Origin of the sequence: Adhaeribacter arboris (assembly GCF_003023845.1) — a bacterium.
GTDB lineage: Bacteria > Bacteroidota > Bacteroidia > Cytophagales > Hymenobacteraceae > Adhaeribacter > Adhaeribacter arboris.
The window spans coordinates 5,815,514-6,046,199 of record NZ_PYFT01000001.1; the positions used below are offsets into that span (position 1 = coordinate 5,815,514).

The 230,686-nt window shown below is 42.4% G+C and carries 184 protein-coding genes, 1 tRNA gene and 8 pseudogenes (2 of these 193 cut by a window edge); 84 read left to right on the plus strand and 109 right to left on the minus strand.

Annotation, left to right across the window (positions count from 1 at the left end; genetic code table 11):
- From AHMF7605_RS23590 to AHMF7605_RS23635, 8 genes are all read left to right on the plus strand, one after another.
- Positions 1–854, plus strand: the 3' end of a protein-coding gene (locus tag AHMF7605_RS23590) for a malectin domain-containing carbohydrate-binding protein (protein WP_106932439.1). Its footprint begins 8,797 nt before the window's first position; only the last 854 of its 9,651 coding nucleotides appear in the window; the start codon falls outside the window, past its left edge; the stop codon is at positions 852–854.
- A 542-nt stretch (positions 855–1,396) separates the two neighbouring features.
- Complete coding sequence (locus AHMF7605_RS23595; protein ID WP_106932440.1) at positions 1,397–1,765, plus strand: hypothetical protein; 369 nt, start codon at positions 1,397–1,399, stop codon at positions 1,763–1,765.
- A gap of 198 nt (positions 1,766–1,963) precedes the next feature.
- A complete protein-coding gene (locus tag AHMF7605_RS23600) occupies positions 1,964–3,220 on the plus strand; it encodes a TCR/Tet family MFS transporter (RefSeq protein ID WP_106932441.1) in 1,257 nt (418 codons plus the stop codon).
- A gap of 646 nt (positions 3,221–3,866) precedes the next feature.
- Complete coding sequence (locus AHMF7605_RS23605; protein WP_106932442.1) at positions 3,867–4,289, plus strand: VOC family protein; 423 nt, start codon at positions 3,867–3,869, stop codon at positions 4,287–4,289.
- Positions 4,290–4,458: 169 nt separating this feature from the next.
- Positions 4,459–5,436 (plus strand): YpdA family putative bacillithiol disulfide reductase, encoded by a 978-nt coding sequence (locus AHMF7605_RS23610; RefSeq protein ID WP_106932443.1) that lies wholly within the window; start codon positions 4,459–4,461, stop codon positions 5,434–5,436.
- Between the two features lie 1,927 nt (positions 5,437–7,363).
- Positions 7,364–8,116 (plus strand): DUF4184 family protein, encoded by a 753-nt coding sequence (locus tag AHMF7605_RS23620; protein ID WP_106932445.1) that lies wholly within the window; start codon positions 7,364–7,366, stop codon positions 8,114–8,116.
- A gap of 277 nt (positions 8,117–8,393) precedes the next feature.
- On the plus strand, positions 8,394–9,734 hold the full coding sequence (locus AHMF7605_RS23625; RefSeq protein ID WP_262512394.1) for an undecaprenyl-phosphate glucose phosphotransferase: 1,341 nt from the start codon (positions 8,394–8,396) through the stop codon (positions 9,732–9,734).
- A gap of 974 nt (positions 9,735–10,708) precedes the next feature.
- Entirely contained in the window at positions 10,709–14,935 is a 4,227-nt protein-coding gene (locus AHMF7605_RS23635; RefSeq protein ID WP_106932448.1) for a hybrid sensor histidine kinase/response regulator, read from the plus strand.
- A 916-nt stretch (positions 14,936–15,851) separates the two neighbouring features.
- Here AHMF7605_RS23635 and AHMF7605_RS23640 read toward each other — a convergent pair.
- From AHMF7605_RS23640 to AHMF7605_RS23705, 12 genes and pseudogenes are all read right to left on the minus strand, one after another.
- Positions 15,852–16,772, minus strand: coding sequence for a bestrophin family protein (locus AHMF7605_RS23640; RefSeq protein ID WP_106932449.1), 921 nt, complete (start codon positions 16,770–16,772; stop codon positions 15,852–15,854).
- A gap of 493 nt (positions 16,773–17,265) precedes the next feature.
- Entirely contained in the window at positions 17,266–18,081 is an 816-nt protein-coding gene (locus tag AHMF7605_RS23650; RefSeq protein ID WP_106932450.1) for a toxin, read from the minus strand.
- Entirely contained in the window at positions 18,068–18,316 is a 249-nt protein-coding gene (locus AHMF7605_RS23655; RefSeq protein WP_106932451.1) for a hypothetical protein, read from the minus strand. The genes AHMF7605_RS23650 and AHMF7605_RS23655 overlap by 14 nt, the downstream gene beginning before the upstream one ends.
- 104 nt (positions 18,317–18,420) lie before the next feature.
- Positions 18,421–18,752: pseudogene (locus tag AHMF7605_RS31280) on the minus strand (hypothetical protein).
- A gap of 163 nt (positions 18,753–18,915) precedes the next feature.
- The gene (locus AHMF7605_RS23665) at positions 18,916–19,527 is read right to left on the minus strand and encodes an Nmad2 family putative nucleotide modification protein (protein ID WP_106932452.1); all 612 of its coding nucleotides are present in this window, start codon (positions 19,525–19,527) and stop codon (positions 18,916–18,918) included.
- A gap of 3 nt (positions 19,528–19,530) precedes the next feature.
- Positions 19,531–19,839, minus strand: a complete 309-nt coding sequence (locus tag AHMF7605_RS23670; protein WP_106932453.1) for a hypothetical protein — start codon at positions 19,837–19,839, stop codon at positions 19,531–19,533.
- Between the two features lie 104 nt (positions 19,840–19,943).
- Positions 19,944–20,831: a phosphorothioated DNA-binding restriction endonuclease gene (locus tag AHMF7605_RS23675; RefSeq protein WP_106932454.1), complete on the minus strand. Its 888-nt coding sequence runs from the start codon at positions 20,829–20,831 to the stop codon at positions 19,944–19,946.
- 110 nt (positions 20,832–20,941) lie between these two features.
- Complete coding sequence (locus AHMF7605_RS23680) at positions 20,942–21,157, minus strand: aldo/keto reductase (protein WP_262512395.1); 216 nt, start codon at positions 21,155–21,157, stop codon at positions 20,942–20,944.
- 38 nt (positions 21,158–21,195) lie between these two features.
- Complete coding sequence (locus AHMF7605_RS23685; RefSeq protein WP_106932456.1) at positions 21,196–21,561, minus strand: helix-turn-helix domain-containing protein; 366 nt, start codon at positions 21,559–21,561, stop codon at positions 21,196–21,198.
- Between the two features lie 57 nt (positions 21,562–21,618).
- Positions 21,619–21,771 (minus strand): annotated as a pseudogene (locus AHMF7605_RS31215) (type II toxin-antitoxin system HigB family toxin); the annotation flags it as partial.
- A 153-nt stretch (positions 21,772–21,924) separates the two neighbouring features.
- The gene (locus AHMF7605_RS23695; RefSeq protein ID WP_106932458.1) at positions 21,925–22,521 is read right to left on the minus strand and encodes an Abi family protein; all 597 of its coding nucleotides are present in this window, start codon (positions 22,519–22,521) and stop codon (positions 21,925–21,927) included.
- A 428-nt stretch (positions 22,522–22,949) separates the two neighbouring features.
- Complete coding sequence (locus AHMF7605_RS23705) at positions 22,950–23,417, minus strand: aldo/keto reductase (protein ID WP_233219237.1); 468 nt, start codon at positions 23,415–23,417, stop codon at positions 22,950–22,952.
- 604 nt (positions 23,418–24,021) lie between these two features.
- Here AHMF7605_RS23705 and pxpB point away from each other — a divergent pair.
- The 4 genes and pseudogenes from pxpB to AHMF7605_RS23730 all read left to right on the plus strand — a co-directional run bounded on the left by pxpB (position 24,022) and on the right by AHMF7605_RS23730 (position 29,153).
- Entirely contained in the window at positions 24,022–24,768 is a 747-nt protein-coding gene (gene pxpB, locus AHMF7605_RS23715; RefSeq protein WP_233219238.1) for a 5-oxoprolinase subunit PxpB, read from the plus strand.
- A pseudogene (locus AHMF7605_RS23720) lies at positions 24,758–25,764 on the plus strand (5-oxoprolinase subunit C family protein). Before pxpB ends, AHMF7605_RS23720 begins: the two are co-directional and overlap by 11 nt.
- 1,416 nt (positions 25,765–27,180) lie before the next feature.
- Complete coding sequence (gene pxpA / locus AHMF7605_RS23725; protein WP_106932461.1) at positions 27,181–27,963, plus strand: 5-oxoprolinase subunit PxpA; 783 nt, start codon at positions 27,181–27,183, stop codon at positions 27,961–27,963.
- Positions 27,960–29,153 (plus strand): NRAMP family divalent metal transporter, encoded by a 1,194-nt coding sequence (locus AHMF7605_RS23730; protein WP_106932462.1) that lies wholly within the window; start codon positions 27,960–27,962, stop codon positions 29,151–29,153. Before pxpA ends, AHMF7605_RS23730 begins: the two co-directional genes overlap by 4 nt.
- Before the next feature lie 132 nt (positions 29,154–29,285).
- Here the strand turns inward: AHMF7605_RS23730 and AHMF7605_RS23735 are convergent, their stop codons facing one another.
- The gene (locus AHMF7605_RS23735) at positions 29,286–29,732 is read right to left on the minus strand and encodes a hypothetical protein (protein ID WP_106932463.1); all 447 of its coding nucleotides are present in this window, start codon (positions 29,730–29,732) and stop codon (positions 29,286–29,288) included.
- 307 nt (positions 29,733–30,039) lie between these two features.
- On the opposite strand from AHMF7605_RS23735, the gene AHMF7605_RS23740 reads away from it, so the two are divergent.
- Positions 30,040–30,537: a nuclear transport factor 2 family protein gene (locus AHMF7605_RS23740; RefSeq protein WP_106932464.1), complete on the plus strand. Its 498-nt coding sequence runs from the start codon at positions 30,040–30,042 to the stop codon at positions 30,535–30,537.
- Positions 30,538–30,577: 40 nt separating this feature from the next.
- Here the strand turns inward: AHMF7605_RS23740 and AHMF7605_RS23745 are convergent, their stop codons facing one another.
- Complete coding sequence (locus tag AHMF7605_RS23745; RefSeq protein ID WP_106932465.1) at positions 30,578–30,808, minus strand: phosphatase PAP2 family protein; 231 nt, start codon at positions 30,806–30,808, stop codon at positions 30,578–30,580.
- A gap of 140 nt (positions 30,809–30,948) precedes the next feature.
- On the opposite strand from AHMF7605_RS23745, the gene AHMF7605_RS23750 reads away from it, so the two are divergent.
- Positions 30,949–31,800: a metallophosphoesterase family protein gene (locus AHMF7605_RS23750; RefSeq protein WP_106932466.1), complete on the plus strand. Its 852-nt coding sequence runs from the start codon at positions 30,949–30,951 to the stop codon at positions 31,798–31,800.
- Between the two features lie 151 nt (positions 31,801–31,951).
- Here the strand turns inward: AHMF7605_RS23750 and AHMF7605_RS23755 are convergent, their stop codons facing one another.
- Positions 31,952–32,800, minus strand: coding sequence for a cyclase family protein (locus tag AHMF7605_RS23755; protein ID WP_106932467.1), 849 nt, complete (start codon positions 32,798–32,800; stop codon positions 31,952–31,954).
- A gap of 355 nt (positions 32,801–33,155) precedes the next feature.
- Positions 33,156–33,308 (minus strand): hypothetical protein, encoded by a 153-nt coding sequence (locus AHMF7605_RS29940; protein WP_158267604.1) that lies wholly within the window; start codon positions 33,306–33,308, stop codon positions 33,156–33,158.
- Between the two features lie 677 nt (positions 33,309–33,985).
- Between AHMF7605_RS29940 and AHMF7605_RS23765 the strand changes: the two genes are divergently transcribed.
- Entirely contained in the window at positions 33,986–35,983 is a 1,998-nt protein-coding gene (locus AHMF7605_RS23765) for an ATP-binding protein (protein ID WP_106932469.1), read from the plus strand.
- A 206-nt stretch (positions 35,984–36,189) separates the two neighbouring features.
- On the opposite strand, the gene AHMF7605_RS23770 is transcribed toward AHMF7605_RS23765, so the two are convergent.
- The gene (locus tag AHMF7605_RS23770; RefSeq protein WP_106932470.1) at positions 36,190–37,491 is read right to left on the minus strand and encodes an amidohydrolase family protein; all 1,302 of its coding nucleotides are present in this window, start codon (positions 37,489–37,491) and stop codon (positions 36,190–36,192) included.
- A gap of 281 nt (positions 37,492–37,772) precedes the next feature.
- On the opposite strand from AHMF7605_RS23770, the gene AHMF7605_RS23775 reads away from it, so the two are divergent.
- From AHMF7605_RS23775 to AHMF7605_RS23800, 6 genes are all read left to right on the plus strand, one after another.
- Complete coding sequence (locus AHMF7605_RS23775; RefSeq protein ID WP_106932471.1) at positions 37,773–38,855, plus strand: 3-oxoacyl-ACP synthase III family protein; 1,083 nt, start codon at positions 37,773–37,775, stop codon at positions 38,853–38,855.
- Positions 38,856–38,947: 92 nt separating this feature from the next.
- Positions 38,948–40,051 carry a sensor histidine kinase gene (locus AHMF7605_RS23780; RefSeq protein ID WP_233219239.1) on the plus strand — a complete coding sequence of 368 codons (1,104 nt, stop codon included), beginning with the start codon at positions 38,948–38,950 and terminating at the stop codon, positions 40,049–40,051.
- Positions 40,052–40,298: 247 nt separating this feature from the next.
- Positions 40,299–40,490, plus strand: coding sequence for a cold-shock protein (locus tag AHMF7605_RS23785; RefSeq protein ID WP_106925907.1), 192 nt, complete (start codon positions 40,299–40,301; stop codon positions 40,488–40,490).
- Positions 40,491–40,619: 129 nt separating this feature from the next.
- Entirely contained in the window at positions 40,620–40,847 is a 228-nt protein-coding gene (locus AHMF7605_RS23790; RefSeq protein WP_106933593.1) for a hypothetical protein, read from the plus strand.
- 545 nt (positions 40,848–41,392) lie between these two features.
- Positions 41,393–42,268 carry a transglutaminase family protein gene (locus AHMF7605_RS23795; protein ID WP_106932473.1) on the plus strand — a complete coding sequence of 292 codons (876 nt, stop codon included), beginning with the start codon at positions 41,393–41,395 and terminating at the stop codon, positions 42,266–42,268.
- A 242-nt stretch (positions 42,269–42,510) separates the two neighbouring features.
- Entirely contained in the window at positions 42,511–42,768 is a 258-nt protein-coding gene (locus tag AHMF7605_RS23800; protein WP_106932474.1) for a hypothetical protein, read from the plus strand.
- A 220-nt stretch (positions 42,769–42,988) separates the two neighbouring features.
- Here AHMF7605_RS23800 and AHMF7605_RS23805 read toward each other — a convergent pair whose 3' ends face one another.
- The gene (locus AHMF7605_RS23805; RefSeq protein ID WP_106932475.1) at positions 42,989–43,255 is read right to left on the minus strand and encodes a hypothetical protein; all 267 of its coding nucleotides are present in this window, start codon (positions 43,253–43,255) and stop codon (positions 42,989–42,991) included.
- Positions 43,256–43,468: 213 nt separating this feature from the next.
- Here AHMF7605_RS23805 and AHMF7605_RS23810 point away from each other — a divergent pair, with 213 nt between their 5' ends.
- The 4 genes from AHMF7605_RS23810 to AHMF7605_RS23820 all read left to right on the plus strand — a co-directional run bounded on the left by AHMF7605_RS23810 (position 43,469) and on the right by AHMF7605_RS23820 (position 45,458).
- Positions 43,469–43,756, plus strand: a complete 288-nt coding sequence (locus AHMF7605_RS23810) for a hypothetical protein (RefSeq protein ID WP_106932476.1) — start codon at positions 43,469–43,471, stop codon at positions 43,754–43,756.
- A gap of 97 nt (positions 43,757–43,853) precedes the next feature.
- Positions 43,854–43,994, plus strand: a complete 141-nt coding sequence (locus AHMF7605_RS30270; RefSeq protein WP_199200301.1) for a hypothetical protein — start codon at positions 43,854–43,856, stop codon at positions 43,992–43,994.
- Between the two features lie 143 nt (positions 43,995–44,137).
- Complete coding sequence (locus AHMF7605_RS23815) at positions 44,138–44,500, plus strand: hypothetical protein (RefSeq protein ID WP_106932477.1); 363 nt, start codon at positions 44,138–44,140, stop codon at positions 44,498–44,500.
- A 376-nt stretch (positions 44,501–44,876) separates the two neighbouring features.
- Positions 44,877–45,458 carry a GNAT family N-acetyltransferase gene (locus AHMF7605_RS23820; RefSeq protein ID WP_106933594.1) on the plus strand — a complete coding sequence of 194 codons (582 nt, stop codon included), beginning with the start codon at positions 44,877–44,879 and terminating at the stop codon, positions 45,456–45,458.
- 205 nt (positions 45,459–45,663) lie between these two features.
- On the opposite strand, the gene AHMF7605_RS23825 is transcribed toward AHMF7605_RS23820, so the two are convergent.
- The 7 genes from AHMF7605_RS23825 to AHMF7605_RS23855 all read right to left on the minus strand — a co-directional run bounded on the left by AHMF7605_RS23825 (position 45,664) and on the right by AHMF7605_RS23855 (position 49,619).
- Positions 45,664–45,735, minus strand: a tRNA-Arg gene (locus AHMF7605_RS23825).
- A 99-nt stretch (positions 45,736–45,834) separates the two neighbouring features.
- Positions 45,835–46,701, minus strand: a complete 867-nt coding sequence (locus AHMF7605_RS23830; protein WP_146153660.1) for a VOC family protein — start codon at positions 46,699–46,701, stop codon at positions 45,835–45,837.
- A 59-nt stretch (positions 46,702–46,760) separates the two neighbouring features.
- Positions 46,761–47,237 (minus strand): hypothetical protein, encoded by a 477-nt coding sequence (locus tag AHMF7605_RS23835; RefSeq protein ID WP_106932479.1) that lies wholly within the window; start codon positions 47,235–47,237, stop codon positions 46,761–46,763.
- 71 nt (positions 47,238–47,308) lie between these two features.
- A complete protein-coding gene (locus AHMF7605_RS23840; RefSeq protein ID WP_106932480.1) occupies positions 47,309–47,494 on the minus strand; it encodes a hypothetical protein in 186 nt (61 codons plus the stop codon).
- 231 nt (positions 47,495–47,725) lie between these two features.
- Complete coding sequence (locus AHMF7605_RS23845) at positions 47,726–48,265, minus strand: DUF4142 domain-containing protein (protein WP_106932481.1); 540 nt, start codon at positions 48,263–48,265, stop codon at positions 47,726–47,728.
- A 367-nt stretch (positions 48,266–48,632) separates the two neighbouring features.
- Positions 48,633–48,800, minus strand: coding sequence for a nuclease A inhibitor family protein (locus AHMF7605_RS23850; protein WP_158267605.1), 168 nt, complete (start codon positions 48,798–48,800; stop codon positions 48,633–48,635).
- A gap of 570 nt (positions 48,801–49,370) precedes the next feature.
- Positions 49,371–49,619, minus strand: coding sequence for a hypothetical protein (locus AHMF7605_RS23855; protein WP_106932483.1), 249 nt, complete (start codon positions 49,617–49,619; stop codon positions 49,371–49,373).
- A gap of 238 nt (positions 49,620–49,857) precedes the next feature.
- Between AHMF7605_RS23855 and AHMF7605_RS23860 the strand changes: the two genes are divergently transcribed.
- Positions 49,858–50,700, plus strand: a complete 843-nt coding sequence (locus tag AHMF7605_RS23860) for a glycoside hydrolase family 25 protein (protein WP_158267606.1) — start codon at positions 49,858–49,860, stop codon at positions 50,698–50,700.
- A gap of 29 nt (positions 50,701–50,729) precedes the next feature.
- On the opposite strand, the gene kynU is transcribed toward AHMF7605_RS23860, so the two are convergent.
- Positions 50,730–52,010, minus strand: a complete 1,281-nt coding sequence (gene kynU / locus AHMF7605_RS23865) for a kynureninase (protein WP_106932485.1) — start codon at positions 52,008–52,010, stop codon at positions 50,730–50,732.
- A gap of 577 nt (positions 52,011–52,587) precedes the next feature.
- On the opposite strand from kynU, the gene AHMF7605_RS23870 reads away from it, so the two are divergent.
- The gene (locus AHMF7605_RS23870) at positions 52,588–53,790 is read left to right on the plus strand and encodes a family 1 glycosylhydrolase (RefSeq protein ID WP_106932486.1); all 1,203 of its coding nucleotides are present in this window, start codon (positions 52,588–52,590) and stop codon (positions 53,788–53,790) included.
- 281 nt (positions 53,791–54,071) lie between these two features.
- Entirely contained in the window at positions 54,072–55,421 is a 1,350-nt protein-coding gene (locus AHMF7605_RS23875; protein ID WP_317046558.1) for an FAD-dependent oxidoreductase, read from the plus strand.
- Between the two features lie 203 nt (positions 55,422–55,624).
- Here AHMF7605_RS23875 and AHMF7605_RS23880 read toward each other — a convergent pair whose 3' ends face one another.
- From AHMF7605_RS23880 to AHMF7605_RS23955, 16 genes are all read right to left on the minus strand, one after another.
- Positions 55,625–56,011, minus strand: a complete 387-nt coding sequence (locus AHMF7605_RS23880) for a VanZ family protein (protein WP_146153661.1) — start codon at positions 56,009–56,011, stop codon at positions 55,625–55,627.
- Between the two features lie 45 nt (positions 56,012–56,056).
- On the minus strand, positions 56,057–56,437 hold the full coding sequence (gene gcvH / locus AHMF7605_RS23885) for a glycine cleavage system protein GcvH (protein ID WP_106932489.1): 381 nt from the start codon (positions 56,435–56,437) through the stop codon (positions 56,057–56,059).
- Positions 56,438–56,580: 143 nt separating this feature from the next.
- Positions 56,581–63,894: a T9SS outer membrane translocon Sov/SprA gene (gene sov, locus AHMF7605_RS23890; protein ID WP_233219240.1), complete on the minus strand. Its 7,314-nt coding sequence runs from the start codon at positions 63,892–63,894 to the stop codon at positions 56,581–56,583.
- A 21-nt stretch (positions 63,895–63,915) separates the two neighbouring features.
- A complete protein-coding gene (ruvA, locus tag AHMF7605_RS23895) occupies positions 63,916–64,506 on the minus strand; it encodes a Holliday junction branch migration protein RuvA (RefSeq protein WP_106932490.1) in 591 nt (196 codons plus the stop codon).
- Between the two features lie 171 nt (positions 64,507–64,677).
- Positions 64,678–67,002 carry an NADP-dependent malic enzyme gene (locus tag AHMF7605_RS23900; protein ID WP_199200302.1) on the minus strand — a complete coding sequence of 775 codons (2,325 nt, stop codon included), beginning with the start codon at positions 67,000–67,002 and terminating at the stop codon, positions 64,678–64,680.
- A 216-nt stretch (positions 67,003–67,218) separates the two neighbouring features.
- Positions 67,219–68,808: a lytic transglycosylase domain-containing protein gene (locus AHMF7605_RS23905; RefSeq protein ID WP_106932491.1), complete on the minus strand. Its 1,590-nt coding sequence runs from the start codon at positions 68,806–68,808 to the stop codon at positions 67,219–67,221.
- Positions 68,809–68,815: 7 nt separating this feature from the next.
- The gene (gene gatA, locus AHMF7605_RS23910; protein ID WP_106932492.1) at positions 68,816–70,255 is read right to left on the minus strand and encodes an Asp-tRNA(Asn)/Glu-tRNA(Gln) amidotransferase subunit GatA; all 1,440 of its coding nucleotides are present in this window, start codon (positions 70,253–70,255) and stop codon (positions 68,816–68,818) included.
- A complete protein-coding gene (locus AHMF7605_RS23915) occupies positions 70,252–70,461 on the minus strand; it encodes a twin-arginine translocase TatA/TatE family subunit (RefSeq protein ID WP_106932493.1) in 210 nt (69 codons plus the stop codon). The genes gatA and AHMF7605_RS23915 overlap by 4 nt, the downstream gene beginning before the upstream one ends.
- A gap of 8 nt (positions 70,462–70,469) precedes the next feature.
- Positions 70,470–70,688: a Sec-independent protein translocase subunit TatA/TatB gene (locus AHMF7605_RS23920; RefSeq protein ID WP_106932494.1), complete on the minus strand. Its 219-nt coding sequence runs from the start codon at positions 70,686–70,688 to the stop codon at positions 70,470–70,472.
- Between the two features lie 450 nt (positions 70,689–71,138).
- A complete protein-coding gene (locus AHMF7605_RS23925; RefSeq protein WP_106932495.1) occupies positions 71,139–72,416 on the minus strand; it encodes a murein hydrolase activator EnvC family protein in 1,278 nt (425 codons plus the stop codon).
- 226 nt (positions 72,417–72,642) lie between these two features.
- On the minus strand, positions 72,643–73,404 hold the full coding sequence (locus AHMF7605_RS23930; protein ID WP_106932496.1) for a DUF4292 domain-containing protein: 762 nt from the start codon (positions 73,402–73,404) through the stop codon (positions 72,643–72,645).
- A complete protein-coding gene (locus AHMF7605_RS23935; RefSeq protein WP_233219241.1) occupies positions 73,397–75,181 on the minus strand; it encodes a tetratricopeptide repeat protein in 1,785 nt (594 codons plus the stop codon). Before AHMF7605_RS23935 ends, AHMF7605_RS23930 begins: the two co-directional genes overlap by 8 nt.
- A gap of 6 nt (positions 75,182–75,187) precedes the next feature.
- Positions 75,188–76,195: a sugar phosphate nucleotidyltransferase gene (locus tag AHMF7605_RS23940; RefSeq protein WP_106932497.1), complete on the minus strand. Its 1,008-nt coding sequence runs from the start codon at positions 76,193–76,195 to the stop codon at positions 75,188–75,190.
- A gap of 100 nt (positions 76,196–76,295) precedes the next feature.
- Positions 76,296–76,730, minus strand: coding sequence for a dUTP diphosphatase (gene dut / locus AHMF7605_RS23945; protein WP_106932498.1), 435 nt, complete (start codon positions 76,728–76,730; stop codon positions 76,296–76,298).
- A 129-nt stretch (positions 76,731–76,859) separates the two neighbouring features.
- On the minus strand, positions 76,860–78,356 hold the full coding sequence (locus tag AHMF7605_RS23950; RefSeq protein ID WP_106932499.1) for a lipopolysaccharide biosynthesis protein: 1,497 nt from the start codon (positions 78,354–78,356) through the stop codon (positions 76,860–76,862).
- A gap of 183 nt (positions 78,357–78,539) precedes the next feature.
- Positions 78,540–79,322, minus strand: coding sequence for an enoyl-CoA hydratase/isomerase family protein (locus tag AHMF7605_RS23955; RefSeq protein WP_106932500.1), 783 nt, complete (start codon positions 79,320–79,322; stop codon positions 78,540–78,542).
- A 203-nt stretch (positions 79,323–79,525) separates the two neighbouring features.
- Between AHMF7605_RS23955 and mscL the strand changes: the two genes are divergently transcribed.
- From mscL to dxs, 3 genes are all read left to right on the plus strand, one after another.
- Positions 79,526–79,942 (plus strand): large-conductance mechanosensitive channel protein MscL, encoded by a 417-nt coding sequence (mscL, locus tag AHMF7605_RS23960; RefSeq protein WP_106932501.1) that lies wholly within the window; start codon positions 79,526–79,528, stop codon positions 79,940–79,942.
- Between the two features lie 51 nt (positions 79,943–79,993).
- Positions 79,994–80,968, plus strand: coding sequence for a DUF3078 domain-containing protein (locus AHMF7605_RS23965; RefSeq protein WP_106932502.1), 975 nt, complete (start codon positions 79,994–79,996; stop codon positions 80,966–80,968).
- A 282-nt stretch (positions 80,969–81,250) separates the two neighbouring features.
- The gene (gene dxs / locus AHMF7605_RS23970) at positions 81,251–83,170 is read left to right on the plus strand and encodes a 1-deoxy-D-xylulose-5-phosphate synthase (protein WP_106932503.1); all 1,920 of its coding nucleotides are present in this window, start codon (positions 81,251–81,253) and stop codon (positions 83,168–83,170) included.
- 179 nt (positions 83,171–83,349) lie between these two features.
- Here the strand turns inward: dxs and AHMF7605_RS23975 are convergent, their stop codons facing one another.
- The 3 genes from AHMF7605_RS23975 to AHMF7605_RS23985 all read right to left on the minus strand — a co-directional run bounded on the left by AHMF7605_RS23975 (position 83,350) and on the right by AHMF7605_RS23985 (position 85,606).
- Positions 83,350–83,649, minus strand: coding sequence for a hypothetical protein (locus AHMF7605_RS23975; RefSeq protein ID WP_106932504.1), 300 nt, complete (start codon positions 83,647–83,649; stop codon positions 83,350–83,352).
- A 541-nt stretch (positions 83,650–84,190) separates the two neighbouring features.
- Positions 84,191–84,505, minus strand: coding sequence for a hypothetical protein (locus AHMF7605_RS23980; RefSeq protein WP_106932505.1), 315 nt, complete (start codon positions 84,503–84,505; stop codon positions 84,191–84,193).
- 69 nt (positions 84,506–84,574) lie between these two features.
- Positions 84,575–85,606, minus strand: a complete 1,032-nt coding sequence (locus tag AHMF7605_RS23985; RefSeq protein WP_106932506.1) for an acyl-CoA reductase — start codon at positions 85,604–85,606, stop codon at positions 84,575–84,577.
- A 124-nt stretch (positions 85,607–85,730) separates the two neighbouring features.
- Between AHMF7605_RS23985 and AHMF7605_RS23990 the strand changes: the two genes are divergently transcribed.
- Positions 85,731–86,081, plus strand: a complete 351-nt coding sequence (locus AHMF7605_RS23990) for a 4Fe-4S dicluster domain-containing protein (RefSeq protein ID WP_106932507.1) — start codon at positions 85,731–85,733, stop codon at positions 86,079–86,081.
- Between the two features lie 367 nt (positions 86,082–86,448).
- Here the strand turns inward: AHMF7605_RS23990 and AHMF7605_RS23995 are convergent, their stop codons facing one another.
- Together AHMF7605_RS23995 and AHMF7605_RS24000 are read right to left on the minus strand one after the other, a co-directional pair.
- Positions 86,449–87,225 (minus strand): SDR family NAD(P)-dependent oxidoreductase, encoded by a 777-nt coding sequence (locus tag AHMF7605_RS23995; protein WP_106932508.1) that lies wholly within the window; start codon positions 87,223–87,225, stop codon positions 86,449–86,451.
- A 119-nt stretch (positions 87,226–87,344) separates the two neighbouring features.
- A complete protein-coding gene (locus tag AHMF7605_RS24000; protein WP_106932509.1) occupies positions 87,345–88,037 on the minus strand; it encodes a DUF3575 domain-containing protein in 693 nt (230 codons plus the stop codon).
- A 271-nt stretch (positions 88,038–88,308) separates the two neighbouring features.
- On the opposite strand from AHMF7605_RS24000, the gene AHMF7605_RS24005 reads away from it, so the two are divergent.
- Positions 88,309–90,936 carry a valine--tRNA ligase gene (locus tag AHMF7605_RS24005; protein ID WP_106932510.1) on the plus strand — a complete coding sequence of 876 codons (2,628 nt, stop codon included), beginning with the start codon at positions 88,309–88,311 and terminating at the stop codon, positions 90,934–90,936.
- A 136-nt stretch (positions 90,937–91,072) separates the two neighbouring features.
- Here the strand turns inward: AHMF7605_RS24005 and AHMF7605_RS24010 are convergent, their stop codons facing one another.
- The 11 genes from AHMF7605_RS24010 to AHMF7605_RS24065 all read right to left on the minus strand — a co-directional run bounded on the left by AHMF7605_RS24010 (position 91,073) and on the right by AHMF7605_RS24065 (position 105,060).
- Positions 91,073–91,576, minus strand: coding sequence for a hypothetical protein (locus AHMF7605_RS24010; RefSeq protein ID WP_106932511.1), 504 nt, complete (start codon positions 91,574–91,576; stop codon positions 91,073–91,075).
- 304 nt (positions 91,577–91,880) lie between these two features.
- Positions 91,881–93,182, minus strand: a complete 1,302-nt coding sequence (locus tag AHMF7605_RS24015; RefSeq protein ID WP_106932512.1) for a sensor histidine kinase — start codon at positions 93,180–93,182, stop codon at positions 91,881–91,883.
- A complete protein-coding gene (locus tag AHMF7605_RS24020; protein WP_106932513.1) occupies positions 93,166–94,551 on the minus strand; it encodes a sigma-54-dependent transcriptional regulator in 1,386 nt (461 codons plus the stop codon). The genes AHMF7605_RS24015 and AHMF7605_RS24020 overlap by 17 nt, the downstream gene beginning before the upstream one ends.
- 569 nt (positions 94,552–95,120) lie before the next feature.
- Entirely contained in the window at positions 95,121–96,320 is a 1,200-nt protein-coding gene (locus AHMF7605_RS24025; RefSeq protein WP_106932514.1) for an ABC transporter permease, read from the minus strand.
- The gene (locus tag AHMF7605_RS24030; protein ID WP_106932515.1) at positions 96,317–97,573 is read right to left on the minus strand and encodes an ABC transporter permease; all 1,257 of its coding nucleotides are present in this window, start codon (positions 97,571–97,573) and stop codon (positions 96,317–96,319) included. Before AHMF7605_RS24030 ends, AHMF7605_RS24025 begins: the two co-directional genes overlap by 4 nt.
- A gap of 82 nt (positions 97,574–97,655) precedes the next feature.
- A complete protein-coding gene (locus tag AHMF7605_RS24035; RefSeq protein ID WP_106932516.1) occupies positions 97,656–98,018 on the minus strand; it encodes a DUF3471 domain-containing protein in 363 nt (120 codons plus the stop codon).
- A 221-nt stretch (positions 98,019–98,239) separates the two neighbouring features.
- Entirely contained in the window at positions 98,240–98,905 is a 666-nt protein-coding gene (locus AHMF7605_RS24040; RefSeq protein ID WP_106933598.1) for an ABC transporter ATP-binding protein, read from the minus strand.
- Positions 98,906–98,967: 62 nt separating this feature from the next.
- Positions 98,968–100,425, minus strand: coding sequence for a TolC family protein (locus tag AHMF7605_RS24045; protein WP_106932517.1), 1,458 nt, complete (start codon positions 100,423–100,425; stop codon positions 98,968–98,970).
- 20 nt (positions 100,426–100,445) lie between these two features.
- Positions 100,446–101,693, minus strand: a complete 1,248-nt coding sequence (locus AHMF7605_RS24050; protein ID WP_106932518.1) for an efflux RND transporter periplasmic adaptor subunit — start codon at positions 101,691–101,693, stop codon at positions 100,446–100,448.
- Between the two features lie 519 nt (positions 101,694–102,212).
- Positions 102,213–103,616 carry a dihydrolipoamide acetyltransferase family protein gene (locus AHMF7605_RS24060; RefSeq protein WP_106932520.1) on the minus strand — a complete coding sequence of 468 codons (1,404 nt, stop codon included), beginning with the start codon at positions 103,614–103,616 and terminating at the stop codon, positions 102,213–102,215.
- 160 nt (positions 103,617–103,776) lie between these two features.
- Positions 103,777–105,060: a competence/damage-inducible protein A gene (locus AHMF7605_RS24065; protein ID WP_106932521.1), complete on the minus strand. Its 1,284-nt coding sequence runs from the start codon at positions 105,058–105,060 to the stop codon at positions 103,777–103,779.
- A 35-nt stretch (positions 105,061–105,095) separates the two neighbouring features.
- Here AHMF7605_RS24065 and AHMF7605_RS24070 point away from each other — a divergent pair, with 35 nt between their 5' ends.
- Positions 105,096–105,845: a DUF4197 domain-containing protein gene (locus AHMF7605_RS24070; RefSeq protein ID WP_394336242.1), complete on the plus strand. Its 750-nt coding sequence runs from the start codon at positions 105,096–105,098 to the stop codon at positions 105,843–105,845.
- A gap of 560 nt (positions 105,846–106,405) precedes the next feature.
- Entirely contained in the window at positions 106,406–107,689 is a 1,284-nt protein-coding gene (locus tag AHMF7605_RS24080) for an erythromycin esterase family protein (RefSeq protein WP_106932523.1), read from the plus strand.
- Positions 107,690–107,841: 152 nt separating this feature from the next.
- Here the strand turns inward: AHMF7605_RS24080 and AHMF7605_RS24085 are convergent, their stop codons facing one another.
- From AHMF7605_RS24085 to lpxD, 4 genes are all read right to left on the minus strand, one after another.
- Positions 107,842–108,465, minus strand: coding sequence for an ABC transporter ATP-binding protein (locus AHMF7605_RS24085; protein WP_106932524.1), 624 nt, complete (start codon positions 108,463–108,465; stop codon positions 107,842–107,844).
- On the minus strand, positions 108,455–109,249 hold the full coding sequence (gene lpxA, locus AHMF7605_RS24090; protein WP_106932525.1) for an acyl-ACP--UDP-N-acetylglucosamine O-acyltransferase: 795 nt from the start codon (positions 109,247–109,249) through the stop codon (positions 108,455–108,457). The genes AHMF7605_RS24085 and lpxA overlap by 11 nt, the downstream gene beginning before the upstream one ends.
- 163 nt (positions 109,250–109,412) lie before the next feature.
- A complete protein-coding gene (locus AHMF7605_RS24095; RefSeq protein WP_106932526.1) occupies positions 109,413–110,810 on the minus strand; it encodes a bifunctional UDP-3-O-[3-hydroxymyristoyl] N-acetylglucosamine deacetylase/3-hydroxyacyl-ACP dehydratase in 1,398 nt (465 codons plus the stop codon).
- Between the two features lie 125 nt (positions 110,811–110,935).
- Positions 110,936–111,958, minus strand: coding sequence for a UDP-3-O-(3-hydroxymyristoyl)glucosamine N-acyltransferase (gene lpxD / locus AHMF7605_RS24100; RefSeq protein ID WP_106932527.1), 1,023 nt, complete (start codon positions 111,956–111,958; stop codon positions 110,936–110,938).
- A 384-nt stretch (positions 111,959–112,342) separates the two neighbouring features.
- Between lpxD and AHMF7605_RS24105 the strand changes: the two genes are divergently transcribed.
- Positions 112,343–112,624, plus strand: a complete 282-nt coding sequence (locus tag AHMF7605_RS24105) for a hypothetical protein (RefSeq protein ID WP_106932528.1) — start codon at positions 112,343–112,345, stop codon at positions 112,622–112,624.
- A 43-nt stretch (positions 112,625–112,667) separates the two neighbouring features.
- On the opposite strand, the gene AHMF7605_RS24110 is transcribed toward AHMF7605_RS24105, so the two are convergent.
- Both AHMF7605_RS24110 and AHMF7605_RS24115 read right to left on the minus strand, forming a co-directional pair.
- Positions 112,668–113,270 (minus strand): hypothetical protein, encoded by a 603-nt coding sequence (locus AHMF7605_RS24110; RefSeq protein WP_106932529.1) that lies wholly within the window; start codon positions 113,268–113,270, stop codon positions 112,668–112,670.
- 103 nt (positions 113,271–113,373) lie between these two features.
- Entirely contained in the window at positions 113,374–114,603 is a 1,230-nt protein-coding gene (locus tag AHMF7605_RS24115; protein WP_106933600.1) for an HD domain-containing protein, read from the minus strand.
- 193 nt (positions 114,604–114,796) lie between these two features.
- Here AHMF7605_RS24115 and porX point away from each other — a divergent pair, with 193 nt between their 5' ends.
- The 4 genes from porX (at position 114,797) to AHMF7605_RS24135 (ending at position 118,554) form a co-directional block, all read left to right on the plus strand.
- A complete protein-coding gene (porX, locus tag AHMF7605_RS24120) occupies positions 114,797–116,359 on the plus strand; it encodes a T9SS response regulator signal transducer PorX (protein WP_106933601.1) in 1,563 nt (520 codons plus the stop codon).
- Entirely contained in the window at positions 116,352–116,789 is a 438-nt protein-coding gene (gene tsaE / locus AHMF7605_RS24125; protein WP_106932530.1) for a tRNA (adenosine(37)-N6)-threonylcarbamoyltransferase complex ATPase subunit type 1 TsaE, read from the plus strand. Before porX ends, tsaE begins: the two co-directional genes overlap by 8 nt.
- Before the next feature lie 10 nt (positions 116,790–116,799).
- The gene (locus tag AHMF7605_RS24130) at positions 116,800–118,029 is read left to right on the plus strand and encodes an alanine dehydrogenase (protein WP_106932531.1); all 1,230 of its coding nucleotides are present in this window, start codon (positions 116,800–116,802) and stop codon (positions 118,027–118,029) included.
- 105 nt (positions 118,030–118,134) lie between these two features.
- A complete protein-coding gene (locus AHMF7605_RS24135) occupies positions 118,135–118,554 on the plus strand; it encodes an OsmC family protein (protein ID WP_106932532.1) in 420 nt (139 codons plus the stop codon).
- A 259-nt stretch (positions 118,555–118,813) separates the two neighbouring features.
- Here AHMF7605_RS24135 and AHMF7605_RS24140 read toward each other — a convergent pair whose 3' ends face one another.
- Both AHMF7605_RS24140 and AHMF7605_RS24145 read right to left on the minus strand, forming a co-directional pair.
- Complete coding sequence (locus AHMF7605_RS24140; RefSeq protein WP_106932533.1) at positions 118,814–119,485, minus strand: YceI family protein; 672 nt, start codon at positions 119,483–119,485, stop codon at positions 118,814–118,816.
- 114 nt (positions 119,486–119,599) lie between these two features.
- Positions 119,600–120,187 (minus strand): dioxygenase family protein, encoded by a 588-nt coding sequence (locus tag AHMF7605_RS24145; protein WP_106932534.1) that lies wholly within the window; start codon positions 120,185–120,187, stop codon positions 119,600–119,602.
- A 163-nt stretch (positions 120,188–120,350) separates the two neighbouring features.
- Between AHMF7605_RS24145 and AHMF7605_RS30850 the strand changes: the two genes are divergently transcribed.
- On the plus strand, positions 120,351–120,479 hold the full coding sequence (locus AHMF7605_RS30850; protein WP_262512365.1) for a hypothetical protein: 129 nt from the start codon (positions 120,351–120,353) through the stop codon (positions 120,477–120,479).
- 239 nt (positions 120,480–120,718) lie between these two features.
- Here AHMF7605_RS30850 and AHMF7605_RS29945 read toward each other — a convergent pair whose 3' ends face one another.
- On the minus strand, positions 120,719–120,856 hold the full coding sequence (locus tag AHMF7605_RS29945) for a hypothetical protein (RefSeq protein WP_158267607.1): 138 nt from the start codon (positions 120,854–120,856) through the stop codon (positions 120,719–120,721).
- A 457-nt stretch (positions 120,857–121,313) separates the two neighbouring features.
- Between AHMF7605_RS29945 and AHMF7605_RS24150 the strand changes: the two genes are divergently transcribed.
- Together AHMF7605_RS24150 and AHMF7605_RS24155 are read left to right on the plus strand one after the other, a co-directional pair.
- On the plus strand, positions 121,314–122,384 hold the full coding sequence (locus AHMF7605_RS24150; RefSeq protein ID WP_106932535.1) for a sensor histidine kinase: 1,071 nt from the start codon (positions 121,314–121,316) through the stop codon (positions 122,382–122,384).
- On the plus strand, positions 122,381–123,118 hold the full coding sequence (locus tag AHMF7605_RS24155; protein ID WP_106932536.1) for a LytR/AlgR family response regulator transcription factor: 738 nt from the start codon (positions 122,381–122,383) through the stop codon (positions 123,116–123,118). The genes AHMF7605_RS24150 and AHMF7605_RS24155 overlap by 4 nt, the downstream gene beginning before the upstream one ends.
- An 839-nt stretch (positions 123,119–123,957) precedes the next feature.
- Here AHMF7605_RS24155 and AHMF7605_RS24160 read toward each other — a convergent pair.
- The 5 genes from AHMF7605_RS24160 to AHMF7605_RS24180 form a co-directional block, all read right to left on the minus strand.
- A complete protein-coding gene (locus tag AHMF7605_RS24160) occupies positions 123,958–125,535 on the minus strand; it encodes an ABC transporter permease/substrate-binding protein (protein WP_106932537.1) in 1,578 nt (525 codons plus the stop codon).
- Entirely contained in the window at positions 125,535–126,485 is a 951-nt protein-coding gene (locus AHMF7605_RS24165) for an ABC transporter ATP-binding protein (RefSeq protein WP_106932538.1), read from the minus strand. The genes AHMF7605_RS24160 and AHMF7605_RS24165 overlap by 1 nt, the downstream gene beginning before the upstream one ends.
- Before the next feature lie 260 nt (positions 126,486–126,745).
- A complete protein-coding gene (locus AHMF7605_RS24170; RefSeq protein WP_106932539.1) occupies positions 126,746–127,102 on the minus strand; it encodes a nuclear transport factor 2 family protein in 357 nt (118 codons plus the stop codon).
- Positions 127,103–127,252: 150 nt separating this feature from the next.
- On the minus strand, positions 127,253–127,663 hold the full coding sequence (locus AHMF7605_RS24175; RefSeq protein ID WP_106932540.1) for a VOC family protein: 411 nt from the start codon (positions 127,661–127,663) through the stop codon (positions 127,253–127,255).
- A gap of 180 nt (positions 127,664–127,843) precedes the next feature.
- Complete coding sequence (locus tag AHMF7605_RS24180) at positions 127,844–128,629, minus strand: phytanoyl-CoA dioxygenase family protein (RefSeq protein ID WP_106932541.1); 786 nt, start codon at positions 128,627–128,629, stop codon at positions 127,844–127,846.
- Positions 128,630–129,256: 627 nt separating this feature from the next.
- On the opposite strand from AHMF7605_RS24180, the gene AHMF7605_RS24185 reads away from it, so the two are divergent.
- Both AHMF7605_RS24185 and nagB read left to right on the plus strand, forming a co-directional pair.
- Complete coding sequence (locus AHMF7605_RS24185) at positions 129,257–130,519, plus strand: ROK family protein (protein ID WP_106932542.1); 1,263 nt, start codon at positions 129,257–129,259, stop codon at positions 130,517–130,519.
- A 113-nt stretch (positions 130,520–130,632) separates the two neighbouring features.
- Positions 130,633–132,552, plus strand: a complete 1,920-nt coding sequence (gene nagB / locus AHMF7605_RS24190) for a glucosamine-6-phosphate deaminase (RefSeq protein ID WP_106932543.1) — start codon at positions 130,633–130,635, stop codon at positions 132,550–132,552.
- Between the two features lie 212 nt (positions 132,553–132,764).
- On the opposite strand, the gene AHMF7605_RS24195 is transcribed toward nagB, so the two are convergent.
- Entirely contained in the window at positions 132,765–134,330 is a 1,566-nt protein-coding gene (locus AHMF7605_RS24195) for a glucuronyl esterase domain-containing protein (protein WP_106932544.1), read from the minus strand.
- A gap of 661 nt (positions 134,331–134,991) precedes the next feature.
- Here AHMF7605_RS24195 and AHMF7605_RS24200 point away from each other — a divergent pair.
- Entirely contained in the window at positions 134,992–136,209 is a 1,218-nt protein-coding gene (locus tag AHMF7605_RS24200) for a TIGR03118 family protein (RefSeq protein ID WP_106932545.1), read from the plus strand.
- A 229-nt stretch (positions 136,210–136,438) separates the two neighbouring features.
- Here AHMF7605_RS24200 and AHMF7605_RS24205 read toward each other — a convergent pair whose 3' ends face one another.
- Complete coding sequence (locus AHMF7605_RS24205) at positions 136,439–137,281, minus strand: CvfB family protein (protein WP_106932546.1); 843 nt, start codon at positions 137,279–137,281, stop codon at positions 136,439–136,441.
- Between the two features lie 201 nt (positions 137,282–137,482).
- Positions 137,483–138,475: a helix-turn-helix transcriptional regulator gene (locus AHMF7605_RS24210; RefSeq protein WP_158267608.1), complete on the minus strand. Its 993-nt coding sequence runs from the start codon at positions 138,473–138,475 to the stop codon at positions 137,483–137,485.
- 79 nt (positions 138,476–138,554) lie between these two features.
- Between AHMF7605_RS24210 and AHMF7605_RS24215 the strand changes: the two genes are divergently transcribed.
- A complete protein-coding gene (locus AHMF7605_RS24215) occupies positions 138,555–139,328 on the plus strand; it encodes a cupin domain-containing protein (RefSeq protein ID WP_106932548.1) in 774 nt (257 codons plus the stop codon).
- 270 nt (positions 139,329–139,598) lie between these two features.
- On the opposite strand, the pseudogene AHMF7605_RS24220 reads toward AHMF7605_RS24215, so the two are convergent.
- The 12 genes and pseudogenes from AHMF7605_RS24220 to AHMF7605_RS24275 form a co-directional block, all read right to left on the minus strand.
- A pseudogene (locus AHMF7605_RS24220) lies at positions 139,599–140,042 on the minus strand (tetratricopeptide repeat protein); the annotation flags it as partial.
- 125 nt (positions 140,043–140,167) lie between these two features.
- Positions 140,168–142,984 (minus strand): annotated as a pseudogene (locus AHMF7605_RS24225) (tetratricopeptide repeat protein); the annotation flags it as partial.
- Between the two features lie 176 nt (positions 142,985–143,160).
- A complete protein-coding gene (locus AHMF7605_RS24230) occupies positions 143,161–145,491 on the minus strand; it encodes a TonB-dependent receptor (protein WP_106932551.1) in 2,331 nt (776 codons plus the stop codon).
- 109 nt (positions 145,492–145,600) lie between these two features.
- Positions 145,601–145,993, minus strand: a complete 393-nt coding sequence (locus tag AHMF7605_RS24235) for a hypothetical protein (RefSeq protein ID WP_106932552.1) — start codon at positions 145,991–145,993, stop codon at positions 145,601–145,603.
- 157 nt (positions 145,994–146,150) lie between these two features.
- Positions 146,151–147,491: a tetratricopeptide repeat protein gene (locus AHMF7605_RS24240; protein ID WP_106932553.1), complete on the minus strand. Its 1,341-nt coding sequence runs from the start codon at positions 147,489–147,491 to the stop codon at positions 146,151–146,153.
- A 79-nt stretch (positions 147,492–147,570) separates the two neighbouring features.
- A complete protein-coding gene (locus AHMF7605_RS24245; RefSeq protein WP_106932554.1) occupies positions 147,571–149,997 on the minus strand; it encodes a DUF4331 family protein in 2,427 nt (808 codons plus the stop codon).
- A 384-nt stretch (positions 149,998–150,381) separates the two neighbouring features.
- Entirely contained in the window at positions 150,382–151,086 is a 705-nt protein-coding gene (locus AHMF7605_RS24250) for a DUF4097 family beta strand repeat-containing protein (RefSeq protein ID WP_106932555.1), read from the minus strand.
- Positions 151,087–151,224: 138 nt separating this feature from the next.
- On the minus strand, positions 151,225–151,998 hold the full coding sequence (locus tag AHMF7605_RS24255) for a Type 1 glutamine amidotransferase-like domain-containing protein (protein ID WP_106932556.1): 774 nt from the start codon (positions 151,996–151,998) through the stop codon (positions 151,225–151,227).
- Positions 151,999–152,048: 50 nt separating this feature from the next.
- Positions 152,049–152,930: a DUF4097 family beta strand repeat-containing protein gene (locus AHMF7605_RS24260; protein ID WP_233219243.1), complete on the minus strand. Its 882-nt coding sequence runs from the start codon at positions 152,928–152,930 to the stop codon at positions 152,049–152,051.
- A gap of 92 nt (positions 152,931–153,022) precedes the next feature.
- Positions 153,023–153,793 carry a HEAT repeat domain-containing protein gene (locus AHMF7605_RS24265; protein ID WP_106932557.1) on the minus strand — a complete coding sequence of 257 codons (771 nt, stop codon included), beginning with the start codon at positions 153,791–153,793 and terminating at the stop codon, positions 153,023–153,025.
- Positions 153,780–154,292: an RNA polymerase sigma factor gene (locus AHMF7605_RS24270; protein ID WP_106932558.1), complete on the minus strand. Its 513-nt coding sequence runs from the start codon at positions 154,290–154,292 to the stop codon at positions 153,780–153,782. Before AHMF7605_RS24270 ends, AHMF7605_RS24265 begins: the two co-directional genes overlap by 14 nt.
- Positions 154,293–154,588: 296 nt before the next feature.
- On the minus strand, positions 154,589–156,475 hold the full coding sequence (locus tag AHMF7605_RS24275; protein ID WP_106932559.1) for a BamA/TamA family outer membrane protein: 1,887 nt from the start codon (positions 156,473–156,475) through the stop codon (positions 154,589–154,591).
- Between the two features lie 243 nt (positions 156,476–156,718).
- Here AHMF7605_RS24275 and AHMF7605_RS24280 point away from each other — a divergent pair, with 243 nt between their 5' ends.
- From AHMF7605_RS24280 to AHMF7605_RS24300, 5 genes are all read left to right on the plus strand, one after another.
- The gene (locus AHMF7605_RS24280) at positions 156,719–157,984 is read left to right on the plus strand and encodes a putative DNA modification/repair radical SAM protein (RefSeq protein ID WP_106932560.1); all 1,266 of its coding nucleotides are present in this window, start codon (positions 156,719–156,721) and stop codon (positions 157,982–157,984) included.
- A 65-nt stretch (positions 157,985–158,049) separates the two neighbouring features.
- Positions 158,050–158,238 carry a hypothetical protein gene (locus tag AHMF7605_RS24285; RefSeq protein ID WP_106932561.1) on the plus strand — a complete coding sequence of 63 codons (189 nt, stop codon included), beginning with the start codon at positions 158,050–158,052 and terminating at the stop codon, positions 158,236–158,238.
- 92 nt (positions 158,239–158,330) lie between these two features.
- Positions 158,331–159,116 carry a TIGR03915 family putative DNA repair protein gene (locus AHMF7605_RS24290; RefSeq protein ID WP_106932562.1) on the plus strand — a complete coding sequence of 262 codons (786 nt, stop codon included), beginning with the start codon at positions 158,331–158,333 and terminating at the stop codon, positions 159,114–159,116.
- Between the two features lie 362 nt (positions 159,117–159,478).
- Positions 159,479–160,159, plus strand: a complete 681-nt coding sequence (locus AHMF7605_RS24295) for a GNAT family N-acetyltransferase (protein ID WP_146153662.1) — start codon at positions 159,479–159,481, stop codon at positions 160,157–160,159.
- 252 nt (positions 160,160–160,411) lie between these two features.
- On the plus strand, positions 160,412–161,491 hold the full coding sequence (locus tag AHMF7605_RS24300) for an aminotransferase class I/II-fold pyridoxal phosphate-dependent enzyme (protein WP_106932564.1): 1,080 nt from the start codon (positions 160,412–160,414) through the stop codon (positions 161,489–161,491).
- Between the two features lie 21 nt (positions 161,492–161,512).
- Here AHMF7605_RS24300 and AHMF7605_RS24305 read toward each other — a convergent pair whose 3' ends face one another.
- Positions 161,513–162,919: a D-alanyl-D-alanine carboxypeptidase/D-alanyl-D-alanine-endopeptidase gene (locus AHMF7605_RS24305; RefSeq protein WP_146153663.1), complete on the minus strand. Its 1,407-nt coding sequence runs from the start codon at positions 162,917–162,919 to the stop codon at positions 161,513–161,515.
- Positions 162,920–163,144: 225 nt separating this feature from the next.
- Between AHMF7605_RS24305 and AHMF7605_RS24310 the strand changes: the two genes are divergently transcribed.
- Both AHMF7605_RS24310 and AHMF7605_RS24315 read left to right on the plus strand, forming a co-directional pair.
- Positions 163,145–164,377 (plus strand): nucleoside recognition domain-containing protein, encoded by a 1,233-nt coding sequence (locus AHMF7605_RS24310; protein ID WP_106932566.1) that lies wholly within the window; start codon positions 163,145–163,147, stop codon positions 164,375–164,377.
- A gap of 18 nt (positions 164,378–164,395) precedes the next feature.
- Positions 164,396–164,860 carry an SRPBCC family protein gene (locus AHMF7605_RS24315; RefSeq protein WP_106932567.1) on the plus strand — a complete coding sequence of 155 codons (465 nt, stop codon included), beginning with the start codon at positions 164,396–164,398 and terminating at the stop codon, positions 164,858–164,860.
- Positions 164,861–164,909: 49 nt separating this feature from the next.
- On the opposite strand, the gene AHMF7605_RS24320 is transcribed toward AHMF7605_RS24315, so the two are convergent.
- Positions 164,910–165,392: a DUF6252 family protein gene (locus AHMF7605_RS24320; RefSeq protein WP_106932568.1), complete on the minus strand. Its 483-nt coding sequence runs from the start codon at positions 165,390–165,392 to the stop codon at positions 164,910–164,912.
- 296 nt (positions 165,393–165,688) lie between these two features.
- Here AHMF7605_RS24320 and pnuC point away from each other — a divergent pair, with 296 nt between their 5' ends.
- On the plus strand, positions 165,689–166,264 hold the full coding sequence (pnuC, locus tag AHMF7605_RS24325) for a nicotinamide riboside transporter PnuC (protein WP_106932569.1): 576 nt from the start codon (positions 165,689–165,691) through the stop codon (positions 166,262–166,264).
- Here the strand turns inward: pnuC and AHMF7605_RS24330 are convergent.
- The 3 genes from AHMF7605_RS24330 to fabG form a co-directional block, all read right to left on the minus strand.
- Positions 166,256–166,933: an ABC transporter ATP-binding protein gene (locus AHMF7605_RS24330; protein WP_106932570.1), complete on the minus strand. Its 678-nt coding sequence runs from the start codon at positions 166,931–166,933 to the stop codon at positions 166,256–166,258. The two genes, pnuC and AHMF7605_RS24330, sit on opposite strands and share 9 nt — an antisense overlap.
- A gap of 267 nt (positions 166,934–167,200) precedes the next feature.
- Complete coding sequence (locus AHMF7605_RS24335) at positions 167,201–169,288, minus strand: hypothetical protein (protein WP_106932571.1); 2,088 nt, start codon at positions 169,286–169,288, stop codon at positions 167,201–167,203.
- A gap of 170 nt (positions 169,289–169,458) precedes the next feature.
- A complete protein-coding gene (gene fabG / locus AHMF7605_RS24340) occupies positions 169,459–170,205 on the minus strand; it encodes a 3-oxoacyl-[acyl-carrier-protein] reductase (protein ID WP_106932572.1) in 747 nt (248 codons plus the stop codon).
- Positions 170,206–170,891: 686 nt separating this feature from the next.
- Here fabG and AHMF7605_RS24345 point away from each other — a divergent pair.
- The 4 genes from AHMF7605_RS24345 (at position 170,892) to AHMF7605_RS24365 (ending at position 174,158) form a co-directional block, all read left to right on the plus strand.
- Positions 170,892–171,146 carry a hypothetical protein gene (locus AHMF7605_RS24345; RefSeq protein ID WP_106932573.1) on the plus strand — a complete coding sequence of 85 codons (255 nt, stop codon included), beginning with the start codon at positions 170,892–170,894 and terminating at the stop codon, positions 171,144–171,146.
- 855 nt (positions 171,147–172,001) lie between these two features.
- The gene (locus AHMF7605_RS24350) at positions 172,002–172,220 is read left to right on the plus strand and encodes a hypothetical protein (RefSeq protein ID WP_146153664.1); all 219 of its coding nucleotides are present in this window, start codon (positions 172,002–172,004) and stop codon (positions 172,218–172,220) included.
- 511 nt (positions 172,221–172,731) lie between these two features.
- A complete protein-coding gene (locus tag AHMF7605_RS24360; RefSeq protein WP_106932576.1) occupies positions 172,732–173,313 on the plus strand; it encodes an RNA polymerase sigma factor in 582 nt (193 codons plus the stop codon).
- Positions 173,314–173,324: 11 nt separating this feature from the next.
- The gene (locus AHMF7605_RS24365) at positions 173,325–174,158 is read left to right on the plus strand and encodes a tetratricopeptide repeat protein (RefSeq protein WP_106932577.1); all 834 of its coding nucleotides are present in this window, start codon (positions 173,325–173,327) and stop codon (positions 174,156–174,158) included.
- A 541-nt stretch (positions 174,159–174,699) separates the two neighbouring features.
- Here the strand turns inward: AHMF7605_RS24365 and AHMF7605_RS24370 are convergent.
- Entirely contained in the window at positions 174,700–177,624 is a 2,925-nt protein-coding gene (locus AHMF7605_RS24370) for a CHAT domain-containing protein (RefSeq protein WP_106932578.1), read from the minus strand.
- A 223-nt stretch (positions 177,625–177,847) separates the two neighbouring features.
- Positions 177,848–178,843 (minus strand): EMI domain-containing protein, encoded by a 996-nt coding sequence (locus AHMF7605_RS24375; RefSeq protein WP_106932579.1) that lies wholly within the window; start codon positions 178,841–178,843, stop codon positions 177,848–177,850.
- A gap of 548 nt (positions 178,844–179,391) precedes the next feature.
- Between AHMF7605_RS24375 and AHMF7605_RS24380 the strand changes: the two genes are divergently transcribed.
- Positions 179,392–182,472 (plus strand): M4 family metallopeptidase, encoded by a 3,081-nt coding sequence (locus AHMF7605_RS24380; protein WP_106932580.1) that lies wholly within the window; start codon positions 179,392–179,394, stop codon positions 182,470–182,472.
- 145 nt (positions 182,473–182,617) lie between these two features.
- On the opposite strand, the gene AHMF7605_RS24385 is transcribed toward AHMF7605_RS24380, so the two are convergent.
- Entirely contained in the window at positions 182,618–183,325 is a 708-nt protein-coding gene (locus tag AHMF7605_RS24385) for a tetratricopeptide repeat protein (protein WP_146153665.1), read from the minus strand.
- Positions 183,326–183,610: 285 nt separating this feature from the next.
- Here AHMF7605_RS24385 and lpdA point away from each other — a divergent pair.
- Together lpdA and AHMF7605_RS24395 are read left to right on the plus strand one after the other, a co-directional pair.
- Positions 183,611–185,004: pseudogene (gene lpdA / locus AHMF7605_RS24390) on the plus strand (dihydrolipoyl dehydrogenase).
- A gap of 226 nt (positions 185,005–185,230) precedes the next feature.
- Positions 185,231–186,100, plus strand: coding sequence for an SDR family oxidoreductase (locus tag AHMF7605_RS24395; RefSeq protein WP_106932582.1), 870 nt, complete (start codon positions 185,231–185,233; stop codon positions 186,098–186,100).
- Between the two features lie 108 nt (positions 186,101–186,208).
- Here AHMF7605_RS24395 and AHMF7605_RS24400 read toward each other — a convergent pair whose 3' ends face one another.
- Both AHMF7605_RS24400 and AHMF7605_RS24405 read right to left on the minus strand, forming a co-directional pair.
- A complete protein-coding gene (locus AHMF7605_RS24400; RefSeq protein ID WP_106932583.1) occupies positions 186,209–187,411 on the minus strand; it encodes a lactonase family protein in 1,203 nt (400 codons plus the stop codon).
- Positions 187,412–187,634: 223 nt separating this feature from the next.
- A complete protein-coding gene (locus AHMF7605_RS24405) occupies positions 187,635–188,606 on the minus strand; it encodes an NAD(P)H-quinone oxidoreductase (protein WP_106932584.1) in 972 nt (323 codons plus the stop codon).
- A gap of 324 nt (positions 188,607–188,930) precedes the next feature.
- Between AHMF7605_RS24405 and AHMF7605_RS24410 the strand changes: the two genes are divergently transcribed.
- From AHMF7605_RS24410 to AHMF7605_RS24440, 7 genes are all read left to right on the plus strand, one after another.
- Complete coding sequence (locus tag AHMF7605_RS24410; RefSeq protein ID WP_106932585.1) at positions 188,931–189,833, plus strand: SDR family oxidoreductase; 903 nt, start codon at positions 188,931–188,933, stop codon at positions 189,831–189,833.
- 255 nt (positions 189,834–190,088) lie between these two features.
- Positions 190,089–191,048: a ComEA family DNA-binding protein gene (locus AHMF7605_RS24415; RefSeq protein WP_158267609.1), complete on the plus strand. Its 960-nt coding sequence runs from the start codon at positions 190,089–190,091 to the stop codon at positions 191,046–191,048.
- 419 nt (positions 191,049–191,467) lie between these two features.
- Positions 191,468–192,322, plus strand: a complete 855-nt coding sequence (locus AHMF7605_RS24420) for a hypothetical protein (RefSeq protein ID WP_106932587.1) — start codon at positions 191,468–191,470, stop codon at positions 192,320–192,322.
- Positions 192,323–192,488: 166 nt separating this feature from the next.
- Complete coding sequence (locus AHMF7605_RS24425) at positions 192,489–192,692, plus strand: hypothetical protein (protein ID WP_158267610.1); 204 nt, start codon at positions 192,489–192,491, stop codon at positions 192,690–192,692.
- Positions 192,693–193,031 (plus strand): hypothetical protein, encoded by a 339-nt coding sequence (locus AHMF7605_RS24430; RefSeq protein WP_106932589.1) that lies wholly within the window; start codon positions 192,693–192,695, stop codon positions 193,029–193,031.
- A 281-nt stretch (positions 193,032–193,312) separates the two neighbouring features.
- Entirely contained in the window at positions 193,313–194,368 is a 1,056-nt protein-coding gene (gene leuB / locus AHMF7605_RS24435; RefSeq protein WP_106932590.1) for a 3-isopropylmalate dehydrogenase, read from the plus strand.
- A 524-nt stretch (positions 194,369–194,892) separates the two neighbouring features.
- Positions 194,893–195,102: a hypothetical protein gene (locus AHMF7605_RS24440; protein ID WP_106932591.1), complete on the plus strand. Its 210-nt coding sequence runs from the start codon at positions 194,893–194,895 to the stop codon at positions 195,100–195,102.
- 57 nt (positions 195,103–195,159) lie between these two features.
- Here AHMF7605_RS24440 and AHMF7605_RS24445 read toward each other — a convergent pair whose 3' ends face one another.
- The 3 genes from AHMF7605_RS24445 to hppD form a co-directional block, all read right to left on the minus strand.
- A complete protein-coding gene (locus tag AHMF7605_RS24445) occupies positions 195,160–197,109 on the minus strand; it encodes a KUP/HAK/KT family potassium transporter (protein WP_106932592.1) in 1,950 nt (649 codons plus the stop codon).
- 284 nt (positions 197,110–197,393) lie between these two features.
- On the minus strand, positions 197,394–199,127 hold the full coding sequence (locus AHMF7605_RS24450; protein ID WP_106932593.1) for a phospho-sugar mutase: 1,734 nt from the start codon (positions 199,125–199,127) through the stop codon (positions 197,394–197,396).
- Between the two features lie 192 nt (positions 199,128–199,319).
- Complete coding sequence (gene hppD / locus AHMF7605_RS24455) at positions 199,320–200,426, minus strand: 4-hydroxyphenylpyruvate dioxygenase (protein ID WP_106932594.1); 1,107 nt, start codon at positions 200,424–200,426, stop codon at positions 199,320–199,322.
- 164 nt (positions 200,427–200,590) lie between these two features.
- On the opposite strand from hppD, the gene AHMF7605_RS24460 reads away from it, so the two are divergent.
- From AHMF7605_RS24460 to AHMF7605_RS24510, 11 genes and pseudogenes are all read left to right on the plus strand, one after another.
- Positions 200,591–200,989 (plus strand): hypothetical protein, encoded by a 399-nt coding sequence (locus AHMF7605_RS24460; RefSeq protein ID WP_106932595.1) that lies wholly within the window; start codon positions 200,591–200,593, stop codon positions 200,987–200,989.
- 812 nt (positions 200,990–201,801) lie between these two features.
- Positions 201,802–204,945, plus strand: a complete 3,144-nt coding sequence (locus tag AHMF7605_RS24465; RefSeq protein WP_106932596.1) for a SusC/RagA family TonB-linked outer membrane protein — start codon at positions 201,802–201,804, stop codon at positions 204,943–204,945.
- A 23-nt stretch (positions 204,946–204,968) separates the two neighbouring features.
- On the plus strand, positions 204,969–206,513 hold the full coding sequence (locus AHMF7605_RS24470) for a SusD/RagB family nutrient-binding outer membrane lipoprotein (protein WP_106932597.1): 1,545 nt from the start codon (positions 204,969–204,971) through the stop codon (positions 206,511–206,513).
- 189 nt (positions 206,514–206,702) lie between these two features.
- Complete coding sequence (locus tag AHMF7605_RS24475; RefSeq protein ID WP_106932598.1) at positions 206,703–207,668, plus strand: RraA family protein; 966 nt, start codon at positions 206,703–206,705, stop codon at positions 207,666–207,668.
- A 42-nt stretch (positions 207,669–207,710) separates the two neighbouring features.
- Positions 207,711–209,002 (plus strand): annotated as a pseudogene (locus tag AHMF7605_RS24480) (mandelate racemase/muconate lactonizing enzyme family protein).
- 172 nt (positions 209,003–209,174) lie between these two features.
- Positions 209,175–210,674 carry a mandelate racemase/muconate lactonizing enzyme family protein gene (locus AHMF7605_RS24485; protein WP_106932599.1) on the plus strand — a complete coding sequence of 500 codons (1,500 nt, stop codon included), beginning with the start codon at positions 209,175–209,177 and terminating at the stop codon, positions 210,672–210,674.
- Between the two features lie 128 nt (positions 210,675–210,802).
- Positions 210,803–211,936, plus strand: a complete 1,134-nt coding sequence (locus AHMF7605_RS24490) for a bile acid:sodium symporter family protein (RefSeq protein WP_106932600.1) — start codon at positions 210,803–210,805, stop codon at positions 211,934–211,936.
- Between the two features lie 92 nt (positions 211,937–212,028).
- Positions 212,029–212,466 carry a nuclear transport factor 2 family protein gene (locus AHMF7605_RS24495; RefSeq protein WP_106932601.1) on the plus strand — a complete coding sequence of 146 codons (438 nt, stop codon included), beginning with the start codon at positions 212,029–212,031 and terminating at the stop codon, positions 212,464–212,466.
- A 74-nt stretch (positions 212,467–212,540) separates the two neighbouring features.
- A complete protein-coding gene (locus AHMF7605_RS24500; RefSeq protein WP_106932602.1) occupies positions 212,541–213,473 on the plus strand; it encodes an RraA family protein in 933 nt (310 codons plus the stop codon).
- Positions 213,474–213,617: 144 nt separating this feature from the next.
- Positions 213,618–214,550 (plus strand): RraA family protein, encoded by a 933-nt coding sequence (locus tag AHMF7605_RS24505; RefSeq protein ID WP_106933603.1) that lies wholly within the window; start codon positions 213,618–213,620, stop codon positions 214,548–214,550.
- A 233-nt stretch (positions 214,551–214,783) separates the two neighbouring features.
- Complete coding sequence (locus tag AHMF7605_RS24510) at positions 214,784–216,298, plus strand: mandelate racemase/muconate lactonizing enzyme family protein (protein ID WP_106932603.1); 1,515 nt, start codon at positions 214,784–214,786, stop codon at positions 216,296–216,298.
- Between the two features lie 216 nt (positions 216,299–216,514).
- Here AHMF7605_RS24510 and AHMF7605_RS24515 read toward each other — a convergent pair whose 3' ends face one another.
- The 3 genes from AHMF7605_RS24515 to AHMF7605_RS24525 form a co-directional block, all read right to left on the minus strand.
- The gene (locus AHMF7605_RS24515; protein ID WP_106932604.1) at positions 216,515–218,926 is read right to left on the minus strand and encodes an outer membrane beta-barrel family protein; all 2,412 of its coding nucleotides are present in this window, start codon (positions 218,924–218,926) and stop codon (positions 216,515–216,517) included.
- Between the two features lie 223 nt (positions 218,927–219,149).
- Positions 219,150–220,055, minus strand: coding sequence for a phosphatase PAP2 family protein (locus tag AHMF7605_RS24520; RefSeq protein ID WP_158267611.1), 906 nt, complete (start codon positions 220,053–220,055; stop codon positions 219,150–219,152).
- Between the two features lie 41 nt (positions 220,056–220,096).
- Entirely contained in the window at positions 220,097–220,717 is a 621-nt protein-coding gene (locus AHMF7605_RS24525; RefSeq protein ID WP_106932606.1) for an HD domain-containing protein, read from the minus strand.
- Between the two features lie 175 nt (positions 220,718–220,892).
- On the opposite strand from AHMF7605_RS24525, the gene AHMF7605_RS30855 reads away from it, so the two are divergent.
- The 4 genes from AHMF7605_RS30855 (at position 220,893) to AHMF7605_RS24540 (ending at position 224,670) form a co-directional block, all read left to right on the plus strand.
- Positions 220,893–221,018 carry a hypothetical protein gene (locus tag AHMF7605_RS30855; RefSeq protein WP_262512366.1) on the plus strand — a complete coding sequence of 42 codons (126 nt, stop codon included), beginning with the start codon at positions 220,893–220,895 and terminating at the stop codon, positions 221,016–221,018.
- Positions 221,019–221,031: 13 nt separating this feature from the next.
- Entirely contained in the window at positions 221,032–221,706 is a 675-nt protein-coding gene (locus AHMF7605_RS24530; RefSeq protein ID WP_106932607.1) for a response regulator transcription factor, read from the plus strand.
- A complete protein-coding gene (locus AHMF7605_RS24535; RefSeq protein WP_106932608.1) occupies positions 221,703–222,983 on the plus strand; it encodes a sensor histidine kinase in 1,281 nt (426 codons plus the stop codon). The genes AHMF7605_RS24530 and AHMF7605_RS24535 overlap by 4 nt, the downstream gene beginning before the upstream one ends.
- A 154-nt stretch (positions 222,984–223,137) precedes the next feature.
- The gene (locus AHMF7605_RS24540) at positions 223,138–224,670 is read left to right on the plus strand and encodes an IS1182 family transposase (RefSeq protein ID WP_106925799.1); all 1,533 of its coding nucleotides are present in this window, start codon (positions 223,138–223,140) and stop codon (positions 224,668–224,670) included.
- 397 nt (positions 224,671–225,067) lie between these two features.
- Here the strand turns inward: AHMF7605_RS24540 and trpS are convergent, their stop codons facing one another.
- The 6 genes and pseudogenes from trpS to lysA form a co-directional block, all read right to left on the minus strand.
- Positions 225,068–226,042 (minus strand): tryptophan--tRNA ligase, encoded by a 975-nt coding sequence (gene trpS, locus AHMF7605_RS24545; protein ID WP_106932609.1) that lies wholly within the window; start codon positions 226,040–226,042, stop codon positions 225,068–225,070.
- A 222-nt stretch (positions 226,043–226,264) separates the two neighbouring features.
- Entirely contained in the window at positions 226,265–227,065 is an 801-nt protein-coding gene (locus AHMF7605_RS24550; protein ID WP_106932610.1) for a queuosine precursor transporter, read from the minus strand.
- A gap of 111 nt (positions 227,066–227,176) precedes the next feature.
- Entirely contained in the window at positions 227,177–228,094 is a 918-nt protein-coding gene (locus AHMF7605_RS24555; RefSeq protein WP_106932611.1) for a ribonuclease Z, read from the minus strand.
- A 17-nt stretch (positions 228,095–228,111) separates the two neighbouring features.
- Positions 228,112–228,488 (minus strand): annotated as a pseudogene (locus AHMF7605_RS24560) (STAS domain-containing protein).
- 83 nt (positions 228,489–228,571) lie between these two features.
- Entirely contained in the window at positions 228,572–229,504 is a 933-nt protein-coding gene (locus AHMF7605_RS24565; RefSeq protein WP_106932612.1) for a phosphoribosylaminoimidazolesuccinocarboxamide synthase, read from the minus strand.
- 313 nt (positions 229,505–229,817) lie between these two features.
- Positions 229,818–230,686: the 3' portion of a diaminopimelate decarboxylase gene (lysA, locus tag AHMF7605_RS24570; protein WP_233219244.1), read on the minus strand. Its footprint extends 292 nt past the window's final position; 869 of the gene's 1,161 nt are visible here — the last part of the coding sequence; its start codon lies beyond the right edge, outside the window — the gene reads right to left on this strand; it ends in the stop codon at positions 229,818–229,820.

Genomic DNA, 230,686 nt, shown 5'->3' on the forward strand with positions numbered 1-230,686 from the left:
GAGTAACGGATAATGGCTCACCAGCATTATCTGATGAGAAACCAGTTACTGTAACAGTAAACACTATTTCTGCTGAAGCTATCCGAATAAATGCCGGCGGTCCTGCCTTCAACGCTACCAATAACCGGACATTTATGGCGGATGCGTACTACGGAGGGGTGGATAGAGTAGGAGCTCCGGTTACAGTGGCTATCGCCAACACTACCGATGATGCCTTGTATCAGACCTACCGTTCATCTACGGCATTTAACTACAGCATCCCGGTACAAAACGGTACCCTGAATGTAGTACTGCACTTTGCCGAAGTGTACTTCGGGGCAGCGGGTAAGCGGCAATTCAACGTCGACATGGAGGGAAGCCGCAAACTGACTAACTACGATATCTACGCCAAAGCAGGCGGTATCCGGAAAGCCATCCAAGAAACTTTCCAGGTAACGGTTACCGATGGCGTGTTGAACATTGACTTTATCAGTGGTGCCGTGAACTTACCAGCTTTATCTGCCATTGAAGTACTGCCAGCGGGAACCACAAATGCACCCGCAGCGCCTCTCTCTTCGCCGCAAGTAACTACTAGCGTGAACAGCACTCCATTGGCTTCCGTTAACTTGTATCCGAATCCAAGTACCGGTGAGAGCATAGGAGTGGACTTAAGCAACTTTGAAGCAGAAGAGCAAGTAACTTTAACCCTGCGCGATTTACAAGGTCAAATAATCCAAACGCAAAACGTAGTAACGGATCAAAACGGAATTATATCTACCCGTTTAGCATTTGCTAATCCGTTACCGCAAGGACAATATATCCTGGTAGCAGTTTCTCAAACGAAACAAGTAAGCACCAAGCTGATTGTGCAATAATTTAAGCGGACAAAAGGAATTTGCTCCTTAGCAAATTCCAGATAGTTCAATCAAAGAAAAAGCATCCGGTAGTTTAATCTGCCGGATGCTTTTTCTTTTTTAGAATTTTGGGGTAGATAACGTATAGTTTATTCTAGATTGAAATATAAAAGCTGCATAAACTGTTTTTTACTTGGAGCCTTTTCCCATCTCCCGGCTTCGGTGCTATCTTGTTTGAACCGTCCGAGAGAGCCAAACGAGGCCGGCCAGGAGGCATACAATGCCTGATGAAGCGCATCAGAACTGTTCATTGGAGACTGGCACAGGCTCCAAGTAAAAACTAATTTTTGGTTAACCTACTTGTTAACTAATACCCTTTGATACAAGTAGAATTTCAAGTAAATAGAATCGGTTTTAACCAGTGAAAAGAGAAAATTTACAATGTCGGATTATACCAGATATAATTGGGTATACTAAATAGTTGAGGTGTTATACTAAAATAAGTAGTAAATATATAACCTTTGAAGTAACTTTTCGTAAAATTTTAGTAAAAATAATTAGCTATGAAAGTAAAACTAAATGAAAAACCTTTTTTACCGGATGGCCGCCATGTGGTAACTATCACCGAAGTGGAAGAGGGTACCAGCGAAAATAAGAATGTTCCTTTTATAAATTGCCGCTTAGAAAACGAAGAAGGTTTTGTAAACCAACGTTTTTACTTAAGTGAACCTGGCCAGCCTATTTTAGCCGGTTTCCTGAAAGCAGCCGGTATTGAAAAAGAAGAAGTAGATACCAAGGAGTTAAAAGGAAAAACTCTTTCCGTAGAAGTAGAAGAACGCAGCTACCAGGATGCGGAAGGTAAAGAAAAAACAATTAAACAAGCCACTAATTTTCAAGTTGCCGGTAAAGCAACTACCTCCAACAAATTTTAAAGTACCAATCAAAAAAAGGAGCACCAACGCTCCTTTTTTATTTATTTTTCGCTGAACAAATAGCCACTTCATTACCAATATACCTGCCAGTAAAAGCACCGGTAACTTCTGCTTTTCGCCGGCAGCTTCCGAAAATTTGCCGAAAATACTTTTTATTTCCTGGGGCAAGCATCTATTTTAGATTTTTAAAGTAAAACTATGGCCGGTAAACGCAAAGCAGCCCTCGGGTTTATTTTTGTAACACTTCTTATTGATGTTATTGGATTCGGAATAATCATTCCGGTAATTCCCAAGCTAATCACTCACTTAATTAATGGCAACTTAAGCGATGCCTCGCGGTACGGAGGCTGGCTCATGTTTGCTTTTTCGGTAATGCAGTTTTTGTTTTCTCCCGTATTAGGTAACCTCAGCGACCGGTATGGGCGGCGGCCCGTCTTACTGATTTCTTTGTTTGGCTTTGGTTTGGATTACTTGTTTGTGGCTTTTGCTCCTAGCTTGGCCTGGTTGTTTGTAGGTCGCTTAATTGCGGGCATTACCGGCGCCAGCATGACTACCGCCGCTGCTTATATTGCCGATATTAGTACCCCCGAAAAAAGGGCGCAGAACTTTGGCATGGTAGGAGCCGCTTTTGGTTTGGGCTTTATTATCGGACCAGTTATTGGCGGGGTTCTGGGGCAGTTTGGGCCGCGAGTTCCTTTTCTGGCGGCGGCAGCTCTTACTTTTATAAATTGGTTGTATGGCTACTTTATTCTACCGGAATCTTTAGCGCCGGAAAATCGCCGGCCTTATAGCTGGAAAAGGGCTAATCCCGTTGGATCGCTGTTACACCTGAAACGTTACCCGGTAATTCTCGGCTTAGTAAGTTGTTTAATTTTTATCTACATCGGGGCGCACGCTACCCAAAGTACCTGGTCGTATTACACTATGGAAAAGTTTAAATGGAACGAAGCTTGGGTAGGATACTCGCTGGGAGCCATTGGCGCCTTGGTCGCCATTGTGCAGGGGGGCTTAATCCGGTATATAAATCCTAAATTAGGGGCTAAGCGTTCGGTTTACCTGGGACTGGCCCTATACACCATTGGCTTTATTTTATTTGCTTTCGCTACCAAAGGCTGGATGATGTTTGCTTTTTTGGTGCCTTATTGTGTGGGCGGAATTGCTGGTCCGGCGGTACAAGGTATTATTTCGGGTCAGGTTCCGGCCAATGAGCAAGGGGAACTGCAAGGAGCTTTAACCAGTCTCATTAGCTTAACTTCCATTGTGGGCCCGCCGCTCATGACTAATTTGTTCGCGTATTTTACCTCGGCAAAAGCCCCGGTTTACTTTCCGGGCGCTCCTTTCCTGATGGGGGCAGTTTTAACTTTAATCAGTTTGTTATTAGCCATGCGGTCTCTGGCCAGTTACCAAGCCAAGCAGCCTGCAACCGTTCCGGAAACTGTTCTTACGGAAGGATAGGGGAATAATTTTATAAAAAGTATACTTATTTAAACTGTTTTAACTTGGAGCCTGTTCCAGTCCCCAGGTTACGGTGCTATCTTGTTTGATGAGTACCCTGTATGCCTCGTGGCCGGCGGGCCTCGTTTGGCTCTCTCGGACGGTTTAGCGAACCTGGGCTCACTCCGTTGCGCCCTGCCTCCTGCGTCGGCACCGGAACGCTAAAAGGTCCTCCATAGCCAAACTGGTGTTAGTTGCTGGTAGCTACTGCTTATTCAATTATCAGTTATAGTTTAAGAATTTGGAAAAACATTTTTCTTGTTTTTTGTGATGATTACTATTTCGATTTCTCTAACCGTTAGAACTAGTTAGTAAGGTAGCCAAGAAGAATTAACACCAGTTTGGCTGTGGAGGGCCTTCTAAGGTTCCGGTGCCGACGCAGGAGGCATGGCGCAACGGAGTGAGCCAAGGTTCGCTAAACCGTCCGAGAGAGCTAAACGAGGCCCGCCGGCCACGAGGCAAACAGGGTACGGCTCCACCGCATCAGCACTGTTCATTGGAGACTTGAAAAGGCTCGAAGTTAAAAACAGTTTATGCATCTTTTTATATAAAATCTAATGCCACCAAAATTTTAAACGTATCTAACACATAAAAAACTCTTATAATAATGGAACCACGTCTTACACTAATTACCCTAGGAGTAACCAATTTAGCCGCATCTACCCAGTTTTACGAACAAAATTTTGGCTGGCGACGACTACCCGCCAGTAACGAAGGTATCGTATTTTTTCAACTGAACGGCATGCAGCTCGCGCTCTTTCCGGACCGCGAGTTAGCTGCCGATGCCGGAGTTGCCGCCGACAATAGAGGATTTAAAAGTTTTAGCTTGGCTCATAACCTGCGGAGTGAACAAGAAGTAGATAAATTAATTCGAGAGTTAGAAAACAAAGGCGTTACTATTGTAAAAAGGCCCCAAAAGGTATTTTGGGGAGGTTACAGCAGCTATGTATCCGATCCGGACGGATTTTTATGGGAAATTGCTTTTAATCCTTTTTTACCTTTGGATGAGAAAGGAAATGTTGTATCCTAATTTTTCTATTTAGAGTTTGTAATGAAGGCTATTATCCGAAATAATTAGAGGAAGAAAAGCATTTATTAGGTTTAAACAGGAATCTTATCAAATTTTGCTGTTATGGTTATCTGCAGGAATACGGAAAACCTAATGACTGCTTTCGTAGTTTAAACCGTAAAATAGCACCGTGAATCAAAATACCTTCGATATTCTTATTATTGGCGCCGGACCAATCGGGCTGGCGTGCGGCTTAGAAGCCCGGCAAGCCGGATACTCGTACCTGATCGTGGAGAAAGGGTGCTTGGTAAATTCTTTGTATAAATATCCGCTTAACATGACTTTTTTCTCCACGGCCGATCGCCTGGAGATTGGGGGAATTCCATTTGCCTCTATCCAGCCAAAACCTAACCGGCCCGAAGCTTTGGAGTATTACCGCCGGGTAACCGATTCGCAAAAGCTCAACGTTAACTTGTTCGAGGAGGTAGTAGCTTTAACATCTGCCGGAGAAAGGTACCAGGTAACAACCTCTAAAGCCACCTATCTGGCCCGACACGTTATTATTGCCATTGGCTTCTACGACGTGCCTAATTTACTCAACATTCCCGGCGAGGATCTCCCGAAAGTAAGGCATTATTATTTCGACCCGCATTTTTATTACAAACAAAAGATAGTAGTAATTGGCGCGAACAATTCGGCGGCCGATGTTGCCCTGGAAACTTTCCGCAAAGGAGCGGAGGTAACCATGATTATCCGGGAAGCAGAACTGGGCCGCATCAAGTACTGGACCAAACCCGATCTGGAAAATCGAATTGCCGAAGGTTCCATTAAAGCGTATTTTCAATCGCACCTCACGCAAATCCGGGAAAGAGAAGTAGAGGTGCAAACCCCAACTGGAAAGATTACTTTAGCCAACGATTACGTTTTAGCCATGACCGGCTACCAACCCCAGTTTGGCCTACTACAAAATTTCGGGATTACTTTGTCGCCGGATTTTAAACGCCACCCGTACTACCATCCTGAAACTATGGAAACCAACTTAAGAAATGTATTCCTGGCGGGAGTTATCTGCGGCGGCATGGATACCCACATTTGGTTCATCGAAAACTCGCGGGAGCACGCCGTTAAAATTATCCGGCACATTCAGGGGCAAAAGCAGGAAGTATAACGAAGTACGTATTATCTATTTCGTTTTTAGAATATGTTTTTAAGTATGCCTGGAAGGATTTAAGAAGAGCAGAGATGGTTGGGAATCCTATTAAATTCTAAAATGAAATATAAAGAGTGGATGGCTACTCTTAATTATTTTACTTGGAACCTTCTCAAGTCTCCAGTTGGCGGTGCTAACGCGGTGGAGCAGTACTCTGTTTGCCAGCACCGGCGGGTTTCGTTTGACCCTTCTGCCCTCTGGGCACTTCTCCTAAAAACTAACGATTAGAACCCTTATTTTCTTATCAGTTCCTGTTTCCCGTTTTCAACTGGGAACTACTGATAGCCGCCAGTTTACAACTGTCAGGAGGCGCAAAACACGTAACTAGGCGAACAGGCGAATATAAATTATTGTTCCGCCAGTTAGAAACGGACGAAATAGAAAGCTCCCAGTTACAAACGGGAACCAGGAAAACGCAGGAAAGATACTTCTTCTAATTACCTGTCCTAATCGTAGTCCTAAAAACAGGGGAGGGGAGGCGGCACTACTTCTTTTCCTTACCTCAATTAATTTAGCAGAATGCTCAAGCACCGCAACCTTAGAAGGCTCTCCATCGCCAAACGGGTGTCCGTTGCCAGTAGTTATTAGTTCTACCAAATAGAGATAGTAAAATTAGGAAGCAAGTCTTGCTTATTTCCATTTGATTGGTAGTAAATGCTGAATACTTTCGGAGAGAAGTGGCTCTGCTGATGGTAGGTTATTAAGTACTCTTGAAAAAGGAAGGAAGCGTCTATAGCGAACGCCCGCGGTTGTGGTTTAAAGGTACTATCGCAAACGTCCTCGTTTGTAACGATTAGGGGTAGGCATCTCGCTAACGCTGGCTAAGGCCAGCCCATAAGAATCCACAAACACGGACGCCTACAACAGCAAGAACAGAATTTAAATAGGTTAGCTTCCAGGGAGTAGAGCAGTTGAGTCCTGTTGGTAAAAGCATTTCTGGCGCGGGTGTCCCGACCGTTTTCTCTCATTCTCCGACCTCTGGCCAGTGGAAATATAAAATTTAAATTTTAAAGAAAGTCTATCGGTTGGCTCGGCCAGAGGCCTACTAATACCAAATAGTAAAAAGTAGCTGCCCTAGAAAGAGCAGTTACTGCTTTCTCAGCCTCTCTTTGGAGACTTAAAAAGGCTCCAAAGAAAAGCCGTCGTAAACGCGACAAGACTCTGTATGGCACCTTCTATTTACTAACTGGTATAAATTATAGCCACGAGCGTAGACGCTCGCGCCACAAAATTGCTTTTACCAGCGGATTGAATGAATTTAGCTTTTAAAGGGAATGCTTACCTTAAGACTTAAAATTCTAAATAGATTCATCATTCAAAATCCCTTCCTAACTTTAGGCCCATTTAAATTTTAGATTTATTCCGGTACGTTTAACAATTAAAATTTTTAGTTTAATTGCTATGCTTTTGAAAAAGACATTAGACCCAATGAAAGAAATAAGTCGTAACGGGCCATTCGGATACCATAACTATCTTTTGTAATAAACTGTAGCTAAGAAAAACTAATACCAGTTTGGCTGTGAAGTACTTTCTATGCTTTCACTGAAACTAAAATACACTTAAATCAAAAAGTTAAATAAAGGAGAAATTATAAAAACAGTAACTAAGAAGAATTGACCCCAGTTTGGCGGTGGAGGGCCTTCTAAGGTTCCGGTGCCGCAGGCATTCCGACGCCAGGAGGAAAGGAAGCTTAGACCCGCCCGGAAAAGCCAAACGAGGCCCGCCGGCCACGAGGCAAACGGGTTACGGCTCCATCGCATCAGCACCGCTGCCTGGAGCCGGGAACCGGCTCCAAGTAAAACAATATGAGTAGCACCATGCCTGCTACAGTAATGAAAGTAAATCAAACTGAACCGCTATTTTTATTATAAAAAAAAATCAAAGCATGCCTTTTACCTTTTCTCATCCCGCCGTTGTTTTACCGCTTTACTATTTGCCTAAAAAATTAAGATCGGTTACCGGGTTAGTAATCGGCAGCATCGTGCCGGATTTTGAAAAGTTCTTCCGGATGAGCATTCACGATGGTTTCAGTCATACCTGGCCCGCTATTTTTTACTTTAATTTACCTTTAGCTGTTCTGCTGAGTTTTGCTTTTCACCAAATAGTTCGGGACCCTTTCATTGATAACCTGCCCTTATTTTTGAAGAGAAAATTGCTGTTCTTTAAAACTTTTGATTGGCTCAGTTATTTCAAGAAACACTACCTGCTGGTTATAGCTTCTATTTTAATGGGGGTTTTATCGCATCTTACCTGGGATAGCTTCACGCATCCCGGTGGGAAATTGGCTATGAGGCTACCATTTTTATCAGAATGGATCGAAGTTTTTAATCACTACATGCTGCTATCTACTTTTTTTGATCGGGTAAGTTCCGTTTTAGGGGAGATAATAATTATAGGAGTGGTTCTAAGCTTGCCCACCCAAAAAATGTCCCGGGGACTAAATAACAAAAAAAAATCTTTCTGGTTTATTACCGTACTACTTACACTGTTAATTATTACTTTAAGATGGTGGGTAGGAATAGAACCGCAATATTTTATCTGGGATTTACTAGTATCGATGATATCTGCTTCCCTGTTAGGTTTATTGATTACTGCTTATGGAATAAAAGTATTTAGCAGTACTAGTAAAATCTGGTAAAGAATAAATTTGGAGCCAGGCTTGCCTTATATAAACCAGAATATTTTATTGGAAAGCGATACCCCTGATACCTTATTTCAACTTGATTCCTTTGTAGTAGAATCCGGAATTATTAAATTCTTACGCCTTCTTTATTACGAGGTAAAGTTTTGAATTAATTTTTGAAGGCGAGAAAATAACCAGACTAAACCATAAAATATATAAAAGTATAATTTGTTGCCAGTGTAAATTTGCGCTGATTTTCAGCAAATAATGGGTTAATATCATTATAGACTACCTGATTTTAAATTTTTCTATCATATTAGCTCTACACTTGGATGGCACCATTTCTTTAACAAATAGTCTATCCGATTTGCATAAGTTAAACTTCCTTATATTAAATCTATTTTGGTTTTACTGCGCTAAATTAATTGGACTTTATAGCAACGTTTTAAAACGGGATGCTGGTCCTACAATGAAAGATACGGCGCTTACTTTGTTTTTTTATTTTATCTCTATTTACACCCTTAGTAATTACTTCTTCTTTCTGGATTTTTCTCCTGGGTTTTTAATTCTTTCCTCCATATTTATTACGTTTTTAATAGTAGCCTGGAAATTCTACTTTCTTGCGCTTAGGCGGGCTCAACGAAGATTTTGGGTAGAACGCACCCGCATTGTAATTTTAGGAGCAAACCGGGCGGGTAGGGAAATAAGTAAATACTTGAATGCGAATCCTCAATTAGGCTATAAAGTAGAGGGGATTTTTGATGATTATGTTCCACCGGTATTAGAAGGCCAAAAGTTGTTGGGTAAAATAGAGGATTGTTTTAATTATATGAAAACAACGGGTATATCGGAAGTATACTGCGTTTTGCCCAATAAAGAAATAAGTCGGATAAAGTTGTTGATGCAAGAAGCAGATAAACTGATGATCCGGTTTAAATTAGTGCCAGACATTAACGATTTTATCGAACACAATGTATTTACCGGCAAAAACCTAAAGTTCTCTTTACTCACACATCGTACGGAGCCTCTGGAAAACAAAGCCAATGAAGTGCGTAAACGAATATTTGACGTGGTTTTTTCTTTATTGGTAGTCGCTGGTCTGCTAAGTTGGTTAATACCTATTTTGGGGTTAATGATAAAGTGGGATTCAAAAGGCCCCGTGTTTTTTAAACAATTACGTTCCGGAAGGGATAACCGACCTTTTTACTGCTTTAAGTTTAGAACCATGGCGGTTAACTACGATGCGGATAGAAAACAAACGCAGAAAGGAGATGCGCGCGTAACCCGAGTAGGCGCCTTCCTCCGGAAAACCAGTATGGATGAACTGCCCCAGTTTATTAATGTATTGCTAGGGGATATGTCGGTAGTAGGGCCCCGGCCCCATATGTTGAAACATACCGAAGATTATTCAGTTTTAATTGATAAATACATGGTACGCCAGTTCCTTACTCCGGGAATTACCGGATGGGCCCAGGTAAATGGATTTAGAGGCGAAACCAAAGAAACGGAATCTATGTCGAAGCGGGTTGAAGCCGATTTATGGTATCTGGAGAATTGGTCCTTATTTTTAGATATCCGGATTGTATTATTAACTGTATGGCAAGCAATGAAAGGCAGTGAAAATGCTTACTAGTTCTTAACTTATGTTAAACAGTTACGGAGTAAAAATAGTACTTAAAAGAAGCATCATGTAACTAATTAGCGAAGAAACGAGGTTATTTCTCCACAAAGCTTTGCTAATTATTCTGGTTATAGAGGCTAATACAAGGCCTAGTAATGCTCCCGTTGTACCATAAACTAAAATCTCTAGTAAACTCATTCTTTATTTTTCAATTTCTAGCAATTTTAACTTTAGCCCTTTTAAACGAAAAAGTTAAATTTTGGTTTCGGAAAACAGCTCTACCTGTTGTGGATTACCTAGGTTTAAACAACTTAGATTTCAACCATAGAAATGTTTCGCTTCGGATAAATAAAGTGGCTCATTCATCTACCCGCAACTTCAATTTTTACGACCTCTATCTTCTTCAAACAACTACTAAATATAGTATTATTTCTATTTTGCTTACGATGCTTTTACCTGACTTGTATTATTTAAACGATATTCTCGTTATTTCTATAACTTTTCAGAGATATTTTTAATAATACCGGCACTTTAAAAATGTATAGCTGTTTATCTGAAGGAACAGTTAAAGTTTGTTTTACAGATAGTAGTTGAATTATAGAAAGATACTTTACTTAAAAGGGAAATTCATCTAGCGATTTTGCGGTAGAAATTATGGATTCATTTAAATTAGGTGTTTATAAGTAAGTTGTATAAAAAGAAGACGGAGATAGTAGTAACTTCTTATTTTTGAAAGTTTACTATTTTGTTTGATGGCAGTATTTATTAAGTAGCCCATAGCGTTATAAATTTGATAAGATGATTCTTTTTAACTGGTGCTTCATAGGTAAACACGCCGGCATACTTAAAATAAATTTTATCTGTAAAAAAATGGAATTAAGTAGCTTATTAGGAACGCTATAAACCTTGATGATTAGATAAGTATTCATACTAACCGGTTATAATCAAGTTCAGCGGAAAAGTAGGAAAGTGCCCGTAATTGTAAGATGAAACAACTTCTTTTAAGTATATTTTTTTATTTCTGCACCCTGGTCGTTTTCGCGCAAGCGCCAGATTTAAAATTTACTCATTTAACTAACGCGCAAGGTTTGTCCCAGAGTACGGTAATGTGTATTCTGAAAGATAAGTTCGGGTTTATGTGGTTTGGTACTATGGATGGGCTAAATAAGTACGATGGTTACAATTTTACCGTGTACCAGCACGACCCTACTAAACCAGGCAGCATTCCGGCTAGCGATATCATGGCGCTTTACGAAGACAAAGCCGGTAATTTATGGGTGGGCACCAACGGTGGAACGTTAAGCCGCTACGATCGGGCCAGCGATACTTTTGTGCATTACCAGGCAAATCCAAAGGATAAGCAAGCCATCAGCGATAAAGCCGTTACCGCTATTTTTGAAGATAGGAAAGGAAATTTTTGGTTAGGTACTATTGCGGGCTTAAACCTGTTCGACCGGAAAACGGGGAAAGCTACCCGGTTTATGGCGGGCCCCCGGAATTCAAACCATTTAAGTAACAGCAGTATTAACGCTATCACCGAAGATACCGCGGGCAATTTGTGGATTGGTACGAATAATGGCCTGAATTGCTTTGATGCCCGGACGAAAACCTTTACTCAATTTCTGCACCACGATAGTAAAGACCAAAGCCTTGCTTACAACTATGTTACTGCTCTGTTGCCGGCCGCTAATGGTAACGTTTGGGTGGGTACCTATGGTGGGTTGGATTTATACAATGCTGATACCAAAACTTTTACGCATTTCCGGCAAAACCCGGGTGCCCCGCATAATTTGAGTAGTAATACCATTTATGCGCTTACCCATGCTGCCCCGGGAAAAATTTGGATTGGCACCGAGCAAGGATTAAATCTCTACGACAGCGAAACCAACCAATTTCAAAGCTACACTAAAAAAGCTTACGACGCAGCCAGTCTGAGTCATAATTCTGTTATTTCGTTGCTCCAGGATAAGCAAGGAATTTTATGGGTGGGTACTAATTCCAGCGGTTTAAATAAATACGATCCCAATTTATCTTCGTTTACCTTATTCCAGAGCCATAACCTGGGTCCGGGGAGTTTAAGTTTTAATATTGTATCCTCCTTTGCTGAAAAAGATAACAATAACGTTTGGATAGGTACGGACGGGGGTGGGTTAAATCTTTTTAATCGGACTACCCGAAAATTCACCCATTGGCTTCCTAAAGCTGGTAACAAAAATTCGCTGTCGAATGCGGCGGTGCTGGCTTTAGTGCAGAGCCGGAAAACCGACAATCTCTGGATTGGTATGTTTGATGGCGGCCTGGACCGCTACAATTGGAAAACAAAAACTTTTACGCATTATAAAGCCGGTAACACACCTTATCATTTAAGCCACAACTCGGTATTCCGGTTACTGGAAGACCAGCAGGGTAACATCTGGATTGGTACCGGTGGCGGCGGATTAAATAAGCTGGATGTTAAAACCCAAAAAATTACCCGCTACCAGTACGATCCGGCCAACTCCAATAGTCTTAGTAGCGATTATATCCGGGCTTTGTACCAAGACAAAAACGGAAATATCTGGATTGGTACTTATTCGGGTAGTCTGAATAAATTGAATCCCCAGACACAAACCTTTACGCGGTACAATAAAGAAAATAGTAATCTGAGCCACGATGTAGTTATATCCATAACCGAGGACCGGCAGGGGAATCTGTGGGTAGGTACCATGGGCGGCGGCTTAAACGTCTTGAACAAGAAAACAAACAAGTTTACTTCTTTTAAGGAAGAACAGGGTTTACCCAGCAATGTTATTAATAGCATTGTGGAAGATACCGCTGGTTTTTTGTGGTTGAGCACCAATAACGGAGTAAGCCGGTTTCATCCTAAAAACAAAACGTTTAAGAATTATAGTCCTTACAATGGTTTGCAAAGTTACGAATTTACCGATGGGGCGGGAATGATTACCTGGGATGGAGAAATATATTTGGGGGGTAGTAACGGTTTTAACGCATTCCGGCCCGAGCAAATAGTAGATAATAAGAATGTGCCGCCGGTTATACTTACCGATTTGAATTTATTTAATAAATCGGTGAATATTGGGGGCAATTCTCCTTTGCAGCAGCATATCAGCCAGACCAAAACCATTACTTTGCCGTACGACCAGGCCGTTTTTGCACTGGAATACGCTGCTCTGAGTTATACCATTCCCGAGAAAAACGAATATGCTTACCTTCTGGAAGGCTTTGATAAACAGTGGAACCACGTAGGAACAGAGCGAAAAGCTACCTATACCAACCTCGATCCGGGTACCTACATTTTCCGGGTAAAGGCGGCCAACAACGATGGAGTCTGGAATCCGGAAGCCACCACTTTAGAAATAATTATTGCTCCTCCTTACTGGATGACCTGGTGGTTCCGGCTGCTGCTAGCCGGGGTGGTAGTGGGAGGCATTTTTGCTTTTTACCGCAGCCGGTTACAAATTATCCGGGAGCAGCAAGCCAAACTAGAGCAGCAAGTACAGGAACGTACGGCTCAGGTAAGTCACCAGAAAGAAGAACTGGAAAGCCAGGCTGTTCATTTAAAACAGTTGAATGAGCAATTACAAGACCAGCAGGAATACGAAAAACAAGCCAAAGAAGAGGCCGAGCAAGCTCGTCAGGAAGCCGAAAAAGCCAACCAGGCCAAGAGTATCTTTCTGGCTACTATGAGCCACGAGATCCGTACACCGTTAAATGGGGTAATTGGGATGACTGCTTTACTCGCGGAAACGAACCTGGATGCTGAACAACGCCACTTTACCGAAATTATTAGCCACTCGGGTAAAAACTTACTTTCCGTCATTAACGATGTGCTCGATTTTTCAAAAATTGAATCGGGCAAGATGGAATTGGAACAGCAGCCTTTCCAGTTGCGGGAATGCCTGGAAGAAGTGTTGAACATGTTTGCGAATAAGGCCGCCCAGCAAAAATTAGAGTTACTTTACGATCTCGATTTCAGTTTACCCGACTACATTGTGGGGGATTACAGCCGTCTGCAACAAATTTTAATAAACCTGGTCGGCAACGCGGTTAAGTTTACTTCCGAAGGCGAGATTGTGGTAACCGTAAGGCCGGTACAAAAATTAGAAAATAACCAATTAGAACTAAGCTTTACCGTACAGGATACGGGAATTGGCTTTTCGCCGGAAAAATCCGCGCATTTATTTCAAGCCTTTTCTCAACTCGATTCCTCGACTACGCGCAAGTTTGGCGGTACGGGTTTAGGTTTGGCTATTTGCAAAAGATTAGTAGAATTAATGGGCGGCCAGATTAGCGCTGCTAGTGAACCTGGGGAGGGCACTACTTTCCGGTTTACTCTGTTTACAACAGCGGCTACCAATCTTACTACCGAAAAAATAACTTTTGAGAAAGGCCTGAGTGGTAAAAATATTTTGGTAGTTGCCCCGAATGCCACTTTTAGGCAGTTACTGCACCAGCAACTAGCCTACTGGCAGTATAAACCCGTTGTGGTAGCATCCGCCCGCGAAGCGCTCGCGGTGGTGAAAGAACAAACTTTTGCTGCGGTACTCACCGACCGGCAATTACCCGGTATGGACGGGGTGTCCCTGGCCCTGGCTTTGCGGCAGCAATATCCTAATCTGCCGCTTATTTTGTTTTGTAATTTAGGCAGCGATCTGGATGCGGAAGCACGTACCCTTTTTAGCTGTATCTTGAATAAACCGATAAAGTACCAGGCTTTACAGCAAGCATTAATTGATGGTCTGGAACAAAGGCTACCTGAAGCCCAGTCTTCGCCAGCAGAACATAAGCTTTCGGAAAAATTTGCCAATCAATATCCGTTGCGCATTTTAGTGGCCGAAGATTACCCCATTAATCAGTTATTTGCCCGGATGGCGCTGGAGCGTTTGGGTTATGCAGTTAAAATGGCTGAGAATGGTTTACAAGTGCTCGCCGCCTGCGAACAAAACCGCTACAACGTGATACTCATGGACGTGCAAATGCCCGAAATGGATGGTTTAGACGCTACCCGGGCTATTCGGGCGCAGGTGGGTAGTCCGCAGCCGTACATTATTGCCACTACGGCCAGCGCCCTTGCCGAAGACGAGCAAGCTTGTATGCAAGCCGGTATGAACGCCTATATTAGCAAACCGATCGATCTGGATGAACTGATGCAGGCTTTACAAAAAGCTTCAGTGGTAATAGAGCAGGAAGAAGCGGAGCGCGTAAAGGGTTAGAGCGTCATGTTATTTTTTATTCAAATTTTATCAGACTCCGCTTAAAGAGCACTTTTTTATTTTAAGTTTAATACCTGTTTGACTGTAGAGCGTTTTCAAGTTTCCAGTCAAAGGTATTGATGCAATTTAAAAGTCCTTCTTCGGAGGGGGTAGGGGAAGGATACCTTGAATTTGTGAATAATTTTCGTGGGATCTTTTCCAGTCTTCAGGCAGCGGTGCTATCTTATTTGAACGGTAACCAGCTTGCTTCCTGGCCAGCGGGCCTCGTCGTTCCGACTGTTGTCTGTTCTGCTAACTACCGCTTTTCTGACTTCTCCTTTATTTATCTTTTTTGTTCTAAGAGTAGCTTAGCTCTAGTGTAAGCGTAGCGTAGAAGGCCCTCCACAACCAAACTGCTGTCAGTTATTCTTAGTTACTGATTGGTTATAAGCCATTTTATCTGCCATTCTGAAAGAATCTATTTTGATTAGGTAGGTAAGTGGCTATTACACTAAAACGCAATATTTATCTTCATAACCACTAATCCAAAGAAAGCCGTTTATAGGCAGGTGTTGCGAACTATTTAGAAGTAAGGCTTCAATAGTGTTTTGAAAATAGAGGTAAACCCGAAATTTTTGCCGGGAAATAGTATTATTACATTTGCTTTACTACGAACGTTTCACTCAAGTACAGGTATCTATTGAAAGGGAAAAGAAAGGAATGATAGAAGCCAGGAAAGGATTTGGAATAAGTAAAAGAATGGAATCCTTAATGGAAATTCATTGTAGCCCACTCGTTTAATTCAGCTAAGAAGATTCCTTTTGATTGCCAAGTTTTAAAGTAAAAGTTCTGGTAGGAAAAGTACGGCGATAAGCTTTTACCAGCAGGAAAATTTTAAAAATTTAATCTTTTAAGAGAGCCTCTCTCCACCCAAAACTTAATCCGCCCAATAAGGTTTTTTTCTTGCCGGGAAAACCGGGGCTTCCTGGCCAATCATTTCCAGCAGCGAAGCTTCGATGGTTTGGCAAATGGTATTCAGGGGCAGGTCATTCGGTTCTACGCCGAAGGGTTCTTCAATTTCGGTAACAATAGCATCCAGGGCGATAAAGGTGTAGCCCACAAATACCGTCATGATGGGAGTCATCCAACCAATGCTGTCAACCAGGCCAAAGGGCAGCAAAAAGCAATAAATGTACACGGTGCGGTGCAGCAGCACACTGTAGGTGTACGGGATAGGAGTGCCGGCAATCCGTTCGCAACCGCCCACAATGGCTGAGAGCTGATTCAGGTTGTGGTCGAAAGCGGCTTGGGTGATAGAATCTATCTGGCCTTCGGTTTTAAGTTGCTGTATCCAAAGCCCCATTTCCTGCAACAGCCGAATGGGTTTAAACTTTACTTTTTGTACGGCCTGGGCCAGGTCGAGGGGAAGCAGGCGTTGTAAATCCGGGGTAGCACTGGTGCGGCGCAGTTGGTGTTTGAGGGCGTAGGCAAAAGAAATAACCAGGCGGGTAAAAAAAACTACTCGCTCGGACTGCGCAGGTAAATTAGTTAAGGTAAGCGCCTGACGGGTGAGCGACCTAGAGTCAATGAGTAAGGCGCCCCAGAGTTTGCGGCCTTCCCAGAAACGGTCGTAGCTGGCGTTGTTCCGAAAACCCAGAAAAATAGCCAAGGCAATACCAATTAAAGTAAAAGGCGTCGGGTTCAACGGAATTTTGTACGCGAAAAACTGTCCCCGGAAATACACAATCAACGAAGAAAGCAGCAACAAGGCCACTAAACGCGGGAAAATCTCCGGCAGCACCGATCCGTGCCACACAAACAGCATCCGGAACCAATTACTTTTTTCTTTTATAATCATGGCAAGAATTTGGCCGGCAAACTTAGGAAGGCATTCTTGAAAAACCTACGGAATGTTACTGGCTTAAGTAGTTTAACCGTTGGTAGAAGGCGCATAGTTTAAAACGGGCAACATATTGCTACGCCGCTAAAGTTTAGAAGAAGAAATGAGCAATTGGATACTAACAACCATTAAGAAGGCCGCTGGCCATTTAGAACAACTTAAAAGAAAATTCGTGCATTCACGTAATAGAAAAGGAAAATAGGAGAACCATTAGCATCTCCATTTCTGACTTAGAATATAATAAGTTCGGTAAAAAACGGACCAATTAAGTTTCTCTGACTTTATAGATTTAGTAAGTAAAGAATTAACCCGTCAAAATTTAATTAAAAGCATAGAACTGGCAGAAAAATATAGTCTGGCTACATTATCTAGGGAAGACATAACCAAAGAAGTAAAAGCAGTAAGAAGAAATGCAAAGAATAATCCTGGACACTAATGTTTGTAGGAGAATTTAATCTGGCTTTTTAGCTTCATTCAAAACCTTATTAGAATAGTATTTGATAAACCAATCCGGAACTTTCGAATCATCTAGTTTGTCCCAAACCTTTTTACCTTTTACTACTTTAAAATGAGCAAACGGTTCAAATACATCTTGCGCAGAAGTATCCGTTGAATTATCAAAAAAGAAAGCCTGGTAAGCAATTTGAGCCGCTTCGAATAATAAATCCAGGGAAAGGTAATATCTTTTTACAATTTTATCGGGTGGTACATCGTGGCCCCCTTTGGCTTTCCTGACTTCTACCCGGTATTTGTTTACTTCCGGCGAGTTAGTAGAAACAAAATAAAGATATACTTTATAACCGGCTTGGGCAGCTTCCTTCATGATAGCTAATTTAGAAGAGTGGGAAAAAACCGTTTCGAAGGAAAACTTCTTCCGGATTGCCAATAATTTCTTTCGAAGAAAATCAGCAATTATTTGCGCCAGACGTTCCCGTGTCTCTTGTCCTAAATGTTGTAAAATAATTTGATTGTTGGTAAGCTTAAAACAAGCCAGAAAAGTAACTGTGGTAAAGTTATTATTAATCAGGCCAGAAGAAATGGCTATTTGCGTAAATTCTTCTAATGTTACCTGAACCTCATAAGTATTAAAAGTAAATTTATTCAGAAGTAAAGCTTGCGCAATATCGTCGGCGTTTACGTAAATACCGAAATCTACCTTTTTATTTTCAACCTTGTAAGCTTTTACGGCATTAATAATGGTGCTTTTACCGGAACCGTTCGGTCCGGCAAACACGCGTAATCGTAAAGTAGAATTAATCGAGGGCAATGGGCCGCGAGCGGTTTACGGGTTCAGTAGGTAACAATTGGGTAATAGTACCGTTTTTATCTTCCCGCACTACCCAGCCATTTTCGGCTTTTATCACAAAACCTTTTATTTTCATGGCTTCCTGGGAAGCTTTTCTAACGGCAGGGCTGGTTGCCCGTACCAACACCTCTTTGGTTAAAGAATCGTTTTCCTCGTTACTTTTATCTATATGTAACTTCTTCTTTTTAACTTTCATAGCTTGAAGATACGAATAATAAAGGAAATTGGCTATTGTCTCCCATAATAGAAGTAAGTTGCTTTTTTTTCCATTTAGCCAAACGTGCAAGTAACGACAAATAGCTATGGCGCCAGGTAAGTCATTTTCTTAGATTGGACGGGTGAAAGAGCGGGCATCGATGAGATAAGTAAGGCGTCCCAGAGTTTGCGGCCATCCTGGAAAAGCTCATAGCTGGCATTATTCCGGAAGCCTAAAAAATGGCCAGGGCAATACCAATTAAAGTAAAAGGCGTCGGGTTCAGCGGAATTTTATACGCAAAAAACTGTCCCCGGAAATACACAATCAACGAAGAAAGCAGCAACAAAGCCACCAAACGCGGGAAAATCTCCGGCACCACCGACCCGTGCCACACAAACAACATCCGGAACCAATTACTTTTTTCTTTTATAATCATGGTATGAATTTGGCCGGCAAATTTAGAGAAGGATTGCCGGAAAACCTACCAATTTGAACTTAGGAGATATAGCCTATTTGAGTTTAGTTAAGATTCTTGGAAAGGTACTTGACTTCTGCTCTAAAAAGATAAACCAAATTTATATATTGAGAACTATTATTTTTTACCACAAACCTAATTGGTTATAGATTGTCCAGTTTAGAGGATCACCAATGATACCACTTTCATATCTTTGACTTACCCAGTTAATGAATCTTTCACCTAGCTTATAATCAAGCTTCTTTTCAAAATCCCTGCTTTTGCAACAAAGACTAATAAACTCACTTGGAATTTTAAAATGTTTATTACCAAAATAATAAAACGTATCTGAAATTAAGACATATTTACCGCTTAAAGCCCTTGTAAGATTTGCTTCATTAATTAAGCCATTTTCAAAGCTATGGTGAGAGTCAGTATGGCACCAAATATTACTTTCATTTTTGTAATATATGTTGTCGCCATATATTTGAGCTAAACTACCATTTAAAACGGGCTTTTTACATGAATAACCAGGTGAAGACCAATACTCTTCATAAGTAATTTTACCAGTTACCTTCATTAAAAAGATTAGATGGTTGATTAAACCAATTTCTTTTGCTCCTGTTCCTATAATCCAATCATTAATGTTTGCAGCTTTTCGAATTTTAGGCTTGCAATTAGCCAAAGTACAAATACCAAAAAATGGATTTGGTGCAAAACCATAATCACGGACAATTTTATAAGAATAAAAATCCATAAATTATTGGCATTTAACTCGTTCAAGGGACCAGTTAGGTGTGCCAGGGGTACCATCATGGTTACACCAACCAATATCTTTACCTTCTAAAGCATCAATAATTTTACCTGAGTTCATACCAGTTAACCCATGACCGTAACGCTTTGCAGAAAAAATACTCCAAATTACTTCTTTTGGATCGAATTGGGTTATAATCGCACTTATTATTAATAATAAGAGGTAAATTTTAATAGCACCTAAATAAGATTTCTGCGTCTTTATTGAAGCAAGATTTGCGGAAAAGTATAAACTTGAATAGCCTTTTGGATCCATATTTTAATGGTAACTCTTTAATATTTTATTTTGAGCTTTATACTAGTAATCAGTTCTAAATTAAAATAGATTGTTGAAGTATTATATAATGAATTCATTGTTAGTTAACACTCTCTATATCCTCCCTTGAAAACCTCATTCACATGCCAAGCCGTAAAGTTTGGGCTGGGGTAAAAAGCTTTTTTCTGTGGTGGTTTAATGTACTTGCCGTGGTGTTGAATTAACCATTCATTAGCTCCTTGCCCATTTACTTCATCCGATACTAACATTTGTAATTCATAATTTAAAGTAAAAGCACCCAGGTCGAACAGCTTGTGGTGGGTGGCACATAAGGCTAAACCGTTTACTTCTTCGTCTGGTCCACCAGCCTGGTGCCATTTAATATGAGCTGCTTCCAAAGCTAAAATCTTATTTTTGAGGCGCACGCTAAAGCCGCAAACGGCACATTGGTATTCATACGCTTTTAAAACATTTTCTCGGAAAAGTGGGTCACGTCTCCGTACTGGTCTTGAAACAGATGGATTAAAGGTAATTTGTAATCCTACTGCATCCAGAATGTCCTGGTGAATAGTTTCCGGAAAATTTTGCTCCAGTATAAGTTCGGCAACACTACTTAGTAGGCTTGGATTCTTTTTCAAATGCTGCACTATCTCGTCCGGAAATTTTCCTTGCACATCGTTAGATAAAAGATACTTAGAAGTATAATCTTGTTTGGTGTTCAGCAACTCTGGCTTGTTAAACTGCCACAAGCCATCATTAGCTAACCGAATAAATGGGAAAGTGCTATAAATTGTTTTCCGGGGAGGACCAAAATCTACTAACAAATCTTTTAATCTTGGTTCTATAGTAGCGTAGGGTATAAAGCCTGCATTGCCTCTTTGAATTTCACCAAGTGCTAAAAGCATTAAGAGCGGTTTATGGGGCGCTCTGGTACCTTTACTTTGCCAGGTTTTTATACTTTTAAACTGCTCAAGAATATTTTGTTCTTCCATTCCTACGGTATCTTTTCAAAGTACTCAGGAAATTTAATTATTCTAAATTTAGGCACTTAAAAATGAGGATTATACTAAATACCCCATAAAAGAACTTATTAGTTAACCGCTTACCACAGATCATGCACCAGCGGCTTAATCCTCGCCTCGTAAATAGCTTTTACGCCTTCCAGTTGTCCGAGGGTGAGGTCGGGGACTTCCAGGGCTTGCAGGTTAGAGGTGAGCTGGCTGGGTTTGGAGGCGCCCGGAATAATGCAGCTTTCAGCCTCGAACATTAATATCCAACGCAGGGCTACGGGAGCTAAATTTTTCTGGTCCGGGAACAGTTTTTTATTGTTTCGCTACGGCTTCTGGATTTTAATTATTAATGTACGGGTTCCGCTAACAAGATTTCGGCTGGTATACCTAGGCCTTGATGTAATTTTCGGGCCATTTCTATGGTTAAATCGCGGTGCCGGTTTAAGATGCGGGAAACCGCCGTTTTATCGCCAATATAGGATATTAAATCTTTGTCTTTTAATCCCAGATCTGCCATTCTTGTTTTTATAGCCTCAATAGGGTCCGGATTGGGTATGGGATATTTTTCTGATTCGTATTCCCGCACCAGCAACACCAATAATTTTAGTTCTTTTTCTTCATCGGTGTTTGGTTTCGCATCAAAAATTATGTCTATTCTAGCGAGAGCAGCTTCGTATTCCGCATCGTTCTCAATAATTTTATATGTATTCATGGTTTAAAAGCTTACAGTTTACTAGAGTTAGTTTTTGTTCAACCAGGACCGTAAATATCAAATAGTTTTGGCATCTAATCGGTCATAATCTTTATACGGGCCAAACCATTTTACCATTAAATTTTTGTGCCTGAAACCAATTCGAACAATTAATTGGTAATGATTGCCTTTAATATTAAAAACAAATCTATTATCGCCCACTAAATCAGCACTCGGGTAAGTTTAAGGTAACATTAAAATCTTCTCCCCAAATACCTTCCCTATTTTTTTATAATAAAAGCTTTAATCTTAAAGCTTTCCTCTGTTCTGGAATTTCTCTTGATTATTTTAGAGCAGCATCTTTATACTTACGCGCCAGCCCATTTATTTTAACTTATTTATTACATCCTGCAAAACAGAATCAAACCTGTCTATAGGTTGTAGCCAACTAGGTAAGTCTTTATTAATCCAACCTAATACGGTGCGCATTTCTTGGTGAGCTTGCTGTAAGTGGGTAAAGCGCCAGCAAATAGGCTCGTTATGGAAAACGCGGTTACGCAGATTGCGGAAGTTATTTAGAGGAGCGGATACGTTTTTTCGCTGTTTTTGTACCTTGGGTAAATTAGGGAAAACCCGGCGTAAATCTTTCCAGAGGGTTCGTTCGAACTCGGCATTAAATAGACGCACCCAAAAGCCTAAGGTTAGCTCGGCTACTACTTTGGGTGGAGTAACTAATTCGTTCCGACGGGTAATTTGTTGCTGTGCTCCCGTAATATCTTTATTCAATTTGGCTAAGCCCGGAGTAGTTGAAAAATGACTGTACCAATCGGAAACGCCAAATTTATGTATCAACTCCCGGTTTACCGCATTCCGTAAAGCTACTTCTAAAGTAGACAACACGGGGTATAATGCCTCCGAAATCTGAATATTACATTGGTAATGCCGTAAGGCTTTTGCTTCGTCGCCGGGGGGGCGCGGCAAAGTATTTCTGCATCCTTTCAGCGGAAAAAACTTTTTCTACGTATTGCTTGTTCATTAAGAGTACAATATAATATATTTGTGCAGCAGTCCCGGTACTTCCTCTCCCAGATAGTAGATGCTGGTGACGAAGCCGGGTTTTTTATTTTAGTACTTCCGCCATTATCCTGTCCATTTCTGCTTCTAAAGCTAATATTTCTTAGCAGATTTTTTCTAAGCTGCGCGGCTGCTTGTACTGGTGGAAATGTTCGGTAAAGTTAATTTCGTAACCCACTTTGGTTTTGCCGTGGTCAATCTAGGCATCCAGCAAGTGTGGTTTTACTTCCCGCTCAAAATATGCTTCTATATCTTCTTTTACAAGCACATTCTCAGAATCGCGCAAATCGGATTTAAATCTTACCTCATCTCTATTTGTAATGAATAGTTAACTCTTACCACCGATCATGCACCAGCGGCTTAATCTTAGCTTCGTAAATGACTTTTACGCCTTCCCGTTGCTCCGGCGTGAGGTCGGGTACTTCCAGGGCTTGCGGGTTTGAGGTAAGCTGGCTGGGTTGGGAGGCGCCCGGTATAATGCAGCTGACGTCCTCGTGCAACAATATCCAACGCAGGGCTACAGGGGCTAAATTTTCCTGGCCCGGAAACAATTTTTTAATTTCCGCTACTGCTTCCAGGCCAGTATTATAATCGAGGCCCGAGAAGGTTTCGCCTTGGTCGAAGGCTTCGCCGTTGCGGTTAAAGTGGCGGTGGTCAGTGGGCGAGAAGTGCGCTTCCGGACGGAACTTACCGGTGAGCAGGCTACTAGTTTGAGAAGTAACCTGTTTTGCCGGCCCCGACAGGGCAGTCGGGCGGTCGTTTATCCTTTTCCCGCTGGGCGGCGAAATGTTACGGCGTAACACCAGATTCGCTAAAGGTCCTCCTCACCCCAACGAATGTAGTTTCTTCATAGTTACCGTTTTGCTTAACTTCTTGCTACTCGTTTATTTTAGATCAGTAAGGTTCATTATGTAATTATTATCCTGTTATTATCTAGAAAGAACTACGAATAGTGTTTGGAGAACAGGGCAAGTAAAACCTTCAAATGGAAAAGTGCTGAAGACAGGGCATTTTCACCGTAATAACAAAAAACAGCTTGCCGCATATTTACAACTAAGAAAGGTTAAAAAGAACAATAGCCAAGAACAAACTACATCCGTTTGGGCGAGAAGGGCCTTCTAAGGTTGTGGTGCGAAGCATTCCGACGTCAGGAGGAAAACAAGCTTAGACCGCCCGACTGCCCAAACGGGGCCCGCCGGCCAGGAGGCACGCACGGACCGTAACTGACCATTGGCACCGAAAACTGGAAAGATGTAATCTTTCCACAGAACAACAGAAAAAATGAGTATAACAAAAATCTTCATTTCATATAAGCTGATTATAAAAACTTTATTCTTAAGATTAAGGATTATTTCCGGCAAAATATTTTTCCGTAAATCCGTAATAACAAAAATTTAACTTTACTGCATGGAAAACCCGATGGTACCAGGAGAAATGCCGGCAATAAACTTTTATCCTTTGGGAGATGCGGCGCTTGTTCTGGAATTTGGCGATCACATTAACCGATTAATTCACGGGTATATTCAGGCGTTTACTACTTACCTGGACCAGCATCCTTTTCCGGGCCTGGTGGAATACGTGCCGGCCTTTACTACTTTAACCGTTTATTACGATCCATGGGTAGTTAGCCAACAAGGGCTCCAAAATCCTTACCACACCGTTGCGGCTTATTTAACGGAAATGCGGGCACACGTAAAAGTTAATCCGGAGGAACCAGCCCCCAAAGCAGTAGAGATTCCGGTGTGTTACGGCGGCAAATATGGTCCCGATCTGGAATATGTGGCCAACTTACACGGCCTAAAACCCAAAGAAGTTATTGCCCTGCATACCCAAACGACTTACCTGGTGTACATGATTGGTTTTGCGCCCGGCTTTCCGTACCTGGGGGGCATGGCGCCCGAAATAGCGGCGCCCCGCAAAGACAAGCCCCGGGCCAAGGTGCCGGCAGGTTCGGTGGGTATTGCGGGTAAACAAACCGGCGTGTATCCTATTCAAAGTCCGGGTGGTTGGCAATTAATTGGCCGGACACCCCTATTGCTGTTTAATCCGCACCGCGACCAGCCCAGCTTATTGCAGGCCGGCGATGTGATCCGGTTTGTGGCTATTACCGAAAAGCAATTCGAGAAAAAAAAGGCCGTGGCAAATGGGCATTAAAATTATTAGTTCGGGTTTACTCACTACTATTCAGGATGTGGGACGGTACGGGTACCAGAAAGAAGGTATTATTGTGAGCGGTCCCATGGATGCTTTTGCCCTACGGGTTGCCAACTTGCTCGTAGGAAACGAAGAAGGGGCGGCGGCCATTGAAATTACTTTCCTAGGGCCCAAAATTTTGTTCGAAGCCGACCATCTTATTGCCATTACCGGGGGGGATCTCTCGCCGACGATTAACGGCGAAAAAGTAAAAATGAACCGCCCCATTTTTGTACCGCAAGGCAGTTTGCTGCAATTTGGGGCGCCAGGCTTGGGCAGCAGGGCTTACCTGGCTATTTCCGGCAGCTTTACTTTACCCAAGGTGTTAGGCAGTTATGCTACTTTTTTAAGAGCCGAGGTAGGTGGCTTTAAAGGGCGATTTCTCCAGGCCGGTGACTTTTTGCCGGGTCCGGGTCCCACGGTTACCGGAGAAAAGTTGTTAGGAAATTTACTTAAAAATAAACCTAAATCAGAATGGACACAAGCTTCCTGGACGCCAATCCCCCTGCTTTTCCCGCACCTGGAACAGAGCCCTACTTTGCGGGCAATTAAAGGGCCGGAGTTTCAATTGTTTACCCCAGCCAGTCAGCAGGCCTTCTGGGAACAGGAATTTACGGTTACTACCGATTCCGACCGGATGGGGTATCGCCTGCAGGGAGTGCCTTTGTTATTACAGGAGCCAAAAGAAATGATTTCCAGTGCGGTAACTTTTGGTACGATTCAGGTTCCCCCGAAGGGCACCCCATTGCCTTGCTCGCCGACCACCAGACTACCGGCGGTTACCCCCGTATCGGCCAGGTTATCACCGCTGATTTTTCGAAATTAGCCCAGGTTCCTTTAGGGCAGAAAATCCGTTTTCGGGAAATTTCACTGGAAGAAGCGCAATATCATTATATTAAACAGGAAAAGAATATTCAGGAAATTAAACAGGCTATTGGGTATAAGATTAGGTTTTAAATTTTATTTCTTGCTTTGTTTAGAAGAATTTAGCCGTTCATCTTTTGAAAGATTGCATCTTTCAAGATTGGGGTCTAATGCGATTTAACGGTCCTTGTTGGCTCTTGGCCGCGGGGCCCCGTTTGGGCAGTGAGGGCGGTCGCTCTTCCTTTCCTCGCTGCGCTGCGCAACACCGGAAACGCTAAAGGCCCTCACTGCCCAAACTGACGTAATTTATTCTTTGCTACCATTTATCTTACTTTTCCTTATTACGAGTTGGCCTTTGTTTCAAAATATGGATGAATAATTCTGTAATAGTTCTATAGTAGAATTTATATTATCTGACTTTCTGCCTTTATGGGATCAGTTTTTTCTTAAATTTTATTACCATTTTGCCAAAGTGAAGGCCTTATTTAGCTTACTGTAACATTTGTCCCATACTTTCTAAGGGTTAAATTTCCCACCGTATTATTATTTAAGCTTATCTACGGGCTCGAAGTGGCTTTTTGGTGGATGTTGTTTAATCAATCTCTTATGAAACTCAAATGTGAGGGCGGTCGCTCTTCCTTTCCTCGCTGCGCTGCGCAACACCGGAAACGCTAAAGGCCCTCACTGCCCAAACTGACGTAATTTATTCTTTGCTACCATTTATCTTACTTTTCCTTATTACGAGTTGGCCTTTGTTTCAAAATATGGATGAATAATTCTGTAATAGTTCTATAGTAGAATTTATATTATCTGACTTTCTGCCTTTATGGGATCAGTTTTTTCTTAAATTTTATTACCATTTTGCCAAAGTGAAGGCCTTATTTAGCTTACTGTAACATTTGTCCCATACTTTCTAAGGGTTAAATTTCCCACCGTATTATTATTTAAGCTTATCTACGGGCTCGAAGTGGCTTTTTGGTGGATGTTGTTTAATCAATCTCTTATGAAACTCAAATATGAGAGCAAATGGAAGTATAATTTAAAATTGGTTTCAGTTCGGTCCAAGGATAGGATGAGTAAAGTATTTTCTACTAACCTTTTTTAGAAGTTCCTTTCTAAAAGTACGTAGAGCTTCCACCTTTAATAGAATTGACCTCGTTAGTAAAAAAACTAAAAGTATAAACTAACAGCAGGAAACTAAGATAAACAGTAGCAAAGAACAAATTACATCAGTTTGGGCAAGGAGGGCCTTTAGCGTTTCCGGTGTTGCGCAGCAACATTCCGCAGCGCAACGAGGAAAGGAAGAGCGACCGCCCGACTGCCCAAACGAGGCCCCGCGGCCAGGAGCTAACAAGAACCGATAAATTATAGTAGCACCTCAACCTGGAAAGATGCAATCTTTCAAAAGAAAAACGGCTACGTAGTAATATTTTTAAATTATCCATAACTCTTTAACTTGCCTCCACAGAGAAAAGGAATCGCAATACAACACTTTAAAATAAACTCTAAATGAGCCAAACTTTATCCGTGGATTTAAACTGTGATATGGGAGAAAGCTTTGGCGCCTACCAACTCGGTAACGACGAAGCTATTTTACCCTTTGTGAGTTCCGTAAATATTGCCTGCGGATTTCATGCCGGCGACCCGGCTGTAATGAAGAAAACCGTAAACGTAGCGTTGCAGCAAGAGGTAGCCATTGGTGCCCACCCGGGCTTACCGGATTTAGGAGGGTTTGGACGCCGTGAAGTAGCCGTTACCCCCGAAGAAGTGTACGACATGGTGATTTACCAGGTAGGGGCCTTGGCGGGGTTCATAAAAGCCGCCGGAGGCACCTTGCACCACGTAAAACCCCACGGCGCTCTTTACAACATGGCGGCCGTAAATCTGCCTCTAGCCCAAGCTATTGCCGAAGCCATTTATAGAGTTAACCCAGAAGTTTTTTTATACGGTTTAGCCGGAAGCGCCCTAGTGCAAGCCGGACAAAACATTGGTTTGCAAACGGCTAACGAAGTTTTCGCCGACCGAACGTACCAAGCAAATGGAACCTTAACGTCGCGGCGACAACCCGATGCGCTTATTACCGATGAACAACAGGCTTTAAATCAGGTAGTGCAAATGGTGAAAGATAATACCGTCCGGGTGCAGGATGGCAGCATTATTCCGATTAAAGCCGATACCATTTGCATTCACGGAGATGGAAAGCACGCCGTAACTTTTGCCCGAAAGATTAACGAAACGCTGCAACAGGAGAATATAGCTATTCGGGCGGCCAACAGCAGTAGAATTGCATGAAGCCGGCAAGTAATTGGAGCGTGCTCCTGGGAGCGGCTTTTTTAATGGCAACCTCGGCGGTAGGACCTGGTTTTTTAACCCAAACCACGGTTTTTACCCAATCTCTGGGCGCTAGTTTTGGTTTTGTTATTTTGGCCTCCATCATTATCGATATTGGCGTACAATTAAATATTTGGCGCGTGATTGCGGTTGCGGAAAAGCGAGCGCAGGATATTGCCAATGCCGTGTTACCGGGTTTGGGTACTTTTATTTCTCTTTTAATTGTGGTGGGTGGACTGGCTTTTAACATCGGGAATGTAGCCGGCGCTGGTTTGGGATTACAGGTGTTACTCGGCATTTCGGCAGAATGGGGAGCAATTTTATCGGCGGGTTTGGCTATCGGTATTTTCCTGGGGAAAGAAGCAGGTAAAGTCATGGACCTGTTTGCTCAAATTCTAGGCATACTGATGATTCTTTTAATCTTGTACGTAGTTCTTACGGCACATCCGCCCGTTGAGGAAGCCTTCGTGAAATCCTTTGCTCCCGATAAATTTGATTTAACGGCTATTATTACCTTAGTAGGAGGAACGGTAGGGGGCTATATTACTTTTGCGGGCGGGCATCGGTTATTAGATGCCGGTTTAAAAGGAACAGCTGCTTTATCCCAGGTTAAAATCAGTGCCATCTCGGGAATAACCGTTGCTTCTCTTATCCGGATTTTATTGTTTTTAGCTTCTCTGGGCGTGGTTACGCAAGGTTTGCTCATTGATGCAACTAATCCGCCCGCCTCGGTTTTTGCCTTGGCCGCCGGAAATTTCGGGTATAAGCTTTTTGGAGTGGTCATGTTTGCGGCCGCTATTACTTCGGTTATTGGTTCGGCTTATACCTCGGTTTCCTTTATTAAATCTTTTCACCCGGTCGTTCCCCGGCACGAAAACAAAGTTATTATCGGCTTTATTGTGGTCTCCACGTTTATTTTTATTTCGATTGGCAAACCCGTAACCCTGTTGATTTTGGCTGGCGCCCTGAACGGTTTTATTTTACCAATTACTTTAAGTACTATTTTAATGGCGGCCTACCGGAAAAATGTAGTAGGTACTTACCGCCAGCCAATTTGGCTCACTATTTTCGGAATTTTAATAGTTATTGTAATGGCCGGAATGAGCCTCTACGTTTTCTGGAGCCAATGGCAAAACTTATTGCAGGATTGAAACTGGTGCAGGAACGTATTAACATTATTTTATTTGAAATTGCCTTACTAGAAATTTATAGCAATTGGTAAAGAAAAACTCTTTTGTTCGTACTAGCCAAAAAAAAACTAATAACCAGTAACTAATACCTACTTAGTCTTTCAGGAATAATCCTTTAGTAGCAGATTTGGTATTTTCATCCATTTCGTGAATTTGGCTTAATACCTCTACTACGGCCATTAAGCCGTTAAACATGCGTTCCTCCGGCGTTTTAGACCAGGGTGCCCGTTCAAAGGCGTATTCTATCTGGGCCAGTTCCTGCCAGGAGTAGCCGGTAGCCGTAATTTGGGCTTTAGCTGCGCCGGTAAGGTTCCACGGCCGTCTTACCTGGGCAATCTCAAAGCTTACCGTTACAAAAACCTGCGGCCAGGCAACCTGTTGCCCCATCCATTTTAAGTTCCGGTCGTATTTTATTGCCATTTTGGCCGCGATAATATTGCCTACCGCGCAGGCGTGGCAATTGCCCTGCACCAATGAGTTGTTCAGGTAAGCGTTTACCAGTATCTTAACGGTTTCGTCAAAAAGCTCCTTGTTTTTCATATTACATGTATCTTTATTGAAGCGGATTTTTTTGTATTCAAAGAAAATATTTGGTGCAGACAGCCATTTTTATTTTTTCGTTTTTGCGCTAAATAAGTTGCCGGAGTTGCCCGGAATTATTGGTTAAAATCAAGCAAAACAAGACTTTAAATGACTTAAATTTTAAATTTTTTCTTAACGATGATAAAAGCGTAAGCAGTTTGTAAAGAAAGCGGATAAGCCCAGGTAATTTCAGGTATTTGTTTATCTTTCATCACTCGTTCAGGCAAACTTTTAGATACGTTTTACTTTTTAAAAGCTTTTACCAATGAAATATTTCGCCGTTCTTTTATTTCTGATTGGGGCAACTGCTCCTCTGCGGGCACAAACAAAATCAAGCCCGGATGTAGCCGCCGATAAAAAAGCAGTAGAAGCGGCCGTTCAAACCTTATTTGATAGCATGCGGGCCAGTGATACCACGCGGGCTCGCTCGGTAATGGCTCCTAATCTGCGCATTATTATTCTCTCGAAAAATCCGGAGGGAGTTACCGCCACCCGCGAAACCTCTGGCAAACAATTTTTAGGCATGCTCGCGTCGCGGCCCGCCCAAACCCTCGACGAGCGTTCCTGGAACGGCCAGGTACAACTCGATGGCGACCTGGCTTCGTACTGGTGCGAGTACGCATTTTTTAACGCCGAAAAATTTAGCCATTGCGGTGTCGACGTGTTTCAGCTGTATCGTTCGCCCCAAGGCTGGAAAATTGTAAACCTAGCCTACACCATGCGCCGCGAAAATTGCAATTTAAAAGCTATTCCGCCGAAGTAAGTAAGTGCTGGTAAATTGTAATACCTTCTGTTTTGCCGGATTACGGCTGGTTCGCCCGGTCAGCGCCGTTGGTTTTAGCCCGCATTACCACGGCATTTCCCACTTTGCTTCCTAAATCAAGGCCAACAGTATTATCTGTCCGGAAATGAATTCCACCTTTAAAACGCGGTTCCGCGCATTCCTGGGCTTTTTTCATAAAGTAAGCGGCATCATCCGGAAACAAATAAGCTAACACGGTGGCTACTGAATTACTGGTGGTAGCATGGCCCAAAGGATAAATTTACTTTCTGGGGAAAACCGTTGGCGGGCAATTCTTTGCTTGCCCTTATCACCTACTATTAACCTGCCTTAGTTAAAACAAATTAATGTAAACGTAACATTGCCTTTTTATCTTTGGGAAAAGATAAGATTATGAGTAACCGCCGACAATTTCTGGAAAAAACTATTAAGGGAGTAACGGGACTTACTTTACTACCTGCCGTAAACACCTTTGCGGAAAATTCTTCTGCTGGTTTATTTACTCAAAAAGGAAAGTTTAAACTTCGTTTTGCCGTTGCTTCGGATGGGCATTACGCACAGCCTAAAACGGAATCGGACGTGTTTTACGCGGATTTGATTAAATGGCTAACGAAAGACCACCAGCAAAACCACCTGGATTTTGTAATTGTAAACGGCGATCTGGTGCATGACCGTCCGGATTTATTAAAAACAGTAAAAACAAAATACCTGGATACCTTACCTTGCTCTTTTTATGCCCTACCCGGTAACCACGACTTTGCCGATGCAGCTATATGGAAAAGTGTTTTTGGTTACGAAGATAATTACTCGTTTGAGAAGGGCGATATTGGTTTTGTCCTGGCGAATACCGCCACCCCAAAAGGCGAATATGTATGTCCAAATAATACTTTCCTGAAAAATGCCCTTGATGCTTTTAAAACCAAGAGCATTGTATTTGTGGTGTTGCACATTGCTCCCCACCAATGGCTGCCGGAAGACGATAAAACATTTTTAAATTGTCCGGAAACCTTGCGCCTGTTGCACGCTTACCCCAATATTAAAGCAGTATTTCATGGCCACGACCATTCGTTGGATAATGTGCGGTATACGGATAAGCTGCCGCATTTTTTTGATTCGCACTTTGGCGGCAACTGGGGAACGGCTTATAAAGGGTACCGGATAGTAGAAATAAACCAAGCTAACCAGATTTATACGTATCAGGTTAATGCCAGTCAAAATCCTACGCTTAACGCAAATAAAATTTAAAAAACCGGCTGAAGGAAGAAAGTCTCTTTTAGGTATTTTTTTATAAAAGCCCGTAAGGAAATAAATTTAACGCACGGATAAATTACAGAGAAAGTGCTATTAATGCTGCAATGTAATAAAATATTTAACCTTCATTTCTAATTTATAATTTCTAATCGGACTGACTAGTATTTGGCACAAAAGCAACAATGCGCAAAGGGCCACCACTACCCCCTTTGATCTTCATGGGCAAAGCAATTATTTGAGCCCCAATAACCGGCACTTTCTCTAAATTAGCTACGTTTTCGAAAGCCGGGATATCTTGCTGCATAAGGGTTATGTGGCTGCCATAGACTTGCGATTGCCCGTAATCTATACTCGCGGTATCAATTCCGATAGCTTTAATTCTGCGATTTTTTATTAACCAGGCAGCCGTTTCCGGTGCCAGACCGGGAAAACGCAATGCTTGCACCCCTGCTGTTCCCCGCTTTTCGGTTCCTAAATATTTTAAAGGATTCGGCCAGTATTGTCCATAGCCGGTTTGTAACAGCACCATACTGTTATCCGGAATTTGCCCGTGCTCCTTTTCCCAGTTCAAAATATCAGCCACCCGCACCTGATAATCGCGGTTCTGGGCGGCCCGACCGCTTACATCAATCTTAATAGCAGGCCCGGTTAGCTGGTTTAACGAAAGCTGATCAACTGATTTTCGGTTCTGGGCAAAATGGATGGGCGCATCAAGGTGCGTGCCACCGTGTTCGGAAGCACAAAAATTATAAGCGGAATAATAATATCCTTTTTCCGTGATACCCGCCGAAACAGTATCTAGCCGGAAAGGTTCGGAAGTAGGCCAGGTAATTGTTTGAGCAGATAAATCGTAAGATAAGTCTATCCATTCGCCTTCAGGAAAACCCGACGGTCGGCGGCAACCTGTTAATAGTAAACTTGAGCAGGCAAGAAATAAAGTAATATTTTTTCGTAAGTGCGTGCCGGCAAGTGTAAGTGCTTGATTTTGTTTCATATAGTTCTATAGTAAACTATATAAAAATACGCATTTACTTATAACAGGCTCTATCTTTTAAGTTAAATTCTGCTTCTGAATAAAAATGATTTATCAAAAAGAGTTAAGCGTACAAAAAAGAAATATTTTGAAATAAATAATGGATTTTAAGGCTTTTTTTAGGAAAAATAAATGGAAAGAAGTGGCTTTATCCGGCCGGAATCAAATAAAAGAAATTTGCCAATCTCAAAGGCTTGATAAAAGAATTGTTTCCCGAAAAATTAGAGTTTATAAAAAAGGTAAAGACCCGGTCTGCCCCTGTTTCTGGTTAGGTTTTAAAAATTATTGCGGTAACCGCATAAAACGTAAGCCTTACCTATTTAATTTTAGACTTATTCATCTTGATTTTGCCGGTTTCAATGAGCAGTTGTTTTCTAATGGATAAAATATCTTTTACTAATACTCCTGTACTTACAATACCCGTAATACCTAGAGCTAAATGAAACAAAGGATTAAAGATAAATGGCATGTTTTTGTTATAGGTTTAAAATTGCTGGGTTAATGCTTTGTCCGGGGTGAAAGTTTCCTCTCGGTTAATAAAATTTAAAACTCCGCCCTACTTATATCTACTTCTAAATTAAATGCTATTTGTTTGACTTTCTGGTTACACTAAAATCCAAGAAATCTGTCCGTTGTATTTTTCTTTCCGGAAGCCTGATTTTCGTCTTTTTTAATTTGATATCTTACATCTAACTCCAAATCCTTTCTAAATATTGTCTGTAACCGGTTCAAAAAAGATAGCTACTAATTTAATTTTCACTCCAAAAACAGGAAGAAGCTAGCGTAATGTAAGCCGGTAAGTAAAAGAGTAATACTAATTTTTAAAGGTGAACATTATTCTTTACTAAATTTTTCAGGAAATAAAAAGCTAGGGTATGCGGTTGAAGAGTAACAAAGATAAATGCTCTAAATTCAGCTTGCTAGGTATTTAGGGTATTGAATTGCCCTTTAATCTTCGGGATAGTTTACAGAAGCCCGGTGTCTTATTACCGAATAAGTAATTAAATTTTATTTAGGACAGAGTATAATTATAGCGGGAGGCAAGGTAGAGATACGAATAATTAAATCTTCCGGAATGTTTTTCATTTTTTACATGTCTCTTAACCATTATTCTTGAGAAATATTAGCTGGTAAAATGCTTAGTTTATGAAAAAAGTTTTACTCTGTCTTTTACTTTTACCCGTACTTCTTCGGGCTCAATACAATCCGGATAGCTTATTAACCCTGCTAGGTAAAAGCCAAATTCCGGCCCAAACGGTAGACCTGCATTGTAAGCTAAGCAAGCAATACCAACTATCCGATATAAAAAAATCTAAAAAACATGCGGAGGCAGCAGTAAGATTAGCTAAACAATTTCATCTGAAAAGCGGGCAGGCAGAAGCTTTAACCTTGTTGGGGCATGCCAACCTGGTATTAGGAGAGTATGATCAAGCTTTAGATTGCCATTTTAATTCGCTAGACTTAGCTCTGCGGGCACAAGATACCTCCGTTATAATTGCTTCCTATACTTCTTTAGGAGTAATGTATCATAAAATTAGAGATGCGCATAGAGCTTTTGCCTATTACGAAAAGGCCAGAAATTTAGCTTTAAAAACGAATGACTCGGTAGGCTTAAGTAAAGTTTACAATAATCTGGGTAATCTGTACGAAGACAAAAAAGAATACACCAAAGCCCTTCGCTATTTTTCTAAAGCGGCCGCCATGCAGCGGCAACTAAACCAAAGCCGTAGTCTGGCTATCAGTTTACATAACATGGGGCATGTGCACGTTTATTTACCGCACCCGGAGCAGGGCCTACCTTATCTTTTCGAATCATTAAAGATTAATCAAACGCTTCATAATAAAATACTTTTGTCAGGTACCTTGGGGAGTGCTGCTCAAATTTACCATTTGCTGGGTAACAAAGATAAAGCGCTGGAATATGCCCGTGAAAGTTATAGTTTGGCTCAGAAAACAGAATCGAGTAAAAAAATTAGAGATGCGGCGATACTATTGCAGAACTTTTATGCCAAACAGGGAAATTATAAGGAAGCTTATGAGTACCTGAAAACCGTTAATAAACAGGATAGCTTATTAAACCTGGAGCATCAAAAAATAAAAGCCGCTGAAATTACGGCGGAACAAGAAAAGCACATTCTGGAGTTGCAGCAGAAAAAGTCACTAGCCGAAAAGGAAAGCCAGGTGCTCAAAATTAAAAAACAACAGGCAACTCTGGGGTTTAGCGCCGCGATTATGTTCTTGTTATCGGTTCTTTTGTTGGTTGCCTTCCGGAGCCGGCAGCGCTTTAAAGCTTCTTCGGAGCAGTTAAGGGAAGCTAACCACCAGATGGTGGCGCAAAACAAAGAGATTAAACAACAAAAAGCCACTTTATTTTCTCAGTCTCAAATCTTACAAAAACAGAATGCGCTGCTCGAAAGCCATAACGGCTTTAAAACCCGGGTTTTCTCCATTATATCGCATGATTTACGGGCGCCTTTCGGTTCTATAAAAGGTATTTTAAATTTAATAAATACCCAGAACTTATCGCAGGAAGACCTTACGATGCTTTTTACGGTGCTCAGCAAAGAAATGGATCATTCCCTGGAAATGATGGAAAGTTTATTATTATGGTCTAAATCGCAGTTGTCTGGCTCTAATGTCGTACTAAAATCCGTTTCGGTTCAGCCGGTAGTGGCCGACAACCTGCAACTACTAACCGCTAGTGCCGAGCAAAAAGGAATACTTTTAGTAAATGCTGTCCCAGAAAATACGTTCATCCATACCGATAAGGAACGGTTAAATTTTGTGATCCGGAATCTAATTCAGAATGCAATTAAGTTTACCTCTACGGGCGGACTGGTAAAAATTGAAGCCGAGGAACAAGAAAATCAGGTAAATATTTTAATTAGCGATACCGGTAAAGGAATTTCCGCAAAAAACTTATCCCGACTTTTTACCGAAGATAGATTTACCACTTTAGGCACTTTAAATGAAAAAGGATCGGGTTTAGGTTTAATGCTTTGTAAAGAATTAATGGAAAGTGTACAAGGTCGCATTCAGGTAGAAAGCCAGGAAGGCCAGGGCAGCACTTTTATAATTGTGCTGCCCAAAGCAAGTTCGATAGAGCCGTTATTAATTGAAACCGATAACCTGATTTTAAACTAAAGAATTATTTTTCCGCAAGCACGAGCCGGTATACAAGCATTGGATTAAGCTTTACCCGTTTAGTTTACTCTGAAGAGAAATCAAATAGGGTGTGTTACCAAATTAGTTTTTAGAAAAAATCTTTAAGGGAGTAACAGGTGAAAGTATTTTGCCTTCATTTCTAATTCATAATGCATAATTTTTAATTGCTCGAAGCACTAATTCCATTATTTTTTTACTTCTTTACCACTAATATACACCCCGGAAATCTTTCTTGCATTCTTTATATCCGCTAAGGGATTTGCCTCTAGAACTACAAAATCTGCCCAGTGACCGGGAATTAATGTGCCTAAATCTTTCAAACCCATGTATTCGGCGGCATTTTTGGTCGCCGACACAATAATCTGCATGGGCGTAAGGCCCGCCTTCGCCATCATTTCCATTTCCATGTGTTCAAAGTAACCCATGAACCGGGTAGATATCCCGCTATCCGTCCCAAAAACAATCGGAACTCCCTGGTCGCTTAAGGTTTTTAAATTAGCCGTAGCGGTGGGAAGTTGCTGTTTGTAAGCATTGGCGCTTTTACTATTCCGCATTTGCTGTTGGCGGTTAGGATCTTTTAAGGGTTGAATAATTTCACTATCGTATTCCCGGGTGAAAAAAGGATCGGAAAAGAATTCCGGGGTTTCTGCATAAACAAAAGTGGAGAGTTCGCGGGTAAGAGTAGGACAGTAACTTACTTTTCTCTTTTTCATAAGCTGAATAAATGCTTCATCCACCGGCTGGTCTCTCACGCTGTGGGCCAGCATATCCGATCCGGCCGCCAATAATTTTTTCGCATCAGCCAGGGAGTACATGTGCGTGGCAATTTTGTAGCCCAACTCATGCGATCGTTTAATTACTGCCCGGTAAATTTCTTCCGGCATTTTAGGGGCTGTTCCCAATTGGTCATCTACCCGAATCTTCATAAAATCTACGCCCATCTGGTGGTTGCGATCGACTACGGCAATTGCTTCCTCGGGTGTTTTACCGGTTATTACTTCGCCGGCAATAAATAAACGGGCTCTTTGAGTAGAGATAGTGTCGTTCATAGCCCGAAGGGGTTCCGCTTCTTGCTGGTCGCCACCCAGGCTAATTACGGTGGTAATGCCGTAGCGGGCATAAATGGATAAATTATCTATAATGTTCTGAGTGGAATAATGACCTGGGTCGATGCCTTTTACATCGCCCACGTGGCCGTGCGCATTAATAAAGCCGGGAATAATAGTTTTGCCGGCAACATTCCGGATAGTAGTGTTTTTAGGAATGGTAGTTTTTTCTTTAGTTCCTATCGCCATTACCCGTCCATTTTTTAAGAGCAGCACTCCGTTTGGAATCGGCTTTTTCCCGCTACCGTCAATAATAGTAGCTCCCGTAAAAGCCGTGTACGTTTGCTGGGCAAAGACTTGGTCTTTACCCATTATTACAACCAGAGACAGGAAGAATAAAAACTTAAACCGGTTTACGAAATCAAATGCTTTTCTAGTCATCGGAGTAAAAGATCAAATTTCATTAGTATTAGTACTAAGCAAGATGCGGTATCATGTCCTATTGTCAAACATCTGCAAAAGGCCAATAACTAGCAAGTACTACTGAATCTAATTTCTCTGATTTTAAAGTTGTTGAGTTGAATAAATGCTACGGAGCAGTGCATTTTATTTGGACTCAAATACTTGTTTGTTGCCCGCTTAATTAGTTATTTATCAGGATTGTTTGCCCAGTGTTTAAATAATCTTTAGTTTCATAAAACAAAATCCCCACCCCACTCTGAATGAGTACAAATTTATATTCCGTAATAACGGCAACTGGAAAATACTTGCCGGCTAGAGTCATTCCCAACGAAGATTTTTACAATCAAATATTTTATGATTCTGTTGGAGAAAAGCTGACTAAAACAACCTCTGAAATTGTAGAAAAATTTGAACAGATAACAGATATAAAAGAAAGGAGGCACGTTTCCGATAACCAGGTAACCTCTGATATTGCCTTTCTGGCGGCACAAGATACTCTCCGTTCCTCTACAATAGATAAAGAGCAATTAGATTATATAATTGTAGCGCACAATTTTGGGGATGTAAAGGCCAATAATAAAAGATCGGATTTTGTACCCAGCATTGCCGCGCGGGTAAAATTTAAATTAGGAATAAAAAACCCCTTTACCGTAGCTTATGATTTGCCTTTTGGTTGTGCCGGATGGTTACAAGGTTTAATTCAAGCGGATTATTTTCTAAAATCCGGCGATGCCAGAAAAATTATGGTAATTGGGGCAGAGGTTTTATCCCGAATATCCGACCCGCATGACCGGGACAGTATGTTATTTGCCGACGGTGCGGGAGCAGTGCTAGTGGAGGCGAAAGAAAGCGAAAATTCCGTGGGTATATTGGCGCACAATACCCGGTCGGATACCTTAGAGTTTGCGCATTTGTTACGCATGGATAAATCAAATAACCCAGAATACAATGGGCAAGAATTATTCTTAAAAATGGATGGACGAAAACTCTATGAATATGCCTTGAAAACCGTTCCCCAAGCTATTCAGCAGTGCCTCGAAAAAGCAAAACTGCCCCTTCAGGCAGTTACGAAAGTACTTATTCATCAGGCAAACGGCAAAATGGATGATGCTATTTTAAAACGGTTGTATGGTTTGTATTCTATCGCTGAAATACCCAAAAATGTTATGCCCATGACTATTTCCTGGTTGGGGAATGCTTCTGTCGCGACCATTCCTACCTTGCTGGACCTTTTACTGAAAGGAGAATTAAAAAATCAGGGAGTAAAATCAGGTGATATTATTGTGCTTGCTTCGGTAGGCGCTGGTATGAATATCAATTCAGTCGTTTATCGCATGCCTTAAAGGTTGTTCCTCGGCTGCTAAACTATTAAAAAATTAGTCTAATCTGCTGTTAATTTAAGGAAAATGCCAATATAATTTTATTATACCTTACCGTGGAAAAATCAAGTAACCAGCAGATAAAAGAACTGATAGAACTCAACGAAGAGTTGGAGAACTATTTCAGTAATACCATTATTCCCCAGCTTTTCGTGGATGCTAATTTAATTCTGCGCAAGTTTACCCCGCCGGCCATGAAACAGTTTAGCTTTTCGCCCGACCATATTGGTCGGCCCATAGCCGAGATGGTCGATCACATTCGTTATTCCACCATCACGGAGAATATTCAGCAGGTAATCGATACGGGTCAGATTCTGGAGAAAGAAATTCAAACGACGGATTTGCGCTGGTTTCAGATGAATATCATTCCTTACCTGATTAAAAAGCATAATAAGGCAAATGGCGTCATTATTACTTTTGTCGATATTACCGACCGGATTAAAACTTTGCGGGAGGTAGAAAAGCTCAATGCCTCCCACGAAACCTTTATCTATTCCGTTTCGCACGATTTAAAAGTACCCTTAGCCAATATTGAAGGCTTGGTGGAACTTTTAATGGTGACTTCTCGCGAGTTAATGGCAGAGGAAGGAAAAGAGAACCAAGAGCAAAAAAATATTGCGGATTTTTTGGTTCAATCCATTAAAACAATGCGGACTATTATTAATGATCTTTCCGAGATTGCTAAAATAGAAGGTAATTACCAGGAAAAGGGGGAAAAACTGCGCTTCGCCGATATTATTCAGGAAGTAGTATGGACGCTCCAGGACAAAATTCATGAAAGCCAGGCGCAAATCCAACTAGACATTCAGGAGCCGGTAATGGAGTTCTCCCGCAAAAACCTGCGCAGTATCTTGTATAATCTTTTAAGCAATGCCCTTAAATATCAACCACCCGGCCAGGTTCCGGTAATTAGAATTAAAACCGAAAAGAATAATGGTATGGTTCAACTAGCCGTGAAAGATAATGGCGTAGGAATTACGGCAGAGAAAAAGGAACTTCTCTTCACCCGATTTACCCGCCTGCAAACCGATAGAGAAGGAACGGGTATTGGGCTTTACCTGGTAAAAAAGATTGTTGAAAATGTGGGCGGCGAGATCCGGGTTGAGAGTACGCCGGGAGAAGGTTCGGAGTTTATCGTTTCTTTGCAAGCAACCGCTTAAAGATTTATTCCTGCTTTCTTCTTTTAATTCGCAAGATGAAAAGAAAACGAAATAGTACCCGGTATATGAATCAAACCCTTACCAAAAGATAAATGAAAGCTGGTTTTATGACTAAGCAATTTCCTCCTGTTTTATCTATTTTCAACCACTTACTTGAATATGGTAAAATATTTATTTAGGATAGAAAGAAATTAATGAACGTAAGAGGTTATTAATATGTCATAAGTATATAATTTAAAAAAATAAGATGACTAACGGAGTAGTAAAATTCTTTAATGACCAAAAAGGATTCGGTTTTATTAAAGAAACAAATTCAGATCAGGATTACTTTGTCCACGTATCGGGCTTATTGCAAGATATTCGAGAAAATGACCAAGTAACTTTTGACCTGCAAGAAGGAAAAAAAGGACTAAACGCTGTGAATGTGAAACTCGTTTAGTTGATTCATATAGCTTGTTCTCGAGAAGCCTTACTCTTGGTAAGGCTTTTTTATTTTCCGGGGTGCATAGCTTACTTTCTTTTATTTAAACTGTTTAGCAAAAATTTAAAAACTTTTACAACCCATAACATGAACCGAAAATATTTAGTTGATACGACCACGCACGAATATCTCTGTGTAGCACTAAAAAAAGGACAGGAATGGACCCCAAATAATCAAAAGTCTCTGGCTAGCTTTATGGGCTCCCGTCCCGCTAAGAACGAGGCGGACTTTGCCTTACTTTCCGGGGAATTTAATGATAATTCTTTCTTTGAGACGTGGATCCGCAATGGTACTAATTTTTTGTTTCAGTACTAAAGTTTAATAAAACAAAAGCTATTGGAGCCGGCAAACTATTTTTGTCCTGGTTAACCGGTACCACCGTATCGGTTACTGAACGACCTGCTTTTCTAGTTGTCGAATTTGGCCATTTCAATCGTTCCATTAACTTTTGCTAGCCATTTGGGTTAATACCGCTTGAATATCTCCGTCGCTTTTGTTGCTTTTAACTGGTACTCATTTCGGTTTTGGTAAAGGGGTGGTTCAACTATTCTTAACTTATCCGAATACTTTTTTTATTTTGCCTAACTCCCCTGGAGGAGCATTTTAAAAACAGCTTCTAAGAAAAAGCAAGTCCTTTATCCTTTAAGATTGTTGAACCAGGTTACTCATTTGTTGTTTTGCCTTTCTTGATTCCGGAAAGCTTAAAACGCAAAACAACTTACTTGCTATACTAGCCCAGCCATTTTTATTAAGCAAGAGATAGTAAATTTCTGCTAACCATTGATCGTCAATAAGTTACTTTGTTGTTTAAATCCATTTAAGCTTCCATTCTTAATCGTATTACCTAATTTAAAGTATTTATGGCTGTTCGCGTTTCTATTTTCCATCAAACCAAGTACGAATACGATCGGCCGGTTTTCCTATCTCCTCATTTATTCCGACTAAAGCCCGCTGCCCACAGTCGCACCCCAATCGAAGCTTATTCGCTTATTATCAAGCCCGATACGCATATAATACATTGGCAACAAGACCCTTTCGGGAACTTTGTGGCCCGGGTAGATTTTCAGGAGCCCATGCGGGAAATGTTGATTGAAGTAGAAATTATTGCCCATATGGTGCCTCTCAATCCTTTTGATTTTTTTCTGGATGCTTACGCCGAATATTTTCCTTTTACTTATGAAGCCCAATTAAAGAAAGACCTAGGCCCTTATCTGGAAGTTAGCTTACCTGGTCCGCAGATGGAACAGTTGTTACAGCGATTAGACCAGTCGAAACGAGGAACGGTGGATTTTCTGATAATGCTAAACCAACTAATATACCAGAACATTTCCTATACTGTCCGGCTGCAGCCGGGCGTGCAAACCAGCGAGGAATCTTTGATGCAGGCGTTGGGTTCCTGCCGGGATTCGGCTTGGCTATTGGTGCAGATAATGCGGCATTTGGGCTTGGCGGCGCGTTTTGTTTCGGGGTATTCGGTGCAACTTATAGCTGAAAATCTATTGCCAACCCGTTCTTTTGGGTTGGAGCAAGATGTAGTTGCTTTGCACGCCTGGGCAGAAGTATTTATTCCGGGTGCCGGTTGGATTGGACTGGACGCCACCTCGGGTTTATTAGCCGGGGAAGGACATATACCCCTGGCCTGTACTGCTAACCCGGATAGCGCTGCTCCCATAACCGGTACTACCGGGATAAGCGAAACATCCTTTACCTATATTAATAAGGTCAAACGTATTTAATACTTGACCAAATTATAAATTAACAATTTATACCAGAAGAAAGGGTTTTAAACTGGAATAAAGCCTAATTGTATTTCTGCCCGTTGTATTAAGAAAGTACAAGTGTTTTACCAATATAATTTTAGGAATGAAAAAGAGGTCAAAAAGAGAGAAATCATACATTAACATGAATCTTCCTTCCTGATTTCTAATTCATAATTTGGCAAAGCCTATTAAAAATGTCAACTAAATATAAAATAACTATGAAGGCAGAAGAAGCCAAAAAAATTGCGGATGAGGCTATAAAATTACTGGATGAAGCAGAATTAAAAGAATTAGAGCCTTTATTTATAAGTATCAGAGAAGCGGCCGCTACGGGTAAAACAAGCATAAATGTTGATTTACTTTCTAATATAGCCCGAAAGCAATTAAATAAAAACGGGTTTACTATCAGGTTTAGCGGTCAGAATAACGAAACGTATTGCATAGATTGGTCTAACCCAAATAGTGTTAATAGTTAACAATCTAAATTATATTACTAGCCTACTTATAATAAAGCTTGATACTTTATTATAAGATTAGATGGCATACTTGAAGAAATGGTTAGAATATAAAAATTCTGCCTTATACCCGGGGAATAGTAGATAATATCTTACAAAAATAAATTCGTATGATGAAGTTGCTTTCATTCGAAGAAACGACTTTTTATAAGATTTTTTAAATCGTACATAAATCATACAACTACTTTATCTTGCTCAATTTTCTTTCATTTACTAATTCTTGCTCACCTAAATAAGTACGAACCTCTTCAATAAACATTCGGGTTTTATACGGGTTTTGAATAGGAATATTCACTTGATTGCCGTCCTGTAAAGTAAACGTCATTACTAAATTATTTTCAGAAGGAACAAAATGGAACAATTGACGACGCATAAGATCAATAGTATTAAGTTCTTCCTGAATAAAAGTAATTTGTTCATCAGGCGAGATTATTTCTGAATTTTTCATGGTTGCCTAGGTATATGATATTTACATCATTATACGGCAACATCGGAATAATAACTGGATATATTGTCTTTATTAATTCACTCTTCATGGCAGGAACTCATCTGTCTACTGGCTACTGTATAGTTTAACAATGTTTTTATTTTACTAATATTTAGATATTAATTATTTTATCCATTAATACTGCGTATACCGTATTAAATAAAATATTTGGTAATGTCTTTCTTTCCTAAATTTTTTGCCTTTAAAACAGAAATCAGCTTCGATGAAAAGAAAGAAGCTTTTCTTGCCGTACTTCTTAATATTGAAGAAAAGTATACTTTATATTTTAACAGGAAACTCCAAGAAATACCTTTAGAATTGCCAGATCAGCTGCAAAACTATTATTTACTCCGGAAAGAATTTGAATACCTTCGATTTGACTACATGTTAGATTCCGATTTACCCATCCATATTAAGCAAGAGTGCGATGAAGCTTATCAAAAAATATGGGGTAATAAATAACTAGAAGTTACTATTTAATAAAATTATTTAGCCGATTGACTGAGCAGTTTTGATAATAGCGTAAAAAGAAAATAATTATACTTAAATACACATAGAGATGAGCAAAAACAAAGGAAATAACTCTAACAAGAAAGTACCAAATCCAGTAGGCAATAAGGCGGTTTCTGATTACCAGGCAAGTAAAACGATTTTGCCAAAAGACGAGATTTTACCAAAGAAAAAAGGAAAGAGTAGTTAGTTTTTTTAGCAGTTTGTTATCTATTTGATTCTTTTAATTATTAAATTATTTACAAGTAACAAACAGGTTTAATTAATAGTGAAGATATATCCGGTTGTTCTAGTAAGCAGTACGTATAGATAATTGAACCTTACTTACTTATTATGAAAACCAAGATCTTTTTTCTAGCCTTATTACTGGGAGTATTACCATTTCTTGCTGTAAATACTATTGCTCAAACCAAGGATTCAATCCAAAGTCAAACTTTGGATAATCAAACCCAAAAAGAACAGGACAAACAACGCCTGAGTGATGCTAAGAATCTGAGAAAGGACAGTAAATCCGCGGCCAAAGAAACCAAAGCTAGATCAAAAGAAGCAAACCGCATAGAAGGCGATGCTGCAGATGCTGCCAAACAAGCAAAACAAGCCTATAGAACGGAAGCCAGGGCCCAAAGAACTCGCGAGAATGCCGATAAACAAGCAAGAAAAGCGGCAAAGGCAAGTGAAAAGTCCAATAGCAATTAATTTGCTGATTACTTCTGTTAACTTTTTTGTAAGCGGTTTAAGATTTTTTAAGAATCGCCTTAGTCCATTTAAGATTCTGAGTTAGTTCAGCCTATAAAGATTTAACACGATGATTCGCTTATTCTAGATATTTAAGCCACTTTCGTACCCTACCATCCCTGCCGCAGTAATGCTGACGCTATTTGTAAAAGGTAGCAGTGTTACTGCGGCATACTGCCGAGTAGTCTTCGAATAAAGTTTCTTCCTCAAATTCTTTGGATTTTGGCAAGCTGTTGAGTGCTGAATAGCTTACTTTCATAAGTAACTGTTTTAAGATAAGTTTTTTCTCTTTCTACTCTCTTTTATTTTTAGGAAAGCTTATACTTTTATGCTTCCTATGATAAAAGCAGATTATAAGGATAAAAAGTTGGTGGTAGATATACTTACCCTATCTTTTGCTGCTAACCAGAGTGTCAATTATATCATTAAGCAGGGTAATAACCAGCTGGAAAGAATCCAGTATTTAATGGAATACTCTTTCGAAGTTTGCTATTTATTTGGTGATATATTTTTAACAGAAGATAGAAATGCCTGCGCACTGATCTTATACCCGGATAAAAAGAAAACAACGTTTACATCTATAATATTAGACGCAAAATTAATTTTCTTTGGTATAGGCTTAATGAATATAAAAAAAACTCTTAGTCGGGAGGCTCTTATAAAGGAAATACATCCGAAAGAACCAATGTATTATTTATGGTTTATAGGCGTTCATCCCAAATATCAAAATAAAGGAATGGGCACTAAACTGCTTAAAGAAATTCTTCGGGATAGTTACCTGAAGAAGAGAACTATTTATTTAGAAACCTCTACTTTAAAAAATTTGCCTTGGTATCAAAAACTTGGTTTTCATATTTACTACGAACTCGATTTAGGATACACCTTATTTTTTCTGAAAAGATATTTTAGTGAAAAGTAATCGTGGTGATGGTATTCGGGACAGAAATGTAGGTGGTACCATTCGTTTTCGTAGTTCGAGGGATCCGGAAAATTTAAATTTTGATGAAAATCAATGCTGAACCAATTGAATAAAAGAAGCTATTTGTTTTATGTATTAGGTAGACAGTCCACTACGAGGCATAAAAAAGGGACAAACTACGATTTCTCTAGTTTGTCCCAGCAAGTGCTCCCGAAGGGATTCGAACCCCTATCATTGGTACCGGAAACCAACATTCTATCCATTGAACTACGGAAGCAGGTAAAATGGTGGCACGAAATTAAAAAATAATCTGAAGGAACAAAAATCATTTTGAGGGTTCCGACCTATTTACTTAAAAAATTCTTCTGAAATTATTTTAAGCAGCCAATTCTACGGTAATGCCATCTTTGTCTTGCACCTGAATACCCTTCTGTCCTATGGTTTCGGGTTTAAAAGCAGCTTCCTGCAAACGGGTTGTTAATTGGGTAAGGGCAGAAGCCTCGGGCAGTTTTATAACAAAAGAAGCTAAACCAGTAGCCTCCGGGTTCCGCGCAGAGGCAGCACGGCTACGCCAGGTATTTAAGCCAATATGGTGGTGGTAGCCGCCGGCAGCTACAAATAAGGCACCGGGGTATGATTCCTGCATTACCGTAAAGCCTAATAATTGGTGGTAAAAAAGCCGGGCCTGATTTAAATTACTTACCTGCAAATGAATATGACCAATATGCGTTTCTGCCGCCATGCCGGTCCAGGGCTTATCGGGTACTGGTAATTCGCGCATTAAACTGGCTATATCTACCGGTTCCGTGGTCATTTGTACTTGTCCATTTTGGATGGGCCAGGTGGAGCGGGGGCAATCGGCATAGATTTCAATTCCGTTTCCGTCTGGGTCGGCGAGGTAAATGGCTTCGCTCACCAGATGGTCGCCGAAACCTTGCACCGGCCAGTTGGTTTGTGAAAAATGCTGCCACCAACGAGCCAGTTCTAACCGATTGGGAACCAGGTACGCTACATGAAACAAACCGGGTTGACGCGGGTTGTGTCGAGGCGCTGTATCGTCCTGTTCCAGCACGAGCAATGCCGGCTCTTGACCTGCGGCCGATAAATAGGCTTTAGATGGCTCTAGTTGAATTACTTGCAGTCCGATTATTTGTTCGTAAAAACGAGTAAGCACCGGCAGCTGGTGCGTGCGTAAAGTTACCTGCGCAATGCAGGTAGCAGCAGGAAGCAAGTAAGGAGCCATGGCATACGAAATGAAAAAGTAAATTAAGCTATTAAAATACAAATAGCTAATCTCATTCTTTAATCATTAGCCGGAAGACCACCCAACGAACTTAAATATTTTACCAGCGTGCGTTTGGCAATGGGTAAAATAGAATGTTCGAACGGAAAACGAGCTCGCGCTACTACCGCAAAAGTAGCCGGATTAGGAAAATCCCGGTTTTCGCGGGCTAGCTGCAGTTTAAGACTTTCGTGCGTTAAGGCTAAACCACGTCGTACCGTATCCAAGTGTTGGGTATGAATGCCCCGGTATTGCTCGTAGTTATTTTTAAAGATAGTTATTTTATAAAAGTAGATTTTGGTTTCCTGACTCCAGAATTCTTCTAAAAATAAATAGCCTTCATTAAAATAAATGGGCGTTATACCCACCGGGATTATTTCCAGGTGGCGCTCGACGGTGTTGTATATTTCTTTGCCGGTATCCACGGCCTGACTAAACAAGGGAGCCGCAAACTGAATAATATCTTCCAACTCTTTCATGGTTTCGTCATCGTCCACTATTTTCTGGTAAACTAATTCCAGCTTTTCAAAATCGGCTCGACTAATACGCTCCGGAAATTGCTCGTATACTAATTTCTTATTTTTTTTATCTGCATTAAATTTTGATAATGCATAATTAAGTCCGAGAAAATGGGATACAAACGTTGAGCGCCAAATTCGGTTTTCACTCCCTGTAAATAATCGAGGAGTAGATATTTTTTGTACTCAAAATCAATCAAACCGTCACTCAGCCAGTTTACGTGCAGCTTTTTCATAATTCAGCATTCAAGAAATAATAAAGCAAAAACTCAAATCCGTAAAAGGGGGAAAGATATGCCTTTAAAACGAACCTTGTAGTTCTACATTTTTGATGAGTAAAAAATACGAAAAATAACGCATAAAGTATAATATAGTTGAAAAACGATTTTGCATAAAAAATCCTATTCCCACAACAGAAACAGGATTGCTAGACTTATAAAACAAATTATTGGTTAGGCAGTCAATTTCTAAAGCGTATCCGTTTTAGCTTTTACCATTACAGCGTGTTCGCGGTGCAGGCGCAGTTGAGGCAAGGTTTTAGTGGCAAATGCTTTAAGGTCTGGATCCTGCAATTCGCGGGCAGCTTCTTCGTACAAGCTAATTGCTTCATCGTGCGCCATTATTTGGGTATTCACAAAATCTTTATCGAAGGCGGTACCCGATAAGCCAGACAAACGCATTCGGTGTACCCGTTTATCTTCACTTAGAGAATCAGGGATGGTAATTTTTTTTAATTCTGCCAGGTTTTTCAATTCGTTGCTGGAGGTGGTATGATCAGTAACCAAGTGTTGTCCTAAGTCCCGTACTTCGGTGACGGAGCTTTTAATGGAAGCCATGCGGCCTGTTTGAATTTCAAATAAATCACTGTTAGCGGCGAGTACCACAAAATCGGTTTCGGTCAGGCGCCGGCTATTTTCATTTAAGTTTTCGTCTTCGCAACTTACAACGGCAAAGGCAGTGCCCAGCAGCATAAAGAGCAGCCATATTTTTACTTGTACTTTTTTCATTTTTGTAAGGGTATAATTTAAAAAGAGTAGTAATGTTGTTTCTAAAGTTTTTACAATACTTCTTCCAACGCAATATTTTTAGCGAGAGTTAGATAAAGCGGTAATTTTTCCGTATTTCAGTCAAAAAAATACGCATTAATCCAAAGTAATTTGAATATTACGATAAAACGCAAGTTTATTAAAGAAGGAGTAAAAGCAGGAAAAATACTAAATTTTAGTACTAAGCTTTTAAAGAAGAAAAAACAATCGGCTGCGTTTAAGGAGCCGATTGCCAGTGGCTAAATTAATTCCGTACCTATAAATGGGTAAAAATTTAAGTCACGACTTAGGGTTAAAGCATAAAGTGCACCCTGGCAGAAAGAAGGTATTAAACTACGGCAAGTTCCGTTTTTAAACCGGCAAAGTTACCTTCTTCCTCCTGCCCAATAACATACGTTTCTTCACTTAGTTGATGAATCTGATAAACCTGAATATTAACCGGAGATTGATGAAGAATAGTTAACAATTTAGTTAATGGAGGAAGATGGTTTCTCAAGAGCGGTAAATAAGATAGTTTGCGAATAATTCAGAAAGTTCTTGTTGTTCTATTTGAGTTTCTGGGCTATGTCCGGTCCAAGTCACTAGTTTGGTTAGTTGTAGGCGTTTCCGGTGGGAGTTGGATTAACAGGGTAAAATACCTTAAAGGGTTATGCCTCGTCCGGGCGAAGTATGAAGCCTGCGCTAGCCATTTTAAGCGTTTGAAGTATTTCTGTTATTTGGTTGGTATAGTGGCTAGAAGTGTATCAGATATATCATAAAAAATAGTCCCCGGTTAAGTAAATTGGGGACTATTTTTTAAACTTTTGCCACGTTCGGGGTACAATTAACTCCTCCTCTTAACATTAGTAGAGCAGATAGCCACTAGCAAATTACAGTTCCATTTTCCGGCTCGTACAGAACCACTTTAATTACAAATTCCGAGCAAACGCTAATTTAGTAATTAACAGCGTTCTACTGGCGCAATAATGCAACGAGTAGTCCTGAAATGTTCCATTTATCCGAACTACTACTTTTAATTTTTAAAGATTTAACCGTTATTAGCGATTAATAATCCGGGATCTGCCTTTTAACTAATACCTTTGTTGTTCAAATATTGCATGGCTTCGTTTTCCGAAATCAGCACGAAGGTATCGAGTACTTTATCGGAGGTACCGGTATTATACCCTTTGATATAGAAGCATTGATTTGCTTTGTACACCGCGAAGTTATGCGCTCCGTAAGGTGCACTTAAATTACGGGCGAACGGAAAAGCCCGGGATAAATCAAACCGTTTGCCACAATTAGTTTGAATGATGTTGTTTAGCTGTTGGTCCATACCGCAAGAATAATTAAAACGGATTAAGAGAAAATAATGCTATTATTTAGTTGTGTTAAGATACTATTATTTTTTTGGATAAAAAAAATATTCAAACATTTATATAGTTTTTAAATTAATTATTTCTATTTTTTTTAATTTCCTTAATAGAAGCCTATTCAAGGTAGATTTTTTTCATGACTTACAATTAAAAGTTAGCTTATTTTGGGTGTGATTAAGGTATATTTTATAGAAGCTGTTGGCAAAAAATAAATTCACCAAGGAACGTTCCGCAACCCGGCAACCACTTAAAAAAAGACGTTCGATTTACTGGCTGGTTTTATTGGTACTCGCCGCTATTGGCATTGGTTTGTATAAATATCCACCGCCGGCTCTAGTAAAATATGGGCGCCTGAAATCGCTGGAGCATTTGGCAAAAGAAGAGAAAATATATTATTACGGTTTACCCGGCGAGCCGGTAAACTGGCCCGCCGGCAAAGTGTTGCGGGGCGTAGATGTATCCAGGTACCAAACGCACGTTAAATGGTCGGAGGTTAAAAAAAGCCACATCGCCTTCGTATTTATTAAAGCAACGGAAGGCTTTTATGGCCGCGACCGTTTATATCAAAGACACTGGCAAAGAACGGAGAAGGTGGGTTTGATAAGAGGAGCTTACCATTTTTACCGCGCCAACCAGCCCGCCTGGTTACAAGCGCTTAACTTTATAACGCAGGTAGAAATAGCTTCCGGCAATTTGCCGCCCGTATTGGATGTGGAACAGGCGGGCTATGCCACTGACGAGGAATTACGGGAGCGGGTTAGTACCTGGCTACGCTGGGTAGAATGGCGCTACGGCGTAAAACCTATTATTTATACAAATTATAATTTTTATAAAGATTACTTCGAAGGCTTTTTTGAAGAGTACCCATTTTGGATTGCTCATTACAAGGTAGATAAATTAAAGCTTACCGATTATACCCGCAAACAAGTAAAGTTCTGGCAGCACACCGACCGGGGCGCCGTACCCGGAATCGAAGGCCGCGTAGATTGTAATGTGTTTTACGGCAGCAAAACGGCGCTGGAACAATTGTGCGTGGAATAAGAAATAGAGTACTTAAAACTTACGGGTACCTACTTATTTACCACCTCCCAGCTTTTTCGTAGTATTTCAGCAAAGCAAAAAACATCTTCGAACGAGTTATACAAGGGTGCCGGCGCTACCCGGATTACGTTGGGTTCGCGCCAGTCCAGGATAACGCCCGCGGCCGTTAAGTTCTCGAACAGAGCCCGTCCGTTTTGGTGAATAAGCAGCGATAGCTGGCAACCTCGTGCTGTTGGATCAGCAGGAGTAATAATTTGCAAACTGGTTTCGGGTAAGTGTAAATCTCTAATCAAGTATTCTAAGTAACCGGTGAGTTGTTCGCTTTTATGGCGCAAGGCGGGCATACCAGCTTCGTCGAAAATGTCTAATGCTGCTTTGTGCGCCGCCATCGTTAAAATGGCGCTGTTGCTTAGTTGCCAGCCGGCGGCACCCACCATAGGTAAAAAACCTTTTTTCATCTGAAAACGCTCTTCCTGGTTATGGCCCCACCAACCGGCAAAGCGCGGCAACTCCGGATTATTGGCGTGTTTCTCGTGCACGAAAGCAGCTCCAACGCCACCCGGCCCGGAATTTAAATATTTATACGTACACCATACCGCAAAATCAATTTCCCAATCGTGTAGCTGCAATACTACATTACCGGCTGCGTGGGCTAAATCAAAACCCACCCTAGCACCGGCCGCGTGCCCAGCTTTGGTGATAGCGGCTAAATCAAACACCTGACCCGTATAGTAGTTAACTCCCCCCAACAAAACTAAAGCCAGCGAATCGGCATTAGCGGCAATAACCGCTTCCATATCGGCGGTACGCAGGTTACATTCTCCGGGCCGCGGCTTTAATTCAATAATAGCTTCGTCCGGAGAATAGCCGTGAAATTTAACCTGGGTTTCCAGGGCGTATTGGTCGGATGGAAAGGCGCCAAATTCAGTTATAATGCGGTAACGCTGCGGCGTAGGCTGGTAAAAAGACACCAGCATTAAATGCAGGTTAGTCGTCAGGTTGTTCATAACTATTACTTCGCCGGGTTTTGCCCCCACTAGGCGAGCTTCTTTTTCGCTGAACAATTCGTGGTATTTAAACCAGGGATTTTGGCCGTGAAAGTGTCCTTCTACGCCTAAATTTTGCCAATCGAGCAACTCCTGTTCCAGCGCGGCGCGCACCGTTCTAGGCTGCAGACCTAAAGAATTACCGCACAAATAAATAGCATCTTTGCCATTTACCTGCGGAATATAAAACTGATCGCGAAAAGTTCGGAGGGTATCGTTCTGGTCGCAAGCGCGGGCAAAAACCAAGGAATTCTCGTAAGTCATATAACTAATTTTGATAATGCTATTATCGGTAAAGCCGAAAAATTTTATTCAGGAACAACCCTGTTGCTCATTTAAAAATACAGATTGAACTTGATGGTACTGCAAACCAAACAACGGAGTTCCTTGGGTTCTGGTTATTTTCGAAAAGTGTTTACAAGAAGTTACTTACTAACTTTGCCCAGAGACTTGCCAAGATTCTAAAAAGAAATTGTATGTCTTTTTTAAATCAATCTATTTAATTCTAGTTTTAAAATCGATGCAGCGTATAATTTATTGCGCTTACAGGCAAGTTTTTAGTAGTATTAATGGTAATTTTTACCTAATTCACCTTTTTATTCAGGTGAAACAACAAAGTACGGTAGCATGATTAATAATCCGGTTCAGGTTAGAAACTAAAAGATTATAAATTGTAATCTTTGTAGAAATAGCAACGTTTGCCCAACGCATCTGGTTTAACACTACAAATTATTTAAACATAATGCCGGAAATTGTAGTAAGGAGAATTTACAAATATTATCGGCCGGTACTTGCGTTATGGTTTTAAAATATAATTAAAATTACTTTATCGACATCCGCAATGAATCAATTCATGTTTGCTACCGGGATAGAAAACTCCTATCCGAATATTATTTTACCCGACGGAAAAGTTAAACGAGTAGACGAAATGGAAAAATCTTTCCACTATCAGTATTGGGAAGAAGATTTTCGATTAGTAAAGGAAACGGGCATCGATTACCTACGTTACGGTCCGCCGCTGTTTTCTACGCACGTGGGTCCGGGCCAATACCACTGGGATTTTACCGATGAAACCTTCCGGAAAATGGAAGAAATGAAGATTATTCCTTTGGTGGATTTGTGCCACTTTGGCGTACCCGATTGGTTAGGAAATTTTCAGAACCCCGATTTCCCGCATTACTTTGCGGAGTATGCCCGGGCTTTTGCTCAACGCTTTCCTAACTTACAGTATTACACTCCCATTAACGAAATATTTATTGCCGCTACTTTCTCGGCCCAATATGGTTGGTGGAACGAATGTTTATCCAGCGATCGGGCTTTTGTAACGGCCCTTAAAAATTTGTGCAAAGCCAATGTTATGGCCATGCACGAAATATTAAAAATACGCCCTGATGCCGTGTTTATTCAAAGCGAATCGTCGGAGTATTTTCACGCCGAAGATCCGAGTTGTACGCCACTGGCTAATTTTTTAAATCAGAAGCGGTTTTTGTCGCTGGATTTAACGTACGGGTATCCTATCCGGGCGGTGATGTACGAATACTTGCTCGATAACGGTATGACCCGCGAGGAATATCATTGGTTTTTGCAGAACCAGGTTAAAGCCCACTGCATTATGGGTAATGATTATTATTTTACCAACGAGCACATGGTACACCCTAATGGCAGCACCAGTGCCTCCGGCGAAATTTTTGGTTATTACGTTATCACCACGCAATATTACAGACGGTACCGGCTCCCAGTAATGCACACCGAAACCAACATGATCGAACCTAATTCGGTAAACTGGTTGCGGAAAGAATGGGCGAACGCCAAACGCTTACGGCGCGATGGTATTCCGTTAATGGGTTTTACCTGGTACAGCCTCATTGACCAGGTAGACTGGGATTCGGCGTTGCGGTTTGATGATGGCCGGATAAACGCACTGGGCTTATACGATATGAATCGCCAAATTCGCCCCGTGGGGGAAGCATACAAAGAACTTATTAAGCAATGGAAAGGGGTGATGGAAGAAGAGAAATTCGGTCTGCACTTCAATTATTATTAGTGTTTCGTTCATAGTCCGCAGACGATGGTCCAGGGCTATAAATTTTTTATAATTAAGCATAAATGAACATTCGTCAACTTACACTTGACTAACCAATAAGAAGTTTCAGGTTTTAAGTGGTAGGTTTTGCGCTTCAGCTTCTACGAATGATTCTTAGGCGATAAGCCAGAGACCGGATGCTTTTTTAAACGTATGACTTACCACCTAAAACGTATAACCTGCTGTTTACTTTACGTTTACTACTTTAGCCAACTAAACTATTTTTGGCAGTTACTTTTAATATGATGACAGAAAATAGGAGAATAACTATTATGGGAGCCGGCCTGGTCGGCTCCCTTTTGTCGTTATATCTAGCTAAAAAAGGATACCAGATAGATGTGTACGAACGGCGCAACGACCTGCGGCAAAATTACGTGGAGTTTGGCCGTTCTATAAATTTAGCCTTGAGCGACCGGGGATGGAAAGCCCTGGAAGGAGTAGGTATCGCCGACGAAATCCGGAAAGTAGCCATTCCTATGTATGGGCGCATGATGCACGATTTACAGGGTCAGTTATCTTACCAGCCTTACGGCAAAGAAAACCAGGCAATTTATTCCGTATCTCGCGGCGGGTTAAATGTAACGCTTATGGATCTGGTAGATCAGAATCCGAATATTCAATTGCATTTTAACCAACAATGCCTGCACGTAGATTTGGCCGCCAACGAACTAGAAATGCTTAATACGGCTACCCAGGAGCATTATACAATTAAAACGCCCCGGTTGTTTGGAGCCGATGGGGCGTATTCGATGGTGCGCTACGCCTTGCAAAAAACCGAACGTTACGAATATTCCCAAACGTACCTGGAATACGGCTACAAAGAACTTCGCATTGCGCCTGATCCGGATGGCGAATGGGCTTTAGAAAAAAATGCTTTGCATATCTGGCCGCGGGGTTCTTATATGATGATTGCTCTGCCTAATTTGGATGGTTCTTTTACCTGCACTTTGTTCTTCCCTTACGAAGGAGATGTGTCGTTTAATAGTTTGCAAACTGAAACAGATATACAAGATTTTTTCGGGAAAATATTTCCGGATGCCCTGCCATTGATGCCTGATTTGGTGGCGGATTTTTTTGAAAATCCAACGGGTTCGCTAGTAACAATTAAATGTTTTCCGTGGTCACTGCAAGATAAAGTAGTGTTGCTCGGCGATGCTGCGCACGCGATTGTGCCTTTTTACGGGCAAGGCATGAACGCCGGCTTCGAAGATTGCACGGTTTTAAACCAATTAATGGACGAACACGGCGACAACTGGCAAACTATATTCCGGACGTTTCAGGAAGTACGCAAGCCTAATACTGATGCCATGGCCGAACTGGCCATTCAGAATTTTATTGAAATGCGCGACTTGGTAGCCGACCCCCGTTTTCTGTTGCGGAAGAAAATAGAATCTAAGATAAATGCCCAGTTTCCCGAAAAATGGTTGCCGCTTTACACCATGGTTACGTACACCCACTTGCCGTATTCTTTAGCCCTGGAAACGGGAAAACGGCAAGATAAAATCATGAAAAAACTCATGAAACACATTAAGCAGGAAAGCGACTACGATAAACCAGAAGTGCAACAATTAGTACAGAGGTTATTAGTTTGAATTGTAAATTTTCGTGGATTATTGTTTTAACTTTTATTAAAGAATTTTGAGATTAGGAGATTTGCCATTTCCCGAATTTATTTAAACGATTAACTGCACATAACGATTTCGTTATCATTAGCTGAAAACTTGTAGAGCTAAAAAGCCCCAGCCTTGAATAAGGAGAGGTGGGAATAATTAATTTTCTGCGGCTTTCCGACGCTTTAACTTGCTCGTCGGTACCGCTTTACCAGGAAAAAGAACATAATACCTAATAAAGCGCCAGTAGTATTGAAAACAATATCGACAATATCTGGTTGCCGGCCTAAGCGCATGAATCCTTGTAGTAGCTCAATGAGCGCTCCGTAACTTATAGCCAGTAGTAAAGTAAACAGAATGCTATTTTTACGTAGCCCAGAACCTGCGGATGATTTAGCAAAGCCATCTAGAACTAAGAAGGCCCAAACCATAAATACAAATAAATGCGCCAGCGAATTAATACTAATGATGTTCCAGTCGGGCACTTTTGGCAATGCCTGGGGAGGTAACAGCGTTAAAATTAAAATTAACGCTGCCCAACCCAATGCTGGTAGATAAGATTTCAGATACACAAAAGTTTGATTGGTAAAAATACCGGAACCACTTTTTACATTTATTTATGCGCCTACTAATTCAGCGTAGGCTTCGGCCGTTAACAATTCTTCAATTTCACTGGCATTATCTACCGATAGTTTAATCATCCAACCATTTCCGTATGGATCTGAATTTACGGTTTCCGGGTTAGAATCCAGTTTCGGATTAACCTCTAAAACAGTACCGGTAAGTGGACTGAATAAATCCGAAACGGTTTTTACCGCTTCTACCGTCCCGAAAACTTCTTCTTTACTTACTTGTTTTTCAAGCGTATCAATATCTACGTACACAATATCTCCCAACTCGCTTTGCGCGAAATCAGTGATGCCGACGTAGGCTACCTCGCCTTCTATTCGTATCCATTCATGATCTTTGGTATAACGTAGTTCCTGCGGTAAATTCATAGTTGTTTCAATATTAGGTGGTTATTTCAATTACGGCTTCCGTATTATGGGTGTCAGAGCAAATATAATAAGAAAAAAAGCTTACTTGTCTAACTAAATAATAAGGTCTACCATAATACCGACATTTTTAACAAAGGTTTTATTTATTGCGATAAGCTGTAACGTAATTGAATACCTCCTTCGGATACCGTATTCTTGAAGGAACTCGATATTTTAGGCTCCGATACTACCCGGGTGAAGTAAAACTGAATATTTAACTTTTGGTTTACCGTATAATCAATAGTAGGTTTAATCTGAATTTGCTTGGTGCCGTTCGTTGGGACATTATCACTTCGCTGATTGAGAATCGTGCCCGGACCAGTAGTAGTACTATCGCTAATGATAGACCGCTGAATGGTAATATTATCGCGCAGGGTAAAATCAAAGCGGGCATTTAACTCGTTTTTGAGCACAATTTTTTGGCCGTTAATTTTAAAAGGTACCCGGAAATTAGTAGTAGCATACCCTAAACCTATTACGTAATCTTTAATGCCCACTTCGGTTACCTGCGCGTTGGTCATGTTCAACGCTAGATTGCGTTCGGTGCGGTATTCCACGCGGCCAATTACGTTTTTCTGCGTTTTAAAGTTAATGCCAAGCAATGGCGTTAAACGTTCCATAATAGTTAATTGGCTGATAACATAGTAAGGAATAAACTCATTTTTAGCGTTGATCTGACTCGAGAAACCTGTTGCTGGCTCGGCTTGATATTGCAGCGAAGTAGAAAAACTATTGATGCTATATACCGAGCTATACGCGTGAGACAGCGAGAAAGAGCTAAAATATTGCTTAATAAAGGGGAGTTCTGCCAATCCGTTATAATCTACCCGCCAGTTAGGCAGGGGTATACTTTTAAATAAATTAGTCGATTTTTCGGCCTTTTTAGTAGGGTCATACGAGCCAATATCTTTTCCCAGATACGCATACATGAAAGCCGGAATTAATACATCCTGCGAATTGAAATTATAAACTCCACGTTTATCTGGATTGGCAGACGCTAATTTTTCCGCAATATCCTGCCGATTTGCAATAAAAGTATCGAAAGCTTGCGAACGATTGCCCCGGTTACCTTCGAACATTGTCCTCAGGGAAATAATAGACGTACTAAAGGAGCCGGTATGCAGCGGGCTTTGCAGCGAATCAATGTTATTAATTGGCTCATTGGTTCCTTCATCTACGGTTAACCGGTAAAAAGCTTCTTCAATATCAGAGCGTTCGCGCCGGGCTTCTACCTGAATGTTAAAGTTCTTAAATGGCACCACATTCGTACGGGCTGAGAAATTCTCGGTACGTAAACCACTAAAAGGAGTATTTAACAAATGGCTGTTGTTAGTATACCAATCGTTCCTGTCGACCATGTCGTATAAATCCCTTAATGGGAACTGTTTACCCAAAATAAATGGTAAACCAGGCGCATTAAATTCTTCGTCGAAACCAAGGAACTTAGATTTTGGCAAATAGCCTGGTATTAAGTTGCCCCGCGTTAGTTGGTAAGTAAAGTTGATGGATTGCACCGCCATCAACACTTTTAAAGTAGCTTTAAGAGCTTTTAACTCTGGCTTTTTCTCGGTAGTATCTTTAGCAGCCGGCGCGCCGGGTATAGTGGGTTGAGGCGGTCGAGCCCCGGCAGCGGCCGTAGCCGGCGCTTCATTTATAGCTTTTAAAAATTTAACTTTATTGTACAGGCGCATTAAATCTACTTTACCCGTTACACTCGCATCGCTGTTGTTCTGAATAGTATTACCTAAACCAAGCGAGTCGCTTATTAATACGGTAGAACCGGAAGTCCAGGTGTAACCGGCGGCGTAGCGGGCATCGGCGCTCACCCAATCCGTTAACGGGAATTTATCGAGCGGCAAGCGATAAGTAACGGCAGCAGATTGATCAAAATTGGTGGTCCGGCCGCCTTTATACAAGTTCTTCCAAATAACATCACTTCTCTCCCGGACGAGTGGATCTTCGTTGTTACCATCAATCTGACCGCGAGGTTCATCTACTACCGAGCGATTGGTGGCAGTATAATCAAAAGATAAGCTTTTAGTTAAATCCCATTTTAAATCATAAACCCGGTTGAAGAAAAAGGTTTTTTGGAAAGTAGCATATTTTGGATCTAAAGGAACAGGAGGTGCGTTTGGATCGGTGCGCCGTTGCAAGAATAATTCGTTATAGCGGCGGTCTAAATCGGCCCGGAAAGATACCCTACTCGGCAGGGGAGTAAAATTAAACTCCTGCAATAATTTCAAATACGGCGATTTAAAAGCCGCTACTTTACTTAAAGGAGTGAAGTTTTTAGGAGTGCCGTTAAAAGTATAAGCAAAGCCGCCCGTATACGTTTTGGTCATATCCCGCTTGGTAAAAATATCCGTGTGCAGTAATTCGCTGTAAGCATACGATAAAGACAAATTCTCAATATCGTAGGGGTGCGACTTGGCATCCGGGTCAGTTTTCTCTTTCCGGACGTTGAGTAAATTAAAGCTTTTGGTAGTAGTTTGATTCACTACTTTCTTCCGGTATTCTCGTCGGGCTTCATCGCTCGCAAATTTTTTCAAAGATTGTTCGAGGGGCGTATCCGGATCTAAAGGGTCGTAACGAGGTTCCTGGGTAGTTTTACCGTATTGCACTGATACCGGTATGCGAATACCCAATCGTTCGGGTAAAAACTTGTCGGCGGTAATATTAGCATTTACATCAAATTGGGCCGTATTGGAACGGGCTCGCTGGGCAATTTTTTCTTGCAAAGCGCCAAAACCTACGGTAGTGTAAGAACCCGTGGCAGAAATATTTGCTAAATCCGCGAGTTTTACGTTGGCCCGCGCGTTAGCGGCCCAACCCGCTTTTTTATCAAAATCAGCTACGCGTAATTCATCGGCCCAAACGCAGAAAGATTTATCGGCCCGGTCCGCTGATTTGGGATTCAAAACCCCCAACATAATACCTTGCACCGAACTAAAATCCGGGTTACCCATTACAACAATGCGCCGGCCATCAGATAAATTTACCGGGTATGGTACTAATAAACTAGCTTGAGCCTGGTTCCGGGCAGCTTTCGCATTGATAAAATCCTGGAAAGCCACGTCAATCATGTTTTCTACTTTCCAGATTTCCTGCTCCGTTGTTTCTCCGTTCCGGGTTATTTTTAACGGTAAAGAGTATTCGTAATAGTTTTGGGTATAATCGGTACCAATCCGGATAAAGGCCCGTACTTCGTCGTCGCGGGTACTGCCGTTCAGGCTTTGCGCATGGATAAATAATTTCAAACGCTTATAGATAAGCATATCCATGGTTACGTTTTTGTAAACTGCTTTTCCGAACGAGTCTTTTAAATCATCCACGCAAATTTGCAGAGATTGCTCGTTTTGCCGGCGGGTAGTAACCGATGAATTATCGAACTGCCGGTAAATGCCCGGTGGAATCACGTATTTAATGTTGCCTGGGTCTGCCTCCCCATTTTCTTCCAGGTTCACCGTTGATACCGTAAAATTCTCCACGTCCGTATCACAATTTCCGGTACAGGGTGCCCCACCATCGGATACTGAACCCAGGTATTTACGCCATTGGTTAGATACAAACTGCATTTGAATGGTACGCAATACCACCGGATCCTGGAACTTAGTCAAGTACATGCGTAGGAACCGGATAGATTTAAAGCCTTGAATATTGTTTACTTTACCCGTTGGCTGCCGGATCGGTATCCGGAATAAATACCAATTAATAGAATCACCCTCTTTCGGAGAAGTCACTCTATCCACAATATAATTCTGACCAACGGCTAGTTTGCCCGGGCGTAAATCAATTTTATATTCGTAGTAACTTTCTACATCCGAAATAATGTTGTCTTTATTTAAATCTTCTTTATCCGGGTAAGCGTAAGCCGCTTCTACACTGTTCTCGGCGGAATTATTTTCCATCCCGTTAAAGTATTTGTAGCGGCCTAATACCTTAACATTCCGGTTATCATAATCCTGATTTAAGTGGTGCCGGAAATCATCTTTGGAGGGGTCAGGTAATTGCTGGTAAACGCCGGTAAAGAATTGCTTTTCTTCGGAATCATTCAAACCTTCTATCCCGATATCCTGGAACTGCCGGCTACCGGAAGTATTATCAAAAGCATCGGTTAAAAATGGACGACGGGTTACCATACCCCAGGGAGTACGATCGGTATCTGTTTTAGGAGTAGTACTAATATTACCATTAGAAGCTTCCGTGGGCAAGCCATTCTCGAACTCGTAACGGTTTTGGTCTTTTAATAAATCTTCGGAAATGTTACCTAAGTTAAAAACCAACTCACCACCGGTAGTATTCGGTTTATCATTGGCTTCGCCATTTGGGCCATCCTGATCAGCAATATTGGCTAATTCAGTATTTGGATTGGTAACTTTTAAGAACGGATCCATCATCCAGAATTCCAGGTATTCGATATTAGCGTTATCAAAATCGGTATCGAAGGTTATTTCCCGACTAATACCCGCCCAATTATCGACTGGATTTGCTCTGTTAGGTAAGAATTTGCCGTCCGCGCTTACGTTTTGGTTGTAATTATACTGTCCGCGTTCCGCCGGATAATAAGCGAGATCAAATGGATATTCATAGTTGTTTACCGCATCTAAATCCCGGTTTGGAAAAATTTCTTTCCGATTAATACCCCTTACATAGTGATTTCGTAAATCGGCATCGCCGATATTATTAGGATGCTGGTTACCGTTGCGGTAGTACACTCCCTGGTCGATGGTGTACCAAGCTAAATGGGCGCGGTTGTCGGCGTAGGCTAAACCGGTTCGGCCGCCAATAAGAGGTGTGGGAGTAGCAGCCAGTCGCCAGTTATTGGTATTGGTGCTGCTGGAAAGAGAATAGGACGACTCCGCCCCTTCAAAATCATCGATATAAGAAACTCCATCTTCTCCCTTTAATTTGGACTTAGCCGGTAGCAATTGCGCAAACTCAGCGTTAAAAGCTATTGCCGAAGGTTCTTTGGTTTGAATAAAAGGTAATTTATCTGTTAGGGTGGTTAAAAGCCGGGATTCTTTTTTCAGGTTGATATCTAAACCGTAAATGGTATTGTTACTTGGCTCATCCCCAAGGCTCACGCGGTTATTGTTGTAGGGAGTTTCGCCGAGATGCAATAAAGTAGCGCCAATGCCAATATCGCGGTTTAAGGTATAATCGAAGCGAGCGCCCACCATAGCGCGCGGCTGCGGGTTAATAATTTCCGCTTTTTCAAATTCTACTGCCAGGTTACTCGCCGAATTCAAATAACTCGGGTTTAAAATTTTAACGCGGCCTAGAGCATAATCCACCCGGTAATCTACGCCTTCGGTGAGTAAATTGCCGCCAGATCGTACGCGGACCGAACCTTCCGCAACCTGAATACCCGGCAGGGCAATTTCGTCGGTCGCGCTCGCTTGATAACGACCTTTTAAGAAAAACTTAGCTTTATTCGTAATTTGCTGCGCATCGCTTTGCGTTTGATCGTAGAGTTCCTGATAAACGTATTTCTGTACCAGGTTTTCTTCGCCGGCCGTAAATTTACTTTGCAGATAAGAACCAAACGGCTCTACCTCGGGGAAGAAAATTCGTCCATTTTCCGGATCAATCGTTAGCCCGGTTAAAAAGTCGAAGTTACCGTCCGGCGGCGCGTCGTTGTTGGTATTTACTTTATCCAGGTTAAATACTTCTATCAGCGGTACGTTCTGAATGTTTCTGCCTTCTTTTAAACTGGTAATATCTACCCCGGTTTCATCATCTTTGTAGATAATACTCATTTGAAATCCTTCGCGGGTAATCTGGTTGGCGTTGAGCGAATAAACGTTCTTCATCATCAGATCCCAGGTAGGAAAAGTCAGGGCTGGATTCGTAGACTTAAGCATTTTCAGGAATATTGCCTCGTTGTCGTTCACGTTTTGGTAATCGTCCTGTAGTTCACCCACGCGGTACACGCGGCCATTTAAAGTATATTCGTAAGCTACTCCCAGCACCTGCTCGGGTAACATCTGAATATTAAGAGAAATGTAACCTAACTCCGGATTAAATTTATATTCTTTCGGATCGAGGCGGCGGGCCCGTACGTGTTCAAAGTCAACGGTTTTCTGAAGCTTCAGGACTGCACCCTGCAAAGTTTCATCTACGGTATTATTATTTCGGTTACCATTTATCCGGCTGTATAAGTTATTAGCATCATTACTGGCTGGAGCGGTAAGTGCGGTACCAGGTTTAAAAATCAACTCGTCCCGTAAAGTTTTGGTAGTGTCGGCCTCGGCCAAATCCATTAGGGTAACTACGTTGCGCAAATTTTCGGTGGACCGGTTATCGTTGGTTATGTATACTTCCAGACGACGGATGGTAATACCGGATTTAAGCTGGGGCAAGTCGCGTAAAGAACGATCGTAGCGGTCGCGAAAGAATTGGGAAAGAAAATAATGCCGGTCGCGCTCGTACTGATCGACTTTAATTTCGAAGGGTCGGTTCTGGGCACCATTCTGAATATTTATCTGATCGGTACGCCCCCGCACGTTCGACATAACCGTAGTTACCCCCAAACGGCCGAATTGTAATTGCGCTTTTACGCCGAATAAATTTTGGGCGCCGCTTATCAGACTATTATTTAAGGGCAAGCTTACGTTACCCGCTTCAATTTTGCGGATAATTTCTTCTTCGAAACCCGTATAATCCATTTTGATGTTGTTCTCAAACTCAAAATTGGCTTTGGTATCCCAGTTGAAATTAAGTTTAAGTTTTTCCCCAATCCGGCCGGTAACGTTTATGGCTAAATTCTGATCAAATTCAAAATCACCGGTTCGCTGCCGCCGTAAGGGTAAGGATTGATTAAAATTACGGCTAAACCGAGCTCCGAATTTAAGACCCGCGTTACCATTTGTTTGAATATCGACAAAATCACCCCCAAAAATGCGGTTGAATAAGGGGCTTACGACGGGTATTTTAGGGCTTAATAAAGAACGGCCCGACGCTTTTTCGCCGGTAACGCCTCCTTCGGCTTTACTGCGCCAGTAATTACGTATAGCTTGCTGCTGTTGATATTTGGTATATTCCTCATACGTCATGAGGGTAGGATTTCGGAAATTTAAGTCGCCTACTTTTTCCTTAATTTCAAAATAACGCAGGCTATCATCCAGGTCTACGTTTAGGTTAACATTGTCCGGATTTTTAAGTAATAAAGGCGAACGGGAAGTACGGTTAGAAAATGGATCACCCACCCGATCTTTCGGTCGGAAATCAGGGCGGCGTGATTTACGATACCTTTCGCTTGTGGTAGTATCGGTAATGATGGTATCAGCTACTAATTGCCGGAGTAGATTCAAGTTGAAAGAAGAATTTCCGGCTACTGTTCCAGCTTCCGAAAGCCAACCGAATAGGGTAACAACCGCAACGGACGCAATTATTACGTGGTGTTTACTTTTATTCAAGCGGAATGTAAAATTTTAACTTCAGGAAGATTTTAATGCTAATTTGATATATTCCTCCACCGTTAGGTGGCTGCCTTCGCGCTTAATAATGGCATCCAGCGTTTTTTCGGCAACGGTTCGGGCAAAACCTAAGGTAATCAAAGCAGATAACGCCTCATTTTGATTCGTATTGTGTGGCGCCGCTGAAACGTTTGCCTGATCTATTAGTACATCTTTTTTTAATTTATCTTTTAATTCCAGAATGAGCCGCTGGGCTGTTTTTGCGCCAATTCCTTTGATTCTTTGAATTGTTCTAACGTCTTCGCGTACAATGGCTTGCTGAATTTCGGGTACACTTAACGAAGATAAAATCATAAGACCTGTATTAGGTCCCACGCCGGAAATAGAGATAAGATGCAAAAAAATATTTTTTTCAGCCAATTCGCTAAAACCATACAAGGTATGGGCATCTTCTTTGATATGCAAAAAAGTAAATAACTTACAGCGTTCGCCTTCGGCTAAGCCAGCATAGGTATTTAAAGAAATTTTAATTTGATAACCAATTCCGCCCACTTCAATTATCACGTAAGTGGGGTCTTTATAAGTCAGTTTGCCGTCGATGTATGCAATCATAAAAGAAAAATTAGCCCTCAGCAACAATTATGCGAGGTTATTACAAAAACTACGTGCTTACGAGCCAGAATTTACGTATTTATTCTAAAGTAAAAAATGCAGATAAGTAAATAGTTTGGTGAAAAGTGGAAAGCAAAAGTTGCGTTATTCGCTAATAACCAGTTCGTTACTTTAAACTAAGGAGCCAATTTTACCCGCTATAGCCTCAGGCAAAGAAGCTTTTTGGTTACTGCGGCTTTCGTGATTTTGCGCATCTACTACGGCAATAGCAATCATATTTACAATGTCACGGGTAGAAGAACCAAGCTGCAAAATATGTACGGGCTTATGCATACCCATTAAAATCGGACCTATCGTTTCGGCTTCGCCAATTTCCTGGAGTAGTTTATAAGCAATATTACCCGAAGTTAAATCCGGAAAAATTAAGGTATTTGCACCTTTTTCAGCCAGATCACTGAACGGATAATGTTCTTGTAGTAAATTTTTATTTACAGCCGTGTTGGCCTGCATTTCCCCGTCTATAAGTAAGCTAGGATAGCGCTCTTTTGCCAACTTGGTAGCTAATATAGTTTTGTTCGGTACATCGCCGCGGTTAGAGCCAAAATTGGAGTAGGATAGTATGGCCATCCTAGGTTCCACGTCGAAAAAACGCACTGCCCTAGCGGTTAAGCCAATAATATCTACCATTTCTTCGGCCGTTGGATTAATATTTACCGTAGTATCGGCTAAAAAATATGGTTCTTTTTTGTTTTGGATAATGTACATACCCGCTACCCGGTTCACGTTTTCTTCTACGCCAATAATTTGCAGTGCCGGCAAAATGGTTTGAGAATAATCTTTGGTTAATCCGGAAATTAAGGCATCGGCTTCGTTGGTTTCTACCATTAAAGCGCCAAAGTAAGTACGACCTTTGACTAATTTCCGGGCATCAAACAAGGTAATGCCTTTGCGCTTGCGTTTCTCGTAGAAAACTCGCGCAAATTTCTCCCGTTTTTTGGCTTCTTTAGACGGATCAATAATAATAGCGCCTTCTAAATCCAAAGCATTTTCGGTAATTAATGCTTCAATTCTTTTTTGGTTACCTAATAATATAGGCTGCGCAATTTTTTGGTCCAGTACAATCTGGGCGGCTTTTAAAATTTTATAATGGTCCGCTTCGGCAAATACAATACGTTTGGGGTTGGTTTTAGCTTGATTAATAATGCGGGTCATCAACTTTTGATTAATGCCAATGCGCTCCTGTAACTCCTGATCGTATTTTACCCAATCGTGAATCGGATGTTTAGCCACGCCAGAGTCCATAGCCGCTTTGGCTACCGCTGGCGAAACAGTGGTAATTAAGCGCGGATCTAATGGCTTCGGAATTAAGTAATCGCGGCCGAAAGCAATAGCTTTATCGGCGTAAGCTTTATTAATTATTTCGGGCACCGGTTCTTTCGCTAATTCCGATAAGGCACGTACGGCCGCTAATTTCATTGCTTCGTTTATTTCTGTAGCCCGTACATCGAGGGCTCCTCTGAAAATGTAAGGAAACCCCAGCACATTATTTACCTGGTTCGGATGGTCCGAACGACCAGTAGCCATAATTAAATCGCTTCGTACGGCCATAGCCGTTTCGTAGGGAATTTCCGGGTCAGGATTGGCTAAGGCAAAAATAATAGGGTTCTTCGCCATTAATTTTACGTACTCCGGCGGCAGCACATTCCCCGCCGAAAGGCCAATAAATACGTCTGCTCCGGTCATAGCTTCGGCTAAAGTGGTAATTTTACGGGTAGTAACAAACTGCGCGCGGTAAATATCTAAATCGTTCCGTTCCGGATTGATAATACCGTCTTTGTCAAACATGACGATATTATCAATTTTTGCACCTAAGGCCAGGTATAATTTAGCGCAGGCAATAGCCGCGGCACCCGCCCCGTTCATTACAATTTTGATTTTCTGTATTTTTTTGCCTACCAGTTCCAGGGCGTTTAGCAAAGCGGCGCTGGAAATAATAGCCGTGCCGTGCTGGTCGTCGTGCATAACCGGAATTTTCATTTGCTCTTTTAAAGCCACCTCAATTTTAAAACTTTCCGGGGCTTTAATATCTTCTAAGTTAATGCCACCAAAAGTGGGTTCCAGGGAACGCACAATCCGAATAAACTCATCCGGGTCGGTGCAATCTATTTCAATATCAAAAACGTCGATACCCGCAAATTTCTTAAATAATACTCCTTTGCCTTCCATTACGGGTTTAGAAGCTTCCGGGCCAATATTGCCAAGACCTAATACAGCTGTTCCATTGGTGATAACGCCCACTAAGTTGCCTTTAGAAGTATACTTATAAGCGTCTTCTTTATTAAGAGCAATTTCCTTACATGGCTCTGCTACCCCCGGCGAATAGGCCAAAGCTAAATCTATTTGGGAGGAAAGCATTTTGGTAGGTACCACCTCTATTTTTCCTGGTTGACCCATTTGGTGGTAATTCAGCGCGTCTTGTTTATTTATTTTAATCATAACAGAAAAATTTTAACCGAGTCTGGTAGATAACGAAACAAGCAGACTTTTGTATTTAAGTAAAATTAAGCAAAAGCAGGCGTTTAAACTATTTACTTTAAATAGTTATGCGTTAACCAGAATGGATTTAGATTTTTGCGTTAAATAGTTGGTTGTAAACAAAAATATCAGGTCACGCGGCCTGATATTTTTGTTTACAATAAAGCCTGCTTAAGATTAACTTATTACCAGTTTCATGCCTGGTTTTAAGCTATTTGTCTTAAGACGGTTTAGTTTTTTAATTTTCTCTACCGGTATATCGTTATAGCGGCGGGAGATGCTCCATAAAGTATCGTTCGGTTGTACGGTATGCACCAATTTTACCCGTGATAAAGATTTTTTATTATTCGCAGTCTTACGGGCAGATGCTGTTTTTACCGGTACTTTAACTTCGTGGGCTTCTGCTACGTTTGTTTGGTTAGAAGAATTACTCGCTAATAAATGGTCTTGAGCAGCAGAGGTAAATAGTATTAATTTTTGCCGGGCTAACAACTTCTGTTTCGGGCTAAGATTATTCCAGGTACGCAGCTGTTCTACGGATATGTTATGGCGGTTGGCAATGCGCGTTAAATTATCACCGGCAGCTACAATATACTCCTTTTTCTGCCAAACAGAATCAGTTGCCGCTGAATCCGGGAGAGTAGTTGCCAAAGGGGCTATTGGAGTAACAACTTTTTTAGCAATCAGAATATTTTGGTAAGAGGGCGGTACAAGGTCCGGCAATTTGCAGGAATCCAGAATTAAAGTGCGATTTGCAGCCAGTAGGGTTTTGTGAGTAGCAGGTACTTTTAAAGGGTAATTACGAACATTTACCGGCAAAATAGCTTTTTTAACTTCCGGGTTTAATTTAGGTAACTCTTCTGCGTCTAAACTAAGTTGCTGGGATAACTTCTTTAAATCCAGCGATTGATTGATTAAAATGGTATCCGTAGCCGTGGCGTATAGTAAAGTGTCCGGCTGTATTTCATGATCCACGGCGTGGTTCATGGTGTAAATGATGGCCGTTAAAGAAGGTACGTAGCCCCGCGTTTCTTTCGGTAAAAACGGGAAAATAGCCCAAAAATCAGCTTGACCGCCCGCCCGTTTAATGGCTTTACGAACGTTGCCCGGGCCACAATTATAAGCGGCTAAAGCAAGTTCCCAGTTACCGCCAAACATGCGGTGCAGGTTACGTAAATACCGGCAAGCCGCATCCGTAGCTTTTTCCGGGTCCATGCGTTCATCGATATACGTATCTATTTTTAACTTATAATCAGAGGCAGCGGAGGGAATAAATTGCCACAAACCTACGGCAGCCGCATGGGAAACCGCCCTAGGTATCAATGCAGATTCTACTACCGCTAAATATTTAAGTTCATTCGGAAGGTTATACTTGGCCAGATATTGCTCAAACAAAGGGAAGTAAATATTCTCGCGGGATAATACCCGGCGAGAATACTTCCGGTTCCGAATGGTAAAATAATCAACAAAGCCCCGCACGTAGGGATTAAAATGCAATGGAATTTCTTTCTGCAAACAGCTAAGCCGATCCATGATAAGATCGTTTGTAACCATAGGAACAGAATCCGGTAAGGCTAAGCCTAAAATTTCTTCCAGGTGAGTAGTATCAGCTAAATGAACCGTGTCCGTTAAGGCCGTCGGGTACAGAGTGTCCGCAAGAACGACTTCTTTCTTCTTTGTATTTAAAAAAAAACCGGCCTTACTTTCAAGGGATAGGAGCAGGCCGGATAATAAAAATAAAAGAGTAAGGAGTCTTATCTGCATCATATACGAGCTAAGCAGTGGTTATTTTCTCAGTAACTGATTTAGAAAAAGCCAAGAGCTTGGTTTCGGCGAAAGATTTAGTTAAAATTTGCATCCCAATCGGTAAAGCGTTTTTATCGGTACCCACCGGAACCGAAATAGCGGGCACTCCTGCCAGAGATGCTTGTACCGTAAATATATCCGCTAGGTAAATAGCCAACGGGTCGATGGGATTACCGCCAATAGGAAAAGCTGTAGTAGGCGTAGTGGGCATAATCAGAAAATCGAACTGCGTTAAAAGCTCTTCCGTTTTTTCCTTAATTATTCTTCTAACTTTTTGCGCTTTGGTGTAGTAAGCATCGTAATAATCCGCACTTAAAACAAAAGTGCCCAGCATAATTCGTTTTTGTACTTCGTGACCAAAGCCTTCGGCTCGCGATTTCTTGTACATAGAAAGTAAGTCGGTGGCACTAGAACTACGATAGCCATACTTCACCCCGTCAAAGCGCGATAAATTAGAACTGGCCTCGGCGGTGGTTAATATGTAATAAGTAGGTACAATGTAATCTAAATAATGAAAATCTACGGATTCTACCGTATGACCTTCCTCGCGTAAATTCTGAAGAGTGGCCTGTATGGTTTCCCGAATTTCCGGATCTAGACCTTCACTTTCTAAAGTATCGCTAATGTAGCCAATCCGGTATTTGGGGTCACCTTCCGGTTCCAGCAGCTGGCTGTAAGCAGGTACTTCCCGGCGGCTAACAGTACTATCGTAATCATCTGGCCCGGCCATTATCTCGAGCAGTAAAGCGGCATCATCTACGCTGCGGGTAATCGGGCCGATTTGGTCGAAAGAAGAAGCATAAGCCGTTAAACCGTAGCGCGAAATACGGGAATAAGTAGGCTTTAAACCAATTACCCCACAAAAAGCGGCCGGCTGCCGCACCGAACCACCGGTATCGGAACCAATAGAAGCTAAGCATAGATCTGCTTGTACTGCTACGGCTGAACCGCCCGATGACCCACCCGAAACGCGAGTTGGATCAATTTCATTTAATACCGGACCGAAAGCAGAGGTTTCGTTGGAGGCCCCCATGGCAAATTCGTCGCAGTTTTGGCGACCAATTACAATAGCATCCTCGTCCAGCAGGCGTTGTACCGCAGTAGCCGTAAATAAAGATTTAAAGCCGGTTAAAATTTTACTGGAAGATTGCAGAGGATGATCTTTATAGGCCAGTACATCTTTTAAACCGAGTACCATACCCGCTAAGCGGCCTGCTGTGTTGTTAGCTAGTTTTTGGTCTATTTCTTCAGCTTTAGCCAGCGCTTCATCCGGGTAAACTTCCAAGAATGCGTTTAAATGTTTTTTACGCTCAATATTATCTAAATAGTAATGCACCAGGTCGCGACAAGTAACACTGCCATTTGCTAGATCCTGGTGCACTTCCAATAAGTTATTGTATCGCTTCAAACTAATGGGGGTTCGTTTGGATTTTTTACTTCTTTTTCTGAATGGGTTGTTTTTCCTTTCGTAGCATCTTTAAACTCACGAATTCCTTTGCCTAAACCACGGCCAATGCCCGGAATCCGACTGGCGCCAAAAAACAGTAATAATACAGCGATAATCAGAATTACCTCTGTTACTCCCAAAAAGGCGAATAGGGTATATGCAAACACCAGATACCTTATTTAGAAGTAGTGTGAGTGTCGTCTTTAACGGCGTTTTCTACTTCGTTTTTAATTTCTTTGGTAGCATCCTTAAATTCCCGGATGCCTTTACCTAAACCTTTGGCCAGTTCGGGGATGCGCTTAGCGCCAAAAAGTAATAAGATTACTAACATAATAACCATTACTTCGCTGGTACCTAAACCACCAATAAAAGCCAAAACATTGCTCATTGCCATAACTTTAATATTTAAACGTTAGAATTACAAAATTAAATTAATATTTCAATTTTAGGTATAAAAGAGATTAAACTTTAAAAAGGTGCCCCTGGCCTAAATTATTTTTCCTGATAATTTAACTAATTTATTAATCTGCTCATTGTTTCTCTTTTGACTATTTACGACTTGATGACTACAATTAGATTCAAGGTAAAATAATTTATCTTCCTTTTTATTAGTTAAAATCCGAAAAGCTCCCTAATTTCTTTTAAATGTAGAAACTTATCAGAAAAAAATCGAGTATTTTTTATTTGAAGAATTCTTATCTAAATTAACAAATCAAGCTTTAAAAACTAAAAAAGATCATACAACTTACCCATAATAAGCATCAGAAAGTCCTTTTAAGTCAATCAGAATTCTTAGATTGTTCTGCAGAAAAATAAGTTAATCTTTAGCTAAAGTGGGGCAGAGTTACCGGTTTAGTAACCAGGTCTCTGGATTTAGCTTCGTGGTGTTGCGCCAGATTTCAAAGTGCAATTCGGTGGTTCCGTCGGGATTGGTGTAAACAGTACCAATTACTTCTTTTGCATCTACTTTCTGGCCTTCGCTGACGCTGGCTGATTTAAGTTTGGTAAAGGTGGTAAAGTACTCGCCGTGCTGAATCATCACTACGGTATGATAGGGTGGTACTTCGAGCACCGCCCGCACAATACCCGTAAATATAGACCGGACGCTCTCACCGGCATTGGTTTGAATATCAATGCCGTTATTGCGGGTAGATACGTTTCGCAGCACCGGGTGCGGATGCACGCCAAAACGCTGCGAAATAAACCCCCGTTCTACGGGCCACGAAAAGCGGCCTTTGTTTCCGCCGAAATTAGAGGATAAAAGGGCTGTTTCCGGCGTAAGAGATACTTTGTTAGCCGAAATAGGCGCAGCGGTGCCTCCTTCGGCAGCGGCCCGGCTCTTCGCCAAGCGGGCGGCTCGCGCAATTTCTTCGCGTACCATATTAGCAATTACATTATCTAATTTGCGGACAGCCGCTTGCCGGCGGTTAACTTCTTCGCGTAGTTCTTTTTCTTTTTGACTGAGTTGCTGTACTACGTTGTCTTGTTGGCCTTTTAAAGTAAGCAGGTTGCGGTTTTCGTTAAGCTGCGCGTTGAGTAAGTTTGTTTTTTGTTTTTTTTGCCGGGTTAGTACCGTTATTTTTTGCCCCAAATTAGTGGTAACCCGACTAATCTCTTTTACTTGGCGTTTACGCGATTCGGAATATTGCCGCAGATAGGTTAAGCGGCGGATAAATTGATTAAAGGATTCGGCCGCAAATAAAAACATAAGTTTATTGTAGCTATTGGCGGTTTTAGAAGCTCCGTAAATCATGGTAGCGTATTCGGCTTTGAGTTTCTGCAAATCCGTTTGCATGTTACCTACTACCGTTTCCGTTTGCTTTACATCCGATTCAATAAAATTTATTTCCGAAGAAATATTGTTAATTACTTTTTTCTGAACCGTAATTTTCTCTTTTAGGGCATTAAGCTGACCCAGCGAAGCTTCTTTTTGTTGTTTGGTTTGCTCCAGAATTCGGTTAGCTTCCTGAATCCGGTTTAAGTTTTCTCGTTTTTCGCGTTCTAACTGGGCTTTGGTTTTAGGTTTACGGGTACGCGAAGATCGTTGCTGGGCATCGGCCGGAGAAAGGAGAGTAATTAAAAAGAAAACAAGCAGTAATAAAGGTTTAAACCGGACGCGCATTCAAAAAAGAAGTGGATTTAATATAAGTAGCAGGTATTAAGCTGTAAGAGTTCCGTTTATAATGACATAATTATCAACTGAATAATCTCTCTTAAAAGTAGTTGATTAAAAACAGGAATTCATCATAAGTAAATACTTACTACCTATAACTTAAACTTATAACCTGATAATTGCCGGCAAAATTAAGAATCTGTTAAGCAACAACCAGCAAATCTAGTTTTAAAATTTATTTACGTCGGTAATCGGGCGGAATAGCGAACGGAAAATTCAGATCTTTACTGTCTATATCTACTTTGTTTAAATTAATGGAAGCTACCATTTTCTTAGCCTGATTTTCCTTAATGGTATTGGTAACAATCAAAGTAGATTTAGCAACAGGTTTATCTCCTACATTCTCAAAGTCAGAATAATCTACGGTAATCGTATTGGGCGACTCAGGGTCGGAGATCTGTAGTTTTTTAAGTTTATAGGTTTCGGTAGAAATAAACTGGTCCAAGATAGCAGCACCCAAATTCTGGCGGGTATGTTGAATCGGGGCTTCATCTATCAGTTTTTCATTACCATTTTGGCCGGGTACGTAGTTACCCACCAACAACGACTGCACCATATTAAACGATAAATCTACGTTGAAGCGGTTTTTTAAACCTTCTACATTATCGGCAAAATAGGTTTTTTCCAGGCGATTAATAAAAGCTACCGAATCGGGGGTAATCAGCAGGCGGGCTACCTCTATGCCCAGCGCCGGAACTACCGATATCCAGATTATGGTATCTTTTTTCATCCGGATGGTAATGCCCGTATTAATTTTTTCTCCCTCATTCTCAAATTGCATGCGGCCTTTGGCAGAGAAGTAAGTGTAATCGAGGTTAATAACGTTTACTTTATTTAATTTTTCGGGTGCCGAGGAACTGGAAATGCTATTACGTTTACAAGCGGAAAACCAGACAACCAGACATATTGCGTAGAGAATATGGAGGCGTTTATTCATATAATTTTTGATCTTTAATCTTTTTGTCGATGAACTCAGAAGCTTCGCCCAGAGTCTTGGCGCGTTGCCATTGTTGCACCGCTTTATCTTTCTGGCCTAGTTGGTATAGTACGTCGCCGTAATGTTCGACGATTGTACCATTTTTGGTAGTTGTACCAATTTTCTCGAAGAACTTCAACGCGGCCGGATAATCTTTTAATTTATACAACACCCAAGCGTGGGTATCCAGGTACGTTTCCTCGTTCGGGAATAAGGCTACTAGCTTACTCGAAAGCGCTTTTGCTTTGGGCAAGTCCTGGCTACGTAACGATAAATAATAGCTATAGTTATTTAAAACCTGCGCGTTGTTTGGCTCTTGGGCCAATACCGCCTCGTAGGCTTCGTCAGATTTAGCGTAATCTTTTAAAGAATTGTAACCATCTCCGAGGCGCATGTTAAATTGCGTGACCAGCTCGGGTTTATCTAAGGATAATTTTTTGCCGTACTCCAGCGATTTTACCGCCCGTGCGTAATTTTTCTTAAACAAATAAGAGGTGCCATTATAAAACCAGAATACCGCCTGGTTCGGGAATAGCTCCAAAGCTTTTTCGGTATGGGCCAGCAAAGAATCCGTTTGATTTAATTCGGCATCCAAAGCCACTAACTGATTCCAGATACTGAAATGAGAGTTATCTAAATGGACGGCTTTTACGTAATTGTTGCGGGCTTCCGTTTTTTTATTAGCCAAATTTTGAACATCGGCCGCTACGGCGTAGGCTTTTGCTTCCTGCGGGTGCGCTTTTAAAGTTTGTTCGGCCAAATCAAGCGTGGTGTTCAGTAAAGATTGGTTTTTACTGGCCGGCTGCGGAAGTTGCCGGATGTACTCTATTAAAATCTTAACCTTAGCGTCTATATCCAGGCTTGGATTAGAAAAAGCGGTACGCAACTCGGTAACCGCTTCCGTCATTTGGCCTTTCTGGCGTAAAAGTTCCGCGAGCATTAAGCGAGCCTGCGCATTATTCTGGTCAATGTTAAGGGCTTTGTTAATAAACTGAATGGCCTGGTCAATTTTCTTGTTGTTGGCCAGCACTTCGGCCTGCGCCAAAGGATAACGAACTTCGGTAGGATCACTGGCAATTAAGGCTTCTCCTTCTTTCAATGCCTTTTCGAGGTTGTTTTGTTTCAGATAAATCTGTTGCTTTTTAAACGATACTTCCTCAATAAAACCGTATTGTTTCTCAATTTTCTCGTAGGTTTTCAGAGCATCGTCAAAGCGGTTTTTGGCCAAATACAAGTCGGCCAGATTAAATAAATATTGCTCCGTTCCCGGAATATCTTTGGTAAGTTTAGTTAAAACTTTTATGGCTTCGTCGTATTTCTGGCTGCCGGAATACAATTGAGCTAAAAGTAAGTAATAGTAAGGATTAGAAGCATCTAAGGTAACCGCAGCCTGCGCAAAGGGCAGGGCGTCGTTTACCCGGCCAGCCAACATGTGGGTTTCGGCAAGTTTATAATTTAAGGCAGCATTATTCGGATTTAAGGCATAAGATCGCTGAAAGCGTTCCAAGGCTTTATCGTACTCTTCCAGTAGCGAGTATTTGACTCCATCCACGAAAAAAGATTCACCCGCCTCTTTTTGCCGGGCATCGGCTAACAAAGGATCTGCTGCTGGTTTTTCAACTTCCGTTTGCGCCTTCTCAGCCTTTTTACGCTGGCGTTTACTTTGGCCGTAACTCTGCCCGGCGGTTAAACCCAGGCAGAGAACAGCTACAATAAAAATTTTCGTTAAATCATTCAAAGTATATTACTCCTTCAAAACATTGTAATCACCCAAACTCAGATCGGATGGGGTTCCTGTAAAAGAAACGAAGCTACCCAACATGGAATTCGTGATGTTGGCACTTTTTACCACGGTATTTTCCTGTACAATAGAATTACTGATAACCGTATCGGTAACGGTAGTGTTCTTTCCTATAGAAACGTGCGGCCCTACTACGGAATTGTTTATTACGGCATTTTCACCAATATAACTTGGCTGAATAATTATTGAATTGGTAATTTTTGCCGAAGCATTTACCAAATCTTGTTCGTCTTTAAGGTATTCCAGATAGCGCTGATTGGTGTAAACGGTAGCGTCTTTGTTGCCGCAGTCGAGCCATTCCGAGATTTTACCGGGCACAAACACAGTGCCTTTATTTTTCATGTTTTCCAAGGCGTTCGTTAACTGAAATTCGCCTTTGTCTTTAATGTTATTATCCAGTAAATATTGCAATTCCTCGCGCAGGTAAGCGCCATCTTTAAAATAATAAATACCAATAATAGCTAAATCCGAAATAAAAGTATCTGGTTTTTCTACGAAATCGGTAATCTCGCCGCGCTCGTTTAATTTAACTACCCCAAATGGCCGGGGATCTTCTACTTGTTGTACCCAAATAGTCCCATCGGCAGAAGTGTCTAACGTAAAATCGGCTTTAAACAAAGTATCGGCAAAAGCTACTACTACCTGGCCTTCCAACGATTCTTGCGCGCATAAAATGGCGTGCGCGGTTCCCAGTGGTTCTTCCTGGTACGAAATAGTGCCGCGAGCCCCCACTGAGGCGGCAATCTCCATTAATTTTTGTTCCACGGCTTGTCCGAAGTGACCGATAATAAAAGCTACTTCTTCAATTGGTTCCTGACAAACTTTCGCAATATCTTCTACTAAACGTTGCACAATTGGTTTGCCGGCTATCGGCACAAGGGGTTTGGGAACCGTTAAGGTATGCGGACGCATGCGTTTGCCCATGCCGGCCATAGGAACAATAATTCTCATAGGATTTGCTTTTAGATGTTAGATACTAGACGTTAGATTTTAAATTTTTAATACTAGTTGAAAATACTATTAAAATTACGAAACCTGTAACAATTAGATGTTATTTGACGCCGGTGCTCCCGTACCCTCCGGCACCTCGCTCGGTATTAGAAAGCTCGCCTGCTTCCTGCCACACTACGGTTTCGTGCCGGGCAACCACCATTTGCGCAATCCGTTCCCCGTCTTCCACGGTAAACTCCTGATCGGATAAGTTGACGAGTAAAACTTTTAATTCGCCCCGGTAATCGGCATCAATGGTTCCCGGGCTATTGACAATCGAAATTCCATGTTTATACGCTAATCCGCTCCGGGGCCGGATTTGCGCCTCGTAGCCCACGGGTAGCTCGATAAATAAACCAGTCGGGATTAAGGCGCGTTGTAAAGGCTTTAAAACAACGGCCGTTTCTAGGTTAGCCCGTATATCCATCCCGGCGGAACTGCTCGTTTGGTACGAAGGCAAAGAATGCTTCGACTGATTTATAATATTTACTTGCATGGGTGTGGTTCTTACTGTTAAAGAAGCAACAGAGTTGCCGCAAATAGCGATGAAATTAAAATAAAATAATGATACGGCAGAAATATTTATATAATTGTTTTATTAAATCAGGAATAATCTGGCGTAAGGTTAGCGCTTTATTAAAAGCTGGGGCTTTTCCAGGAAAAAAATAAGAAGCAAGTAAATGCCGCATAAGCCCAAATGAAAGGCATGCCGTCCTATAAAATCGGCTATATTAATATAAGTAGCCGCTAATATCAGGCTAATAGCCAGAACCAGGTAGCCAGCAATTTTACCAACGGGGTAGGGGATGGGATAATATTTCTGACCAAATAAATAACACGCTAAAGCCATAGAAAAATAACAGGCCAAAGTGGCCCAGGCGCAACCCATATAACCCAGCACCGGAATTAATAAAATATTTAATATAATGGTAATGGCCGCGCCGCCAAAGCTGATAAAAGTGCCGAAATAGGTTTTATCCGTGAGTTTAAACCAAGCCGATAGGTTATAATAAACTCCCAGGAACAGGTTAGCTAAAAGCAAAATAGGAATAACGGCCATACCTTGGTAATAACTAGGCCGGCGCAGTAAAAACTTAAAGTCTTCGAGGTTAACGCTGATAAATAAGAAAATAAAAGCGCAGACAATTACAAACCATTTGGTTACCAACGCAAATGTAACCGCCGAATTTTTTACTTTGGCTTGCGCGAAGAAAAAAGGTTCGCCCGCGTACCGGAACGCCTGAATGGCTAAAGTCATGAAGGTAGCGAGTTTGTAACACCCACCGTACACGCCCACTGCTCCTTTGCTCGTTAAATCCGGGTAAAAGCCGGTCGGCAGTAATTCCAGAAGTAAAATCCGGTCAAGTAATTCATTCACAATACCGGCAAAGCCCATTAACATGATTGGGTATGCGTACCGCAACAAGGGCTTCATGAACGAAAAATCCAGCGAAAACCGCAAACTGCTGAACTCACGCCACAATAATGGAATAAGCAATAAATTAGCAATAAGATTAATCAGGAAAATATAACCCAGTTTCCACTCCGGAAAGTAAATTTTGGCGATAATAGGTTTCAGGCTGGCCAGGAAGTTTTCCTGGTAAACATTGTAACAGAACCAGTAAATAAAAACATTGGCCAATACGGTAATTAGCACATTGGCCATCTTTATTCCCGCAAATTTACCGGCCTTGTTTTCCAAACGCAGGCGAGCAAACGGAATACTTACAATAGCATCAATCGCCAAAATAACGGCCAACCAACCGATAAATAATTGTTGATCCGGAAATTTTATCAACCGGGAAATGGGCTCGATAAATAAAAGAATAAGGCCGGTTAACAGAATACTCGAAAAAATTAAAAAGCTGAGTACCCGATTAAACAAAGCTTGCCGGTCAGCTCCCGGCTGATTGGCAAACCGGAAAAAGGCCGTTTCCAACCCAAAAGTAAAGAGGATATTAAAAAAGCCGACGTAAGCGTATAAACCATTAATAACGCCGTAATCTTCGGGAGCAAAAATTCCCAGGTAAAGGGGGAAAAGCAGAAAGTTAAGCGTGCGACCAATAATACTACTCAGACCATAAGCTGCGGTCTGCCCAACCAGTTTCTTCGCTACACTCATTTATTTAGTCGATAGTCCACGGTCCATAGTCCACGGTTTTTATTGTTTATTGTTGAATGGTTGGATTGTATTTAGACCATAGTCCACAGACGACAGTCCACAGAATGGCATTAATTGTTGGATGGTTGAGTAAAAGTTATAGTAGGAAAACGTAAAACTTTCCAACCTTCTAACCTGCAACCTTCAACTACCCTTAAAATGAGGTTTGCGTTTTTGAAAAAAGGCGTTGATGCCCTCTACAAAATCATCGGAACCGCAGCACCGGCTGAAAGAGTTGGCTTCGGTTTGGTAACCATGTTCTTCTTTATCGTACCAGGCGTTGACGCAATCTACAATCATGCCTACGGCTAACGGCGCTTTTGAAGTAATTTTGCGCATAATTTCCAGGCATTTTTCCATGAGCATGCCCGGCGTAGTTACGTGGTTGGCCAAACCCAAACGCAAAGCATCATCCGCCGTAATCATATCGCCGGTCATCATTAGTTCCATGGCTTTGCCTTTGCCTACCAGTTGCGTAAGGCGTTGCGTACCGCCGTAACCTGGAATCAGACCTAAATTCACTTCGGGTTGGCCAAAGCGGGCGTTGTGGCTCGCTACCCGAATGTGGCAGGCCATAGCCAACTCGCAACCGCCACCTAAAGCAAACCCGTTTACGGCCGCAATAACCGGTTTGGTAGATTCTTCGATCATGGCAAATATATCTTGGCCCCGTTCGGCAAACCGCCGGCCAATTACTTCATTTAACTGCGATATTTCGCCGATGTCAGCTCCAGCCGCAAAAGCCTTATCCCCCTCGCCGGTAAAAATAATGCCTTTCACCTCGTCGTTGTCGTATGCTTCCTGCATGGCCGTCTGAATTTCTTCCACCGTCTCAATGTTCAGAGCATTGAGTTTGGCCACCCGGCTAATGGTAATAATCAATATACCTTCCTGCAGGTCTAATTTGAGGTTGTTATACGTTGTCATACATCCATTCGGATCTATTTATTGGCTAAAGTCCGGCGCAAATATAATTAAATCAGCAATGGATTATCAAACATAGCTAACGGAATAAAATAGGCGCCGCAATAAGACGGCTTTTAGCCAAGCCGAACAGCATAATATCATGCTAATTTTATTATATTTGATTTTAGTATTGTGTCTGCTGTTCCACTTAATTTACTAAAAGTATGAGCCTATTATCAGAATTTAAACAATTTGCAGTTAAAGGCAATGTTATCGATTTAGCCGTCGGGATTATTATTGGTGCGGCTTTCGGTAAAATTGTAACTTCCTTAGTAAATGATATTCTAATGCCACCTATTGGGTTGGCCGTTGGCGGTATTGATTTCAAAGACCTGAAATACGTTTTAAGCGAACCCGTAGTACAAGGTGGTAAAATAATAACGGAAGGTGCTTCTATCAATTACGGTAATTTTATTCAGAGTTTGGTAGATTTTGTAATAATTGCATTAGCCATATTCTCGTTAGTAAAAGCCATAAATGCCATGAAACGGAAAGAAGAAGCGGCGCCGGCTACTCCTACTCTTTCCCGCGAAGAACTGCTGCTCACCGATATCCGGGACATACTAAAAAGTAAACCTTAATTTATTCCATTTAAATACTCCTTGATTACGCTTGTCTCATACAAACAAAGTATGAAAAAATATTGGTTGTTAAGTTGTGTATTGCTCAAACTTGTTGGTAAAGTATCGGCCCAAATTACTCCTTTAACCTTGGCTCCCGCCGCAGATACGGTGGTTAAAGCCAGGCCTTGGAAGTTTGGCGGGATTGGTACGCTTAATTTTAATCAGATAAGCTTATCGAATTGGGCTACTGGCGGGCAAAGCTCCGTTTCAGGTTTAGGTCTGGTTACGATTACCGTTAATTACAAAGACGATCGTAGCTCCTGGAGCAATACCAATAATTTTACTTACGGCTTACTCAAAGTTACCAAAGATCGCCTCAAAAAAAGCGACGACCAAATTGATATAACTTCTAAATACGGCCGCAATTTATCTAAAGCCTGGTATTATGCCGCACAAGTAAATTTCCGGAGTCAATTTACCCGAACCTTAGATAAAGAAAAAAACGTGTTGGTTTCCCGTTTTCTGGCCCCGGCCTTTATTTTGGGTTCCCTTGGTTTTGATTATAAGCCCCGCGAAAATTTCTCGGTATTTTTATCGGCGGTTACCGGTAAGGTTACGATTGTACGCGACCGAAGTCTGGCCGATGCCGGAGCTTTTGGCGTGCAACCAGCCAAGCGCGATACCGCCGGGGTAATTATTCCGGGCACCGGCGATAAGTTTCGGCGCGAATTCGGGGGGTATTTAAACGCGCGTTTCCGGACCCCTCTCATGCAAAATATCACCTTCCAGACCCAGCTCGATTTATTTTCTAATTACGTGCGTAATCCGCAGAACATTGATGTGAACTGGCAGAATACCATTAACATGAAAGTAAATAAACTAATTGACGTAAGTATTTTTACGCATCTTATTTACGACGACGACATCCTGACAGAAGTAGATTCTAACGAAGACGGGGTTATCGACAAAAAAGGGCCGCGGCTGCAGTTTAAAGAAACCTTAGGAATTGGACTTACCTATAAACTACCCAAACAGAAAAAGTAAAATTTATTTTAACTGCTTAAAACCTAAGGTTGTTGGCCACTGAAATATTGTAATTAACCGCTTATTTGATGATAAATACTCATTAATAAGAATTTTATAACTAAGCTAATTTTAGGAGTAGTATTTGCTTGCCGGCTGTTAGAATCTTAAGAATAAGACAAGGTTAATAAAGTCTGCTTAAATAAAATGACTAATTTTGTCGCTTCTTCGTAAATACGCAGACAGACACGCAAACTTATTACGCGTAACCTTGTTTTGCTTTTATAAACTAAGTATTAGCTCATGTTAATAAAGCCCGGAAAGCTTTTAGCTACCATTCATTCGCCCGCCGATCTCCGGAAATTATCTCAGGAACAGTTGTTAGCCGTATGCCAGGAACTCCGGCAATTTATTATTGATAATGTATCTATCTACGGAGGACATTTTGGGGCTAGTCTGGGAGTGGTAGAGCTAACGGTAGCCTTGCATTATATTTTCAATACGCCTTACGACCAATTGGTCTGGGATGTGGGGCACCAAGCTTACGGGCATAAAATACTTACCGGCCGCCGTGATAATTTTCACACCAACCGGAAGTACGGCGGTTTATCCGGTTTTCCAAAACGAAAAGAAAGCGAATACGATACCTTTGGCGTCGGGCATTCTTCTACCTCCATTTCGGCAGCATTGGGTATGGCGGTGGCTTCGCAGTACAAAAACGAGCTTGACCGGCAGCACATTGCCGTTATCGGCGATGGGGCTTTAACGGCCGGTATGGCCTTCGAAGCTTTAAACCACGCGGGGGTTACAAATGCTAATTTATTAGTTATTCTCAACGATAATTGCATGTCCATCGACCCCAATGTGGGGGCGCTGAAAGAATATTTAACCGATATTACTACCTCGCGCACCTACAATAAACTGCGCGATGATATCTGGAATATATTAGGAAAAATAAGCAAGTTTGGCCCTAATGCCCAAGCCATTGCTTCTAAAGTAGAAAGTGGCATTAAAGCTACGCTGCTCAAACAAAGTAACTTATTTGAATCCTTAAAATTCCGGTATTTTGGCCCTATTGATGGACACGATATTAATCACTTGGTTTCGGTGCTGCACGATTTAAAAGACATTCCGGGTCCTAAACTTTTACATTGCCTCACGGTAAAAGGCAAAGGTTTTGCCCTCGCCGAGAAAGATCAAACCAAATGGCACGCGCCGGGTACCTTCGATAAAATTACCGGTGAGATTTACAAAGTACACCACGATACGCCTCAACCGCCTAAATACCAGGATGTATTCGGGCATACTATGGTAGAACTAGCTCAGCAAAATAGTAAAATAATGGGCGTTACCCCGGCCATGCCGTCGGGCTGTTCTTTAAATATTATGATGGCGGCTATGCCCGACCGGGCCTTCGACGTAGGCATTGCAGAGCAACACGCGGTTACTTTTTCGGCTGGTCTGGCTACCCAAGGCTTGATTCCGTTTTGTAATATCTACTCTACTTTTATGCAGCGGGCTTACGATCAGGTTATTCATGATGTGGCTCTGCAGAATTTAAATGTCGTTTTTTGTTTAGACCGGGCGGGTTTTGCCGGCGCGGATGGACCTACCCACCATGGTTGTTACGATATTGCCTATATGCGTTGTATACCCAATATGGTAGTTTCTTCGCCCATGAACGAATCCGAATTGCGAAACTTAATGTTTACCGCCTCCCAGCCCGATATGGGGCCGTTTAGCATACGGTATCCACGCGGCGAAGGTGTTATGCCGGAATGGCGTACGCCGCTTAAAAAAATTGCCGTTGGTACGGGGCGCGTAATACAGGAAGGCGAAGAACTCGCTATTTTAACGATTGGCCCCGTGGGTAATTACGCCGTAGAAGTGTGCCTTAACTTACAGAAAGAAAACGTTAAAATTGGTCATTTCGATATGCGTTTTGCCAAACCGCTCGACGAAAAGCTCCTACACCAGATTTTCCAGAAATACGACAAGATTGTTACCGTAGAAGATGGTTGTTTGCAAGGTGGTTTTGGCAGTGCCGTATTAGAATTTATGGCCGATCATAATTACCATGCGCAAGTAAAACGCTTGGGTATTCCGGATGCTATTATCGAGCATGGTTCGCAACTGGAACTACACCGCGAATGCGGCTTTGACTCCACGGGTATTGAACGAACCGCGCGGAACTTGTTATTTCAGGCAGTAAGTGTAGCTTAATAAGATATATTTAAAGCGGAGTTTAATACCTTTAAAACTTATTTAAAAGTTAAAAGGCAACTACGCAGTTGCCTTTTAACTTTTTCGGGTTAATTTAAATTGTTTTTAAATGATAGGAGCGGGCTTTTTTCTCTTCATTGGCCAAGCTTGGCGGGAATAGATTAGTGGTAAACCTATAGTTAAATGTGTTCGATACTTAGAATGCAGCGGATGGGCATTGAAGTACCTGACTTTAACGTAACAAAGTCCTGATCGTAAGCCCAAACCGTAGTTTCTACCCTTTTAACATCTCCGTCTTCAGTTTGAAACAATATGTTTACTTTTCCATGGTACCCGTTACCCAAAACGGCGGCCCATTTTAAATCGTGCAGACGTTTTACTTTCTCCAATTTATCCGTAATAACATCTTCGTGGGCAAATTTTAATTGAGGAATAACTTCTTTATCAATCAAACTTGCGTGCAGTTGGTTAGTGTCCATAATCCAGATTAATGTATTTTTCTTTATATGAAGATATACGCTTTCTGAAAAAAAATTAAAATATAATATTTAAATATTTTTACGCTTAAGCTGTAATGCATAACCAATCCACTTAATAAAAGTTATCTAGCGGGGTCTTAAATTAGTCAATAAGTTCAAACGAATTTCTTGAAAGCTATTTTGGTTTTATCGCAACTTGTTCAGAATAAATACATTACAATGCATTGAATTATTTAAAAACTGCAAAAATAGGAGCAAAGAAGTTGGAAAATTAGAAGGCAGATGGCAAAGAGAAAAATCTGTTTCAGAAATATCCAGTAAGAGTTGTTAGAAGATTAGTTTTATGTAAAGAGAAAAGAAAAGCCTGATTCTGAAGTCAGACTTTTTCGTTAAAGTTTTTTATTTGATACCCGAGATAACGATTTACCTTTGAAATTTAAATTTATTTATTTCCAGTATTTACTCCGGTTGTATTGCTGAAGTTGGTTCTTTGGGAGGGGGCAACCAGTTTCAGGTAGAACAGAAATTTATTTGTTTAATGTTATAGAATAGTAAACCCTTTACTTTCTTCCAGTTCCTTAAAAGTAACGTAGTGGTTATCGTTATCGCCGTACATCCGGGTAACTACCCCTTTATCGGTTATTTGCGTTACGCGGCATTCGTAAGTTACTTCGAAGAGCGTAGGCCCGTTTACCTTTTCCACCCGGTACATAAATTTATCGCCGGGTTGTAAATGCCGGGGCAGGTACTTGCGGCTCTTATAAAAGCTATCGCCAAAAAAGAGCCAAAGGAACAATATAAGGCCGCCAAGGGTAGCCCATATTGCAATCCAAGCTTCGGTAGATAAATTAGCCATTACGGTAGAAGGTTAACTAAACTTTGCTGTGCATTCCTGTAAATAGTAATATACACTGAATATTTTGTTTTATAAAGTGGCGGGCAAAATATTTAAACCAGATAAAAAAGCCAACGTATCCACATTGTCAGCGTATTGAGCTGCCGTGGGGCATTGGGCCTGCCCGAAAGGAATACTGCCCTGGTACCAGCCGAAAGCCGAAACCACGCATTGAATTTTATCGCTCAGTGCTGCCAGTTTCTCTTTTAAATCTTCCTGGCTGGTATAGGTTTCCAGGTGAACGACCGATATGGGAGAGACTAACTGCTTGTTTTCGGTGAGCAATAAAAAGCCGTTATCGTAATGCGGCGTTTGATTAACGAGCAAAATCGACTTATTGTAATCGTAATTATTGGCGTATTTATGATGGTCCAGCACCCCTTTATAAGATTCTAAGGCTTGGAATAAAGCTTCCGGATTGTATCCTTCCGGTACCAACAGCTTCGAAACATTGCGGCAGCCCAAGCCATAATATTGAAAAATATCGTTACCTAATTGGGCAAGTTCTTCCGGGCTTTCAAACCCAGATAAAACCGCCAGGCTACTCCGGTTCCGGCGAATAATATGTGGTTTTTTAGAAAAATAATACTCAAAATAGCGAGCAGTATTGTCGCTGCCCGTAGCAATAATAGCATCCACTTCTTTTAATAGGTCAACAAATACAACAAAATCCTTAAACTTTGGTTGTATAGCTACTAATTGCTGTACGAGCCATTTTGGTAAAAAAGTATCTTCGGAGCTTAATTTCGCGTAGAGATAATTACCGCTTAACAAAACGGTTAGTAAATCGTGAAAACCCACCAGTGGAATATTGCCGGCCATAACAACGCCGACTTTCCGGGGTTGAAGGTTTTCTAAATTATAAGCGGCCAGCCAGGTGCGGAGTTGGGGTTCATTGAGCATAGCGGCAAGGCTGTTAAGTGCGTGCTTTACGTTAGGCTCATCGAACCAGGCATTCTGGCGGCGGGCTTGCTGGGTTAATTCTTGCACTTGTTCCAGGGTCAGTGCATGTAACTGATGACCTAGTTGAACAAAGGCTTGCAAGCGAATTTCTAAGTTCATAAATAATTATTATTGATAAATTTCGAATTAAACCGGAAAATTTTTGAATGATAGAAGGTAATCTTCTAATTTTACCAGCGTTTACAATTACAAAATTATATAAAAATTAACAGGAGACACGATTATGGCTATAATGATCACCGACGAATGTATTAATTGTGGTGCGTGCGAGCCAGAATGCCCCAACACCGCTATTTACGAAGGTGGTGTACAATGGACCTGGGGCGGCGGTACTTCTTTAACCGAAGTCGAGATTGACGGCGGCGAGGTAGTAGCCGGCGATGCACCGCAACCAGCTATTTCTGATGAATATTACTACATAGTTTCCGATAAATGTACCGAGTGTACAGGCTTCCACGAAGAACCACAATGTGCGGCCGTATGTCCCGTAGACTGCTGCGTAGACGATCCGGACTATCGCGAAAGTGAAGAAGATTTACTGGCTAAAAAAGAATGGCTGCACGCGGCTGGTTAATTTCAGCTACGTTCTAATTAAAAGAGCCTGTTTTTAATGCAGGCTCTTTTGTTTTTAGAAGAGTTTCTTGTAGTAGATAGAACTAAGTAAGCTTGTTACGTGAAGGCTTTTCAAGCCTTTATTTTACAGGGCTGATGCGGTTGAGCCGTAACTCTGCTGCGGAATGTGGCTCAACGCCACACCGGGACCTTAGAAGGCCCTCCATAGCCAAACTGGTGTCGTGAATTCTTAGCTACTCGGTTTTAATAAATCGAGTTATTTGAATCTGTTCTTATATCTTACTGATTCTAAAATGTAAGAGAAATTAGTGCTTTTACACCTTACTTATCTAACAACGAACAACTAATAACGAACAACTTCTTATAAATTAAGCGCCTTGGCCCATAAACTGCGATAAGCCGCCGTCCATAAAATAGCTGGAACCGGTAACATAGTCGGAGTCGGAAGAGGCCAGGAAGACGGCTAACCTGCCTATTTCTTCCGGATTGCCGGGTCGTTTCATGGGTATGTGCTGCGATTTTTCTTCTCTTACTTTCTTGTCGTCCATGGCTTCCTGGTTCATGGGCGTGAGAATCATGCCGGGTGCGATATTATTTACGTTTATGCCATCTTCGGCCAGTTCCAGTGCTAATGTGCGGGTAAGATTACGGACGGCCGCTTTAGAAGCACAGTAATCGGCGGTACCCGCCGATACAATTTCTTCGTGTACGGAACTTACATTTATGATTTTGCCCTTGCCGCCTTGCTTTTGGCGGTGCCGGATAAAAGTTCGGGAACAGAAAAATGTACCGTATAAATTGGTCCGGATGGTGCGGTCAAATACGTCGGTAGGCATATCGGCTACTTTTACGCCGGAGCCGTTTACGGCGGCATTGTTCACCAGAATGTCAAGGGTGCTAAATTCCTTTAAAGCATCGGCAAACAATTGCTCTACCGATTGTTCGTCGCTTACATCTACCTGTAAAACCAAACCTTTGCGGTGCAGCTTGGTAACTTCAGCCAGCGTTTGTTCGGCTCCTTCTTTATCGGAGTGGTAGCAAATGACCACATCCGCGCCTTCTTTAGCGAATTCTATAGCGGTGGCTTGGCCAATACCCGAATCAGACCCGGTTATTAAGGCTACTTTGCCGTTTAATTTCTCCATAAAGCTCCATTTTTTAATTTTCAGGAATAAGTTTTAGTACAAATTTCTTAATTCATACTTGTGGAGCTTTCTTATGGTTTTGTTTTAAGGCTGAATGAAAGGTTCATCTTTAAAATTAATTACCAAATGTAATAACCTAGTTTAAACCCTAAGGCTACATGCAATGTGGTGTGCCAGCCTTCTTTCCCGTCTTTAGAATCGTCAAAATTTAAAAAACTTAAGAGTCCGCCGTTATCTGGCACATTATAACCTAATACCGTATCATAATGGCGAATATGAATAAAGCGGGGGCCTAAACCAGCATACGTATCTAATACCAATCTTTGTTTATACCGCCATTCAATGCCGGCGTTTAAACTGGCTACGTAAATATTGCTCTTAATCCGGGAGAAGAAATAATCGTAATTTTGGTAGCCTCGCCGGAAAGAATCCCTTTGTTTATTATACCTTTCCGGAATAAAAAGCCCTTCTAAGCCCCAATATACGTGCGTGTTTATATTATCGGAAACCTCTGTAACGTAAGAATAATGTTTTACTTCAGCCCGGAATTTATGGTAACGAAAATCTTCCCGAACACTATCCGGGTACCATTTATCCTTATACAACTTATAAGTAGAAAGACCATACTCCGCGGAAACAGCCCATCTGGAACTAATATTTTTCTGTATTCCCAACTGCAAACTGGGGGTCCGGGATAAAGCAAAACTCGAAGCCGCCCAACGGATCTGCCAGGTTTTGGTGCTTTCGTTTTGAGCAAATACACAAATACTACAAAAACAACTGAATAGGCAGCACACCAGCAAGCATCTCATCTTAGGGGTAAGTAAATTTAAAATAAACTATATAATTAACGCGCTATAAAGCAGAAAATCTAATTGAGAAGTTGTTAAGATGATTCTGTAATATCCAAAATGGTTGCAAAGATCAGTTCCTTTAAAGAAAAATTGATTTAACAATATGTCCGTAACATCCAACTTTTAACTTTACAACCTTCCAACTTTACAACCTTCCAACCTGTAACTTGCAACTTTCATCTCACCGCATAATTTCTTATTTTTGCGGTCCAAAATCCGGAATGATATTATGTCGATTGCCAAAACCTATAATCCGAAAGAAGTAGAAGATAAATGGTACCAAAACTGGCTAGAAAAGGGCTTTTTTAAATCAAAGCCAAATCCGCACAAACAGCCGTACTCCGTGGTAATTCCGCCGCCTAACGTTACGGGCGTGTTGCACATGGGGCACATGCTCAATAATACCATTCAGGATATATTGGTGCGCCGCGCCCGGATGCAAGGAAAAGAAACCTGCTGGGTTCCCGGCACCGACCACGCGTCTATTGCTACCGAAGCCAAAGTAGTAGCCATGCTTAAAGCCCGCGGTATTAACAAAACGGACATTACCCGGGAAGAATTTTTAAAATACGCCTGGGAGTGGAAAGAAAAGTACGGCGGCATTATTCTGGAGCAGCTTAAAAAACTCGGCGCTTCCTGCGACTGGGACCGGACCCGTTTTACCATGGAGGAAGATTTATCCGCAGCGGTAATTCAGGTATTCGTGGATTTATACCGGAAAGGTAATATCTACCGCGGGGTGCGCATGGTGAACTGGGACCCGCAAGGATTAACTGCTCTGTCGGATGAAGAAGTAATCCATAAGCAGGTACACTCCAAGCTTTATTACGTAAACTATCAGATGGAAGACGAGCCGGATAATTATCTTACCATTGCTACCACCCGGCCGGAAACAATTCTGGGCGATACGGCTATCTGCGTAAATCCGAACGACCCGCGATACCAGCATTTAAAAGGAAAAAAAGCCTTGGTGCCGCTCATTAACCGGGCTATTCCGGTTATTTTCGACGAGTACGTAGATAGGGAGTTTGGTACCGGCGCTCTAAAAGTAACTCCCGCGCACGATATAAACGACTACGAATTGGGTAACCGGCACAACTTGCCGAGCATCGACATTTTAAACGATAACGGTACTTTAAACGAACGCGCCCAGATGTACATCGGCGAAGACCGGTTTGTGGTACGCAAGAAAATCGTAAAAGACCTGGATGCTACCGGACAACTGGTAAAAATCGAAGAAATTACGAATAACGTAGGTTTTTCGGAGCGGACCGATGCCGTAATTGAGCCAAAGTTATCGATGCAGTGGTTCTGCAAAATGGAAAGATTAGCCGAACCGGCTTTAAAAGCCGTAATGGACGATGAAATTAAGCTGCATCCGCCTAAATTTAAAAATATGTACCGTTCCTGGCTAGAAAATATCCGGGATTGGTGTGTTTCGCGGCAGCTTTGGTGGGGTCAGCAAATTCCGGCCTATTATCTGCCGGATGGTTCGTTTGTAGTTGCCCTTAACGCCGAAGAAGCCTTAAAATTAGCTAAGCAGCAAACCGGCAACGAAAACTTAACTACGCAGGATTTGCGGCAAGACGAAGACGTACTGGATACCTGGTTCTCGGCGTGGCTCTGGCCTATTTCGGTGTTTGATGGTTTTAAAGACCCCGATAATCCGGATATTCAATATTATTACCCGACGAATGATTTAGTAACCGCCCCGGAAATTTTGTTTTTCTGGGTGGCCCGCATGATTATGGCTGGTTTTGAATACCGGCGGGAACTGCCTTTCCGGAACGTGTATTTAACCGGAATTGTACGCGATAGCATCGGCCGTAAAATGTCGAAATCGCTGGGTAACTCGCCGGACCCGCTGGGCTTGATTGAGCAATACGGTGCGGATGGCGTGCGGACGGGTATGCTGTTCAGTTCGCCGGCGGGTAATGATTTACCATTCGATGAAAAATTATGCGAACAGGGACGGAATTTCAGTAATAAAATCTGGAATGCCTTCCGGTTACTAAAAGGTTGGGAAGTAAATACTAGTTTGCAGTGCCCGAATAATTTAGCTATTAACTGGTTTGAAGCCAAGTTTAACGCCGCCTTGACCCAACTTGAAGAGCACTTCGATAAGTTCCGGATTTCCGATGCTTTGCTAACGATTTATAAACTGGTTTGGGACGATTTCTGTTCGCAGTACTTAGAAATGATTAAACCGGCTTACCAGCAACCCATCGACGGCGAAACCTACGAGCGTACCATTGGCTTTTTCGAAAATTTGATGAAGCTTTTGCATCCATTTATGCCGTTTATTACCGAAGAACTCTGGCACGAGCTCCGCGAACGACAAGCCCATGATTACCTAATTGTAGCCAACTGGCCGGAAGTAAAAGAAGTAGAAATGGGTATTATCGAGAGAATGGATAAAGCCATGGAAATTGTTGCCGGTATCCGGAATGTACGGAATGCTAAAAATATACCCAACACCAAGGCTCTGGAACTCTCCGTCAAAACAGCGGATGCAAGCTTAATAAATGAATTTCAACCCATTATTCAGAAGCTGGCTAATATTTCGGAAATCAGTTTTGTAGAGACAGCCTTAGATAATGCCATCAGTTTTGTACAAGGCGCCAGTGAATTTTTTATTCCGATGGAAGGCAACGTAGACGTAGCTCTGGAGCGCGAACGCTTGCAAAAGGAACTGGAATATACGAAAGGATTTTTGCTATCGGTAGATAAAAAACTGAGCAACGAACGTTTCGTGAACGGCGCACCCGAAGCCGTACTGGAAAAAGAACGCCAGAAAAAAGCCGATGCGGAAGCTAAGATTCAAGCCCTGGAACAAAGCTTAGCGGCCATAGTATAAATATTAGACTTTTTATCGTGTAAAAGCCTTACTAGAATATTCTGGTAAGGCTTTTCTGCTTTTAATTAGGAACGTTCATCTGGTGAAATTATAATCTCTTAGCATTAGAAAAATTTCTAATAAACGGAAGATTAACTTATAGCCTATAATAATCCAGTACTTTCCAGTTGATACGTTTGTCCGGTTCGATGGAGAACCGCAGCAGCAGATAACCGCCATTGTGTCCATCTTCAAAGTAGGCCAGCACGTAGCGGTCGTTTAAAACTTTTACCTGCTGTATGGCCATCGTGCCGCCTAACGAACCTTTCGGTAATAACATATTCTGTTTGCTAATTAAATCCTCCCGTAAGTTAGTTTCCGGGCTGGTTAAGCCTTTTTCTTGTAAACGGGTTAAATCGTCAGTACTTAAAGCGCTTAAATTAGAACTAGCAATAGATTTTTCGCTGCTTCTTGAAGTGCTTGCGTTGTTGCTTTTCAGGGTATCTAATCTTTTTTGGTTATTGTAAATTAACCGGTCGCGGTCCAGAATGCGTTGGTTAGCTAAAGTTAATTCGGTTTGCGTAAGGGCGTATTTGCGGTAGAAAAAAAGCGCTAAAAACAAACCGAAAGCAATGAGTAAAATAAAAATCAGGTTTTTCATAAGAGAATATACCTCGTTCTTGATACTGCAAAATTTCCGATGGCTTCATTAGAATAAGTTGCTAAGGTAAATCAACTTGTTAAATAAGGTCATTAAAATTTTAAATAAAATTATTCTATTACTCTGTAAATAAACTTTTCTGTTCTTCAGAGCGAAACTATTTCGCTATCCAGCCCAAAAAGTTCTTCTTGAATGACAGAAAAAACGGAATACTGATAAAAGAGACCCGAAAACTTGCCGGGTTTTTAGAGTAACGGTGCTTATTGCTTTTAGACAGAAACCCGACGGGTTTGAGGAGCGCATTTTATTTAAATTGAATATTGAAAACCGTACGATGGTCGGCGATGGTTTCTAAAGAAAATGGAAAGCCGTGGTTCATGAGAATGTCGCGGATAAGCATTAAACCTATGCCCTGACCATTCTTTTTGGTACTGAAAAAAGGAGAAAACAGTTGTTGGCGGACTTCGGGAGGGATGCCGGGGCCATTATCTTCAATAAGTAAGGTGGGTGGTTGCGCTAGGGTTTTAATGGTAAGCCTCCCGTCCTGTTCCATGGCTTCAAAAGCATTCTTGATGATATTAATTATAATTTGTTCTAGCTGCTGTTCATCGGCCTGGATGTAAATAGGTTCGGCGGCTAAGTCCCAAACCCAGGCAATGTTGCGGTTTTCGGCGGCCGTACGCAATAAATAATACGCGTGGTGCAGCAATGCGTGTAAGTCCAGCGTTTGCTTTTGCGGTAGGGGCAAGCGCACCAGGCCGGCGAATTTACCCATAAAATTAGCGAGCTGCGTATTACGTTCGATGCACACCTGCAAGGCATTCTCGTAATCGGACTGCAGTTCGGTTTCCAGTTGCGGCGTGTAAAATTTAAAACTTTGCAATATAGAGTTAATGGCGCCAATAGAATTATTTACTTCGTGCGACATCATCCGGATAATTTTCTCGTAGGCTACTTTCTCCTGCCGGACTAATTCTTCGGTAAGTTCCTCAATCAAAATAAAATAGTGCGGGAATCCCCGGTCTACGAAATGCGCTTTCTGGGCTTTAAACAGCCGGATACCGTTTACATTAAAAACTTTTGGTTCGCCTTGGGTTAAATCAGCTAAATCAGTTCCCCATTGGTTAGGTAAAACCCAGAGCGGTTTACCTTTAATATCAGCCAAGCTTACCTGTAGCCACTGCGAAGCACTAGGGTTTATATTTTCGATGTTTCCGTCAAAGTCTAGTAGAATAATGCCCGAAGGCGAGGCCAAAAGTAATTGCTCGAGTAAAAAATGCTTTTCGGCTTGTAAGGTGCGCTCCAGGCGCAGTTGGTCAATCATAGAATTATAAACTTCTACCAATTGATCTACTTCGCGCTGCCCAACCGGCAAAAATTTTACGGTAAAATCTTTGCTCCGGATGGATTCAATCCCCGCCGAAACCAAATCTAAGGGCCGAACAAAAGAACGGTAAATATTTACGGTTACAATAATGGAAACAATAATCAGCGCCTCCGTGCCCACAAACCAGATTTTATCGGTGGTTAGTAACCGGGCCGCAATAAGCGCCATTACCGCGTGAATTAAAACCGCAAACAAAATAAACTTAGTCCGCAGCGTCATAAGGAATATCGAATTTTTCGAGCCGTCGGTACAAGGCTCCCCGGCTTAAACCCAGCGATTTGGCTACCTTACTAATGTTGCCTTTGTGTTGTTCCATGGATTGGCGAATCAGAACGGCTTCCATTTCTTCTAAAGTCATCATTCCCACACCGGCCAGAACGGGAGCTTCAACTTTCCGCGGGTTTTTGGGTTGCTGACCCTGAAAGTCCGAAACATCTAAATAATCTTTGCCCGAAACCAATACGGTGCGTTCTACCAAATTCTTCAATTCGCGGATATTGCCGGGCAAGGATTGCTGGGCCAAGTAATGCAAGGCCGCTTCGGTAACCTGCAAGTTGGATCGGTGATAGGTTTTTTGCAAATTATGTAAGAAATGTTTTACCAGCAGAGGTATATCTTGTGGCCGTTCGCGCAGAGCTGGTAGCTTAACGGTAATTAAATTAATGCGGTAAAATAAATCTTCCCGGAACTTGCCCTGGGCTACCATTTCGGCGAGGTCGCGGTTGGTCGCACAAATTACCCGGATATCTAGTTGGCGCGGTTTGCTGTCGCCGAGTACTTCGTAAGTGCGGTCTTGCAACACGCGTAAAAGCTTTACCTGGCTGCTTAAATCCAGTTCGCCAATTTCGTCGAGGAAAATGCTGCCTTTGTTAGCCAGTTCAAATCGGCCCACGCGGTCGCCTTTGGCATCGGTAAAAGCACCTTTTTTATGGCCGAACATTTCGCTTTCGAACAAACTACTGGAAATACCGCCTAAGTTTACTTTTACAAAATTCTGGTTTTTGCGCGTACTATTTTGGTGTATAGCTTCCGCAATTAATTCTTTCCCCGTTCCACTTTCGCCTTCAATCAACACCGAAGCGTCGGTAGCACTAATCTGGCCAATTTGCCGCAGAATTTGAATCAATGCCGGATCTTCGCCGATAATGTTGGCGAATTGGTATTGCTGATTTAACTGCTTGCGATTCAGGTTGCTACTGTCGGGTTCTGAAGTATTTTTGTTTAAGTGGAGGGCCGTATGAATGGTTTGCAGCAGGTGTTCGTTGTTCCAGGGCTTGGAAATAAAATCAAAAGCGCCGGCCTTCATGCCTTCTACGGCCAGCGAAATAGAGCCCCAGCCGGTAATAAGAATAACCGGAATCTTTGGGTTCAATTCTTTAATCTGCCCGAGTAATTCCAAACCATCCCGTCCGGAAGTGTCCATCGAAAAATTCATATCCAGGATAATCAGGTCGATGGGTTGGGATTGGTGCAGTACGTACAAAGCGCTTTTAGCCCCGGCCGCGCTCTGGGTTTGGTACCCGGCTTGTTTTAACAGCAGACCTAACGAGGTCCGAATAGCCACATCATCGTCAATAATCAGAATCATACAAAATCAGGCGGATTTCGCCAATATTTTAAAATTACAAAATTTTCAGGGTAAACCAGCAATGGTTCAGAAGCCAAGTTAAAGTTTCTGTTTCCGTTTAAAGCCAGTGTTTTCTTAACTTATCCGGTAAATGTCCCCCTTTGAAGGGGGTAGGGGGATGATGTACAGCATCAGATTTAAAGTATTTACTTCTGTCTTTCCGTTGAGACTTTGCAAGTCTCAATAGACCAGTGCTGATGCGCTTTAACAGCCCGTGTTTGCCTCCTGGCCGGCGGGCCTCGTTTAGCCAGTTCAGGCGGTCTAAGCTTCTTTTCCTTGCTCCGCTGCGGAATGCCTCCTGCGTCGGCACCAGAACCTTAGAAGGCCCTCACTAGCTAAACTGGTGTCATTCTCTTTTAACAACTGCCTTTTACAATTCACCCGTAAATAGCCCGTTATCCAAAGCTCCCCTCCTGTTTTAGGAGGGGTTGGGGGTGGTAAACGCGTAAGGTAGACGATTCACCCAAACCCTCGACTATCAGTCATGGACCATTGTCTAACAACCAACAACCAGCAACGAACAACCAAACCTACTCTTCGTGTAGGGCAGTGGCGGGAGCAATTTTAGCCGCTTGGAGACTAGGATAGGCAGCGCAACCGGCAGCTAAGGCGTAAATAATTACTACGGCACTTCCTAGAGCAGCTATGTAAACACCTGTTTGTACGCCAAAAACTTGAAGCAACGGGAACTGAGCCGCCACTACCATCCCGAACAAGATGCCAAAAGTAGCTAGTACCAAAACCTCCCCGATAAATTGCCGGTAAACCTGACCGGAAGCAGCGCCAATGGCCCGGCGCAGACCAATTTCGGAGATGCGGCGGCTAATGTTGTACCATAGCACGCCGAATAACCCAAGCGCTACGTTAATGATTAAGAACCCGCATACCACCGAGAAAACAATAAGCGGGATTAAGGCTAGTTTATTTTGGGAAATCCGCATTTCATTCATGGATTTAATTTCGAGGGTCCAACCTTTCGCCACTTGGCTCGCCTGTTTCATTAATTTTTCCTCGAAGGCACTGGTTACGCCTGGTTTTACCCGAATGAGTACCGAATTAAAGGGAACCCAGGTAGAATCGGCCGCATTTTCTAAATACTTGTATTCAAAAAAGCCCGGTTTGTCTTCGGAATATTCTCCTTTTTGCTTATAGGCTTCCACCACGCCAATTATTTTATTTTTAGGATTTTTATCATCGCCCGACATACCCGCTACTACTTTACCGATCACTGGTTCTTCTTTAAAAACTGCGTCGCGGAGCGATTGGGTAATAACAATACTATTAAATTTTGAATTTTGATCCTGATCGTTAAACCAACGGCCATCTTTTATTTTTAACTGCATAATTGCCGCAAAATCTTTGTCTACCTGAAAAAAGTCAGACTGTGTCCTGCGGTTATTATGATGAAAGTCGCCGCTCATTTGTTGCATGGTGTACGGTACGTTACTACTGACTAAAGCCACGCCTTCCACTTCGGGATTAGATTTTAACTGTTGCTGCAACCGGCCTTGGATTTCTTTAACTTCTTTTGGTTTTTCCTGATTCCAACGTAGGGTCATAACCCATACCTTATCGTGTTGATAACCCAAAGGCTTATTATAATTATCAATGTAATAAAAAGCCAGGCTTAGTACCCCGAACAATACAATAAAAGAAAAGAAAATTTCGGTTATCATCAGAAAGTTATTTTTCTTCCGGTTCCAGATTAAAGTAAATAAATGGCGGATCATAAGTTGCCTCCTTTCAGTGCCTCTACGGCTTGTAATTTTGACATTTTGTAAGCCGGGATTACCCCGGATAATAAACCAAATAATAAGCTTAGTCCTATTCCAATCCCGAATACGCGCCAGTTAAGCGTTAATTGAGCGTAAGGAATAATACCGCTGTTGCTGATTAGCTGTAGGGCCAGCGCGGAAAGTAAAAATCCCAGGAAGCCACCGAGTAAAGTAAGAAAGATATTCTCGACCAAAAACTGGCCGATAAGCGTGCGGGACGAAGCGCCAAATGCCTTACGAACCCCTATTTCCGATGACCGCTCCAGGATACGGCTCACGTTAATATTTATCAGGTTAATGGTTGGCATGAGCATAAATAAGAATACTATAAGGGTAACAAAGGCAATAAATTTGCCCATACCTGATTCTCCCGTGTATCTATCACCGAATACCTGCCGCACGAACATGCCTTCCAGAATTCCCTCGGCGTAACTACTAAAGGTGTCGTAATTCTTAGGGTCGGGTACTTTTATTTGCTTCACGATGTGCTGGTATTCGGCCTGAATTTCCGGAATGTCAGAAGCGGATTTGGCCAGAATAATTCCATTATAGTCGCCCGGTAAACCTGTATCGGCTTTATTAATGTTAGCCGTAGAAACAGGAACCCACAAATGCGCATAAGAGTTGAAACGGGAAATAGGAACATCTTCTACTACTCCGCAAACCTGGTAGCGAATGCCATCGGCTACCAAGTATTTACCTACGGCACTTACTCCTGCGCCAAAATATTGGTCGCGGGTATGGCGGGTAATAACAGCTACCTTATTCGCATTTTTAAGGTCTTGCCGGTTAAATGGCTTACCTTCCAGAAATTTAAATTCCAGAATTTCCCAGAACTCCGCGTCGGTGTATTTCAAATCCAGAGAAAGGCGCTTGTTATTTACGTAACTGTTTACCCCTTTAAACACACTGCTAATAGATATTTTTTCTGGTGTTTTCAAAGTTTTCACGTAATGAGTCAGGTAATAATAACTAGGCGTTGTGTTCATCATAGACCCTTGTTTTTTGCCCGTCATCTTAATAAAATTAATGAAGAGCGTACGGTCTAGGTGGGTTTCAGGAGTATGCGAGCCGGTTACGTGGTCTATCATAGCGGTAGCCACCATTAGTATCATCAGCGTAAAACTGATCCCGAACAGGCTGATGAAAGTAAAGAACTTCCGGCGGAGCAGTACTTTCCAGGCTATTTTTATATAATTTTTTAACATTTCTTTAGTCGATAGTCCATGGATGACAGTCCACAGAGGTTTATTGTTGGATTGTTAGATTGTAAAATCGCATTGGTCTGCGTTAACTAATCTTCTTAAGTTTAAGCCCACCTTGCATGTTTACCAGTAAGTACAACTGGCCATTTTCTTCTATAAATTCAATTTTTGCCGGAGTACCTTTCAGGTAATACCTGGTATTTGTTTCAGGGGTAAATTCTGATTTTTCCTGGTCACCGGGAGCTAAAGCAAATAATTTGTCTTGCTCTACCGAAATAGTTACCTGAAAATCTTTATTCAATTCGTACACTCCAGCATATTTCTGCAAAGTTTCAGATGGAATCGCTGCTTGCGGAGTAGAGGTAGAAATAGCAGTAGTTTTAGTAGCAACCGTTTGCCCAAAGCTGAAGAACGGCACCCATACTAATAGTAAAAGAAGCTTTTTCATGGTTTTATATTTTTAGATTTTGGTCGATGATTTTATTTGATTTATTTCTCCCTCTAAAGAGGGAAGCAATTCATTAATTAAAAATTTAAAGCTGGAAGCTGTGAGGGAATAGTTGAAAAATTCCGAGTAGAATTTTCCTCTTCAATTGGCGGAAAAACTTAAAATTTTTCAACCTTAAAACTTTTTAACTTTCCAACTTTCAACCTGTAACCTGCAACTTACTACAGTACCTGGCTGCCATCGAATAACCGGATGAGGCGTTCGGTTTTCTTGGCCATTAATTCGTCGTGGGTTACCATGACGATGGTGGTACCTTCTTCCTGGTTCAGGCGCAGTAGTATGTCCATAATTTCGTTGCCCATTACGGAGTCGAGGTTACCAGTGGGTTCGTCGGCCAAGATAATTTCGGGCTGACCAGCCAAAGCTCGGGCAATAGCTACCCGCTGACGCTGCCCACCTGAAAGCTGATTCGGATAATGATTCGTGCGGGCACTTAAACCTACTTTGTGCAACGCTTCAATGGCCCGTTTCCGCCGTTCGGAGCTAGACATGGTACGGTACAGAAGAGGCAATTCCACATTATCCGTCACCGATAGATCATTAATTAAATGATAACTCTGGAAAACAAAACCAATTTTCTGGTTGCGTAATCGCGCCAAGGCCTGGTCGGAGAAGGAACGAACCGGGGAACCGTCGATAGAAACAGTACCGTTGGTAGGCTCATCTAATAAGCCCATAATATTGAGCAAGGTACTTTTGCCGCAACCCGAGGGACCCATTATAGAGACAAATTCTCCTTTCCGGATATCCAGGTTAATGTTGTGCAAGGCTACCGTTTCAATGGTCTTGGTTTGGTAAACCTTCTCAATGTCGGTGAGGGTAATCATGCTGGGAGTAGGTTCAGCAGCTACAACAGGGTTAGTAGCAAGCGGGTCTAATTTAAAGTGGTTCATGGTTCTAGCGTTAGCGGTATATTTTTTTCGAAATCGTATAAAGTAAGCGTTCTTAAGTTGTAAAAGGCGGTCCAGAAATCGCGTAGCGACGCAATGTAAGCGCGTTTGGCCTGGTCTTTTTCGCCGAGGGCAATGTTTAAATCAGTAATGCTGATGCGGCCAATCACGTAAGTGGCTTTAGCTATGTCGTAGCGGCTCTGGGCTATCTGGTCGGCTTCGGTGGTTATAGCCACGCGGGTTTTCAGCATTTCAAACTGGTTTACCTGCGTTCTAATATTTTGCTCAAATTCTAATTGGTCTTGTTCTACGGCGTACTGCGTTAATTTTAAATTTGCTTGGGCCGTTTTGCGGAGGGACTTCTGTTTTCCGCCATCCATAATTGGTAGTTCAAAACCCACCCGAATTTGTTGCTGGTTTTCGGTATTACCATAAGAATCTATTAAAGTGGTAGCCTGATTGGTTAAGCCAAAAGTGGCAAACATAGTAGCATTAAAGCCGTTAGATTGCCGTGCTTCAGCCAGGTTGCGCTCGGCTTGGAGCAAAGCACGTTTAAAAGCCAAACTTTCTTTCCGGTTTTGCCGGGCTTGCTCCAGCGCCTGGTTTTCGGTTACTTGTAATAGAGGCAAATTTCCAGGTACTGCCAGCAGCATTTGTTTGTTAGAAGGCTCACCTAAGTAACTATTTAGCGCCAGCGTCGCATTTTTTACGGCTAAATCGGCTTCTGCTTGGGCAATCTGGGTATTCAATAAACTCAGGCGCAGTTGCAGCACATCGTTTTTAGAAATTTTACCCAGTTTAAATTTTTCTTCGGCAATCCGGATAATGTCTTCGGTGTTCGTGCGGTTTTTGGTGGCAATACTTTGGTTTACCTGTTGCAATAATAAATCGAAATATAATTTAGTAATATCCTGGGCAATGGTTTCGCGGTCTTCTACAAATTTCTTCTGCGATTCGGCGTAGCGTAAAGGCTCAATTTTACGGGCCCAGGCCAGTTTGTTAAATCGGAATAAGGGTTGTGAAAAACCGATAAGAGCTGGATTGGTATTATAACGAGTAGCTCCCGCATTAAAATCATCGAAGCGCTGTAGTTGGGAATTTACAAATATTTGCCCGCCGGTTAGACCAATGGATTGAGTAACACCTAAATTTAGCTGTGAGTTGTTCAGGCTTACTTGTTTAAAATCGGTAGTGCCATCGGGCTGGGTAACAGCATTAATGCTGCGACTGAAATCCGGTAAGGTGCTGGCTAAACTTAGGGTAGGTTTGTAGTCAGCCAGGTAAGTGCGCCATTGCCAGTAGCTGGTTTCCCGGCTGGTTTCGGCCTGCCGAACGGTGAGCGAGTTTTTTTGGGCCTGGGCAATTACCTGTTCCAGCGTAACTGCTTGGTTTACTTCCTGTGCCTGGGTGTTGTAAAAGCCCGTTAGCAGCAGGAAAAATAGTATGAGTTTTTTCATAATTTCAGCTGTAAAGGGGTTTAGTTATTCTTGATGGTAAATTCATCCAGGTGTTGGAATTCTTTCGTATCGGAGATAACTACTTCTTCGCCCGGCTGTACGCCTTGCAGTTCTACCCAATCAAAGTTGCTTAAGCCAATTTGTACCGTGCGGGCAATAGCTTTGTCGCCTTTTATCACAAATACTTTCTGGTCGCGGGCGCCCGTAAAGAAAGGACCATTTTTAACCCGGGTAGCTTGGTTTTTAAAAGAAGTAATCACAAATACTTCCACGCGCAGGTTCGACCGTAATTGCGGATGATTTTTCTGCTCTAATTGTACAAAGAAGGTAACTTGTCCATTTTCGACGGCGGGCCGGATAGTAGCAATGGTACCTTTCAGGTCGGTATCGTTCAGGCGCACCGTAACGGGCCCACCGGGTTGTAACTGGTCGGCGTAGGAATCGGCAATAGTGGCTTTTACTTTAAAACTACTTAAATCTGCCACCCGAACCAGGGCATCGCCAGGGTTAACCGTAGTGCCAATTTCTTCATTCACAAAGGTCAGCACGCCACTTATGGGGGATTTAAGGTCGGCTTGGTCGAGCTTGCGCTGCATTTCCTGCAGGTTCCGTTCTTGAATGCTCATTTCAAAGCCTACATCTTTCAGGTCAGCGGAATTGGCTTGCTTTTGTTGTCGGATTTGAGCCGCGAGTTGGTCGGCTTCCAGTTGGGCAACTTTCAGGTTCATTTCAGCTTGCCGCACGTTTTCTTCGGTACCGCCACCAATGGAAAGTAAATATTTTTCGTCGCTTAATGCCGCCTGTAAGCGTTTTACCTGCATTTGTTTAATGTTGTACCGGGATTGTAGCTCACTAACTTCTTTAGCCAGTTTTAATTGCAGTTTGCTGGTTTCGTTTTGGTTAAGTTGTTGTTCGTCCTGCAGTTTGCGGTAGGATAGTTTGGTATATTCTTTATCTAATTGCAGAATGGGTTGGTTGGCCGTAATTTTTTCGCCGGCGTGGTGCAGCACGGCTTCTAACCGGGCCTGAATCGGGCTGGTTACGACGGCTTCGTTTTCTGGTACTAAAACACCCGTAGCATTCAGTGAGGCTTCCATCGGACCTTGGGTAACAATGGAAGTGCGTAAACTCGAGCGATTCTCCGAAGGGCGCAGGACAAACCGGAAGGCTAACAGACCAGCGGCAACCAGCACGAATAATCCGGCTAGTTTGCTGTAGTTTTTTAGTTTGTTTTTCCGGAGTTTTTCCGGAGCAATTTCTCTGTCCATTTTTAGAAATGTTAATGACTTGCTACTACATTTTCAAAGTAGATGCCAGGAAAGGTTATTATCTGATTATCAATAATTTATATGTTTTAAGGCTCTTGAATATTGTCCACGAATGGACAGTATGTCCAGGAATGGATAAGGTGAAATTTTTAAAATGGACAGGTAGGATTTTCTATTTTCTTTGGAGCTTTTTAAGTCTCGAGGCTGTGGTGCTGATGGGAGTTGAGCAGTAACCTGTTTGCCTCCTGGCCGGCGAGCCTCGTTTGGCTGTAGAGGGCCTTCTGAGCTTCCTTCTCTCCTGCGTAGAGATGCCTCATTCTTCGGCACCAGAACCTTAGAAGGCCCTCCATAGCCAAACTGGGTTTGTTACCTATAGTTAACTTTATGAGGTGGGATGAAAGGTGAAAAGGAATTTATACTCCGAATCAAGCCTATTAATTTGTGCTTGCTGATTGGACTAGTAGAAAAGCAAAAAGCCCATCCGGAAGATAGGCTTTAGGAGTTGAATTTATTAATTTATTAAATTTTGGTGTCTAGGTCGAAGTTTTCCAGGTAATCGGATACGCGTTTTACGAACATGCCGCCCAGTGAACCATCTACTACCCGGTGGTCGTAGGAATGCGATAAAAACATGAAATGCCGGATACCGATTAAATCACCTTGCGGTGTTTCGATTACAGCGGGTTTTTTCTTGATAGCGCCAACTGCTAATATAGCCACTTGCGGTTGCATAATGATGGGCGTTCCTAAAACGTTGCCGAAAGAACCTACATTGGTTAAGGTATACGTGCCATCGGATAAATCATCGGGAGTTAATTTATTCATACGGGCGCGATTGGCTAAATCGTTAACCTTTTTAGTAATGCCGTTCAGGTTCATTTGGTCGGCATTTTTAATCACCGGAACAATTAAATTACCGCTCGGTAAGGCTACAGCCATACCAATATTAATATTTCGATGCCGAATAATCCGGTCTCCATCCACGGAGATGTTAATCATCGGAAAGTCTTTAATGGCTTTAGCTACGGCTTCTATAAAAATAGGCGTGAAAGTCAGGTTTTCGCCTTCTCGTTTTTGGTAAGCATCTTTCATTTTATTCCGCCACATCACAATATTGGTCACGTCGGCCTCCACAAAAGAAGTAACATGCGGCGAAATGCGTTTGCTATCTACCATGCGCTGCGCAATCATTTTCCGCATGCGGTCCATTTCTATAATTTCCACGTTACCCGTCACCGAAATAGCCGGTTGTGAAGTAGTAGCAGTAATTGCCGGTTCAGGAGTAGCAATAGGTTGGGAAGATGCTTCAGCAGGAGCCGACACGGGAGTAGCAGCTACCTCGGCGGCGGGCGCATTTACTTCTGGTGTTTCTTGCCGATGCTCCAGGTATTCCAGCATGTCTTTTTTAGTTACTCTGCCTTCACTACCTGTACCGGGAATTTTTTCCAGTTCAGCCATGCTTATTCCTTCTTGACGGGCAATATTCAGTACTAGTGGCGAGTAGAACCTGCCCTCGAAAGTAGGTTTTGGTTTTGCTTCCGATAGTTCAGGTGCAGTTTCAGACGACACAGGAGGGTTGGGAGTAGGAGTAGACTTCTCTGCTTCTGGCGAAGCAACTGATACGGCGTTATTTACTTCAGTCTTGGCAACGGATTCAGAAACGGGTGCTGGAGTAGCATTACCATTCGTCTCAATTAAAGCAATGGCCTGGCCAACCGGAATAACATCGCCTTCATTCGCTAATATTTGCGTTAAGATTCCTCCCTGAATGGCCGGTACTTCGGTATCTACTTTATCAGTGGCTACTTCGAGTACCGATTCATCTTCTTCGATGCGGTCGCCGACGTTTTTTAACCAACGCAGTATCGTTCCCTCCATGATACTTTCGCCCATTTTGGGCATTACCATTTCTACCAGTGCCATATAGTTTATTTAAGGATTTTAAGCTGTAAAGTACAACCTTGATTCCAATCTTTAGAAATTTGAAGAGCTTTTAAAACAACCATAACAGTTAAGTAACCGCCTTTTTAAAAGATTAAAAAGTACCAAAACAGTTTGTTTGACCCGCCAAAGTTAGGAAAAATTACCCGTTCCGAAAGGCTTCGGGTAAACTTTGCCGTACCAGGTTCAGCGCGAACATAGTGGTATATTCAATATTCAGTTCGCGGGTACGGTTAAAATTAAGTTTTTTCGCTACGGTTTGGTGCGCATCGGCGTAGGCTATCCAGATAGTGCCTACTGGTTTATCGGACGTGCCGCCGGTCGGCCCGGCAATGCCGCTGGTGGCTAAGCCAATATCCGTTTTCATTAGCTGACGAATGTTCTGGGCCATTTCACTCACCGTTTCTTCACTAACCGCCCCAAAAGTTTCTAAAGTGGTTTCCGAAACCCCGAGCTGTTCTACTTTTACCGCATTACTGTAGGCCACAATGCTGCCTTTAAAATAAGCGGAAGAACCAGATATAGTAGTTAATTTATGAGCTATGTTTCCACCGGTGCAACTTTCGGCAGTAGAGATAGTGAGGTAATGTTTTTTAAGCAGATTGCCAATAGCTTCCGGTAAACTTACTTCGCCGTAAGCAAAAATGTATTCCGGAATAATTTTACTTAATTTATCTACTTCGGCCTGCATTTGAGCTTCCAGGTCGTCGATACCGGTATCAAAGCCAGTTAAACGCAGGCGTACACTGCCCAAGTTGGGTAAATAGGCCAGTTTTATATTCTTAGGCAGGTTATCTTCCCAATCCGCAATTTTTTCGGCCAGAAAAGATTCCCCAATACCAATGGTCATGATGACTTTATGGTTAATCTTCGGTAACCCGAAATATTGCTGTAAACGCGGCAGCACGGTATCCGTCATCATACGTTTCATTTCGAAGGGTACACCCGGCATGGATACCATAATTTTGTTATCTACCTCGAACCACATGCCCGGCGCGGTACCCAGAACGTTGCGCACCGCTTGGCAGTTTTCCGGTAAAAACGCTTGCTGGCGGTTAATTTCCGTTACCTCCCGCCCGTGCCGCCGGAATATTTCGGTTACATCGGCCAGCGATTGTTCGTCTAATTTTAAGCCTACGCCAAAGTAGGAGGCCAACGTAGTTTTAGTTAAATCATCTTTGGTAGGCCCCAAACCGCCGGTAATTAAAATAACATCGGCCCGGGTGCGGGCATCATCCAACGATTTTTTAATATGCGTGGCATCATCTGAAACCGAAGTGATTTGCTTAATCTTAATGCCAATTTTTCCTAATTCCGCGCCCATAAAGGCCGAATTGGTATCTATTACCTGGCCGTATAAAATTTCGTCGCCGATGGTAATTATTTCGGCCAATATTATGTTGGTGTTTTGGTTCGATTTCTGCATTTATTGGTTATTTGAGCTTTAATTTAACGCTAATGATGATGTTCCGCATGAAAACCTGCTCCTTATACCTTTTGTTATTTTTCTCTATTTTTTCTTTTAATTGCTCCGGTCAACTAATTAAGTTACCTAACGTTGGTACTATAAACGAGGCTTTAAATAAAAGTAAACCGCTTACTTCCGAAGAAGTTGCCGGTGGCTTAAAAGAAGCTTTAACGCAAGGTATTGCCAAAGGCGCCACGCAAGCTTCGCAAAAAGATGGTTATTTCGGCAATCAGTTAATACGTATTCCGTTCCCGCAGGATGTAAAACGCGTAGAATCTACTTTACGCAGCGTAGGATTAGGGAGCCAGGTAGATAAATTTGTGTTGTCGCTGAACCGCGCAGCGGAAGATGCGGCTCAAACGGCTAAACCTATTTTTATTGGCGCTATCCGGAAATTAACTTTTAAAGATGTCTGGAATATTTTAACCGGCGAAAAAGATGCCGCTACCCAATTTTTAAGACGCACTACTTCCGACGAATTATACCGGGCTTTTGCGCCGCATATTCAGCAATCGCTGGATAAAACCTATGCTACCAAGTATTATACTGATGTTATGACGGCTTATAATGCTCTTCCGCTGACTCAGAAAGTGAACCCCAACCTGAATGATTATGCTACTAAAAAAGCAATGGACGGTTTATTTTTACTCGTAGCCCAGGAAGAAGCTAATATTCGCGAAAACCCGGTAGCTCGTACCACCGAGTTATTAAAACGGGTATTTTCGAAACAGACAAAATCGTAGTTTTATGTATTAGGTTGTACGTTAAACGTTTTATGTTGCTAGAGTCCTCCGGTAATCCAGGAGGATTTTTTTTGTTTTTAGAAAGATCATGGCCTTTCAATTTAAAACTACTACTGATTCTGGCGCCAGTGTTAAGCGTAGCGTCACTGGTGACTACGAACATACGTCCGTCTTCCGACTGACGTGTACAATGCTTGTGAAAAATTAGAATGAATATTACCGCTAGGGCAAGCTGACAACTCGTATTTTTTAGAATTTTCTAAAGCCCAGCCATAGCACTACTACCCAGAAGTTACGTTTTGCCAGTCCGGAGACTGGCATTTGTCTGTCAGGCACAAGTCTCACTGCGCTAAAACTTGCGCCAGTTCTGGACAACAGGGCTGCAATAAGTTCAATTTGTTTGCCGGGGCAAACAATCTTATTCCGCTTTAACCAAGCTGTTATAAATACGGAAAGAAGCTGCATTACTGACTATTCTAGGTAGAAATACTTCTTCCGAAACAACTTATCAACGGATTATCGGGTACAAATAAGTCTCGTGGATTTAAACCAGTTGTATTATGGCTTCAAGTAAAATTCCGTATTACCCGCTCAAAAATAAGCAAAGTTTAGATGTACTGCTTGATGCTATTGGCGATGCCCGGTTTGTACTGCTGGGAGAGGCCTCGCACGGTACTTCCGAATACTATACTTGGCGAACAACTATTTCGCGCCGGCTAATTACGGAGAAAAATTTTAATTTTATCTCCGTAGAGGGCGATTGGCCGGATTGTTACTTGGTAAACCGTTTCGTAAAAGGCTACCCCGAGGCGGGCAATTCGGTGCGGGATGTTTTGAAAAATTTTACCCGCTGGCCTACCTGGATGTGGGGAAACTGGGAAGTCGCCGCGCTGGTAGAATGGCTGCGGGAACATAACCAAAATGAGGCCCCGGAGCATAAAGCTGGTTTTTACGGCTTGGATGTGTACAGCCTATGGGATTCTTTGGAGCAGATTGTGAAATACCTGGAACATAATGATGGCACTACGGTAGAAGCGGCCAAAAGAGCTTTTCGTTGTTTTGAGCCCTTCGGTGACGATCCACAAGCCTACGCCGAGGCCATTGCGTTCGTAGATAAAGGTTGTGAGAACGAAGTGCTGGAAATGCTGCAGAAAATTTCAGCGAATGCCCCCCAGTTTTCCGGCGACCGGGAGGCCAATTTCGGGGCGGAACAAAATGCTTTAGTGGCGGTAAACGCCGAAAAATATTACCGGGCTATGATTAGAGGGGGCGGTAGCTCCTGGAACGTGCGCGACCGGCACATGATGGAAACTTTAAATCGTTTGATGGATTTTCATGGACCCGAGTCTAAAGCTATTATCTGGGAACATAATACGCACATTGGCGATGCCCGTGCTACTGATATGGCCCGTAGCGGCATGGTGAACATTGGGCAATTGGTACGGGAAGAGCACGGTTCAGAAAACGCTTTTCTGGTAGGTTTTGGGTCGTATTGGGGTACGGTAATGGCGGGCAGACAATGGGGAGCCACCATGCAAAAAATGGAAGTGCCCCGAGCTAAGCCTAATAGCTGGGAAGCCCGTTTACACGAAGCCGGCCCCGGGGATAAATTACTTTTAACCGAGGAACTACGTGACCTGCCAGAATTGCAAAAGCCCGTTGGCCACCGGGCCATTGGTGTCGTGTATAATCCGGAGTTTGAAGCTTTTGGCAATTACGTACCTTCCCGTATAACGGAGCGTTATAATGCTTTTCTGTTTATTGATGAAACCGAAGCCGTGCATCCGCTGCATAATTACCGCGATGCCCATCAACCCCCCGAATTATACCCTTGGGGAACGTGAGACAATAATTTCAAGAGATTGAGCAGTAATAAGTAGAATTTCGGAGCTATAAGTAAGATAAGTAAATACAATTGCAGTGAAGTTTTATGGAGAACTTTCTTAAAACGAGTCTACCGTAAAAGAAGACCTTTTCAAGAAACCTTTATTTACATTTACTTCGGAAAATGATACTGCGTAATATCTAAAGTTTCGTGGCAGAATTGGTATTCGTGGGCAATGTTAGAACAAACAATTACTAAACGATCGGCTTGGTTCTGACTAATGTGTTCGAGGTACCAGTTAATACCGGTTTGGTCTAAATTGGTGGTGGGCTCATCGAGGAGCAGGAGAGGAGCGTCGGTGTAAATGGCTAAGCCTAATTTAAGCCGCTGTTTCATGCCCGACGAAAAGTCTTTCACGTATTTGTTGCGGGATTTTTCCAGGTACATCCGCTGGATAAGCTGATTGGGAGTAAGGTTCCGCAGGGGTTTAAAGCGAGTATGAAATTGAATTAACTCGGTTAAAGTCAGCTCTTCTATTAATTCCAGGTAAGGCGCCGAAAAAGAAAGAAAACGATAAACTTCTTCCACGGGTACCGTTTTTGAATTCACCTGATAATCAATAATACCTTCGCTGGGTACTAAATTGCCCGATAAAGTATTAATAAAAGTAGATTTCCCGGAGCCGTTATAGCCCAAAATAGCATACGCCTTATTCGAAACAAATTCGGAGGTTAAATGGCGAAAAATCCAGTCGTAATTGTAACGTTTACCCAGCCCGGTGAGCTTAATCTTCATCTCTTTGCGAATAGCCCCGAATTACGCCTCGCTCCGATGTTCGGAAGAAGTTAATAATCTCATCGCGTTCGTCGCTGGGCAGCATTTCCAACTCAATTCTATCTAAAGCTTTGCTGTGGTTCATGCCACCCAGAAACAAGGTGCGGTAGATTTCCTGAATTTCGTTTATTTTTTCGTTAGAAAATCCCCGGCGACGCAAGCCAATAGAGTTCACTCCGGCATAGGTAAGCGGCTCGCGGGCGGCTTTCACGAAGGGGGGCACATCTTTACGCACCAGCGATCCTCCGCCAACCATAGCGTGCGCGCCAATTTTTACAAATTGCTGCACCGCGGTGGTGCCACCAATAATAGCGTAATCCTGAATTTCGATGTGACCGGCCAACTGTACGGAGTTTACCACAATTACATTATTCGCGATCATACAATCGTGGGCAATGTGCACGTAGGCCATTATTAAGCAATTGTTGCCGATATTAGTGGTATTTTTATCCATGGCCGTACCCCGGTTAATGGTAACGCATTCCCGGATAACGGTATTATCCCCAATAAATACGGTGCTGGGCTCCCCTTTGTATTTTAAATCCTGGGGAGCAGCGGATATGACACAGCCGGGGTACAACTTGCAATTTTTGCCAATGCGCGCCCCTTCCATAATGGTTACATTAGGACCTACCCACGTACCTTCGCCAATTTCGACATTTTTATAAATGGTGGAAAAAGGTTCAACTACTACATTTTGCGCAATTTTAGCTTCTGGGTGAATATAGGCTAATGGTTGATTCATTCTTTCTTTTAATTAAAAATTAGGAATTAAAAATTAGAAATTAAGATGGCAGGTAATGGAATGAGTTAAATTCTAGCCAAGGTAAGTTTGAAGTAGTAAATCAAAAAAAATGCTAAAAACATTCCGGTTAATTTCTAATTCAAAATTTCTAATTCAAATTCTTTTACACCCCTTCCTTCCGGACGATGCTCGCCGACATTTCGGCTTCCATCACTACTTTGCCGTTTACAAAGGCTTTCCCTTCCATTTTAGCAATACCTCTTTTTATGGGCGCTAGTAACCAGCATTTAAAAATAATGGTATCGCCCGGAATAACCTTACGACGGAAACGGCATTTATCTACGCCCAAAAAATAAGTCCAGTAATTTTCCGGGTCCGGCACGGTGCTGAGTACCAGAATACCGCCGGTTTGGGCCATGGATTCTATCTGGTAAACGCCGGGATAGACCGGATTGGTGGGAAAATGACCCTGAAACTGCGGCTCGTTCATGGTTACATTTTTCACCCCAATTACGGTGCTTTCGTCGAGGTAAATAATTTTATCAATTAATACGAAGGGAAAGCGGTGCGGCAGCGTTTGCGTAATTTTATTAATATCCATCACTGGTTCCTTGGTAGGATCGTAAACCGGCACATTTTGGATGGCTACTTCCAGCATTTGTTTTTTAATCTTTTTGGCAAAGGCCACATTCGCCGCATGACCAGGACGGGCCGCCAAAATCTGTCCTTTTAAGGGACGGCCGACTAGGGCTAAATCGCCGATAAGATCGAGTAGTTTATGCCGGGCCGGTTCATTTTTGTAACGCAGTTCAACGTTATTTAAAATGCCTTCTTTTTTTACCGCTACTTTGGGCTTATTCAATAAAGTGGCTAAGTTACTCAGTTCTTCTTCGGTAACTACCCGGTCTACAACCACAATGGCATTGGCTAAATCGCCCCCCTTAATTAAATTTTGTTTATAAAGAGCTTCCAGTTCGTGCAGAAAGCAAAAAGTACGGCTCGAAGCAATTTGGTCCCGAAACTGATCGATGGCCGTAATGGAAGCGTGCTGACTTCCCAGAACCGGCGAATTATAATCTACCATTACGGTAACCCGGTAATCGTTTAAAGGTAAGGCGGCTAACTCTACTTCGCGTTCGCTGTCTTTGTAATGGATACCGTGCGGAATTTCAAAAAAATTGCGGAGCGCATTCTGTTCTTCCAGCCCTACTGCTTCCAGGGCATGAATAAACTCAATGGAAGAACCATCCATAATGGGCGGCTCTGGTCCATCTAATTGAATCAGAATATTATCGATCTCTAAACCCACCATGGCGGCTAGGGTATGTTCCACCGTATTAATGCGCGCCCCGTTTTGTTCGATGGTAGTACCCCGCGACAAATCCACCACATTATCTACGTCGGCGGCCACTATGGGCTGACCGGGTAAGTCGATACGCTGAAATTTATAGCCATGATTTACCGGCGCGGGTAAAAAAGTCATGTTGGCCATTACGCCCGTATGTAGGCCGATGCCCGAAACTGTTACCGGCGATTGAATGGTATGTTGTTTATCGTTCATTTACTAAGTACGCGTAACGTTTTAAGTGATACGTTTTACGTTTATAATTTATTGGCTATCAGAAATTATTGAAATTTGGCCTGAGTGTAAGGTAATACTCTTACTAATGAATACATCCGCCAAAGTTAAATTTTTTCTTTTAGTTCGTTCAATTGCTTTTCCAGTTCCGGTAAACGCCGCAATACGGCTAAAGCCCGTAAATTTTGCTTATAATCAAAAGCGGGTGAGCCCTGAATAATGGTGCCTTCTTCTTTTATAGATTTAGAAACTCCGGATTGGGCGCCCACGGTAGTTTTATTGGCTAAGGCTATATGCCCTACAATGCCTACCTGACCGGCAATAACACAGTTATCCCCAATTTTAGCGGAGCCGGAAATTCCGGTTTGCGCCGCAATTACCGTATGGCGGCCAACTTCCACGTTGTGTGCCAGCATCACCAGGTTGTCTATTTTGGTGCCTTCGCGAATAATAGTAGAACCCATGGTAGCACAATCAATGGTAGTATTAGCGCCTACATTTACGTTGTCTTCCAGAATAACATTGCCTAATTGAGGAATATCTTTGTACGTGCCGTCTTTTTGCGGGGCAAAACCAAAGCCATGGCTGCCAATAACCGCACCCGCGTGGATAATGCAATCCTTACCAATCACAGAATCCGCGTAAATTTTAGCGCCCGCAAAAATAGTGGTATTATCGCCAATTTTTACATTATCGCCAATGTAGGCCTGGGGGTAAATGCGCACGTTTTTACCAATCTGGCAGTTATGGCCAATATACGAAAAAGCGCCGCGGTAATGTGCTTCGCCAATGGTAACGTTCTGCCCAATAAAGCTAGGTTCTTCTACGCCCTGCAACAAGCGACTTTTAACCTTTTGGTATTCTTCCAGCAAACGCGTAAAACTCAGATAAGGATCTTCGACCCGGATAAGAGCCGCTGTAGTAGGTTGTTTTAAAACCAGGGAGTGCGCTACAATTACCGCCGTGGCCTGAGTGGTATATATGTAGTGTTCGTATTTAAGATTAGACAAAAAAGCCAGGGAACCTTCTCGGGCTTCTTCAATTTTCTCTAGTTTATAAACGGAAGCTGTTGCATCGCCTTCTACTTTCCCTCCTAATAATTCAGCTATTTGTCCGACGGTAAATTTCATGCGCCAAAATTAATAAAGAATTTAATTAAAGTGCGATTTCTTTGGGGTAGCAAAGGTAATATTGTTGCCAAATCTCTAATAGATTATCCGGAAATAAGAAAGAATAATTAGTAGAATAGTCGATTTTACTAAATAACACGGGTCTTTCGAAGGTTTGGGAGCAGGAAAACGAAGGGACGGAAAGCGCAATAAACCAATTAATAGAGTGTTCCGGTTAAATAAAATTAGGAATGAAGTTAGCTACAACAAAAAAGAGGTAAGTAAAATGAGAAAAACTGGGGTACGAACCGGATTCAGAACTAGCCTGTTGTAAAATTTAAAAATTGCGTGCTATTTTAAGGTAAATTACAAAAAAAACTGACCTATACCTTATCCGGATAGTACATGCTAAGACTTTTAACCTTCATCGCTTTCTTTTTTGTCCTGGCATTCGTCGGCGGATGTTCCGAAGATGACGCTCCTCTGGCAGACTGCCCCAGTACGGCGTATATTAACGGTTTAATCCAGCAGGTAGATGCAATTAATGCGGAAGTAAGTGTATTACAAACCCAGTTACCAAATGCGCAAGGGGCGGATAAAGATGCTATTACCGTTAAAATTAAAAGTGCAAATGACCGAAAAGATACTATCTTAAAAGAATTAAATAATTATCGCCACTGTTTGTAACAGTTTGGTGAAAAGTGGTTTACTGCTTCTAGGTGTTATTAAGCTATATATTTATTTTCTTTATTGTGCTATACTCTTTTAAAGTTTTAAACACCGAATTGTTGCTAATAACTTCCTGTTCGCACTTTTTACTGGTTATATCCACGTTCTTTTCATCCATCATTTTATAGGTGCTATCTATCATTGCATGGTCAAGAGAATATAATTTGGTTACTTTTTCTATAGTGAATTTATCGAAATCGTCTTCTCCTGGGCAAATAGTATTGAAAGCGCCTACTTGTTTTTCGAAAGCAAATGTATTTCCATTATCATCAAAATAATGGCTGTAAACTATTTCCCAATCGCCACTCTCGCTAAAAGGGTACTCTGAAATTCGAATAATTTTGCCGGAGGTGTTTTTTAGAATGTTAAATGTAACTTCTATTTCGTTAGGCCATTTTTCATGAATAACTTCTATTAAAGTGTCCTGGTTTGGTACCTTTACTAGTACCGTAAGTTGTTTTAGATTTCGTTGGAATAAAGTATCGATGAAGATTTTCCTTTTGTATAATTCTTCCCTTGAAGAAAAAACTTTGGAAGTTGAGTCTTTCTTTGTACTACAGGCTGCAGCTATTCCGATAAGGAATGCTATATAAATTATCCGCATTTTAAATAATAACCAATTGTAGAAAAATTATAACTTAGTTATCAAAAGTCGAATAGATTTAATGGTTGTTTATTTACAATTAAATTAGTACTAAACACAAAAATCAATGCGTAATTTCCTTCGGGTAACACACAAAATACTTTTCTACGGTAGTACTCAGGGCATGAATGTTCGGTAAATCGGAGGCATCGGCTACATCCACTACGTGGCCGATTTTGGTTAATACATCAATGGATTTGCCGTGGCCTTCGTAGGCGTTATTGCTAATCTTACCCGAAATCATTAGGTACGGCACTTCAAATTCGTTTACTTTAAATTTTTCCTGAATCAATTCGGCAATGCCTAACAACATCTCCTGGTCGAAGGGGCTGCTGGAGATAAGTATTTTAAATAATTTGCGTTCGAGTAAACTGGTGGCCAGAAAAGATAAAATTTTATCGGCATGCGCGCACCAGGTTTTAATGCCTTGCCAGATATCGTAATCGTCGAGCGCGGTAAATTTTTGCAAAATAGAATTCTCGGCTTGAAAATCGGCTAAAGATATGTTCTCGGCCAGAAAAAAAGTAAGCGCCGCGCTGGCGGGTACATCTACGCCCGATTGATGCAGAAAGCGCGCGCGTTGCACCAGTTTAATGAGCATGTGTTCGGCGCTTAGTACGGTTTTATGCAAATAAACTTGCCAGTACATGAGGCGCCGGCTCACCAGAAAGTTTTCGATGGAATAAATGGCTTTTTCTTCTACCACCAAACGGTCATCGGCTACGTTCAGCATTTTTATAATACGATCGGCGCCAATCTTTCCTTCCAAAACGCCGGTGTAAAAAGAATCGCGGTTCAAATAATCGAGCCGGTCTACGTCTAACTGGCTGGCCACTAACTGGTGAAAAAAGCGGCGCGGATACGCATTTGTAAATATTTTAATGGCTAGACTCAATCTTCCGTGAAACACCTCGTTTAATTGGTGCATGATGTGTACCGAAAGCTGCTCGTGGGTTACATTTTTAAAAATAGAAGTTTCTAAGGCGTGCGAGAACGGACCGTGACCTACATCGTGTAATAAAATAGCCAGCAGCGAAGCTTCGCATTCTTTCTCAGAAATTTCGTTATTTTTGCTGCTTAAAGTTTGTAACGCATTGTTCATGAGGTGCATGGCCCCAAGAGCGTGATGAAAACGGGTATGCAACGCGCCCGGATAGACAAAATCCGTTAAGCCCAATTGTTTTATTCGCCGCAGGCGCTGAAAATAAGGATGCTCGATGATATCGAATAAAAGGTCCGACGGAACCGTAATAAATCCGTATACAGGGTCGTTAAAAATTTTTTTCTTATTCAAGGGATAATCGGGTTGGCCGTTGTTTGTTGGCAATTATGGATTGGAAAGATTCGTAAATATCCGCGCTACTTTACGGAAATAATAACCGTTTACCGGTTTTTCCTGTTAATAAATGAACCCAACGGCTGCCGCTAACTATATTGGCAACCGCAACCAACCAATAAAAAGCACGATTTGTTTTAAAAATAAAACTATGCAAAGATATAATATTTTATGGGCCGACGACGAAATAGACTTGTTGAAGCCACATATTCTTTTCCTGGAAGACAAAGGGTACGATATTACCCCGGTTCCCAGCGGAGCGGATGCTATTGAGAAATGTTCGGAAAATAATTACGACGTTGTTTTTCTGGATGAGAACATGCCGGGAATTTCCGGCCTCGAAACCCTCTCCGAAATTAAAGCGCTTAAACCTACTATACCGGTAGTAATGATTACCAAAAGTGAGGAAGAGCACATTATGGAAGAAGCTATCGGCGCCAAAATTGCCGATTACCTTATTAAACCGCTCAATCCTAACCAGATATTATTGTCGGTTAAAAAAATTCTGGATAACAAACGGCTCGTTTCCGAAAAAACCAATAGCAGTTACCAGCGCGATTTCCGTACTTTGGGCATGGCTTTCGGCGAACGCTTAAGCCACGAAGAATGGGCCGAAAACTATAAAAAACTGGTACGCTGGGAATTGGAAATCGACGAAACCGAAGGTAAAAGCATGGCCGATGTTATCAGCATGCAAAAAGACGAAGCGAATTCTAACTTCGCTAAGTTTGTAATGGATAATTATGAAGAATGGATTAACGACGAAGTAGACGAACGGCCGCTCATGTCGCATGAACTTTTTAAGGAACGCGTTTTTCCTATAATGAAAGAAAGTGCCCAGACAGTTTATTTTGTGCTGATTGATAACCTGCGCTACGACCAGTGGAAAGTGCTGGAGCCCATTATTGCCGATTATTTTACCGTGGATAACGAGGAAATGTATTATTCCATTTTGCCTACTACCACGGCCTACGCCCGAAACGCTATTTTTGCCGGCATGATGCCTTCGGAAATTCAGAAAAGGTATCCTAACTTATGGGTAAACGACGACGAAGAAGAAGGAAAAAATTTGCAGGAGCCGGAATTTATGCAAATCTTGTTTCAGCAAAACCGTATTCAAGATAAATTCAGTTACAATAAAATCACGAATATTCAGGCCGGTAAAGACTTGGTGAGTAAATTCAGTAATCTGGATAAAAACAAATTAAACGTAATCGTGTATAATTTCGTGGATATGCTGTCGCATGCCCGTACCGATAGCACCATGGTCCGCGAACTGGCTCCCGACGAATCAGCGTATCGTTCGCTTACCCGGTCTTGGTTTTTGCACTCGCCTTTGTTCGAAACTTTAAAATTAATCGCGGAGAAAAAAGGAAAATTAATTATTACCACCGACCACGGTACTATTCGCTGCAAGCGGCCATTTAAAATTATCGGCGACCGGAATACCAATACCAATCTACGCTATAAACACGGTAAAAACCTGGGCTTTACCGATAAAGACGTGTACGTGGTACGTAAACCGGAACGGATTTTTCTGCCAAAAGAGAACATTTCAACGGCATACGTGTTTGCCTTAGAAGATTACTTTTTTGCTTACCCGAATAATTTTAATTATTACGTAAATTATTATAAAGATACTTTCCAGCACGGCGGCGTGTCGCTGGAAGAAGTAATTATCCCGTTTGTGACGCTTTCGCCAAAAAATGCTTAAAACAGAACCGGATAGTTATGTTTTAAACGTAACCTCAAAAGAAGATTTATCCTGGGCGGCGACCGAAGTAATTCGGTTTGCCGCCGATGAAAAGATTTGGTTATTTGAAGGGGATATGGCCGCCGGTAAAACCACGTTTATCAAAGCTATTTGTGCCGCCAAAGGAGTAACGGATGCGGTAAGCAGCCCAACGTATAGCCTGGTAAACGAGTACGAAACTGCGGAGCAGGAAAGGCTGTATCATTTCGATTTCTACCGGATTAACAGCGAAGAGGAAGCATTAGAGATGGGAGTGTTGGATTATTTTGATTCCGGGAACTTATGTTTAATTGAATGGCCTTCTAAAATAAAATCGTTATTGCCCGAAACGTATTTGCTCGTAACTTTGGAAGTTGGTGCCGGGGAGGCGCGTACTATTACGTTGAAATGATAATCTTACTATGACGGAACATATTCCTTCGGGTTTTGAAGCATTAAACGCCACCAGCCGGGCGCTGTATCCGAAAGAATCTATGCTGGCGGTTGAAACCAAGCGCAAGCGGTTGTTTATTGGTTTGCCGAAAGAAACTTCTTTGCAAGAAAATCGCCTGGGTCTTACTCCGGAAGCCGTGCGGCAGTTAACAGACCAAGGTCACGAAATTTGGGTAGAATGCGGCGCCGGAGGACCTTCTAAGTATTCCGATCATGAGTTCTCCGAAGCGGGCGGACGGGTGGTTTACTCCACTAATGAAATATACGAGGCAGATATCATTCTTAAAATTGCTCCTCCTACTTACGAGGAAATAGAATCTTTCCGGCCCGGTCAAACCCTGATATCGGCTCTGCAACAAGGTAGCCTTACCGCCGAATACATAAATGCCTTGTGCCGCAAAAAAATTAACGCCATTGCTTTTGAATTTTTAAAAGATAAATCGGATACCCGGCCCGTAGTGCGCGCTATGAGCGAGATTGCCGGCAGTACCGTAATGCAGGTAGCCGCCGAATATTTAAGCTCCAGTAATGATGGAAAGGGTGTTATTTTAGGAGGAATTACCGGCGTACCGCCCACTCAGGTGGTTATTTTAGGAGCAGGCACCGTAGCCGAATACGCTACCCGGGCGGCGCTTGGTTTAGGAGCCGAAGTAAAAGTTTTTGATGATCATATTTATAAGCTGCGGCGTTTAAAGCAAAATATCGGGGCCCAGTTATTTACCTCTACTCTGGATGGAGCTGTACTAAACAACGCGATTAAACAGGCCGATGTGGTGATTGGGGCTTTTTCGGTGAAAGAAGGCAAGCCTTCCCTGGTTATCACGGAATCCATTGTGTCGCAAATGAACCCGGGTTCCATTATTATTGATGTGTGTATTGACCAGGGTGGGTGTTTCGAAACTTCGGAACTTACCTCGCACAGCCGGCCTATTTTCCGGAAATACGATATTATTCATTATTGTGTACCCAATATTGCCTCGCGGGTGCCGCGCACGGCTACCAACGCCTTAAGTAATATTTTTACGCCTATATTTATTGAAATTTCGAAATATGGCGGGGTCAACGAAACGCTTTTTACCCACGAGTATTACCGCAGTGGCGTTTACATTTACAAAGGCAGCCTGACCAATGCCATGATCGCCAAAAAGTTTAATATGCGTTACAAAGAACTTAGCCTGATGATCGCCGTACGGAACTAAGATTTTAATTAAAATAGTAGCAGGTTGGCTAATCGAATGCTTAAAGCGGACGCCCGTTTTAACCTGATACTTCTTTCAAAAGTAAATCTATTATAAACAAAAACAATGAGTTCCGTAATTGCAAGTGCGGACCGCAGTACCGGAATGGTGGCTACGGTTAAGATGGGAAGTCAATCCATGAAAATTGATGAATCGGGAGTAGCCACCGGAGAAGATACCGGTCCTGGGCCAATGGATTATATTATGAGCGCCTTAGGCTCTTGTACGGTTATTACGCTGCAAATGTATGCGCAACGCAAGAACTGGCCCCTGGAACGAGCCCAGGTAACCTTGCAGCAGCGAACTCTATCGGGTTTAGAAGCCGACTTAACTCCAGGAAATAAACGTACTGTTATTAGTAAAACCCTGCAACTTACCGGCGATCTTACCCCGGATCAAATCGAGCGGCTTAAAGATATTTCTTCCCGTTGTCCCGTCCAACGAACCCTAGAAGCCGGCGTACTTATCGAAACTACGTTGGTGTAAAACAATTTTGGGACTAAATTACTCTTTGTTTCTTGAGATGGTAGGCACCAAAATATTAGAAAGTCCTGTACAACCAGAATTACGTATTTCTTTTAGCGGTTGTCTATCATGAATAATATAAAACAATCGGCCCCAAATAGTGCTATTCTATCTGGGGCCGATTGTTTTATAATGGCAAATAAACGATATAGGTTTAGTTTTAAGTATTCTCCCGCCAAGTGAACTCGCAGGAAAATCCTAGAAACTTAAAAATATAGCCTTACAATTTGGCGGTTTTAGTTTTACCGGCTACTAATTTAATGTCCATTACAAATATATCATCAATAATCTTGTCAGCGGCCGTACCCAACATGCTGGAGCGGAATTTAATGTCGTATTTAATCCGGTCAATTTCTACTTTGGCAAGAGCTTCGGCATTGGCGCCATCCACTTTTACGGTAGCCGGGAAAGTAACCGGATTGGTAATACCTTTAATAGTAAGGTCGCCGGTAATAGTATAATTGGGCTCGCCGGCTTTCGTGCTAGCGATGGGCGCTGCTTTGGTAATTTTAAACGTAGAAGTAGGATTCTTTTCAACGGAGAAAAAATCTTCGGATTTTAAATGGCCGGTTAGTTTTTTGTTAAACTCTTCATTCGTAATATCCACGTCGGTAATGGTGGTCATGTCCATTACAAAGGTACCACCCACTAATTTTTTACCGTTTACTTGCAAGCTGCCTTTCGATAATTTAACGGTGCCCGTATGTTGGCCACCTACTTTTTTAGCCGTCCAGTTAATGGTACTAGCGGCCGGATCGGCTTCCAGGGTAGTAGCGGCAACGGCTTTAGTAGTGGCTTTTTTTACCGGATTACGCGGTGTGCCGTTAAGAGTAGCACTACCAATAAGTAAAGTTAAAGCTAGAATCGAGGTAGAAATTTTAATTGTTCTCATAAGTAGTGGTTAATTGAAGTGAAAAATTTTGATTTGGTTAAGTAAAAAGAAGCGAAAGTAAATTAATTGGTTTTTAGTAAATTATTATAGTTTTTTAGGAATTAGCCCAAAATTTTAGGCCGGGAGCACAAAAGTAAAGCCCGCATGTACATTTTTCTCCATTGGTTTAATGTCCATTAGTAGAACTTTGTTGTAAATTCCATCTCGCTGGTTTTGCGGTTCGTCCGGAAAATATAGCTGCGTAGTTAAAATAGATTTTCCCGGAGCCTGCACTTTTACGTGAATATGTCGCGTGCGACCCGTATACAAACCCGGTACAATGGTCTCTAGCCGGAAGTTACCTTTGTTATCGGTGTATTGATGACCACGGAGCCGGAAACCGTTGTTGTCGTAATTGCCGGCGTCATCGGCGTGCCACCAGTCCAGTAAAGCTTTAGCTACCGGCTGGCAATTAGTATTGACTACCTGCCCGGTTAAAATAAGCTTGGTGCCGGAAATACTCGCTTCCATTAAACTATTTCGTTCCGGCGATTCGGGCTTAAAATAAGGACCTTCGGTTTGGGAAGGTGTGGGATCATCGTGGTCGTCGCAAGCGGGAGTAGGCGGCAAAGTAGCCGGTCGGATTTTAGGCAACAAAGCCCATAAACCCAGTAAGGGAAGGGGAGACAGAAAAGCCAAAAATTTACGCCTGCTCGTTTTCATCTTTTTATGCTATGCTTTTCATTTTAATCGTCTAATACTCCTTAAATTAACTAAATATAATAAGTAGCTTTTTAAAAACCTTAAGTCTTAAAATTTTCTGTTTCAATCCATTCTCTTGTTTGAATTTCAGGCTATTATTACTAACAAGAATTTAAATTTTATTATGAAGCCATCATCGGGTAAAATCCAACTGCCGGGTTACGGCTTCCGGTGCTATCAGGTCGGTTACCAGGTAACCCGCTGGCAGTTAGACTTCCCGATTTTTATGCGGAATGTAATGTGCCCCGCATAAGAGTAACTTGCAGTAATGCCTAAATAGTGGCACTTGCGCTAGCTATTTTAATTTTTCCTGTTTCCCCAGAGTTGGCGGTGCAACTTAATTTAAATTAAATTTTATTTTTTAGGGGCTTGCTGATTGCTATTACCCGAGTCATCGCCTTTTATGTCGTTGTTACTCACGGAGCGGGTTTTGCGGCGCGGCGCATCAAAGCTCATTTTGCCGATTTTATAACTAAAAATTACTTTCCCGCCTTAGTTAAGCAATCGCATTTTCGTGCTTTGGTTAAATAACGGCGACGTAGATTCGGATTTAATCGGCGTGCTCCGGATTACAAAATTTTCGGCGGCTAAACCAATACAGCCTTTTTTATCGGTAAAATCTTTTTTCATGCCCAACGAGTACATTTTAAAACCGCTCTGCGTACCCTGTAATTGTAGCCTGAGCCAAGTAGCCGCTGCTTACCAGTAATAAGGTGTAAATAAATTTTTTCATATAAGATGGGGGCTATTATTTTATCTATTAGTTTCTCCCTGATTCAGAAAAAATCACAACCTTATAAGGTGGTAAATAAATTTCACTAACCGGCGATTTATGAAACAAAGCAACAAAGAGGAAGGCACACTTAAAAAAAGAATAGATAGAAAGCCAGAGAATACCGACTAAAGGCTAAAAGTGGTCTATGAAACTTGTTTGATACCCAGTGATTACAGATTATAGGTAGTTGATAGACAAATATTTCTTGCTGGTCGGTGTGATTGGGGAAATGGTCGAGGATCGCGGGTAGATACTTCTTTAATCCTTACCTTTAAATTGAATTTTATCTTTTGAATTCCTAACTCCTTATAAATGCCTTCTTTAATTCGCCGAAATATTTCCGTTTTTATACAAATCCTGGTTTGGGTTTTATTGGCCTTCCTGTTGTTATTATTTCAGCCGCTTACCTCAGAAGTAAAATTACCGTTCCAATTCTGGATAAAGCAAGCCATATTGTTTGGGGCATGGCTGGGGACTTTTTATTTAAATGCCAAGGTGTGGGTGCCAAAACTACTCCTGACAAATAGAACCGGGTGGTTTTTTATAGCTGCTCTTGGAACGGCTGTTGGGGTAGTTCTTCTAATTTATCTGGTTGAAGTAGGATTGCATATACCGGAACTCATGCACCAGGCTTTCCATCCGGGCAAACCTCGGAAAGCGGGTATGGGACCTCCTTTATATTCTCTTATTGGGGTTTTATTTTCTACTATTATGGTATTAGCCATTGGCACCAGCATTACCACCGTGCAAAAATGGCAGAAAGATGCGCAACTCCGGCAGTTACTGGAACAGGAAAAAACCAGTACCGAGCTGTCTTTTTTAAAAGCGCAGATTAATCCGCACTTCTTTTTTAATACGCTTAATAATATATATGCCCTTACCATGATCAATATCGACTCATCCCGGCAGGCTTTGCACACCTTGTCGCGGATGATGCGATACGTTTTATATGAAACCACCAGCGGCACTACCTTGCTCAGCAAAGAACTCGGATTTATTGAGGATTATATTAAATTGATGCAATTACGCTTGACGGAAAACGTAGAAGTTGCTTTTTGTAAACCTAACCCAGTAAATGACGTGATGATTGCCCCCATGTTGTTATTACCTTTCGTCGAAAATGCGTTTAAACACGGGGTAAGTACTATTTTGCCGTGTCACATTCAAATTAAGGTAGAGCAGCAAGGTTCGGAACTGCGCGTACACGTAAACAATACCATCGTAAACGAGAAAAAGTTGGTGTTGGAAGAAAGTACCGGCATTGGCCTGGTAAATACCCGCCGACGTTTGGATTTGCTGTACCCGGGCAATTACCAGCTAACCGCCGGTGAAAATACCCCGGAAAACGAATACCAGGTACATTTAACTTTAAACCTATCCTGATGCTTACTTGTATCGCCGTGGATGATGAACCGCTGGCCTTAGGCCTGGTTTGCGCCTTTATTGAACAAACGCCTTTTCTGAAATTAGTGGGCCGGTACTCCAGCGCCATTGAAGCCTTACGAGGCTTGCACGAACAACCCGTAGATGTTTTATTTCTGGATATTCAAATGCCCGATTTAACGGGTATTGAACTGGCCCGGGTCTTGGATAAAGGTAAGCCTGGTAAAAACCCACGCGTTATTTTTACCACCGCTTTTAATCAATTTGCCCTGGAAAGTTACCGGGTAGATGCGCTGGATTATTTAGTAAAACCTTTTAATTACGAAGAGTTCTTGCGGGCAGCCTCCAAAGCCAAAGCTTATTTCGATTTGATTCAGCCCCAGGTTAATGCAACTGCAGCCGCAACTCCCGAAGAAGAATACTTGTTTTTAAAAGTAGAGTACCAGTTAGTGCGCATTTCTTTTAATGATATTTTGTACATCGAGGGTTTAAAAGACTACGTAAAAGTGCACCTGCAGAGCGAAGCAAAGCCATTGCTCTCGCTAACCAGTCTGAAAGCCCTAGAAGAAAAATTGCCTGCCCGGCGGTTTATGCGCATTCACCGTTCTTTTATTGTAGCCTTGGATAAAATCAAAGCCATTACGCGCAATACGGTACAAATAGGAGAAACTATGATTGCGGTTAGTGATCAGTACAAAGAAAATTTTAATCAGTTTTTAAATAAATGGGTGTGAGAGTTGGTAGTTTTAATATTGCCTTCTCTTCCGTTGAGACTGTACCAGTCTCAATAGAGCAGTGCTGATGCGGTGAAGCCGTACCCTGTTTGCCTCGTGGCCGGCGGGCCTCGTTTGGCTCTCTCGGGCGGTCTAAGCTTGTTTTCCTCCTGCGTCGGAATGCTCCGCACCACAACCTTAGAAGGCCCTCCATAGCCAAACTGGTGTCAGTTGCCAGTAGCAACGCTACTTTCACTGTATTATAATTTAAGGGGGTATTTAATGCTTGTCTGAATTCTGGGTGGCATCTAGTCGGGCAAACCGATAGCCATTCCTTTAAGCAATCAGGTAAAATTTCTATCGGCCAGTTGCAAATCCCGAAGTATTTCGGGGAGGCCGGACGATGAAGCTCACGAGCGGAACGTTCGCGAGATAATAAGGTTTACTAAAAAAAACTGTTTTTCAGAAGTAAAGTTTATAGGTAAATAGCTAAATAGGTTCCTCCTAGAGGATAGAAAAAGGTAATGCTTAAAACCAAATAACTTAAAGCAAAGAAAGCACTTTTTACCAGTAAGTTTTAGTAATTATTAGCTCAAGTTCCCACCACATACTTAAACCTAAATTCTAGTAAAAGCAGCAGCTACTGGCAACTGACACCAGTTTGGCTGTGGAGGGCCTTCTAAGGTTGTGGTGCGGAGCATTCCGAGGAACGAGGAAAACAAGCTTAGACCGCCCGAGAGAGCCAAACGAGGCCCGCCGGCCCTGAGGCAAACAGGATACTGCTCCACCGCATCCGCACTGCCTTATTGAGACTTGAAAAGTCTCAACGGAATAACTGAACAATAGAAACCTATCAATTATTATAATTTACTTTTTTGTAAATACTGATTTAAATCCGTAATACTTTTTATTCCCAAAGTAGCGGCTTGTTCCCGGCGCATCATTAAAGCGTAAGCGTTATTAAACCCGATAGGAGTTAACCAAGTAATTTGGTATTGCTTTTTAAACTCATCCTTCACAAACTCATACACCTTTTCTTTACTGGTACCCAGCTGATTTATTTGAGTAGGAGTAGGCTGCAGAATAACGAGTAAACCAGTGCCGGTATATTCGGGGTATAAATCAATTTGGTTATTAGTTAAAGCGTCGAAGCAAATTTTAGTACCACCCAATCCAGTTTTGGTTTCTACCCGGTAGTTAGAATAGCCTTGCAACAGTTGAGTATACATACTAGCCAAAATGTATTGCTCCCCAAAAATCTTCGAACCAATCCGGACTACTTTTCCCGTGCCGTGGCGGGTAGGACGCCATAGCTTTTTTTGCTGTAGAAAGTTTCGCGCTACCGTTTCCGGGCTTTGCTTCAAATAATCGACCTGGTAATTAAGCTCGGTCATAATGGAATCGTTGATCTGACCGGCGAGCAAATTTAGAATATTGGCTAGTGCGGGAAATTGTTCTAAAGCTTCGTTCCGGACGATTGGAGCCGCGTAGTACGGCGGGAAAATATGTTTATCATCTTCCAGAATAATTAAATCAAAAGCTTTTAAGCGGCCATCGGTGGAGTAACCGCTAATTACGTCCAGTTCTTTTTCGTAAGCAGCCTGGTACATCACGGCATCGCTAATTACTACATTCCGGATGTTTAACTTGTAAATATTTTGCAAACCCAAAAATCCATCTTGCCGTCCCATAAATTCGGGGGTAAATCCGGCGAGTAATTTGGTGCCGAAAGCGGGCGGAATCAGGTAAAAAGTAGCTAATATTAATAGAGCAAGCGGCAATAACCAGACTACCCGTTTTACTTTCCGGAGATTAAGATTTTGCAATCGGCCTAATAAAAAATCAAAAAGAATAGCTAAACCTGCGGCGGGTATGGCTCCCGCCAGAATCATATTTGAATTATTTAAAGCAATACCACCAAAAATAAACTCGCCTAAACCACCCGCCGCAATATAAGCGGCCAGAGTAGCCACCCCTACATTAATAACCGTTGCCGTACGAATGCCGGCCAAAATAACGGGTAATGCTAAGGGCAGTTCTACCTGCCGTAAAATTTGAATTTTGGTCATACCCATACCTTTCGCGGCATCTTTTACTATTGGGTTTACCGAAGTAATGCCGGTGTAGGTATTGCGGATAATCGGTAATAAAGCGTACAAAAACAAAGCGGCAATAGCCGGTTTAGCGCCAATGCCCAGAAAGGGAATCAGAAAACCCAATAAGGCAATGCTCGGGATAGTTTGCAGAATTCCCGCCAAACCCAGAATAGGACCAGCTAATTTTTTCTTTTCGGCGATAATTATTCCGAGCGGTAAGCCAATGCTCACGGCCAGCAGTAAGGATAAAAAGGTTAGGCCCGTATGCGTCATGCTTTGCTCCAGTATTTTACCGGATTGCTCCTGCATAAAAGAAAACAAAGTAGATGATTCGGCGGCCATTAGCTTTTCCGGAAGTTTTGTAAAGCTTTTAATAATTGATTTATTTCCGGCGCGTTAGCAGCCGGCGGGTTTTTGTTTGTTGTTTTTTCGTTTGTTGGGGGAGTAAAATCCGAAGAGTTAGGTGGCGGCAGCAAAAGCGCCAAAGCATCCCAAACACTCCCGGAAGCCGGTACGTTCTGGATTCCGGCGATACCAATTTCGGCCAGAGTTACGTTTTTAAGCTCTAAAGGCAGTTGCTGTTCTTTTAAAAAAGAGCGGACAAAATCACTTTTCGGCTGAAACAATAGTTCTTTTGGTAGACCCATCTGTTCTATCCGACCTTGTTGCATGAGGCAAATCCGGTCGCCCAGTTCAAAAGCTTCGGTAATATCGTGGGTTACCATAATTACGGTTTTGCGCTTCAATTCGTCGAGATGTAAAAACTCCTGCCGGATATGAACCCGGGTAATCGGGTCGAGGGCGCCAAAAGGTTCATCCAGGAGCAACACCGGTGGATCGGCCATTAAGGCCCGGGCTAAACCCACGCGCTGCTGTTGCCCACCACTGAGCTGATCGGGATAAAGGGTTAGGTATTCTTCCGAAAGATGCAGTTTATGCAAGAGTTCTATGGCCCGGTCTTGAATGCGACGCGATTCCCATTTAAGTAACCGGGGTACAATCGCCATATTTTCGGCAACGGTATAATGCGGAAACAAGCCGGTATGCTGCAGCACGTAGCCCATGCGCCGGCGTAATTGTTCCGGAGGTATTTCGCTGATGGGTTGGTTATTAAAGGTAATAATGCCGGCGGAAGGTTCTTCTAACTTATTCAGCATACGGAGGGTAGTCGTTTTGCCGCAGCCGCTGGTACCGAGCAAAATAAGTGTTTCGCCGGCCGCTACCGAAAACGACACATTATCAACGGCTTTTACCGGCCCGAAATTTTTTGATACCTGCTTTACCTCAATCATTACCTACGCAAAAAAGGAAAGATTACCCGGAAATACTAAGGAAAAGCAAAAAGACTGGCGCTTCCTTAAATTATAATTAGAAATTATGAATTAGAAATGAGGACTGAATGCTTTTTCGAATTAATTGTTTAACTAAACTTGTTCTGACATCTTTTTCAGGACAATATTTTGAAGAAAAAGATGAAATAAGAATTATTCCCGAATAAGTTAAAATGTATTATGAGTGAAAAAATTTGAGCACCCGTGAAGTTTTCTAAAAATCAGGAATACATGGCAAAAGCTTTTTCTACCTTTTGTTGCTCATTAAAAAACATCACTTCTACTGTTTTCCGGCCGGTAGCGGTATTGCGGTAGTAAATGGTTAAGCCGTTCATCCCCACCAACACATCTATCATTTCAAAATGCAAGTTGGGTATTAATTTCAAGCCTTGTTCCCAGTATGCTCTAACTTTATTTTTACCAGCTACTACTCCATTACTTTCGGGTATAATTTTTAAAGCCATGGGAGTTGTAATAGAAAAATCATTTGTGTAATGCTCTAAAATCCTGTCTAAATCATGCGAATTCCAGGAAGCTACCCATTCCGCCGCAAAATGTTTGGCAAATTCTTCGGTCATATATAAGTCTATTTTTAAGCGATTAGAATTTTATTTAAATGGATACAATTCACGTTTTCATCGTGAGCTTTGGCTTTTTTATTTATTTTCTTGCGAAAAATAGAAGGACACTTGTGCTTTCTTTCAGGAATATATAGCTAATTCAAGAAATTAATTGCCCGAAACGAAAAGCGTGGTTACTTCCAGGCGGTTATTGTCCGGATCGAAGGTTTCGAACTCGTAATAGCCATCACCCGTTTTCCGGGGACCTCGTAGAATTGGAAAACCGGCTTGCTGCCATTCTTTTGCTTTTTCTTCTACTTCTTGCATGGTTTCTACCCCAAACGCCAAGTGAGTAATACCTTGGTGCTGACTGGCTAACGTATCTTTTTTGTTATCGGGTAAATTAGGTTTCGTCATTAACTCTAACCGGGCTCCCGCAGCAGAAGTTAAAAAGAAGCTTTCAAATTCGGTGGATTCATTCCGGTATTTTTCATTGGGTTGGCCGCCAAAAAATTGCTGGTAATAATTTTTTAAAGTCTCTAATTGAATGGTCCAGATAGCAACGTGTTCTAAAATCATTCTTTATTTTGTAAGAATTATATTTAAACGGCTGAGAAAGAGTAGTAAACAAACAATTTTTAATAAGGATTATGATTAGGAGCAATTCGTTTTCTAAAACAATGTACTGCTACTAAAAATAAAGCTTAGCACAGCAAAGTGCTTTTGTCGGTAGTAAATTAAAAATTTAAATCTTATTTTTTAGTCTAGCCTAAGTCCTAACCGAATAGCTATTTCTATTGGGGAGTAATTATTATCCGAGCGTTGCAGCACAAAATCTTTCGTTGGTACCAAAGGCGGTTGAGCCAGGAAACGCGGGTTAGTACCATGATGCGGTTGAGCCGCATGCACGATAAACGGATGACACAAATATACCGTACCCGCCGGCCCGGTTGCTGAAACCTCCTCCAGGCCGTCGGTAGCCTTCAGTTTATTTGCCAGTTCCATAAACGAAAGACCCGCTTCCCCGGCGGGCTTTAACAAGCAGGCTACCTTTAAATGCGAACCTACTCTAATTCGGGTGGGGGCATCTTTTTCGCTCACATCTGAGAAAAGAAACAGCATCAGCAAAGCCCGACCTTTTGAAAATACATTTATCCGCCACGCAAGGTAATCCCTTAAGTCGGCACCCGGAAAGCTGGCATCCACGTGCCAACCCGTATCATTAGGCTCTTCGTTACTGGGAAACCGAACCGGAAAACTTCCCAAACTCATTCGGGGAACCCAAGCTTCTTTGCCTACCAATTGGTCGAAGGCGCTGTGCAGATTGGCGGTGTTGGCAGCTTTTCTAAAAGGTTCCTGGCTAAAATCTCCCAGCCGGATAACCGGTTGCGTCCAGGTAGTAGGATCATTGAGATTACATGGGATAGCTTGCCACAAAATAGTCCGGCCTTGCGCGGCTAGCTCCTCCGGAAAAGCATTGTCCAGACGAATATAACCTTCGTGTATAAATTGCTGAATTTGCGCATTGGTAAGGGCAGGCGGCATGAGAGAGCTTACGTTTTTTTAACCTACTTTGTAATTAAGTTATTCAGTGGTAGTTTAAAGTTGGTAATTTACAAAAAGGGTTTTATCCGCCATTTCTTTATTCGGAAGAATATAGTAGTAAGATAGGGCTAAGTACCCGGAAAGTAACGGATAAAGGTTGAAAAAAGAGTAGATTTATAAGTAATAACCGGAGCGGAATATTTCTAAAATAAGAATTGAAGGGATAAAAACTATCAATTTAAATGAAACCACCCCAGGAGATAGGCAAGTTTATATAATTACTTTTATGTCGTTGCTGCCTAGTCTATTTGGTTTGGCTGCCTTGTCACCCAAAAGTAAATTGCCCTTGGCATCTAGCACTACTGTTCTGGCGGACCCAACTTTTTGTAAACTTTAAAAGCTTTAGCTTTATTGCCTACCACACTCTTGAAAGTAAGAAAGTTTTTTACAGAATGGAGTTATTCATAAAGTAACTTAATATGCTACCCGGTTATAAAATCAGATTGATTAATTTTTTAAATTAAAAATTTAACTTAATTAATCTAACTTTAACAAAAATTTTACAAAAGTAAATTTGTTTGTTTCGCTACTTTAAATACCTTGCAGTGTTTAAGTTAATCAGGTTACATGAGCGCCTTACTCTCCGAAGATACTTACTTAGATACGCTTAATCACGTCGAGCGCAAAAAGCATTTACAAAAGCTTAAGATTATTAAATTTTTATACGTTAAAGGAGCTAAAACGAACGCCGCTATCTGCGAACATTTTACTATTAGTGCGCCTACTTCTATGGCGCTTCTAAACGAGCTAATCTCGGAAGGTATCGTCGAAAAGCAAGGCCGGGGTTTATCGGTTGGCGGGCGTAAGCCGGATTTATACGGTTTACAGGAAAATTCGCTGTTTGTCCTGAGTATTGAAATGGAAAAGCACAAAACCCGGATGGCTATTTTCAATAATAAAGACAAAAATATCACTGGTATCCGCACTTTTCCTTTGCAAATTACCCAGGATTTAACTGCGGTGGACCAATTGTACTCGTGCGTCGAAGAACTCATTCAATCTGCCGGAGTGGATAAAAATAAACTTATTGGCGTTGGCATAAGTGTGCCCGGCTTAGTGGCTTCGAAAGAGGGAAACACTTATACCTATTTATTAACCACTCATTCATCGGAGTCGCTGGAGGAAATTCTCGAAAAAAAATTTAAAAAACCGGTTTTTATTCAGAACGACGTAAAAACCATTAGTCTGGCCGAATACCGGTTTGGCAAGGCCCGCGGTAAAAAAGATGTACTGGTAGTCTGGATGGATTGGGGCATTGGCTTGGGAATGATCATGGATGGTAAATTGCGGAGCGGTGCTTCGGGCTTCGCCGGCGAATTCGGGCATATTCCCGTAGTGGACGATGGTTTATTGTGCCAATGCGGTAAGCGCGGCTGCCTGGAAACGGTAGCTTCGGGTATGGCTTTGGTGCGCTTAGCCAAAGAAGGAATTAAAGCGGGCGCTGTTTCTATGTTAAGCGAATTATCCGCCCAAGAAATAGAGCAACTAGAGCCGCCCGTCATTATCGAGGCGGCGAACCGAGGTGATCAATTTGCCATCCGAATTTTATCGGAAGTAGGAATACATTTAGGCAAAGGCCTGGCTATTTTAATTCAGCTTTTTAATCCGGAGTTAATTATTTTGAGTGGTACCATTGCGGAAGCCCGGCAATATATTACTACGCCGGTTCAGCAATCTTTAAATACGTATTGCATGGCGCAACTCCGCGAAAAAACCAGCATTGCCTTGTCGGATTTAGGCGAAAACACTTTGATTTTGGGTTCTTTGGCTTTGGTAATGGAAAATATTTTCGAAAACAATATTGGCTTTGCCAAAAATAAAGAAGTGTAAAAATTCTATTTAAAAATAACCGCGGAACAAACCAAAGTGCTGCTTAAAAGAAGTTGTCAACCAGTAACGTGTCCCAGATTTATAAATCATAAACCCATTTATTCCGTTAAACTATGATTCGCTTAAACTTACTAGAAGAAACCCGTTTTGAAAAACTACCCGTTACGGTTTACCCCGATCCGCACATTGCTTCGCAGCAAGTAGCCCGTCGTATTTGTGACCTGATTCGCCGGAAACAGCAAAATGGGGAAACTACTGTGCTAGGCCTAGCTACCGGAGCCACGCCAATTGAAGTTTACGCGGAATTGGTTCGTTTGCACCGCGAAGAAGGCTTGAGCTTCCAAAATGTAATAACTTTTAACCTGGATGAGTACTACCCTATGAGTCCGACGGCGCCGCAAAGCTACGTGACTTTCATGAACGAAAACTTATTCGATCATATTGATATCCCGCGGGAAAACATTAATATTCCGGACGGAACCCTTGCTTTGGAAGAAATACCCGCTTTTTGTTTGGCTTACGAACGGAAAATTGAAGATTTAGGCGGCTTAGATTTACAGATTTTGGGGATAGGTCGTACCGGTCACATTGGATTTAACGAACCTGGTTCGGCGCCTAACTCCGGTACCCGCTTGGTTACCTTAGACGACCTGACCCGCCGGGATGCTTCCCGCGATTTTGGGGGAAAAGAAAATGTGCCCACCAAAGCTATTACCATGGGTATTGGTACCATTTTTAAGGCCCGCGAAATTATATTGATGGCCTGGAATGCCAAAAAAGCGCCGATTATTAAAAAAGCGGTAGAAGGCGAAATGTCCAGCGAAGTACCGGCTACTTACTTGCAACTTTCAGATAACGTAGAATTTATCCTCGACGAAGATGCTGCTTCTGAACTGACCCGTTTTGATACTCCCTGGCTGGTAAAAGATTGCGTCTGGGACGAACAACTGACTAAAAAAGCAGTAATCTGGTTATCCGGCGAGTTAAATAAACCCATCTTAAAACTTACCGAAGAAGATTATAATAACCACGGTATGGCGCAATTAGCCGTAGAAAAAGGTCCGGCTTACAATATTAATATTCACGTTTTTAATAAAATTCAGCATACCATTACCGGCTGGCCGGGTGGCAAACCGAACGCCGATGATTCGCAACGACCGGAACGGGCCGAACCCGCTAAAAAACGAGTTATTATTTTTTCTCCGCATCCGGATGACGACGTTATATCGATGGGCGGCACGTTTATCCGGTTGGTCGATCAAGGGCACGATGTACACGTAGCGTATCAAACTTCGGGAAATACCGCCGTTTGGGACGACGATGTTTTGCGTTACATGGAGTTTGCCATTGATTTCAGCAATAGTATTGGCAAAGACAGTAAACAATTGCAGTCGATTTACGAAGACATGCGCCTTTTCTTCGCTCAGAAACAACCTAACCAGATAGATACCCAGGAAGTACGCGACGTGAAAGGATTTATCCGGAAAAGTGAAGCTTTTTCGGGCGCTCGTTACGCGGGATTAGCCGATGATCACATTCATTTTATGGCCTTGCCGTTTTACGAAACGGGTAAAACCCGTAAAAATCCGGTAACCGATAAAGACATTGAGCTGACCATCGATTTGCTGCAGCAGGTAAAACCGCACCAGATTTTTGCCGCCGGCGATTTCGCCGACCCGCACGGGACGCACATTGTTTGTTTCCGGATAATTTTAGAGGCCATGAAGCGACTGCAAAAAACCGAAAGCTGGACAAAGGACTGCTGGTTGTGGATGTACCGGGGAGCCTGGCACGAGTTTGAAGTGCACGAAATTGAAATGGCCGTACCGTTGTCGCCGCAGGAAGTAGAACGGAAACGTAACGCTATTTTCAAACATCAATCCCAGAAAGACCGCCCCGTATTTCCCGGCGACGATGCCCGGGAGTTCTGGGTGCGGGCCGCCGAACGGAATCGTGAAACCGCCAAAATGTACGATAAACTCGGGCTTGCCGATTACGAAGCAATGGAGGCTTTTGTGCGCTGGAAATTCTAAACAATTAATTTAATAATACCAAAAGCCCCAACTTTTTAGTACGAAAAGTTGGGGCTTTTTTATTGTATCTCTAGAAATTTAAAGCTCTATCTACAACCGTAGCTCTTTAAAGTAAGAAGATTGATAGGTTCTCATCTAAAAAGTCTGCATATTATTTTATACTTACTTATCTCTTTCAGGTACTAAAGCTTTTCTTTGCCATAAATTATGTTTTATGGAGTAGGCGTAACAGGAACAGGCGTATATTTTAGCATTTTACTGGCCCAGGGAATAAAGTATTTAATATTAGGAGCATCGGTATGGCCGCCATTGTGCTGGCGCCAGGCCAGTTCTCCGTCCAGTAAACTTACATTTACGCCGGGCATTTTAGCGGTTTTATAACTTTCCGTAACGCCCAAATCGCGGGCACCAAGTAGCTTAAAAACGGGGCCGGCGGCAACCGTCGCCATGTAACTGCCTTGTTGGTCCAGCCATTTGGCGTCGCCTTGTTCGGGAATGCCGTAACTAATAAAAGTAGGCCGGGGCGCGCACATCGCAATTAATTCGTGCTGATCTACCGGAAGATCATTGGCAGTTTTGCTGCCGAAAGAAGCTTTAGCAGCACCGTATTTCAGGTAATTACCCGCCATCCAATAATATAAGCCGCCGGTTAAATTTTCTACTGCCTCCCCAAAATTACGCCGGTTGGGTTTGGTGCCGCCTTGTCCGGCCGAGCCGATTAAACCCAAGGCAAAACGCTGGTCATAAGCTAACGTAACCAAAGCTGCCTTCCCGTAACGCGAAACACCTTCCATGCCTACTTTTTTGGCATCTATAGCTGAATCGGTTTCCAGGTAATCTAAAGCGCGGGAAGCTCCCCAGGCCCAGGCACGTAAGGCGCCCCAATCTTCGGGTTTACGCGGCTGACCTTTGTTTACCAAACCTATAATGCCCTTGGTTAAACCGGCGCCATTATCCGCCTGAATGCTGGTGGGGTCGAGGGAAACATAGCCCCAGCCTGCGGCCAGCAACTGATTAATAGTTGGTGGGTCGCTGGGTGGAGTACCAGGAGTGGGAAAACCGGCAAACGGATTGGTGGCAGGAGGCGTGAAAGGATTATAGGCCGGGTACTGGTCGAAAATAGCTTTTAAGGACGGCTCACTCTTGATGAGTAGATCTTTCAGGGCTGCATTAATTTTTTCTAGATCTTCCTTAGGCGGTTGGGTAGGAGCAGGCAATCCGCTTCGGCCGAATAACATTAATACGGGCACCGGCCCTTTTACATTAGCGGGCGTAACCACGGTCATGGAAATATTTACCTCAATCAATGGGTATTCCGAATTATCTACGCGGCCTACTAACTGTTTGGCAATTACCGGGGTGCGGCCCACCATTTCTTTATCGGTAATGGTTACCTGCCAGGTCACTTTAGGTACTTTTTTCGGAATGCGGCCGTACACTTCTCGTTCAAAGTCTTCGGCTATTTCCGGGCGGCGCTGGTTCCACCATTGAGTTGGGGTGGTTACTTTTTTACCGTTTTTTAAAGTTAAGACTTCGGGGTAGTTAGGGTAAGGATTGGCTAAAGCTTCGTCGTAATTGGCATGGTTTGGGGCCGATTCATCGCCGCTGGGCCCCGGCCGGAGGGCTTCAATCCCTAACTGTTTCATCATGTTTTGCCGATCCTGATCGGCAGTAAAATTTACCACGGGCGAAAAGTTGCCCGTTGTTCCCGAACTGGCAGTTTGCGCGGCCGCCGAGCCGGCCAGGCACACAAAAAATAAATACAGAACTTTCTTCATGACAAAAGTTTAAAATTTTAAGAAGTAGAATGATTTAAAACAGCAAAAAGCAAGAGGCAAATTTTTCCACTATCCGGGCCTTTTTCAGCATTATCAGCATTAATTTACTTTCTCCATAGCTTCAAAATTACTCTCTTTTCTTTTCTGGTTTGCTTGCTGCCAAAATGGAGCAGTATACAAATAAATTTTTTTAGTTTTTCCTGTTCTCGTCTTTTATTTAGCAAGGCTTACTCTACTCTGTTATAAGCGAAATCTAAATTAAATAGAAGCTGAAATATAGGTTGCCATTTTAAGGTGCCCACCGAAGCAAAAGCCTACCCGCCAAAGTTTTAAAAAAGGCTTAAAACTAACTTTTAAAGCAGCATGATTCTGGTAATCAGTTAATTATTGTTTTTGCAATCTCCCCACTTTCGGGGATACTCTGGTATTGTTTTTTTAACGTTGCCCCACTATGCAATTCAAAATTCCCCTTTTTCGGGGATTGAGGCCGGCGCCAGAACTGTATTTCTTTGTCCTGTTCCTAATGAGGTATTCCGGATGCTGAAAAGGAGAGAAGATCTTTCGGCTTAAACATTTAAAATCAAAGATTTAGGGAGAGCCTTCCTGCTAACCTAAATGCTATTCACCTTGATTATTCACCTTTTTAAATTTTATACAATCTATGAGAAAGTTAATGCCTAATTTAAGTAAAACTGCTGTTTCAAAAATAGCTGCCTTTTCTATTGCCTTCACGGTAGTAAGTTCGGGTTGCGATAAAAACCTGGATGAACTAGATAAAGAAGTTAAAAAATCGGAGACCTCGTTAAGTAATGCTACTTACCCCGACTATCTTAAAAAGCTTAGCCGGGTAAATTTAATTTCCAGTATTGCCGGAGATTATAAGGCTAAACGGGTAGAGCCCAAGTTTCAGAACGCCTGGGGCATGGCGTTTAATGCGGGCGGTAACCCTTGGGTAAATACTACCAATACGGGTCTGAGTTTTATTTTGACGGCCGAAGGCGAAGATGCCATACCAGCAGTACCGGTGCCGTCGCCTACGGCTGCCACCGGAGGTTTACCTACCGGAATAGTTTTTAACGCCACTACCGATTTTAAATTGCCAAGTGGTAATCCGGCCCGTTTTCTTTTTTGTGGTTTAGACGGAATCATCTCCGGTTGGGCGCCCGGCGGTTCGGTAAAACTAGTTGACCGGTCTACCAATAACGGTTACAAAGGCGCCGTTTACACCGGTTTAGCTAAAGCTGTAGCCGGAGGGAAAAATTTTCTGTACGCGGCCAATTTCAGCATCAACAAAATTGATTTATTCGATGCTGCATTTAAACAAGGAAAAACCACGTTGTTCAAAGATCCTTATTTACCGGCAGGTTATGCGCCTTTCAATATCCGCAATTTAGGCAATAAATTGTACGTGCTCTACGCCAAAAAAGGGAAGGATGGTTTTCCTGAAACTGGCAAGGGCAAAGGATACGTTAGTATTTATGAACCGAATGGTAAATTAATTAAACGTTTTGCTTCCGGCGGAACTTTAAATGCTCCCTGGGGGATTGCGCGGGTACCAAAAGGCTTTTTTAAAGATGATGCGAAATACAGCGACCTGAAAGATGCCATTTTAGTCGGAAATTTCGGCGACGGTTACATTAACTTGTATACGGCCGATGGTAAGTACGTAGGTCCGCTGTTGAACCACGATGAAAAACCAATCCAAATCGATGGTTTATGGGAAATTGCTTTCCCGCCGCGTACCGCTACTAACGTGGATTTATCCCGCCTGTATTTTTCTGCCGGCATTAATCAGGAAAAAGATGGCTTGTTTGGGTATATTACTTCGAAAGAAGCTGCGCTAGCGGCCAGTAGTGCTACTACAGCAAAATCAGAATAAAGATTCAAAAAACTAAGATTTGATAGATTCTTGAGGGTATGCTCTCTTAATCGTAAATCTAAAAAGTACCGTCTAATTCAATCGATACAATTAATCCTTTCCATTTTATAATAGCACAAGCATTTGCTTGTGCTATTTTTTTCTTCGTGCCTAGTTGTTTTACTGCTTCACTTTAATGGGTTTTCACTGGAGAAATGCATTTTTTAATGCAGACTTTAAAAAAGAAAAACTACTCTTCTATTTGATTACTCAGCGAGATGCTTTGATCATGCAATAAAACCTGGCCCTGCCGGTATAAGGTGCCAATAGCTTTTTTAAACGTTTTCTTGCTCATGCCCAGCATTTGGTAAATCTCATCCGGATGCGAATTGTCGGATAAAGATAATGAACCGTTGGCCGCTTGTAGCTTTTCCAGAATAACTTGGGCCGCATCTTTTACTTCACCGAAACCCGCGCGTTGCAGTGTTACGTCTATTTTCTGGTCTTCCCGGATTTTTTTAATGTAACCTTTGGTTTGTTCGCCAATAGGCAACTCCCGAAAAACTTCGTTTTTATACAACATGCCCAGGTATTTATTATCCACGATAACTTTAAAACCTAAGTCGGTAAAACCGGCTACGAGTAAGTTTACTTCCTGTTCTTCCGTGAGGTCCTTAACTTCTTTCTGCAGGTATTTTTCGTATTTGGCGGTGGCCACAATGCGGTCGGAGCTATCGTCGAGGTAAATATATACCATATACCGCCGCCCGGTTTGCATTTTATCGCGCTGATTTTGGAAAGGCACAAACAAATCTTTTTCCAATCCCCATTCCAGAAAAGCGCCGTATTGGTTGGTATCTTTTACCTGCAGAGCGGCAAAATCACCGACTTTGGCTTGGGGCTCCAGGGTAGTGGCAATCATCCGATCTTCGGAGTCGCGGTAAATAAAAACCCGCAGCCGGTCACCTACGCGCGCATCTTCGGGTACATACTTAGCGGGTAGTAAAATTTCCCCATCTTCCGAATCCAGGTAAACGCCAAAATCTACCTCTTTTGCTATTTCCAGTTCGTTGTAATCGCCAATAGCTACCATGCTCGTAAATAAAAATTATGGAAATCTAAAATACGTAAAACGGTTAACAACTTGCCCTCCGTCACGAATTAACCTAGTAACGTTCCCCAGAATACAATGGTTTATCTACTATTCTTTAGCTAAAAGATGTTCAGGATAGTCTACGCAGTAATTGGACGCGATAAGTTGGGTTTGTACAAAGAATATTTAGCTTCCCAATTCTTAATAGCGGGTGCTGTAGGCGCGTATCTTACCGGGTTGGTAGCCAAAATTTTTCTTAAAGGCTTCGGAAAAGCTGCTGATGTTGTTGTAACCAATGTGAAAGGAAGCTTCCGAAACATTCATTTGCCCTGTAGCCAGTAGCTGCTGCGCCGTTTGCATCCGCAAATGGTGAATGTGGCCGAAAACGGTAGTACCGAAAAAATGCTTATAACCTTTCTTTAATTTAAACTCATTCAGGCCAAATTGGTAACAAAGGCCAGTTAAGGTGAGAGGTTCCAGGTAACTCTGGGTGATAAAGTCATGCACGGCTTTCAAGCGTTCCCGGTCGGCGGGGCTCCAATCTTCTTTTTTGTTGTTGCCCGCATTAAGCTGCTCCATTTGCAAAGCAAATAATTCCAGCATTTTGGCTTCAATAAATAAATATTTGGTAATTCCCTGAAACTTACACTGCACAATAGCGTGCAGCAACTCTGCCATCCGGGGCAGTAAGGCTAGTTTACCGGGCGGTACCAACAGCGTTTCGCCGCGATCCATGCAATCCAGAACCTTGTCCAGGTAGGTAACGCCGGCGGATTGCGCGATACTTTTAAAATACGCGTTATCGTAAGAAAAGGAAAAGGCCTGCAGTTTTTGATTATGGATGATATGTTGGCCTTGAAAGTCAGGAGTATACTGAAAACCGTGGGTGTTTACCCAATGGGTTACCGGTTCTTTATGTAAGGAAAACTGGGACTCTAAATCGCCGCTTAAAACAAAAGAAGAACTTACCTTTTCTGAACTTTCCGGGTCTACGAGTACCAGCTGGCGGGCCGTAGTAAAATTGGCCTGTACTAATTCAATGCCCGGCGTACGGATAGACGTGATTTCGGCAGTAGCTAAGTTGGGTTCCTTAAAATGCGCCACTACTTCGGTATAGCGGTCGTTGCGGAACACTTCCTTTTGCGAAATGTCGCTGAAAATAGTACTCCAGTCGTGATTTTCAATTTTATCCATTTTGCCGCAATCAAAATCCGTTTTCCCGTAGCACCTCCATCGGTTTAAGGTACAAATTTGTATAAAAAAAACAAAATTCATGAATAACCTAACAACTGCTTTCAATCCAGCCGATACTAACACTAACTTGTGGAAGTGGACTTCTTTTTTATTCTATCCCACCGGAGTTTTTCGTATCTGGAAAGGCGCGCATCATTTAAGTATCCGGTTGTTATACACCCTTATTGGCCTTCCTATTTTTCTGGTGCTTTTTCTGTTTGTGGCTATAACCGGCTTTGCCTTATTTCTGCCGCCTTTGGATTTAAGCATAGGCAACCGCCCCGACCGCACGGTGTATAACAGCGGAGGTAATTACAGATCTACCTTCCTGAAAACCGGGGCGGAAACGAATGGCGCTTACGAATTAATACAGGTAGAAGTGGAACCGCATGGCGGCAATGAATGGCATTATCATAAAAAATTTGACGAGCATTTTACCGTTCTAAAAGGCCAAGCCCTGGTGGGCCAAAATGGAAAAGAATACCGGGTAAACCAAGGCCAAAGCGCTACGGCGCGTAAAGGAGAGTTGCATTATTTCTCTAACCCCACCAATGAAACGATCCTTCTGCGGGTTAAAGTTAGTCCGGCCGGTGGACTGGAAAAAAGCGTGCGAATAGTGTATGGCCTGGCTAACGACGGTCAATTCGATGGCGCTGTTACTAAAAACCCCTGGCACATGGCGCTGCTTTTGGGCTACAGCGGCACGTATTTACCCGACATTCCCGGCTTTATTCAAGAGCCACTAGTCAACAGCCTGGCCAAAATTGCGCAATGGAAAGGAGAAGATAAAGCCCTGGAAAAGTACTTTCGTTAGGCAAAAATGGTAGTTAAAAAGGTAAACCTGATTGATGGTTGGTTATTTTTGGAGAACAAGACACAACCTTGTTGTAACTTAGGTTATGAATTTGAGCGAAAAAATTTAAATTATGAATAAGGTTATAATCGTCAATTTATACTTGATAGTAATTAGAAGTCTAAGTTTAAAAAATGAAGCAATAAATAGTTGCACTTTCAATTATAAAATTTATTGCGTGGCTAAATGGCAAACTTTGCCGAACATTAATGCCATATTAAGAAAGGAATTTTACTGGTTAGTAGAACCTCCTTTTCTGATTTTATGCACTTCAGATACTACTTCTTCGTTCCAAAATTTTTCGTAGTCTAAACCATAATAATTTACTATATCCCTGCCATAATTAATATAAGTATTAGCTTGTTCTTGTGAATTGCAGTGTAGTAATAAGATAACTAATCCCCATTTTACACATCCTAAAGCATGGAACTTTTTCTCTAAGTTTTGATAGATTATTGCTAGAAGTAAATATAATTTTACGACTTCATTCCAAGTATGCGGTTGGTTACTTAGATATTTAATTCTGATTTTAAGAGCTTCTAAAGATGCATTTTCGGCTTTTTCGTATTCTTTAATATCACGGTATAAAATACCCAAGTTATGAAGCGTTATGGCTACATTCGGCTCAAAGGCGACCGGATTGCTTTGCGCCAGCTTTCTTCTGATTTCCAGAGCTTCTGAAAAGGCCTTTTCGGCTTTTTCGTATTCTTGAATATCACGGTATAAACCCCCAAGTTAGTAAGTGCCAAGGCTACATCTGGCTCAAAGGCGACCGGATTGTTTTGCGCCAAACTGCGGTAGATGTTCAAGGCTTCTAAAGACGCGTTTTCGGCTTTTTCGTATTCTTTGATATCACGGTATAAAATACCCAAATTATTAAGCGTTATGGCTACATTCGGCTCAAAGGCGACCGGATTGTTTTGCGCCAGCTTTTTTCTGATTTCCAGAGCTTCTGAAAAGGCCTTTTCGGCTTTTTCGTATTCTTGAATATCACGGTATAAAATACCCAAATTATTAAGCGCTGTGGCTACATTCGGCTCAAAGGCGACCGGATTGTTTTGCGCCAAACTGCGGTAGATGTTCAAGGCTTCTAAAGACGCCTTTTCGGCTTTTTCGTATTCTTGAATATCACGGTATAAAATACCCAAATTATTAAGCGCTGTGGCTACATTCGGCTCAAAGGCGACCGGATTGTTTTGCGCCAAACTGCGATAGATGTTCAAGGCTTCTAAAGACGCGTTTTCGGCTTTTTGGTACTCCTGAATATCACGGTATGAAGCTCCCAAATTAGTAAGTGCCATGGCTACATTCGGCTCAAAGGCGACCGGATTGTTTTGCGCCAAACTGCGGTAGATGTTCAAGGCTTCTAAAGACGCGTTTTCGGCTTTTTGGTACTCTTTAATAGCACTGTATAAATTACTCAGATTAATTAATAAAGATGTTTGGAATTCATTATCAAATTCCTCATTAGAAGCTTTATCTAAAAGATGTTCTACGTAGGGGATATAGTTAAAGGCAATTGTTCTGTCAGAATGAGCATCTGTATAAGTTAATCTTGTAAAAGAGTTAAACAATGTTTCTGCATCAGCCACGCTCAAATTAAGTTGATAAAATATAACCTGCTGAATAAGACGATGCATGGAATAAAAATTATCTTCCCGGCTCAGCCAACCTTTTTCTGCTAAATTATCTAAGCTATCTATAATATTATTTTCATCTTCTTCCGCTACTTGTAATAAATAAAGAATGCTATCAAGCTTGTAATACTGGGGTAGCAGGAAATAAAAATTTTTGAGCAGAAATATTTCAGTTTCATTTAATGCAGTGAATTGAAAAGTAAGTAGCAAGTGCTTAAGCAATTGGGTTTCTTCTTGAGTGTGGCTAAGTTCTATTCTTCTTTGCAGTTTAACATCATCTAAATGGCCAGTTTTTAGTCTCTCTGTAAGGTATTCAATTGTTAACCGTTGTCGGGAAGCTTGCAAGGTTTTAGCCAGCATTTCAATCATTAAAGTATGATAGTCCGTTTCTTCCAATAAAACTTCTATTTCTTTTTCGTCGGCTTCATACCAAGTACGGAATAATTCTATCGCTTTATTTTTTTCCAGTTTATCTAAATGAAAAGGGGTGAAACCCGAAAGAATATTTCGACTGGTTACTAATACATGCCAGGAGGGAGGAGTGGGCAGTATTTTGTTGAACTTCTTTATTTCTTCTCCAACATTATCTATTACCAGCAGGTTTTTGCCAGCCATATTTTTTATGGCGTGAATAATACTGTTAAAACGTTCCTGTAACGAAGCAGTATCCTCTATTTTCAAATTTAAACCATTAGCCCATAAAGTTTTATCATAAGCAAAAGCGCCGATAAAAGCCTGTTCGCCGCTTTTATCAGTTGCAATTAAATCATCTTGCTTAATTTCTATCCAGGCTACGTGATTGTACTCTTTGGCGTGAATCTGTAAGTATTTCTTAGCCAAAGTAGTCTTGCCAATACCGCCTAAGCCATTTACCAAAACAACTTTAGCCGAATTATTTAATTCAGCTTCCAGTTTCTCCAGATCGTTTTCCCGCCCGATAAACTCATCCGTATGGCGCGGAATAAGATTTAATTCATGCGGATAGAGGTTTATGTTAGTAGAGCGATTTTCAGCAATAACATCTAACTTATGCTCCATACGATTTAGAGTTATATCCATTCCAAGTACCTTCTCATAGGTAAGCTGATTTATTCTATAAACCTTATCGAAATTTTGGTTTATGTCTGCTGATAAGACAATTAATGTTTGTTTGATGCCGGTTAAGTCCTGCTCTAGTAGATTATAAATCTTTTGCGCTTGTTCTTCCGCTTTTTTATCTGCTTCTTCTTTCGGTAAATAATTAATACTTCTTTCTCTAAGATTGTTTATTGTTTCTAAAAGGTGTTGCTGTCCGTGCAAAAGTTGCGCATTTTGGTCCCGTAAATCTTCTAGTATCCAAATCTGGAACGCTTTAAAGCCAGGCTCGTCATTTTTTAACGCTTCTTTAAAAGCTAATTCAAAGCAATAAGGAAGTTGTGCCGCATAAAATTCTTGCAACTTTTGTTTGGTTTCAGGATCAAATTTTACTGAAGTCAATATGAAAATATCCGCTACAATTCTATCTAAGAAGGAAGAGGGGGCTTTTATTGAATTTTTGTCAACTGCTACTATATCATCTATAATGGCTAGTCTCAAGTCTTCAATGTTTTCATTAAAAAAGTAAGTAAGCCCTTGTATAAATTCTTTTCTTTCTTCGTCGCTTAAATCTTCTAATCGGTGATCTTTATTAATATGAGTCAGAAAAGAAGTTTTAATATAATCTAAAGCAACAACGGCTGATTGCCGGAAAAGCCGCTCTAAATCATGATTAACTTTCTCGGGATCAGCTTTACTTAATCTTTTTAAAACTTTATCATAACTTAAATTACTTAATACTGCCACGTGGTTAGAAGCCAAATTTCCTGTTATAGCCCCAGCCAAAGCCGCAAAAACCGAAACGGGTGCAGAAGCTCCGCCGGTAACTGCTGTTATTAGACAATTAATGCCCCCGTGCAGGACTAATCCACTTAAAGGTTTTAAAAGCGATTTGTCAAACTTCATTGCTTGCCGCTGTTAGTCGTTAATAAAAGAAATGCCGTCATAGAAAAAACTACTTTGCTGCAATCTCTTTTTACAATTTATGAATACAATTCTAAAATATAGCTTCTTCTTTGTCCTAAAATAAAAAATCCCTAAGCCTAGTAGGAAAAGGGATTGGAAGTAGGTTGCGAGAAAAATTAAAAGGAGTAAGTTATCCCCGCTTTAATAAAAAACGGCGTACCCGGCGTAAAGTTAATTTCAGTTACAGGTTCCGCTTCGCCGCGCAACTGTGACTCGGTTTCGAACTGGGCTTCTTTCCATTTCTGGTTGAGTAAATTTTCGGCACTAATTTTAAATTCGAGTTTTTTGAAGGTATAAGCGGCTACGGCGTCGAGTAAAAAATAACCACTGGCGGTTAAGCTGTAATCTTCGTTGGCGGCGCGATCGGCTACATAGCGGTAGCGCAAACTGCCCCGGAATTTGTTTGGTGTTTGGTAAGTAAAACCGCCGGTGCTGGTAGTAGTGGGCGCCAAGGGAATGTAATACGCGCCGGCTTCGGTATTGCGGGCGCGGGGTTTAGCCAGGTTCACATCGGCATCGGCAAACAGGTTATCGGTAAGTTGGTAACGAGCCGATACATCAACCCCAAAGCGGCGGGTTTTGCCGGAAGGCTCCACAACCCCTTCATCGCCGACGTATACGAACTCCTGCTCTAAATCCAGGAACCACAAGGCCCCATTTATAAACAAGCGGTTAAAAGGTTTAAAAGTAATGCCCAAGTCGGCGCCAGTAGCTTTGGGCAAAATTTCGCGGTGGTTGGGCAGCACCGAAACGCGGGCATCGTTGGAGTGAAAACCTTGGCCGGTATTCAGGTAAAGCTGCACCGACGGGGAAACAGCATACGTTATATTAAACTTGGGACTGAGCCGGTGCCGTTGGGTTTTTAATAGGGCAGATAGGGTGTCGGTAGGTAATAAGTTTTGGTATCTAAAATAAAACTGGTCGAAGCGCAAAGCAGCATTTACGGTCAGGCGCGGCGATAATTCCCAGGTTTCGCTTAGGTAGGCAAAGGCATTGGCTTCGTTGGTATTTCCTTTTTGTGCCGTGGATAAATAAGTCCGGTTTTGGGTACGCGAAAGTTCCGAGCCGTTTACATCGTCGTAGCGCAGCCCAATACCAACGTCGCTTCGCACGGGTTTACCCAGAAAAGTAAATTCTTTTTCGTAATTGCCTTGGTACCCGTAAATAGTGCGGCTCTCGCGCTGCCGGATTTCGTCGCCGTGAATAGGGTCGTTCAAAAACAAGGTAAAGTTAGAATACAAATCAAAATCGTACTTTATCAGGTAAACCTGGTTCTTGATGGTGGCCTCGTGGGCCAGCATTCTCTCCAGGGAAATGGTGGCGTTATAACGCGCGGTATTGCCGCCTTCGCTGCTATCAATGGCCCCGAACCGGTTGATAAGCCCTTGTTTTACGGCTCGTTCCGGAATCTGGCCGGAAGCGCCCCAATTGCTCCGGAAAGCGGAAAGCGAAGCATTAATAATGGTTTTGTCGTTGATAATTCCTTGATAGCGGCCCAAAACATTGAAGCGATCCAGGTTCTGCGGCAAATCAAAATACCCGTTGCTAAATAAATATTCGGCGGCTACATAAGCATTCTGATGATTTTGCCGCGCAGCGGGTCCGAGTAAATTAAACATTCCCACGGCCCGGTAATTATCAAAGCGACCCGCTTCCAGTTTAATGCTGTTTTTATCCAGAGCGGGGCGAGTGCGAAAATCGGCGTAGCCGGCAGTAGCAAAATTTCCTTTATTGGCCTGGTACGGCCCTTTACCAAAATCAACGGCCTGAATGGTTTCCGGAATGAGAAAGTGCAGATCGGAATAACCCTGGCCGTGCGCGTGCGACACCATATTTACCGGCATGCCATCGGCGGTAAGGTTAATATCCGTACCGTGATCAATGTCAAAACCGCGGAGAAAAATTTGCTCGGCTTTGCCGCCACCCGCGTGCTGCGCCATGACCAGGCCCGGAATAAAGCGCAATATTTCCTGCGAGTTTTGGATGGGCCGCATTTGCAAGTCTACGGCGCTAATGATGTTTAAAGGTTTTTCCTGGGCGGCAGATACAGCTATTTCGGATAATTGTAAGTTGCCTGGTTCCAGGTGCGTTACTACTTTGGCCGGGGAGGAACTGCTTACTTCTACGCTCGCCCGGCTTTGTTCGTAGCCCAGGTAAGAAATCTGTAATTCGTAAGGTCCATCAGCCAGGTCGGTGAAAATATACACGCCAAAATTATCGGTGGTAGATATTTTAGGAGTATTTACTAATTTAACCGTAGCTCCCGCTAAAGGCGTATTCGTGTTTTTGCCGTAAACCGCGCCCTTAATGGAAATTTTATGGGCCGATGCAGAAAGTGCTCCGCATAAAAAGAAGCTTATTACTATACTAATCGGGAGTAAGTTTTTTTTGAACGGGCAGGTTGCCTTTAAAAAGGATTTTGCTAACCCTTGGTAAAAGTGTTTCATGATGAGATTTATTTTGGAATAAGGCAGGCATATAGGATTGCCCGAACTTATCGGGTGAAAGCCATTTACAAATTACGACAACAAAAACGGATATCGTGGCGGGAAGGCCTTAAATCTCATTAGGAGGAGGGCAGTAGATAGCGGCAAAACCAGGGGTAAGAAATACCTTTGGGCGAGAGAAATTCATTTTTACCGTAACCCGGTAACGGACATTCGTAAAAACCAAAGGAACCAGGTAATGCAAATCGGGTCCATTGGCTAATAAATAAAAATACTGATTTACAGGCGTATCGGGCGCATCGCTTAGCACCGGGTTGTTGCACTGTTCAAAACAATCAAATTGCAGATAATACCGTTGCTGGCAGTCGGGCGCGTGTACGTAAGGTTTGCCCGCGCTATAGGTATGAGTGTATTTAACCGCATTTACCGTGGTAATATTCGTAACCAGCACTACTAAAAAGTAGCTAACCAGCATACAATAAACGGTAACGGTTTTAAACATAAAAGAAAAGTTTAGAAATTAAAGCGAACGAAATATTTCGGCATTTGTGAAAGAGGTATAATAAATACTATTCCCGCAACTGGGGTTAGAAAACTTATTTGGGTGCGTGAACAGCCTACCAGAATACAAACTGTATTTACAAAAACCGGAGATTCACTTAAATTTTAGAGATAGATTTATTTACCAGATTTCTGCCTTCTGTACTCAGGGCAGTATTTTGGTAAGGGTTAATGGCCAATGCTTTTTGAATAAGATTGGCTCCTTCGGCCTGATTACCTAAATGATATTTTACTAAGCCCTCCAGACATACCAAACCAGCATCCTGACTGTTCGTGCGGGTAGCTTTTTTCAGGTAGCTGGCTGCTGTAGCAAAATCTTGTTTTTGGTAGTAAATCTGGGCTAAGGCTTTGCATACATCTATGTTATCCGGTCTTTTTTTGTATTCCTTTAAAGCGTAAGTAAGCGCTTTGTCCGGATTTTTGCCTAACTCCAGGTAAATATGAGCTAGTTCCAGGTCTACTACGTGTCCGGCTTCCTGGTCTTCTTCCAGGCCGGCCAACAGTTCTTTCATGGTAGCTTCTGCTTTACGCGTGTTTCCCTGGTGCTGGTACAACCGCACTAATTCTTCCTGAAATGAAAACTCAGGTAAAATGTTAGCTGCTTTCGTAAATAATTCAGCGGCTTTATCGTAATCTTTGTTTTTAACGGCCAAACGACCGAGCCCACTAATGGCAAAAGCGTAATTCGGTGATTGCCCTAAAGCTTTGTTATACTGCGCTTCGGCATTTTTGAGGTCGCCGGTTTTTTCGTATAAACTGCCCAAGGTTACCAAAACCCAGGAAGTTTGTTCCAAGCCCGGAAAGCCCGCCGATACGGCCAGGTTCATGGCTTCGATGGCACCCGGCATATCGCCGTAAATTTCGCGCAGGTACGATACCCGCGAATACGACTTAAGATCCGGCCGTAGCGAAGTCATTTTATCGGCCATGGCAATGGCTTCTTCGTAATGGCCCAGTTCTACGTTGGCATCACATAATACCCCGTAAACGGCAGCGCCGTGGTCATTAATTTTCAGGGCTTCTTTTCCGGTTTCCAGGGCTTTAGCAAACTGGTGCAATGAGAGTTGAATGGTGGCTTTGGCTACGGTAGCTTCGTACAACAATACCTGGTCTGATTTTTCATGATCCAGTACATCCTGAATTAATTTAAGTGCCGCCGGATAATAATAGGGGTGTTCGCCGGTAATACGGGCTTCCTGCATATAAGCCAGACCGAGCAATAATTTACTTTTTAAATCGCCGGGCTTTTCGCGTAACTTCCGTTGCAAACCCTGAATAGCGGCTTTCGTATTTAACCATTCGCTGGTAGTAGAAATAGGCCCTTGCCGTTCGTGGAGCGGCGGAACAGGATCGGCAACATTCTGGTATTTACGGTAGAAAACAACCGCGGCCACCAGCATAATGGCCATTCCGGCCAGGTAAAAGTAATTTTTTTTCATTTTGTGAACGGTATAAGTAGGAAGGGATAGGTAAATAAAGGCCAGGTAAAATGCCTGGCCTTTATAGTAGATATTACACTTACTTAGAAACTACAAATTTTAATGTTTGATCGGATTTGCTGCCGTTTACAATGCGGGCGTAATAAATGCCGCCTTTGTATTTACTTACGTTTACCGACACCTCATACATACCTGCGGCCCGCTTTTCTTTATTAACCGGGCTGGCTACCAAGTTGCCGTTAGCATCGTAAATATGCAAGCTTACATCGGAGGGTTGCGCGACATGATAACGGAAGGTGGTTTTATCCCGGGATGGGTTCGGGAAACTTTCCATTTGCTTCAGCATCACATCCGGGGTAGACATGTTCAGGCCGCTTGGCGTTTCGAAGGGAGCCATGCTGGCCGCCGGGCTGGCGTTATCCACGTTGCCGCTGCCATTGTCGTTCCCGTGGCCACCGTCTAAGAAACCATTCCAAGGTTTAGCTTCGAAGGGGAATTGGGTTTGCAAGTCGGTGTCGTTTTTCTCTACCCCGGTGGTAAAGGTAAGTACTTTTACTAAATTCGGAGTAGCTAAGCTGGCGGTCATGCGGTAATCCAGCACTACGCGCAAACTCTTCTCTTTATCGGGGCACGGATCACCCAGCACTTTGTAATTAACCGGAATGGTAAAGTTAGGATCTGAGTTGGTTAACTGGAAATTGCCGTAGGTTTTCTGCACTTTGGCCGTAACATCCGCTTGGCAACTAGCATCAAACTTAAAGTTATCCCAGCTGCTACCTTTACCAGTACCGAAGGTAGCCGATTTTACATTGGTAAATATGGCACCAGAAGGCGGCATAATCATGATCGGATCGCTGTTATGCTGTTGTTCTACGTCGCCGATGGTTCCGGCTCCAGCTTTAGGATCGTAATCATCGTAACCTAAACCAACCGCCGCCAGCACAATTCCGCTTACGGCTTGCAGTTCAATCCGTACTACATCGTCTTCCAGGCGGCGTCCGTTCGGGAAGCCATCCATGTTGGGGATATATTGCATTGCCGGGGACATATTGAACCGGGGATCGGTAATACCCAATACGGCGGCTTGCACTAAACCTAAACTGCTGAAGTCTTTAGAATCGCGGTCGGTAGGCGGTACGGCCATATTTACGCGCAGCATATCGCCGAAAGTAGGCAGGAAGTTGTTAATGAACGGTTTACCCGCGGCTAATGGATTACCATCTTTTTTGCCGGTAACCAGTTGGTAAGGCGCTAAATTAGGAACGCCGGTCATGAAAATAGGTAGTAAATCCACGGAGCGGGGCTCGCCTTTCCGGAGTAAATAATTACCGAATAATGATTTATCGAAGGCAGTTCCTTTCGTGGCAGGATTTCCTAATAAAGAAGACAAACCATCGGCTCCGTTCCGGAAATCAAAAGCACCTAATGATTTAGTTTGAATACGCAGCGCCGATAAACCTGGTACGGCTTTCCCGAATTTGGAATCATCCATGTACAAGGCTAACTCCGGATTGGTGAAGTATTTCTCGAATTCTTTTGGATCGTTATTAGAAGAATAAGAGTTCCATTCATCTTTTTTACCGATCGGAATTATAACTTCGTTGGTTAAAGGCATGCCTAAACGCGAAACTTGTACGTAGTCGCCTTCGTGCTTAATTCTACCTTTGCTTTCGCGTACGGTAATTTGCCGGCGGCTGGCAGAGGCCCATACCCCAATAATAAAGTCCGGATCCAGAATGCTCCAGGCTTTGCTTATTTTCTGACCTTCTTTGTTCAGCATTTCGATGGGAATATCCAAGGCAATGGTATGAACATTTAGTTTTTTTAAGCCATCCACGGGTTTATTTGGGCGGACATTACCTAAATCTTCAATCCCTCCGATATCTACGAAGAAAGGATCATCTACCGGTCCGCAGAAAACTTTCTCACCGGTAGAAGCTGTTATAATTCCTTTTTTCATTTCATTTTCGTAGCTGCTGTTTAATCCTACCGCACTTTCTATGCTGCGCGGTCCTACATTGTAAGGGGGCACAATGCCATTGCTGATGATCGTTTTAAAAGATTTACCCCCATCCGTACTTTTTTTACAAGTGTAAGTAGCTTTCTGGTTCTGCTTGCCTAACCGGATGTAAAAGTGAGTAGTAGGATCTTCGTTCGTTAATTTAAACTCAAATCGGTACATAATGTCGTCCCCCTTAGTGGTGGCGTCATTTTTAATGTGGATGTCATAAGCAATATTTTCCCCGAAATTGTAAAAATTAGGTGCACCGTGTGGATGCTGGAAAGGAACATAATTAGCAATAATAACCATGTTGTTTTTGTTCTTCGGATTGCGGAAGGCGTACACATCGGTATTATCGGCCAGGGGGTCATTGGCAATTATCGGCGCTTCCCGGTGACTGGAAGATTCCAGATAATTGTATCGGGTACCAATTACGGATAGGGAAGCTACCGCCACCACTACCAGCCCAGATTTCAGCAGGCCAGACTTCGTAAACATTTTCATAGGCTTTTAAATTTTAAAAATGAACAATTGGGAAAAGGAAAAATAATCAAGCGATTATTAACGGGTTGCGAGAAAAACCTACGAAGTATACGTTAAACCGGATTGCGGTGCCATAAAAATAATTTTATAAATATTAGCGGAATATTTAAATATTGAATAAAGGCGAATAAAGTGGGTAATGCTTGTTTTAATACAATTTTAGGTCTTATAATGCCGCAAAATTGAGAAACAAAAAAAGCAGTACGGGCTCGTACTGCTTTATCTTAATACTATACATTTTTATAAACCTTAAAGAAGCTAACCTAATTTAAAGCAGTAAGGCTTCTCTTGGTAATAATCATGCGGAGGTAAAGAGATACTTTATCGGAGCTGACAAGTGAAAAACTACTTGCCTTTCCGGAAGTAAACATTATTACTGATGGTTTCCAGCTTTACTCTATTACCTCCCCCATTTAAGTCGCCTTTTAATTGGTAGCCCACTATAGGTATTTCTTTTTGTTTGTTCGTAAAAGCAATATTCAGGTCAGAAAAAACCTCGCCGGTAATTGTTTTCAGAGAAACGGTGGCGCCTTTTTTATCCGGCCAATTCATGTCTACAAAACCACTGATAGATTTGGCATTTACCGGACCGGTGAGGTCGCGTAATTCAATATCGCCGTTAATGGTATTTACCACTATGCTATTGGTGCGGGGTACCCTGATTTCGTAATCAATCTGGCTGCAAGAGTAATAATCCTGCCCGTTATAAGAAGAATGATTGCGGCCATATTGGGTATCCGGGCAATCTTCGGCTCGGCCGGTTTTTAATAAATCATGATCTAAATCCACGCTTACTCGGGGGCCATCCGGACCGGAATGAAAGTCGAGCAGCAAGGCATCATTTAACCGGCCGGAATTAATGCTGTAAGTAACTTTAACGTAGACTTCATTCTTATCCCAGGCGGTAATTTTAATGCTATTCCCAAACTTTAATTGTAAGTCTATTTCTTGATTAGCGGCCACCGGTAAGGTTTTTTCGACTACTTTCTGCGCGACAGCAGTTGCTACAGATAAGGTGCCGAATAGCATAAGAAAAAATATCTTTTTCATAATAATAGAAAATTCGATTGTAAGTTTAGTGTGAAGGGTATGTTGTAAGTACTAGTGCTTTAATTACCGAAGTAATAAATTACGGGTATTCAGAATAAATAAGCGGCGCTAAAACCAGGAAACTAACTAGCGGCGCTTTTATTTAATTAACTCGGTAACTAACTTCTGCTCGTCAATTTTCCCGTCTTTTTCCGAAATAAAGTAAACATTATTGGTTTTATCCAAGGTCACAGCTTTTACCAGCTTTCCGTTCTGAAACAACATGCCGGCTAAATCGTCGCAGGCGTAGCCGGCCGGAATTTCTTTTTTTCGAATACTTTCCAGGTAAAGCGGTTTCCGGCTTTTTTCACTTGAAAAATGCGGGCAATGGCTGGCTTTGATAAACCCTAAACATTCTACTATGCTCAACTTTTCTGGCCGCGAATCCGATAAGCCGCTCGTGAACCAGCAAAGTGAGCCCGCACTGCCACCCGCCAGCACTATTCCTTTTTCGTAAGCTTTTTGCAGAACGGTATCTATTCCTTGCGCGCGCCAAATGCCCATCATGTTTAAAGTGTTGCCACCTCCCACCACAATAGCATCCATATCCAGTAAATGTTCCGCGAAGCTTTTTTGCCCCGGCGAAGAATTAACAAACATTTTTTGGACACTGGGTTTTACCGGGAAGTTCAGGCATAGCTCGTACCAATAGTTGATCACATAAGGGTTATCGGCACCGGCCGTCGGCAAAAAACATATTTTAGGATTTGATTTTTGCGTAAGGCCGATAACGTACTTCAGAAAATCTTTATTCAAGTCTCCCCCGTAAGCAAAAACGGTTTTGGTTGGGGACGTGGTAACAACTTTCGTTTGGCCGTAACTATACTTAATTACAGCTAACAGAAACAGTAAGGAGAGGAGGAGTGTGCGCATAGTAGTTAGAGCGGATGAGTGCCGGAAAATGGAAGGAAATAGCGGATTGTTTATTTGCTTTTGCGAATAAAAATATCGCTGTTGATGGTGTAAACATTCATTTCTACCCCGCCGCCGTTGGTTTTGCCTTCTACGGTATTGCTACCGGCAATTTTTTGTAAATCGGTTTTGTCTTTTGGCAAGGCCATGTCAAAATCGGTGTACACCTCCCCGTTAATAGAGCGTAATTTCCAGTTGGCTTTGGTTGCCGCCGGTAGGGTTATATCAATTTCGCCGTTTACAACCGATATAGACGAAGGCTTTTGCTGATTCAAATTTTTAAATTTTACCTGGATACCGCCGTTGGTGCTGTTGGCAATTACCGGTCCGGCTACGTTGGTAAGCTCGGCCCGCGAGTTATTTAGCTTGAGCTCAATTTCGCCATCTACATCGGCCAGTTCAAAATCACCGCCTTGCCAGTTGGCTTCGGTGTAAGATATAGCGGTTTTATTAGGTATCCGGATGGTGTATTTACCACCGCCTTTCTGAGCTTTTACCACCGTAAGTACATTGCCGTCGCGGTTAATGGATAAACCAATGCCGGTGTTGTCTTCGGCGGCATTATAGAGCGGTTTTAAGCCTTGCGCGCGGGCGGGCGGAGCATGGTAATTATTGGCTTCTACTACTAGTTCGTCGGAGTTGTGGCCCACAATTTTTACTTCGCTGCTGCCCATTATAAAGCGTACCTGGTTACCGGCGCTGTTGCCCAGTTTGGTTTTGTATTCGCGGCGTTCGCCACTCCGGTTAGTATCGTCGTCATCGTTGTTGTGGCGGCTATTTACTACCACAGTAGATTTATTTTTTACTTTATCTTTTCCGCCGGCATTTGTTTGCGCCCAACTAGCATTAGTTAATAAGGCACAAAACGTGGCGGCGAGTACTATCTTTTTCATGATGGATGTGTAGAATAAATAATGGAAAATAAATAGGGGATATACTATATTTTAATTGTTTTATTATATTAAGAACTAGTTTAAATAGTTTCTTAGATCAGAATCCCGATGGCTTGCTGCGCTTTTAATTTAATGGTCGGCTGTAAATTCTGTTTCTGCGATAATTTTTTCACCTGGTCTACGGCCTGTTTTTCTTTTAAAGCCACCAAAATATCAATGAGCATGGCCTGTACGTTAGGATCCGTCTGGATTTGCAAAGATTGAATGTACGCTTCGCGGACCATAGGTAAGTGCCGGTACTGGAATAAAGACTCGCAGGCCGCTAAGCGCACATTTACGTTCGGGTCGAAGTTCATGGCATTAATTAAAACCTGCACGACTTCTTTATCGGCGGAAGTTTTTCTAACGCCTTCTTTTACCACTTGAATCCGGGCAGCGGCCGTAGATGATTCCGATGCCTGTGGCGATAATACTTTTTTAAATTCCTGCAAATCTTGGCGTAAGGCCGCTACTTCGTGGTTGGTAGAGCTGGCAAAAGGATTGCGGGTACCTAACCAAAAGCCCCCGGTTACTAAAATCACACTGGCCGCTAGCTGCATCAATAGTTTAATCGAATCCCGGCCCAAGAAAAACTGGCGGCCTTTCGGTTCCTCAATTTTGGCAAATAGCCACTCGTCGTGCTTGTAGCCGGTAAGTTTTACATTGCGTTGCGTTTCCATATACTTAAACAGTTCCTGAGCGGCTTTTAGAGTAGCCGGTACCTCGGTTTGGTTAAAATAAGCCCGTAAATAATCTTCTTCTTCCAGGGTGGTTTCCGCGTCGTAGTAGCGTTCCAGTAATTCCTCTATGTTATCCCATTTCATACTTCTCAATTTTTAAAAAACGTTCGCGTACCAGTTTGCGGGCTCTGGATAAGGTAACCCGAATGGTGTTCAGCGGCAGTTGGGTAATCTGCTCTATTTCTTCGAAGGAATAACCTTCTACATCCCGTAAATGAAGAATCAGTTTTTGTTGTTCCGGTAATTGATCCACTAACCGGCGCATTACCTCGGCGCTGTTGCTCAGTTCGTAACTTTGCTGAGGAGTTGTATAACTCGATTCCAGTTCCATTGCCGTTACATCTGCCAGGTGCTTAGGAGTTTTTACTTTTAATTTATCCAGGCACAAATTTTTAGTTACCGTCATGGCAAACGCTTCTACACTGTTGCAGGCATCCAGCTTGTGCTGGTTGGTCCAGAGTTTCAGAAAAACTTCCTGTAAAGCATCTTCGGCTTCTTCGTGGTGGCGCAGCATGGTTTTAGCCAACCGGAACAGCTTGTCCTTTACGGGTAAAACTTTCTGCTTAAACGTTTGTAAGTCCATTCAAAAACAAAGACGACGAGAGTTGGAAAACATTACAAGAGATTTTAAAAATTTTGAATGAGTGGATGAGTGATTGGGTGAATGAGTAAATGAATTTTGACTAATTGAATTTTGAAGGAGGAAATAAGTAAATTTTGAATGAGTGAATGGATGAGTAATGAATAAAGGTTCGAATAACTATGGATAAACAAAGAATTTAGAATATAAATATTCACTCATTCAAAATCCACCTGATTTATTTATTCTATTCAAAATTCACTCATCCACTCATTCAAAATTCACTCATTAAATTAAAGTTACCGGTAAATACCATCCCCAAAAACAGCGTTAATAGGGCGGGAATACGTAAAATCGTTGAATTCGTAGTAGGGCCGTGTAGAAGGATAGGTTTTAAAAGAACTGGGTCCCTGCGGATAAAATCCTAGCGAAATTTGAATGGTGTTAAAAGTAGTGTATTCATTTAAAAACCGGAAACCAATACCATAGCCTTGTAAAGGAGTGTTCTGAAAAGGATTGCTGCTATTACCCGTCGAGAGCCAGGCAAAATCGGCGAAAGCGACAATGGCAAACCGGAAACCCACAAACGACAAAGGCGTGTACAAATTATTTTCGTAGTTCAGCACAAACTTACGGGTGCCCCGGTCCGGCGAACTAAAACCGCGGATACCTTCGTATTTATTTATGTTGAGTACGTTTTCGCCGTACTTGCGGTTAAGTCCGTACGACGTTCGGTTCCACACAAAATGGCGCATGCGCCAGGTATTAATACTGTATAGTCTAGTAAAATATAATATTTCGGTGGCCAGCTCGCCTTGTTCCCACTTCTTATCGCGGATAAAAGTATTAAACTCGGAGGTGAAGTTTAAATAGCCAAAGTTACGCTGGTATTTGCCGAAACCGGCTTTTATGTCTACGTAGCGCCGGTTAAAATTATTGCCGTGTTCGAGTCCGTAGGTTAAGGCCAGTAAATTACCGGCCGGAATATCTTCGGTCCGGCCAAAGCCGAACAAGTAACGGTCTTTATAATATTTGCGGTACGTATAGCCAATTCCGGCCAGGTAAAAAGTATTGCTTTGGTATTCGTCGGTGGGAGGGGTAGGGTACCGGGTAATAATAACCCGCCCGGAAGTAATAATCCGGGCCCGGTTTTCCTGGCCTAAATTATACGATTTAAACCGGAAAGATTTACTCAGCCAATAATCCTGCGTCGAAAAAGAAATATTTTGCCTTTGCCCCGTAGAGTCTGTCAGCCGAACGTAGACGGGTAAGGTATACCAGTTTAAAGCAATTGCGCCGGCGTACTTGGTATTAATAGCAAAGAAATCGCGCTGTAAGCTGGCTCCTTTTTGTTTGTAATTTACTTCGTTGCGGTAAATTAATTCGCTGCTGATAAATGTTTTGTAAATATTTTCTACGCGGTAACTCCCCGTGTATTCGTACGATTGCTGAATAGAGTCGAGGCCAAAGCGGTACGAATTACGAATCTGGTGACCACTACCCATAAAATTAATGTCGCGCAGTACCACCCGGCCCGAACCCCGGCCGGCATTATAAGAACCGCCCACGCTAATAGAAAATACATCTTTGGTAATTACTACAATATCCACGCTGTCGGCCGTGGAAGTTTCCTCGTTCACCGTTACCCGGGCATCCAAAATGTAATCGGTCTGGCGCAGCAAACGCTCCGACTCGGTTAAGTCCAGAGGGTCGAGTGGTTCGCCCTGTTTAAATAATAATTTATTGCGAATACGGCCCTGGTGGGTTTTTACGTGCAGCGAGTTACCCGCTTTTTCCAGAAAGTTAGCGGGGAGCCGCAAAGTATCGTTAATAGAATACCCAAAAGCATCTAAACTTTTAATGTAAATGCGCCGGACAATTTTATAGTGATGTTCTTTAAATTGATAGTTTAACAGCTGAGGATTTACCGCCGCCGGCTCCGGTTTGCGGTCGAACCGGAAAACCGCTTTTATCATGCGGCCTACTAGGGTTTTCCGTTTTGAGTACGCCTTTAAATCTTTAATTATTTTATCCGAGTCCAGTATCCGGTGAGTGGTGTCGGCCGCATTTTTCTGTAAAGAATCAGGATTGGGCTTGGTTTGCTGGGCATACCCCGATGCCGTAGCTAAAACCAGTACCAGAATTAATAATACAAATCGCTTTAAAATAGATACTATCAATACCATAAAGGTATACTATCACTTTTTTACTCTTTCGCCAGATAACGGAGTAGGAACGTTAATGTTTAATTTACTACAAATAAAATTATATCCCTAATCTAAACTGGTTTGCCGCAAAAATATTGCTTGTCTCGCTATCTGCTATCCGGAAATAAGTTTAAATAAATTGCTAAAGTTTAAAACTTATTACTAAATATATTAGTTTAATAATAAGTATTTGTCTACTTTAGTCCCTATCGAAGAAGCAGCATGAACGATAAAATCAAAGATAAGCTAAAAATATTAGCAGACGCGGCGAAATACGATGTTTCTTGTTCCTCTAGTGGGGGCAAGCGGAAAAACCATAACAAAGGATTAGGTAATGCCGAAGGTATGGGTATTTGCCACTCGTATACCGAAGACGGCCGTTGCGTATCGTTGCTGAAAATATTGCTTACTAACTACTGCATTTTTGATTGTGCGTATTGCATTACCCGGCGCAGCAACGATATTCCAAGGGCAGCTTTTACCATCGAGGAAGTCGTTAACCTGACGATCAATTTTTACCGGCGTAATTACATCGAAGGGTTATTTCTAAGTTCAGGTATTTTTAAAGATTCGGACTATACCATGGAGCGCCTGATTCGCATTGCGAAGAAGTTGCGCCAGGAGCATAATTTTAACGGTTACATTCACCTGAAAACCATTCCGGGAGCCAGCGAAGACCTGATTAAAGAAGCTGGCCTTTATGCCGACCGCCTCAGCGTGAATATTGAATTACCCACCGAACTAAGCTTGCAAAAGCTGGCTCCCGAAAAAAATTACGCGCAGATAATGAAACCCATGTCGGCCATTAGCCAGGAATTAATCGCCAGCCAGGAAGAGCGCAAAATTTTTAAGAACGCAGCGGCTTTTGCTCCCGCTGGCCAGAGTACGCAATTAATTGTGGGTGCTTCCGGCGAGAATGATAAGCAAATCCTGCATTTGGCCAATCAGTTGTACGGAAATTATCAGTTAAAGCGCGTGTATTATTCGGGTTACGTGCCCGTTAGCAGCGATAGTCGTTTGGCGGGCATTGAGGTGCCGCCGCTTATGCGCGAGAACCGCATTTACCAGGCCGATTGGCTCATGCGGTTTTATGGTTTCCAGGTACAGGAGATTGTATCGGACTTTCACCCTCACTTAGATCTGGAAATTGACCCGAAACTGGCCTGGGCTTTACGAAATATGCATTTCTTCCCGGTAGAAATAAACTCTGCCGATTACGAGATGATTTTACGCGTGCCGGGCATTGGTATGAAATCGGCGAAGAAAATAATAATGGCGCGTCGGTTTGCAGCGCTTACCGCCGAGCATCTTTTAAAAATTGGCGTGGTCCTGAAACGAGCCCGCTATTTTATTACCTGCAGCGGAAAAAGCCCGGTGGCTAAAACTTATTCCGAAGATGTTATTCGCCGCCGCATACTTTTTGGGGAAGGCTCGGTGCGTAACAGCTTAATTAAACAGCAACTAAGTCTGTTCGGAACGGCCAGTTAGTACTTATTTTTTTATCTGACAAGCATCTTCTTAACCATTGAACGAGTCCATAAAAATTTACTACTATGAAATCTATTCAAAATTCCTCTAACCAGAAAGCCAGCGCTAAAGTAGCTCCCGTATCTTGCCACTGCAAACTTAGTTTATTAGTAGTGCACCTGCAATATTTGAACGAACGTCAGAAAAACCAATCGCTAAATAAACGGGCGCCAACTTTAGGCGATGACCGTAAATTATTTTACCAATACATTTAAGCCAGCGCCCGTTTTAAATTAAGTTCTAAGATTATACAATTATTGTCTGGTATACTCCGGCAGTAAAACTACATTTTCAGCTACTTAGGCCGATGTATTACTACTCCTACGATGGAACATTTGAGGGTTTGCTGAGCGTAATTTTTGAAGTATACGAACGCAAATCCTGGCCCGATAAGATTATGAGCGAGCAGCAGGTACAACCCAGTTTGTTTGCTACGCATATTCGGGTAATTACCAACCAGGAAAAGGCCGAACGGGTATGGCAAGGTTTGCTCCGGAAAATATCCGTTCAGGCGGGTGTGCAGCTGTACAAAGTTTTTCTATCGGAGTTGCCGGCTATGGAAATGATTATTTACGAATACGTAAAACTGGCCTTGGCTAGTCCGGTAAACATCGAAGAAAATTTTGCCGCGGATTGCATTCGTTTAGTGGCTCAAATTAATAAACAAATATTTCGGGAAGCCCACCGCATGGAAGCTTTTGTGCGCTTTCAGAAAACCGGGGATAATTTGTTTTACGCCGGCATTGAACCGGATTTTAACGTATTGCCCTTAATCCTAAAACATTTTACCCAACGTTACGCCGACCAACGCTGGCTGATTTACGACTTAAAACGCCATTACGGTATTTATTATAATTTGCATACGGCAGAGTACGTGCAATTAGAGCAAGTGCCCGTTAACCGGAACGGACAATTACCTGCTACCTTGCTGGACGAAGACGAAATAGCTTATCAGGAGCTATGGCAGACGTACTTTACGAGCGTAAACATTCCGGAAAGAAAAAATAAAAAGCTGCACTTGCGGCATATACCCGTCCGTTACTGGAAATATTTATCCGAAAAGCAACCTGTTTTTTCCAGAACAAAAGCTTAATATCCGCTTTTTATATTATGACAGCGTTATTAAAAATATTATATTAGCTTGCTAAGGTGCCCGAAGGAAATTTGTTACTTTAGGCTACTAGTAAATCGTATGACGCTGAAAAGTTTAACTTAAATACTAAACAAAAATACTGAATTTTAAGTATTTAGTTAGGCCCTATATTAGGTTATATTTGCCCGCAAACTCTTTGCTTCTATTGGTTGTTATGCATTTTTAAATTTTTTATTGTGAATGGATTTTTTACGTGCAACTCTTGCTATTATTTAGGTGTCCGGTAATAGTAAAAGCGCTAGTAAAAAATCTGTTTTAGAATTTCTCCGACCCGAATTTTGCCTACTTACCGACCAACTTTTATGCTTTTAAATTCTAATAAAGCACCCAACCAACCTGTTTGTTTTGAGTGCATTTCCAACTCCCGGATATTACGGGCCGATACGGATTGGTGGGACTTATACCATCAAACCTTTCCCCAGGAAGAACAGGAACCCCCACAAGCTATTTTAGATAGCCTGGACCAAGGCGTTGGCCTGGCCTTTCGGGTTTCGAATAAGGAAAAAACCATTGGTTTGGCTACGGTGCATTTACTCACTAATCCTTCGGCCGTATTTCTGGTTTATCTAGCCATTGATCCGGCGGAGCGCCGTAAACAGATTGGGGCGCACTTTTTCGATTATATTTACCAAACCGGCGCCGCTAAACTGAAAGAAATGGGATACCGTTCGGTAGGTTTTGTTTGGGAAATTACCGCTAGCCAAAATCCAAATACCCAAGAAGCAACAGCCCTAGCCCGGAAAATTAATTTCTTTGAGCAAAACGGCGGTACAGTGTTGCCTTATAAATATTTTCAGCCTCCCATAAATGGTAGTGCCGCGGTGCCGATGCACGTAATGTTCCGCCCCGGCGACGAAGGAGTTACTCTGGAAGCTACAAACCCGGCAGCGCTCATTCAGGCAATGTATTGTGAAAAATACGCGGCTATTAATTACATTAATCCAGAGTTGTTAGAAGAGTTACTGGAAGTAATTTCTACCTGATTTTTTTATAAAATGGCTTACGCAAAGTACCAGGTAAATCCCTGCCGAGCATATTTTTAATGTTCGGCAGGATTTATTATGCGCAAAATGGAGGAATACTTCTTTAGTGCATTCATTTCTTTCAGCAGCTTGAATATAGAATCAGGAATACGAGTCGTGCTAAATCAGTAGTAAACCTCTTTTTAAATAGTTGCAATTGCCGGAAAAACGCTTAGTTTCGATCCGTAAGATTTACTATTAGCTGTTTTTCTTTTGGAAGCTCCGTTATTAACTAGCCAACTACCCGGTCGCACCCTGATTACCGAAGAGGCCACTTATTTGTACTTTAGCGGTACTTCTTACCTAGGCATGGCCCGTAACGAAAACTTTCAGAAAATTTTACAAGAATGTTTTATAGAATACGGCACCAACTATTCGAGTTCGCGGCTATCTAACGTGCAATTAAAAATTTTCGCGGAAACCGAAGCTTATTTAGCGGCCTGGACCCATGCCGAAGCAGCTTTAGTGGTTACATCGGGTTTGGTGGCGGGGCAATTACTAGTGAAAGCCTTGCCAGAAGCCGGAGAATTTATGTACGGCCCGCGAACGCACCCGGCTTTATGGCGCACTCCCGTTGATTGCTACGAAGGCGATTACCATACCTGGACGCAAAAACTACCTGAGAAAATACGAGCTTCCGTAAGTAAAAAAATAATTATTTTGACTAATTCTTTAGATGCCTTATGGGTGCAGGCTTATTCTTTTGAATGGATTAACGAACTCCCCGGAAACAAAGCAATTACAGTAATTATTGATGATTCACATGGATTCGGGCTTACCGGAAAAAACGGAGCGGGAGTACACACCCAACTACCAAAACTGCCCGCCCACGTGCAAGTGGCCGTCATTAGTTCTTTCGGAAAAGCACTGGGTATTCCGGGCGGGGTAATTCTGGGCAATGCCGCCTTTATTGATCAGCTTAAGAAATCTGCCTTTTTTGGGGGCGGTTCGCCGCCGGTGCCGGCTTATTTAGCCGCCTTTTTACAAGCTGAAGAATTATACCAGCAAGCCCGGGAAAAGCTGCAAAACAACATTAATCAATTTACCAGTACTCTGCAATATTCCGAGCAATTTCAATCTTTTGCCGGGTATCCAATTTTTTACACTCGGCAAAACAATTTGTATGACTGGTTATTACAACAGCAAATTTTAATTTCTCATTTTGCCTATCCAACTCCCGCCGATCTACCCATTACTCGCCTTGTTCTAAACAGTTTGCACACCCCGGAAGATATACAAGTACTTACCCAGCAGATTAATGCTTTTTGTGCTTCCACTGAATCATTCAGTTAATAGTACTATCCGTTTCCGATTTTAAAAATTAAGGTGTATTGCCGTGACGAGGCGTTCCATTTCCTGACGAATCTCGGCAGTAGGTCGGGTAAAGTTATTGTTCATAAAGGCGAAAATGTAGGTCTTGCCGCTTTTGGTGGTAATAAAACCACTTTGGCTGTAGTTGTTACTTAATGAACCGGTTTTACCAAATACAAAAGGAACGTCGCTGCGGTAATAATCTTTAAGGGTACCATCTTTACCTCCCGCCGACAGCAATGAAAATAACCGGTTACGCGGTACTTCCTGGTAAATCTTTTGCCACAGGGCTACAATGTCGCGCGGAGTAATTAAGTTAAGTCTGGATAGTCCGGAACCATCTACCCAGTTGGGTGGGTCCGGTAAATCCGAGAGGTAGGTTTTTTTGACATGGTTAATAATTAAAGTGGTATTCAGAGAATCGAAAATAATAGCGGCGCACAGCAATAATAAATGTTCGGCAAAAGTATTATCGCTTTCCACCATCATGCGCTTATACAAAGAATCTACCGGATTGGCGTAAAAAGTCCGCGTTGGCCTCAGCAAACGTTGTTTTATTAATTTTACCGGCCGTTGTAACGTATCGCTGAGTAGTTTAAGGGTGAGTTCCGGCGATTGTTTAAAAGGTACATCGGTTTCAAAATCTTTTTTTACCCGTTTAGGATAAAACGTAAACTTATTTTGGTCGTATTCCCGCACTACTATGTTATTAGCCGCACTACTAAAAAGCTCCGTTTTTACCTGATTTTTAAAATACCGCGGTGTTACCTGCGCTTTGGTGGTACCTAACTTACCCGTAAACCGGACAGTGTTACCGTAAACAGGTAGAGGAGAGCGTTCGGTGGAATAATAATCATTGTAATCGTCCCAGGACCAGCCCGGCCCAAGTGGGACAGTAGCAAAATTAGCAGCGGAGAAATATAATTTTTCGGGCCGGTTTTTTAAAAATTGCCAAACTCGGGGGTTGGGTAAATCGGGGTGCAGCAGGGTAGGATCGGCCGTACCCCAAAATAGCAATGAATCGTGTTGAATGGTATACCGGAAGGCCGGAATTGAATCTCTCAAAATCTTAAGACCCGCGTAAAAAGTAAGTATTTTGGTATTAGAGGCCGGGGTAAAATATTTATCAGCGTTATACGCCACAACCATTTTACTCGAATCGAGGTCGTACAGGGCAAGGCCGGTAAAATTCTGGGCAAATACCGGTGATTGCTCTAATTGCGTTTGTATCTGCTTATAAGTAAGTTTTGGCGGTGGTGCCGTACTTGATGGTGTCGGGGTGGAAGTAGCCGTTGGTTTAGCTGTTTGGCACGAAGTGGCCAGAAAGTAAAATGCTAAAAAAGAAAGAAGTGTAAGTGCCCGGTAAAGGTACGTACCCCGTAATTCGTATTTGAGTGATGGTAAAACCATAATAGAATAATGGAAAATCAGTAATCTGCCAGAAACTTTACCTTCTTGGCCAAACGCCCGCAATTAGTCCAAAAAAACACAAAAAGGATGCGCTTTAAAGTAATAAGTTTTAAAAAATGGCTTAACCCATTCCCGGACGACAAACTTTTGCGGCGGTAAACAAGATTTAAAGCATAAGCTGTATATTGGCTCGTATTCTGTAAGTCTGACCGGATCGCCTGTTTTATGGTTTTAAATTACCTTTGGATTGCGTTTTTCCTCATCGCTTTTGCTATCGCTCTTTTTAAATTAATCTTTTTTCAGGATACGGAAATTTTTGCCGCTTTGGTAACCAGTATGTTCGACATGGCGAAGACTGGTTTCGAAATTTCGCTGGGTTTAACGGGGGTAATGACTTTATTTTTAGGTTTGATGAAAATTGGCGAAAATGCCGGCATTATTGCGGTTTTTGCCCGTTTGGTAGGCCCTTTTTTTAACCGGCTTTTCCCCGACTTACCTAAAAACCATCCGGTATTTGGTTCTATTCTCATGAACTTTTCGGCTACCATGCTTGGCCTGGATAATGCGGCTACCCCCATGGGCTTAAAAGCCATGAAAGAATTACAGGAATTAAATCCCATAAAAGATACGGCCAGCAATCCACAAATTATGTTTCTGGTCCTCAATACCGCCGGTCTTACTATTATTCCTATCAGTGTTATGGTTTTCCGGGCGCAAATGGGAGCGAAAGACCCCTCGGATATTTTTCTGCCTGCGCTTATTACTACTTTTCTGGGTGCCTTAACCGGATTAATAATAGTGGCTATTTACCAACGCATTAATTTGTTCGATCGGGTGATTTTTGCTTATCTGGGTACCATAAGTATCTTGCTAGGCGGCTTGATTTATTACTTCTCCACTATTACGCAGGAGCAAATTGCCGTTATCTCCCGGGTAGTCAGTAATTTTATTTTGTTCGGGATTTTTGTGGCGTTTATTGGCTTGGCCCTGATTAAAAGAATTAACGTGTACGATGCTTTTATTGAAGGCGCGAAAGAAGGTTTTCAGGTAGCCATTAATATTATTCCGTATTTGGTAGCTATTCTGGTAGCCATTGGCGTTTTCCGGGCCTCGGGTGCTCTAGATATGTTGGTAAGTGCTATTGCCTGGGTTTTTGCTCAATTGGGCTTTAATACCGAATTTGTACCAGCCTTACCCGTTGCCTTCATGAAACCGCTGAGCGGTAGCGGTGCCCGTGGACTGATGCTGGATGTAATGAAAACGTACGGGGCTGATTCGTTTGTGGGGCGGGTAGCTTGTACCATTCAGGGCGGTACCGAAACTACTTTTTATATTTTAGCCGTTTACTTCGGATCGGTGGGTATCCGAAAAACGCGTTATGCCGCTGCTTGTGGCCTTTTGGCCGATTTAGCCGGGGTAATAATTGCCATTTTAATGAGTTATTTATTTTTTCATTAACCTTTTCAAAGTGTACAAATGCCCGTTATTCATTTACGAACCTTTATCCGGGCACCCCAAGCAGTATGTTTTGATTTATCACGGAGCATCGATTTGCACATAATCTCCATGAAACATACCGGTGAAAAAGCCATGGCTGGCCGGACCAGCGGCCTGATAGAATTAAATGAAACCGTAACTTGGCAAGCCAAGCATTTGGGTATTTGGCAAACCTTAACCACTAAAATTACCGATTTTAGCCGGCTCAATTTTTTTGCGGATGAAATGGTAACGGGTGCATTTCAATCTTTCCGGCACGAGCATTATTTTACTGCCACCGAAAATGGCACTACCATGACGGATATTTTTAGATTTACTTTTCCTTTAGGCTGGCTCGGAAACTTGGCCAACGTATTGTTCTTAACCCGCTACATGCGTAAACTTTTAGAAAAACGCAACCAGGTATTAAAAGACTTTGCCGAAAGTAAGCCGAGTATAGCCTGACACGAATGGAAATCCTGAAATTTTATTAAATGTACGGGTCACCTTTGCTTTATTCTCTAATAATACCCGTAAAATTACCGGCTGTTATATGTAAAGTGTCAGCATCCTGTCCGGAAGAACTCCAGGTATTTTTTAAATCTAATTCAAAGCTTCCTGCTATTTGTTTCTTCTCCGCATTGTAATCTGAAATAACTAACTGCCCGATTGATCCGGGAATAGGCTTATATTGGCTTAAAATTACATCACGCCCTACCGTGGTATAATAGCCGGCTTGATTCTGAGTTAGGGCGTAAGTGCCGGTGCCCTGAAACTTTATATTGACGACTAAAACTGCTTCATTAGGACGATTGGCAATACACCACATAGTTAAAGTATCCGATTGATTATTTAAGTATACATCCGTATTGCCACTCCAGGTTACTCCATTTCTTTTAGCGGAAAAAATATTCAGGCTGGTTTGTGGTTCTGCTTGATCATCGTTTTCGCAGGAAAATAGGAATACGGCAAAAAATACCAACAACAAATTTTTCATACTTTTCTATTTAACAGAATGACCCAATTCGCACCAACCCGGTTGCAAGTAGTTATAAGTTTTAACAGAATTTTTCTTAATAGCTTAACTAATTGAAACTGTCTAGATATTTTTATCGACTCAAAATGTAAGCTTACAAAAATGCTGGTTTACTTTACCAGAAAATGAATAGGAGAGTTGCTTGGGTATTTTCGGCAACATATGCGTTAAATTCTTTAATATTGACCAGAGAAACCTATCTGTAAAAGCAAAAACCTGCGTTTAAGCTGTTGGAATAATTGATTGTATCCTGATAAATGACAATTTACGAAATAATAGGTACGGTAACCGGTATTGCCGGAGTTTGGCTGGCTGCCCGCGAAAATATCTGGACGTGGCCCGCGGGTATGGTGAGTACGGTCATGCTGATTTACGTTTGCCTGGATGCCCGCTTATACGCTGATGTTGGGTTAAATATCTTTTACTTTATTACGAGTGCTTATGGCTGGTACGCCTGGCTGCACCCGGACCCGGATAGTGTACGCTCCGAATTGCCGGTAACCCGTACTCAACCCTTGCAATGGATTTGGTTGAGTGCTTTTTCGGGGGTGTTTACTTTAGGTTTGGGATTTTTTTTAACCCATTTTACCAACGCCGATTTATCTTATACCGATTCTGCTACCACCGGAATAAGCCTAGCTGCCTACTGGATGATGGCGCGCAAAAAGCTCGAAAACTGGCTCGTGTGGCTGGTCGTAGACTCGGGATACGTACTCATTTACCTGTACAAAGAACTTTACCTGCTAGCTGGCTTGTACTTTATTTTCTTGATTTTAGCGACCGATGGTTATATAAAATGGCGGCGAGCCATTCGCGTGGCACCATTAGCTTGATGACTCGCTCTTTTCAATGCGGCCGTCGAGTAAATGCAAGATGCGAGTGCCGTAAGTGGCGTTTTTCTCGGAGTGCGTAACCTGAATTATAGTAGTCCCGTCCTGGTTTAAACGTTGGAAAAGCTCCATAATTTCTTCCCCTTGCCGTGAATTTAAATTTCCGGTAGGTTCATCGGCCAAAATTAACTTAGGCGAACCAACTACTGCCCGGGCAATACCCACTAATTGCTGCTGCCCGCCCGATAGCTGGTGCGGAAACAAATCTTTCTTGCCCACAATTTGAAAACGATCCAGAATATCTGCTACCAAGGATTTCCGTTCCGATGATTTCATGTTCTTGTAGAGCAAGGGGGTTTCAATGTTTTCGTACACCGTAAGCTCATCAATTAAGTGATAACTCTGGAAAACAAAACCAATGAAATTTTTATGCAACTCACTCTTCTCTGAATCTTTGATTTTATGTACCGGCTTGTCCAGGAAAAAATATTCGCCGTCGGAAGGTTGCTCCAGCAAGCCAATAATGTTAAGTAGCGTTGATTTGCCCGAACCAGACGGACCCATAATCGAAATAAATTCGCCTTCTTGTACTTCTAAATTAATGTGGCGGAGCACGTAAGCACGCGAAAAACCGGAAGAGTAGTACTTTTCAATATTTCGTAACGAAATCATAGTTGGTGTGAGTTTTAGCCGCCCTTAAGGTACAGATATTTTCCAAAACTAATAATATCAAATTCTACCACTGCTGATAATTTTAACAACTTCTTTCTAAGGTTTTCTATCTACTAAAACCCAATAAGTTTAATTGTTAAATTAAGGAGTGCTCGTCGGTTCTGGTGTTAATACCTGAACCGGCAGGAGTTTATAACTGGGTTATTTGCAAAAAAATAGTCCGGGCAACTCTTAATTCTTAACTTATAACTCTAAACTTATAACTCCCTAAATCGCGCCGTTGTATTTGCGGATAAGCCACTCCGTAGTAATTAAACCCAGAATTAAAAAGAACAGCCACTTCAGGTTAATTAATTCCTGGATATTTTCGGAAGAATAGATGACGTTTTTAAAATCGGCTTTTAGAATATCTTTTTCCAACTGATCGATTTGATTCGGGTAATACACCCGGGAATCGGTTTTTTGCGCCGCTTGGTGCAGTAAGTTTAAATTAGCCAACGACGAAACAGCTTCTAATTGAACATCCTGCACGACAAATTCACCCCGGTCGCGGTAAAGACGATTATCGAGCAGGGCGGAGGCTTCGTATTTATACACGCCACCCGGTAAATTGCCAATGTTTAAACCCGAAAATCCTTCACCGTTTACAAAAGAAAACGAGCGATTTCGGTTTTTTTCGTCGGTTAAACGGAGCGTAACTTTTTGGCCGTATATTTTTTCGTAGATAGAATTATAAGTTTCTGCCTCAAACCGGATATCATCGTGTACCAGGTATTCATCCTGCACCGGATAGGCATTCAATCGTTTTTTATCAGTAGCGGAGGTAAGTAACTGCGCCGTGCTTACCATAATTTTATCGAACACATCCGGCTTTTCGTAATTGGCTGCTTCCGTGAGGCGCCATTGCCAGGAGCCATCAGCGAGTAACGTAGCCGAACGGGCTTCACCGGAAACCTGGGCAATTAACAAGGGCCGGGTAGTTTTTAATTTACCAATCTGCTGCGATAAAATAATTTCGGCATTGGGCGCCAGTTTAATATCGGCAAAAGGAGCCTCGGCCGGCGGATATTTCGATAAGCGTTCCGGCGCCGAAGCATCTACCTTAAACTTAGTGAAACTCACATTAAAAACGGGAACTACTTCGTCGACCTGGTTGCTTTTACGGGTAATTTCCAGGCCCGCATTTAACCGGTTAAATCCAGCCAAATCGCTTTGGGCACCAATAATGTAAAAAGCCGGTATTTTCTTTTGTTTAATCAGCGTTAATACTTCATTGCCCGTTCCGAGCCGGGAGGGTAATTGGTGCAAAATAACCAGGTCGTATTTAGTCGTGGCGTTTAAAGGAAAAACGCCGGGAATAAAAAGTTCCGTTTCAAAATTTTCGTTGGTTTCAATGGCACTTTTAATGGCTTTAATATCCGGATGCGGGGTGGCGGCGGCTAGTAATATTTTTAATTTTCCTTTAACAATGTCGAGGTAAGCATGCTTTAAATTATTTACTTTGGTAAACTCGCCTAGCTTGGATTCGAGCAAAACTTCGTAATGTTTTTTACCCGGTTGTACGGCCGTAACCGCAAATTCTACACTGGAGAGTGGCTTATTGGTTAGTTTAACGGTTTTCCGTTCGAGTATTTTATTGTTTTCGCGCAACAGTACCGTAGCGGTTTGGCCAGAAAAGCCTTGGTTGTTAATCTCCGCTACAATAGGAAAACGATTACCGCTGTAGGCTACTTTGTTGTAAGATAAGGCCGGAATACTTAAATCTTTTTTCGGGATGGTATCGCCCACTGCTACCGGAAAAAGCCGGAAATTGTAATCGGAGAATGCCGGCGATTTGCCCTGGTTGATTATGCCGTCGGAGAGTAACACCACACCCGCCAGGTTGCGGTTCTCGTATTCTTCCTGCACCCCCGCCAGCATTTGGTCGAGATTAGTAGCCGATTGGTTGAAGTTGATATTCGCCAGGTCATTGTCGGTTTTCGCTCCCCGGTTTAATGTCCGTATGGTTACCTGCAAATCTTTATTCGCCAGCGAAGCTTTTAACTTATCTAACCGGTCGAGGAGGGAGTGAAGCATGGCGGGCGGAGTAAATAATTTTACCGATTCGGAATTATCGATGGCCAACACCAAAGTAGGTTTTTGGGTAGTATTGGTGATAGCCCGGACAAAGGGGCCAAGCAGCAAAAAAGCCAGGAAAGACACAACCAAAAACCGGAGCGTGGCTAAGGCATAATTGATAGATTTAGGCCAGGTTGCCGTTTTTGAATACAACAACCAAGCATAAGCCGCCCCTACGGCCAGACAAACCACTATCAGCCAGGGGGAGTAGGTAAGAGAAAGCTTAAATTGATTCAAAATTTAGTTGCTAGTTATGCGTTGTTCGCCGCTTGTAATGTACGAGTAGTGAATTTACTATCTTAAACGTATAAAATACGTTTTAATTGATAATAAAGCTCAAAATTCAAAGTAAGATAAAAAATAATTACTATTTGAACTACTTACCACGAACAACAAACAACGAGCAACTAAGTTAGCAGACCACCATCCACCTGCAAAACCTGGCCGGTAATATAAGCCGATTGATCAGAACCTAAAAATACGGCGCAGTTAGCCACATCTTCGGGTGTGCCGCCGCGTTTTAACGGAATGGCTTTTTTCCATTCTTCTACTACACCCTCACCCAACTCGCCAGTCATTTCCGTTTCAATAAAACCAGGCGCAATGGCATTGCACCGAATATTCCGGGAACCTAACTCCAAAGCTACTGATTTGGTAAACCCAATAATACCGGCTTTAGAGGCCGCGTAGTTGGCCTGACCCGCATTTCCTTTAATTCCTACAATCGACGTCATGTTCACAATAGAGCCGTACTTTTGGCGCATCATTACTTTAGTGGCCGCTTTGGTCAGGTTAAAGACCGATTTTAAGTTTATGTTCAGTACCGCGTCCCATTGTTCTTCGGTCATGCGCATGAGTAAACCGTCTTTGGTAATTCCCGCATTATTAATCAAAATATCCAGCCGGCCAAAATCAGCTACTACGCTTTCGATCAGTTTTTCGGCTTCGGTAAAAACGGAAGCATCGGAGCGATAGCCTTTTACTTTTGCGCCGCTGGCCGATAATTCCTGTTCCAGAGTCTGGCCTTTTTCTACGCTCGATAAATACGTGAAAGCCACCTGAGCTCCCATCTCCGCAAATTTTTGGGCAATGGCCCGACCAATGCCTTTAGATGCACCGGTAATTAAAGCTATTTTTCCTTCGAGTAATTTCATGTCCTAAATGTATTAAGTCATTACAGAATACCCAAATTTGATTTATCAGGGAAGCAAAAGGTACCAAAAAGAAAATGTAAGGAATGTTCAACTTAGTAAGAAAAGCTTTCCAACATGTTGCTTATGGCTTCCCGATCAATTTCGTATAAGTCTATAGTATTTTTATTTTTTACCGATAAAAGATCTTTTTGCCTTTTCATCTTTCAATTATAACGAAAACTTCTTTTCTGTTTTCAAAACGGGATTTTAAATCAGTCATATCGGACAAATACACCAAATTCAAGTAAGAATCCTGGCGAGTAATCCTATTTAAATTCATTCACCCTATTATCTTATCATCCGCTACCCGGTATCAGACTTTAGCGAAGAACGTAGCCTAGGAGTCAAGGCAAATTATTTGGTTTCCGCTCAGACGAACAGCTAAGAACTCACTTTGGAATACAGGAATCCTTAATTTGGCAAGTTACCGGCTTTTATTCAACAGGAATAAACTCGGTTTTTTCCTGTTGATTTACCCCTTTTTAGAAGATTTTATAATTTGAAAAACCTTTTTTAGAGGCAGAACCTAATTAAATTAAAAAATATGTAAATATTAAAATTTTAAATAAAATAAGGTTAATAAAAATAACAATAAATTAAATATTCTCTAATTTTAGAAGGTTCTTTTAACTGTTAAATGCAAGGTTATGAGAGTTATAATTGATAGTATTCGCCGAATTAAGCCTCCCGAAGATAAAAGAGAATTCTTTGGTCAATTATATGATAATTCTGGGCACTTGCTTAAATCAAGAGAACTGATATCCACTTTTACGCATAAAAATGGATGGTGGCAATGGCAGGTCCATCTTTCTAACCTAGACCACGAAGGAAATAAGGAAGGTTCCTGTTTAACTTATCAAGAAGCCTGGGCCCACATGAAAGATTACCTTGACCAAGGTTAAATGGTTTACGAACATAGTTTATCCGTTTTCAAAAGCCATAACCCATATAAAAACGGAGGTTAACGGGGGTGCCATCCAATTGGCGTCAGTAAATCGATTTACATTCGATAGTGAGGCACAAACATATACGTTTTTCATTTCTGTAAATAAAACCCTGTCTTCACAATTATTTCGCCCCAACACTCATAGATTTTATATCATCTATTAACAAATTCTGACTTCTTTCTACCAAGCAACAGGTGAACGTACAGAGCATAAAGGTGGGTTTTGGAGGAATAGCTAATTAAGTTTTTACCTATAAGATAAAAATGTATTTTGTTGGCCGAAATATAACTAAAGTGACTAATATGAAAGCTTTTATCCATCATTACCCGGAACCCCTTTCTTTTCAAGTGGTAGAATAGAATTTCGTGGTAATATTTAGGATAATGCCGGACATTTTACAAAACAGATGAGCTTATAGCCACTCTTACCCATAATTAAGGAAACTGGTATTGGCGTGTTTCTATACCCAATAACAACCTGATTCTGTAAACAAAGGTGAATGCCCCACCTACCAAGGTAGTTGTTTAGTTCATCTTTAGTTATTGATGGAAAATAGTGGAAAAGCACAACTACCACTTCTTATCTAGCTCTCTCTAATTCTCTCTGCTGTATCTCTGATTAGCTAAAATTTCAAAAAGCAACATTTCTGACTGGTTTTTATTTACTTATATATCAGTCATTATCAGTTTATTCCCGTAAATAGTATTCTTTGACTTCCGGCTACCCTTCCGATTGACTTTGGTTGTAGACGCCTCGATACACGAAATAAATTCTTACGTTTTAAAATGCCTGTTCTTAAAAGCCTACCTTATGATTTCTGAAGCTTCTAAACCCACCTTACTCGGCCTAATTGAATATGCCTGTGCCCACAATAATTACGATTATTTAATGGTTTACGGCATTATTGTACGACCGGATATATTGCGAAAAGAGAAGGTAATCATTAAGTATAAGGGTGCTGAATCTAATTGTATTAATAACCCGGAAACGATTAAAACTTGCCTGAAAGAACTTTTTCAAATAGGGTAGCCGGTTACCTGAAATAACTGGGTTGAATTTGTTCAATTGGCAGTTTTTAACGAAAAGATGAAAATGTAAAGCTGCTGTAAGAATACTCCTGACAGCAGCTTATTTTTACACAGTAAATTAGATTGAATACCTTTTAGGACCTACTTTTTAAAATAATTTTGTTAGTAATAGTATTATCTCGGTTGATAGTCATCTTAACGTAACCCTACCTGGTATCTGGGAAGCGTCCAGAATAGTTGAATAATTCCCTACTTTATGCTTGAAACCTGAATGGCTCGTTTTACTTGAGAAAGGTAGGTCTACAACACTTCTTTTGCCCCACCTTTTGTAAGCAATTTCTTGTTGGACTCGAAAGAAGAGTAGGTTCTTTTCTAATAAATTAAGTCCCTTCCAAAAAAAATGTCTTCCAGGTGTTGACCTTTTCATTATTCTGCTATTCATCTTTGGTACAAATAATATTTTTAAAATATGCGCTCTTTCAATTAAGTATTAATAACTTACATTATTGCTTATGGGTAATGATTTACTGGCTAAAGCGGTGTTAAAAAAAGTTTATTCAGAAGAAAACATTCTGCGGGATTTAAAAAATCGCGACGAAAACACTGTACGCCAGGTGTACCAGGCAAACTGGCCCAAAATCCTGCAAATGGTAAAACTAAACAGCGGCAGCTACGCCGAAGCCAAAGACTTATACCAGGATAGCATGCTCGATTTTCTGGATAAAGTTTCCGGCGAAACCTTTGTGCTTACCTGTAAACTGGAAACATTTATTTATTCCATCTGCCGCCATAAATGGTTGTATCACTTAAGAGGCAAACAGCGATTTACCGACCTGGAAGATTACATTGAAGTACAGGATATACCCGATGAAACCGAAGAAATAAATGCTAATATGCCCGATGATAACCAGATTATCCGGGCCATTAATGCTCTGGGAGAGCCATGTAAAAGTTTGCTGGTAGGTTTTTATTACGAAAAGCTGAGCATGGAACAATTAGCCGCGAAACTAAACTACAAAAGCGTGAATGTAGCCAAGCAGCAGAAATTTCGGTGCAAAGATCGCCTGAAGAATGCCTTTTCAGATTATTTCTAGTTTTTGCCCTTATGATGGAAGATTTTAATAAAGAGGAGTTGATTGAAAAGTACCTGCTGGGGCAGTTGCACGGAGAAGCCTTGGTAAATTTTAAACACCGGCTGGTAACGGATGAAGCTCTAAAAAAAGAGGTAGCTTTGGAGCAGGCGATTTTGCGGAATCTAAAAACAGTGGGTAAAAGGCAAACCTTGCTGCAATTCGAAAATTTTCATCAGGAACTAGAGCAAGAAACCTATACCTACCAAAAGGCAGCGCCGGAATTAAATATATTTCAGAAACTCGAAAAAATACTAACGGAAAAGTTAACGGGACTTACCGGCCGGCAATATGCTTTCATTGCCGCCAGTGTGGTTTTTATCATTGCCAGTACCTTAACCATTAACACCATACTTACCAAACAAAGCTCTCCGGAGACTATTTACCAGGCTTATTACGAACCGTATCCGATAGAAACTTTTAGAGGAGAGGCTACGGGAACAGCCCTTAAAACCGAAGCGGTTGTTGCTTACAATAGAGGGGACTATTCCCAAAGTATCCGGTTGTTTGAGCAGTTTTTAGCGAAAGAAAAAGATGAAAAATCTTTATTTTATTTGGGAAATGCCTACTTAGCCGCGGAAAGACCGGAAGATGCTATTAAAACGTACCTGGCTTATTTGCAACAATACCACCAATTTGAAATGGATGCCAAATGGTACTTGAGCTTAAGTTATATGAAAGTTGGACAGTTTATAGAGGCGAGAAATCAACTACGGGAATTAACAGCCAATACTAACCCGGATAATATTTACCGGGAAAAAGCCGAAAAGATTCTAAGCAAACAAATGTTTAAAAAATTGCCGGAGTAAGGCAATTATACATGAATACGCGCAACCTTAAACAGCTACTGGCTAATTATTGGAAATTATATCAAGTCAAGTAATTAGAAGGTCTAAGTTTATAGTAATTGTCTGTATCCTTCCGTTTAGAACTTTTTAATACCATATCCAATTAACTACCTTCCGGAAGAATGAAACGAACCTAGGAGATTTTGAAAACAAGATTGTTCAAAATGGACATAGAGAGTAGAACACGCGTAAATTTTCTTCAAGGTCTTTCCTCTCTGGTCATCCTGGAAGGATCTAACTAGTTTAACGTTAGGAACAGACCAATCCCTATTAAGCTCTTCCAGGGATAAAGGAGGTAATTAACTCTTTGGCAGGGCTCTGGTTCTTCTTTTCTGCCGGTTAGATTCTTCCAGAATGACAAGTAAAAGAAGAGTAGATGTAATTTGTTGCGCAGATACTAAATTTCTCCTTTTAGTTTAATTAACACCCAGTATAGCAGATTGCTCAAGCGACTTGGTATACCTATTTAGCTTAATAGCTTTCTCCGGAAGAACAGAATATTTTAACTTATTGCCTTTCTTCGTAAAGTGCTTAAAGGATGGGCTCTGTTTACTTTTCTTAAAAGTAGTTTCGGGCCAATGGCTCGCTTGTATAGCCACCAGAAAATGAAAGTCCCGATTAGAATGCCCGCTAAAATCCAGGCAAATTTCGCGTAGTTACTAGGATAAATAGGAGCCTCGTCCCCAATAAAGATAAAATTAGCCCAGTAAATTGGTGACTGTAGCCGCGAATTGGTTTGTTTTTTTAAATAATCCAGCTTGGCCAGGCGTAAGGCTTCGTCTTTAGGTTTTCCCGCTTTTAAATAAGCATGCAGCTGCGTGGTAATGTAAGCCGAAGCCTTATCTTCGGCTTTCCATAAGGTGGTTATAATGCTGGGGCAGCCGGCGTAGGTAAAAGCGCGGGCCAGGCTTATAATTCCTTCTCCTTGCTCTAATTTGCCGCTACCGGTTTCGCAGGCGCTTAACACGGCTAATTTTAACTTACTCAAATCTAAATTATAAATCTCGGGTACAAAAAGCCGGTAATTGCGCAGAGAGTCACCCTGGTAAAAAGCAATATACGATTGCAACGGATTTTGATTGTTGGTTTTGGCGTGAGTTGCCAGATGCAGGATATCGTACTTATTAGCCAAGTCCAATAAACGTTCCTTCGTTGCTTCTGCTCCTACAAATACCTGGTTGCCTACTTTTCTGACTTCATCCGCTGATTCCGGTAAGGGAGTTAAAAGTTCGGTCCGTAAAACTACCGAACTAGAGTTATTTCTGGTACCAAAAGGAGCCATGGCCAACACGGATATTTCGTGCGTATTGGTTGTGTATTCTGAACTAGTGGGTAAAAGCTTGCCCGAGTAAGCGTAGCTGATACTGTTATCCTGAATTAGGTAGCGGATAGTTTTTGCATCAGAAATCAAGGCTTCGAAAGGCAGGTAACTTAGCTCTTTATCGGGTATAATCAATAGCCGGTGTTTGCTGGTGAATAAATCTGCTACCGGCGCTAGTAGCTGTTGGTATAATTGATGCGCTGCCAAGCTTTCCGAAGCATGAAAACCAGGTTCCGGCTGATAAAATGCTTTATACAATACTCGCCAATTTTTCCGGAAAGCCGCAGTGGAGCCAAGTTGTTGGGCTCTGAAACCACGTTGGGTAATAACGAATGCGTATAAGTGGTTCTGGCCAACAAAGTATTCGAGAAAGGTTGTTTGGTTATCTAGTTTTTCCTGAATCTGGCTTACTTTTACGGGTTCCGAATCATATTTAAGTTGGTAATACTGCTGATTCTTTTCGAAATCTTTTACCACTTTTGCCAATTCCATTTCATTTTCCCGAATGCGGTCCAGGTACATTTCTTTGCGGGCCGTGCTGACCGTATCTTCTGCCAATTTTACCTGAAGGGCGGCATTATTACGTTTTAAGCCGGCTTCTTTTTGCAGCAGCTTCTGGCTGATACCCGGAATTTTTTTAATCTTCAAATCCCGTAAATTTTCGGCCAGTAAAGCGGCTTTACTTTGTTCGGCTAAGACAAAAGCAGTTTGCAGGTAGCGGGCTTGCTGGGTTTGCTTAAAAAGTTGAAAAGCGGTGGCGATGGCTTCTTCGTAGGTAGGAGCAACCGAACGATTAAAAAATAATTTAGCTTCATCCGAATCATACCCTTTCCGAATGCGGTCGGCCAATTGAAAAGCCAAATCGTACGTTTGAAGGGAGGCTTCTAAATTACGTATTTTTTGCGTTTTACTATAATACTTCCGAAGGGAACCTGCTTTGTTTTTTAACACTTCAAAAAGTAGCGGGAAGGAAACGGTACGGGTAAAGTCCGAGGGATTGGAATATATATCTGAATTGTTAAAAGTAAAATGCAGGGTTTGCAAAGCGGATTGGTAATATTGTAAGGCAAGGGGATAATTCTTTAATAACTCGTAAACCTGCCCTTTCCCGACCAAAGCAACGGTCAGACCATCGTTTTTATCGCCGTAGTTCGCCAGGCTCATTTGTTGAGCTTTATTAAAATAGGCTAGAGCTTTAGCGGAATTTTGGGATTTATAGTAAACATTTCCCCAGTTATTATATAAATCAATTTGCTCGCCGATAGCATCCAGGCTGGCATCCTTCGTAGCCTGGGTAATTTTAATTTTTGCCAGGTACGTTTTAGCGCTATCCAGTTGATTTGATTGTAAATACGTAAGGGCAATATTCTGGTATAATAAATTAGGCAGAATGCTATACCGGATTAAACCCTTTATTTTTTGAAGCGCGGGTTGATAAAGTCCGAGCTTGCGGTAAGCCGTAGCAATATTATTACTGTACATCACGTACCGATAAGCCTCGTATTCATTTAGTTCGTGAAACGACTTGCCATCCGGATTTAAATTTTTTAGTACTTTTTCGTAATAATTGGTGCTCTGGGCATAATTACCCAATAAATAATACAAGTTACCCATGCCATTGTAAAAGCGCAAAGCCTGGGGAGGTTTAGGGTATTTCGCTAATAAATTTTCGGCATTTTTGTAATAAGTATACGCCGAATCATAATAATTCAAATGAATAAAATTTTCGGCAATTAAGGTATAAGGATAAAAGTTGCTGGAGTCTTTCTGAGGAGAAATTTTCTGTTGGCAGGCAATAGATTCTTTATAATTTTTAATGGCCTGTTTAAAGTTGCTCCTGGTTTGTTGGATTATCCCAAGGCCAATACAAGCATCTACCAAATTGGTATCTGCGGGCTTACCTACGTAAATAGATTTTACCTGCTGATATTTTTGAAAAGCTAAATCATAGTTGCCTTGAATAAATAATAAAGTCGAAGCTTCCTGGCACAACTGTTCCGCTTGGGGCTGATCCGTACTCTTTTGGGCAAAACTACTTCCGGCAAACAGGAAAAGTGCGGAAAATAAAACCACTCCCATTGTTTTTACTACCCGTAATTGGTTCATACTATTTTTTAGGTAGAATTTTTATAAAAGTATTTCGTACGGAAAGAATTTTCTAAACGAATTGTTCTGACACAATTAGCAGCACCGTTGCGCAATGAAGCCGGTACTGAAACGGGGAAGTACGTTCTGAAAATGAAGAAACTACACGCGGCCGCAACAAAGGAATGATTTAAAAATGCTGCTCTTGCCCGAAAGTATTTTGGGGAAGAATGATTCTTCCCGATTACCTTCTGATGCAGATTTCCGGCGGAATTAACGGGTGATTCGAGTCCTTGGCACGAGCCATTAAAAAGAAAAAGGAAGAAAAAGTAGCCAATAAAGCAATTAAAACTTCCCAGGAAGTGTCAGGTAAAGAAGTTAGACCTAAACTTAATAATAAAGGTAAACCTTGCTGGTAAATAGAATTGTTTTGTTGCCGGATACGTACCTTCAGTTCTTCGGGTATATCGGCTTCGGTATCATAAAAATGAATCCTGATTTTTGATTTATTAAGCACTTCTTTTCCCGGGCCGCTGAATAACCGGTAAAAAATAGTAAAATCTTTGCTTACTCCATTTTCCGGGAATCTATCGTTGGGATTATTGGGGTCTTGCCGGAACCCTAAGGCCCCCGACTCAATGGTTTTTCTTAAGTCAATGGTACCCGTTTTAGGATCCAATAGTAATCCGAGTAAATCGGCGGTGGGCTTTTGGTTCGGTTCCGGATAAATTCCAAATTCACCGGCAGGCGCTGGCCTGGCCGGAACTTTATCCGAACGAACTTCTTCTTCCGGACTGGTACTACCGAAGTAAAAGGGCGAAATAATCAGCGCTTCCGGGGGAGATTCCGTTAAGGAGAAAATTCCGCCTTCGTACCCAATGCCACTAATTACCACGTGGGTGCGCGCCACACAATCGCGGCCGCACGGCGAAAATTCCACGGTATACCGCACGCCGGCGTCGCTATCGTTAACATCAATTTCGCCGGTACGCGGGTCAATGTTTAATCCTCCCGGGTAAGCATTAAAAAATCCAGGACCATCAGAGCTGATTTTGGGTAAAACCCGGTTTGGTTCTTCCGGTTTTTTATAGAAAACCGGCTCTTTGTAGGCATTGAGGTATTTACTTCTGTAAGCAATTTTATATTGTATGCGGTATTCGGGGCAGGAGGGACTTTCTTCCCATAAACGATCACTATCCCGGCCGTAGCGGGTTTTACTGGCACTTTCTACCTTATCCATAGTTTTGGTTCTAAGTTTTGCGAGTAAGCTTCAGATTAGTAATAAATTCTGGGATACTGTTTCATTAGGTTAACTACTGTTTGAGCCAAGGCACCTGATTCGAATAAAGGTAGATTATTTAGCAACTTAAATCAATACTTATTTTTCAGTATTTTATGGAGTAGAGAATAGGGGACAATTTTTATGCTTTAATTTTTTAATTCCTTGTTATCTAATTATTTATCGGCAGTTAAATAGTGGTTTGGCCGGCTGGGGTAAGTAGCAGATTATAGTTAAAAATAGTATTCCGATCGAAGTAGATGTAGCTTGTCCTCACCTAACTTTACAAACTTGTTTTCTTCCCGACGGCTAAGCTTTTAGCATACAATTTCTTCTCTTAGTTGTCTTAAATTAAGGCCAAACTTCGGTCTGAAGTTTACCGGTATATTTTTCCGAAAATTTCTCTTCCCTTTCCTGTTGACCTTTCTTTGCTGCGGTAATCAACTCTTGAATGCTACCGGCCGGCCAGTATTTCTAAAATCATTTTTAAACCATTTAAGATTTATGTCATGAAAATGTACAAACTTATTCCCTGCCCGGGGCATGAAAGCAGCAGAAAATGGTGGCACTTCCTTTTTAAGAGCTATCCGCATCCGTTAGCTTGGGTTTATGCCAGCAAAACTAAATTTTTTGTGTTACTGGTTCTTAGTGTAGTAGCACTAATTAGTCCCGCTATGGCTCAGATAGGTGATATTAATCAATCTGCCTTAGCCCCTCTCCTGCAACCTTCCAGCCGATATACTTTTTTAAAATTCAGACAAGGGGTACAACTAGCCCCCCAAGAATTGTTTAAATCTTACGCAACGGTATTTGGCCTCACAGAAAACGATGTAATGACTTTGCAAAAATCGGATAGCGATAAGTTAGGTTTTACTCATTACCGGTTTCAACAAGTTTACAAGCAAATACCCGTGGAAGGAGGAGAGTTTATTGTCCACCAAAAAGGAGGCGAACTAACTACCGCCAATGGCCGGATAGTGCCTAAGTTAAACGCCGAAACAGGAAATTATATCCCCGCTGATGCCGCTTTAAATTATGCGTTGCGGTATATAAATGCCAAACGCTACAAATGGCAACTCGATCGAAGATTATATCCGAAGCCTATCTTAGTGTTTACGCCCGTAAATGTAGAAAATGGTAAAAACTTTAACCTGGCGGCTACTAATTACCGGTTAGCTTATAAAATGGATATTTACGCGGCCGTTCCAATTAGTCATAATCGGGTATATGTAGACGCCTATTCTGGGGAGATTATTAGAAGTATGAGCCTTATTCAGAATTGCACCAATGCCACCGCGGCTACTTTATACAATGGCAATCAAACTATTCAAACCGAACTAACCGCCATGGGTAATTACCGCCTGTTCGATAATTGCCGGAGCGATGGCGCCTGCGGCGATGTGGGTGGCACCATACGGACCCGTTCTGTGCTTTCAGGAGATTTAACCAATGGCACTACTAATTGGACGGGGGTAGGAGCCAGTGCGCACTGGGCCATTGAAAAAACGTACGATTACTATAATTGTACTTTCGGGCGGCAAAGCTACGATGGCGCCAATGCGGTAATTAACGCCTTTATCAATGACAATGCCTTTGGTCGGGATAATGCCTTTTGGGATCCGGGTACAAATGACATGCATTTCGGAGATGGAGGGGGTGGTGCTACTACCGGCGCGATTGTGTCCTTAGATGTGGTGGGGCACGAACTAACCCACGGCTTTACTCAATATACGGCTGGTCTGGTTTATTCTAATGAATCGGGTGCCTTAAACGAATCGTATAGCGATATTTTTGGTACGGCGGTAGAATACTACGGCCAAGGCGGTACCGGCGATTATGATATTGCGGAAGATATGTGGATTCCGGGCGGAAAATTGCGCTCTATGTCTAACCCGAATGACAAAAACCAACCCGATACTTACTTAGGAACTAACTGGTATACCGGCGTTTTAGACAATGGCGGCGTACATACCAACTCCGGGGTCCAGAATTTCTGGTTTTATCTGTTAAGCGAAGGCGGAACCGGTACCAACGATATTGGCGATTCCTATAACGTAACCGGAATCGGCCGGGACAATGCACTCGCTATTTCTTATCAGGCCTTAACTTATTACATGAACAGTATGGATCAGTATATCGATTCGCGTTATGCTACTATCCAGGCCGCCGAAGACTTATTTGGTGCTTGTTCCCCCGAATCGTATCAGGTGGCAAATGCCTGGTACGCAGTAGGTGTGGGCGGACCTGTAGGCGATTTGTGGTCGAAAGACCGGCCGGACGATACCGGCGATGAACCCAACAATATATCTTCGTTTATGTGGGGCAGCGAGGATATTTGGGTTAGAAGACAAAATGATGGCCTGACAAACCAAGTACACCAAAATCCCGAATACCGGGATCCAGCTTTGGGCGTTCCTAATTATGTATACGTTCGGGTTAGAAACCGGAGTTGTACCAGTCCCGGCAGCGGTAACGTAAATCTGTATTGGGCGAAAGCTTCTACCGGGCTCAGTTGGCCCTCTCCCTGGACAGGAGCCGTAATCGGTGGTTTGCAGATGGGCAATCCTATTGCTACTCTTCCTACCGGTTCCATTGCGGCCAGCGGGGAAACTATCCTGGAATTTGCCTGGTACCCGCCTAACCCAGCCGATTACAGTGGTGCTTTCGGCCTCGATTTTTCGCACTTCTGCTTATTATCGCGCATCGAAACTTCTGCTACCGCGCCTTACGGCATGACTTTCCCCGAAAATGCGGATTTGAACCTGAATGTTAAGAAAAACAACAACATTGCCTGGAAAAACATTACGGTGGTGGATGAGGCAGCCGGCGGTGGTTTAACCGCCGCGGTAGCCATTGGCAATTACCTGGAGCAAGAGCGTTTACGGACCAAATTAGTGTTCAGCATTCCCAAAGAAGAAAAATCGCCTTTTACCGACATTGGCGTAGTACGGGTTGCTTTGGGCGATAAATTATATAAAAAATGGTTAGAAGGCGATAGAGTAGGCGAAGGGATAAAGGTGAACAACCGAGGCGAAATTTACCTTTCTCAACCTACCGCTTGGATTGGCAATATAATACTTAGTCCGCAGGAGGTGTATGGCATTAAATTGTTGTTTGATGTAAAAGAAAAACCATTGCAAGACAGCATCTTCCGTTTTGATGTAACACAGTACCGGACCGAGGGGCAAAGGGATTCTTTAGTAGGAGGAGAGCGGTTTGAAATTAATACGAATGCTCTTTTACGACGGGGAAAATATCAAAAGCAAGTTAGCCGCCAACAGGCAAGTAGCCAGAAAGCTCCTGAACCAGTGGTAAATTTACCTCTGAAAAATGAAATTTCAACAAAAGCTTTCCCTAATCCAACCAGCGCTTCGGCTACTATCCAGTTTTATCTGCCTAAAGCCGGGAATGTAGAACTGAGTATTTATAATGCCATTGGTAATAAAGTGACCACGTTGGTGAATGGGCAACAAGACGCAGGCTATCATGAAGTTTTGTTTCAAACCGATAAGTTACCCAAAGGAATTTACTTCTACCGGCTCCATGCTTTAGGTACTAACCTGGTTAAAAGAATACTGCTAACTAAGTAAATAGTAGCGGACGTAAACATAAAAACCGCGGGTACTTATAAAGCACCCGCGGTTTTTATATTTACGTCCGAAAAAATCTTAAACTCTCTAATGTATTGCTCCTTCTACTAACATCGGCAAATTAGGAGTATCTAAAGCTAAATTATCACTTGCAAAAACGTTTCCGGTAGTCGCCGGCTTTGTCTACGCCCAGTTCTTCGGCTTTGGCCCAATCCCGGCAAGCATCTTGGTCTTGCTTTAAAGTTTTATTTATCAGGGCCCGGTTAAAATAAGCTTCGGGTAAATCCCTGTCGTAGTTTAAAGCTTTATTGTAATCTTCGAGGGCTTCGCGGTAGGCTTTTACCCGGAACTTGGCATTGGCCCGGTTTTGATAGGCTACGGCATAGTCCGGTTTAAAAAGAATAGCTTTGGTATAATCGTTTACGGCTCCCGCATGGTCTTTTAATTTGGCTTTGCAAATTCCTCGGTTGTTATAAGCGTTCGCATACTCATTATCTAGAGTAATAGCTTGGGTATAACTTGCAACAGCTTCTTTTAAATTATTTTGTTGCATGAGCGCGTCCCCCAAAAATTTATAGGTTTCGGCATCGTATTTATTTAAAATGGTCGCCTGATTTAAATCGGATAAAGCATTCTCAAAATCTTTTAGTTCGTAGCGCGCTATTCCACGACGTTTATACGGTTCAGCATTGTTAGATTTTAAATTAATGGCTTTACTCCACTCCTCTATTGCTCCCTGGTAATCCTTAGCCTGAAATTTTGTGGTAGCTTGGCGGGAATAATATTTATAATTACGGTGCGTACAGGCAGTAAACAGAACAGTAACCAGAAAAAAAGTTAAAAAGTATTTCATATAAAAATAGAGGAATTCAAAAATATAAGCCAACAAAATGCAACATCGGCTGTTATTCTTTCAAAGAGAAATTTTCGTGCCAGCGTCAGAAAAGATCCGGATTTTACTCGTCCATAACTCCCGTAGTAGCAGTACTCCTTTTCCTTAATAGGAGTTCGTTAAAATTTGGAGCTCCCCTGTATTTTTTTCATTTCTCCTGGATTTTGTACGGGTAAATATCCATTTGGGAAATACAGATTATAGCCTAACTTTGCGCCACTCAACAAGAAAAATAATTCCATAAATATGGCATCAGCATACGATTTGATAGTAATTGGCAGCGGACCGGGTGGTTACGTAGCCGCTATCCGTGCCTCACAACTCGGCCTGAAAGTAGGGGTAGTAGAAAGAGCAGAACTGGGGGGATTTGCTTAAACTGGGGTTGTATTCCCACGAAGGCTTTGCTCAAAAGCGCCCAGGTATTTGAATATATTAAGCATGCGCAAGATTACGGGATTAACGTAGGCGAGTCTGCTCCCGATTTTGGGGCGGTAGTTACCCGTAGCCGGGGGGTAGCCAATGGCATGAGTAAAGGCATTCAGTTCTTGTTCCGGAAAAATAAAATTGATCATATCGCCGGTTTCGGCAAATTGCTGGGCAACAAAAAAGTAGAAGTAACTACTGCCGAAGGCAAAAAAGAAACCTACGAAGCACCGCACATTATTGTAGCTACCGGCGCCCGCTCGCGCGAGTTACCTAACCTGCCCATCGACGGTAAAAAAATTGTAGGATATCGCCAAGCCATGGTTTTAGATAAAATGCCTAAATCCATGGTGGTAGTTGGGTCTGGCGCCATTGGGGTGGAGTTCGCGTATTTTTACAATGCCATGGGCACCAAAGTTACCATTGTGGAATACATGCCGAATGTAGTGCCCGTAGAAGACGAAGAAGTATCAAAACAACTCGAAAAATCTTTCAAAAAATCGGGTATTGATATTTTAACCAATTCCTCGGTAGAAGCGGTTGATACCAGCGGCGAAGGTTGCGTGGTAAAAATTAAAACGGCCAAAGGCGAAGAAACCATTACCTGCGAGGTTGTTTTGTCGGCGGTAGGAGTGGCCACTAACCTGGAAGGTATTGGCTTAGAAGAAACTGGCGTAAAAGTAGAAAAAGGCCGGGTACTAGTAGATGAGTTTTACCGCACCAACGTACCGGGTATTTATGCCATCGGCGATATTGTAATGGGACCGGCCCTGGCGCACGTAGCTTCGGCGGAAGGAATTATTTGCGTGGAGAAAATAGCCGGGCACCATCCCGAACCGCTTAATTACAAAAACCTGCCGGGTTGTACCTATTGCTCCCCGGAAATTGCTTCGGTAGGTTTAACCGAAAAACAAGCCCGCGAACAAGGCCTAGACATTAAGGTCGGTAAATTCCCTTTCTCGGCCTCGGGTAAAGCCAGCGCCGGCGGGGTGAAAGAAGGTTTTGTGAAAGTAATTTTTGATGCTAAATACGGCGAGTGGTTAGGCGCGCACATGATCGGGGCCAACGTTACCGAAATGATTGCTGAGGTAGTAGTAGCTCGCAAACTGGAAACTACCGGACACGAGATAATCAAATCGGTTCATCCACACCCTACCATGTCCGAAGCCGTGATGGAAGCCGCTGCCGCCGCTTACGACGAAGTAATTCACTTGTGAGTTGCAGGTTGCAAATTACTCGTTGCAAGTTTTTAGATAAAAAGGCTGAGGGAGAAATCCTTCAGCTTTTTTATTTTATACGTAAATCTACAGATGGTTGAAGGTAAGATAGCAGGATAAATACTGTTAAAACATTCTGGCTATAGTTTGGTTCTCTTTACCTTAATTATAATTTATATAACTTTAGGAGGAGCCACCAAAAACAAATTAAGTAAGCAGAAAGAGTATGAAAACGGATACCATGTTAAAAGATAATACTTTACTAGGTAAAACCATTGTTGTTACCGGGGGTGGCACAGGGCTGGGTAAATCTATGACTCAAGTTTTTCTGCAACTGGGGGCTCAGGTGGTCATTACTAGCCGCAAACTGCCGGTACTGGAACAAACCGCCGCTGAATTACACGAAAGTACGGGCGGTACTATTTTACCCATTGCCTGCGATGTGCGTGATTACAGTGCCGTAGAGGCGATGCTGCAAACGGCAGGGGAAAAACTTGGCCCGGTTAACGTTTTAATTAATAATGCGGCCGGTAACTTTATCAGCCCCACGGAACGGCTCAGCCCGAAAGCATTTGACGTAGTAACGGATATTGTTTTAAAAGGCAGTTATAATACTACTTTGGCACTGGGCAAAAAGTGGATTGCGGAACAACTACCGGGTACTATTTTAAATATTGTAACTACCTATGCCTGGACCGGTTCCGGATACGTAGTTCCCTCGGCTTGCGCGAAAGCTGGGGTATTAGCTCTTACCCGTTCGTTAGCCGTAGAATGGGCCAAATACGGCATTCGTTCCAACGCTATTGCGCCGGGACCTTTTCCCACCGAAGGAGCTTTCAGCCGCCTTTTCCCTGGTTCCTTGGGTGATATTCTGGATCCGGTAAAGCGCATACCTCTTAACCGTTTAGGTGAACCGGCCGAATTAGCCAACTTAGCCGCTTACTTAATTTCCGATTATGCCTCTTTTGTAAACGGCGAAGTGGTTACTATAGACGGGGGCGAGTGGCTCAACGGAGCCGGCGAATTCAACCATTTCGACGAGATACCCTCTGAACTTTGGGATAGTTTAGAACAGCAACGCCGGAAGAAAGAATAGTTTTAGTCCATAGTCGATAGTCGATAGTCGATAGTCCATAGAAATTATAGGGCTGACCGGATAGTTTATTAAAAGCGCAGTTTCTATTTTTTTCTATTTTCCTGTTTACTATTTTTTAGTACCGCCAAATTCAGAAATCACCCGTAGACAAACCGGTTTGGGCACTTGGGCCGAAAAACCGGTGGAAGTTAGCTGGCCGGTACCTGGATCAATGCGGAAGGTAAAAATATCGTCGGAACGCTCGTTGGCAACTAATAAAATTTTGCCCGATGGATCAATAGCAAAATTGCGGGGCCAATTGCCCTGCGTGCTCACGTGCTGCACCGGCGTAAGTTGGCCGGTGGCCGGATTAATACCAAAAACGGCTACGCTATTATGTCCCCGGTTAGAACCATAGAGGAATTTGCCATCCGGTGAAACGTGCACATCCGCGCAATAACTTTCACCGGTAAAATCGGCGGGTAAAGTAGAAAGAGCCTGAATTTCGGTAAAGGTACCTTGACTGGCATTGTAAGCTAAGGCAATAATAGTAGAGTTAAGCTCGCAAATTAAAAATGCAAATTGCCCGTTCGGGTGAAAAGTAAGGTGTCGCGGTCCGGCACCCGGTTTGGTTTGAAAAGCAGGTTGGGCGGCCCGGGTAAGCTTGGCTGTTTTTGTATCCAGACGATAACCGAGTACCTGATCCAGACCTAAATCTACCGCAAAAATAAAGTTGTTTTTAGGGTCGGAGATAATACAGTGCGCGTGCGGTCCGGTTTGGCGATTGGATACGCTGCTGCCCTGGTGTTGCTCATTGCCTACTGCTTTTTTTAAGGAGCCGTTGGCCTGAATAGGCAAGGAGATTACATTACCGCCTCCGTAATTAGCCGCTAAAGCCACTTTTTCCGTTTTATCTAAAGAAATATAACACGGCGATGTACCTTCGGAAGCTTGTTGGTTCAGGAGAGTAAGCTGTCCTGTACCCGGATCTACCGCAAAGGCGCTAACTGCCCCACTTTTAGCATTGTTATAATTTCCAATTTCGTTAACCGTATACAGGTATTTCTGCTTTGAATCTAAGGTCAGAAACGAGGGACTTTCGCCCCCTTTCACGGCCAGTAAACGCGTTAACTCACCGGTTTCGACATTTAGGCGATAACCAAAAATGCTGTCCTGGTCGGGTTTGGCATAAGTACCTACGTATACAAAATAAGAAGAAGCTTTTTGAGCAGCTTTCCCGCTGGCACAGGCTTGTAAAAACCAAGGCAGACCGGCTAAACCTAAACTGGTTTTTTTTAAGAAATTTCGGCGCGAAGTAGGGAAGAGAGTCATACGGTTAAACCTTTTGGTCGCTCTAATTACTCAAATTTACCATTATCACCAAAAAGCGCCCGCCTTCATTGAAAAATTTTTAGGAAGCAATTCCCAAAGGAAGCCCAACCTCAATCAGCTATTGCTTCTATTTTCCTGAATCCGAGTACGTTGCTCAATTTAAGGCTATTCTCAAAAAGATGAAGATTAAGCGCAAGTTTGGATACTAGCAGCTAAGCGCAAGTTAGCTTACTTCTAAAATTAGCTTACCAATGTGTTGGCTGCTTTCCATTAGGGTATGGGCTTGGGCTGCTTCCGCAAGGGGAAGTACCTGGTGAATTACCGGCTTAAATTTTTGACTTTCCAGTAAGGGCCAAACATGTTTTTCAATTTCGGCGGCTAACGCTGCTTTAAAATTTGCGTCGCGTGGACGCAAAGTACTGCCCGTTATGGTTAAGCGCCGGCGCATTAAATCCAAAGCATTAAATTCTGCCTCTTGGCCTAACATTGCATTGATAAATACCAGCCGGCCATCGGGTTTTAAAAGCTGAATATTTTTAGGCGTATACGGGCCGCCAATCATATCCAGAATAACATCCACCCCGTCGGTAGCTAAAACTTCGGCAAAATCTTGGGTTTTATAATTGATTGCTTTTTCTGCCCCTAGCTTTTTGCAGACGGCACATTTTTCCGGATTGCCGGCGGTGGTAAATACCCGTGCTCCATGAGCTTTGGCTAACTGAATGGCCGTAATGCCAATGCCACTCGTGCCACCGTGTACCAAAAAAGTTTCGTTGGGTTGCAGTTGGCCGCGCTGAAATACATTGTGCCACACCGTAAAAACAGTCTCGGGTAAAGAAGCAGCTTCGGCGAAAGACCAGTTAGCGGGTAAAGGCAAACAATGGCGCGCATCCACTACTACCAATTCGGCATAGCCTCCGCCCCCCAATAGGGCACAAACCGCCTGACCCGGTTGCCAGCGGCTCACTTCTGATCCGCACTGGGTAATTATTCCGGCTACTTCCAACCCCGGAATATCGGCCGGTACTCCCAGTGGCGACGGATAGCCCCCTTTACGCTGAAAAACATCGGGCCGGTTTATTCCGGCGGCTTTTACCTGAATTAAAACTTCGTGTGGCGCCGGAGTGGGCGTAGGTCTATCCTGGAGCTGTAAAACGTCAGGTGCACCGGGTTGGGTAATAACAATGGCTTTCATAAGTGCGACATATAGTTTAAAGAACGTATACTCCAAGCGCAAAAATTAGGTAGGCTTTTTAAGTTTTTAAGTTGCAATATCCGGTAGCCCATATCCCATTAAATTTCTAAGTAACTAAATATTTTTCCTTTAAGATACAATGGGCAAAATGGTATTTTCCGGAGAAAAGCTTTATGATTTACGGTATGTGTGTTTCTTTCTTTTAAAACTGACTTTTATTAAGCATCATTCAGGTAAAAATTACGTTTATTCGTACCATTAAAAATATACTCACTGGCTGGTACAAGTAAATTATAGCCGCCGGAGTATACTTGTCATGCCTTTATGAAAAAGAAAATCTTAATAACGGGTTCCAATGGGTTGCTCGGTCAGAAGTTGGTAGAATTGCTTTTACCCAACCCCAATGTCGAATTAATTGCCACTTCCCGGGGCGAGAATAAATTGGCGGGTATTTTTCCGGAATTATTTTTTGTTTCGTTAGATGTTACCAATCCGATAGAAGTAGAAGAAGTAATGGCGGCACATCAGCCCACGCATATCATTCACACGGCGGCGATGACCAACGTGGATGAGTGCGAAATAAACCAGGATGCCTGCTGGAAGCTGAATGTAGATGCGGTAGAATTCCTGGTTAAAGCGACCGAAAAAAATAAGATCCACCTGATTCATTTATCCACCGACTTTATTTTTGATGGTTTGTCCGGGCCTTACGACGAAGAAGCAGTGGCCAACCCCATTAGTTATTACGGCCAGAGTAAGTTGGCCGCCGAAGAGTTGGTGAAACAAAGTGCGGGCCGCTGGGCCATTGTACGTACCGTATTGGTATACGGAATTGTGCACGATTACGGCCGCTCTAACATTGTACTGTGGGTAAAAAACAGCTTGGAAAATCAGAAACCTATTAAAGTAGTGGATGATCAGTTCCGAACCCCGACCTTGGCCGAGGATTTAGCTCTGGGTTGCTGGCTAATTGCGGAACGCGATGCAGAAGGTATTTTTAATATTTCGAGTAAAGAAATTCTGACGCCTTATGCTATGGCATTGCAGGTAGCCGATTATTTTAAATTAGATGCTTCTTACATTACCCGCGCCGATGCGGCCAGCTTTACTCAAACGGCTAAGCGACCCGCCCGAACCGGATTTATAATTACCAAAGCCGAAAAGCAGTTAGACTTTCGCCCCCATAGTTTTTCGGAAGGTATTGCGGTTGTAGCTAGTCAGCTTTAGAAGGAGCAAAGACCAGCCTTATTTTGGTAATCCGGGAGTAAAAGTATGGTTACTCTTAAGTTTTCTGCTCTTCTAATAGTTTTGAATGGGGCATTCCTTAAAGATGCAAAAATGCACGTGTATGTTCGAACTAAAATAATCTTCCTCCCTTTTATTAGGAATGCCTATAGTTTTACCAAAAAGTTTTAAAATTGTGGGCGAGGGCTGTTGAAGCAAGGGTAAAAGTAATGGTAGTAAAAACAGATGAATTGGTTAATGAAAAGCTTTAAACGCTGGATTCGTAATTATTTTCATTTTAATCAACGCGAAACCAACGGCTTTATTTTTCTTTTATTAGTTCTCGCGTTGGTGGCTGTTCTTCCTTACTTATGGAAAACAACCAATGCTACCTATGATCCCGGGCCCGATCGGCAAATTTTGGATAGCCTGGCGGCGCAATTGAAGACTAGCCCTTACCAGCCTTACGGGCCAAAAAAACAAATAGCAAGTGCTAAACCTATTCCGGCGGAATTATTACATCCCTTTGATCCAAATAAATTGAATCAAAAGCAATGGGAACAATTGGGTTTACCGGCTTTCGTGGCTAAACGCCTGCTTACCTACCGCGATAAAGCCCATGGTTTTACCTATAAAGAACAAATTCAACGTGTTTACGGGTTTCCGCCCGAATTATATGCGCAATTAGAACCTTATATCAACTTACCGGTTACTAATAATTCCCGTTCCTACGCGAATACCGAGTCGAAAAACGAACCATCGTATTCAAAGTATCCGGAAAATACAAAGCCCAGGTATACCCGTAAATCTAATTTTTTAGCACCTTTTGATATTAATGCCGCCGATACCATTCAGTTGAAAAAGCTGCGAGGCATTGGTTCGAAATTAGCTGCCCGTATTATTAAATTTCGGGATAAATTAGGTGGTTTCGAGAACCTGGAACAACTGCGCGAGGTGTATGGCTTACCGCCCGAAATGGTGGATAGCCTACGGAAATATTCTTTCGTAGATAAAAGTTTTCAGGCAAATAAAGTTAACGTAAATGCGGCTACCTTAGCTCAATTACAGCAACACCCGTACTTGGGTTATAAACTAGCCCGGCATATTGTGGCTTACCGCACGCAGCACGGCCCTTTCTCTTCCCTCGACGATCTCCGCAACATTAAAACCCTGGACGAAGCTACTTATCAAAAAATTAAACCTTACCTCGCCTTGTAGCTTGATTTTATTAATTCCCGGAACGTAAATAAAGTAATCTGCAAAAAAAATCCTTTGAACGCTAACTAAGTTTTACTTTAAACGATGTGAGTTGCCACTTTTTTAGAAGTTCTAAAAAAAGAAGAAGTTGTAAGACGTGCAAGGTTATGTATTAGTAAACTGAGATCAACTGACACCAGTTTGGCTGTGGAGGGCCTTCTAAGGTTCCGGTGCGCAAGCATTCCGACGTTAGGAGGAAGGAAAGGAAGCTTAGACCAGCCCGGAAGAGCCAAACGAGGCCTGCCGGCCATGAGGCAAACGGGTTACGGTTCAAACTAGATAGCACCGCCACCCGGAGACGGGAACCGGCTCCGCAGTTAAGGTATCAAAGTGAAAAATAATATTATTGTATTAAAATGAATGAATAAGTTAAATCCTTTATGCTGCTGGAAAAATTATTTACCGTTTATGTATTTTTTCAAACGCTGTTGTGCGGCTGCTCCGCCGACCGTCGGCATGCGGGATTTCAGGTAAAGGAAATGCCTTTTACCATCCGGGAAATTGGCAAAATGAATAAACGGCAAGTAAAAGAAAGCTCAGGTTTAGAACTTACTCCCGACGAAGCTGCCTTTTGGACCCACTCCGACAGCGGCAATCCCGCCCAACTGTATCAGGTGAGTGCCGCCGGAAAATGGCTGAAAACCGTTGATATTCCGAACACTACTAACCTAGATTGGGAAGATTTAACGAAAGATGATAAAGATTACCTGTATATTGGAGATTTTGGTAATAATTTAAATTCTCGGAAAAACCTGCGCATTTTCCGGGTAAAAGAAAAGGATGTTACCCAGCTGGATACTATTTCTTTTACGTACGCCGACCAAAAATCCTTTCCGCCAGCTAGAAAGGATTGGACGTTTAATTGTGAAGCATTCTTTTACTACCAAGACAGCTTATACCTGTTCTCTAAAAACCGGAACACCCGCCATACAGTAAAGCTATACAAAATACCGGCCCAGCCTGGTTCTTACGTGGCCAAAGTAGTAGACAGTTTAGTTATTGATTCGCGCATAACTGCCGCCGATATCAGCCCGGATGGCCAGACAGTTGCCTTGCTTGGCTATGGTAATTTGTATCTTTTTAAAACCAATAAAGGGCTTAAATTCTTTTCCGGTGAAAAATACTGCCGGGCTATTCCTCAAACGGGTCAGGCCGAAGCCTTAGTTTTTACCAGTAATAATGAATTAATAATCAGCAACGAAGGCGGTAAAATTTTTAAAGTATTTAAAAAGTAAAAGCGGGTAAGAAAATCAATCGGGCGATAGTTTTTTCCAAGCAATCTTTTATTCTGAAGGTAAAAGCAGCTGTTTCATTCGTTGCAAAATAGCACGGTGGAGGATTTATTATAGTGCAATTAACTTTCGATTAATTCAATAACTATCCTTTCTTCTCGTCAGATTTGTGCGTATGGTACTTTATGCGGATATCTTGATTGACTTTGCAAATACTATAAAAGCGGAAAAATTACGGAGAGTGAATGCCGATCTTAATTACCATTTGCTGGTATCGGATGTGCTTGGTATAAGCCTGAACCAAGCTTTTTACTATACCAATATTAATCACGTAAATGTATTAGCTACCAACTCGGCGGGTCAGCAAACATGAATGAACAGCGATTACCACGTAGTTAGTTACGGCACCGATACCTATGCCCGGATAGATTATAATTCCTTTGAATTATATCTGGGTTATAACCATACTTACGCTTACCAAAAAAATCCGCAGGTTAAACTAAATATGCCGTTCAATCCGCAAGATAAGTTCTCGACTACCTTGGCTTACGAAAAAGAGGGCAACTGGCGTACCGGAATAGGGGCCAGTTATAGTGGTAACCAGTATTTATTTAATAATCAAAAAGTAAAAAATTATTTGTTTTGCGGCGGGTATGATAGAGAAGAAATTGGGCAGGAACAGCCTGGTGGTAAACTTCAAGAACATTTTTGAGGTGCGCCAGTCTAAATTTGAAAAGCTAGTAGAAGGCTCCACGGCTGCTCCCCCATTTAAGCCGCTCTGGATGCCCTTAGAAGGCCGGGTACTAAATGTTTCACTTAAAATTTCCCTGTAAAATAATTTAAATTAATAACGCGGTTATTATTTTCCGTTTCGGATGGCTTACAAAAGTTTAAAAGTCAACTTTAGGCAATTACATAATTTTCCGGTTAAAATATATAGCATCCTTCCGGAAACTGTTTACTTTTGGCCTCCATCAGAAAAACAGCCTGTTCATGAATAAGAAAATAGCCGTTCTGCCTGGCGACGGGATTGGTCCCGAAGTAACCACCGTAGCCGTAAATGTTCTGCAAAAAGTAGCCGAAAAATTTAATCATCAATTTACCTTTGAAGAAGGCTTAGTGGGAGCTTGCGCCATTGATGCCACCGGTAATCCCTTTCCGGAGGCAACCTGGCAATTATGCCAATCGGCGGATGCCATATTGTTTGGCGCCATTGGTCACCCGAAATACGACAATGACCCAACCGCAACCGTTCGGCCGGAGCAAGGTTTGCTGGCTATGCGCAAAGCTTTGGGTTTGTTTGCCAATATCCGGCCGGTAAATACATTTAAAACGTTGGCTGATGCTTCGCCGCTCAAACGTGAAATAGTTGAGGACGTTGACTTTGTGGTGTTTCGGGAACTAACCGGTGGCTCTTATTTTGGCGCGAAAGGCCGTTCCGACGACCGCAACAGCGCTTACGATACCTGTACCTACACCAAAGAGGAAATACTACGAATTACCAAACTGGCCTTTGAAGCCGCCGGAAAACGCCGGAAAAAAGTGACCCTCGTCGATAAAGCCAACGTAATGGAAACGTCCCGGCTGTGGCGCGAAGTAGTACAACAATACGCCGGCGATTTTCCGGAAATAGAACTGGAATTAATGTTCGTGGATAATGCGGCAATGGCCCTTATTCAGAATCCGCGCCGGTTTGATGTAATATTAACCGAAAACATGTTCGGAGATATTCTTACCGACGAGGCATCGGTAATTACGGGTTCGTTGGGTATGTTGCCATCGGCATCCGTAGGAAGCCAGGTAGCTTTATACGAACCTATTCACGGTTCGTATCCGCAGGCGGCCGGTAAAAATATTGCCAATCCTATGGCTGCCGTTTTATCGGCGGCAACGTTGCTCGAAACGTCTTTTAATTTAATGGAAGAAGGGAAGGCCATACGAAACGCCGTGGAAGAAGCCTTGGAAAAAGGTTTTGTTACCGTAGATATTAATCCTAGTAATAATTTGGGTACCCGCGAAGTAGGCGAGAAGATTTGCAGCCTTATTTAAAATTTTCTGGCACGCGAACGTTAAAAATTACCCTGAGAAATTGTTTTAACACCTCTTTCTAGCCCTATCCTTCCGGATAGGGCTAGAAAGAGGTGTTAAAACAATTTCTCCCGCAGGAGTAGGGGCGGGGGATGAGGTTATACGTGTCCTCTCGCGAGCCTCCTGCGCGGGAGGAGTATCGTCCGGCCTCCCCGAAATACTTTGGGATTTGCAACTGGCCGGTTGCAATAGGTTTGAGGCTTCGTTCAAAAGATCATCCGTTCGCCTGGCTAGGGGTCTACCCAATAGTAGACACGAGCGGGGACGCTCGCGGTAGCAATTTTTTAAAATTTAATGGCCTTTTCCTGCAAAGAAGGACTTCCTCGGCGCTAGTACCTAAACTTAGCTTGTCTCTCTAACAGATTAAGAAGTAGTAGAAAGTTATTTTTTCGCTTTTTTATTTTGGCTGATTACTTCTTTTTTATTTTCTCGTACATACATTGCTATCAATCTAAATTTTTTCAGGATTTTTCCTTTTATCTATTATGCAGTACATTAATACCACTTGCGGTAAAGAATTTGACCTCGACAGCACCGAAAAAATTATTGAAAAATCTAACAGTTTATTCTCCTACAATATTCATAAACTGAAGTCCGGGGAATACATTATTGCGGAGAAGTTTTATGCTAATCCCTACAATAATCGTTACATCTTACTCAACGATGAACAAATTGAAGCTCTAAAGGATAGTTGAGCTTTACACTTTCGGCCCCGGTTTTACCCGCCAGACAAAGCATAAGGAGTATGCCATCTATTCTACTCGCGTTAATTCTACATTGTGGATGGGATTAATGACCAAGGGCACTTTTTCAATTTTTACGGAACTGGTATCCAGCCCAAACCACTTGTCTTCGGAGGAAGTAAAATCTTTGATGTAGTAATACGCCTGCATAATTAACTTCTCGTCCCAGGGCAAATCATTTTCGATCGATAGATATTTTTCCAGTACCACAAACCGGAAGTCGCCAATCACATTTTGGCGGCTCAAGGATTCGTACCGGCTGGTAATATCTACTTCTTTGTTCTGCACCAGATTCTCTACTACTTTCCGGAAGTATAAGTTAATGCGTTGTTCTACCCGAAAGCCCAAGTTAAAATCTACCCGGATAATATCGTTATCTAAGATATGGTGCACTTTGTATTCCATCGTGTACGGATCATCGGTCGTATTCACGTGTAAAAACCAATAAATATCGGCGCGTTTTGGCCGTTTCTGGAAAATGGAATAAATAATTTTAGATTCAATCTGATTTTTCCGCTCTGCACTGGTCATGTAGATTAAGTGCGTGGAATATTTGGGAATGGACTCGTCTTCGCTTAGTTGCCTTAAAGCATCGATGTATTTGTCTAAACGGACTTCGTCGGTTAAGCGTCGTTTAATATAGAACGACCGCAGCATGATGTACATCACGAATACTAAAACCATCCCGATTAGAACCGTAACCCAACCCCCGTGCGGAAATTTTAATAAATTGGCTACCAGAAACGAAACCTCAATGGCTAAATAAGTGCCTAAAAACAAGGCTATTATTATTTTTGAGAATTTCTTCAGGTAAAGGTAGTAGCTCAATAAAATGGTGGTGGCCAACATAGTTACCGTAATAGCTAAGCCGTAAGCCGCCTCCATATTACTGGACTCCCGGAAATACAAGACAATGCCAATACAGCCCGCCCAAAGCAATTTGTTCACGCTAGGTACAAACAACTGACCTTTTACAATGGTTGGGTACCGTAAACGTACCCGCGGCCAAAGATTAAGCCGGATAGCTTCCCCGATTAAAGTAAATGAACCGGTAATTAAGGCTTGGCTCGCAATAATGGCCGCTAAAGTAGCAATGGTAATACCAATAAGCAGGAACCAATCGGGCATGACGCCATAAAAAGGATTATCGCGTTCGTCTAAGGATTGCCCGATGTGCTGCGTGAGCCAGGCCGCCTGACCAAAATAATTGAGCAGTAAACATAATTTTACAAAAATCCAGCTGATGCGAATGTTTTCCTTGCCGCAGTGGCCCAGATCGGAATACAAAGCTTCGGCTCCGGTAGTACACAAAAACACCGAACCTAACAGCCAAAACCCACCCGGATAAAGAGCGAGTAAGCGATAAGCGTACTGCGGATTAATGGCTTTTAAAACTTCCGGGTGAATTAAGATACTACTCACCCCTAATACGGCCAGCATGGTAAACCAAATTAACATTATCGGACCAAATGCTTTGCCTACTATTTGCGTACCAAAGCTTTGCGCCACAAAGAGCAGCGTTAAAATGGCAATGACAATGGGGATAGTAGGTAGGTGGGGGTAAATAATCCGTAAACCTTCTATAGCCGAAGAAACCGAAATAGGAGGCGTAATAATACCATCGGCTAATAAGGAACTGCCCCCGATAATAGCGGGTATTACCAGCCATTTGGCTTTGCGGCGTACCAAAGTGTATAACGAAAAAATGCCACCTTCCCCGTTGTTATCGGCTTGTAAAGTAAGTATGACGTATTTAATGGTAGTTTGCAAGGTAATCGTCCAGAAGACACAAGAAACCCCACCGTAAATAAGTTCTTGGTTTATCACATTCCCGCCACTCAAAATAATGGCTTTCATTACGTACAAGGGGGAAGTACCTATATCGCCGTAGATAATACCCAAGGCTATCAATAACCCGGCCGTAGATAGCCGGTTGTGCGAGTTATGTTGATTCGACATGCTTGATGTGAAATTCAGAGTGGTAGCTTAAAATAATTCCGCCAAGTAGTTAAATAATACTTTTAGGTAAATTTTAGCAAAGAAACATAATTTATATTGTACTTCTTCTGTTCAAACGGCGTAATCGTGGTTTTGGAAAATAGAACGAAAAAATTACGGCTTCCATTAAATCTCATTCGTAAAAAGTTGGTGTTAAAAATGCGATTATCTTAAATCATTAAATAAAAAAGCCTGATGCGGGATACAACATCAGGCTTTTATTTAAAATAGTAACATAATTATTTTTACCGTAACTGCATATCCGCAATAATCTCGTGAATGCGGCGGGTAAGCTGCGCATCTACGCGGTCGAAGTCGGCTTCGGAAGGTAGTTTTTGCTGCACGCTAAAGTAAAACTTAATTTTGGGTTCGGTGCCGGACGGACGGGCCGAAATTTTAGAACCATCGGCGGTGATAAACTGCAGCACGTTGGAACGCTCCATATCAATGGTATGCTCGGTGTTATTTTCCAGGTTTTTAATTACGCCGGTTTTATAATCCCGGATTTCATGTACCCGGGCGCCATTTATAGTATGCGGCGGATTATCCCGCAGAGCCTGCATCATTTCGGCAATTTCTTGTTGGCCGCGCTGGCCTTTTTTAGTTAAAGAAATTAAATCTTCTTTGTAAAACTTAAACTCTTCGTACATGCTAATCATGAGCTGGTACAAAGTTTTGCCGTGGTCTTTGGCCACCGCCGCCATCTCCGCAATCATGGCGCAGGAAGCAATTGCATCTTTGTCGCGCACAAAATCCCCGATTAAATAACCGTAACTTTCTTCGCCGCCGCCAATAAAAGTTTCTTTGCCTTCCAGGCCCCGGATAACTTCAGCAATGTATTTAAAGCCGGTAAGCGTTTGGTACGATTTAACCCCGTATTTTTCGGCCACCCGGTTCATGAGTTCGGTGGTAACAATGGTGTTGGCAATAAATTCTTTGCCCGTTAATTTACCGGCGTCGTTCCAAGCTTTTACCAAATAATAAATAAGTAAACTGCCGGTTTGGTTACCGTTGAGCAGCACAAACTCACCGTGAATATTTTTTACGCCGATGCCTACGCGGTCGGCATCGGGGTCGGTGGCTAGTACCAAGTCGGCATCTATTTCTTTTGCTTTTTTCAGGGCCAGGCTCATGGCCTCTTTTTCTTCGGGGTTCGGGTAAATTACCGTCGGGAAATTGCCATCCGGCGTAGCTTGTTCTTCCACAATGGTAACATTGGTAAAGCCCATTTTCGCTAAGATGCGAGGCACTAAAGTAATACCCGTGCCGTGCAGCGGCGTATAAACAATTTTTAAATCGTGCTGGCGGTGAATGGCCTCGTGCGAAATAGATAAACCGGCTACCCGGTCCAGGTAGGCTTCATCCACTTCCTCCCCAATTAACTGGATATTTTCTGGCTTCGCCTCAAATTTAATGTCTTCGATAGATGTAATGGCGTTTACCTCGTTAATGATATTTTTATCGTGCGGGGCTACTACCTGGCCGCCATCGTTCCAGTACGCTTTGTAGCCGTTGTATTCTTTAGGATTGTGCGAGGCCGTTAATACCACGCCGCTGTGACAGCCTAAATGCCGGATGGCAAACGAAAGCTCCGGGGTAGGCCGCAGCTCTTGGAAGAAAAATACTTTTATATCATTGGCGCTGAAAACATCGGCCACAATGCGGGCAAACTCCGGACTATTATTGCGGCTGTCGTGGGCAATGGCCACTTTCACCTGCTCGCCGGGAAAAGATTTTTTAAGGTAATTACATAAACCTTGCGTAGCGGCACCCAGCGTATAGCGGTTCATGCGGTTGCTGCCTACGCCCATTAAACCGCGGAGTCCTCCCGTGCCAAATTCCAAATCGCGGTAAAACGCATCGGTGAGCGATTCGTTTTGCGTGCCGGACATTAGTTCCCGAATTTGGGCTTTGGTTACGTCGTCGTAAGGACCGTTCAACCAGGAGTCAATTTTACTTTGGATAGCTGGGTCAATCATAGTTTTTGCGGAAAATTTATTTCGTGGTTATAAATTAAGTATATTTTCAGGTTATAGTGTACGTAAATTCCGGAAATTAATACTTCACAGTAAATAAAAATAAGTAGTACTTAGTTGTTCGTTGTTCGGCACCCAACTAGAAATCAAGAATTAGAACTCATGAAATTATTGGTAAATGGTAAATGTAAAAAGTTACAAATTGCCGCGCCGGGCTTGTTCGCGTTCAATAGCTTCGAACAAAGCTTTAAAATTTCCCTTACCAAAAGATTTAGCGCCTTTCCGTTGAATAATCTCGTAAAACACCGTTGGCCGATCTTCAACGGGTTTGGTAAAAATCTGGAGTAAGTACCCTTCTTCGTCGCGGTCGACGAGGATGTTTAAAGTTTTAATCGCCGCCATTTCTTCTTCGATTTGCCCTACGCGCGGACTTAGGTCTTCGTAATAACTGGCTGGTACTTCCAGAAATTCTACGCCTCGTTTCCGCAATTCGGTTACCGTAAATAAAATATTATCGGTGGCCAAAGCAATATGCTGCACGCCCGGACTGCGGTAAAAATCTAAATATTCTTCAATCTGCGACTTCTTTTTGCCTTTGGCGGGCTCGTTAATCGGGAATTTAATATAGCCGTTGCCGTTCGATACTACCTTCGACATCAGCGCGGAATAATCCGTCGAAATATCGGCATCATCAAAGGTAATTAATAGCTTAAAGCCCATTACTTTTTCGTAGAATTCCACCCACTTGTTCATTTCGCCCCAACCCACGTTTCCTACGCAGTGGTCTACGTATTTCAGGCCAATCGGTGCCAACGGCAGCACACTCCTTTTTTGAATAAAGCCGGGCATAAACGGCCCGCTATAATTCCGGCGTTCGACAAAAGTATGAATGGTTTCGCCGTAGGTGTGAATAGAAGCAATAGTTACCTCGCCAAATTCGTCGCGCAACGTTTGGGGTTCGGCGGCTGCTTCGGCGCCCCGCGCTGTGGTTTCCCGGAAAGATTTCTCGGCATCGTCTACCCACAAAGCCAGCGCTTTTACGCCATCGCCGTGCTGCAAAACGTGCCTGGCAATATCGGAGTCGGGGAGGAGCGAAGTGGTAAGCACCAACCGGATTTTACCTTGTTGCACTACGTAACTGGCCCGGTCGCGTTGCCCGGTTTCCGGACCCGCGTAGGCTTTTAGTTCAAACCCAAATGCCGATTGATAGTAATGAGCCGCTTGTTTGGCATTGCCCACGTAAAATTCTATGTAATCGGTACCGTTTAAAGGCAGAAAATCCGGCGTAGAAAGGGCGTGCATATTTTTAACAGAATTATTTCAGATTTAAATATTTTACGCGTAAAATATTCGACTCGCCGTCGGTAAACCTTCGGAAATGGAAAATTCTTGTTTCAAATTATTTATTATTTACTTGCAATTGCTAATTCATGTTTTAAAATTTGTAGAAATCATAGCAGGTACTCATGAACATTAAGGATTTGAATTCATCCCTCATAACCATTATCCAGAAAAAGCAGGAACTTAGTAAACTCACCTACGACGACGACCGGTACGACGAAATAGAAGAAGAGCTGCACGATTTGGAAGATGATTTTAATGAAAACTTTGGTGATTTCTTAGAAGATATTTTAACCCAGGTACACGATAAAGTTTGTCCGGATACCGATGTATTGCTGCCCACGGCTTATTTACCGACCCAATTAGCCAGCGAGGATAATGCTACTATTTCGGCAAAAGAAGGTGTTTGGGTGGATACCGAAGAGTTCCCGGACCGCGAAGCCCGGCTGGTGTTAGTACCTAACCCCACGCGTTTGGTTTTATCGGTAGGAAAGAACGTGCGAAAAGAAGTTTGGAAAGCTTAAAAAAAACAGGTTTTTAAAACAAAATAATCCGGAATGGTGAAACTGTTCCGGATTTTTTTTTACGGTATTTACTAAAACTTAGCTTATAAATAAAGAGACACCCCTATCAAGATTTTAGCCACTAGACCGGCATCTTATAAATTCTTTACGGCCAGCGTCGCTTATTCTTACCCGGCTGGTTTAAACTAAGAGCGGAAATAAAAGTAAATAGGTCTTTATTATTTTACCGTGGTATAAATTTTCTCCATAAAGCGACCGGCTTTTAGCGGCTAAACAAGAAGAATACCTAACCTTTAGATACTACTAGAAATTCGTTATTCCGCGCTGGACTTTTTGTTCTGAGTGAATGGAATGAATTAGCATCCTACATCCTCTATGGATCTTTCAGGGAACATTCTGATTAAATTATACAGGAATTTAATTGATTTATACTATTGTAAAATTTACAATAAGTAATATATTTGTTAGAGTTGGATTTTAGATATTATTAAAAATAGCAGCTTATTCGATTTAAAATTTAATAAATATTTAAAAAATGAACATACTAGTAGTAAAATTTTCAATATTTATTGACTATTAAAAAACATATTATAAATAACTTCCTCTTCCGTTAGAATATTTAATAAATAAAATATAAAGACAAATTACTACCCGTTTTAGGGTAAGCAGCTTCTAAACTGTCTTCCTGATAGGATGCCGTAAAATTCAAGGATTAGCGCAAAAAAATGGGTTTAGAACCGGAATAATTTCCTTGAAAGTTGAGTAGTACTTCCAATTAGTAAATAAACTTTATTCATTTAAATAATAAGTATATGCGCAAATGTAGACTCTTGTTTTACTTGCTAGTAATTTGGATGGGCGTACTTCAGGCAACTGCCTTAAATGCTCAAACCCGCCAGATTACCGGAACAGTTGTATCGTCTAAAGACCAGAAACCGGTAATTGGAGCAACTGTATTAGTCAAAAATACTCAGAACGGTACTACCACCGACCCGGAAGGCAGGTTCAGTTTAAATGCTCCGGAAAACAGTACGTTGGTAGTTAGTTTCATAGGTTATAACAACCGAGAAATACCAGTAGGCAACCAAACACAGCTAACTATATCTTTAGAGGAAAGTACGCAGGCCCTCGAAGAAGTAGTGGTAACGGCATTAGGTATTAAGCGGGAATCTAAAAAGCTGGGCTATGCCACGGCCACCGTAAACACCGAACAACTTACGACTACCCGCACCACCAACGTGGGTAATAGCCTAGTGGGTAAAGTAGCCGGTTTAAACGTGCAAGCGCCGCCTACCGGGGCGGGTGGTTCTTCTAAAATCCGGATTAGGGGTCAATCTTCTTTCGGAGGGAATAATTCGCCTTTAATTATTGTAAACGGAGTGCCGATTAATAATGCGGCCGGCGGCCGGGCTAATAGTACCAATGCGGGCGCAGGTGAGGAATTTGCCGGTCAGGCCAGAACCGATACCGGTGATGGTTTACAAAGTATTAATCCGGATGATATTGAGTCGATGACCGTATTAAAAGGAGCGGCCGCAGCGGCGCTTTATGGTTTCCGGGCGAAAGATGGGGCTATTATTATTACGACTAAATCTGGCCGCGGCCAAGCAGGCATAGGCATTGAAATTAACTCTAACTTTCAGGCAGATCAGGCTTTAGACTTTACCGATTTTCAGTACGAGTATGGCCAAGGCGAAAATGGCAAACGGCCAACCACCGTAACTGAGGCACGTAGCTCTGGGGTATTTAGCTTCGGAGAAAGATTTGATGGCCAGCCCACTATTGGCCACGACGGGCAACTGCATCCTTATAGTCCGAACAAAGACCGGGTGAAAGATTTCTATCGCACGGGAACTACCTGGAACAATTCGGTTGCTTTATCGGGCGGCAATGATAAAGGAAATTTTCGTTTATCTTTCGCGAACACCGACGCCAACGGGATTATCCCCAATTCTGATTTCCACAAGAAAATTTTAAATTTTAGCCTAAATTATAATTTATCACCCAAGCTTTCGGCCCAATTAAATGCGAACTACTCCAATGAGTATAATAAGAACCCACCCGTAGTAGTTCAGCAGGATTATAATATTAACCAAACAGTATACACCCTGGCCAACAGCATTGATGTGCAGTGGCTGGAAAACGCTTACGTAGATCCTATTACCGGTAACGAAATAAACCCCGCTCGTTTTACCAATCGATCTAATCCCTACTGGACAATTAATAAACGCCTGGAAGAAAATCGCCGCGACCGTATTTTTGGGAATGCTTCGGTTCGTTACCAGTTTGCCCCTTGGCTTTACGCGCAAGGTCGCGTAGGACAGGATTATTTTACCAACCCATATAATGCGAATCGCCCGACCGGTACAGCTTTTTTACCGGGAGCTTCTTCTGGCTTTAACGGCAATTTCTTTCAAAGCGTCAGTACTTTCCGCGAACGTAACCTGGACTTCCTGATAGGGGCAAATCACGAATTTGGCAGTTTTGGAATTGACGCTACTATAGGAGGTAACAGTATGGATCAAAAAGCGGATCGTTTAGGTACTTCGGTTACTAACTTCTACGTTCGCGATCTGTACACTATCGGCAACGGTCAGATTAAAGAACCATCTTATACTTACTCGCACAAACGGGTAAATTCCTTGTACGGTACCATTGATTTCTCTTTTAAGAATTTCTTGTTTTTAAATGTAACCGGCCGTAACGATTGGTTCTCTACCTTAAATCCCAAATCAAATAGCTATCTGTATCCATCGGTTAGCTCCAGCTTTGTATTTAGTCAAGCCTTTTCGACCTTACCTGCCTGGTTGAGTTATGGTAAGTTGCGGGCCGCTTACGCCGAAGTAGGCGGCGATACCGATCCGTATACCAACGTACTTTTCTATTCTATTAACGCCAATCCGTTTACCATTGGTACCAATAACTACGCTTTAGGTAATATCTCCGGCACCATTAGCCCGAACCCCAATTTAAAGCCTTTAAAAGTGAAAGAGGCCGAAGTAGGTTTGGAACTGCGGCTGTTCGACAACCGGATAAACTTAGATTTTGCGGCGTACCGTAAAAATACCGTCGACGAAATTTTAGCCGTAGATATTTCCAATGCCTCCGGCTTTGGTCAAACCCGGGTGAACGTGGGTAAATTACGCAACAAAGGGATAGAAGCGCTCTTAACTTTAAACCCGGTCCGTACCGATGGTTTTAACTGGGAAAGTGCCTTTAACTTTACCATCAACAAAAGTGAAGTTCTGGAATTAGCGCCGGGCCAAACTCGCTTTGATACTGGTACCGGCGAGTTTATAGGTATTGTTTCGCACGAAGTGGGTAAACCATTAGCTTCGGTGCGGGGCTTTGATTATCGCCGCGATGACCAGGGCCGGATAATTACCTCTAATGGCCGTTTCTTACAAGGTAACTTGGTAACTTACGGCAGTGCCGTACCTACGCACACCGGTGGCTGGCTGAATACTTTTAATTTTAAAGGATTCCGGGTGTTTGCCCAAATCGACTTTAAAGCCGGGCATAAACTTGTTTCTAACTCCAATTTTAACTGGTACCGCCACGGCTTACACAAAGAATCATTAGTTGGACGTGATGGTGGTGTAATAATGGATGCGGTAAATCCCGACGGCTCCCCTAATACCATTGCGGTTCCGGCCCAGGATTTTTATACCCTCTACCGGGGTACCAGCGTAGCTACGCCTTTTGTGTACAACGCCAGCTTTGTGCGGTGGCGGACTCTTTCGGTAGGCTATGATTTGTCGCGGTTTGTGAACACTAGCTTTATTAAAGGATTAAACCTGAACGCGTTCGTCAACAACTTATTAATGATTAAAAAATATGTCGACAATCTCGATCCGGAATCGCAGTATTCGGCTTCCGATAATTTAAACGGTTTGGAAACGCACGCGCTTCCAACTACCCGGAGCTACGGTCTGAATATTAATATCAAGATTTAATAACAACTTATTAAAAAGATTTTATGAAGAAATATATATTCTTGGTGCTAGCCGGCTTATTAACGGGAATGAGTGGCTGCGACAAAGATTTTGAAGAAATAAACACCAACCCGGTTCAGGCCATTACTACCGACCCGGTTTACCTGTTTTCCAGTGCACAATTTGGATCCTCTATTGTTACGCATCATTACCAAGGCGAAATTGTGCAGCAGGTAAATACGCCTTTTACCGGGGTAATTGAAGGCGGTAATCACAACGTAGTTATCGAAGCGAATGCGAATGCTATTTATAATTCGTTGTACACCGGTCCGGTCCGGAACTTAGTAGACGCTATTGCTAAAACCCAGGATAATCCTAATTTGTCGAACTTAAACAGCATGGCGCGTATCTGGAAAGCTTATGTTTTTATGATTTTGGTGGATACCTACGGCGATGTGCCTTACTTTGAAGCCGGACAGGCGTTTCTGGGAAGTATTAACCAGCCAAAATACGACAACCAAGAAGCTATTTACGAAGATATCTTAAAAGAACTGGAAGCAGCTACAAATGCCTTAGATCCGGCAAAAGATGTGGTACGGGGAGATTTATTTTACGCCGGTAGTATTCCGCAGTGGAAAAAACTAGGTAATTCGTTGTTGCTGCGCGCCGGAATGCGCTACACGGAGTTAGACGAAGCTAAAGCCACGGCTATTGTGGCCAAAGCCGTTGATCCTACCCGCGGTGGCGTTATGACTTCTAATGCCGACAATGCTCTTATCCGGCATAATCCTACGTATACCAACGGTACTTCGAACCAGTTAACCAGTACCGAACGGCAAAACTTTTTTGTGGGCCAACCTTTTGTTGATTACTTAAAAACAACCAATGATCCCCGGATGCCTTACATTGTGGTGAAATATTCTTTCTCTAGCCAACCAGCTGGGGGCGATATGAACACCAATCCGGCCGATCAAGTTGGAATGCCTTATGGTTATTCAGACGTAACTCTGGTGAACGCACCCGGCTATCCGGATAAGGTAAATGGCACTTTTGCTTATTCGCAATTTCGTCGGAATACCGTTCTGCGGTTAGAGGCACCCGAGCATTTTGTAACCTTCGGCCAAACGCAATTACTTTTAGCTGAAGCAGTAACCCGGGGCTATGCCACCGGCGATGCCAAAGTATATTATGAAACGGGTATTAAGGCGCACATGGATCAGATGAAGGATTACGAGCCGACTATTATTAATATTACTCCTGAGCAGCAACAAGCTTACCTGCAAGGGCCGGAAGTAGCATTCGATCCAGCCAGAGCCCTGGAGCAAATTAATGAGCAATACTGGGTGGCTTCTTTCCGGAATTGGTCGGAGGCGTGGGCGAACTTCCGCCGGACGGGTTATCCGCAATTGCAACCCATTAATTATCCCGGCGAAGATCCATCCATCAAAACTACAAGCGCCGGTGGGTTCATTCGCCGCCTGACTTATCCAGTCCGGGAAGTTTCGGTTAATTCGGCTAATACTCAGGCTGCAGCGACCCGGATGGGAGGCGATAACTTAGGAACGCGTATTTTCTGGGACAAGCTTTAAAAGAAAACCCGCCTGGTTCCGAGTAATAATCAGGCGGGTTTTCTTTTGTTATTACAGGCATCTTGCCAACAGAATTTATTTTGTAATTTTTAAAATGTCTGGATTAAAATCAAATTATCTTCAAAATTGAGCGAATATATTATTGCCTGGTAAAGCAGAATAAACATTCGTGATTTGTATTGGTGGCTGATGAAAAAAGTATTTTCCCTTCTCTTATTAACTTATTTTTTAATTCCTGTTTCTTTTGTTCAAGCCCAGCAAATTTCAAAAGAAGAACTTATTTTTCTTACGCCAGAATGGAAAGGAGAACGCTTTCCGGATGGACGGCCGAAAGTGCCGGATGCTATTCTGAAACGCATGAAAGCGGTGAGTATGGAAGAAGCCTGGGCTACTTTGGGCGGTGCCCAATTCAATTACCAATTAGCGGAAAATTGGCCCATTCGGATTAACCCGGACAGCGTACTGGTGGGTCGCGCTTTTACCACCACCTTTATGCCGTATCGCCCGGATATGTGGAAAGTAATCGACGAACGCGGTAAAAAAGAAGGTCGCCGGAACCAAAACGTGTGGGGGGTGGAGCAATTGCAAAAAGGCGACGTATATGTGGCCGATCAATTTGGATTGCACAAAAACGGCCCCACCATTGGCGACCGCGTAGCCGCCGATATTTACCGCCGATCCGGTAACGGTATTGTATACGATGGGGCCATCCGGGACATTGAAGGGTTAAAAGAGATGGGCCGCTTTACCTCGTACGTAACCAGTTATTCTCCTTCTTATCATAACCCGCGCAGCGATCTAAATACCATGATTATGGGCATTAACAAACCCGTCCGGATCCGGCAGGTAACGGTTATGCCGGGCGATGTGGTATTGGGCAAAGAAGGGGTGGTTATCTTCATTCCGCCGCATCTGGCCGAAACAGTAGTGAAAGCATCCGAAAAAACCCGCTTGGAAGATATGTTTGCCCACATTCGCACCGCCGAAGGAAAATATACCGCTGGCCAAATGGACGCCAGTTGGCCCGTGGAAATTCAGAAAGATTACCTGGCATGGTTAAAAGCCAGCGTGAAAGATAAAAAAATTAAATTACCGGTGGCAAAAGCGCAGGTCGAGGAAATAATAGCCTCCAGTAGTGTCAATAATATCAATTAAACTTTATTTAAAACCCCTAGCAAAAGATTTAATAAAACTACTATGTCAACGAAACAAAATCGCCGCTCCTTTTTAGGTAAGCTTTCCTTAGCGGGCGCCGCGAGTATTCTGGGTGCGCCGGCCCTGGCTTCGGCGGGTACGGGTTTAATTGGGGCCAAAGAAAGAACGTCCCACGCTTCCGCGCCGGCTGATTTAAAAATTACCGAGGTAACTTGTGGTTTTATTAAAGGGGGCCACGATTTAATTGTAAAGATTTCGACGAACCAAGGAATTGTCGGGTGGGGACAAGGGGTAGATGCCGTAGCCGGAACCTACTACATGGTAAAACAAATGGGAGAGCGCTTAAAAGGCCAAAACCCTTTAAATCCTAACCGGCTTCAGGAAGATTTGCGGAAAGGTGCGTTTTTCGGGGGGCTCAATCGGGGGTTTATGTAGCGGTAATGGGCGCTATCGAAACCGCGCTTTGGGATGTTACGGGTAAAGCCTTGGGCGTACCCGTTTACCAATTACTCGGCGGTAAGTTCCGGGATAAAGTGCGGGTATATTGCGATACCGCCTTGTATACCGCCCGTAACCCTACCCCCGATGATTATGCGAAATCGGCGAAAGGCGCCGTAGATAAAGGTTATAATGCCGTTAAGTTTGATATTGATGAAGGCAACGACCCGAACAAATACGACCGGTATAACTGGACGGCTAGTCCGGCCGAGTTAGACCGGATGTACAATTCCATTGCCGCGGTCCGGAAAGCGGTTGGCCCTAAAGTAGACATTTGCGTGGATATGCACGGCCGTTACGATGCCACTACGGGTCATCGAGTGGCAAAACTGATGGAGCCTTTAAATTTGATGTTTTTGGAAGAGCCCATTCCGGCCGATAACATGGACGTTTACAAAGAAATTACTAAAAGCACCTCTACCCCCATTTGTGCCGGCGAAAACATGTATTTAGCCTATGGCTTTACCCGAGTTTTAGCCGATGGCGGGGTGGATATTATCATGCCGGATTTACAAAAGACGGGTGGTTTAGGTGAAGGACAGCGCATTGCTAACTTAGCCAATTTGTATTACGTGCCTTTTTCGCCGCACATGGTAGCCTCTTTCCTGGGAGCCATGGCAACTGCCCACGTTTGTGCCTCCGTGCCAAACTTCCATATTCTGGAGTGGCAAACGTATATGGATACCGAGCAGATTTACAAGGACGTGGTAAAATACGACAAACCATTCGTAGAAAAAGGCTTTATTACTGTTTCGGATAAACCGGGTATCGGCGTAGATATCAACGAAGAAGGCATGAAAAAATACCATCCGAAAGACATTCCTTTCTTTGTATAATCATATCACTTTTTGAGCGAGTAAGGCCAGCTAAGTTTTTTTAAATAAACAGACCCATTCTTTAAAGTTACTGCATACGGAATCGATTATTTGCCATACTGTATCACCCAAAAAAATCTAACACTTAATATCTAGTGTCTAACATCTAATTACCTTAATAACTTAAACCCTTATGAAAAGCATTTTACAGAAAATTATTGCCCAAAACAAGCAACAAGAAGCAGAAACGGCCGCCGCCATGCAGGCCGAAATAGATAATCCCCAAACCACCGACAGCCGGCGGGCCTTTTTAAAAAAATCAGCTTTAGGCGGTATTTCTTTGGGTGCTTTAATGGGAATGTCTTTCGAGGATACCATTGCGCAAACTACGTCTAAGGTAAGCCGGGCTTCGAACCCTTCGGAGTTAAAAATTACCGATTTACGGTATGCGTTAACGAGCGTACTGGGCGGTACGGCCATTATCCGGATTGACACCAACCAGGGCATTTACGGTTTAGGAGAAGTCCGGGACGGTGCCGATCCGCGGTATGCTTTAATGCTAAAAAGCCGCATTTTGGGAATGAACCCTTGTAACGTAGAAATGATATTTAAAGCCATTAAGCAATTTGGCGGACAAAGCCGGCAGGCCGGTGGGGTTTGCGGCGTAGAAATGGCCTTATGGGATTTGTGCGGGAAGGCTTACAACGTACCGGCCTGGCAATTATTAGGGGGAAGATACCGCGATAAAGTAAGATTGTATGCCGATACGCCGGAAGCTGGATCGCCGGAAGAACAAGCCAAATTAATTAAATTCCGGACCCAGGATCAAGGTTATACCTGGCTGAAAATGGACGTTTCAATTGGGGAGTTAAAGGGGAAACCTGGTACCGTCGTAAATTCCAAGTTCTGGGAAAACTCGCGGGGCGATTTAGCCCAGTGGGGCGACCAAAGCAATTACATGTCGTATGGCAATACCCTGCATCCGTTCACCCAAATTCAAATTACCGATAAAGGCTTTGAAGAGCTGGCGAAAGTGGTGGAAAATGTGCGGAGCATGGTGGGCTACGATATTCCGCTTTCTACGGACCATTACGGCCACTTCGATCATAATAACGGTATCCGCTTAGGTAAAGCGCTGGAAAAATACCGCTTGGCTTGGTTAGAAGATATTATTTCCTGGGAGTATACCGATCAATGGAAAACTATTTCGGATGCGATCGAAACGCCCACGCTCACCGGGGAAGATATTTTCTTATTAAAATACTTTAAGCCACTGATTGATAAAAAAGCCGTAGACATTGTGCACCCGGATTTATCCAGTTCCGGCGGGCTTTTAGAAACCAAACGGATTGGCGATTACGCCGAGGAAAACGGCATTGCTATGGCCATGCACCAGGCCGGTACACCGGTTTCTTTTATGGCGAACGTGCATTGCGCGGCAGCCACGCAAAACTTCCTGGCATTGGAGCACCATTCCGTGGATTTACCTTGGTGGGAAAGTTTAGTGAAAACTACCGACGGTCGGAAATTAATCACGAAAGGATATGCGCCGGTACCGCTGACCGCGCCGGGTTTAGGCATTGAATTAAACGAAGATGTGGTAAAACAGCACCTGCACCAGAGAGACAAAACGTTCTTTGCGCCCACTAAAGAATGGGACGAAAGACGCTCACACGACAGAATATTTAGTTAAAATAGAATAAAGCGGAAAACCAGCGGTTTTCCGCTTTATTCTATTTTAAGGGAGAGTCTCTGTTGCACATTATTATTTTAACTATTTAAAACATTCACACTATTTTATAAGCTTAAAATACGAATACATTGAAACAGAACAACGCTTATAAGTTTTTCCTGGGTATTGCCGCCCTTAGCTTAATTGCTGCCCTAGTTTTAATATTTGGCGGTAATCAAGCCCAAGCCGGACCTGTATTTATTTTATTTTTTATCGCTTTAGGTATTGGCTTCCGGGGTTATGCCGTAACCAAAGGTTTTGCTTATACCATGATGATTTTTGCCGCGGTAACTACGGCGCTAAATTTTCCGCAGTATTTTGTAGAAGTAAACGGCTTTAAGTTCGCCACGCTCATTACGCCGCTCATTCAGTTGATTATGTTTGGCATGGGAACCGAAATGGGCCTGAAAGATTTTGCCGGAGTTATTAAAATGCCCAAAGCGGTATTAATCGGGCTGGTAGGCCATTTTACGGTTATGCCTTTGCTGGGTTTTTCTTTAGCCAAAGCCTTTCATTTTCCGCCCGAAATTGCCGCTGGTGTGGTTTTAATCGGCAGTATGCCGTGTGGTTTAGCAAGTAACGTTATGTCTTATTTAGCCAATGCGAACTTGGCCTTATCTGTTACCCTGACAGCCATAGCAACATTATTAGCACCTTTTTTAACGCCTCTGTGGATGAAAATTTTAGGAGGTCAATTTGTGAATGTAGATGCATTGGCCATGATGTGGGACATTGTGAAAATGGTAATCATTCCTATTGGCGGCGGATTATTATTTAACAAATTCTTTAGAGGCAAAGCCGGTTGGTTAGATAAAGCCATGCCCTTGGTTTCCATGATCGGGATTGCATTTATCATTACCATTATCACGGCCGCTGGTCGCGATAACTTAATTGTAATTGGTCCGGCTTTAATTGTGTGCGCGCTGATTCATAATACCGGCGGTTATTTATTTGGCTACTGGATTGGCCGTTTGTTTGGCCTGAAAGAGCGCGATGCCCGTACTATTGCCATTGAGGTAGGTATGCAAAACGGTGGTTTAGCCTCCGGCCTAGCGAAAGAAATGGGCAAAGCAGCCACTATTGGTTTAGCGCCGGCTGTTTTTGGTCCGCTCATGAATATTACCGGTTCTATTTTAGCGTCTTACTGGCACCGCAAACCACCCGTCGATAAAGATGAAGCCTTAAATAGAGAAAGGGGCGAACTGGCGGTTAAATCCTTGTAATTTATTATTTATCCACTTTATTGAGCTTTTCCGCTTCTAACCTTTTTTAAGGAACAGGGAGAGCATGTATACTATCAGTTAAAATATTACTAATGAAAAAGATTCTTTGTTTTTTTGTTTTCTTCAGCAGTTTAACCCTTGTTAGCTATGCTCAGTCTGGCGACGAAAAGCAAGTAACGGCTGCTGTAGAAACTTTTAAAAAAGCCATGATTAGCCGGGATAAAAATCTCCTGGAATCTATCACTGCCGATGAACTAAGTTACGGGCATTCCAGCGGGAAGGTAGAAGATAAAACTGCTTTTGTAAATGGCGTGCTGAATGACCCCATCCACTTTAACGAGATTGATTTACAAGATCAAACCATTCGTCTGGCCGGTAATACCGCTATTGTGCGGCATGCTTTTAACGCGAAAACGACTAATAATGGCAAGCCGGGCGAAGTAAAAATCCGGAATCTATTAATCTGGCAAAAACAAAAAGGACAATGGAAATTATTAGCCCGCCAAGCCTTTAAAGTTCCGGTACCGTAAAATTTTAGATAGTTAATCTATTATTTAGATTTTATGCTTTTTAACTCACTTTCAACTTTATAATTACAATAAGAATGAATAAAAAATTATTCCTTGTGGGAGCTTTTGCCTTAGGCGGATTTTTAGCAAATGCTCAAATTCGGGTGGGTTCCACTCCGGAAACCGTAAAAGCTTTAACCTCTAATTGGAAAGGAGAACGTTTTCCGGATGGCCGTCCGAAAGTGCCGGATTTAGTTCTGGAACGTTTACAAAATGCTACCCTAGAGCAAATCTGGGGATATTTAAGCAATAAAGGTTACCGCAACCAAGTAGAAAAGAACTGGATTATTCTGAAACCCGGTGAAACCATGACTGGCCGTGTCGTAACTGCTCAGTTCATGCCCACCCGCCCCGACCTGGACAGTTTAGTAAGAGCCCAGGGCAAAGCCGAAAATCGTTCTCAAAAAGGTGGTATTAACATCTGGCCCATTGATATTTTAACCAAAGGCGATATTTACGTGGCCGATGGTTTCGGTAAAGTGAAAGACGGTACCTTGATTGGCTCCAGTTTAGGAAACGCTATTTACGGTAAAACCGGCAAAGGCGTAATTTTCTACGGATCGGTGCGCGACATGCAGGAGTTAAAAGATACCAAAGGCTTTAATGCTTGGGTAAAAGGCCATGACCCATCCTACATTAAAGATATGACTCCCTCTTCCATTAATGCTCCTATTCGCATTGGCGAAGTTACCGTTTTCCCGGGCGATGTGGTATTTGCGAATGAGTACGGCGTTGTTTTCATTCCGGCCCACTTAGTCGAAGGTTTAGTATCTGCTTCGGAAATGACCGCCCTGCGCGATGAATTTGAAAGAGTGCTTTTAACGCAAGGTAAATACCCTTCCGGCGAAATTCACGGCGATTGGTCCGACAAAATTAAAGATGAGTTCAGAACCTGGGTAGGAAAATACCCGAAAAAACTAGCTATTAGTAAAAAAGACCTAGAGGCTTATCTGGCAAAAGGCCATTAATAAACTATCTGAACGCATAAAATTCAGCTAAATTTAAAATTATTCCGGAAGCTGATTATTCAATAAATAATCAGCTTCTATCTAAAAACTATTAGTAATTTGAGCACTTATTTTTTAAGTTTCATTCAAATCAAAATTCAACTAATGCCATTCAACCGTTCTTTTTTATTTTTTCTTATTGTTTGCTTTTGTTTTTCCGGTTCTTTATTCGCCCAAACTATTTCGAAAGAAGAGTTAACTTTTCTGACATCGGAATGGAAGGGAGAGCGTTTTCCGGATGGACGGCCCAAGATTCCGGAAAATTTACTCGAAAGAGCCAAAAAAATTGGTATTGCCGATGCCTGGACGGTGTTAAAAAACGAAGGATATCTGAACCAATACGAAGGCAACTGGAAGACCGTTAACGACGAAGTACCGGTAGTGGGCCGCGTAGTTACCGCCCAATTTATGCCCAGCCGGCCCGACGTAGAAAAAAATGTAGTGGAACGCGGCCAAAAAGTACAAGGCCGCAAAGGTGCTTCCAACTCCTGGCCCATTGATGTTTTAACCAAAGGCGATGTATACGTAGCCGATGGTTACGGCAAAATTGGCGGCGGAACGCTGATGGGGGCTACTTTAGCTAATTCTATTTTCACTAAATCCGGCAACGGGGTAGTATTTAACGCGGCGGCCCGCGACTTGGAAGAAATTCAAACCATTAAAGGCTTTAACGCTTTTGTCCGGGACTGGCATCCCTCTTTCCTGGAAGGCAGTGTGTTAATGGGCTTAAATACGCCTATCCGGATGGGAAATGTAATGGTGTTGCCCGGCGACTTAGTAATTGCCAAGCGGGAAGGCGTACTTTTTATTCCGGCTCATTTAGCCGAGCAAGTAGTTTCTACTTGCGAATTTGTAACCCGCAAAGATAAATTCGGTTTTGAAATGGTGCGCTCCGGCAAGTATACTCCCGGCCAGATTGATAGCCAATGGAATGACCAGTTAAAGAATGATTTTCTGAAATGGTTAGGCCAGCACCCGGAAATGGGCACCATGACCAAAGCGGAAGTGGATAAAGTAATGAGTAAACGTACCTGGTAAACTACTAAACTTTAATTTTGGAAAGCTGGAAGAAATTCCAGCTTTTCTTCTCTCCGGCAATTTATGTCTATTCAATTTTTGATTAGTTTTTATTTTCTGCAGCACCAAGAATTTTAAACTTGTTTCTTTCGTGAAGAGTCTATTATTCTAAACTATTACCATGGGTGAAGCCATTAAGAATCGCGGGTTTATTCAAAGCCTGTTTCTAAGACATTTATTTATATCGGAACCGAATGAAAAACATTTTACAAAGCATTATTCAGAAAAATAAAGCGCAGGAGCTAGCCGAAGCCACCGCTATTCAGGCCGAGATAAATAACCCTTTTACCAAAGACAGCCGTCGTACTTTTCTTAAAAAAACAGCTTTAGGGGGTATTGCCTTAGGTGGATTTTTAAATTTATCTCTGGAAGATACTTTGGCTCAAACCACAGCTAAGGTAAACCGGGCATCTAACCCCGCCGACCTGAAAATTACGGATATGCGGTATGCAACCATTTCAAACGGTACTGCTTTTACTAATGCGCGTAATGTTATTCTTCGGATTGATACTAACCAAGGTATTTACGGCTTAGGTGAAGTACGGGACGGCGGGGATGCCCGCTACGCTCTTTTTTTGAAAAGCCGCATTCTGGGCCAAAATCCCTGCAACGTAGAACAGATTTTTAAAACTATTAAGCAATTCGGGAACCATGGCCGGTTAGGGGGCGGCGTAAGTGGCGTAGAAATGGCGCTTTGGGATTTAGCCGGAAAGGCTTACGGGGTACCGGTTTGGCAATTATTAGGCGGAAGATACCGGGATAAAGTGCGCTTGTACTCGTACGTTCCGGGGCACTCGGCCACTAATATGGACGTGGCTAAGTTTAAGGCCGATGTGAAACACCGGATGGAAGAACAAGGGTTTACCTGGATGAAGATGCACCCAGGGATTCAGGTGTACAGCAGCATTTTGGGTACTACGGTTAATACCAAGTTTGTTCCCGGCTTTGGCACCGATGATTTAAGCTATGGCTCCTACCAAAGTACGCGCCATCCATTTACGGCCATTCAGGTTACCGATAAAGGCTTAGAATTGCTGGCCAAATACGTGGATACCATCCGGAGTATTGTGGGGTACGAAGTTCCTTTATCCGCCGACCATATGGGCCACTTTGATGTAAATAATTGCATCCGGGTGGGCCGGGCGTTAGAACCATTTCGACTGGCTTCGCTGGAAGATTTTGTGCCTTGGGACAGTACCGAGCAATTAAAAACAATTACCGATGCCCTTACTACGCCTACCATGACCGGCGAAGATATTTACCTGAAAGAAGAATTTAAGAAACTCTGCGACATACGCGCTGTGGATATTGTACAACCGGATATGGGCAGTTCCGGCGGCATTTTAGAAACCAAGAAAATTGGCGATTACGCCGAAGAAAAAGGCATTGCTATGGGACTGCACTTTGCCGGTACTCCCGTTTGTTTTATGGCCAACGTACACAGCGCTGCCGCTACCCAAAATGTCTTAGCCTTAGAAGTACCGAACCAAGTAGTTGATAACCCTTGGTGGCCCAAGCTGGTGCATACCGTAAGCAAGCAACCTCTCTATGAAAAAGGCTTCGCCAACGTTCCCCTGAATGCTCCCGGACTAGGTGTAGAGTTGAACGACGAAGTAATGAAAGAACACCTGCATAAAGAAGATACCACCTATTTCCGGCCAACCCCCGAATGGAACGAAAAACGCTCGCACGACCGGATTTTTAGTTAATTTTCAGATACGCTGGTTTATGAATTGCGGTAATTAAGATTGCTCTAAACCAAGAAAGCCGGAACACCTTCCAGCTTTTCATCTCCGCAATATAATATAAAACAACTTATAAGACTACTTAATCTGTTTTCTTTTATAACGTCCAATAGAGGCTTCCAGGCAATTTTCCGGGTTAATTTATTACCTTAGCAGAATTGCCCACGCGGCTTTGTAAAATTAAAATTTGTAATTATATCCTACCCGCAAAACCTGGGTTTCATAATAATCCTGGCTGGTATAGCCAAAGCCTTCGCCATCAATTTCTCTTTTTATGACCATCGTATTAAATAGATCCGTAGCATTGAAGAATACTTCCCCTTTTCCATTTTGCAGGGACTTTTTAAGACCCAGGTCTAAAGAAAAACGAGCATCAATCTTCCCTTGCGGAATGAGGTCGGCCGCCAGGTAAATGGCGGTAAGTTGCGCCTCCAAGCTATTAGGGAAATGAAAAGTGTTATTTAACTTGGCATTGCCGGAAATAAGTTCCTGTTGCGGGGCCGTAAAGGTATGCAGCACCGGGTATTTATTTTGCACCGTAAAACCATTGATCTGGTTGCGGTATCCGTTCAGATTCAGGTTAAAGGAATACCATTTATTGACCTCCTGAGTAAGAACAGTTTCCAGACCGGTATTATAGCTCTTACCAATATTCTGGAAAATGGCATAAATTAAATTACTCCCTGGTACAGTGCTGGCAATACGGGTAATGGTTTTATTAGCAAACCGATGGTAAGCCGCCGAATAAAAACTGCCGCCCGTCCAACTGGTTTTATAACCCACCTCCAATAAATTCGTAAATTGCGGTTGCAATTCCGGATTCCCGACCTTAATTATTTCCGCATCATCGTATTTCGGGAAAATCCGGATATCTACCTCATTAGGGCGGTCTACGCGCCGGTTATAAAACAGGGATATTTTATTCAGGTCATTTATTTTATAGGCAAGCCGCACATTGGGAAAAGGCTGGGTGTAGTGGTAACCATCACTTTTATAAGTCGGGTGGTTTGGGTTTACCTGGTATTGTAAATCGACGTATTCCAGGCGCAAACCAAGTTCGGCCTCGTACTTCTCATTTTCAAAAACGTAGGTTCCGTACAAAGCCGGAATTACTTCTTTGTAAGTAGCCTTTCCCCCGGCATCTACATCTAAAGGCGAGTTAAGGCCCGGGAAGAATTGCATATTGGTCGGGATATCCCGCTTACGCACTTTTAAACCTCCTTCCAAACGGCCGTACCGTAACGGTTTAATATAATCAATATTTAAGTCAGCCACATGCTCATCCGAAATAAGTTTAAAGGCATCTTTACCGGTGTAGGTGGGTAAAATATTATCGAAAAAATACTTTTCGTCTTCCCGGTGGAAGGTATAGTTAAACCCAATATTCAGGAGATGACCGGCTTGTTTAAATTTATGCTGATAGGCGGCCGAACCTACCACGGTGGTTTTCAGCTCATCTTCTAAAAATTGCCAAAGCCGATAGCGTTCCGATAAGTTGGCGTTAAAAAAAGGCTCATCGCCGTGGTCAATAATTTTTTCGCTGCCATATAGGCCCGAAACCGTGAGGGTGTTGGAGGAATTAATATTCCAGTCGATACCCGATTTTAAAGCTAAAAAACCCGTGTTCCGATTGCGTTTAGTTTGCTGCCGGATAATAGTACCGTCGTCGTAAGTTCGGGTGACAAATTCATTTTTGTTCAGGGTTTCGGTGTACAAGTAATCGCCCTGAAAAAAAGCGTTAATTTTATTTTTACGGTAATTTAGCGCTAGCGAGGGGTTTATTTTAGGCGTGGACCGGTACTGCGGGCGAATGGTAGGTAAATTTTCTTTTCGCACCCACAAGGCTCCCAAACCGGTGGCAAATCCTGCTTTGCCGGTAAAGCCTTCCTGAGTTTCTTTTTTGTAGATAATATTAATAATGCCGGCATTGCCGTTGGCATCATAGCGGGCCGAGGGATTATTAATAATTTCAATTTTCTCAATGGCCGAAGCCGGAAGATTATCTAAACCAGTCTGGTTACCAAAGCCCGTTAAGGCCGTTTGCTTCCCATCAATTAATATAGTTACTTTATCGTTGCCCCGCAGTTGTACTTTGCCGTCCTGCACGGTTACCCCTGGTAAGTTTTGCATGGCCTGTAACACCGAACCCCCGCTTTGGCTAATATTGTCAGCCACGGAAAAGGTCTTCTTTTCCATCTTTTCACTTACGGCATCCTGTTTACCCGTAATTACCACTTCCTGTAAAGCAAGGGTATTTGGGGCGAGTTCAATGGTAGTTATATCCAAAAATTCGGAAAGGCTGCCCACAAATAACGTCTGCCGATTGGTGGTATACCCCACGAGCGAGGTTTCCAGAAAGTAATTGCCTGGCTTTATACCGGAAAGGGTAAACCGGCCTTCTTCGTTGGTGACGGTACCGATAACAAAAGCACCATCCGAATCAGTTTTAAGTACCACATTTACAAAGGAAAGAGAAGCGTTAGCCGTTTTGTCTTTTACTAAACCCGATAGTGTAACACTTTTAATTTGGGCATACACTCGAATATGGAATAACACCATTAAGGTGAATAATAAGATGATTTTTATCCGCATTGGTTTATTCTACTTTGATTTAGATCTGGTGATTATCTCTCTTTTAAAAAATTCTTAAACCGGCTTTTAGCAGTAATTTACCGCTTTTATTTTGAATAAATTTTGAATTTAAGAAGCAAGTTTCTACCCTTAATAAGTTAATGTACCCCAATAGTTCGAGGTACAAAGTTCATTATCTACACTTTACCAAGATCAGGTGATGCCCACTTTAAAGAATAAGGTTTTATTTCAATTGGTAAACCATTCCTATCCCTAAAGCTTTATTGGCATAGGTTGGCGAGAGGAATAAACTTTTATTAGAAAGCTTGGGAATTCCCTGGCTAATTTGCTTTTGAATCCAAGGATAAACCGCGTAGGCGACTTGGGTAGAGAGTATGCCAATTCCCGCTCCGGTTACTACATCCGAAAACCAATGTTTATTGTTCATCATACGTAATGCCCCGGTGGCAACCGCAAAGGAATAACCACTTATGCCGTACCAAATGCTCTTATCTTTATACTCTAAAAACAAGATGGTGGCACCCGTAAAAGCACCGCTGGTATGCCCGGAAGGAAAAGCGTCGGCCGTAGAATGATCCGGCCGCATTTGGTGGGTTATGTCTTTTAGGGTTTTGGTAGTGGCGCTACTAATAAAGTCGGAGAGCACAAACAAACAAGTTAAGTTCACTAGGCTATGTTGGCCCTTAATACCGGCAATGTTAAGGCAATAGGCCATAGCAATGGGAGCATAGCGGGTATAATTATCTATTTTGGTATGAAAACCACTATAATGTTCTTGAATCGCCTCTTCTATTTCTTCATTATATTCCAATAACGGTCTCTTTCCGGTACCAGCAAATCCAAATCCTATCAGCATTACCGGAAGAGTGGCTTTTCTAATAACCTTATGAATATATTTATCTTCAGCAGGATCATCCTGGCTCTTTACTAAAGCATCGGGAATTGAAAAAATAGTAACTACCTCCAGGCTACCTGAATAATTTACGGCAAAGGATATTTTTTTTCCGGTAGAAACTTGGGTGGTTCTATCGGGAGGCCCTGAAATAGGGTACGTAGTTATTACTAACTCTTTCGTTTGGGCGAGGAGAAACTGGGGTAATAGTAAATATAGAAACAATAATTTTTTCATAAAAATTAGCTCTGGCATCCCTCTTCAGGGTAGTGTCTTTTTTAATGATCTAATTTGGATAGTTGCGCTTGGATATTCTTGACTTTTCCGGGTTCCCAATATTTCCGGGCATAGTCGGTGAAATAGCGGTGTTTGATCAGGAAATCTAAGTTTTGCTGATTCCAATCCTGATCCGAATAACTTTTTAGCAGGTAAATTAGGCTCTCCTGGCGTAATTCTGACTGGGCTGTTTCATAATCGGTCGAGGATAAATGATATAAGTCCGAATCACAAATAATTTCTTCTAAAAGATTCTTGGGAGTTTGTGGGTACCGGGTTGCTGCTATGCACGCTAAAACCCTTTTAGCTTTTTCCTCTCCCCATCCTTGATTTAACAGAAAAGCCTGGGCTATTCCTTTACTCACCTCTTCATGTCCCGTATATTGGGTGCAATAACCAGTATCATGAAACCAACAAGCTAACAGTACTATTTCGGTTTCCGAATCCGAGAGCGACATCTCTCGGATTAATTCTCGGGCTGCCAGCACGACTGTTTGTGTATGTTCATAGTTGTGAAAAAACAGATTAGCGAACAATGGGCTGGCAAAAAGTTTAGTAACAAATGAAGCGGCCTCCTCTATTATTGCGGAAAACGTATAATTTTCTGAACTTGGATAGTGCATTAATTTTCAATCATCTTTCTAACAATCTCCAAAATCGCATCACTGGCGGGTAAACAGAAGTTGCAAAAGCCTGGTAATGGCTTGGGCCTGTTTTAATTGCCAGGAAATTATTAATTAAACTTTCGACTAAAGGACTTTAGAGATTTTGAATTAATTTTGAATTTTATGAGTCCTTATGCGACTTACTAAAGGGGAAGAATCACCTAATTTACTTTTCCATTTAATCCGGTGGGTGAAAGGTATTTTTGAAGAGGTAGTTTTCTCTTTTCGGGCTATTCCAAAATTATTCAAAATTGGGTAATTAAATTAGGCCTATGAAGATTTTGATTATTGAGGACGAAGAAGAGTTGGCCCAAAATATTGCGGATTATTTAACTACTGAAAATTACCTCTGTGAGTACGCGGCGACTTTTTCGCAAGCCTTGGATAAAATTACCAGTTACACTTACGATTGTATCTTGCTGGATTTAATGCTGCCGGGTGGGGATGGAATAAAATTGTTAGAAGAACTAAAACGGCAGCATAAGCAAGACGGCGTTATTATTACTTCCGCTAAAAATTCTATTTCGGATAAAATAACCGGTTTACAATTAGGGGCCGATGATTATTTAGCCAAACCTTTTCATCTATCAGAACTAGCCGCCCGAATTTATTCTATCATTCGTCGCCGGCAGTTTGGGAATGCTAATGTTATTCAGTTGAAGGAACTGGAAATTAATTTATTGGCCAAAACCGTTAGCGTAAACCACGAGCCGTTAAACCTAACGAAAAAGGAGTTTGACTTACTTTTATTTTTCATTGGCAATAAAAACCGGGTAATCTCCCGAAGCGCTTTGGCCGAGCATTTATCGGGCGACCTAGCCGACATGTTAGACAACCATGATTTTGTGTATGCCCACATTAAAAATTTAAAAAGGAAACTTACCGAAGCGGGTTGTGACCAATACCTGAAAACAGTTTATGGAATGGGGTATAAATGGGAAATATGAGTAAATTATTAAACAAGCCCCTTAAAGCATTTACTATTTATGCTTTGTTTGTTTTAGCTGCCAGTATTCCGGTTTATTTATTTATCGTGGATTCTATCTGGTTAACCGAATTAGATGAGCATAACCAGATTGTACGGGAAAGAATTGAACACCGTTTGAAAACGATAAACTTTACGGATGCTGCCTTCGAGCAAAGTTTAGCCTTATGGAACCAAATACAGCCAGGAACCAGCTTAAAACCAGCTACCACCAGCGAAATAAAGCCCGACCAGCACTATACCATAAGAAGGCAAAATGAATTTAACCAGGAAAGGGATCGGTTTCGTTGCTTATCGGTTTATCTCCAGGTAAAAGGAAAGCCTTACCACTTACTAGTGGAAACGAACGTGGAAGAAACGGAAGAAACCATGCTGGCTATTGCCACTGTAACCCTTCTTTTCTTCTTACTACTCATGGGCGGGTTTATATTTTTAAACCACAAAATATCTCAAAGTATTTGGCAGCCGTTTCAGAAAACTCTGGAACAGTTAAAAACTTTTGACCTGAACAGCCAATGTAATATTGAGTTTGGGCAAACGAATATCCAGGAGTTTACCGAATTAAATCAAGCCCTTAATAAACTAATAGAAAAGAACATATCGGTTTACCGGCAGCAAAAAGAATTTACCGAAAATGCTTCGCATGAGCTACAAACGCCTTTAGCCTTAATAAAATCGAAGCTGGATTTAATGCTGCAAAATGAATTGTTAACCGAAGAACAAGCCCACATAATTGAATCGATCAATATACCTTTAGCCCGGGTTTCCCGGATAAATAAAAATTTATTATTGCTCGCCAAAATTGAAAACTACCAGTTCGACGAAAATGAAGCGGTTGATCTGAATCAGTTATTGCAACAAAACCTGGACTTACTGATGGAGCATATGGAGGGGAAAGGTTTAACCGTGGAAAATCAGTTGCGGGAAAATATTATATTAAAAACAAATAAGAGTTTACTGGAAATTTTATTGACCAATTTACTGCTAAATGCTATCCGGCACACCCCAAGGAATGGAAAAATTAAGGTAGAACAAGCTATTGGCGAACTAAAGATTTGGAATACGGGTGAAAAACCCCTGAATTCGGGAAACTTGTTCAAGCGTTTTATTTCTTCTTCTATGGAAGCTCCCAGCAGCGGCCTGGGTTTGGCTATTGTCCAGCAAATCTGTCATCAGTACCACTGGTCTATCCGTTATATGTTCCAGCAAGGCGGCCATCTTTTCGTCATCAGATTTTAAGGTTCATAACTTCGGTCTTGCCCAGAAATAGCTTTGTCTCGTCCTGATGAAATTGATTGACCAACCAACTTTTCTCAGAAAACGACGGTGGCTGTTGCACAACCCCTTGATTGAAGTTAATCGTTGAAGAAGGATAGGACTATTTTTTAAGGTTATGCAAGGCAGAAAGGTTTTGGAAGATGAAAAGGCGTTGCTTTTTTCGCTCTCGGCACATGTACCAGAACACAACTTCTATCGCCGCTTGAAACAGCAGTTGAATTTGGATTTTCTCTACGAGCTTACCCAACCTTACTACGGACGATGTGGTCAGCAGTCGATCGATCCGGTAGTCTTCTTTAAGCTCTGCTTGGTGGGTTACCTGGAGAATATTGTTTCCGACCGCCAACTGATCGAGCACTGTAGCCTCCGACTAGATCTGCTTTACTTTTTAGACTACCAAATAGATGAGCCCTTGCCCTGGCACTCCACGGTTTCTCGTACTCGGCAGCTTTACCCGGAGAAGTTGTTTGAGCTACTGTTTGATAGAGTCTTTCGCTTATGTGTCGAGAAAGGCATGGTAGCCGGTCATCGGCAGGCGATTGACTCCGCCCCCATTAAGGCCAATGCTTCGATGGATAGCCTGCTTTTAAAACAATCACCCGAGTCGGTGAAAAAGCACTTAACGAAGGTTATCCTCGAGAATGAAGCGGTAGTAAAGAAGTCCAACCAGAATAAAGAGGGAAAGCCAGAACAGTTCCTCTCGGCTCCGGAGTACCAGTTAAGAAAACTGGAAAAGCACCAAGATCAGCTGAAAGCATCTCCCAAAGGCTTAGGCGGTAAGCACGAGAAGGCCCGCCTGGTCAGCAATAAAACGCACTACAGTTCCACCGATCCGGATGCCCGCATATCGGTCAAACCGGGCAAAGCCAGACAACTTAACTATTATTGCAGCCTGGCGGTGGATACAGCCAAAGGCGTTATCAGCCATGTTCAAGCGGATTTGGCTGATGGGCGGGACAGCCAATATTTGCCGGCTATCACGCTGAGATTGCAGCGACGGCTACTAGATAATGAACTACGTCTAAAGGAACTGCTAGCGGATGGTGGCTATTCTAACGGTAGCAACTACGCCTTTTTAGAGCAAAGAAAGATAACGGGCTGGATACCCGTATTTGGCCAGTACAAGTCCGAGATAGAAGGTTTTCCTTATGACCAACAAGCTGACTATTTCACCTGTCCGACCGGGAAGATACTCGCCTTTAAGACCTATGACACCAATGCGGAGGGAGGTTTGCTAAAAATCTACCGGGCTACCTACCAGGACTGTAAACATTGCCCGCTCAAATCTTCTTGCGTTCCCAAAAGCCAATGCCGCCAAATCACCCGTACTGCATACGATTCGGAATATCGACGAGCATTAGAAAGACAGCAAAGTAGAAAAGGTAAACGGATGAAGCGAGTTCGACAAAGCACGGTAGAGCCGGTCTTCGGCAGCTTAATTCATTACTATGGTCTCCGGAAAATAGGAGTGCGGGGTAAAGCCGGGGCTCACAAGGTGATGCTGCTGGCCACCACTGCTTTTAACTTGAAGAAATATCTGAAGTTTAAACCGGTGAAAGCGGTCAGCCAAGCTTTGGCACTTCAAAAGAATCAAGAATCTGCTTTTAGCAGCTATTCTTTTGCTTTTACTAAGCTGTTTTTCCACTAAGAGAGCACTATTAGGAGCAGCATTGAGTTCAGATAGGGAAATAGGACGCGGCTCAAAAGGGAGTTGTGCAACAGCCACGACGGGATAAGGAGATGGAAAAAAGGCTTGACAACCCTTGGCTTATTAGCAATTTATCTACCTGATAATGCCATCTCCTGAATTAAAGTTAATTTTTGAATTACGAGATGAGTTATAGCTTTAATAATAACTCTATCAGGCCGAGTCTTTGATTTAAGTCAACGCTGTATTTAAGATAATCAGTAGCGAAGAGAGCCATCACCGAGACAAACCGAAAGAAACAACACCTGAGCCTAAAACGGACTCCAACCACTGCTAAACGAATGATTGTAGCCGTACGTCTACTCAGATTTCGTGTCCAGGCTGTAGAAAATAGGCTTTACACCCGATACCCTAATCGTTCCCTTACCCGGGCTAGTACTCCCGAGCCAATCTCCCGGGCTTTAGCGGCTCCTTCGGCTAGTTTCTGATCTATTTCGGACAAATTATTCATGTAATAAGTAAATAGCTCCCGTTCCTGCTTAAACTTACGCATAATCAATTCAAACAAAGCCTGTTTCGCGTGGCCGTAACCATAATTACCGGCAAGATAATTTTGGCGCATGGTTTCCGTTTCTTCCGGCGAGGCCAACAAAGAATAAAGCGCAAAGGTAGTGTCCTGTTCGGGTACTTTCGGTTCCTCCAGCGTTTTACTATCCGATATAATAGACATTACCGTTTTTCGCAAAGCTTTATCCTCCACAAAAATATCAATAATGTTACCGTAAGATTTACTCATTTTCGTACCGTCCGTACCCGGTACCGTCATTACTGCTTCGTCTATTTTAGCTTGGGGTACCACAAAAGTTTCGCCGTAGGTGTTGTTAAAGGCAGTAGCAATGTCGCGGGCTATTTCCAGGTGTTGCATTTGGTCTTTCCCGACCGGCACAAATTCGGCGTCGTACAAAATAATATCGGCGGTCATCAAAACCGGATAGATAAACAAACCAGCGTTTACATCCGATAAACGGTCTGATTTATCTTTGAAAGAATGGGCGTTGGCCAGCATCGGATACGGCGTCAGGCAGCTCAGGTACCAGGTAAGTTCGGTAACTTCGGGCACATCTGATTGCCGGTAAAAAATATTGCGATGGGTATCAAACCCAAAGGCTAACCAAGCCGCCGCTACCGCATACGTGTTTTGGCGTAATAGCTGGGCATCGCGCACGGTAGTGAGCGAGTGCATATCCGCGATAAAGTAAAGTGAATCGTTGGCAGAATTTTTAGAAAGTTCAATTGCCGGGATAATGGCACCTAACAAATTGCCTAAATGGGGTCGTCCCGAGCTTTGAATGCCAGTTAAGATACGCGACATACTAAAATTGATTTTTTGGCAAGATAGTTATTCTAGTCCACAGACCATAGTCGATAGTCCACGGAAAACCTATAAATTGTTTTTAGACCATAGCCCACAGGCGACAGTCCCTAGAATGTTATAAGTAAATTGTTGAATTTTTAAAATGTTGCTTGAAAGTACGTACAAAGTATAACTTAAAACCTAAAACGAAACACAACTTTTCAACTTTCAACCTGCAACTTACAACTGGCTTTCGTCCAGCACAGCTTCTTGCTGAATTTGTTCGGAAAGGTGGTTTCCAAGGTAGCGGTCAATACCAAAATGGGCCAGGTATAAAAGAGGAGTGAGCACTACTGCTACCACAAACTTATAAATGTAATTAATACTAGCTACCGCTAAAACTTGCTTCAGTTCCCAATTGCCAAACAAGTAAAAAGCCACAAATAAAACTACAACAGAATCCACCAGTTGTGAAATAAGAGTAGAGCCGGTAGCTCGCAGCCATATTTTACGGCTGCCCGTTACCCGCCGTAAATAATGAAAAACCGAAGCATCCAGAAATTGGGAAATTAAGAAAGCCGTTACCGAGCCAATAATAATGCCCGAACTTTGGCGAAAAATACTGTTGAAAGCATAGTTAATGTCAAAAGGGTTTCCGGCGGCATCTTTACCATTTACCTCTAACCAGAACGGAGCAGGAGGCAAAGCACCAATAACCGTAATTACTAAAAACATATATAAAATAAGCAGTACGGTAATAATGCTGATTTTTTTTACCCCTTCCTTGCCAAAATACTCGTTGATAATGTCGGTGCTGATAAACACCAGAGGCCAGATTACGGCGCCCGCCGTTAAATTAAAGTCTAGTTTAAAGCCGGATAGTACGGGAATCTGCGCGCCTGGTAACCCAAAGATAGCTTCCGCTGAAAATATTTTTACGCCAATTAACTCCGCTAACAAAGCATTGGCCAGAAAAATACTGCATAGTATCAAAAACAAGGTGTTTCTTTTACGCTGCGTAGTTAAAGCTAAATGACTCATAGTAAATTTTTGCCAGCTAAATTACACCAAGATTCAGAAATAAAAGATGGGTAAAGTTATTTTATAAATAAATAGCCAAATTATTCTTACGAAGAACTAAAAAGGTAGGATTTACTCCAGGATATTAATGGTTTTACCTTCGAGAGCTAATTGGGTGTTGTCGAAAATGGACTTTGCTTCGCGTAAAAGAGGAGTTAAATCGCGGTAACGCACCGAAAAATGACCTATTAGCAAACGCTTCACCTCGGCTTTTAACGCTAAGGTAGCCGCCTGAAGGGCCGTAGAGTGCATGGTGTAGGCTGCCTGTTCGCGGAGCTCGTCCAGAAAAGTAGCTTCGTGGTAAAGCAAATCAACCTGGCTGATGTACGGCAGGATATCCTCTTTGTAGCGGGTATCGGAACAGTAAGCGTACGAACGACTGCGATTAGGTTCGCTGGTTACATTGGCGTTAGCTACGAGTAAATTGCCGGCTTCGTCTAAAATATCTTCTCCCAATTTCAGGCGGACTAATTGAGCATGAGATAAAAAGCTGGGAAGTTTATCTTTAATTAAATGCCGCAATTTGGGTTTTTCCCGAAATAAAAAGCCGCAGCAATCTATCCGGTGCTGCATGGGCAAAGTATGAACCGTTATCGTTTTATCCTCAAATATCGGCGCGTGAACCGTAGTATTGAGTTCGTGAAAGGTAAGTTTAAAGCTTAACTGGGTATGAGAATACCGGAATTGAGTAGTGAGTATTTCGGCTAAACCCGGTGGACCAAATAAGTTTAAGGGTTGAGTTCGGTGTTGCAGGTGCATGGTGGAGAGCAGCCCAAATAACCCGAAAAAATGATCGCCGTGGAGGTGGCTGATGAAGATATTAGAAATGCGCTGATGCTTTACTTTGTAACGCATCAGCTGCATTTGAGCATTTTCGCCGCAATCAATTAAATGAATCTGGTTACCAATGGTTAAAACCTGAGCAGTATGATGGCGATCGGGAGAAGGAGTGGCGGAAGAACTGCCAAGTATTTTAAGCTCAAATTCCAATACTTCCGCTGCTTACCTTATTCTTCTTTATTGGTTAAATCGCGTTCGATCTCGTGTAAAAATACTCGGTCAATAGCTTCTTCTACGGTAGGTAATATGTTTAAAACCGATTCCAGTTTAGAGATGGTGATTAATTTCATAACGTGATCCTGTAAACCAGCTAATATTAATAAACCATTAGAAGAGTTACATAAACGATTGGCAATTAAAATAGAGCTTAAGCCCGACGAATCGGTATATTTTACGTTGCTTAAATCCAGGATAAGATTAGAAATACCTTCGGCGTTAAGCTTAACAAATTCTGATTTTAAATCTGGGGCAATAGTTGTATCTAATTTCTTCTCATCAATGGTGATGATGGTATAATTTTCTTTTTATCAATGGTGTATTTCATAAGAACTGAAATAATGTTTAGAATACGAATGTACTAAAAAAAATTAAGATTTTATAATATTTAGGGGTACTACTCCCCCATAATTAAACATTTTGCAATATATTAGCTTCAATCCGTTTAAGCGCCTGGCTATAATCTGTCTTCTGAAAAGGCTGCCCGGTAACCACCTCAAATAATTCAATATAGCGCTCCGAAATACTTTGAATCCAGTCATCGTCCATCTCGGGTACGCGTTGGTTGGCCATTCCTTGAAAATTATTTTCGATTAACCATTTACGAACAAACTCTTTCGATAATTGTTTTTGCGGCTGGCCGTCTTTTTGCCGTTCGGCATAACCATCGGCATAAAAATAACGCGAGGAGTCAGGGGTATGTACTTCGTCAATCAAATAAATTTTGCCACTGGCTTTCCCAAATTCGTATTTGGTATCTACGAGTAATAAACCGCGCTCCGCGGCTATTTCTGTACCCCGGGCAAATAATTGGCGGGTATAATTTTCTAACTGGCGGTACTCTTCTTCCGCCACAATTCCGGTTGCCACAATGGCTTTCGGCGAAATATCTTCGTCGTGTCCTTCGGCCGCTTTGGTGGTAGGAGTGATAATAGGCGCGGGTAGCTTATCGTTTTCGCGCAAGCCATCCGGTAAGTGAGCCCCGCAAATTTCGCGTTTACCGCTTTGGTATTCCCGCCAGGCATGGCCCGCCAAGTAACCCCGGATAACCATTTCTACTTTAAACGGCTCGCAATTAATGCCGATAGTAACATTAGGATCCGGATGAGATAATACCCAATTAGGCACAATATCCGAGGTAGCTTTTAAAAAGGTGGCCGCAATTTGGTTTAGTACCTGGCCTTTATACGGAATGGCCCGCGGTAATACCACATCAAAAGCAGATATACGATCCGTGGCCACTACCGCTAGCTTATCCTGAAAGTAGTAAACATCCCGAACTTTACCGCGGTAAAAACCTGTCTGTTTATCAAAATGAAAATTTGTCTCTTTAAGAGCCTGCATCAAAAATTTTTCTGAATGGGGTGTAAAGTTAGCAAGATATTCTGAAGGTCAAAATAGGTCTAAATACGGATTACAGGGAAACAATTGCGCTTAAATATACCCATATTTTATGTGGGTGCCCTCTTACTTGTTTAATTTCCACATTTTTACCAGAATGGCTCCTGATTTTTTTTCTCTAAAGTACAAATTAAAATATATTCAAATGCTAAAAATTTCGGCTAAATGCTAAAATTTGGGTTGAATCTATTTTGATAAGATTAAATGAAAAAAGCCTGTAAAATACAGGCTTTCTCAGGTACTTTCTTAGTTTATTTTACCGGTAAACGGCCGGAGCTTTATCGCGCAAATTATAATTCGAAGCCATTACTTCGGCGTACGCTCCCGCCGTACGAATAGCAATTAAATCGTTACGTTTCGTTTCGGGTAGGGCAACATCCTGGGCAAAACAATCCGATGATTCGCAAATAGGACCCACCACATCGTACACTTGTTTGGGTAAAGTACTGCTCAGGTTGTCAATTTTATGATAAGCCTGGTAGAGCATGGGGCGGATTAACTCGGTCATGCCGGCGTCCAGAATGGCAAAGTTTTTCTTTTGGCCTTTTTTAATGTAAAGCACCTTAGAAAGTAAAGCGCCGCATTGCGCTACCAAAGCCCGACCTAACTCAAAATGCACTATCTGGTCCGGTTCCACGGCCAGGTGCTCGTTGAAAATGGCAAAGTACGCGGCAAAATCCGGCATAGGGTTTTCTTCCGGCGAGCGATAATCTACTCCTAAGCCACCTCCCACATTCAAATGCTTCAGGTAGATGCCTTGTTCCCGGAACCACTGCTGAATTTCGTTTACCCGCACACATAATTTTTCGAAAACCTGCAAGTCCGTAATCTGGGAACCAATGTGGAAATGGCTACCGAGCAGTTCTAAGTTAGGTAAGCGCCGCAATAAAGTAATTACGTCGGCCAGTTCCCAGGTATTAATGCCGAATTTGTTTTCTTCGAGGCCGGTGGTAATGTATTTGTGCGTATTAGCATTTACATTGGGGTTAATGCGTAATGCGATGCGGGCAATTTTATTTTGCTGCTGAGCCAATTCGCTGATAATTTCCAGTTCCTGCATCGATTCGCAGTTGAAACAAAAAATATCTTGCTCCAAGGCATAATTAATTTCGGCATCAGATTTCC

What these genes read in the sequence shown, in the direction of transcription:
- porX (WP_106933601.1), top strand. Translation starts at nt 114,797, where the DNA reads ATGCAAAGATATAATATTTTATGGGCCGACGACGAAATAGACTTGTTG.
- AHMF7605_RS24270 (WP_106932558.1), bottom strand. Translation starts at nt 154,292, where the DNA reads ATGGACTTACAAACGTTTAAGCAGAAAGTTTTACCCGTAAAGGACAAG.
- AHMF7605_RS23785 (WP_106925907.1), top strand. Translation starts at nt 40,299, where the DNA reads ATGACTAACGGAGTAGTAAAATTCTTTAATGACCAAAAAGGATTCGGT.
- AHMF7605_RS24085 (WP_106932524.1), bottom strand. Translation starts at nt 108,465, where the DNA reads ATGAAGATTAAGCTCACCGGGCTGGGTAAACGTTACAATTACGACTGG.
- nagB (WP_106932543.1), top strand. Translation starts at nt 130,633, where the DNA reads ATGATTCGCTTAAACTTACTAGAAGAAACCCGTTTTGAAAAACTACCC.
- AHMF7605_RS24275 (WP_106932559.1), bottom strand. Translation starts at nt 156,475, where the DNA reads ATGGTATTGATAGTATCTATTTTAAAGCGATTTGTATTATTAATTCTG.
- AHMF7605_RS24525 (WP_106932606.1), bottom strand. Translation starts at nt 220,717, where the DNA reads ATGCACTATCCAAGTTCAGAAAATTATACGTTTTCCGCAATAATAGAG.
- AHMF7605_RS23965 (WP_106932502.1), top strand. Translation starts at nt 79,994, where the DNA reads ATGAAAAAATATTGGTTGTTAAGTTGTGTATTGCTCAAACTTGTTGGT.
- AHMF7605_RS24365 (WP_106932577.1), top strand. Translation starts at nt 173,325, where the DNA reads ATGATGGAAGATTTTAATAAAGAGGAGTTGATTGAAAAGTACCTGCTG.
- AHMF7605_RS24210 (WP_158267608.1), bottom strand. Translation starts at nt 138,475, where the DNA reads ATGGATAAAATTGAAAATCACGACTGGAGTACTATTTTCAGCGACATT.
- AHMF7605_RS24005 (WP_106932510.1), top strand. Translation starts at nt 88,309, where the DNA reads ATGTCGATTGCCAAAACCTATAATCCGAAAGAAGTAGAAGATAAATGG.
- AHMF7605_RS23665 (WP_106932452.1), bottom strand. Translation starts at nt 19,527, where the DNA reads ATGGATTTTTATTCTTATAAAATTGTCCGTGATTATGGTTTTGCACCA.
- dut (WP_106932498.1), bottom strand. Translation starts at nt 76,730, where the DNA reads ATGCAAGTAAATATTATAAATCAGTCGAAGCATTCTTTGCCTTCGTAC.
- AHMF7605_RS24105 (WP_106932528.1), top strand. Translation starts at nt 112,343, where the DNA reads ATGCTAAGACTTTTAACCTTCATCGCTTTCTTTTTTGTCCTGGCATTC.
- AHMF7605_RS24295 (WP_146153662.1), top strand. Translation starts at nt 159,479, where the DNA reads ATGCTTTTAAATTCTAATAAAGCACCCAACCAACCTGTTTGTTTTGAG.
- AHMF7605_RS24185 (WP_106932542.1), top strand. Translation starts at nt 129,257, where the DNA reads ATGAGCGCCTTACTCTCCGAAGATACTTACTTAGATACGCTTAATCAC.
- AHMF7605_RS23990 (WP_106932507.1), top strand. Translation starts at nt 85,731, where the DNA reads ATGGCTATAATGATCACCGACGAATGTATTAATTGTGGTGCGTGCGAG.
- mscL (WP_106932501.1), top strand. Translation starts at nt 79,526, where the DNA reads ATGAGCCTATTATCAGAATTTAAACAATTTGCAGTTAAAGGCAATGTT.
- AHMF7605_RS24170 (WP_106932539.1), bottom strand. Translation starts at nt 127,102, where the DNA reads ATGACCGAAGAATTTGCCAAACATTTTGCGGCGGAATGGGTAGCTTCC.
- AHMF7605_RS24110 (WP_106932529.1), bottom strand. Translation starts at nt 113,270, where the DNA reads ATGCGGATAATTTATATAGCATTCCTTATCGGAATAGCTGCAGCCTGT.
- AHMF7605_RS23930 (WP_106932496.1), bottom strand. Translation starts at nt 73,404, where the DNA reads ATGAATAAACGCCTCCATATTCTCTACGCAATATGTCTGGTTGTCTGG.
- hppD (WP_106932594.1), bottom strand. Translation starts at nt 200,426, where the DNA reads ATGCACGCCCTTTCTACGCCGGATTTTCTGCCTTTAAACGGTACCGAT.
- AHMF7605_RS24320 (WP_106932568.1), bottom strand. Translation starts at nt 165,392, where the DNA reads ATGAAAAATTTGTTGTTGGTATTTTTTGCCGTATTCCTATTTTCCTGC.
- AHMF7605_RS23755 (WP_106932467.1), bottom strand. Translation starts at nt 32,800, where the DNA reads ATGAAACAAAATCAAGCACTTACACTTGCCGGCACGCACTTACGAAAA.
- AHMF7605_RS24550 (WP_106932610.1), bottom strand. Translation starts at nt 227,065, where the DNA reads ATGAGTCATTTAGCTTTAACTACGCAGCGTAAAAGAAACACCTTGTTT.
- AHMF7605_RS23635 (WP_106932448.1), top strand. Translation starts at nt 10,709, where the DNA reads ATGAAACAACTTCTTTTAAGTATATTTTTTTATTTCTGCACCCTGGTC.
- AHMF7605_RS24235 (WP_106932552.1), bottom strand. Translation starts at nt 145,993, where the DNA reads ATGTTTAAAACCGTTACCGTTTATTGTATGCTGGTTAGCTACTTTTTA.
- AHMF7605_RS24535 (WP_106932608.1), top strand. Translation starts at nt 221,703, where the DNA reads ATGAGTAAATTATTAAACAAGCCCCTTAAAGCATTTACTATTTATGCT.
- AHMF7605_RS24165 (WP_106932538.1), bottom strand. Translation starts at nt 126,485, where the DNA reads ATGATTGAGGTAAAGCAGGTATCAAAAAATTTCGGGCCGGTAAAAGCC.
- AHMF7605_RS24160 (WP_106932537.1), bottom strand. Translation starts at nt 125,535, where the DNA reads ATGGCCGCCGAATCATCTACTTTGTTTTCTTTTATGCAGGAGCAATCC.
- AHMF7605_RS23875 (WP_317046558.1), top strand. Translation starts at nt 54,072, where the DNA reads ATGATGACAGAAAATAGGAGAATAACTATTATGGGAGCCGGCCTGGTC.
- pxpA (WP_106932461.1), top strand. Translation starts at nt 27,181, where the DNA reads ATGAGCCAAACTTTATCCGTGGATTTAAACTGTGATATGGGAGAAAGC.
- AHMF7605_RS24375 (WP_106932579.1), bottom strand. Translation starts at nt 178,843, where the DNA reads ATGGATAAGGTAGAAAGTGCCAGTAAAACCCGCTACGGCCGGGATAGT.
- AHMF7605_RS30270 (WP_199200301.1), top strand. Translation starts at nt 43,854, where the DNA reads ATGAGCAAAAACAAAGGAAATAACTCTAACAAGAAAGTACCAAATCCA.
- trpS (WP_106932609.1), bottom strand. Translation starts at nt 226,042, where the DNA reads ATGTCGCGTATCTTAACTGGCATTCAAAGCTCGGGACGACCCCATTTA.
- AHMF7605_RS24180 (WP_106932541.1), bottom strand. Translation starts at nt 128,629, where the DNA reads ATGCCGCCTGCCCTTACCAATGCGCAAATTCAGCAATTTATACACGAA.
- AHMF7605_RS24395 (WP_106932582.1), top strand. Translation starts at nt 185,231, where the DNA reads ATGAAAACGGATACCATGTTAAAAGATAATACTTTACTAGGTAAAACC.
- AHMF7605_RS23605 (WP_106932442.1), top strand. Translation starts at nt 3,867, where the DNA reads ATGGAACCACGTCTTACACTAATTACCCTAGGAGTAACCAATTTAGCC.
- AHMF7605_RS24515 (WP_106932604.1), bottom strand. Translation starts at nt 218,926, where the DNA reads ATGCGGATAAAAATCATCTTATTATTCACCTTAATGGTGTTATTCCAT.
- AHMF7605_RS24050 (WP_106932518.1), bottom strand. Translation starts at nt 101,693, where the DNA reads ATGGACAGAGAAATTGCTCCGGAAAAACTCCGGAAAAACAAACTAAAA.
- AHMF7605_RS23975 (WP_106932504.1), bottom strand. Translation starts at nt 83,649, where the DNA reads ATGGACACTAACCAACTGCACGCAAGTTTGATTGATAAAGAAGTTATT.
- AHMF7605_RS24285 (WP_106932561.1), top strand. Translation starts at nt 158,050, where the DNA reads ATGAAATCTATTCAAAATTCCTCTAACCAGAAAGCCAGCGCTAAAGTA.
- AHMF7605_RS24450 (WP_106932593.1), bottom strand. Translation starts at nt 199,127, where the DNA reads ATGATTGACCCAGCTATCCAAAGTAAAATTGACTCCTGGTTGAACGGT.
- AHMF7605_RS24380 (WP_106932580.1), top strand. Translation starts at nt 179,392, where the DNA reads ATGAAAATGTACAAACTTATTCCCTGCCCGGGGCATGAAAGCAGCAGA.
- AHMF7605_RS23775 (WP_106932471.1), top strand. Translation starts at nt 37,773, where the DNA reads ATGAGTACAAATTTATATTCCGTAATAACGGCAACTGGAAAATACTTG.
- AHMF7605_RS23600 (WP_106932441.1), top strand. Translation starts at nt 1,964, where the DNA reads ATGGCCGGTAAACGCAAAGCAGCCCTCGGGTTTATTTTTGTAACACTT.
- AHMF7605_RS23670 (WP_106932453.1), bottom strand. Translation starts at nt 19,839, where the DNA reads ATGGATCCAAAAGGCTATTCAAGTTTATACTTTTCCGCAAATCTTGCT.
- AHMF7605_RS23730 (WP_106932462.1), top strand. Translation starts at nt 27,960, where the DNA reads ATGAAGCCGGCAAGTAATTGGAGCGTGCTCCTGGGAGCGGCTTTTTTA.
- AHMF7605_RS24405 (WP_106932584.1), bottom strand. Translation starts at nt 188,606, where the DNA reads ATGAAAGCCATTGTTATTACCCAACCCGGTGCACCTGACGTTTTACAG.
- AHMF7605_RS23735 (WP_106932463.1), bottom strand. Translation starts at nt 29,732, where the DNA reads ATGAAAAACAAGGAGCTTTTTGACGAAACCGTTAAGATACTGGTAAAC.
- AHMF7605_RS24240 (WP_106932553.1), bottom strand. Translation starts at nt 147,491, where the DNA reads ATGAAAAAAAATTACTTTTACCTGGCCGGAATGGCCATTATGCTGGTG.
- AHMF7605_RS30855 (WP_262512366.1), top strand. Translation starts at nt 220,893, where the DNA reads ATGCGACTTACTAAAGGGGAAGAATCACCTAATTTACTTTTCCATTTA.
- AHMF7605_RS24475 (WP_106932598.1), top strand. Translation starts at nt 206,703, where the DNA reads ATGAAAAAAGTATTTTCCCTTCTCTTATTAACTTATTTTTTAATTCCT.
- AHMF7605_RS24280 (WP_106932560.1), top strand. Translation starts at nt 156,719, where the DNA reads ATGAACGATAAAATCAAAGATAAGCTAAAAATATTAGCAGACGCGGCG.
- AHMF7605_RS24080 (WP_106932523.1), top strand. Translation starts at nt 106,406, where the DNA reads ATGGCTTCAAGTAAAATTCCGTATTACCCGCTCAAAAATAAGCAAAGT.
- AHMF7605_RS24025 (WP_106932514.1), bottom strand. Translation starts at nt 96,320, where the DNA reads ATGATCCGCCATTTATTTACTTTAATCTGGAACCGGAAGAAAAATAAC.
- AHMF7605_RS24195 (WP_106932544.1), bottom strand. Translation starts at nt 134,330, where the DNA reads ATGAAGAAAGTTCTGTATTTATTTTTTGTGTGCCTGGCCGGCTCGGCG.
- AHMF7605_RS24015 (WP_106932512.1), bottom strand. Translation starts at nt 93,182, where the DNA reads ATGACGCTGCGGACTAAGTTTATTTTGTTTGCGGTTTTAATTCACGCG.
- AHMF7605_RS23805 (WP_106932475.1), bottom strand. Translation starts at nt 43,255, where the DNA reads ATGAAAAATTCAGAAATAATCTCGCCTGATGAACAAATTACTTTTATT.
- AHMF7605_RS23655 (WP_106932451.1), bottom strand. Translation starts at nt 18,316, where the DNA reads ATGAAAGTTAAAAAGAAGAAGTTACATATAGATAAAAGTAACGAGGAA.
- AHMF7605_RS23820 (WP_106933594.1), top strand. Translation starts at nt 44,877, where the DNA reads ATGATAAAAGCAGATTATAAGGATAAAAAGTTGGTGGTAGATATACTT.
- AHMF7605_RS23870 (WP_106932486.1), top strand. Translation starts at nt 52,588, where the DNA reads ATGAATCAATTCATGTTTGCTACCGGGATAGAAAACTCCTATCCGAAT.
- AHMF7605_RS29940 (WP_158267604.1), bottom strand. Translation starts at nt 33,308, where the DNA reads ATGCCATTTATCTTTAATCCTTTGTTTCATTTAGCTCTAGGTATTACG.
- AHMF7605_RS24470 (WP_106932597.1), top strand. Translation starts at nt 204,969, where the DNA reads ATGAAGAAATATATATTCTTGGTGCTAGCCGGCTTATTAACGGGAATG.
- AHMF7605_RS23900 (WP_199200302.1), bottom strand. Translation starts at nt 67,002, where the DNA reads ATGATTAAAATAAATAAACAAGACGCGCTGAATTACCACCAAATGGGT.
- AHMF7605_RS23940 (WP_106932497.1), bottom strand. Translation starts at nt 76,195, where the DNA reads ATGAGAATTATTGTTCCTATGGCCGGCATGGGCAAACGCATGCGTCCG.
- AHMF7605_RS23955 (WP_106932500.1), bottom strand. Translation starts at nt 79,322, where the DNA reads ATGACAACGTATAACAACCTCAAATTAGACCTGCAGGAAGGTATATTG.
- AHMF7605_RS24565 (WP_106932612.1), bottom strand. Translation starts at nt 229,504, where the DNA reads ATGCAGGCTCTTAAAGAGACAAATTTTCATTTTGATAAACAGACAGGT.
- AHMF7605_RS24445 (WP_106932592.1), bottom strand. Translation starts at nt 197,109, where the DNA reads ATGTCGAATCAACATAACTCGCACAACCGGCTATCTACGGCCGGGTTA.
- tsaE (WP_106932530.1), top strand. Translation starts at nt 116,352, where the DNA reads ATGCTTAAAACAGAACCGGATAGTTATGTTTTAAACGTAACCTCAAAA.
- AHMF7605_RS24135 (WP_106932532.1), top strand. Translation starts at nt 118,135, where the DNA reads ATGAGTTCCGTAATTGCAAGTGCGGACCGCAGTACCGGAATGGTGGCT.
- AHMF7605_RS24415 (WP_158267609.1), top strand. Translation starts at nt 190,089, where the DNA reads ATGAAAAGCTTTAAACGCTGGATTCGTAATTATTTTCATTTTAATCAA.
- AHMF7605_RS23840 (WP_106932480.1), bottom strand. Translation starts at nt 47,494, where the DNA reads ATGAAAAAGCTGCACGTAAACTGGCTGAGTGACGGTTTGATTGATTTT.
- ruvA (WP_106932490.1), bottom strand. Translation starts at nt 64,506, where the DNA reads ATGATTGCATACATCGACGGCAAACTGACTTATAAAGACCCCACTTAC.
- AHMF7605_RS23685 (WP_106932456.1), bottom strand. Translation starts at nt 21,561, where the DNA reads ATGAATACATATAAAATTATTGAGAACGATGCGGAATACGAAGCTGCT.
- AHMF7605_RS24140 (WP_106932533.1), bottom strand. Translation starts at nt 119,485, where the DNA reads ATGAGAACAATTAAAATTTCTACCTCGATTCTAGCTTTAACTTTACTT.
- AHMF7605_RS24465 (WP_106932596.1), top strand. Translation starts at nt 201,802, where the DNA reads ATGCGCAAATGTAGACTCTTGTTTTACTTGCTAGTAATTTGGATGGGC.
- AHMF7605_RS24420 (WP_106932587.1), top strand. Translation starts at nt 191,468, where the DNA reads ATGCTGCTGGAAAAATTATTTACCGTTTATGTATTTTTTCAAACGCTG.
- AHMF7605_RS24310 (WP_106932566.1), top strand. Translation starts at nt 163,145, where the DNA reads ATGGTTTTAAATTACCTTTGGATTGCGTTTTTCCTCATCGCTTTTGCT.
- lpxA (WP_106932525.1), bottom strand. Translation starts at nt 109,249, where the DNA reads ATGAATCAACCATTAGCCTATATTCACCCAGAAGCTAAAATTGCGCAA.
- fabG (WP_106932572.1), bottom strand. Translation starts at nt 170,205, where the DNA reads ATGAAATTACTCGAAGGAAAAATAGCTTTAATTACCGGTGCATCTAAA.
- AHMF7605_RS24345 (WP_106932573.1), top strand. Translation starts at nt 170,892, where the DNA reads ATGAGAGTTATAATTGATAGTATTCGCCGAATTAAGCCTCCCGAAGAT.
- AHMF7605_RS23640 (WP_106932449.1), bottom strand. Translation starts at nt 16,772, where the DNA reads ATGATTATAAAAGAAAAAAGTAATTGGTTCCGGATGCTGTTTGTGTGG.
- AHMF7605_RS23595 (WP_106932440.1), top strand. Translation starts at nt 1,397, where the DNA reads ATGAAAGTAAAACTAAATGAAAAACCTTTTTTACCGGATGGCCGCCAT.
- AHMF7605_RS24265 (WP_106932557.1), bottom strand. Translation starts at nt 153,793, where the DNA reads ATGAAATGGGATAACATAGAGGAATTACTGGAACGCTACTACGACGCG.
- AHMF7605_RS24130 (WP_106932531.1), top strand. Translation starts at nt 116,800, where the DNA reads ATGACGGAACATATTCCTTCGGGTTTTGAAGCATTAAACGCCACCAGC.
- AHMF7605_RS24400 (WP_106932583.1), bottom strand. Translation starts at nt 187,411, where the DNA reads ATGACTCTCTTCCCTACTTCGCGCCGAAATTTCTTAAAAAAAACCAGT.
- AHMF7605_RS24215 (WP_106932548.1), top strand. Translation starts at nt 138,555, where the DNA reads ATGAATAACCTAACAACTGCTTTCAATCCAGCCGATACTAACACTAAC.
- AHMF7605_RS23980 (WP_106932505.1), bottom strand. Translation starts at nt 84,505, where the DNA reads ATGGCTAATTTATCTACCGAAGCTTGGATTGCAATATGGGCTACCCTT.
- AHMF7605_RS30850 (WP_262512365.1), top strand. Translation starts at nt 120,351, where the DNA reads ATGAAGCCATCATCGGGTAAAATCCAACTGCCGGGTTACGGCTTCCGG.
- AHMF7605_RS24000 (WP_106932509.1), bottom strand. Translation starts at nt 88,037, where the DNA reads ATGAGATGCTTGCTGGTGTGCTGCCTATTCAGTTGTTTTTGTAGTATT.
- AHMF7605_RS24035 (WP_106932516.1), bottom strand. Translation starts at nt 98,018, where the DNA reads ATGAAAAAGCTTCTTTTACTATTAGTATGGGTGCCGTTCTTCAGCTTT.
- AHMF7605_RS24500 (WP_106932602.1), top strand. Translation starts at nt 212,541, where the DNA reads ATGAATAAAAAATTATTCCTTGTGGGAGCTTTTGCCTTAGGCGGATTT.
- AHMF7605_RS24260 (WP_233219243.1), bottom strand. Translation starts at nt 152,930, where the DNA reads ATGAAAAAGATAGTACTCGCCGCCACGTTTTGTGCCTTATTAACTAAT.
- AHMF7605_RS24440 (WP_106932591.1), top strand. Translation starts at nt 194,893, where the DNA reads ATGCAGTACATTAATACCACTTGCGGTAAAGAATTTGACCTCGACAGC.
- AHMF7605_RS23985 (WP_106932506.1), bottom strand. Translation starts at nt 85,606, where the DNA reads ATGAACTTAGAAATTCGCTTGCAAGCCTTTGTTCAACTAGGTCATCAG.
- AHMF7605_RS24045 (WP_106932517.1), bottom strand. Translation starts at nt 100,425, where the DNA reads ATGAAAAAACTCATACTATTTTTCCTGCTGCTAACGGGCTTTTACAAC.
- kynU (WP_106932485.1), bottom strand. Translation starts at nt 52,010, where the DNA reads ATGACTTACGAGAATTCCTTGGTTTTTGCCCGCGCTTGCGACCAGAAC.
- AHMF7605_RS24530 (WP_106932607.1), top strand. Translation starts at nt 221,032, where the DNA reads ATGAAGATTTTGATTATTGAGGACGAAGAAGAGTTGGCCCAAAATATT.
- AHMF7605_RS23920 (WP_106932494.1), bottom strand. Translation starts at nt 70,688, where the DNA reads ATGGCAATGAGCAATGTTTTGGCTTTTATTGGTGGTTTAGGTACCAGC.
- leuB (WP_106932590.1), top strand. Translation starts at nt 193,313, where the DNA reads ATGAATAAGAAAATAGCCGTTCTGCCTGGCGACGGGATTGGTCCCGAA.
- AHMF7605_RS24410 (WP_106932585.1), top strand. Translation starts at nt 188,931, where the DNA reads ATGAAAAAGAAAATCTTAATAACGGGTTCCAATGGGTTGCTCGGTCAG.
- AHMF7605_RS24010 (WP_106932511.1), bottom strand. Translation starts at nt 91,576, where the DNA reads ATGAAAAACCTGATTTTTATTTTACTCATTGCTTTCGGTTTGTTTTTA.
- AHMF7605_RS24495 (WP_106932601.1), top strand. Translation starts at nt 212,029, where the DNA reads ATGAAAAAGATTCTTTGTTTTTTTGTTTTCTTCAGCAGTTTAACCCTT.
- AHMF7605_RS24510 (WP_106932603.1), top strand. Translation starts at nt 214,784, where the DNA reads ATGAAAAACATTTTACAAAGCATTATTCAGAAAAATAAAGCGCAGGAG.
- AHMF7605_RS24200 (WP_106932545.1), top strand. Translation starts at nt 134,992, where the DNA reads ATGAGAAAGTTAATGCCTAATTTAAGTAAAACTGCTGTTTCAAAAATA.
- AHMF7605_RS24485 (WP_106932599.1), top strand. Translation starts at nt 209,175, where the DNA reads ATGAAAAGCATTTTACAGAAAATTATTGCCCAAAACAAGCAACAAGAA.
- AHMF7605_RS23830 (WP_146153660.1), bottom strand. Translation starts at nt 46,701, where the DNA reads ATGGCTCCTTACTTGCTTCCTGCTGCTACCTGCATTGCGCAGGTAACT.
- dxs (WP_106932503.1), top strand. Translation starts at nt 81,251, where the DNA reads ATGTTAATAAAGCCCGGAAAGCTTTTAGCTACCATTCATTCGCCCGCC.
- AHMF7605_RS24360 (WP_106932576.1), top strand. Translation starts at nt 172,732, where the DNA reads ATGGGTAATGATTTACTGGCTAAAGCGGTGTTAAAAAAAGTTTATTCA.
- AHMF7605_RS23765 (WP_106932469.1), top strand. Translation starts at nt 33,986, where the DNA reads ATGAAAAAAGTTTTACTCTGTCTTTTACTTTTACCCGTACTTCTTCGG.
- AHMF7605_RS23675 (WP_106932454.1), bottom strand. Translation starts at nt 20,831, where the DNA reads ATGGAAGAACAAAATATTCTTGAGCAGTTTAAAAGTATAAAAACCTGG.
- AHMF7605_RS24060 (WP_106932520.1), bottom strand. Translation starts at nt 103,616, where the DNA reads ATGGCACTGGTAGAAATGGTAATGCCCAAAATGGGCGAAAGTATCATG.
- AHMF7605_RS23750 (WP_106932466.1), top strand. Translation starts at nt 30,949, where the DNA reads ATGAGTAACCGCCGACAATTTCTGGAAAAAACTATTAAGGGAGTAACG.
- AHMF7605_RS23790 (WP_106933593.1), top strand. Translation starts at nt 40,620, where the DNA reads ATGAACCGAAAATATTTAGTTGATACGACCACGCACGAATATCTCTGT.
- AHMF7605_RS24520 (WP_158267611.1), bottom strand. Translation starts at nt 220,055, where the DNA reads ATGAAAAAATTATTGTTTCTATATTTACTATTACCCCAGTTTCTCCTC.
- AHMF7605_RS24040 (WP_106933598.1), bottom strand. Translation starts at nt 98,905, where the DNA reads ATGATTACCCTCACCGACATTGAGAAGGTTTACCAAACCAAGACCATT.
- AHMF7605_RS24150 (WP_106932535.1), top strand. Translation starts at nt 121,314, where the DNA reads ATGCCTTCTTTAATTCGCCGAAATATTTCCGTTTTTATACAAATCCTG.
- AHMF7605_RS24370 (WP_106932578.1), bottom strand. Translation starts at nt 177,624, where the DNA reads ATGAACCAATTACGGGTAGTAAAAACAATGGGAGTGGTTTTATTTTCC.
- AHMF7605_RS24020 (WP_106932513.1), bottom strand. Translation starts at nt 94,551, where the DNA reads ATGATTCTGATTATTGACGATGATGTGGCTATTCGGACCTCGTTAGGT.
- AHMF7605_RS24230 (WP_106932551.1), bottom strand. Translation starts at nt 145,491, where the DNA reads ATGAAACACTTTTACCAAGGGTTAGCAAAATCCTTTTTAAAGGCAACC.
- AHMF7605_RS24095 (WP_106932526.1), bottom strand. Translation starts at nt 110,810, where the DNA reads ATGAACGATAAACAACATACCATTCAATCGCCGGTAACAGTTTCGGGC.
- gcvH (WP_106932489.1), bottom strand. Translation starts at nt 56,437, where the DNA reads ATGAATTTACCGCAGGAACTACGTTATACCAAAGATCATGAATGGATA.
- AHMF7605_RS24175 (WP_106932540.1), bottom strand. Translation starts at nt 127,663, where the DNA reads ATGATTTTAGAACACGTTGCTATCTGGACCATTCAATTAGAGACTTTA.
- AHMF7605_RS24505 (WP_106933603.1), top strand. Translation starts at nt 213,618, where the DNA reads ATGCCATTCAACCGTTCTTTTTTATTTTTTCTTATTGTTTGCTTTTGT.
- AHMF7605_RS24540 (WP_106925799.1), top strand. Translation starts at nt 223,138, where the DNA reads ATGCAAGGCAGAAAGGTTTTGGAAGATGAAAAGGCGTTGCTTTTTTCG.
- AHMF7605_RS23855 (WP_106932483.1), bottom strand. Translation starts at nt 49,619, where the DNA reads ATGGACCAACAGCTAAACAACATCATTCAAACTAATTGTGGCAAACGG.
- AHMF7605_RS23995 (WP_106932508.1), bottom strand. Translation starts at nt 87,225, where the DNA reads ATGGAGAAATTAAACGGCAAAGTAGCCTTAATAACCGGGTCTGATTCG.
- AHMF7605_RS23740 (WP_106932464.1), top strand. Translation starts at nt 30,040, where the DNA reads ATGAAATATTTCGCCGTTCTTTTATTTCTGATTGGGGCAACTGCTCCT.
- AHMF7605_RS23925 (WP_106932495.1), bottom strand. Translation starts at nt 72,416, where the DNA reads ATGCGCGTCCGGTTTAAACCTTTATTACTGCTTGTTTTCTTTTTAATT.
- AHMF7605_RS24255 (WP_106932556.1), bottom strand. Translation starts at nt 151,998, where the DNA reads ATGCGCACACTCCTCCTCTCCTTACTGTTTCTGTTAGCTGTAATTAAG.
- AHMF7605_RS24250 (WP_106932555.1), bottom strand. Translation starts at nt 151,086, where the DNA reads ATGAAAAAGATATTTTTTCTTATGCTATTCGGCACCTTATCTGTAGCA.
- AHMF7605_RS23815 (WP_106932477.1), top strand. Translation starts at nt 44,138, where the DNA reads ATGAAAACCAAGATCTTTTTTCTAGCCTTATTACTGGGAGTATTACCA.
- AHMF7605_RS23810 (WP_106932476.1), top strand. Translation starts at nt 43,469, where the DNA reads ATGTCTTTCTTTCCTAAATTTTTTGCCTTTAAAACAGAAATCAGCTTC.
- AHMF7605_RS24460 (WP_106932595.1), top strand. Translation starts at nt 200,591, where the DNA reads ATGAACATTAAGGATTTGAATTCATCCCTCATAACCATTATCCAGAAA.
- AHMF7605_RS23770 (WP_106932470.1), bottom strand. Translation starts at nt 37,491, where the DNA reads ATGACTAGAAAAGCATTTGATTTCGTAAACCGGTTTAAGTTTTTATTC.
- lpxD (WP_106932527.1), bottom strand. Translation starts at nt 111,958, where the DNA reads ATGAAATTTACCGTCGGACAAATAGCTGAATTATTAGGAGGGAAAGTA.
- AHMF7605_RS23620 (WP_106932445.1), top strand. Translation starts at nt 7,364, where the DNA reads ATGCCTTTTACCTTTTCTCATCCCGCCGTTGTTTTACCGCTTTACTAT.
- AHMF7605_RS24330 (WP_106932570.1), bottom strand. Translation starts at nt 166,933, where the DNA reads ATGATTTCGTTACGAAATATTGAAAAGTACTACTCTTCCGGTTTTTCG.
- AHMF7605_RS24430 (WP_106932589.1), top strand. Translation starts at nt 192,693, where the DNA reads ATGAACAGCGATTACCACGTAGTTAGTTACGGCACCGATACCTATGCC.
- AHMF7605_RS24065 (WP_106932521.1), bottom strand. Translation starts at nt 105,060, where the DNA reads ATGCAGAAATCGAACCAAAACACCAACATAATATTGGCCGAAATAATT.
- AHMF7605_RS24385 (WP_146153665.1), bottom strand. Translation starts at nt 183,325, where the DNA reads ATGAAATACTTTTTAACTTTTTTTCTGGTTACTGTTCTGTTTACTGCC.
- AHMF7605_RS23950 (WP_106932499.1), bottom strand. Translation starts at nt 78,356, where the DNA reads ATGAGTGTAGCGAAGAAACTGGTTGGGCAGACCGCAGCTTATGGTCTG.
- AHMF7605_RS24070 (WP_394336242.1), top strand. Translation starts at nt 105,096, where the DNA reads ATGATGTTCCGCATGAAAACCTGCTCCTTATACCTTTTGTTATTTTTC.
- AHMF7605_RS24145 (WP_106932534.1), bottom strand. Translation starts at nt 120,187, where the DNA reads ATGAAAACGAGCAGGCGTAAATTTTTGGCTTTTCTGTCTCCCCTTCCC.
- AHMF7605_RS24205 (WP_106932546.1), bottom strand. Translation starts at nt 137,281, where the DNA reads ATGGTAGCTATTGGCGATTACAACGAACTGGAAATAGCAAAAGAGGTA.
- AHMF7605_RS24350 (WP_146153664.1), top strand. Translation starts at nt 172,002, where the DNA reads ATGATTTCTGAAGCTTCTAAACCCACCTTACTCGGCCTAATTGAATAT.
- AHMF7605_RS23845 (WP_106932481.1), bottom strand. Translation starts at nt 48,265, where the DNA reads ATGAAAAAAGTACAAGTAAAAATATGGCTGCTCTTTATGCTGCTGGGC.
- AHMF7605_RS24315 (WP_106932567.1), top strand. Translation starts at nt 164,396, where the DNA reads ATGCCCGTTATTCATTTACGAACCTTTATCCGGGCACCCCAAGCAGTA.
- AHMF7605_RS29945 (WP_158267607.1), bottom strand. Translation starts at nt 120,856, where the DNA reads ATGAAAAAAGATTTTACCGATAAAAAAGGCTGTATTGGTTTAGCCGCC.
- AHMF7605_RS24030 (WP_106932515.1), bottom strand. Translation starts at nt 97,573, where the DNA reads ATGTTAAAAAATTATATAAAAATAGCCTGGAAAGTACTGCTCCGCCGG.
- AHMF7605_RS24305 (WP_146153663.1), bottom strand. Translation starts at nt 162,919, where the DNA reads ATGGTTTTACCATCACTCAAATACGAATTACGGGGTACGTACCTTTAC.
- AHMF7605_RS23800 (WP_106932474.1), top strand. Translation starts at nt 42,511, where the DNA reads ATGAAGGCAGAAGAAGCCAAAAAAATTGCGGATGAGGCTATAAAATTA.
- AHMF7605_RS23795 (WP_106932473.1), top strand. Translation starts at nt 41,393, where the DNA reads ATGGCTGTTCGCGTTTCTATTTTCCATCAAACCAAGTACGAATACGAT.
- AHMF7605_RS24290 (WP_106932562.1), top strand. Translation starts at nt 158,331, where the DNA reads ATGTATTACTACTCCTACGATGGAACATTTGAGGGTTTGCTGAGCGTA.
- pnuC (WP_106932569.1), top strand. Translation starts at nt 165,689, where the DNA reads ATGACAATTTACGAAATAATAGGTACGGTAACCGGTATTGCCGGAGTT.
- AHMF7605_RS24245 (WP_106932554.1), bottom strand. Translation starts at nt 149,997, where the DNA reads ATGAAAATGTTTACGAAGTCTGGCCTGCTGAAATCTGGGCTGGTAGTG.
- pxpB (WP_233219238.1), top strand. Translation starts at nt 24,022, where the DNA reads ATGGAAAACCCGATGGTACCAGGAGAAATGCCGGCAATAAACTTTTAT.
- AHMF7605_RS23905 (WP_106932491.1), bottom strand. Translation starts at nt 68,808, where the DNA reads ATGATGCAGATAAGACTCCTTACTCTTTTATTTTTATTATCCGGCCTG.